216 protein-coding genes, 4 tRNA genes, 3 rRNA genes, 1 other RNA gene, 1 pseudogene and 1 riboswitch (2 of these 226 cut by a window edge) are annotated in these 227,835 nt (G+C 64.9%); of the genes and pseudogenes, 148 read left to right on the forward strand and 77 right to left on the reverse strand.

Features of this window, described 5'->3' with window-relative positions; translation table 11 throughout:
- On the reverse strand, positions 1-278 hold the 5' portion of the coding sequence (locus ACSYG9_RS11750; RefSeq protein WP_440127310.1) for a GIY-YIG nuclease family protein. 925 nt of this gene lie to the left of the window's left edge; only the first 278 of its 1,203 coding nucleotides appear in the window; its start codon is at positions 276-278; its stop codon lies off the left edge, out of view.
- Positions 279-654: 376 nt separating this feature from the next.
- On the opposite strand from ACSYG9_RS11750, the gene ACSYG9_RS11755 reads away from it, so the two are divergent.
- A complete protein-coding gene (locus ACSYG9_RS11755) occupies positions 655-1,170 on the forward strand; it encodes a putative glycolipid-binding domain-containing protein (RefSeq protein ID WP_247274876.1) in 516 nt (171 codons plus the stop codon).
- Here ACSYG9_RS11755 and ACSYG9_RS11760 read toward each other — a convergent pair.
- Both ACSYG9_RS11760 and ACSYG9_RS11765 read right to left on the reverse strand, forming a co-directional pair.
- Positions 1,167-2,504: an amidase gene (locus tag ACSYG9_RS11760; protein WP_454842574.1), complete on the reverse strand. Its 1,338-nt coding sequence runs from the start codon at positions 2,502-2,504 to the stop codon at positions 1,167-1,169. The genes ACSYG9_RS11755 and ACSYG9_RS11760 overlap by 4 nt on opposite strands.
- Positions 2,501-3,442: a prephenate dehydrogenase gene (locus ACSYG9_RS11765; protein WP_440127312.1), complete on the reverse strand. Its 942-nt coding sequence runs from the start codon at positions 3,440-3,442 to the stop codon at positions 2,501-2,503. The genes ACSYG9_RS11760 and ACSYG9_RS11765 overlap by 4 nt, the downstream gene beginning before the upstream one ends.
- A gap of 66 nt (positions 3,443-3,508) precedes the next feature.
- On the opposite strand from ACSYG9_RS11765, the gene ACSYG9_RS11770 reads away from it, so the two are divergent.
- The 3 genes from ACSYG9_RS11770 to ACSYG9_RS11780 all read left to right on the forward strand — a co-directional run bounded on the left by ACSYG9_RS11770 (position 3,509) and on the right by ACSYG9_RS11780 (position 4,659).
- Positions 3,509-4,045, forward strand: a complete 537-nt coding sequence (locus ACSYG9_RS11770; RefSeq protein WP_440127313.1) for a tRNA adenosine deaminase-associated protein — start codon at positions 3,509-3,511, stop codon at positions 4,043-4,045.
- A complete protein-coding gene (locus ACSYG9_RS11775; protein ID WP_440127314.1) occupies positions 4,046-4,522 on the forward strand; it encodes a deaminase in 477 nt (158 codons plus the stop codon).
- 46 nt (positions 4,523-4,568) lie between these two features.
- Positions 4,569-4,659: transfer RNA gene (locus ACSYG9_RS11780), tRNA-Ser, on the forward strand.
- Between the two features lie 127 nt (positions 4,660-4,786).
- On the opposite strand, the gene ACSYG9_RS11785 is transcribed toward ACSYG9_RS11780, so the two are convergent.
- Complete coding sequence (locus ACSYG9_RS11785) at positions 4,787-5,326, reverse strand: TetR family transcriptional regulator (RefSeq protein ID WP_440127315.1); 540 nt, start codon at positions 5,324-5,326, stop codon at positions 4,787-4,789.
- A gap of 176 nt (positions 5,327-5,502) precedes the next feature.
- Between ACSYG9_RS11785 and ACSYG9_RS11790 the strand changes: the two genes are divergently transcribed.
- Positions 5,503-6,960, forward strand: coding sequence for an MFS transporter (locus tag ACSYG9_RS11790; RefSeq protein ID WP_454842944.1), 1,458 nt, complete (start codon positions 5,503-5,505; stop codon positions 6,958-6,960).
- Here the strand turns inward: ACSYG9_RS11790 and ACSYG9_RS11795 are convergent.
- On the reverse strand, positions 6,952-8,106 hold the full coding sequence (locus ACSYG9_RS11795; protein ID WP_440127316.1) for a DUF7802 domain-containing protein: 1,155 nt from the start codon (positions 8,104-8,106) through the stop codon (positions 6,952-6,954). The two genes, ACSYG9_RS11790 and ACSYG9_RS11795, sit on opposite strands and share 9 nt — an antisense overlap.
- Entirely contained in the window at positions 8,106-9,041 is a 936-nt protein-coding gene (locus ACSYG9_RS11800; RefSeq protein ID WP_454842577.1) for a metal-dependent hydrolase, read from the reverse strand. The genes ACSYG9_RS11795 and ACSYG9_RS11800 overlap by 1 nt, the downstream gene beginning before the upstream one ends.
- A 179-nt stretch (positions 9,042-9,220) precedes the next feature.
- On the opposite strand from ACSYG9_RS11800, the gene ACSYG9_RS11805 reads away from it, so the two are divergent.
- Both ACSYG9_RS11805 and ACSYG9_RS11810 read left to right on the forward strand, forming a co-directional pair.
- Positions 9,221-9,832 carry a TetR family transcriptional regulator gene (locus tag ACSYG9_RS11805; RefSeq protein WP_440127318.1) on the forward strand — a complete coding sequence of 204 codons (612 nt, stop codon included), beginning with the start codon at positions 9,221-9,223 and terminating at the stop codon, positions 9,830-9,832.
- Positions 9,833-9,906: 74 nt separating this feature from the next.
- A complete protein-coding gene (locus ACSYG9_RS11810; RefSeq protein WP_440127319.1) occupies positions 9,907-10,596 on the forward strand; it encodes a YceI family protein in 690 nt (229 codons plus the stop codon).
- Here ACSYG9_RS11810 and ACSYG9_RS11815 read toward each other — a convergent pair.
- Positions 10,574-11,509, reverse strand: coding sequence for a sterol desaturase family protein (locus tag ACSYG9_RS11815; RefSeq protein ID WP_440127320.1), 936 nt, complete (start codon positions 11,507-11,509; stop codon positions 10,574-10,576). The genes ACSYG9_RS11810 and ACSYG9_RS11815 overlap by 23 nt on opposite strands.
- 138 nt (positions 11,510-11,647) lie before the next feature.
- Here ACSYG9_RS11815 and ACSYG9_RS11820 point away from each other — a divergent pair, with 138 nt between their 5' ends.
- The 5 genes from ACSYG9_RS11820 to ACSYG9_RS11840 all read left to right on the forward strand — a co-directional run bounded on the left by ACSYG9_RS11820 (position 11,648) and on the right by ACSYG9_RS11840 (position 18,850).
- Positions 11,648-12,109, forward strand: a complete 462-nt coding sequence (locus ACSYG9_RS11820) for an Rrf2 family transcriptional regulator (protein WP_440127321.1) — start codon at positions 11,648-11,650, stop codon at positions 12,107-12,109.
- Positions 12,110-12,206: 97 nt separating this feature from the next.
- Positions 12,207-12,797: a TetR family transcriptional regulator gene (locus ACSYG9_RS11825; RefSeq protein WP_440127322.1), complete on the forward strand. Its 591-nt coding sequence runs from the start codon at positions 12,207-12,209 to the stop codon at positions 12,795-12,797.
- Between the two features lie 48 nt (positions 12,798-12,845).
- Positions 12,846-15,182 carry an MMPL family transporter gene (locus ACSYG9_RS11830; RefSeq protein ID WP_454842580.1) on the forward strand — a complete coding sequence of 779 codons (2,337 nt, stop codon included), beginning with the start codon at positions 12,846-12,848 and terminating at the stop codon, positions 15,180-15,182.
- Between the two features lie 42 nt (positions 15,183-15,224).
- Positions 15,225-16,952 carry an ABC transporter transmembrane domain-containing protein gene (locus tag ACSYG9_RS11835; protein WP_440127324.1) on the forward strand — a complete coding sequence of 576 codons (1,728 nt, stop codon included), beginning with the start codon at positions 15,225-15,227 and terminating at the stop codon, positions 16,950-16,952.
- Positions 16,949-18,850, forward strand: a complete 1,902-nt coding sequence (locus tag ACSYG9_RS11840; protein ID WP_440127325.1) for an ABC transporter transmembrane domain-containing protein — start codon at positions 16,949-16,951, stop codon at positions 18,848-18,850. The genes ACSYG9_RS11835 and ACSYG9_RS11840 overlap by 4 nt, the downstream gene beginning before the upstream one ends.
- 3 nt (positions 18,851-18,853) lie before the next feature.
- Here the strand turns inward: ACSYG9_RS11840 and ACSYG9_RS11845 are convergent, their stop codons facing one another.
- Both ACSYG9_RS11845 and ACSYG9_RS11850 read right to left on the reverse strand, forming a co-directional pair.
- Positions 18,854-19,441, reverse strand: coding sequence for a DUF1707 SHOCT-like domain-containing protein (locus ACSYG9_RS11845; protein ID WP_454842582.1), 588 nt, complete (start codon positions 19,439-19,441; stop codon positions 18,854-18,856).
- Between the two features lie 36 nt (positions 19,442-19,477).
- Positions 19,478-20,365 (reverse strand): ArgP/LysG family DNA-binding transcriptional regulator, encoded by an 888-nt coding sequence (locus ACSYG9_RS11850; RefSeq protein ID WP_440127327.1) that lies wholly within the window; start codon positions 20,363-20,365, stop codon positions 19,478-19,480.
- A 72-nt stretch (positions 20,366-20,437) separates the two neighbouring features.
- On the opposite strand from ACSYG9_RS11850, the gene ACSYG9_RS11855 reads away from it, so the two are divergent.
- Positions 20,438-21,040, forward strand: a complete 603-nt coding sequence (locus ACSYG9_RS11855) for a LysE/ArgO family amino acid transporter (protein WP_454842584.1) — start codon at positions 20,438-20,440, stop codon at positions 21,038-21,040.
- A gap of 8 nt (positions 21,041-21,048) precedes the next feature.
- On the opposite strand, the gene ACSYG9_RS11860 is transcribed toward ACSYG9_RS11855, so the two are convergent.
- Both ACSYG9_RS11860 and ACSYG9_RS11865 read right to left on the reverse strand, forming a co-directional pair.
- Positions 21,049-21,927 carry a cation diffusion facilitator family transporter gene (locus ACSYG9_RS11860; protein WP_454842945.1) on the reverse strand — a complete coding sequence of 293 codons (879 nt, stop codon included), beginning with the start codon at positions 21,925-21,927 and terminating at the stop codon, positions 21,049-21,051.
- 37 nt (positions 21,928-21,964) lie between these two features.
- Positions 21,965-22,384 (reverse strand): pyridoxamine 5'-phosphate oxidase family protein, encoded by a 420-nt coding sequence (locus tag ACSYG9_RS11865; protein ID WP_454842585.1) that lies wholly within the window; start codon positions 22,382-22,384, stop codon positions 21,965-21,967.
- Between the two features lie 120 nt (positions 22,385-22,504).
- Here ACSYG9_RS11865 and ACSYG9_RS11870 point away from each other — a divergent pair, with 120 nt between their 5' ends.
- The 5 genes from ACSYG9_RS11870 to tgt all read left to right on the forward strand — a co-directional run bounded on the left by ACSYG9_RS11870 (position 22,505) and on the right by tgt (position 29,589).
- On the forward strand, positions 22,505-25,237 hold the full coding sequence (locus ACSYG9_RS11870) for a calcium-translocating P-type ATPase, PMCA-type (protein WP_454842586.1): 2,733 nt from the start codon (positions 22,505-22,507) through the stop codon (positions 25,235-25,237).
- A gap of 41 nt (positions 25,238-25,278) precedes the next feature.
- Positions 25,279-26,172 carry an amidohydrolase family protein gene (locus ACSYG9_RS11875; protein WP_454842587.1) on the forward strand — a complete coding sequence of 298 codons (894 nt, stop codon included), beginning with the start codon at positions 25,279-25,281 and terminating at the stop codon, positions 26,170-26,172.
- A gap of 186 nt (positions 26,173-26,358) precedes the next feature.
- Positions 26,359-26,862 (forward strand): cysteine dioxygenase, encoded by a 504-nt coding sequence (locus ACSYG9_RS11880; RefSeq protein ID WP_440127332.1) that lies wholly within the window; start codon positions 26,359-26,361, stop codon positions 26,860-26,862.
- A gap of 170 nt (positions 26,863-27,032) precedes the next feature.
- Entirely contained in the window at positions 27,033-28,226 is a 1,194-nt protein-coding gene (locus ACSYG9_RS11885; protein WP_440127333.1) for an MFS transporter, read from the forward strand.
- A gap of 88 nt (positions 28,227-28,314) precedes the next feature.
- Positions 28,315-29,589 carry a tRNA guanosine(34) transglycosylase Tgt gene (gene tgt / locus ACSYG9_RS11890; RefSeq protein WP_440127334.1) on the forward strand — a complete coding sequence of 425 codons (1,275 nt, stop codon included), beginning with the start codon at positions 28,315-28,317 and terminating at the stop codon, positions 29,587-29,589.
- Here the strand turns inward: tgt and ACSYG9_RS11895 are convergent.
- The 5 genes from ACSYG9_RS11895 to ACSYG9_RS11915 form a co-directional block, all read right to left on the reverse strand.
- On the reverse strand, positions 29,565-30,308 hold the full coding sequence (locus ACSYG9_RS11895) for a queuosine precursor transporter (RefSeq protein ID WP_440127335.1): 744 nt from the start codon (positions 30,306-30,308) through the stop codon (positions 29,565-29,567). The genes tgt and ACSYG9_RS11895 overlap by 25 nt on opposite strands.
- 100 nt (positions 30,309-30,408) lie before the next feature.
- Complete coding sequence (locus tag ACSYG9_RS11900) at positions 30,409-31,242, reverse strand: RDD family protein (protein ID WP_440127336.1); 834 nt, start codon at positions 31,240-31,242, stop codon at positions 30,409-30,411.
- Between the two features lie 111 nt (positions 31,243-31,353).
- Positions 31,354-32,277 carry a hypothetical protein gene (locus ACSYG9_RS11905; RefSeq protein ID WP_440127337.1) on the reverse strand — a complete coding sequence of 308 codons (924 nt, stop codon included), beginning with the start codon at positions 32,275-32,277 and terminating at the stop codon, positions 31,354-31,356.
- Between the two features lie 95 nt (positions 32,278-32,372).
- Complete coding sequence (gene gluQRS / locus ACSYG9_RS11910; protein WP_454842589.1) at positions 32,373-33,284, reverse strand: tRNA glutamyl-Q(34) synthetase GluQRS; 912 nt, start codon at positions 33,282-33,284, stop codon at positions 32,373-32,375.
- A 28-nt stretch (positions 33,285-33,312) separates the two neighbouring features.
- Entirely contained in the window at positions 33,313-33,891 is a 579-nt protein-coding gene (locus ACSYG9_RS11915) for a TetR/AcrR family transcriptional regulator (protein ID WP_454842591.1), read from the reverse strand.
- 110 nt (positions 33,892-34,001) lie between these two features.
- Here ACSYG9_RS11915 and ACSYG9_RS11920 point away from each other — a divergent pair, with 110 nt between their 5' ends.
- Complete coding sequence (locus ACSYG9_RS11920) at positions 34,002-34,502, forward strand: nuclear transport factor 2 family protein (RefSeq protein WP_440127340.1); 501 nt, start codon at positions 34,002-34,004, stop codon at positions 34,500-34,502.
- Between the two features lie 83 nt (positions 34,503-34,585).
- Here the strand turns inward: ACSYG9_RS11920 and ACSYG9_RS11925 are convergent, their stop codons facing one another.
- The 6 genes from ACSYG9_RS11925 to ACSYG9_RS11950 form a co-directional block, all read right to left on the reverse strand.
- Positions 34,586-36,604 (reverse strand): signal peptidase I, encoded by a 2,019-nt coding sequence (locus ACSYG9_RS11925; RefSeq protein ID WP_454842593.1) that lies wholly within the window; start codon positions 36,602-36,604, stop codon positions 34,586-34,588.
- Between the two features lie 7 nt (positions 36,605-36,611).
- The gene (locus ACSYG9_RS11930; RefSeq protein ID WP_440127342.1) at positions 36,612-37,250 is read right to left on the reverse strand and encodes a SipW-dependent-type signal peptide-containing protein; all 639 of its coding nucleotides are present in this window, start codon (positions 37,248-37,250) and stop codon (positions 36,612-36,614) included.
- Positions 37,234-37,839, reverse strand: coding sequence for a signal peptidase I (locus ACSYG9_RS11935; RefSeq protein ID WP_454842595.1), 606 nt, complete (start codon positions 37,837-37,839; stop codon positions 37,234-37,236). The genes ACSYG9_RS11930 and ACSYG9_RS11935 overlap by 17 nt, the downstream gene beginning before the upstream one ends.
- A complete protein-coding gene (locus ACSYG9_RS11940) occupies positions 37,836-38,381 on the reverse strand; it encodes a hypothetical protein (RefSeq protein ID WP_454842596.1) in 546 nt (181 codons plus the stop codon). The genes ACSYG9_RS11935 and ACSYG9_RS11940 overlap by 4 nt, the downstream gene beginning before the upstream one ends.
- A gap of 4 nt (positions 38,382-38,385) precedes the next feature.
- Positions 38,386-38,949, reverse strand: a complete 564-nt coding sequence (locus tag ACSYG9_RS11945; RefSeq protein WP_454842597.1) for an alternate-type signal peptide domain-containing protein — start codon at positions 38,947-38,949, stop codon at positions 38,386-38,388.
- A 406-nt stretch (positions 38,950-39,355) separates the two neighbouring features.
- Positions 39,356-40,006 carry a YoaK family protein gene (locus tag ACSYG9_RS11950; protein ID WP_454842598.1) on the reverse strand — a complete coding sequence of 217 codons (651 nt, stop codon included), beginning with the start codon at positions 40,004-40,006 and terminating at the stop codon, positions 39,356-39,358.
- 123 nt (positions 40,007-40,129) lie between these two features.
- Here ACSYG9_RS11950 and ACSYG9_RS11955 point away from each other — a divergent pair, with 123 nt between their 5' ends.
- Positions 40,130-41,224 carry a GmrSD restriction endonuclease domain-containing protein gene (locus ACSYG9_RS11955; protein WP_454842599.1) on the forward strand — a complete coding sequence of 365 codons (1,095 nt, stop codon included), beginning with the start codon at positions 40,130-40,132 and terminating at the stop codon, positions 41,222-41,224.
- Positions 41,225-41,289: 65 nt separating this feature from the next.
- Here ACSYG9_RS11955 and ACSYG9_RS11960 read toward each other — a convergent pair whose 3' ends face one another.
- Entirely contained in the window at positions 41,290-41,544 is a 255-nt protein-coding gene (locus tag ACSYG9_RS11960; protein WP_454842601.1) for a hypothetical protein, read from the reverse strand.
- 199 nt (positions 41,545-41,743) lie between these two features.
- A tRNA-Ser gene (locus ACSYG9_RS11965) sits at positions 41,744-41,831 on the reverse strand.
- A gap of 116 nt (positions 41,832-41,947) precedes the next feature.
- Here ACSYG9_RS11965 and ffs point away from each other — a divergent pair.
- The 5 genes from ffs to ACSYG9_RS11990 all read left to right on the forward strand — a co-directional run bounded on the left by ffs (position 41,948) and on the right by ACSYG9_RS11990 (position 46,373).
- An RNA gene (gene ffs / locus ACSYG9_RS11970) (signal recognition particle sRNA small type) lies at positions 41,948-42,042 on the forward strand.
- Positions 42,043-42,089: 47 nt separating this feature from the next.
- Complete coding sequence (locus tag ACSYG9_RS11975; protein WP_454842602.1) at positions 42,090-43,379, forward strand: aminotransferase class I/II-fold pyridoxal phosphate-dependent enzyme; 1,290 nt, start codon at positions 42,090-42,092, stop codon at positions 43,377-43,379.
- Between the two features lie 289 nt (positions 43,380-43,668).
- Positions 43,669-45,012, forward strand: a complete 1,344-nt coding sequence (locus ACSYG9_RS11980; RefSeq protein ID WP_454842604.1) for a hypothetical protein — start codon at positions 43,669-43,671, stop codon at positions 45,010-45,012.
- Positions 45,013-45,033: 21 nt separating this feature from the next.
- On the forward strand, positions 45,034-45,615 hold the full coding sequence (locus tag ACSYG9_RS11985) for an HhH-GPD-type base excision DNA repair protein (RefSeq protein ID WP_440127351.1): 582 nt from the start codon (positions 45,034-45,036) through the stop codon (positions 45,613-45,615).
- Entirely contained in the window at positions 45,612-46,373 is a 762-nt protein-coding gene (locus ACSYG9_RS11990) for a serine protease (protein WP_454842605.1), read from the forward strand. The genes ACSYG9_RS11985 and ACSYG9_RS11990 overlap by 4 nt, the downstream gene beginning before the upstream one ends.
- A 97-nt stretch (positions 46,374-46,470) precedes the next feature.
- Here ACSYG9_RS11990 and ACSYG9_RS11995 read toward each other — a convergent pair whose 3' ends face one another.
- Positions 46,471-47,148 carry a helix-turn-helix transcriptional regulator gene (locus ACSYG9_RS11995; RefSeq protein ID WP_440127353.1) on the reverse strand — a complete coding sequence of 226 codons (678 nt, stop codon included), beginning with the start codon at positions 47,146-47,148 and terminating at the stop codon, positions 46,471-46,473.
- 108 nt (positions 47,149-47,256) lie between these two features.
- Between ACSYG9_RS11995 and ACSYG9_RS12000 the strand changes: the two genes are divergently transcribed.
- The gene (locus ACSYG9_RS12000) at positions 47,257-49,395 is read left to right on the forward strand and encodes a DNA polymerase III subunit gamma and tau (RefSeq protein WP_440127354.1); all 2,139 of its coding nucleotides are present in this window, start codon (positions 47,257-47,259) and stop codon (positions 49,393-49,395) included.
- A 7-nt stretch (positions 49,396-49,402) separates the two neighbouring features.
- Here ACSYG9_RS12000 and ACSYG9_RS12005 read toward each other — a convergent pair whose 3' ends face one another.
- On the reverse strand, positions 49,403-49,867 hold the full coding sequence (locus ACSYG9_RS12005) for a winged helix-turn-helix transcriptional regulator (RefSeq protein WP_440127355.1): 465 nt from the start codon (positions 49,865-49,867) through the stop codon (positions 49,403-49,405).
- A gap of 91 nt (positions 49,868-49,958) precedes the next feature.
- On the opposite strand from ACSYG9_RS12005, the gene ACSYG9_RS12010 reads away from it, so the two are divergent.
- Entirely contained in the window at positions 49,959-50,390 is a 432-nt protein-coding gene (locus ACSYG9_RS12010) for a hotdog fold thioesterase (protein WP_440127356.1), read from the forward strand.
- 18 nt (positions 50,391-50,408) lie between these two features.
- Here ACSYG9_RS12010 and ACSYG9_RS12015 read toward each other — a convergent pair whose 3' ends face one another.
- Complete coding sequence (locus ACSYG9_RS12015; protein WP_454842606.1) at positions 50,409-51,239, reverse strand: mycofactocin-coupled SDR family oxidoreductase; 831 nt, start codon at positions 51,237-51,239, stop codon at positions 50,409-50,411.
- A 201-nt stretch (positions 51,240-51,440) separates the two neighbouring features.
- Between ACSYG9_RS12015 and ACSYG9_RS12020 the strand changes: the two genes are divergently transcribed.
- On the forward strand, positions 51,441-52,472 hold the full coding sequence (locus ACSYG9_RS12020) for an intradiol ring-cleavage dioxygenase (RefSeq protein WP_454842608.1): 1,032 nt from the start codon (positions 51,441-51,443) through the stop codon (positions 52,470-52,472).
- A 26-nt stretch (positions 52,473-52,498) separates the two neighbouring features.
- On the opposite strand, the gene ACSYG9_RS12025 is transcribed toward ACSYG9_RS12020, so the two are convergent.
- Genes ACSYG9_RS12025 through ACSYG9_RS12040 form a run of 4 tightly spaced genes read right to left on the reverse strand, consistent with a single transcriptional unit; the run spans position 52,499 to position 56,359 of the window.
- The gene (locus ACSYG9_RS12025) at positions 52,499-53,788 is read right to left on the reverse strand and encodes a DUF7373 family lipoprotein (RefSeq protein WP_454842610.1); all 1,290 of its coding nucleotides are present in this window, start codon (positions 53,786-53,788) and stop codon (positions 52,499-52,501) included.
- 50 nt (positions 53,789-53,838) lie between these two features.
- On the reverse strand, positions 53,839-55,629 hold the full coding sequence (locus ACSYG9_RS12030; protein WP_454842611.1) for an Hsp70 family protein: 1,791 nt from the start codon (positions 55,627-55,629) through the stop codon (positions 53,839-53,841).
- A gap of 19 nt (positions 55,630-55,648) precedes the next feature.
- Positions 55,649-55,957: a nucleotide exchange factor GrpE gene (locus ACSYG9_RS12035; protein ID WP_440127361.1), complete on the reverse strand. Its 309-nt coding sequence runs from the start codon at positions 55,955-55,957 to the stop codon at positions 55,649-55,651.
- 6 nt (positions 55,958-55,963) lie between these two features.
- Positions 55,964-56,359 (reverse strand): hypothetical protein, encoded by a 396-nt coding sequence (locus ACSYG9_RS12040; protein WP_440127362.1) that lies wholly within the window; start codon positions 56,357-56,359, stop codon positions 55,964-55,966.
- Positions 56,360-56,399: 40 nt separating this feature from the next.
- Between ACSYG9_RS12040 and ACSYG9_RS12045 the strand changes: the two genes are divergently transcribed.
- From ACSYG9_RS12045 to ACSYG9_RS12060, 4 genes are all read left to right on the forward strand, one after another.
- Complete coding sequence (locus ACSYG9_RS12045; protein WP_454842612.1) at positions 56,400-56,684, forward strand: hypothetical protein; 285 nt, start codon at positions 56,400-56,402, stop codon at positions 56,682-56,684.
- An 84-nt stretch (positions 56,685-56,768) separates the two neighbouring features.
- Positions 56,769-57,029 (forward strand): hypothetical protein, encoded by a 261-nt coding sequence (locus tag ACSYG9_RS12050; protein WP_440127364.1) that lies wholly within the window; start codon positions 56,769-56,771, stop codon positions 57,027-57,029.
- Positions 57,030-57,319: 290 nt separating this feature from the next.
- The gene (locus tag ACSYG9_RS12055) at positions 57,320-58,534 is read left to right on the forward strand and encodes an acetyl-CoA C-acetyltransferase (RefSeq protein WP_440127365.1); all 1,215 of its coding nucleotides are present in this window, start codon (positions 57,320-57,322) and stop codon (positions 58,532-58,534) included.
- Between the two features lie 34 nt (positions 58,535-58,568).
- Positions 58,569-60,704 carry a 3-hydroxyacyl-CoA dehydrogenase NAD-binding domain-containing protein gene (locus ACSYG9_RS12060; RefSeq protein ID WP_454842946.1) on the forward strand — a complete coding sequence of 712 codons (2,136 nt, stop codon included), beginning with the start codon at positions 58,569-58,571 and terminating at the stop codon, positions 60,702-60,704.
- A gap of 81 nt (positions 60,705-60,785) precedes the next feature.
- Here the strand turns inward: ACSYG9_RS12060 and ACSYG9_RS12065 are convergent, their stop codons facing one another.
- Positions 60,786-62,093, reverse strand: coding sequence for a class I SAM-dependent methyltransferase (locus ACSYG9_RS12065; RefSeq protein WP_440127366.1), 1,308 nt, complete (start codon positions 62,091-62,093; stop codon positions 60,786-60,788).
- Positions 62,090-63,520: an FAD-binding oxidoreductase gene (locus ACSYG9_RS12070; RefSeq protein ID WP_454842614.1), complete on the reverse strand. Its 1,431-nt coding sequence runs from the start codon at positions 63,518-63,520 to the stop codon at positions 62,090-62,092. The genes ACSYG9_RS12065 and ACSYG9_RS12070 overlap by 4 nt, the downstream gene beginning before the upstream one ends.
- Before the next feature lie 144 nt (positions 63,521-63,664).
- On the opposite strand from ACSYG9_RS12070, the gene ACSYG9_RS12075 reads away from it, so the two are divergent.
- The 5 genes from ACSYG9_RS12075 to ACSYG9_RS12095 all read left to right on the forward strand — a co-directional run bounded on the left by ACSYG9_RS12075 (position 63,665) and on the right by ACSYG9_RS12095 (position 67,365).
- Positions 63,665-64,099 (forward strand): SRPBCC family protein, encoded by a 435-nt coding sequence (locus ACSYG9_RS12075; protein ID WP_440127368.1) that lies wholly within the window; start codon positions 63,665-63,667, stop codon positions 64,097-64,099.
- A gap of 173 nt (positions 64,100-64,272) precedes the next feature.
- Entirely contained in the window at positions 64,273-64,596 is a 324-nt protein-coding gene (locus ACSYG9_RS12080) for a YbaB/EbfC family nucleoid-associated protein (protein WP_440127635.1), read from the forward strand.
- Between the two features lie 8 nt (positions 64,597-64,604).
- Positions 64,605-65,213 carry a recombination mediator RecR gene (gene recR / locus ACSYG9_RS12085; RefSeq protein ID WP_440127369.1) on the forward strand — a complete coding sequence of 203 codons (609 nt, stop codon included), beginning with the start codon at positions 64,605-64,607 and terminating at the stop codon, positions 65,211-65,213.
- The gene (locus tag ACSYG9_RS12090) at positions 65,210-65,806 is read left to right on the forward strand and encodes a TetR/AcrR family transcriptional regulator (RefSeq protein ID WP_454842616.1); all 597 of its coding nucleotides are present in this window, start codon (positions 65,210-65,212) and stop codon (positions 65,804-65,806) included. Before recR ends, ACSYG9_RS12090 begins: the two co-directional genes overlap by 4 nt.
- 83 nt (positions 65,807-65,889) lie before the next feature.
- A complete protein-coding gene (locus tag ACSYG9_RS12095) occupies positions 65,890-67,365 on the forward strand; it encodes an MFS transporter (protein WP_440127371.1) in 1,476 nt (491 codons plus the stop codon).
- A 43-nt stretch (positions 67,366-67,408) separates the two neighbouring features.
- On the opposite strand, the gene ACSYG9_RS12100 is transcribed toward ACSYG9_RS12095, so the two are convergent.
- Positions 67,409-68,371, reverse strand: a complete 963-nt coding sequence (locus ACSYG9_RS12100) for an oxygenase MpaB family protein (protein WP_454842617.1) — start codon at positions 68,369-68,371, stop codon at positions 67,409-67,411.
- Between the two features lie 6 nt (positions 68,372-68,377).
- Positions 68,378-69,889: an aldehyde dehydrogenase family protein gene (locus tag ACSYG9_RS12105; RefSeq protein WP_454842618.1), complete on the reverse strand. Its 1,512-nt coding sequence runs from the start codon at positions 69,887-69,889 to the stop codon at positions 68,378-68,380.
- Between the two features lie 202 nt (positions 69,890-70,091).
- On the opposite strand from ACSYG9_RS12105, the gene ACSYG9_RS12110 reads away from it, so the two are divergent.
- Both ACSYG9_RS12110 and ACSYG9_RS12115 read left to right on the forward strand, forming a co-directional pair.
- Positions 70,092-70,784 (forward strand): GntR family transcriptional regulator, encoded by a 693-nt coding sequence (locus ACSYG9_RS12110; RefSeq protein ID WP_454842947.1) that lies wholly within the window; start codon positions 70,092-70,094, stop codon positions 70,782-70,784.
- An 88-nt stretch (positions 70,785-70,872) separates the two neighbouring features.
- On the forward strand, positions 70,873-71,742 hold the full coding sequence (locus ACSYG9_RS12115; RefSeq protein ID WP_454842619.1) for an oxygenase MpaB family protein: 870 nt from the start codon (positions 70,873-70,875) through the stop codon (positions 71,740-71,742).
- Between the two features lie 75 nt (positions 71,743-71,817).
- Here ACSYG9_RS12115 and ACSYG9_RS12120 read toward each other — a convergent pair whose 3' ends face one another.
- Genes ACSYG9_RS12120 through ACSYG9_RS12130 form a run of 3 tightly spaced genes read right to left on the reverse strand, consistent with a single transcriptional unit; the run spans position 71,818 to position 74,680 of the window.
- A complete protein-coding gene (locus ACSYG9_RS12120; protein ID WP_440127375.1) occupies positions 71,818-72,294 on the reverse strand; it encodes a DUF4334 domain-containing protein in 477 nt (158 codons plus the stop codon).
- An 11-nt stretch (positions 72,295-72,305) separates the two neighbouring features.
- A complete protein-coding gene (locus ACSYG9_RS12125) occupies positions 72,306-73,415 on the reverse strand; it encodes an NAD(P)-dependent alcohol dehydrogenase (protein ID WP_454842621.1) in 1,110 nt (369 codons plus the stop codon).
- The gene (locus ACSYG9_RS12130; RefSeq protein ID WP_454842623.1) at positions 73,412-74,680 is read right to left on the reverse strand and encodes a TetR/AcrR family transcriptional regulator; all 1,269 of its coding nucleotides are present in this window, start codon (positions 74,678-74,680) and stop codon (positions 73,412-73,414) included. The genes ACSYG9_RS12125 and ACSYG9_RS12130 overlap by 4 nt, the downstream gene beginning before the upstream one ends.
- Before the next feature lie 245 nt (positions 74,681-74,925).
- Here ACSYG9_RS12130 and ACSYG9_RS12135 point away from each other — a divergent pair, with 245 nt between their 5' ends.
- The 15 genes from ACSYG9_RS12135 to ACSYG9_RS12205 all read left to right on the forward strand — a co-directional run bounded on the left by ACSYG9_RS12135 (position 74,926) and on the right by ACSYG9_RS12205 (position 90,523).
- Complete coding sequence (locus ACSYG9_RS12135) at positions 74,926-75,915, forward strand: NAD(P)H-dependent flavin oxidoreductase (protein ID WP_454842625.1); 990 nt, start codon at positions 74,926-74,928, stop codon at positions 75,913-75,915.
- Positions 75,912-76,703, forward strand: coding sequence for an enoyl-CoA hydratase (locus ACSYG9_RS12140; protein ID WP_454842626.1), 792 nt, complete (start codon positions 75,912-75,914; stop codon positions 76,701-76,703). Before ACSYG9_RS12135 ends, ACSYG9_RS12140 begins: the two co-directional genes overlap by 4 nt.
- Before the next feature lie 279 nt (positions 76,704-76,982).
- Positions 76,983-78,563 (forward strand): fatty-acid--CoA ligase FadD5, encoded by a 1,581-nt coding sequence (fadD5, locus tag ACSYG9_RS12145; RefSeq protein WP_454842628.1) that lies wholly within the window; start codon positions 76,983-76,985, stop codon positions 78,561-78,563.
- Between the two features lie 111 nt (positions 78,564-78,674).
- Positions 78,675-79,484, forward strand: coding sequence for an MlaE family ABC transporter permease (locus tag ACSYG9_RS12150; RefSeq protein ID WP_454842630.1), 810 nt, complete (start codon positions 78,675-78,677; stop codon positions 79,482-79,484).
- Positions 79,484-80,347 (forward strand): MlaE family ABC transporter permease, encoded by an 864-nt coding sequence (locus ACSYG9_RS12155; protein WP_454842632.1) that lies wholly within the window; start codon positions 79,484-79,486, stop codon positions 80,345-80,347. The genes ACSYG9_RS12150 and ACSYG9_RS12155 overlap by 1 nt, the downstream gene beginning before the upstream one ends.
- Positions 80,348-80,433: 86 nt before the next feature.
- The gene (locus ACSYG9_RS12160; RefSeq protein WP_454842634.1) at positions 80,434-81,636 is read left to right on the forward strand and encodes an MCE family protein; all 1,203 of its coding nucleotides are present in this window, start codon (positions 80,434-80,436) and stop codon (positions 81,634-81,636) included.
- Complete coding sequence (locus ACSYG9_RS12165) at positions 81,633-82,655, forward strand: MCE family protein (protein ID WP_454842636.1); 1,023 nt, start codon at positions 81,633-81,635, stop codon at positions 82,653-82,655. Before ACSYG9_RS12160 ends, ACSYG9_RS12165 begins: the two co-directional genes overlap by 4 nt.
- Positions 82,652-83,689 (forward strand): MCE family protein, encoded by a 1,038-nt coding sequence (locus ACSYG9_RS12170; protein ID WP_454842638.1) that lies wholly within the window; start codon positions 82,652-82,654, stop codon positions 83,687-83,689. Before ACSYG9_RS12165 ends, ACSYG9_RS12170 begins: the two co-directional genes overlap by 4 nt.
- Entirely contained in the window at positions 83,686-84,801 is a 1,116-nt protein-coding gene (locus ACSYG9_RS12175; RefSeq protein WP_440127386.1) for an MCE family protein, read from the forward strand. The genes ACSYG9_RS12170 and ACSYG9_RS12175 overlap by 4 nt, the downstream gene beginning before the upstream one ends.
- A complete protein-coding gene (locus ACSYG9_RS12180) occupies positions 84,798-85,859 on the forward strand; it encodes an MCE family protein (RefSeq protein ID WP_440127387.1) in 1,062 nt (353 codons plus the stop codon). The genes ACSYG9_RS12175 and ACSYG9_RS12180 overlap by 4 nt, the downstream gene beginning before the upstream one ends.
- A complete protein-coding gene (locus tag ACSYG9_RS12185) occupies positions 85,856-87,067 on the forward strand; it encodes an MlaD family protein (RefSeq protein ID WP_454842641.1) in 1,212 nt (403 codons plus the stop codon). Before ACSYG9_RS12180 ends, ACSYG9_RS12185 begins: the two co-directional genes overlap by 4 nt.
- Positions 87,064-87,609 carry a hypothetical protein gene (locus ACSYG9_RS12190; RefSeq protein ID WP_440127389.1) on the forward strand — a complete coding sequence of 182 codons (546 nt, stop codon included), beginning with the start codon at positions 87,064-87,066 and terminating at the stop codon, positions 87,607-87,609. Before ACSYG9_RS12185 ends, ACSYG9_RS12190 begins: the two co-directional genes overlap by 4 nt.
- A gap of 132 nt (positions 87,610-87,741) precedes the next feature.
- The gene (locus ACSYG9_RS12195; RefSeq protein ID WP_440127390.1) at positions 87,742-88,647 is read left to right on the forward strand and encodes a TIGR03619 family F420-dependent LLM class oxidoreductase; all 906 of its coding nucleotides are present in this window, start codon (positions 87,742-87,744) and stop codon (positions 88,645-88,647) included.
- Between the two features lie 5 nt (positions 88,648-88,652).
- Complete coding sequence (locus ACSYG9_RS12200; RefSeq protein ID WP_454842643.1) at positions 88,653-89,549, forward strand: SDR family NAD(P)-dependent oxidoreductase; 897 nt, start codon at positions 88,653-88,655, stop codon at positions 89,547-89,549.
- 158 nt (positions 89,550-89,707) lie between these two features.
- Complete coding sequence (locus ACSYG9_RS12205; RefSeq protein ID WP_440127637.1) at positions 89,708-90,523, forward strand: alpha/beta fold hydrolase; 816 nt, start codon at positions 89,708-89,710, stop codon at positions 90,521-90,523.
- A gap of 5 nt (positions 90,524-90,528) precedes the next feature.
- Here the strand turns inward: ACSYG9_RS12205 and ACSYG9_RS12210 are convergent, their stop codons facing one another.
- From ACSYG9_RS12210 to leuA, 4 genes are all read right to left on the reverse strand, one after another.
- Positions 90,529-91,239, reverse strand: coding sequence for a type 1 glutamine amidotransferase (locus tag ACSYG9_RS12210; RefSeq protein ID WP_440127392.1), 711 nt, complete (start codon positions 91,237-91,239; stop codon positions 90,529-90,531).
- Positions 91,232-92,485, reverse strand: coding sequence for a MurT ligase domain-containing protein (locus ACSYG9_RS12215; protein WP_440127393.1), 1,254 nt, complete (start codon positions 92,483-92,485; stop codon positions 91,232-91,234). Before ACSYG9_RS12215 ends, ACSYG9_RS12210 begins: the two co-directional genes overlap by 8 nt.
- A gap of 126 nt (positions 92,486-92,611) precedes the next feature.
- Positions 92,612-92,989, reverse strand: a complete 378-nt coding sequence (locus ACSYG9_RS12220; RefSeq protein ID WP_169690686.1) for an SHOCT domain-containing protein — start codon at positions 92,987-92,989, stop codon at positions 92,612-92,614.
- Positions 92,990-93,254: 265 nt separating this feature from the next.
- Entirely contained in the window at positions 93,255-95,066 is a 1,812-nt protein-coding gene (gene leuA, locus ACSYG9_RS12225; protein ID WP_454842647.1) for a 2-isopropylmalate synthase, read from the reverse strand.
- Positions 95,067-95,335: 269 nt separating this feature from the next.
- Between leuA and ACSYG9_RS12230 the strand changes: the two genes are divergently transcribed.
- The 5 genes from ACSYG9_RS12230 (at position 95,336) to ACSYG9_RS12250 (ending at position 101,057) form a co-directional block, all read left to right on the forward strand.
- Entirely contained in the window at positions 95,336-96,022 is a 687-nt protein-coding gene (locus ACSYG9_RS12230) for a YciI family protein (protein ID WP_454842648.1), read from the forward strand.
- A gap of 24 nt (positions 96,023-96,046) precedes the next feature.
- Positions 96,047-97,285: an RNA polymerase sigma factor gene (locus ACSYG9_RS12235; RefSeq protein ID WP_454842650.1), complete on the forward strand. Its 1,239-nt coding sequence runs from the start codon at positions 96,047-96,049 to the stop codon at positions 97,283-97,285.
- A gap of 133 nt (positions 97,286-97,418) precedes the next feature.
- Complete coding sequence (locus ACSYG9_RS12240; protein ID WP_454842652.1) at positions 97,419-98,675, forward strand: DUF4185 domain-containing protein; 1,257 nt, start codon at positions 97,419-97,421, stop codon at positions 98,673-98,675.
- Between the two features lie 78 nt (positions 98,676-98,753).
- The gene (locus tag ACSYG9_RS12245) at positions 98,754-100,019 is read left to right on the forward strand and encodes an aspartate kinase (RefSeq protein WP_440127398.1); all 1,266 of its coding nucleotides are present in this window, start codon (positions 98,754-98,756) and stop codon (positions 100,017-100,019) included.
- Positions 100,020-100,022: 3 nt separating this feature from the next.
- Positions 100,023-101,057: an aspartate-semialdehyde dehydrogenase gene (locus tag ACSYG9_RS12250; protein ID WP_440127399.1), complete on the forward strand. Its 1,035-nt coding sequence runs from the start codon at positions 100,023-100,025 to the stop codon at positions 101,055-101,057.
- 79 nt (positions 101,058-101,136) lie between these two features.
- On the opposite strand, the gene ACSYG9_RS12255 is transcribed toward ACSYG9_RS12250, so the two are convergent.
- Positions 101,137-101,616 (reverse strand): MaoC family dehydratase, encoded by a 480-nt coding sequence (locus ACSYG9_RS12255; RefSeq protein WP_454842654.1) that lies wholly within the window; start codon positions 101,614-101,616, stop codon positions 101,137-101,139.
- 169 nt (positions 101,617-101,785) lie between these two features.
- Between ACSYG9_RS12255 and ACSYG9_RS12260 the strand changes: the two genes are divergently transcribed.
- The 5 genes from ACSYG9_RS12260 to ACSYG9_RS12280 are packed head-to-tail and all read left to right on the forward strand — an operon-like array spanning position 101,786 to position 106,886.
- Positions 101,786-102,364, forward strand: coding sequence for a TetR family transcriptional regulator (locus tag ACSYG9_RS12260; RefSeq protein ID WP_440127401.1), 579 nt, complete (start codon positions 101,786-101,788; stop codon positions 102,362-102,364).
- Positions 102,361-103,884 carry a flavin-containing monooxygenase gene (locus ACSYG9_RS12265; protein ID WP_454842656.1) on the forward strand — a complete coding sequence of 508 codons (1,524 nt, stop codon included), beginning with the start codon at positions 102,361-102,363 and terminating at the stop codon, positions 103,882-103,884. The genes ACSYG9_RS12260 and ACSYG9_RS12265 overlap by 4 nt, the downstream gene beginning before the upstream one ends.
- Positions 103,881-105,596 carry an FAD-dependent oxidoreductase gene (locus ACSYG9_RS12270; protein WP_440127403.1) on the forward strand — a complete coding sequence of 572 codons (1,716 nt, stop codon included), beginning with the start codon at positions 103,881-103,883 and terminating at the stop codon, positions 105,594-105,596. Before ACSYG9_RS12265 ends, ACSYG9_RS12270 begins: the two co-directional genes overlap by 4 nt.
- Positions 105,580-106,215 (forward strand): hypothetical protein, encoded by a 636-nt coding sequence (locus ACSYG9_RS12275; protein ID WP_440127638.1) that lies wholly within the window; start codon positions 105,580-105,582, stop codon positions 106,213-106,215. Before ACSYG9_RS12270 ends, ACSYG9_RS12275 begins: the two co-directional genes overlap by 17 nt.
- Before the next feature lie 47 nt (positions 106,216-106,262).
- Positions 106,263-106,886 carry a pentapeptide repeat-containing protein gene (locus ACSYG9_RS12280; RefSeq protein ID WP_440127404.1) on the forward strand — a complete coding sequence of 208 codons (624 nt, stop codon included), beginning with the start codon at positions 106,263-106,265 and terminating at the stop codon, positions 106,884-106,886.
- Positions 106,887-106,904: 18 nt separating this feature from the next.
- Here the strand turns inward: ACSYG9_RS12280 and ACSYG9_RS12285 are convergent, their stop codons facing one another.
- The gene (locus ACSYG9_RS12285; RefSeq protein WP_440127405.1) at positions 106,905-107,693 is read right to left on the reverse strand and encodes a DUF5602 domain-containing protein; all 789 of its coding nucleotides are present in this window, start codon (positions 107,691-107,693) and stop codon (positions 106,905-106,907) included.
- A gap of 300 nt (positions 107,694-107,993) precedes the next feature.
- Here ACSYG9_RS12285 and ACSYG9_RS12290 point away from each other — a divergent pair, with 300 nt between their 5' ends.
- Positions 107,994-109,451, forward strand: a complete 1,458-nt coding sequence (locus ACSYG9_RS12290) for a catalase (RefSeq protein ID WP_440127406.1) — start codon at positions 107,994-107,996, stop codon at positions 109,449-109,451.
- 60 nt (positions 109,452-109,511) lie between these two features.
- On the opposite strand, the gene ACSYG9_RS12295 is transcribed toward ACSYG9_RS12290, so the two are convergent.
- The gene (locus ACSYG9_RS12295; RefSeq protein ID WP_454842658.1) at positions 109,512-110,408 is read right to left on the reverse strand and encodes an LLM class flavin-dependent oxidoreductase; all 897 of its coding nucleotides are present in this window, start codon (positions 110,406-110,408) and stop codon (positions 109,512-109,514) included.
- Positions 110,409-110,516: 108 nt separating this feature from the next.
- On the opposite strand from ACSYG9_RS12295, the gene ACSYG9_RS12300 reads away from it, so the two are divergent.
- The 6 genes from ACSYG9_RS12300 (at position 110,517) to ACSYG9_RS12325 (ending at position 117,721) form a co-directional block, all read left to right on the forward strand.
- Positions 110,517-110,945 (forward strand): transcriptional repressor, encoded by a 429-nt coding sequence (locus ACSYG9_RS12300; protein ID WP_440127408.1) that lies wholly within the window; start codon positions 110,517-110,519, stop codon positions 110,943-110,945.
- Positions 110,946-111,047: 102 nt separating this feature from the next.
- Entirely contained in the window at positions 111,048-112,508 is a 1,461-nt protein-coding gene (locus ACSYG9_RS12305) for a catalase (protein ID WP_454842660.1), read from the forward strand.
- A 306-nt stretch (positions 112,509-112,814) separates the two neighbouring features.
- Positions 112,815-113,288: a ferritin-like domain-containing protein gene (locus tag ACSYG9_RS12310; RefSeq protein ID WP_440127410.1), complete on the forward strand. Its 474-nt coding sequence runs from the start codon at positions 112,815-112,817 to the stop codon at positions 113,286-113,288.
- 174 nt (positions 113,289-113,462) lie between these two features.
- Positions 113,463-114,272, forward strand: a complete 810-nt coding sequence (locus tag ACSYG9_RS12315; protein WP_454842948.1) for a metal-dependent hydrolase — start codon at positions 113,463-113,465, stop codon at positions 114,270-114,272.
- Between the two features lie 73 nt (positions 114,273-114,345).
- Complete coding sequence (locus ACSYG9_RS12320; protein ID WP_454842949.1) at positions 114,346-116,100, forward strand: cholesterol oxidase substrate-binding domain-containing protein; 1,755 nt, start codon at positions 114,346-114,348, stop codon at positions 116,098-116,100.
- A gap of 175 nt (positions 116,101-116,275) precedes the next feature.
- A complete protein-coding gene (locus tag ACSYG9_RS12325; protein ID WP_454842661.1) occupies positions 116,276-117,721 on the forward strand; it encodes an alkaline phosphatase PhoX in 1,446 nt (481 codons plus the stop codon).
- Positions 117,722-117,801: 80 nt separating this feature from the next.
- Here ACSYG9_RS12325 and ACSYG9_RS12330 read toward each other — a convergent pair whose 3' ends face one another.
- Positions 117,802-118,257, reverse strand: a complete 456-nt coding sequence (locus ACSYG9_RS12330; RefSeq protein ID WP_440127414.1) for a TerB family tellurite resistance protein — start codon at positions 118,255-118,257, stop codon at positions 117,802-117,804.
- Positions 118,258-118,369: 112 nt separating this feature from the next.
- On the reverse strand, positions 118,370-119,557 hold the full coding sequence (locus tag ACSYG9_RS12335) for an acyl-CoA dehydrogenase family protein (protein ID WP_454842662.1): 1,188 nt from the start codon (positions 119,555-119,557) through the stop codon (positions 118,370-118,372).
- Positions 119,558-119,704: 147 nt separating this feature from the next.
- On the opposite strand from ACSYG9_RS12335, the gene ACSYG9_RS12340 reads away from it, so the two are divergent.
- The 4 genes from ACSYG9_RS12340 to ACSYG9_RS12355 all read left to right on the forward strand — a co-directional run bounded on the left by ACSYG9_RS12340 (position 119,705) and on the right by ACSYG9_RS12355 (position 124,182).
- On the forward strand, positions 119,705-120,712 hold the full coding sequence (locus ACSYG9_RS12340; RefSeq protein WP_454842663.1) for a LacI family DNA-binding transcriptional regulator: 1,008 nt from the start codon (positions 119,705-119,707) through the stop codon (positions 120,710-120,712).
- Between the two features lie 60 nt (positions 120,713-120,772).
- Positions 120,773-121,210, forward strand: coding sequence for a helix-turn-helix domain-containing protein (locus ACSYG9_RS12345; protein ID WP_440127417.1), 438 nt, complete (start codon positions 120,773-120,775; stop codon positions 121,208-121,210).
- Between the two features lie 10 nt (positions 121,211-121,220).
- Positions 121,221-121,631 carry a VOC family protein gene (locus ACSYG9_RS12350; RefSeq protein WP_440127418.1) on the forward strand — a complete coding sequence of 137 codons (411 nt, stop codon included), beginning with the start codon at positions 121,221-121,223 and terminating at the stop codon, positions 121,629-121,631.
- 160 nt (positions 121,632-121,791) lie between these two features.
- The gene (locus ACSYG9_RS12355; RefSeq protein ID WP_454842664.1) at positions 121,792-124,182 is read left to right on the forward strand and encodes an ATP-binding cassette domain-containing protein; all 2,391 of its coding nucleotides are present in this window, start codon (positions 121,792-121,794) and stop codon (positions 124,180-124,182) included.
- Between the two features lie 70 nt (positions 124,183-124,252).
- On the opposite strand, the gene ACSYG9_RS12360 is transcribed toward ACSYG9_RS12355, so the two are convergent.
- A tRNA-Pro gene (locus ACSYG9_RS12360) sits at positions 124,253-124,326 on the reverse strand.
- A gap of 92 nt (positions 124,327-124,418) precedes the next feature.
- Complete coding sequence (locus tag ACSYG9_RS12365; protein ID WP_440127449.1) at positions 124,419-125,372, reverse strand: metallophosphoesterase; 954 nt, start codon at positions 125,370-125,372, stop codon at positions 124,419-124,421.
- Positions 125,373-125,439: 67 nt separating this feature from the next.
- Between ACSYG9_RS12365 and ACSYG9_RS12370 the strand changes: the two genes are divergently transcribed.
- Positions 125,440-125,916, forward strand: coding sequence for a GatB/YqeY domain-containing protein (locus ACSYG9_RS12370; protein ID WP_440127450.1), 477 nt, complete (start codon positions 125,440-125,442; stop codon positions 125,914-125,916).
- A gap of 3 nt (positions 125,917-125,919) precedes the next feature.
- Here ACSYG9_RS12370 and ACSYG9_RS12375 read toward each other — a convergent pair whose 3' ends face one another.
- Positions 125,920-128,358 carry a transglycosylase domain-containing protein gene (locus tag ACSYG9_RS12375; RefSeq protein ID WP_440127639.1) on the reverse strand — a complete coding sequence of 813 codons (2,439 nt, stop codon included), beginning with the start codon at positions 128,356-128,358 and terminating at the stop codon, positions 125,920-125,922.
- Positions 128,359-128,635: 277 nt separating this feature from the next.
- Here ACSYG9_RS12375 and ACSYG9_RS12380 point away from each other — a divergent pair, with 277 nt between their 5' ends.
- Positions 128,636-128,959: a WhiB family transcriptional regulator gene (locus tag ACSYG9_RS12380; protein ID WP_054810128.1), complete on the forward strand. Its 324-nt coding sequence runs from the start codon at positions 128,636-128,638 to the stop codon at positions 128,957-128,959.
- An 81-nt stretch (positions 128,960-129,040) separates the two neighbouring features.
- Here ACSYG9_RS12380 and ACSYG9_RS12385 read toward each other — a convergent pair whose 3' ends face one another.
- A complete protein-coding gene (locus tag ACSYG9_RS12385) occupies positions 129,041-130,180 on the reverse strand; it encodes an ArsA family ATPase (RefSeq protein ID WP_454842666.1) in 1,140 nt (379 codons plus the stop codon).
- Positions 130,177-131,190, reverse strand: a complete 1,014-nt coding sequence (locus ACSYG9_RS12390; RefSeq protein ID WP_440127452.1) for an ArsA-related P-loop ATPase — start codon at positions 131,188-131,190, stop codon at positions 130,177-130,179. The genes ACSYG9_RS12385 and ACSYG9_RS12390 overlap by 4 nt, the downstream gene beginning before the upstream one ends.
- Before the next feature lie 53 nt (positions 131,191-131,243).
- Here ACSYG9_RS12390 and ACSYG9_RS12395 point away from each other — a divergent pair, with 53 nt between their 5' ends.
- Genes ACSYG9_RS12395 through ACSYG9_RS12405 form a run of 3 tightly spaced genes read left to right on the forward strand, consistent with a single transcriptional unit; the run spans position 131,244 to position 132,659 of the window.
- Complete coding sequence (locus tag ACSYG9_RS12395) at positions 131,244-131,408, forward strand: DUF4177 domain-containing protein (RefSeq protein WP_169690656.1); 165 nt, start codon at positions 131,244-131,246, stop codon at positions 131,406-131,408.
- 4 nt (positions 131,409-131,412) lie between these two features.
- The gene (locus ACSYG9_RS12400) at positions 131,413-131,874 is read left to right on the forward strand and encodes a RidA family protein (RefSeq protein ID WP_440127453.1); all 462 of its coding nucleotides are present in this window, start codon (positions 131,413-131,415) and stop codon (positions 131,872-131,874) included.
- 2 nt (positions 131,875-131,876) lie between these two features.
- A complete protein-coding gene (locus ACSYG9_RS12405) occupies positions 131,877-132,659 on the forward strand; it encodes an MBL fold metallo-hydrolase (protein ID WP_454842668.1) in 783 nt (260 codons plus the stop codon).
- Between the two features lie 87 nt (positions 132,660-132,746).
- Here ACSYG9_RS12405 and ACSYG9_RS12410 read toward each other — a convergent pair whose 3' ends face one another.
- Together ACSYG9_RS12410 and ACSYG9_RS12415 are read right to left on the reverse strand one after the other, a co-directional pair.
- The gene (locus ACSYG9_RS12410) at positions 132,747-133,421 is read right to left on the reverse strand and encodes a cyclic nucleotide-binding domain-containing protein (protein WP_054805733.1); all 675 of its coding nucleotides are present in this window, start codon (positions 133,419-133,421) and stop codon (positions 132,747-132,749) included.
- Between the two features lie 194 nt (positions 133,422-133,615).
- The gene (locus tag ACSYG9_RS12415; RefSeq protein WP_440127455.1) at positions 133,616-133,885 is read right to left on the reverse strand and encodes a hypothetical protein; all 270 of its coding nucleotides are present in this window, start codon (positions 133,883-133,885) and stop codon (positions 133,616-133,618) included.
- A gap of 81 nt (positions 133,886-133,966) precedes the next feature.
- Here ACSYG9_RS12415 and nth point away from each other — a divergent pair, with 81 nt between their 5' ends.
- The 4 genes from nth to ACSYG9_RS12435 are packed head-to-tail and all read left to right on the forward strand — an operon-like array spanning position 133,967 to position 137,323.
- Positions 133,967-134,773, forward strand: a complete 807-nt coding sequence (gene nth, locus ACSYG9_RS12420) for an endonuclease III (protein ID WP_440127456.1) — start codon at positions 133,967-133,969, stop codon at positions 134,771-134,773.
- A gap of 5 nt (positions 134,774-134,778) precedes the next feature.
- Positions 134,779-135,441: a TlpA family protein disulfide reductase gene (locus ACSYG9_RS12425; RefSeq protein ID WP_454842669.1), complete on the forward strand. Its 663-nt coding sequence runs from the start codon at positions 134,779-134,781 to the stop codon at positions 135,439-135,441.
- Positions 135,438-136,136 (forward strand): NUDIX domain-containing protein, encoded by a 699-nt coding sequence (locus tag ACSYG9_RS12430; RefSeq protein WP_440127458.1) that lies wholly within the window; start codon positions 135,438-135,440, stop codon positions 136,134-136,136. Before ACSYG9_RS12425 ends, ACSYG9_RS12430 begins: the two co-directional genes overlap by 4 nt.
- Positions 136,133-137,323, forward strand: coding sequence for a MarP family serine protease (locus tag ACSYG9_RS12435; RefSeq protein WP_440127459.1), 1,191 nt, complete (start codon positions 136,133-136,135; stop codon positions 137,321-137,323). The genes ACSYG9_RS12430 and ACSYG9_RS12435 overlap by 4 nt, the downstream gene beginning before the upstream one ends.
- Positions 137,324-137,328: 5 nt before the next feature.
- Here ACSYG9_RS12435 and ACSYG9_RS12440 read toward each other — a convergent pair whose 3' ends face one another.
- The 3 genes from ACSYG9_RS12440 to acs all read right to left on the reverse strand — a co-directional run bounded on the left by ACSYG9_RS12440 (position 137,329) and on the right by acs (position 140,912).
- Complete coding sequence (locus ACSYG9_RS12440) at positions 137,329-138,261, reverse strand: alpha/beta fold hydrolase (RefSeq protein WP_454842950.1); 933 nt, start codon at positions 138,259-138,261, stop codon at positions 137,329-137,331.
- 23 nt (positions 138,262-138,284) lie between these two features.
- Entirely contained in the window at positions 138,285-138,785 is a 501-nt protein-coding gene (locus ACSYG9_RS12445; RefSeq protein ID WP_440127460.1) for a phage holin family protein, read from the reverse strand.
- Between the two features lie 195 nt (positions 138,786-138,980).
- Positions 138,981-140,912 carry an acetate--CoA ligase gene (gene acs / locus ACSYG9_RS12450; RefSeq protein WP_454842671.1) on the reverse strand — a complete coding sequence of 644 codons (1,932 nt, stop codon included), beginning with the start codon at positions 140,910-140,912 and terminating at the stop codon, positions 138,981-138,983.
- A 226-nt stretch (positions 140,913-141,138) separates the two neighbouring features.
- Here acs and ACSYG9_RS12455 point away from each other — a divergent pair, with 226 nt between their 5' ends.
- Positions 141,139-141,891 carry an oxidoreductase gene (locus ACSYG9_RS12455; RefSeq protein ID WP_440127462.1) on the forward strand — a complete coding sequence of 251 codons (753 nt, stop codon included), beginning with the start codon at positions 141,139-141,141 and terminating at the stop codon, positions 141,889-141,891.
- Between the two features lie 435 nt (positions 141,892-142,326).
- Here the strand turns inward: ACSYG9_RS12455 and ACSYG9_RS12460 are convergent, their stop codons facing one another.
- Complete coding sequence (locus ACSYG9_RS12460) at positions 142,327-143,193, reverse strand: HAD-IB family hydrolase (RefSeq protein ID WP_440127463.1); 867 nt, start codon at positions 143,191-143,193, stop codon at positions 142,327-142,329.
- A gap of 340 nt (positions 143,194-143,533) precedes the next feature.
- Here ACSYG9_RS12460 and ssd point away from each other — a divergent pair, with 340 nt between their 5' ends.
- From ssd to ACSYG9_RS12495, 7 genes are all read left to right on the forward strand, one after another.
- Positions 143,534-144,598, forward strand: a complete 1,065-nt coding sequence (ssd, locus tag ACSYG9_RS12465) for a septum site-determining protein Ssd (RefSeq protein ID WP_440127464.1) — start codon at positions 143,534-143,536, stop codon at positions 144,596-144,598.
- Complete coding sequence (locus ACSYG9_RS12470) at positions 144,595-145,764, forward strand: TadA family conjugal transfer-associated ATPase (protein ID WP_454842672.1); 1,170 nt, start codon at positions 144,595-144,597, stop codon at positions 145,762-145,764. Before ssd ends, ACSYG9_RS12470 begins: the two co-directional genes overlap by 4 nt.
- On the forward strand, positions 145,764-146,564 hold the full coding sequence (locus ACSYG9_RS12475) for a type II secretion system F family protein (protein ID WP_454842674.1): 801 nt from the start codon (positions 145,764-145,766) through the stop codon (positions 146,562-146,564). The genes ACSYG9_RS12470 and ACSYG9_RS12475 overlap by 1 nt, the downstream gene beginning before the upstream one ends.
- On the forward strand, positions 146,555-147,142 hold the full coding sequence (locus ACSYG9_RS12480; RefSeq protein WP_440127467.1) for a type II secretion system F family protein: 588 nt from the start codon (positions 146,555-146,557) through the stop codon (positions 147,140-147,142). Before ACSYG9_RS12475 ends, ACSYG9_RS12480 begins: the two co-directional genes overlap by 10 nt.
- 89 nt (positions 147,143-147,231) lie before the next feature.
- Entirely contained in the window at positions 147,232-147,396 is a 165-nt protein-coding gene (locus ACSYG9_RS12485; protein WP_440127641.1) for a DUF4244 domain-containing protein, read from the forward strand.
- Between the two features lie 47 nt (positions 147,397-147,443).
- Positions 147,444-147,758, forward strand: coding sequence for a TadE family type IV pilus minor pilin (locus tag ACSYG9_RS12490; RefSeq protein ID WP_440127468.1), 315 nt, complete (start codon positions 147,444-147,446; stop codon positions 147,756-147,758).
- A 5-nt stretch (positions 147,759-147,763) separates the two neighbouring features.
- Positions 147,764-148,162, forward strand: coding sequence for an Rv3654c family TadE-like protein (locus ACSYG9_RS12495; RefSeq protein ID WP_440127642.1), 399 nt, complete (start codon positions 147,764-147,766; stop codon positions 148,160-148,162).
- A 22-nt stretch (positions 148,163-148,184) separates the two neighbouring features.
- On the opposite strand, the gene ACSYG9_RS12500 is transcribed toward ACSYG9_RS12495, so the two are convergent.
- Complete coding sequence (locus ACSYG9_RS12500; protein ID WP_440127469.1) at positions 148,185-150,539, reverse strand: DEAD/DEAH box helicase; 2,355 nt, start codon at positions 150,537-150,539, stop codon at positions 148,185-148,187.
- Positions 150,540-150,890: 351 nt separating this feature from the next.
- Between ACSYG9_RS12500 and ACSYG9_RS12505 the strand changes: the two genes are divergently transcribed.
- From ACSYG9_RS12505 to rrf, 9 genes are all read left to right on the forward strand, one after another.
- Positions 150,891-151,094 (forward strand): cold-shock protein, encoded by a 204-nt coding sequence (locus ACSYG9_RS12505; protein WP_005248460.1) that lies wholly within the window; start codon positions 150,891-150,893, stop codon positions 151,092-151,094.
- 133 nt (positions 151,095-151,227) lie between these two features.
- Entirely contained in the window at positions 151,228-151,836 is a 609-nt protein-coding gene (locus tag ACSYG9_RS12510; protein ID WP_440127470.1) for a hypothetical protein, read from the forward strand.
- Between the two features lie 115 nt (positions 151,837-151,951).
- Positions 151,952-154,918: a type I DNA topoisomerase gene (gene topA, locus ACSYG9_RS12515; protein WP_454842676.1), complete on the forward strand. Its 2,967-nt coding sequence runs from the start codon at positions 151,952-151,954 to the stop codon at positions 154,916-154,918.
- A 46-nt stretch (positions 154,919-154,964) separates the two neighbouring features.
- Positions 154,965-156,152 (forward strand): DNA polymerase III subunit delta', encoded by a 1,188-nt coding sequence (locus tag ACSYG9_RS12520; protein WP_440127472.1) that lies wholly within the window; start codon positions 154,965-154,967, stop codon positions 156,150-156,152.
- Between the two features lie 62 nt (positions 156,153-156,214).
- Positions 156,215-156,287, forward strand: a tRNA-Thr gene (locus ACSYG9_RS12525).
- 248 nt (positions 156,288-156,535) lie between these two features.
- Positions 156,536-156,733 carry a hypothetical protein gene (locus ACSYG9_RS12530; RefSeq protein ID WP_440127473.1) on the forward strand — a complete coding sequence of 66 codons (198 nt, stop codon included), beginning with the start codon at positions 156,536-156,538 and terminating at the stop codon, positions 156,731-156,733.
- A 490-nt stretch (positions 156,734-157,223) separates the two neighbouring features.
- Positions 157,224-158,745, forward strand: a 16S ribosomal RNA gene (locus ACSYG9_RS12535).
- Between the two features lie 304 nt (positions 158,746-159,049).
- Positions 159,050-162,184, forward strand: a 23S ribosomal RNA gene (locus ACSYG9_RS12540).
- Between the two features lie 136 nt (positions 162,185-162,320).
- A 5S ribosomal RNA gene (gene rrf, locus ACSYG9_RS12545) occupies positions 162,321-162,437 on the forward strand.
- The 16S, 23S and 5S rRNA genes sit together here, the layout of an rRNA operon.
- 172 nt (positions 162,438-162,609) lie before the next feature.
- Here rrf and ACSYG9_RS12550 read toward each other — a convergent pair.
- Positions 162,610-162,816, reverse strand: a pseudogene (locus ACSYG9_RS12550) (hypothetical protein); the annotation flags it as partial.
- 16 nt (positions 162,817-162,832) lie between these two features.
- Between ACSYG9_RS12550 and ACSYG9_RS12555 the strand changes: the two are divergent.
- Positions 162,833-163,198, forward strand: a complete 366-nt coding sequence (locus ACSYG9_RS12555; protein WP_454842677.1) for a MerR family transcriptional regulator — start codon at positions 162,833-162,835, stop codon at positions 163,196-163,198.
- A gap of 700 nt (positions 163,199-163,898) precedes the next feature.
- On the opposite strand, the gene ACSYG9_RS12560 is transcribed toward ACSYG9_RS12555, so the two are convergent.
- The 3 genes from ACSYG9_RS12560 to ACSYG9_RS12570 all read right to left on the reverse strand — a co-directional run bounded on the left by ACSYG9_RS12560 (position 163,899) and on the right by ACSYG9_RS12570 (position 166,589).
- Positions 163,899-164,324 carry a lipopolysaccharide assembly protein LapA domain-containing protein gene (locus ACSYG9_RS12560; RefSeq protein WP_440127475.1) on the reverse strand — a complete coding sequence of 142 codons (426 nt, stop codon included), beginning with the start codon at positions 164,322-164,324 and terminating at the stop codon, positions 163,899-163,901.
- Between the two features lie 203 nt (positions 164,325-164,527).
- Positions 164,528-165,304, reverse strand: coding sequence for a 3-oxoacyl-ACP reductase FabG (locus tag ACSYG9_RS12565; RefSeq protein ID WP_440127476.1), 777 nt, complete (start codon positions 165,302-165,304; stop codon positions 164,528-164,530).
- Positions 165,305-165,320: 16 nt separating this feature from the next.
- Complete coding sequence (locus ACSYG9_RS12570) at positions 165,321-166,589, reverse strand: cytochrome P450 (protein ID WP_454842678.1); 1,269 nt, start codon at positions 166,587-166,589, stop codon at positions 165,321-165,323.
- A 239-nt stretch (positions 166,590-166,828) separates the two neighbouring features.
- On the opposite strand from ACSYG9_RS12570, the gene ACSYG9_RS12575 reads away from it, so the two are divergent.
- The 10 genes from ACSYG9_RS12575 to ACSYG9_RS12620 all read left to right on the forward strand — a co-directional run bounded on the left by ACSYG9_RS12575 (position 166,829) and on the right by ACSYG9_RS12620 (position 177,047).
- On the forward strand, positions 166,829-167,401 hold the full coding sequence (locus ACSYG9_RS12575) for a TetR/AcrR family transcriptional regulator (protein ID WP_454842679.1): 573 nt from the start codon (positions 166,829-166,831) through the stop codon (positions 167,399-167,401).
- A gap of 354 nt (positions 167,402-167,755) precedes the next feature.
- The gene (locus tag ACSYG9_RS12580) at positions 167,756-168,616 is read left to right on the forward strand and encodes an MlaE family ABC transporter permease (protein WP_247274599.1); all 861 of its coding nucleotides are present in this window, start codon (positions 167,756-167,758) and stop codon (positions 168,614-168,616) included.
- Position 168,617: 1 nt separating this feature from the next.
- Positions 168,618-169,472 carry an ABC transporter permease gene (locus ACSYG9_RS12585; RefSeq protein ID WP_454842681.1) on the forward strand — a complete coding sequence of 285 codons (855 nt, stop codon included), beginning with the start codon at positions 168,618-168,620 and terminating at the stop codon, positions 169,470-169,472.
- A gap of 36 nt (positions 169,473-169,508) precedes the next feature.
- On the forward strand, positions 169,509-170,780 hold the full coding sequence (locus ACSYG9_RS12590) for an MlaD family protein (protein ID WP_454842682.1): 1,272 nt from the start codon (positions 169,509-169,511) through the stop codon (positions 170,778-170,780).
- A complete protein-coding gene (locus tag ACSYG9_RS12595; protein ID WP_454842684.1) occupies positions 170,777-171,814 on the forward strand; it encodes an MCE family protein in 1,038 nt (345 codons plus the stop codon). Before ACSYG9_RS12590 ends, ACSYG9_RS12595 begins: the two co-directional genes overlap by 4 nt.
- A 4-nt stretch (positions 171,815-171,818) precedes the next feature.
- On the forward strand, positions 171,819-172,871 hold the full coding sequence (locus tag ACSYG9_RS12600) for an MCE family protein (RefSeq protein WP_454842686.1): 1,053 nt from the start codon (positions 171,819-171,821) through the stop codon (positions 172,869-172,871).
- Positions 172,868-173,974, forward strand: a complete 1,107-nt coding sequence (locus tag ACSYG9_RS12605) for an MCE family protein (RefSeq protein WP_454842688.1) — start codon at positions 172,868-172,870, stop codon at positions 173,972-173,974. The genes ACSYG9_RS12600 and ACSYG9_RS12605 overlap by 4 nt, the downstream gene beginning before the upstream one ends.
- Complete coding sequence (locus tag ACSYG9_RS12610) at positions 173,971-175,080, forward strand: MCE family protein (protein ID WP_454842690.1); 1,110 nt, start codon at positions 173,971-173,973, stop codon at positions 175,078-175,080. The genes ACSYG9_RS12605 and ACSYG9_RS12610 overlap by 4 nt, the downstream gene beginning before the upstream one ends.
- The gene (locus ACSYG9_RS12615) at positions 175,077-176,354 is read left to right on the forward strand and encodes an MlaD family protein (protein WP_454842691.1); all 1,278 of its coding nucleotides are present in this window, start codon (positions 175,077-175,079) and stop codon (positions 176,352-176,354) included. The genes ACSYG9_RS12610 and ACSYG9_RS12615 overlap by 4 nt, the downstream gene beginning before the upstream one ends.
- 45 nt (positions 176,355-176,399) lie before the next feature.
- On the forward strand, positions 176,400-177,047 hold the full coding sequence (locus ACSYG9_RS12620; RefSeq protein ID WP_454842693.1) for a hypothetical protein: 648 nt from the start codon (positions 176,400-176,402) through the stop codon (positions 177,045-177,047).
- 1 nt (position 177,048) lies between these two features.
- Here the strand turns inward: ACSYG9_RS12620 and ACSYG9_RS12625 are convergent, their stop codons facing one another.
- Together ACSYG9_RS12625 and ACSYG9_RS12630 are read right to left on the reverse strand one after the other, a co-directional pair.
- On the reverse strand, positions 177,049-178,407 hold the full coding sequence (locus ACSYG9_RS12625; protein ID WP_454842695.1) for a M1 family metallopeptidase: 1,359 nt from the start codon (positions 178,405-178,407) through the stop codon (positions 177,049-177,051).
- Positions 178,404-182,312 carry a Pls/PosA family non-ribosomal peptide synthetase gene (locus tag ACSYG9_RS12630; protein WP_454842697.1) on the reverse strand — a complete coding sequence of 1,303 codons (3,909 nt, stop codon included), beginning with the start codon at positions 182,310-182,312 and terminating at the stop codon, positions 178,404-178,406. Before ACSYG9_RS12630 ends, ACSYG9_RS12625 begins: the two co-directional genes overlap by 4 nt.
- Before the next feature lie 243 nt (positions 182,313-182,555).
- Positions 182,556-182,672: riboswitch (SAM riboswitch) on the forward strand.
- Positions 182,673-182,742: 70 nt separating this feature from the next.
- On the opposite strand from ACSYG9_RS12630, the gene ACSYG9_RS12635 reads away from it, so the two are divergent.
- The 3 genes from ACSYG9_RS12635 to ACSYG9_RS12645 are packed head-to-tail and all read left to right on the forward strand — an operon-like array spanning position 182,743 to position 184,859.
- Positions 182,743-184,053 (forward strand): aminotransferase class V-fold PLP-dependent enzyme, encoded by a 1,311-nt coding sequence (locus tag ACSYG9_RS12635; RefSeq protein WP_454842698.1) that lies wholly within the window; start codon positions 182,743-182,745, stop codon positions 184,051-184,053.
- 50 nt (positions 184,054-184,103) lie between these two features.
- Complete coding sequence (locus ACSYG9_RS12640; RefSeq protein ID WP_374229930.1) at positions 184,104-184,196, forward strand: putative leader peptide; 93 nt, start codon at positions 184,104-184,106, stop codon at positions 184,194-184,196.
- 57 nt (positions 184,197-184,253) lie between these two features.
- A complete protein-coding gene (locus ACSYG9_RS12645; RefSeq protein ID WP_440122861.1) occupies positions 184,254-184,859 on the forward strand; it encodes a hypothetical protein in 606 nt (201 codons plus the stop codon).
- A 17-nt stretch (positions 184,860-184,876) separates the two neighbouring features.
- On the opposite strand, the gene ACSYG9_RS12650 is transcribed toward ACSYG9_RS12645, so the two are convergent.
- On the reverse strand, positions 184,877-185,350 hold the full coding sequence (locus tag ACSYG9_RS12650; RefSeq protein WP_440122862.1) for a YbaK/EbsC family protein: 474 nt from the start codon (positions 185,348-185,350) through the stop codon (positions 184,877-184,879).
- A gap of 104 nt (positions 185,351-185,454) precedes the next feature.
- Between ACSYG9_RS12650 and ACSYG9_RS12655 the strand changes: the two genes are divergently transcribed.
- Positions 185,455-186,285 carry a crotonase/enoyl-CoA hydratase family protein gene (locus ACSYG9_RS12655; RefSeq protein ID WP_454842700.1) on the forward strand — a complete coding sequence of 277 codons (831 nt, stop codon included), beginning with the start codon at positions 185,455-185,457 and terminating at the stop codon, positions 186,283-186,285.
- Positions 186,286-186,410: 125 nt separating this feature from the next.
- On the opposite strand, the gene ACSYG9_RS12660 is transcribed toward ACSYG9_RS12655, so the two are convergent.
- On the reverse strand, positions 186,411-186,902 hold the full coding sequence (locus ACSYG9_RS12660; protein WP_169688433.1) for an inorganic diphosphatase: 492 nt from the start codon (positions 186,900-186,902) through the stop codon (positions 186,411-186,413).
- 163 nt (positions 186,903-187,065) lie between these two features.
- On the opposite strand from ACSYG9_RS12660, the gene dacB reads away from it, so the two are divergent.
- The 4 genes from dacB to hpt are packed head-to-tail and all read left to right on the forward strand — an operon-like array spanning position 187,066 to position 191,106.
- Positions 187,066-188,469, forward strand: a complete 1,404-nt coding sequence (gene dacB, locus ACSYG9_RS12665) for a D-alanyl-D-alanine carboxypeptidase/D-alanyl-D-alanine endopeptidase (protein ID WP_440122864.1) — start codon at positions 187,066-187,068, stop codon at positions 188,467-188,469.
- Positions 188,466-189,497: a zinc-dependent metalloprotease gene (locus ACSYG9_RS12670; protein WP_440122865.1), complete on the forward strand. Its 1,032-nt coding sequence runs from the start codon at positions 188,466-188,468 to the stop codon at positions 189,495-189,497. Before dacB ends, ACSYG9_RS12670 begins: the two co-directional genes overlap by 4 nt.
- A gap of 2 nt (positions 189,498-189,499) precedes the next feature.
- A complete protein-coding gene (gene tilS / locus ACSYG9_RS12675; RefSeq protein ID WP_454842702.1) occupies positions 189,500-190,525 on the forward strand; it encodes a tRNA lysidine(34) synthetase TilS in 1,026 nt (341 codons plus the stop codon).
- Between the two features lie 20 nt (positions 190,526-190,545).
- Positions 190,546-191,106 carry a hypoxanthine phosphoribosyltransferase gene (gene hpt, locus ACSYG9_RS12680; protein WP_440122867.1) on the forward strand — a complete coding sequence of 187 codons (561 nt, stop codon included), beginning with the start codon at positions 190,546-190,548 and terminating at the stop codon, positions 191,104-191,106.
- A 6-nt stretch (positions 191,107-191,112) separates the two neighbouring features.
- Here hpt and ACSYG9_RS12685 read toward each other — a convergent pair whose 3' ends face one another.
- Complete coding sequence (locus ACSYG9_RS12685) at positions 191,113-193,119, reverse strand: protein kinase domain-containing protein (RefSeq protein WP_454842704.1); 2,007 nt, start codon at positions 193,117-193,119, stop codon at positions 191,113-191,115.
- A gap of 235 nt (positions 193,120-193,354) precedes the next feature.
- Between ACSYG9_RS12685 and ftsH the strand changes: the two genes are divergently transcribed.
- The 16 genes from ftsH to ACSYG9_RS12765 all read left to right on the forward strand — a co-directional run bounded on the left by ftsH (position 193,355) and on the right by ACSYG9_RS12765 (position 209,978).
- Entirely contained in the window at positions 193,355-195,889 is a 2,535-nt protein-coding gene (gene ftsH, locus ACSYG9_RS12690) for an ATP-dependent zinc metalloprotease FtsH (RefSeq protein WP_440122869.1), read from the forward strand.
- A gap of 56 nt (positions 195,890-195,945) precedes the next feature.
- Positions 195,946-196,599 carry a GTP cyclohydrolase I FolE gene (gene folE, locus ACSYG9_RS12695; protein ID WP_440122870.1) on the forward strand — a complete coding sequence of 218 codons (654 nt, stop codon included), beginning with the start codon at positions 195,946-195,948 and terminating at the stop codon, positions 196,597-196,599.
- A 56-nt stretch (positions 196,600-196,655) separates the two neighbouring features.
- Positions 196,656-197,480: a dihydropteroate synthase gene (gene folP, locus ACSYG9_RS12700; protein ID WP_440127643.1), complete on the forward strand. Its 825-nt coding sequence runs from the start codon at positions 196,656-196,658 to the stop codon at positions 197,478-197,480.
- Entirely contained in the window at positions 197,473-197,841 is a 369-nt protein-coding gene (gene folB, locus ACSYG9_RS12705) for a dihydroneopterin aldolase (protein ID WP_440122871.1), read from the forward strand. Before folP ends, folB begins: the two co-directional genes overlap by 8 nt.
- Complete coding sequence (gene folK, locus ACSYG9_RS12710) at positions 197,838-198,392, forward strand: 2-amino-4-hydroxy-6-hydroxymethyldihydropteridine diphosphokinase (protein WP_454842707.1); 555 nt, start codon at positions 197,838-197,840, stop codon at positions 198,390-198,392. Before folB ends, folK begins: the two co-directional genes overlap by 4 nt.
- Entirely contained in the window at positions 198,389-198,865 is a 477-nt protein-coding gene (locus ACSYG9_RS12715; RefSeq protein WP_440122873.1) for a DUF3180 domain-containing protein, read from the forward strand. Before folK ends, ACSYG9_RS12715 begins: the two co-directional genes overlap by 4 nt.
- Positions 198,866-198,960: 95 nt before the next feature.
- Positions 198,961-199,731, forward strand: coding sequence for a DUF6779 domain-containing protein (locus ACSYG9_RS12720; RefSeq protein ID WP_440122874.1), 771 nt, complete (start codon positions 198,961-198,963; stop codon positions 199,729-199,731).
- 137 nt (positions 199,732-199,868) lie between these two features.
- Positions 199,869-200,804 carry a DUF2520 domain-containing protein gene (locus ACSYG9_RS12725; RefSeq protein ID WP_440122875.1) on the forward strand — a complete coding sequence of 312 codons (936 nt, stop codon included), beginning with the start codon at positions 199,869-199,871 and terminating at the stop codon, positions 200,802-200,804.
- A complete protein-coding gene (panC, locus tag ACSYG9_RS12730; protein ID WP_440122876.1) occupies positions 200,797-201,735 on the forward strand; it encodes a pantoate--beta-alanine ligase in 939 nt (312 codons plus the stop codon). The genes ACSYG9_RS12725 and panC overlap by 8 nt, the downstream gene beginning before the upstream one ends.
- A gap of 39 nt (positions 201,736-201,774) precedes the next feature.
- Positions 201,775-202,209: an aspartate 1-decarboxylase gene (gene panD / locus ACSYG9_RS12735; protein WP_440122877.1), complete on the forward strand. Its 435-nt coding sequence runs from the start codon at positions 201,775-201,777 to the stop codon at positions 202,207-202,209.
- A 2-nt stretch (positions 202,210-202,211) separates the two neighbouring features.
- On the forward strand, positions 202,212-203,051 hold the full coding sequence (locus ACSYG9_RS12740; RefSeq protein WP_440122878.1) for a type III pantothenate kinase: 840 nt from the start codon (positions 202,212-202,214) through the stop codon (positions 203,049-203,051).
- A gap of 93 nt (positions 203,052-203,144) precedes the next feature.
- The gene (locus ACSYG9_RS12745; protein WP_454842710.1) at positions 203,145-203,597 is read left to right on the forward strand and encodes a rhodanese-like domain-containing protein; all 453 of its coding nucleotides are present in this window, start codon (positions 203,145-203,147) and stop codon (positions 203,595-203,597) included.
- A gap of 55 nt (positions 203,598-203,652) precedes the next feature.
- A complete protein-coding gene (gene lysS / locus ACSYG9_RS12750; protein ID WP_440122880.1) occupies positions 203,653-205,164 on the forward strand; it encodes a lysine--tRNA ligase in 1,512 nt (503 codons plus the stop codon).
- A 104-nt stretch (positions 205,165-205,268) separates the two neighbouring features.
- Entirely contained in the window at positions 205,269-205,625 is a 357-nt protein-coding gene (locus tag ACSYG9_RS12755) for an Lsr2 dimerization domain-containing protein (RefSeq protein ID WP_440122881.1), read from the forward strand.
- Positions 205,626-205,743: 118 nt separating this feature from the next.
- Entirely contained in the window at positions 205,744-207,174 is a 1,431-nt protein-coding gene (locus tag ACSYG9_RS12760; RefSeq protein ID WP_454842712.1) for a phospholipase D-like domain-containing protein, read from the forward strand.
- 260 nt (positions 207,175-207,434) lie between these two features.
- A complete protein-coding gene (locus ACSYG9_RS12765; RefSeq protein ID WP_440122883.1) occupies positions 207,435-209,978 on the forward strand; it encodes an AAA family ATPase in 2,544 nt (847 codons plus the stop codon).
- Between the two features lie 85 nt (positions 209,979-210,063).
- On the opposite strand, the gene ACSYG9_RS12770 is transcribed toward ACSYG9_RS12765, so the two are convergent.
- Together ACSYG9_RS12770 and ACSYG9_RS12775 are read right to left on the reverse strand one after the other, a co-directional pair.
- Complete coding sequence (locus ACSYG9_RS12770; RefSeq protein ID WP_454842715.1) at positions 210,064-210,657, reverse strand: TIGR03086 family metal-binding protein; 594 nt, start codon at positions 210,655-210,657, stop codon at positions 210,064-210,066.
- Positions 210,658-210,722: 65 nt separating this feature from the next.
- Complete coding sequence (locus tag ACSYG9_RS12775) at positions 210,723-211,994, reverse strand: amidohydrolase family protein (RefSeq protein WP_440122885.1); 1,272 nt, start codon at positions 211,992-211,994, stop codon at positions 210,723-210,725.
- A gap of 59 nt (positions 211,995-212,053) precedes the next feature.
- Between ACSYG9_RS12775 and ACSYG9_RS12780 the strand changes: the two genes are divergently transcribed.
- From ACSYG9_RS12780 to ACSYG9_RS12795, 4 genes are all read left to right on the forward strand, one after another.
- Complete coding sequence (locus tag ACSYG9_RS12780; RefSeq protein WP_440122886.1) at positions 212,054-212,884, forward strand: helix-turn-helix domain-containing protein; 831 nt, start codon at positions 212,054-212,056, stop codon at positions 212,882-212,884.
- Between the two features lie 54 nt (positions 212,885-212,938).
- Positions 212,939-213,886, forward strand: coding sequence for a WYL domain-containing protein (locus ACSYG9_RS12785; protein WP_440122887.1), 948 nt, complete (start codon positions 212,939-212,941; stop codon positions 213,884-213,886).
- A gap of 109 nt (positions 213,887-213,995) precedes the next feature.
- The gene (locus ACSYG9_RS12790) at positions 213,996-214,436 is read left to right on the forward strand and encodes an OsmC family peroxiredoxin (protein WP_440122888.1); all 441 of its coding nucleotides are present in this window, start codon (positions 213,996-213,998) and stop codon (positions 214,434-214,436) included.
- A 55-nt stretch (positions 214,437-214,491) separates the two neighbouring features.
- A complete protein-coding gene (locus ACSYG9_RS12795; RefSeq protein WP_454842717.1) occupies positions 214,492-215,304 on the forward strand; it encodes a DsbA family oxidoreductase in 813 nt (270 codons plus the stop codon).
- A gap of 7 nt (positions 215,305-215,311) precedes the next feature.
- Here the strand turns inward: ACSYG9_RS12795 and ACSYG9_RS12800 are convergent, their stop codons facing one another.
- On the reverse strand, positions 215,312-215,845 hold the full coding sequence (locus ACSYG9_RS12800; protein ID WP_454842719.1) for a DUF1990 family protein: 534 nt from the start codon (positions 215,843-215,845) through the stop codon (positions 215,312-215,314).
- The gene (locus ACSYG9_RS12805) at positions 215,845-216,150 is read right to left on the reverse strand and encodes an antibiotic biosynthesis monooxygenase family protein (protein ID WP_054713867.1); all 306 of its coding nucleotides are present in this window, start codon (positions 216,148-216,150) and stop codon (positions 215,845-215,847) included. Before ACSYG9_RS12805 ends, ACSYG9_RS12800 begins: the two co-directional genes overlap by 1 nt.
- Before the next feature lie 33 nt (positions 216,151-216,183).
- On the opposite strand from ACSYG9_RS12805, the gene ACSYG9_RS12810 reads away from it, so the two are divergent.
- Together ACSYG9_RS12810 and ACSYG9_RS12815 are read left to right on the forward strand one after the other, a co-directional pair.
- Positions 216,184-216,951 carry an alpha/beta fold hydrolase gene (locus ACSYG9_RS12810; protein WP_454842721.1) on the forward strand — a complete coding sequence of 256 codons (768 nt, stop codon included), beginning with the start codon at positions 216,184-216,186 and terminating at the stop codon, positions 216,949-216,951.
- 39 nt (positions 216,952-216,990) lie between these two features.
- On the forward strand, positions 216,991-218,139 hold the full coding sequence (locus ACSYG9_RS12815; protein ID WP_454842723.1) for an RNA-guided endonuclease InsQ/TnpB family protein: 1,149 nt from the start codon (positions 216,991-216,993) through the stop codon (positions 218,137-218,139).
- A gap of 102 nt (positions 218,140-218,241) precedes the next feature.
- On the opposite strand, the gene ACSYG9_RS12820 is transcribed toward ACSYG9_RS12815, so the two are convergent.
- A complete protein-coding gene (locus tag ACSYG9_RS12820; protein WP_454842724.1) occupies positions 218,242-219,123 on the reverse strand; it encodes an A/G-specific adenine glycosylase in 882 nt (293 codons plus the stop codon).
- A gap of 95 nt (positions 219,124-219,218) precedes the next feature.
- Here ACSYG9_RS12820 and ACSYG9_RS12825 point away from each other — a divergent pair, with 95 nt between their 5' ends.
- Both ACSYG9_RS12825 and ACSYG9_RS12830 read left to right on the forward strand, forming a co-directional pair.
- Positions 219,219-219,845: a carbonic anhydrase gene (locus ACSYG9_RS12825; protein ID WP_440122894.1), complete on the forward strand. Its 627-nt coding sequence runs from the start codon at positions 219,219-219,221 to the stop codon at positions 219,843-219,845.
- 57 nt (positions 219,846-219,902) lie between these two features.
- Positions 219,903-220,667 carry a hypothetical protein gene (locus tag ACSYG9_RS12830; protein ID WP_454842726.1) on the forward strand — a complete coding sequence of 255 codons (765 nt, stop codon included), beginning with the start codon at positions 219,903-219,905 and terminating at the stop codon, positions 220,665-220,667.
- Positions 220,668-220,686: 19 nt separating this feature from the next.
- On the opposite strand, the gene disA is transcribed toward ACSYG9_RS12830, so the two are convergent.
- Complete coding sequence (disA, locus tag ACSYG9_RS12835; RefSeq protein WP_440122896.1) at positions 220,687-221,769, reverse strand: DNA integrity scanning diadenylate cyclase DisA; 1,083 nt, start codon at positions 221,767-221,769, stop codon at positions 220,687-220,689.
- A gap of 94 nt (positions 221,770-221,863) precedes the next feature.
- On the opposite strand from disA, the gene ACSYG9_RS12840 reads away from it, so the two are divergent.
- Complete coding sequence (locus tag ACSYG9_RS12840) at positions 221,864-222,424, forward strand: hotdog domain-containing protein (protein WP_440122897.1); 561 nt, start codon at positions 221,864-221,866, stop codon at positions 222,422-222,424.
- Between the two features lie 8 nt (positions 222,425-222,432).
- Here ACSYG9_RS12840 and dinB read toward each other — a convergent pair whose 3' ends face one another.
- On the reverse strand, positions 222,433-223,680 hold the full coding sequence (gene dinB, locus ACSYG9_RS12845; RefSeq protein ID WP_454842727.1) for a DNA polymerase IV: 1,248 nt from the start codon (positions 223,678-223,680) through the stop codon (positions 222,433-222,435).
- Positions 223,681-223,748: 68 nt separating this feature from the next.
- Here dinB and ACSYG9_RS12850 point away from each other — a divergent pair, with 68 nt between their 5' ends.
- Positions 223,749-224,543, forward strand: a complete 795-nt coding sequence (locus ACSYG9_RS12850) for a crotonase/enoyl-CoA hydratase family protein (protein WP_440122899.1) — start codon at positions 223,749-223,751, stop codon at positions 224,541-224,543.
- A 19-nt stretch (positions 224,544-224,562) separates the two neighbouring features.
- On the opposite strand, the gene radA is transcribed toward ACSYG9_RS12850, so the two are convergent.
- Both radA and ACSYG9_RS12860 read right to left on the reverse strand, forming a co-directional pair.
- Positions 224,563-225,951 (reverse strand): DNA repair protein RadA, encoded by a 1,389-nt coding sequence (radA, locus tag ACSYG9_RS12855; RefSeq protein ID WP_440122900.1) that lies wholly within the window; start codon positions 225,949-225,951, stop codon positions 224,563-224,565.
- Between the two features lie 97 nt (positions 225,952-226,048).
- On the reverse strand, positions 226,049-226,678 hold the full coding sequence (locus tag ACSYG9_RS12860; RefSeq protein WP_440122901.1) for a hypothetical protein: 630 nt from the start codon (positions 226,676-226,678) through the stop codon (positions 226,049-226,051).
- A gap of 273 nt (positions 226,679-226,951) precedes the next feature.
- Between ACSYG9_RS12860 and carD the strand changes: the two genes are divergently transcribed.
- Both carD and ispD read left to right on the forward strand, forming a co-directional pair.
- Positions 226,952-227,440, forward strand: coding sequence for an RNA polymerase-binding transcription factor CarD (gene carD / locus ACSYG9_RS12865; RefSeq protein WP_169688069.1), 489 nt, complete (start codon positions 226,952-226,954; stop codon positions 227,438-227,440).
- Between the two features lie 39 nt (positions 227,441-227,479).
- Positions 227,480-227,835: the 5' portion of a 2-C-methyl-D-erythritol 4-phosphate cytidylyltransferase gene (gene ispD, locus ACSYG9_RS12870; protein WP_440127644.1), read on the forward strand. Its footprint extends 361 nt past the window's final position; only the first 356 of its 717 coding nucleotides appear in the window; the start codon lies at positions 227,480-227,482; its stop codon lies off the right edge, out of view.

Genomic DNA, 227,835 nt, shown 5'->3' on the forward strand with positions numbered 1-227,835 from the left:
ACCTTGGTGACGATAGCGCGCAGAACGGTCAGCCGGAGTGCTACGGGGACTGCACCGGCAGCACCCCCGAACAGTTCGCGGTTGGCGGAGTCGATCGAACTGAATGTGCGTCCACTGTTGCGTGCCAGGGCACCCAGCGCGAGTGTGAACTCGGAGAGTCTCTGCCGTGGGTCGTCCGCGGTTTCCGGAAGCTCATTGCTGGTCAGGAACATCTGGATTTCCGGAGACTCCAGCAATGTCTGGGCGATGTTCAGAGGAACTGTCCACACGGTGCGCATGAAGCGACTCTAGGCCAATACAGGGCGGAGGAACCGTTTCCGGGACGGCTGCGTCGGACAGTTTTCGATCTTCATTCCGTGGCGGATGTCCGCACAGCCGATGAATGGATTCGATGGGTGGATCGATCCGAGGTCTGGAGACATCGATGCAGGTAGGCGTGGTGTAGGGAGCTCCCCCCACGAGGGGGAGAACTGTGCTGTGAGAAGTCTCCTTGCCGTGGGATCTCCAATTACGGCACCGATGCCGCTCGGCGACGACTTGTCGCATACGGTATAGATCGTGAGCAGCCCAGACTCTGATGCCGTTCGTCCTGCGGCAACCCCAGCGTCCAACTGGCCCGCGCTCTTGACCTGGCGGTCGCTGGACGCGCCCCGGATGGAATCGGTACGTGTGCAGCTGAGCGGCCAGCGCATCAAGGCGACCGGCCGTATCGTCGGAGCCGAATGTTCTGAACATCCGGCGTTCAGCGCCTCCTACGACCTCGTGACGGATGAGGACGGAGTCACCCGTCGGCTGTCGGTGCGCACGACGATGGCAGCCGGTGAGCGGCACATGTCCATCAGCCGGTCCGGAGAGGGCATCTGGATGGTGGACAGTGGGACCCACCATCAGCGAGCATCATTCGGTGGGGCGCTCGACGTCGATGTGATCCTCAGCCCATTTTTCAACGCCTTGCCGATCCGGCGTTACCGCCTGCAAGAAGGCGCCGACGAACTCGAAGTTCCTGTTGTGTATGTCAATCTGCTCGACCTGACGGTGCAGGAAGCCACGGTGATATACAGCAGCGCCGCGGACGGGATCCACGTTCTGTCACCGGTGTCGTCTTCCTCCGTCACGGTCGACGAAGACGGATTCGTCGTCACCTATCGCGGGTTGGCCGAACGCATCTAGTTTTCGTCGACGCCCTCCACCGCCAGCGCGGCAGCAAGCGCCGCGGACTCTGCGGGGTGGCTACCGTGCCCACCGGTGCCTGCGGTGAGCCCGACGATCTGCAGCCCGATGCCTGCGTCGCCGGGCGCGGGCACCGAGATCGCGGGTACACCCAGCACGCTGAACGGGATGCAGCGTTGGAGCAGGGGCGCTCGCAGCTCGGCAGGATCGCTGTTCAGGCTCGCGGATCGGATGCCCGTGGTGGCAGTGATCAGTGCGTCGAGGTTCTCGGTGCGACGCAAGCGCTCGAGGACACCGTGCCGGAGCTTCTGAGCCGTCCGTAGCGCACGGAGGTACTCGTGGGCGGGCCGATCCCTCTGAGCCTCCAGGAGCGTAGCCGTGGGCGTCTGATAGCGACCAGGGTCGGCCTCGAACCTGTCGCGGTGGGTTTCGTATGCCTCGGATCCGGTGATGATCGGGTACACGCCGAGCAGATCGTCCGTTTCGGGCAGAGCGACATCCACGACCTCGGCGCCGAGATCTGTGAGGGTCTGGCATGCCAGGTCTGCTGCAGCGTCGAACTCCGTGTCGGCGAGGTCCCAGATTCCGCCGCGGAGCCGGCCGATTCTCAGCCCTGACACCGGGGAACGTAGATGCGCGACTCCTGGCATCGCCCCCCATGCGAGTGCGGTGTCGAGGCTGTCGGTGGTGAGCAGGCCGACGTGGTCGAAGGTTGTGGACAGCGGAAAGATACCGTCGACGGGTAGTGCCCCGCTGCTCGGCTTGAATCCGGCGATGCCGCACAACGCCGCAGGTGTGCGGACGCTGCAACCGGTGTCGGTGCCGATGGCGACCGGCACGATGCCCTTCGCGACGAGCACCGCGGAACCGGAGGACGATCCTCCGCTGATGAGGGCAGGATCGTGCGGATGAGCAGCCGGACCCGAGGCGTTGACCAGGCCGGTAGGTCCGTACGCGAACTCGTGCAGGTGCGTCTTCGCGACGATGATCGCACCGGACCCACGCAACCTCTCGATGATGCGGGCGTCCCGGTCGGCCGCCGGTTCGTCGGCGAAGACATTGCTGCCGCAGCGCGTCGGCAGCCCCGCGACATCGATGTTGTCCTTGACCGCGATCGCGACGCCGTGCAGCGGGCCGATCCAGTTACCCGCAGCGATCTCGGCGTCCGCACGTGCTGCGCTCTCGAGGGCTGCAGCGTCGTCGCGGGCGGCCACGATGTTGGACCAGGGTGTGCCTGCCAGCGAGTCGAGATCTGCGAGGACCTGGCGGACGTGTTCGGTCGCGGTGAGTTTTCCGGTGGTGAGGGCCGCAGCGGTATCGCGAAGGTTCGTCACACCCACACACCTCCTTGCCGTCCGGCTTCTCTCAGGCGTTCGATCCAATTGTCGTCGCCGGGCATGATCCCGGTGATCGGATGGCGTCGGCGCTGTTCGTAACGCGTGCGGGCAGCGTGACCGCGGCGAGTGAGGTCGCCGGTGCTGCCGTTTGCGAGCTGCTCACGTGCCGCGCGTAGGACGTCGAGGGTCTCGTCCAGGGTCTCGAGAAGTGCAGTGGCGTTCCCTTCGCACATCGCGTCGACGAGGCCGGGTGCGGTCGCCGCGACACGTGTCCCGTCGCGGAACGATCCGGCTGCGAGCCCGAGCGCGAGGTCGCCGCCTGCGGCTCCAGAGATCGCGAGTGCTTCGGCCAGCAGATGCGGCAGATGGGAGATCCGCGCGACCGCGGCATCGTGTTCGCGGGATTCGGCGGGGACGACGACAGAACCGCAGTCGAGGGCAAGCGCGGCGACCTGCTGCCACAACTCGGGATCCGTGTCGTCGTCGACGGTGACGACCCACACGGCGTCGCGGAAGAGATCCGCGGACCCGGCTTCCCACCCCGACTCGGCTGTCCCGGCCATCGGATGACCCCCGACGAAGCGCGCCGACAGTCCGCGAGCAGCGACTGCGTCGGCGATCTGTGCTTTCACGCTGACGACGTCGGTGAACGCCACGTTGGGCGCGTGCGTGGCGATGGCGGCCAGAATCGAGTCGACGGCGGGCACCGGCACAGCGAGCACCACCAGTGCTCGAGCTTCTTCCGCACGCGCCAGTGTGGCTGTGAGATCGGTGGATGCGTCGAACCCGTCCGCGACGGCGGCGTCCACCGCATGTGCCGATCGGTTGTATCCCCAGGCTCGACGGCCCGTCGCTGTCGCGGCCCGGAGCACGGATCCGCCGATCAGACCGAGACCGAGTACACAGATTGGGGGCGCGGCGGCAGGTGTGGGCACCGCTTCAGATTGGCATATTCACCGGTGGGCTTCATTCGTGGGACCGGGCCGACTACCGTTGCGCGCATGGCTGCACAGCGTGTCGGGGACAAGAGCCCCGCGGTGAGTTCGACAGAGGACTTCGAAGGTTTTGCCGTTGCAGTGACGCGTGAGGACGGACGCTGGAAGTGCCGTGCACTGTCAGCATCAGCATTGACGAGCCTCGACGCGGCGGTGACGGAATTGCGTGAGCTCCGGAGCTCCGGAGCAGTGTTCGGTCTGCTCAATGTGGACGACGAATTCTTCATCGTCGTTCGTCCTGCACCGGCAGGCACTCAACTGTTGTTGTCGGACGCCTCGATGGCCGTGGATTACGACATCGCGGCCGATGTTCTCGATGCACTGAACGTCGAGATCCCGGATATCGACCCTGACGAACTCGACGATGTGGAGCCCTGGGAAGAGGGTGACCTCGCAATCCTGGCCGACATGGGGCTGCCCGAGCCGGTGTTGGCGGTGATCCTGTCGGAGACGGATCTGTATCCCGACGAGCAGATCGAAGAGATCGCGCAGCGACTCGGATTCGACGACGTGTTGAGCGCGACGCTCGACAAGATGAATTAGATGGGACTGCGCGACGACGAGGAGCTGATCCGGGTCGCGTTGGAAGCTGCGGCCGCTGCGCCCACCGGGGATGTCCCGGTGGGCGCGGTGGTGTTCGCACCCGACGGTACCGAGCTCGCTCGCGGCGCGAACTCACGCGAGGCGACCGGCGATCCGACAGCTCATGCCGAGGTGCTGGCGCTGAGGGCTGCCGCGCAGGTCTACGGGGACGGGTGGCGGCTCGAGGGTGCAACTCTCGCCGTGACATTGGAACCGTGCACGATGTGCGCTGGTGCGCTGGTGCTTTCTCGGGTGTCGCGCGTGGTCTTCGGTGCGTGGGAGCCGAAGACGGGTGCTGTGGGGTCGCTGTGGGACGTCGTACGTGATCGTCGGCTCACGCACCGCCCCCAGGTCCGGGGCGGGGTGCTGGAGGAAGAGTGTGCGGAGATGTTGGAAGTGTTCTTCCGCGGCCGGCGCACGCCTCCGTTCGAGTCATGACCAGGCGATTTCGGCACGGCGACCCGATCCGGTAAAGTCTTCTAGCGGTGGCGTGTCCGAGCGGCCTAAGGAGCACGCCTCGAAAGCGTGTGACGGGTAACCCCCGTCCGTGGGTTCAAATCCCACCGCCACCGCCACGAGTCCCTCACCTGTTCACACAGGTGGGGGACTTTCTGTTGTGGGTGTGCGACCGCGCACGAAAAAGGCAGCCGCGCGTTGTCGGCACCGCGCGGCTGTCCGATGCGGCTGTATGTCCGATGCGGTTCAGGGGCGGTCGATCAGACGCTGCACGACCTCGAGCAGTTCGTCGACGTCTTCTGGCGGTGTGTCGTCGGTCTCGCCGGACATCGCCGCGCTGTAGTAGAGGCCGTCGCCGATCAACATGACAGCGCGCGCGGTTGCGGGGTCGGCGACAGTGTCGGTAAGGACGTCCATCCAACCCTGGCTGATCCGATTCAGTGCCAGACGGGCTCGCGGGATCGCGTTCTGGCTCAGCCGTGTGGTGGCAATGATGGCGCGGTCGAGTGGCGTGTCGGCGTAGACGGACGTACGGATGTAGTAGGCGGCCGGACCCTCGGGGGCGTCCCGCATGAGTGCGGCATCCCCCGCTGCGAGTTCTTCGACGTGATCGGCCAGACCCTCGACGAGGGCGTCCTTCGAGGGGAAGTGATAGAGCAGGCCGCCTTTCGACACGCCTGCAGCGGCAGCGACCGCGTCGAGGGTTGCGGCGCGTTCACCCTGTTCGAGAAGGATGGTTACGAAGGCGTCGAGCAGTTTGGCGCGGGCGGCAGGAGGGGGCGGCACAGGGCAGATGATACGACCCTCGTTACTGCACCGTCCAGATGGTATAGTAACGAGGGTTCGAATCTCAACTCTCTCGAAAGTCGATTGCCGTGTCGTTCACGCCTGTCTCATCACCGGACGCAACCGCAGATGTCCCCAAGGCAGGCCCCCGTGAGTGGGTGGCCCTTGCGGTCCTCATGCTCCCGGTGCTGCTGGTCTCGGTCGACAACACCGTGCTTGCGTTCGCGCTACCCGAGATCTCCGCAGCGCTGCGGCCGAGCGGGACACAACAGCTGTGGATCATCGACATCTACCCGTTGATTCTGGCGGGCCTGCTCGTCTCGATGGGCAGCTTCGGCGACCGCATCGGGCGACGACGGCTACTGCTGATCGGTGCAACAGGGTTTGCTGCGGTCTCTGTGATCGCGGCCTATGCGCCATCGGCGGAAGCGCTGATCGCGTCGCGTGCGGCACTGGGCTTCTTCGGGGCGATGCTGATGCCATCGACACTGTCGTTGCTGCGCAACATCTTCCTCGACGCGGAGCAACGTCGGCTCGCGATCGCGGTGTGGGCGTCGTGTTTCGCGGCGGGAGCCGCGCTCGGTCCGATCGTCGGCGGGTTCCTTCTCGAACATGCGTGGTGGGGCTCGGTGTTCTTGCTCGCGGTGCCGGTGCTGATCCCGCTGCTCGTTCTGGGCCCGGTCTTCGTGCCGGAATCCCGAGACCCCACACCGGGACGTATCGACGTGGTGAGCATTGCACTGTCGATGCTCGCGCTCGCGCCGCTGGTGTTCGCAATCAAGAATCTCGCCAACGGCAAATCGGTCGTCATGACGGCTGCATTCGCCGTCGTCGGGGTCGTTTCGCTCGTGTTGTTCGTGCGACGTCAGCTACGCCGGCCGGATCCCATGCTCGACGTGCGGCTGTTCCGTGTGCCCACGTTCAGCGGTGCGGTCCTGGTGAACTTGCTCTCGGTGGTCTCTCTCGTCGGGTTCCTGTTCTTCGTTTCCCAGCACCTCCAGCTGGTGATCGGGCAGAGCCCGATGCAGGCCGGTCTGAGCCTCGTTCCCGGGCTGGGTGTGATGGTGGTGGCGGGTCTGGCAGTGGTCACATTGGTGCGATGGGTCCGGCCGTCGACGATCATCGTGTCGGCGTTGTTGCTGTCGGCGCTCGGATACGCGCTCGTGTTGATGCTGGCCTCGCCCACGGCCCTTGCTCCGATCATCGTGGCGTTCGCGGTTCTCGGGGCAGGGATCGGCGCCGCCGAGACCCTGTCGAACGACCTGATCGTCTCTAGCGCGCCGCCGGAGAAGGCAGGCGCGGCGTCGGCGGTGTCCGAGACAGCGTACGAAATGGGCGCGGTGCTGGGAACCGCCGTGCTCGGCTCGATCCTCACCGCCTCCTACGGCGCAAACCTGCGGGTTCCGGCCGGCCTCGACCCGGAAGCCGCGACCGCCGCTCGGGAAACCTTGGGCGGTGCCCACGCCGTTGCCGACGCCCTGCCCGCGGAGCAGGCGACAGCCTTGCTCGGAGCCGCGGGAGAGGCGTTCGACAGCGGTGTGACCATCACGTCGGGAATCGGAATGGTGCTCATGGTGATCTCCGCGCTGCTGGCAGCGCGAATGCTCACAATGCGCGCACCTGCTTCACGATGATGACGTTTCCCGAATTCCGACGGTCGTGGCATCGGTTGCGGACCCGGCTCGGGGAACGGTGAAGGTCGCGGCGACACACGCGATGGCGACGACGAAGCACGCCGCGACATACCAGAGGTTGCCGATGGGATCGCCATTGTCGGTGACGCCGTCGACAGCCGAGAAATAGTCGGGCAACGCGGTGATCCAGAGGACCGCCAGCACGCCGAGGTACACCAGCGAGAACCGCTGGACGAACACGTTCGTGTAGGCGGGGGCGTCGGAGTCGCCGCGGCGCAGCCGCGACCACTGGCGAGCGAGCACCCAGATCGCAACCGCGCACAGGACGACGAGTTCGAGTGCGTACATGAACCCGCGCACCGTCGTGCTCCCCATTCCGACGACGGTGGCAGGGATCGGCAGGACGAATGTGCCTACCGATGCCAGGATTCCGATGACGACTGTGCGCCAGACCAATTGGAGGCCGGAGAAGCTCTCTCCCCGGTCGATGTGGCGGCCGACGAAAAATTGTGTACACAGGGCAAGGGACATCGGCCACAACGCGGCGAACACTACGACGCTCGGCAGCGGAACGGAGTCGAAGAACGGTTGGTTGATCGGATTGTCCAGGGACCATTCCCACCAGCGCAGTTGTGGCCCGAGGTGGTCGAAGATCTCGTAGAAGGCGTGGTGGACGAAGCCGACGGCCACTGCGCCCGCAATCACGCCGTATCTACGGAATACCCCGAGCATCCGGACAATCTCGAAGGACAGCGTCGCGAGCAGCGGATAGATCGCGACGATGTATAGAGGCAGTCTGCCCCACATGAATTCGACGGTGAACACGTTGTGCGCGAACATCGTGTCGACGTGCTGTTCGATCCCGAACGCGGCCGGGAAGTACAGGGGCGGTTCGATGATGAACAGGTATGCGCACGCGCCCAGCCACAGCACCAGGTTGGTGGGGTCACCGTGCCGGCGCAGTCGCATGATGGCGTAGACGAGAGCGAGCACTGCGCCGACGACGATGGTGAACTCGAGTACCGGCAACGTCCAGTTCTCGAGCGCCAGCGGGTTGCGGAGTTCGACGAGCCCGCCTGCCTCGTCGCAGGAGAAGCCGAGTCTCGTCGCGAGGTCTTCGAAGGTGGGCGAACACAGATCCGACATCAATTGACCCCCGGTGCAGCGGTTTCCGCGGTGTACCACTTGGTGACGTCATATCCGGCGTCGAAGCGCTCGAACCACACTCCGGCGAGTTCGGGTAGATCTTCATGCTCGGGGTTGTGCTTCGGCAATTGGCTTCGGATGATGCCGCGTAGCGCGATGAGCTGTTCGCCGAGCCCGAGGTCGTCGAACGCACGTGGCATCGGCCCGGCATTTGCGGCCTGCATCCCCGGAATCATCTGCAGCAGCTTCTGCTTACGCCGATACGACGCGAACATCGACAGTGCGTCGATCTTGCGGTCTTCGAGAGGGACGTGCTTGTTGAAGCCCGCGCACGCGATTCGGATGACGTCGAGTACGTGCTTGAACACCGAGGCGGCCACGCGCATGCGGTAGACGTCGCTGCCGACGACGGAGTCGTAGATGATCAGCGCCGAACTTCGATGCTCGACTTCCTCGACGAAATGCCAGATGAACAGGGATGCGACCCGGTCGTCGCCGGGGCGGAACAGCGACGCGTCGTTGTCGAGCATGAGTTTGAAGACAGGGGTGAAGGTCGCTTCGAGGTCTGCGGTGTAGGCCAGTCGGTACTTCAGCGACGTCTCGGCGGTGAGCTTGTCGTAGGCCCCGATCACCTCGTCGAGCGTTTCCTGCAGGCCGGGGTATCTCTTGATCAGGGCGCGGACGTGCTGGCGGTGCGCGGTGGAGTGCTGCCCTTCCTGTCGCATGAACGCGTCGGCTTCTTCGGCAACCACGGCGTCAGCGAATTGCGGCTTCGCCTCGGTGATCATCTGGACGATCATCTTCTCGAAACCGACTGCGAGAAACGAGACCGCGTTGGCCATGCTCGAGAAGGCGGGGTTCTCGGGGTTCCACAGGAAAGGCACGTCGTGGTCCTCGAACGCGAAACGCATCTTGCGGACGTGCAGGTTTGTCATTTCTTCTACCTCGTTCTCGGGGCTGTCCGGTCAGGTCGGGGCAGGTAGGACCGACGATTTGGAAGTATCATACGACTGGACTCAGGTATGTATGATGACTTTCGTGTAAAACTCCTGGCATACCCACTCCGGGATTGGGCTACGTGATAATGTCGGGCCCCTCATTTCAGGAGGCGGCTGTGGCACGTAGGCGAGGGTGGGGTGGGAGTCCGCCCGACAGCGACGATGAGGCAACCCGGCGCATCGTCGAGACCGCGGTCGACATCATCGGGCGCACCGGCGCGGCGATCAGCATCGCGCAGGTCGCGGAATCGCTGGGCGTCATCCGGCAGACGGTCTACCGCTATTTTCCCAGTGCAGATGCGCTGATGAAGGCTGCGGCCATCGCGTCGGTCGCCGGGTTCCTCGACCGTCTGGCCGACTGCGTCGAAGGCATCGTCGACCCCGTCGACGCGACCGTCGAAGCCGTCGTCTTCACCCTCGCGGAAGTGCGCCGCACTCCGCACCTCGGGCTTCTGCTGTCGAGTTCGTACGCGAACGTCCACCCCGAGAACATGACATCCGACGAAGCGCAGGCCTTCGGCATGACCATGATCCGACGGTTCGATGTCGAGTGGGAGAGCTACGGTTACGACGACGCGACGCTGCACGAACTCGTCGAATACCTTCTGCGGACTATGCAGTCGTTCTTCGTCTCTCCAGGCAACCCGCCACGAAGCGACGACGAGATGCGTCGTTATCTGCGCCGGTGGGTGGGGGCAGCGGTCGCGGCCCAAGTCGTTGCTCGATGACAAGCAACCCCGATTTCGCGGAAGAATTCGGCGGAGAGTCCCCGCGGGGTCGAAACGTCTTCTAATCTCGCCCCATGCGGAAAGCTGTGTGGGTCCTCGTCGCCGTCGTCGTGATCGCGTTGCTGGGCTTCTTCGTCGCGCCGTGGCTCTACGGCAACTTCATTGCGGAGGACGACGCGCCGGCTGCCTCGGTATCGACGTCCGGCGCGGAGGCCGCAACCGGTGAGCTCGACGGCGAGTGGACCGTGACCCCGGGCGCCGATCCCAACCGGACCGCGGCGGGTTACACAGTGCACGAGATCCTGAGAGGCGCCGACGTCACCGTGGTGGGGAGCACCGACCAGGTTTCGGGCACTGCAACGATCGCCGACGAATCTCTCACCGCAGCCGAGATCACCGTCCGGGTCGACGGTATCGCCACCGACATCTCCCAACGCGACGGTCAGTTCCGCGGCATGGTGATGGACACCGCGAACCACCCGACCGCGACCTTCACGTTGACCGAGCCCGTGGATGTGTCGTCCTTGCCGACGGACGGCACCGTCGCCACCGTGCCGGCGACCGGCATCCTCACTCTGCGCGGCGAGGAGCGCACCGTGACGGTGGACGTCGACGTTCTGCGCACCGGCGGGAGCATCGTGGCGTCGGGCAGCATTCCTGCCACCTGGACCGACTGGGGCATCGAGCCTCCGAACCTCGGATTCGTCGCTGTCGACGAGTCCGGAAGTGTGGACTTCCTGATCACCCTCGAGACGGTGAACTGACCGTCTTCGACTGCGTCGGAGTCCATCCGGGCGGCCCGAAGGCGTAGCCGAGTTTGTGGCGCCAGGATGTCGCCGACCGCCAGTCGCGCGCAATCGCCCGGTACTCGTGAGTCTGCAGATCCCAGATATCGAAGGTGCCCACGGGCGTTGTGAGCCCGTACACGGGCCGTTGCCGCTCGGCCTTGAACGTGCCGAACATCCGGTCCCAGATGATGAGGATGCCCGCGTAGTTCCGGTCGAGGTACTCGGGATCCGACCCGTGGTGCACCCGGTGGTGCGACGGCGTATTGAACACGAACTCGATCGGCGGGGGCAGTGTGCTCACTCGCTCGGTGTGCACGAAGAACTGGTAGACGAGACTTACGGAGAACCCCACGAACACCATCCAGGGCGGGATGCCGAGGAGGGGCAACGGCAACCACATGATGATCTCGCCGCTGTTGTTCCATTTCTGGCGCAGAGCGGTTGCGTAGTTGAAGTACTCACTCGAATGGTGCGCTTGATGAGTCGCCCAGACGAGCCGAACCCGATGCGCCATCCGGTGATACCAGTACCAGAGGAAGTCGATCCCCAGCAGCAGGATCACCCACGTGTACCAGGCGTCGGCGGGCAGGTGCCACGGTGCGACGTACACCCACAGTGCCGAGTATCCGATGAGTGCGAGCACCTTCCAGCCGGCGCTCGTCACGATCGAGATCAGCCCCATCGAGAGGCTTGCCCGCGCATCGCGCATCTCGTATCCACCGCGCGGGGGGCGGACGCGTCCGTCGGGTCCCGGCTCGGCGTGCTCCAGCGCGCGGGCCGCGACCCACTCGAGAATCAGGAACAGCGCAAACGCCGGTATCGCGAGGGCGACGGGGTCGTGCAACGGTTCGAGCAGCGATCCCCACGCGCTGAACAGGGTCTCCCTCATTGCGGGGCCTCCAGGTAGTACGTGGACGACCGTCCAATGTACTCCACCTGTGGCACCCGTCACTATTGCTGGGCGGGTTGTGCGGATTTCCCCCAGTATTGGTAGGGATTAGCGGTCGAATGTTGCAGGGAGAGCAGAGTGCATATCAGCGCAAGGGTCGATTACGCCGTGCGGACCCTACTCGAGCTCGCCGCATGTGACGGCGGCCCGGCCAAGGCGGAAATGCTGGCGACCGCCCAGTCGATCCCGCACAAATTCCTCGAGGCCGTGCTCGCCGATCTTCGCCGGGGTGGTCTCGTTCGCAGTCGTCGGGGTCCGGATGGGGGTTATTGGTTGGCGCGACCGGCCGACGAGATCTCCATCGCCGACATCATTCGCACGGTGGAAGGACCACTCGCGTCGGTGCGGGGGGAGCGGCCGGAGAGTGTGGAGTACACGGGGGCGGCCGAACGGCTGCGGGACGTATGGATTGCGGTGCGGGTGAACCTGCGTGCGGTGCTCGAGGATGTGACGCTCGCGGATGTTGTTGCGGACGAGCTGTCGGAGTTCGTTCGCGACCTGACCTCGGATCCGGGCGCATGGGAGCGCCGCGTGGTGTGAGCTGCATTACTCGCGGCGATCAGGTGTGGCCGATCGCATAAATATTGCAGAACTCTGCAAAGTTACACGGCTCTGCAAAATCTGTACCGTTGTTGGAGTGAGCACTCAACTCGGATTGCGCGACCGCAAGAAAGCCGCCACCCGCGCGGCTCTCGCGGACGCCGCTGCCGAACTCGCGCGCGAACACGGCCTGCATGAGGTCACTGCAGATGCGATCGCCGCCAGGGCCGGCGTCTCGACACGCACCTTCCACAACTACTTCGCGAGCAAGGAAGAAGCGGTCCTCGTGCACTTCGAGGGCCTGATCGAAACCTGGATCGATCTTCTTCGGCACCGCCCTGCGGACGAGCCCATCATGTCTTCGCTCGAGGAATGTGCCGTCGGGCTCGTGACCGACCCGCAGTGGTCGTTCGACGACATCAGCACCTGCGTCGCGTTCGTCGAGGAGGGCTCGGGTAACGAATCCCGACACATCGAGGTCGCGAAACGCTCATCGCAGCTGCTCGTCGATGTCATCGCCGAGCGTACGGGCACTGATCCGGCCACGGATATCTACCCCAACCTGGTGCACTACGTCAGTTTGGGAGCGATCAAATCGGCCATCGAGATGTCCATGGCGAATTCCGCGTCCTCACCCGAACACCTCATCCGGGAAGCCTTCGAGCTGCTGCGACGGGGATTCTCGTAACACCCCCCACGACCACGACCATGTTCGATCGAAGAAAGGGTGCCTGCCGTGGCGACCTACCTCTACCGGATAGGCAAGTTCGCTTACCGGCGTAAAGGCGCAGTCCTCTCGTTCTGGATCGCGTTGCTCGTCCTCTTCGGAGTCGGCGCAGCAACGCTGTCCGGCCCGACGACCGACTCGTTCACCCTGCCCGGCACCCCCGCGCAGCAGACGCAGGATCTGATGGCCGAGCGGTTCCCGACGGCCGAAGACCCGATGAACGCACTCAGCGCACGGTACGTCTTCGCCGCGCCCGACGGACAGACCCTCGACACCCCCGAGAACATGGCGGCCATCGACGAGACTCTCGCCGCGATCCGCGGGATCGATACGGTTTCCGCGCCTGCCAAGGTCGACCCGGCCACCGCCACCCCCGAACAACAGGCAGGCGTTCTGACCAACCCGGTCACGGCAGACGCCGGTCTCACTCAGCAGATGCTGGGACTGGCCGCGCAGCAGGGCACACCCGAGGAGGCCGCGCGCGCCGATGCACAGGCCCTGTCGCCGCTCAGCGCCGACCGCACCGTCGGTTTCGTCACCGTGCCGTTCGACGGCGAAATGACCGACGTCGACCAGGCCATGCGCGACCAGATCGCCGCAGCTGCGGACATCGCTCGTGATGCAGGTCTGACCGTGCAGGTCAGCGGCACCGCCGCAGCCGAGATGACGATGCCCGGCGGCACCGCGGAACTCATCGGTATCGGCATCGCCGCGATCGTGCTCACCCTCACCTTCGGCTCACTCGTTGCAGCCGGTCTGCCGCTGATCACTGCGCTCGTCGGTGTCGGCATCGGAAGCATGGGCATTACCATCGCCACCGGTTTCTTCGACCTGAGTTCGATGACGCCGACACTTGCGATCATGATCGGCCTTGCCGTCGCCATCGACTACTCACTGTTCATCGTCTCGCGCTTCCGGCACGAGCTGCTCAATACCTCCGATCGTGCCGAGGCCGCCGGTCGTGCCGTCGGCACCGCGGGTTCCGCCGTCGTGTTCGCCGGCCTGACCGTCATCATCGCGCTCATGGCGCTGAGCGTCGTCGGCATCCCGTTCCTGTCCGTGATGGGGTACGCCGCCGCATTCACTGTGCTCATGGCAGTGCTCATCGCGATCTCGCTGTTGCCCGCCGTGCTCGGTCTCTTCGGTGAAAAGGCATTCGCGGGCCGCATTCCCGGACTGAATTCACGCGACTCCGAGGGCGGTGAGCCCGGCGCTGCACAGAAGTTCATCGGCGCCATCACCCGTCGTCCGCTGATTCCGCTCGTCGCAGGCGTCGTCCTCCTCGGCGTTCTCGCACTCCCCGCGACCGGCCTGCGGCTTGCCCTGCCCACCGAGGCGACGGGCGATCCTGCCACCAGCGCACGCCAGGCCTACGATCTGATCGACGAAGGATTCGGACCGGGACGCAACGGCCCGCTCGTCGTTGTCGCCGATGCCCGCGACGCGGACGTTCCGGCAGACGCCGTCTTCGGTGCGGTCCTCGGCTCGCTGTACGAGCACGAAGAGGTCGTCAACGCCCAGATCGTCGCGGTGAACGAAGCCGGTGACACCGCGCAGATTCTCATCACGCCGCGAAGCGGCCCGACCGATCCTGCAACGATGGATCTCGTCTCGGAGATTCGCGCCGACGAAGCAGCGCTGAACGACGAGTACGGCCTCTCGTACGGCGTGACGGGTCAGACCGCGCTGGAAGGTGACGTGTCGGAGAGCCTGCAGAGCGCGCTCGTCCCGTACCTCGCGGTGGTCGTGGGTCTCGCATTCATCCTGCTCATGCTCGTGTTCCGCTCGATCCTGGTGCCGCTCACCGCGACACTCGGCTTCCTGCTGAGCGTCCTGGCCACCTTCGGCGCGACCGTGGCGGTCTTCCAGAACGGCTTCGGCGGTCTCATCTCGAACCCGCAGCCGATCGTGAGCTTCATGCCGATCATCCTCATCGGCGTGGTGTTCGGCCTGGCCATGGACTACCAGGTGTTCCTGGTGACCCGCATGCGCGAGGACTATGTACACGGTGCATCCGCCTTGGACGCGGTGCGCAGTGGCTTCGCGCACGGCGCCCGCGTGGTGAGCGCCGCCGCGATCATCATGATCTCGGTGTTCGCCGCGTTCATCGCCGAACCGGATTCGCTGATCAAGTCCATCGGCTTCGCGCTTGCCGCCGCCGTCTTCTTCGACGCGTTCATCGTCCGCATGGTGATCATCCCGTCGGTGATGGCATTGCTCGGAGACAAGGCGTGGTGGCTGCCGAAGTGGCTCGACAAGATCCTGCCGAACGTCGACGTCGAGGGCGAGAAGCTCACGCGCGAGCTGGAAGCCGTTGGCGCGACCCCGGAGTCCAGCCGGGTGTGAGGTCCGCGAGGTTCGTCCGGAGACGCAGGTAGCGTATTGCCCATGTTGGTTCGGCTGTTACGGCGCTTTCTCGTGCGCTACAAGGGTTCGCTCATAGCTGTGGTCATGCTGCAGCTCGCGGCCACCACGGGCATGCTGCTGTTGCCGAGCTTGAACGCCGACCTGATCGATCAGGGCGTGGCAGTCGGCGATATCGACTACATCATGCGTACCGGGCTCCTCATGCTGGGGATCAGCGCGGTGGAGGTCGGCTGCTCCATAGGCGCCGTGTACTTCGCTGCGCGAGCCGCCATGTCGTTCGGACGAGACGTCCGGCTGGCGCTCGTGCAGCGGGTCGGCGGGTTCTCCGCCCGCGAATTCGGCACCTTCGGAGCGCCGTCGCTGATCACCCGCAACACCAACGACGTACAGCAGGTTCAGATGCTCGTGCTGATGACCTGCACCATCGTGGTGACCTCCCCGATCATGGGCGTCGGCGGCATCATCATGGCGTTGCGCGAAGACGTCGGCACTTCCCTGGTACTGGCGGTTGCGGTACCGGCCCTGATCCTGACGATGGTCGTGCTCATCGCACTGATGCTGCCGGGATTCCGGGTCATGCAGATAAGGCTCGACGGGGTCAATCGGGTGCTGCGCGAACAGGTCAGCGGCATCCGTGTCGTGCGGGCCTTCGTTCGCGACGACACCGAGAAGGCCCGCTTCGACCGCGCCAACGACGATCTCACCGCGACGGCGCTGCGCGTCGGCCGCGTCAATTCGGTGCTGTATCCGGCGGTGCTGCTCATTGCGAACGTCAGTACCGTCGCTGTGGTGTGGGTCGGCGGTGCCAGGATCGATTCCGGCTCCATGCAGGTCGGCTCGATCACCGCGATGATCACCTACGTGGCGCAGATCCTCATGGCTGTCCTCATGTCGTCGTTCATCGCGATGATGATGCCGCGCGCAAGCGTGTGCGCAGGGCGCATCCTCGAGGTCCTCGACACCGAACCGACCGTCGCGGCACCGACGGAACCGGTGCGCGAACTCGGCGCTCGGATCGACGTCGAACTACGGGGTGCCGGGTTCTCCTATCCGGGTGCCGACGCGCCCGTGCTGCGCGACATCAGCTTCCGGGCCGAGCCCGGCACCACCACCGCGATCATCGGCGGTACCGGGTCGGGCAAGAGCACATTGATGCGTCTGATCCCGCGACTCATCGACGTCACCGACGGGCAGGTGCTGGTATCGGGTGTCGACGTCAGGCGCCTCGATCCCGAGGTGCTGCGGTCGCGGATCTCCGTCGTGCCGCAGAAGGCGTATTTGTTCTCGGGCACGATCGCCGACAATCTCCGCTACGGCCGCGCCGACGCGAGCGACGACGAACTGTGGCACGCACTCGAAGTGGCTCAGGCCGCCGAGTTCGTCCACGCCATGCCGGACCGGCTCGAATCGGTGTTGTCACAGGGGGGCACCACCGTCTCGGGCGGGCAGCGACAGCGACTCGCGATCGCCCGCGCACTGGTACGTAAACCCGCCATCTATCTGTTCGATGACGCGTTCTCGGCGCTCGACCCTGCGACCGACGCGCGACTGCGCGCGGCGCTGGAACCCGAAACGCGCAACGCGTGCGTCTTCATCGTCGCTCAGCGTGTTTCGACGGTGCAGGACGCGGATCGCATCGTCGTTCTCGACGGCGGCGCCATGGTCGCGACCGGGACGCACCTCGGACTGCTCGGTCGTTCCCAGACGTACACCGAGATCGTCGAATCGCAGAGAATGGCCGCCGTATGACGTCGCCCGACACGGCCGGACAACAGGCCGCCCCGCAGTCACGTCTGGGCGTGATCATCCGCATCCTCGGTCTGCTGCATCCGCATCGGTACGTCGTGTATTCGGTGATGATCGCGGCGTTGCTCGGTGTGGTGAGCTCGTCGATCGCGCCCCTCGTGCTCGGCCGAGGTACCGACATCATCTTCAACGGTGTGATCGGGATGCAGTTGCAGGCGGGGCTCTCGAAGGATGCCGCGATCGCGCAGCTACGTGCGGAGGGTCGCGACCAGTTCGCCGACATGGTCGCCGGAATGAACGTGATCCCCGGAGTAGGAATCGATTTCACGAGTCTGGGGCGCACCCTCGTCATCGTCCTCGCCCTCTACCTGTTGTCGTCCGCGCTGATCTGGGTTGCGGCGTACGGATTGAACGAGATCGTGCAGCGCACCGTGCGGGACATGCGCGCGAGCGTCGAGCGGAAGATCCATCGTCTGCCGCTGCGTTACTTCGATACGCATTCGCGCGGTGATCTGCTCAGCCGTGTCACCAATGACATCGACAACGTGTCGACGGGTATGCAGGAGTCCATCAGCCAGTTGGTGCTGGCGGTGTTCACCCTTCTCGGGCTCGTGGTGATGATGTTCTGGATTTCGCCGCTGCTCGCGGTGATCGCGCTGTTGCTCGTCCCTGCCGCGGCCGTGGTGACGATTCTCGTGGCGAAGCGTTCACGCAAGCATTTCGCGGCGCAATGGGATGCGACGGGCACGCTCAACGGGCAGATCGAGGAGTCGTTCACCGGGCACGAGCTCATCACCGCGTACGGCCGGACCGAGGAGATCGAACGGCGATTCACCGCAACCAACGACACGCTGTTCCAGGCTGCGTACCGGGCCCAGTTCGTGTCGGGACTGGTGATGCCGCTGGTGACTTTCCTGAGCAACATCGGATATGTCGTCGTGGCGGTCATCGGTGGTCTGCGTGTGGCGTCGGGCACGTCGACGCTCGGTGAGATCCAGGCGATGATCCAGTATTCGCGGCAGCTGTCGCAGCCCCTCGCCCAGATCGGCGCGATGATCAATCTCTTGCAGTCGGCCGCGGCATCCGCCACCCGCGTGTTCGCGGTCCTCGACGAGGAAGAGCAGGAGCCCGAGCCCGCGGCGCCCACGATGCCGTGGAGCAGGCACGGCCTCGTCGAGTTCGAGAACGTGTCGTTTTCGTACACTCCGGAACGCCCGCTCATCGAGAACCTGACGTTGCGCGCCGAGCCAGGGCAGATGATCGCGATCGTCGGACCGACCGGGGCGGGTAAGACCACGCTGGTGAATCTGATCCTGCGCTTCTACGAGGTGAATTCGGGCCGGATCCTCGTCGACGGTGTGGACATCACGGGGATGCTCCGCGAGGAGTTACGTACCCGGATCGGCATCGTGCTGCAGGACACCTGGCTGTTCGGGGGCACGATCCGCGAGAACATCGCCTACGGCAATCCCTACGCAACCGAGAACCAGATCATGTCGGCCGCACGGATGAGCTACGTCGACCGGTTCGTGCGGGCTCTGCCCGACGGTTACGACACGATCGTCGACGAGGAAGCCGGAAGCCTCAGTGCCGGTGAGCGGCAGCTCATCACGATCGCCCGGGCGTTCGTGTCGAAGCCCTCGATCCTGATCCTCGACGAGGCCACGAGTTCGGTCGACACGCGCACCGAACTCCTCGTGCAGCAGGCCACCGCGCGGTTGCGCGACGATCGCACGAGTTTCGTGATCGCCCACCGCTTGTCGACGATTCGCGACGCGGATCGGATCGTGGTGATGGAGGACGGCCGGATCGTCGAGCAGGGCGCTCACGAGGATCTGCTCCAGCGGGGCGGCGCGTATTCGCGCCTCTACGAGGCGCAGTTCAAGGCACTCGTCGACTGACCATCAGGTGTCGCGGTCGTTGCTCTCGAGCTGCTTGATCCGGTCCGCGGCCTGCTTCAACCGCTTCTTGCGCTCTTCGTTCTCGGATTCTTTCAACTCTTCGTAGAGCTCCTCGTCGGAGTCGCTGTAGTTGAAGATCAATCGAGGTAGTCCCAGGGTCACGACCAGGCTGGGCCAGACCAGCCAGGCGTGGTCCCAATCGAACACATTGTTCAGTACGAGGAACGTCACGAGGGTGATGCCGATGATCACCCAGTCGAGGGATTCGACCAGATTTCCTCGCCGGAGCAGAGACGACAGCTCTGTCTCGGCGCTGCGTGACGGAGTGCCGACGGGTGTGGTTTCGGCGATCTCGGTGGATACCTTCCGGATCCGGTTGTCGACCACTTCCAACGGTGCGCCTCCCGGAAGTCCGCGGAATGCATTGCGGAGGGGGTCGAGCGCGCGGGCAGCCGCGATCTCGCCGGAACGCTCGTAGAATTCGTCGGCATCCAGCCGCCCCGCCGCGAAGTGCTCACTGATGACGTTCAAGGCATGCAGCCGTTCGTCGTCGCTCAATCGCAGATCATGTTCGTCGGGCCGGTCCGTCATGTCGTTCGCCTCCCCGGAATGGTGTGTAGTCGAATCCTACGGCTGACGGAGCACTTCCCGCGCCGTGCGACGGACCGCCGCGGTGAGGGCGTCGAGGACGGGGGAGTCCAGTCTCCAGCGCTGCCAGTACAGCGGGACGTCGAGCGGGTGGTCGGGTGCGAGACTCACCAGATCGGTGTTGTCGGTGAGCATCGGATCAGGAAGCATGCCCCAGCCGAGTCCGAGGCGCGCGGCATCGACGAATTCGAGTGCCCCGGGAACGTAGTTGCGGGGTGCCGTAATCCGGCGACGGGTTCGCTTGCGCAGGAATCGATCCTGCATATCGTCCTTGCGATCGAAGGTCAGCATCGGTGCCTTCTGCAGCTCCTCCGGGGACATGCCGTCGGGAAACCACCGCTCGGCGAAGTCGACACTGGCCATTGCGTGATACCGCATCGATCCGAGCTCCTCGGAGGTGCAGCCCTGCACGGGTTCGGGGACGGAGGTCACCGCAGCCATCGCGGTGCCGTCGCGGAGCAATGCGGTGGAGTGGTATTCGTCCTCGCGGTGCAGTTCGAACAGGGCGCGGTGGCGGACCGGCATGCGTGCAAGCGCGCGCAGCATCCATGTGGACATCGAATCGGCATTGACCACAAGGGGAATCGTCACGTAGGCGTGTTCGTCGGCGGTGAAGCCGAGTTCTTCGGAGGCGTCCTGTTCGAGTCGCGCGACCTGCCGCGCCAGACGCATCACCACTTCGCCGGACGGAGTGGCGGACACCGGGCGGGTGCGGCGCAGCAGAACCTGGCCCACGTGCTGTTCGAGGGCCTTGATGCGCTGGCTCACCGCCGACGGTGTGATCCGCAGGACCGCAGCGGCTCCGTCGAAGGTGCCTTCGTCGAGGACTGCCGCGAAGGTCCGCAGCTGGGAGAAGTCGACGTCCATATGAAGCAACTCTAATGCAGCGTTAGCTGAATCAATTGTTCTTATGATGGCCGGATTCCTAGCGTGGAACGCATGTCCCTTCTCGCCGCCGGCTTCGTCACAGGTCTGTCACTGATCGTCGCGATCGGTGCGCAGAACGCGTTCGTTCTGCGCATGGCCATCGCGCGACGACACGTGCTGCCCGTGATCGCAGTGTGCGCGATCTCCGATGCGCTCCTCATCACGGCGGGTATCGCGGGAATTGCGACGATCCTCGATCACGCACCCGGCGTCATCGATGTGATCCGTTGGGCAGGAGCCGCTTTCCTCATCGGATATGGGCTGCTCGCCGCGCGGCGTGCGCTGCGTCCTTCGGCGTTGTCGGCTGCACCCGGTGGCGCTGTCACGATCGGTGCCGCGCTACTGACCTGCCTCGCACTCACCTGGCTCAACCCTCACACCTACCTCGACACCGTGTTGATGGTCGGATCCGTCGCCAACCACTACGGAAACCCCGGACGCTGGTGGTTCGGTGCGGGAGCCATCGCCGCGAGTGCCGTGTGGTTCGCCGCCCTCGGGTACGGCGCGCGTTACCTGCGCAATTGGTTCGCCAAGCCAGGATCCTGGCGGATTCTCGACGGCAGTGTCGCGGTCCTGATGTTCGGTCTCGGCGCCGGGCTCGTGGTGTCCTCCTGAGAGCTGCGCTACGCGCGAGGAGCGGTGCCACGCCTGCGATAGCCCAACGGCTCGAGGTGGGTGAACACCGTCACTCCGGGCAACGCGTCCCGAAGATCGGCTTCGAGCCGGTCGAGTAGTTCGTGCCCGGCACGCACCGACCAGTCGCCCGGCGCCCGCACCGTCAGATACACGAAGCGCTGGCGACCCGACTCACGCGTGCGGGCGGGAAGGAACTCCACCGGCTCCGATGTGCGATACCGGTCGAGTACCGCGTTCACGACGGCGACATCCTCCGCGGGGAGTGAGGCATCGAGCATGCCTACGACGGACTGCCTCACGAGCCCGTACCCGATGCGCAGGATGTTCAGGGCCACCACGATCGCCACGATCGGATCGAGCACGTCCCACCCCGAGACTGCCACCAGCGCTACGCCCGCCAATACCCCCACCGACGTCCACACGTCCGTGTGGAGATGTTTGCCGTCGGCGACCAGTGTGATCGACCGGTGTTTCCTGCCTTCACGGATCAGCACGAAGCCGACCACGAGGTTGATCACGGATGACCCGGCCGAGAGCGCAAGACCGAGGCCGGCTTCTTCGACAGGCTGCGGCGACAGCAGTCGCGCGATCGACGTCCACAGGATTGCGGCCGCGGCCGCGAAGATCATCGTGCCCTCGACGGCAGCGGATAGATACTCGGCCTTACCGTGACCGAAATCGTGGTTGAAGTCGGCGGGCTTCGCAGCCAGCCGCAACGCGAGCAGACCCACGATCGCTGCGACCAGGTTGACGCCGGACTCGAGGGCGTCGGAGAACAGACCCACCGATCCCGTCAACCACGCAGCGAGCGATTTCAGGGCCATCGTGGCCAGCGCCGCCGCGACCGACAACCACATGAACCGCATGAGCAGCCGATGCGACTGCGCCGAGACCACCGTCGTGTCAGTTCTTGACGAGGTTGTACTGCAGCCCGGTGACTTCCGTTGCCCGGATCTCGACGTAGTCGTATTTCGGCGTCGGAACCCACGGGGTCAGGCCCAGCGCATCGATTTTCGCGGCATCGTCAAAGCTCCGCAGCACATGGGCGCTGCCGTGCACGACGATGCTCCACGCGGTGTCCTCGTGGATGTGATCGACCTGGAACGCCACTTTCGGGTGGACAGCCAGTTCGGACAGTTTGCTCCCCTCTCCGGTGCGGAAGTACACCTTGCCGTCCGACACGACATAGTTGACGGGATAGATCTCGGGGCGCTCACCCACGACCGTGACGAGGCGTCCCACCTTCTCGGACGCGAGTCGTTCCCAGGCCTGTTCATCGGACAGGCGAACGACGGGCTGATCCGATTTCGGGAAATCGCTCATCGCTGCTCCTACTCGAATTTCGACGCTGCCCTTCCACCACATCACGAACGTACGCCCAGCGCAGAAGTACCACATGCAGTTACGGTGAGAACGACCCACCGAGCACGCGGAGGAATGTCGATGGCAGCCGAGACCGTGACGGAGTGGCACACCCGACCCGCAGACGATGTCGCCGAGTCCTTCGATGTCGCACCTGATCGGGGGCTGACCGCGGATGACGTGGAGCGCCGCCGCGCGGAGTACGGGCTCAACGTGCTCGACGAGGCGAAGAGTATTCCCGCGTGGCGGAAAGTACTCTCGCTGCTTGCCGACAAGATGACACTCGTTCTCGTCGTCGCGGCCGTCGTCAGCGCGACCGTGTCGCGGGAGTGGGAGACTCCCGTCGTCATCTTCGCGGTCATCGTCCTCAACACTGTCCTCAACTACGTGCAGGAAGCCCGCGCCGAGAACAGTCTGCAGGCACTGAAGCAGATGTCGGTCTCGACCGCGCGGGTCCTGCGTGACGGACGCGGCGTCGAAGTGTCCCGCGCCGATCTCGTCCCAGGTGACATCGTCCAACTCGAGGCCGGCGACTCGGTGCCCGCCGACGGCCGTCTCGTCGCCGCTGTACGACTCCAGGTCGCAGAAGCCGCACTCACGGGTGAATCACAACCCGTCGACAAGACCGTCGATCCTGTCGAGGACCCCCACGCCCCACTCGGCGACCGCCACGACATGCTGTTCATGAACACCGAGGTGACCCGCGGCCGCGCCTCGATGATCGTCACCGACACCGGCATGCGCACCGAGATGGGAGCGATCGCCGCGCTCCTCGGTACCGCCGGTGCCGAACAGACTCCGCTGCAGCGGCGCATCGGACAGCTCGCGCAGACTCTCACGATCATTGCGGTCATCACGGTCACGCTCGTGTTCGTCCTCGGCCTACTGCGCGGACAGACCTGGTCCGAACTTCTCGTCACCGCCGTATCACTCGCGGTCGCGACCATCCCCGAAGGGCTCACCGCGGTCGTCGCATTCACGCTGGCGATGGGCGCGTCGCGGCTCGCGGCCCGGGGCGCGATCGTCAAGCAACTCGCTGCTGTCGAAACGCTCGGCAGTACCACCCACATCGCCACCGACAAGACCGGCACTTTGACGCTCAACGAGATGACGGTGCAGCGGTTGCTGGTGCACGGCCGCAGCTTTCGCGTCACCGGCACGGGATACGGGACCGAGGGCAAGATTCTCGTTGGTGACGGCAGGCCCGTCCCCGATCTCACCGAAGCTCTGCTCGGCATGGCCGTGTGCAACGACGCGACGGTACGCGACGGCATCCTCGTCGGCGACCCCACCGAAGGTGCGCTGGTGGTGCTCGCGGAGAAGGGTGGAATCGACGTCGAGGGCAGCCGGACGGCTCTGACCCGGATCGAGGAAGTGCCGTTCGACTCGGATTACAAGTACATGGCGACGTTCCACACCGGTCCGGACGGCGGTTATCAGTGCTTCGCGAAGGGCGCGCCCGGTGTGTTGCTCGAGCGAGCTTCGTCGACCCTGCGTGCCGGCGGCACGGTCCCGCTCGACGACTCCACCCGCACGCGGATACGTCGCGCGGTCGAGGATCTTGCTTCGGAGGGGCTGCGCACTCTCATGATCGCCGGCCGCGCACTCGATGCGGTACCTCGCGGCGACGCAGAGGCACTGCAGAACGCGGTGGCCGGTCTGACCGTGTACGCGATCGTGGGCATTGCCGACCCGCCACGCTCCGAAGCGAAGGATGCCATCGAGGTGGCGCACAATGCCGGCATCTCGGTGCACATGATCACGGGTGACCACCTCGTCACTGCGTCGGCGATCGCCGACGAACTGGGTATCCGCGGGCGAGCCGCAGCGGGCGCCGACCTCGATGCGCTCGGTGACGACGAATTCCGTGGGACAGCAGCACAATTCGGTGTCCTTGCCCGAGTAGCGCCCGAACACAAGATCCGTTTCGTCAAGGCGTTGCAAGCAGATGGCCAGATCGTTGCCATGACCGGCGACGGTGTCAACGACGCGCCTGCGCTGGAGCAGTCCGACATCGGTGTCGCGATGGGCATCACCGGCACCGACGTCTCCAAGGGCGCTGCGAACATGATCCTCACCGACGACAACTTCGCGACGATCGTCGCAGCGGTGTCCGAGGGCCGGGGGATCTACGACAACATCGTCAAGTTCGTGAAGTTCCAGCTCACCACGGCGTGGGGATTCGTGCTGATCTTCCTCACCGCCGGTGTGCTCGGGCTGGCGGGCGGCGCACCCTTCACCGCACTGCAGATCCTCTGGGTGAACATCATCATGGACGGTCCACCCGCGCTGGCCCTCGGAGTCGACCCCACCGAGCCGGACGCCATGAACCGGCCGCCGCGACCGGTGAAGGAAGCATTGCTCACCCGGGATCGCGTACAGCGGATCCTCGGTCTCGGCGTGCTGATGACCGCAGGAACGATCACGGTCCTCTACTACGGTCCGAAGTGGTTCCCCGACAGTGCCTCCGACCCGCTGTTCGCGACAACCCTCGCATTCACGACGTTCGTGTTCTACCAGGTCTTCAATCTCTTCAACGTGCGATCGAACCTCGGCTCGGTGTTCTCGATGCGGACGTTGACCAATCACACGATCTGGATCGCGATTGTCGCGGTCATCGTGATGCAGATCTGTGTGGTGCAGATGAGCGTGCTGCAGGGATTCTTCGACACCACCTCACTGACGTCGTACCAGTGGGCGCTCGCGGTCGCGGTGGGATCGACGGTGTTGTGGGTCGACGAGATCGGCAAGTTCGTGGCGCGACGAGTCGAGGCGAGGAGGTCGGCACGAGTCGAGAGGCCCGTTCTGACGTGAACGGTTGACTCGATACCGCGGGGGAGGCAACGCTGGAGCACATGAAGCGACGACCCCGCGTCGACGTACACCAGCACCTGTGGCCGTCGTCGTTCGTCGACGCCCTCCGCGACCGCAGCAGCCCGCCCCGGCTCGACGGCTGGACACTGCACCTGTCCGGCGAGCCGCCCTATCAGGTCGATCCCGCCGACCATTCGGTTCCCGCGAGAGCTGCTCTCACCATCCGGGACGGAATCGATCTCGCCCTGGTGTCGATGTCGAGTGCGCTGGGAATCGAGGTACTTCCCTCGGGCGAGTCCGGCCCACTGCTCGACGCCTACCACCACGGTGCGCTGGCGTTGCCTGTGCCGTTCGGCGTGTGGGCGGCCGCGAATGTCGTCGAGCCCGACCCGCGGATGCTGCGCGATGTGCTCGACGCCGGGTGCGTCGGCCTGCAGATACCGGCCACCGCACTGATCGATCGGGAGGGGTTCGATCGGTGCGCGCCGTTGCTGGCAGAACTCGAGCGTGCAGGCGCACCGCTGTTCGTTCACCCCGGTCCGGCAGCGGCGCCCGATGTGCCGGCGTGGTGGCCGGCGATGGTGTCGTACGTCGGTCAGATGCACACCGCATGGTTCGCCTGGCACGAGTTCGGTGCGCGCCGATTCCCGAGGCTGCGGGTGCTGTTCGCCATGCTCGCGGGCCTGGCCCCACTGCACGCCGATCGCATGGCCACCCGCGGCGGGCCCGTGGATGTGCCCGCACCGGGTGTGTACGTGGAGACGTCGTCGTACGGGCGGGAGATCGTGGCAACGGTGCTGGCGCATCTGGGCGAGGACCGGGTGTTGCTCGGGTCCGACCGTCCCTACGCCGCACCTCTCGCACTCGGCGGCTCGGTCGGCGTGCGATTGCGCACGGGCAATCCGGCACGTTTCTTTTCGAACGGTGGTGAGTAGAACTCTTGACGTGCGGTTCCGTAACCGGTGACATGGTCTGCGTGAACTTCCTGGCGAACGCGCACCGCGGTCTCTGCACGGGCTCGAACCGTGCCGACGACGCGCATCGCTGCTGTTGTCGCTGAAATCGCCGCTCTCTTCTGTTCCGCCCGGGTACCTCTGTGCCCCGATTTCAGGACGTTCCCCATGCTCACTCAGCCAGACCTGCCCATCCGTGCCGACCTCGATCTCACCTCCCTCGCGCTGCAGATCGCACGCGATCCCGGCCGATGGCTGTCGGCCGTTCGATTCGACGAGCAGGAGCGCTGGTACACCCGGCTGCCCGTCGTCGACCACCACGAGGTGTGGTTGCTCACCTGGCTCCCCGGTCAGCGGACCGAGATCCACGATCACGGCGGCAGCGCGGGTGCCTTCGCGGTGGCGCGGGGCGTGCTCACCGAGACCACCGTGCACGCGCCGCCCGACGCTGTCCTGCTCGGATCGCCGGTGACGTTGTCGCGGAACGAAATTCGATCCGGTGAGGTTCGCGGGTTCGGCGCCCGCCACATTCACGAGGTGGCGAACGAGTCTGACGTCCCAGCCATCAGCGTCCACGTGTACGCGCCGGCCCTGTCGACGATGAGCCGGTACCGGATCGACGACGGCGCGCTCCGGCTGCTCGCTTCGGAGCGCGCAGGCACGAAGTGGTAGTGCCCGGATCGGTGATGCGGGGCATGGCATAACTCACGTCGTCTCGAATCGTCGTCGGAGCGCAGTCGCAGGACAATGGAAGCTTGCCCGGTCCGCGGTGTCGCATGGCCGACACCATCAGCGCCGATGGACCGGCTCCTGCAACTCGCACAATCGAAGGTTCCTCCTGCATGACCACCACGGCTTCCGACCGTCCGGCCCGCACGACTGCCACCCACCCGCGACGGGCCTGGGTGATGTGGGCGCTTGCGCTGGGGTCGTTCGGAATCGGCACCACCGAGTTCGTTGCGATGGGTCTGTTGCCCGACATCGCGTCCGGGCTCGGTATCTCCGAACCCACCGCAGGTCATGTCGTGTCGGCGTATGCGGCCGGGGTCGTCGTCGGGGCGCCTCTGATCGCGGTGATCGGCGCAAAGCTGCCGCGTAAGACGTTGCTGATCGCACTCATGATCGCGTTCACGCTCGGCAACGCGGCGACTGTGCTGGCACCGAACTACGAGCTGCTCGTCGCGTCCCGGTTCTTGGCCGGTCTGCCCCATGGCGCGTACTTCGGTGTCGCGGCGCTGGTCGCGGCGCATCTCGCGGAGCAGGGTCAGCGTGCTCGGGCGGTGTCGCTGGTGATGATGGGCCTGTCGGTTGCCAACGTCGTCGGGGTGCCTGCGGCATCGTGGCTGGGAATGGCGCTGGGGTGGCGTTCCGCGTTCGTCCTCGTCGCGGTGATCGGTGCGGTGACGGTAGCAGCTATTGCGATGTGGGTGCCGTCCCTGTCGATTCCCACGACGAGTGTGCGGATCGAACTCGGTGCTCTGCGACGCAAGCAGGTGTGGCTGACGCTCGCGGTAGCGGTCATCGGATTCGGTGGCGTGTTCGCGGTCTACACCTACATCAGCACGACCCTGACCGATGTCGCAGGGTTGTCGAAGTCGCTCGTCCCCGTCGCTCTGATGCTGTTCGGAATCGGGATGGTGGTCGGAAATTTCGTCGGCGGGCGTCTTGCCGACCGCGCTCTGGTGCCGGGAATCTTCATGACGGTGACGTCGCTCGCTGTACTGCTTGCGGTGTTCATCGCGGCAGCGCACAACCCCTACACGGCGCTACTGCTGGTCTTCCTGCTCGGTGCAGGCTGCGCCGCCGTTGGGCCGGGTCTGCAGGTCCGGTTGATGGATGTCGCGGACGACGCGCAGACCCTCGCGGCGTCGCTTCACCATGCGGCGTTCAACCTCGCGAATGCGTTCGGTGCGTGGATCGGCGGTGTCGTCATCGCGGCGGGATTCGGATACACGGCTCCCGCAGCCGTCGGCGTGGTGCTGGCGCTGGCGGGTGTGGCGATCTTTGCCGTCGCCACGCGGCGACCATACGTGTGACGGCGACTCCGGCCACGGTTGCGGGTGCACACCACACATCAGCAGTACGCGAACAGAGAACCTGCAGGCGTCATGATTGGATGACGATGTGACCGACCCCAGCGTTACCGACACACCCGTGCCCACCCCGAACGATCCGTTCTTCACCATCGGGACCCGCCTCGACAACGGATTGGGGCGTACCGGCACCATCCACACACCGCACGGCGATATCCGCACGCCGGCGTTCATCGCGGTCGGCACGAAAGCGACGGTCAAGGCGGTGCTGCCCGAGGCGATGGCCGATCTCGGGGCGCAGGCGGTCCTTGCGAACGCCTACCACCTGTATCTGCAGCCGGGGCCGGACATCGTCGACGAGGCCGGAGGCCTCGGAAAATTCATGAACTGGCCCGGTCCGACCTTCACCGACAGCGGTGGATTCCAGGTCATGTCGCTCGGTGTGGGATTCAAGAAGGTCCTCGCCATGGAGTCGGTGGGTGTCCAGAACGACGACGTCATCGCCAAGGGTAAGGAACGGCTCGCCAAGGTCGACGACGACGGCGTGACCTTCAAGTCGCATCTCGACGGGTCGAAGCACCGCTTCACCCCGGAAGTGTCGATGCGCATCCAGCATCAGCTGGGTGCCGACATCATGTTCGCGTTCGACGAGCTGACCACCCTGATGAACACCCGCGGTTATCAGGAGGAGTCATTGCGGCGCACACAGGCGTGGGCCGTGCGCTGCATCGCCGAACACGAGAAGCTCACCGCGCAGCGCGCCCACCGCCCTTACCAGGCGTTGTTCGGTGTGGTGCAGGGCGCACAGTACGAGGATCTGCGCCGCGAGGCATGCCGCGGTCTCGAATCGATCCGCGGTGAGACGGGCCGCGGGTTCGACGGCTACGGCATCGGCGGGGCCCTGGAGAAGCAGAATCTTGGCACGATCGTGCGCTGGTGCAGCGAAGAACTTCCGGAACACAAGCCGCGGCACATGCTCGGGATCAGCGAACCCGACGACATGTTCGTCGCTGTCGAACACGGTGCCGACACATTCGACTGCGTCAATCCGTCCCGGGTGGCACGTAATGCCGCGATCTACACCCCCGACGGACGTTTCAACATCAACACGAGCCGTTTCCGCCGCGACTTCACGCCCATCGACGAGAACTGCGACTGCTACACGTGCGCGAATTACACGCGCGCGTACATCCACCACCTGTTCAAGGCGAAGGAGATGCTCGCGTCCACGTTGTGCACCATCCACAACGAGCGGTACACGGTGCGTCTCGTCGACGACATCCGCCGCAGCATCGACGACGACCGGTTCGCCGAGCACAAGGCCGAGACGCTGGGCCGGTTCTACCCCTCCAAACGCGCACCGTAACTCGGCTCGTGTTTCTTCACGTACGCGATCACCTGGTACGTGACGGGCATGATCACGATCTCGACGAGTGTCTTCCACAGGAACCCGACGACCACGTAGTTCACGAAGTCCGCCCATGTCGAGATGCCGATTGCACCTGCAGCGATAGCGCAGAAGATCAGGGTATCGGCGAATTCACCGACCACCGTCGATCCGATCAGGCGGGCCCACAGGTGCTTCTCCTTCGTACGTTTCTTGATCCACACGAGAACGTATGAGTTGAGCAGCTGCCCGACCAGGTATCCGGCCAGACCTGCGAGAAGCATGCGGGGTACCACCCCGAGGACCGCCTCGAACGAGTCCTGGTGCTCGTAGAAGTCCGCGGCAGGAAGTGACCACGTGATCCAGAAGCACAGTGCCGACAGCGCGACTGCTCCGAAACCGAAGAGCACGGCGCGGCGGGTCGCGGCGAATCCGTACACCTCGCTGAGGACGTCGCCGAGGATGTATGCGAGCGGGAACAGGAAGAACCCGCCGTCGGTGATGATCGGCAGGATCTGCAGCGGTCCGACCCCGAATTCGGTATCGCCGAAGAACGCGACACCTTTCGTCGCGGTGATGTTGGAGATGATCAGCACCGTACTGAACAACACCAGAATCCCGGGATAGAAGCTGTGCCCCACCCGGGCGAACGCCACTTGCTCGGATGCGGATGTCGGGGAGTCTGCTGCGTTTGTCACCTGGCCATCCAAACACCCGGGCTGGGGGAATGCGAAAGTGGTGACAACGGCAGCGGGCCCCGTCCTCGATGGACGGAGCCCGCTGCGCTGATGACGAGTGTCAGTTCTTGACCACTCGGGTGCCACCCGCGAACTTGTCGTGGAAACCCTGCTTGGTGCCGTCCTGCTCGATCGTTACTGCGATGCCGATGTAGGCAGCCAACGACGCGAGGCTTGCCAGCCAGCCCAGGAACGGGATGCCGGTCAGTGCCTGGAGTGCGACGAAAGCGTTGCGCTTGGCCGCCTCCTCCAGTGTGGGATGACCACCACTCGGGCCGACCACGGACAGGCCGAGCAGCTTCTTCCCGAAGGTCGCGCCCTGGGTCGATTCGAGATAGGTCCAGTACCCGAAGGCGACAGCTCCCGTGAGAACCGACATGACGAAGGCCATGAACCCGCTCCCGGACCCGAAGGAAACGAGCGCAGTGAGGATGCCCATCGGGATTCCGACGATCAACCCGTCGATGATGCGTGCGCCGAGACGCGGCAGCAGTTCACCCGGCTGCGACGGTCCGAACCCCGGTGTCGGCGAAGGGAAACCGGGGGCCCCGCCGAACTGCTGGCCACCGAACTGCTGCCCGCCGGGCGCCTGACCGTACTGCGGAGCGCCGTACTGAGGTGCGCCCTGCTGCGTACCGAATTGGTTGCCCTGCGGCGCGCCGTGCTGCGGCCCACCGTACTGGCCACCCCCGTTCTGGGGCGCCCCGTACTGGGGGGCGCCGTACCCGCCGCTGTTGTCAGGCCCGTAGCCATCGATCGGCCCGGAGAACTGCTGAGTGTAGTCCGCCGGTTGCGCTCCGTAGCCCGACTGATTGCCGTACTGGGGAGCGCCGCCCGGGTACGAGCCCGGATTCTGCGGATTGGGCTGCGGGGGTGGGTATCCACCGGATGTCATATATCTCCCTTTTGTGAGCAAGATGCAGTTGCGCCACCGTACAACGTCCCGGTGACGGACAGCTATACGGTGGCGCAACGATGCGGTGGCTCGGTCGTTCCGGGAGGCCTATCAGGGAGCGACAGGGCCACCGGTGGTGACCCGGTAGGCGTACGTCGAGGCGATGATCGAGACCGGAACGCTGACGAGCAGTCCCAAACCGCACAGCAGGGCGCCGACGATGTTGATGCCGATGAGCGCGAGTGCGAGCAGGAGCAGGGTGCCGGCGTTGGACTTGATCGCGTTGAAACTCGACTTGATGGCGGTGATCGCGTCCTGGTTGCGGTCGACCACGAACTGCATCGTCCACCACGTCAAGAACGCGACGGCGATTCCGGGGATGATGCACAGGAACAACCCGACGGTGGTTGCGATACCCACGAGCAGACCTGCGAGGATCACCGCGCCAACGGCGCCCACCTGGAGGAAGGTCCCGAAAGCGGGTTTCTGCCCGTCGGTCTCGCTCAGCGCGCCGCGGACGAATGCCGCCTGGATCAGATAACCGACGACGGCGGTGACGAAGCTGCCGATGATCGACCAGACGCCGAAGCCGGACGCACCATCATCGAGCGAGACCGAGAAGTCGAACCCGTTGAAGATCCCGTTGAGGAGCGCCTGAATGATGAAGGCCACCACCATGGCGACGATCCACACGCCGGGGTTCTGGCTGAACTTGCGCCAGCCGTACGAGATCGCATCTCCGACGCTGAGTTGCTGCCCGCCGGGTGCGTAGCCGCCACCGAAATCCCCGCTCGGGGGCGGCGGGAAACTTCCCGGAGGCGGTGGATAGTTACCGCCGGGCGGGGGCGGATAGTTGCCGGAAGGAGGAGGTGGGTACCCACTGCCACTCTGGGGTGGCGGGGGGTAGTTGCCCGGTGGGGGATATCCGCCGGGAGGGGGATTGGTGCCGCCGGGCGGATACCCGGGCCAGGACTGGTTGGGGTCGTCCCCCGGTTGCTGGGGGTCCTTGTTCGGGTCGTAGCCGCCGGTCGTCATCGGATCCTCTCGAGGATGGGATGGTGCACGTGCTGTCCGTTCTCACGTGAGGTTACGTGCGATACAACCTCGGTGCATCACTTCCGGCGCTGTGTTCACACGGGGAGATACACCCAGGGTTCCCTCGGAATCTGCGTCGGATCCCACCGGTCGAGCAGCACGGGGAGCGATACCGGTTCGCCGGAATCCGCCAGCTTCAGGGACACCGCGATCGTGGCGAGCACGTCGGCAGGCGCCTCCCCGAGCGCGACCCGGTCTGCGAGCGTGACGGCGCCGTCCCTCTTGGCCAGGCGCTTCCCCTCGGCGTTCAACGCGAGGGGGACATGCGCATAGTGCGGTATCGGAAGTCCGAGCAAGGACGCCAGATACCCCTGGCGGGGTGCGGAGCTCAGCAGATCATCGCCGCGCACCACTTGATCGATGCCTTGGTCCGCGTCGTCGACGACCACGGCCAGGTTGTAGGCCGGGGTGCCATCACCGCGGCGCAACACCAGGTCGTCGACTATTCCTGTGAATTCACCGTGTAGTACGTCGTGAACCGTGTAGTACGCAGCCTCTGCTCGCAGCCGGATCGCCGGTGGACGGCCGCTGTCGCGTTTCGCGGCGCGTTCGGCTGCGCTGAGGTCGCGGCAGGTGCCCGGGTACGCGCCCGCGGGTGCGTGCGGCGCCGATGTGGCCTGCTGGATCTCACGCCGCGTGCAATAGCACTCGTACGTCAGGCCGGCGCGTTCGAGGCGTGTGATCGCCTCGTCGTACAGCCGCAGGCGGCGGGATTGGTGAACGACCTCGCCGTCCCAGTCGAGACCGAGCGCAGCGAGATCGGTGAGCTGGGACTGTTCGGCTCCGGGGCGTACCCGATCGAGGTCCTCGATTCGCATGAGAAATCGACGCTGCGTGGATCGTGCGAACAGCCAGGCGAGGACGGCGGTACGGAGGTTGCCGAGATGCAGGTCGCCCGACGGGCTGGGCGCGAACCGTCCCGCGCCGTAGTCGGCCGAATGTGACACCCGTGCACCTTATCGGGCCGGGCGTACGTCAGTTCGCGGCGTCGAGCATCAGATGGATCTGGGTGTACAGAGCGTGTGTGAGGTATTCGCGCGGGTACAGGTCCGGGCTCGACGTCGCGTCGAGGGCCAGACCGTTCACCGCCGCGACGAGCAGGGCTGCGCGCGTCTCCGGATCAGGGATGCCCATGCGGATCAGGACGGTCGCGAGTCCCGTCCGGATCGTGAAGAGTACGGAACTACGGATCGAACTCAGCGACGGCGACGTCGCGGCGCGCACCGCGAATGCGGCCATCACGTGCGCCTCGCTGCCGCGTTGGTCGTCGAGGGGGAGCAACTGGCTCAGCGCAGCGAACAGCGTCCGCGTGGGATCGATGTCGGGATCGACGGCGGACAGGCGCGTGAGAACCCTGTCGGCGAGGGCCCGAAACGAATACGCAAGCATCGCGTCTTTCGTCGGAAAGTGGTGTTGGACAGCGCCGATCGACACACCTGCCTGACTTGCGACCTCTCGTACACTCGCCGCTTCGAGACCGCTGCGTGCGGCGACCTCGAGCAGTGCCGCAGCGAGCCGGGTGGGGCTGGTGGTTGCGTAGGGGCGGGCGCGCATGGGAGAACCGTAGCGGAGCGCGTGAGGTTCCTGATGTCATGGGGGCGGGCCTCCACACGATCGTGCTCTGTGGAGTCCGACAGGCGCGCAACTACGGGGAAGGGACTGCGATGGGGTGGAGTCGGGACGAACTCGAGAAGGCGTACACGGACTACCGGGAAACGGTCGTGCGGGCAACACAGACCCGCGACTGGAACTGCTACGCCGACCAGTTCACCGAGGACGCAGAATACGTCGAGCACGCGTACGGGACGATGAACGGCCGCGAAGCGATCCGCAAGTGGGTGACGCGGACGATGTCGGCATTTCCCGGCAGTCGGATGACGTCGTTTCCGCCGTCCTGGTACGTCCTCGATGAGGAACGCGGCTGGGTGATCTGCGAAGTGCAGAACCCGATGGAGGACCCGGGCGACGGCACCGAGCACAATGCCCCGAACATCACGATCCTGCACTACGCCGGCGACGGGTTGTGGTCGTACCAGGAGGATGCCTACAACCCGATGAACTTCCTCGCCGCCACCAAGCGGTGGTGTGCGCACGCCGAGAAATGCGGAAACCTCCCCGACGATGCGCGGGCGTGGCTCGACAAGATGGCGAAGAGGGGCGCCTGACGAGGTGTACCACAGTCGCTGCGGTTGTGAAGGCGGCGATGTGCGCGCGGGGTATTCGAGGTCGAGCTGACGGTCGGATCGGCTCAGCCCTCCGGGGTATCCGGTGGTGTCTTTTCGATCGGCTCACTCTCGGGTGCGGATTCCTGCGTGGCAGCGGGAGGCGGTTCGTCGACCACAGGTGGTGCTGGGGCCGGCTCAGGTGTGGCCGTAGGTTCGGAAGCGGCGGGCGGCGCAGGCGCGGGTTCCGTGACCGCAGCCTTCGTCCATACCCCCGCCGACTTGCTCACCGACCACGTTCCCGAAGGCCCGGTGATACGCAGCTCATCGGTGCCGGGAAGCCAGGTCAGCGTGTCCTCGGCGGATGCGGTCGTACGGTATTCCTCCGTGCCCGCCGCTGAGTTGATCACCGCCACCGGGCGGTCTTGTGACCGGACGAGCTGGGCACTGTAGTTTCCCGTGGCCGAATCCACCGGAGCGCTCAGAGGTATCTGATCGGAATCCTCTGCTTCCGGTCCGTGGGTGGGTGATCGAGGCGCCTGCTCCGGTGCTTCCGAGTTCGCCTGCGCGTCCGGGGATTGCTGCGGTGACGAAACGGAAGCCGAGACGGAGGACGACGGCGGCGGCGGTGATGTCGTCGAGCTCGTCGCTGGCGCGGCTGCCTGCGCGGACCGCGCGCCTGGTGCAGGCGCTGCGCACGCGACGCCCGTGGTCGATGAGATGTCGAGCCGGTAGGCGACGAACCCGGTCGAACTGGCTCCGGCCTGAAGCGCGCGCACCTCCGCGATACCGGTTCCGGTGGTGATCATCCCCAGGTCCAGGTCGCTGAGTGCCACAGACTGAGTCACGGGTGCCCCGGCGGTAGTCGGGACAGCCGACACGGCGGTCGTGGACGCCGGATTGCTCGTGGCCGGATTACGGACGGAAAGCTGATAGGTGTAGCCGGATCCGAGATGGGGCCAGGTCAGCGTGGCTTTCGTCGGCTTCTCTGCGGTGTTGGTGACACACGTCAGGGTGGCGGGGGGTTGCACATAGGCGGGGGTGCCTTCACGTTCGCCGAAGGGACTGCAGTTCAGATCCTCACGTCCGAGCAGGCCGAGTGGCTGGGACACCAGCCGTCCTGTCCATGCGGCGGAGACCGTGCCGCCGGGAAGCATGGTGTGGACCTCGGCATGGTATTGCCAGATCAGGCTTCGTTGTGGCAGGCCGGTCCCGTAGATCTCGTAGGAAATCGTTCCTCCCTGCGCAACCGTGATGTTCGTGACGTCCCATGTGCGCCACACCCGCCCCTCGAGGTCCCGCAGGATGATCCGGTACTGATAGGGGGCGCCCACATGCTGCCAGCTCAACGCCACCGGGTCGGGCTGACCGACAATCAGACGCCCTGTGCATCCCACGGTGCCCGGCACTTTCGGCACGAACTCGGATTTCGAGGAGAACGCGCCGGTCTGGGCGGTGGCGGCATCGGTGAACACCGCGGCGGTGCCGGGAATGTGCCCGAATCCCAGTCCCACGGTGGTGATCACCGACAAAGTGAGTACCACCGGCGCGGGGGTGCCGGACACGGGCCAAGGCCTGGGCTTGGGTTCACGGTCGGTGGTGCGACGGCCGTGCGGCCGGACGGCAATCCAGGCGAGTGCGGCGGCGCCCACGCCGAGGACCAGGAGCCCGAGTGGAGTCCCGAGCCATACCGCCACGTATCCGAGATGGTCGATGTGGAAAAGAATGCGCTCTGCCGAGGTGACACCGTAGGGGCGTGCGTCGGGCTCAGGATTCGCGTCACCTTGAAGGGTGAGCAGCGCGGTGTTTCCGGCCGCCGAGTCCACTGCGACGATTCGGTGCGTGACTCGGACATCTTGGTCGGTGAGGACACTGACCACATCACCGGCGCGGAGTTCGGTGGCCGGCACGGAGCGGGCCATCGCGAACGAGCCGGACGCGATGGTCGGCTCCATCGATCCGGAGCGAAACACCAACGGCGTCAGGTTGAACAGCACCGATGCGAGAGCCGTGAGAATGCACAGTGCTCCGATCACCGCGCCGACGGAGAGCAGAGCATCGCGGATGCGAGTCGCGGACCTCGGTTTCCGGTGGTGTGTGCTCACTCGGACCTCACATGGTGGTTTGTGCGTTGAAGGTGAAGACGATGGTGGGAACCGTCCGGTTCTGTGCGGTCATGGAAGCGTTTGGAGGTAGACCTGCTGTGACACAGAGTGTCTCGATACCGGACTGTGCAGCCAGCGGACGCGCTGTGGTGATCAACGCGATGGGACTGCCTGCACGCAGTGTTGCCGACCCGATCCGAGTCCCGGTGCAGGTGCCGGCTCGCATTCCGTTCGCGGTGGAATTCGATGCGGTCCCGCCGCTGAACACTCGGATTTCGAGGTGATCGGACAGAGCGGAGCTGCCGGCCGGTGTACTCGCGGCCATCGTGTAGGTCACGTCCATCGTCGATCGGGTGTTCTGAACCTGCATCATCGCAGCTCTGCTCTCACCCGGCACCATGGCGGACAGTGCGAGGTCGTTAACGGTGTAGGTCTTTGCGTCGCCGACTCGAAGGTCGACGATTCCCGTGCTGAACGTGCCGGAGGTAGCTACAGCCGAATTAGCCCACAGTGCAAAGGTTCCCACCGATCCCAAGCCGAGGATCATCCCCAGCGACAGGATTGCTCGCACCCGCACGGTGAATGCCGCCGACAGGTTCCGGTATGTGTGACGCACACGCGTTGCCGCACTAGGATTGTCGACCATCGGAGGCTCCAGAGCGTTCTGTGGCATTTCGGCGTCGATTTGCGCTCTCGCGTGCGCCGCTGATCAACAGAAGCGCCGCGTAGCCGAACAAGGCTGTGGATACGAGGCCGATCGTCCACGCTCGCTGTTGGCCGGTGAGCCAATTGTTCACGTATCCGAGATAAGGGATGCTGTACCAGACGCGCCCGCGGATCTGCTCGTACACCACCGGTTTCTCGTCGGGTATGTCGTTGGCGTCGCCCTGCGTGATATAGGTCCGTATTCCCCGGGCGGACTGCGCGGCGGAGATGATCCGGTGGGTCACCACTTCCGGCTCTCCTGGACGTAGCTGGTAGGTGATGGCCGCCCCTACACCGAGTTGATCCTGCTCGACTGGGTCGACCACGATAAGCGTGCCCGGCGGGTATGTCGGATCCATCGACCCCGTCAGTACTGTGAACCGTTCGGCTCCTGCGACGGCCGGGATCAAGATGGTGATGACCAGCAGCGCGAGCATCGCCAGCATCAGTGTCCAACTCAGGACGTTGCGAATCCACCAGAGCACTCCTGTGCGCTCTTCGGTTGAACCGGCGGTTGCGGTTTCGGTCATGGCTGTTGTTCCGCTCGGAAGTGGAGGGTGATCGACGTCGACTTGCCCGGTTGTGCGGTCTGCCCGACCGTCGCCCGCAGGCACCATGTTTCGGAGGTCCCTGCAGGGACGATGCGTCCTGTCGACGGTGCGGGAAACGCGGTCCACGGTCCGGCGACGGGTCCATCGGGCTCCGGGACTACAGCGCCGGTGGATGTCGGGCAGGAGGCAGTGGAACCGACGATCCAGGCGGTGACCACCACGGGCAGTTCTGCGGAAGTCTGTGTCACAGAATGCAGTTGATACGACACGCCCACTTCTCCTGCGATCGATATGGTCAGTGGTTGTTGCACCATCGATCCGGTAGCGAGGTTGGTGCCGCCGAACGCCGACCACGGGTAGTTCTCCGACCCGTCTGCCAGGACCGTCAGCCGTCCCGAGGTGATGGTGCCGCCGCTCAATTGCGCCTGATCGCGCCACAGCGCGCCGGTCTGCTGCGCGGACAGTGCGCCGAGCAGCAGAACCGAGGCGGCAGCGGCGGTCCACAGAAACTTGCGCCCCATGTCGTCACGCGGGGGCAGGGTTGGGATTCTGCTCGAGATTGAGCGACATCTCTGCGAGGTCGACAGTTTGACTCTGACCCGTCGTACCGGTGGTGCCCGGGTCGAAGGCGATCGTCACGCCGACCGAGATCGGTTGATCTGAGCCATCGTTCGCGACGACCTGCACACCCTCGCCACTTGCAGGCAGAGTGGTTCCGTTCAGGGTCGCAGTGACGTCGCGTTGCAGCGCTGCAAGTAGCTCGGCGTCGCCGGTTACTGCGCCGAGATCAGCGGTCAGGGTTGCTGTCAGGTTGTCGCCCTCGGCTGTGAGCGTGGTGTCGCAGGTGTATTCGACGGTGTCGCCTGGCACGATGCGGAAGGAACTGATGTCCGCGATGGTCGTTCCCGCGTTGACGTTCGTCCACGTCCCGCCTCCGGCGCACTCCCCGAGCGTCAGTTGACCGGATGTGATCGTTCCACCTCCACCGAGGTCTGCCTCGTCACTCCAGAATGCCAGGGTGCCCACGCCTCCCAGGAGAAGGATGGCGCCTGCGCCGGCCGCTACTGCTGCTTTTGTTTTCTTGTTCATTCTGCACTCTTTCCAGCTGGGTTGTGGTACTTGGGAGTTCGTTCATCTCCGCCAGGTGCCGGGTACCCGCTTTTTGCTGATTCCTTCGGTTTCCACTGAGTCGCGAACGAAATCTTCCGTACTGTTGCGGCAATGTTGTCTCAACGTTGTCGTGAAATAGGTGTGAGTCACGGCGGTTCCGGGAAAGGCAGACCACCCGAGGAGTTTCCGATTCAATGGTCCAAAGAGGCCGCGGCACGCCTATCGACCATGAAACCGTCGGCCCGGCAACAGATCCGGACTGAATTCTGTCGGCCCTCTGTGGGTTCTCGAGGTCCGCCACCGGGCTCCACCCGTCATTTCACTTTGGTGATACGCGTGTGTGGCTCGACGCGATAGCGAAAAGGGACTCCGACGAGGGCGACCGTCACGGCGGGTAGGGGAGGAACCGCACGCTGACGGCGAGCGCGGCGGATACGGCGGTGGCGATCCACAGCGCGTGCAACCCGAATGCGCGGTGGGCCAGTGCGCCGAGGACGGCTCCGCCGACCAGCCCGGCCCACAGACCGAAGTAGGGAAGCCAACGCCAGCGGGGGCCGCCGAGGAGGGCGGCCGCGATGCGGTGGCCGATCTTGACGAGCGCGCCCGTCATGTAGGTCAGGGCGATGCTGACCTCACCGTCACGGCGGAACACCGAGTTCTCGGCGCCCATCGCCAGTGTCATGGCGATGACAGCGAGGGGAGTCCAGTCGAGAAGCGCGCCGACGGAGGCGAGCAACAGTAGCGCGGTGACCAGGGCCAGCACTGCGCTCTTGCGGGTTCGCCGATCGTGATCGGTCAGTTCGGCGAGGATTCCGCTGATCGTCACGCCGACGACGAACAGCACGAGGATGCCCGCGATGGTGCCCGTGTGGGCCCAGGCACCATCGGCGATCCCGACGCTGAAGCGTGTCGAGTTGCCGCTCATGAACGAGACGAAGATGCCGCCGAGCGTGATGAAACCGATCGCATCGACAAACCCGGCGAGACACGAGAGCGCGACCGCGAGTGCTTGGAGATGCCTGCCGTATCCGACCACGCAGAAATGATAGGGCTGCAGATCCTGCCGGGACGCTGATCTTTACGTAGCAGATGTAACAAATCTGCAGAGCAGCGGCGATGACACGCTCGGTATCGTTTCAGTTCCCCAGGAGTGCTTCCGGTGTCCCCATCTCGCAATTTCTCGATACATTCGCGCTTCCGCTGGGTCGCGGGAGCCGCTGCGACGGTCGTGCTGCTCGCCGGCTGTGCCGAGACGGTCACCGAACTCGAGCCGAGTGCATACACCGACGCGGTGACGACTTCCGCGTCGTCGAGTGCTCCGACGTCCCAGGCTGTGTCGACGACGCCCGCTACGTCTCCTTCGACGGCGGTGCCGATCGCCGAGATTCCCGCTGCAGCGGGAATGACAGGCGAGGCGGGCGCCGCCCTCTCGCAACTCGCGACGTTGCCGATCAAGGGGCGTGCGCCGAAGACCGGCTACGACCGCGATCTGTTCGGTCAGGCCTGGAGTGATGACGTCTCGGTTGCGGGCGGGCACAACGGCTGCGATACCCGCAACGACATCCTGGCCCGGGACCTCGCCGACATCGTCTACAAGCAGGGGACGCGTGACTGCGTCGTCCTGTCCGGCACCTTGAACGATACGTACACCGGCACGACCATCGCGTTCACCCGAGGACAGGACACCTCGACGGCAGTACAGATAGATCATGTCGTCGCCCTGTCGGATGCGTGGCAGAAGGGCGCGCAACAACTCGATGCTGGGGCCCGCGCCGATTTCGCGAACGATCCGAGAAATCTCCAGGCGGTCGACGGGCCGATCAATCAGCAGAAGAGCGACGGTGACGCCGCGACCTGGCTGCCCCCCAATCGTGCCTACCGCTGTACGTATGTGGCTCGCCAGGTGCAGGTGAAGGCCGCGTACGGACTGTGGGTGACGCAGGCCGAGCACGACGCGATGGTGCGGGTTCTCACTTCCTGCGGTGGGTCGGTGCATGCTGCGCAGCCGTCGGCGTCCGTAGCGGCTCCGACGACGACCACGTCCGCCCCGGCGCCGCAGCCTGCACCGATCGCGACCACCGCGGCACCCCAGCGTGTCCAGCCCCAGCCCACCGTCGTCGAGACCGACCCGGGCACGGTGTACTACGAGAACTGCGCGGCCGCCCGCGCGGCCGGAGCCGCACCGTTGTACGCGGGGGAACCTGGCTACCGGCCGAAGATGGATGGCGACGGCGACGGTGTGGCCTGCGAGTAGGAGTCAGGTCGTGGCGACCTGCACCGTCGGTATCGGCCGGACTCGCAAGGCGTCGTGACGTCGGGTCAGGCGAATCGGTCTGTGAGGTTGCGCCGCATCCGGTGAAGTTCCTTCAGCTCGGCCCGGAGTTTCTCGCTGTCGGAATCGAACTTGCGCGCTCGTTCGACGGCGCCGGCGCGGTGCTCGGCGAGAGCGCGCTTCTCGGTGTTCTCGATCGCGGCCGAGATCTCGTCGATCTCCCGATCCAGCATCGCGCGCCATGTGGTCGCCTGCAGGGAATCGGCCTCGTGATGGATCGCTTGGTTGTTCTCGCTGACCACGATCTCCGACGAACTCCTTCGAACTCGACGGCGCCGCCGCCGACTCACCGATGTCTCCGGGGCCTCCCCGGGCGGAACAAGTGTCCAATGTCGCTGATCTGGGACAAACGATGACACGGATTCGGCACGTGCTTTTGTGAAGTGACCCAGCGCGAGAAAAGCCCGTGACCGGCATTTCTGCTGGTCACGGGCTTCCCGTTGGCGGAGGATAGGGGATTTGAACCCCTGAGGGCGTTAACCCAACCCGCGTTCCAGGCGAGCGCCATAGGCCACTAGGCGAATCCTCCGTGGGGAAGCATACCGAATCAACCTGCCGACTTCCCAAACGGGCAGGTGAAAACGCGGATCGAGAGGTGTGGGAGGGGGTGGTGCGCACCCGTGCGGAGAGTCCTCTAGACTTGCCGATGGATCCCGCGCGGCGCGCATCCTGTGAACTCCCCCAGGGCCGGAAGGCAGCAAGGGTCAACGGGCTCTGCCGGGTGCGCGGGGTCCCCTTATTTTCCGCCGATGCCCGTGTCACCGTGCACGGTGAAAGGTCTCTCCGCATGCCTACGCAGACCCAGATCGGGTTGATGAGCCATGAGGAACTCGTTGCAGAGCACGAGCGCCAATCCGCGAATTACGAGCGGTTGAAGACCGAGAAGCTGACGCTGGATCTGACCCGAGGCAAGCCGTCCCCCGAGCAGCTGGACCTCTCTTCGGAGCTGCTGTCGCTGCCGGGCGCGGACGATTACCGGGATGCCACCGGCACCGACTGCCGCAACTACGGCGGGCTCGAGGGTTTGCCCGAGCTGCGTGCCATCTTTGCGGAACTGCTCTCCATCCCCGTCGACAATCTGCTTGCGGGCAACAACGCCAGCCTCGAGACCATGCACGATCTCATCGCGTGGTCGCTGCTGCACGGCACCGTCGATTCGCCGCGCCCGTGGTCGCAGGAACCGGTCGTGAAGTTCCTGTGCCCGGCACCGGGCTACGACCGTCACTTCGCGATCACCGAGTCGTACGGCATCGAGATGATTCCGGTCCGGCTGAACGACGACGGCCCCGATGTCCACGCAATCGCCGAACTCGTCGCGAACGACCCGCAGATCAAGGGCATGTGGACGGTTCCGACGTACTCGAACCCGACAGGTGCGGTCTACAGCGAAGACGTCGCTCGAGCGCTGGTCTCGATGCCCACCGCGGCTCCCGACTTCCGGATCTTCTGGGACAACGCGTACGCGGTGCACCCCGTTCTCGAAGAGGTCGCCCCGGCGATCGACATCCTGCGGCTCGCCACCGAGGCCGGGAACCCGAATCGCGTCTTCGCTCTCGCCTCGACGTCCAAGATCACTTTTGCGGGATCGGGTGTGAGCTTCTTCGGTAGCTCCACCGCGAACCTCGACTGGTACCAGAAGCTGCTCGGGATCAAGACGATCGGCCCCGACAAGATCAACCAGTTGCGCCACCTGCGCTTCTTCGGCGATGCCGACGGCGTGCGCGCACACATGGCGAAGCATCGCGAGATCCTCGCTCCGAAGTTCGCGCTGGTCCGCAAGATCCTCGAAGACCGGCTGGGCGCGTCGAAGGTCGCATCGTGGACGGAGCCGAAGGGTGGCTACTTCATCAGCCTCGACGTCGTGGACGGCACAGCCAAGCGGGTGATCGCGCTTGCCAAGGACGCAGGCATCGCCCTGACCGGCGCGGGATCCGCCTTCCCGTACAAGAACGACCCCGACGACAAGAACATTCGCCTCGCTCCGAGCTTCCCGTCGCTCGACGAGCTCGCCAAGGCGATGGACGGCGTCGCGACCTGTGTGTTACTCGCCGCGACGGAGAAGACGCTCGGTCACTGAAATCCCCCGAGCGCATCGGCTCCGGGTGCCACACGTTCTCCCAAGCTGTGGACAAACCTGTGGAGAACAGGTGGACCGACGGTGGACAACTCCTGGCGCATCGCTCTGACCTCACGAAATCCGTAGATTCGCTTTCCTGTGAATAAGTGCCATACTCCGATGTCAGGGTCGCCGCATTCCCGCGGCGGGTTCGGAAGTGGTGAGTGTGATGGAAGACCGCGCTCTCGTACGATCCGGAGCCGGCGCAGCTGCCGTCGGTTCCGTCACGGGCTGTCACGGTGTTTTGAAGGTGTTTCTCCTGGCTCTCGACATCGAGGCCGCGGCGGTGTCGCCACCGCCGATCGCAGCGGTGGGTGAACTGGAGCCGTTCCTTCCGTCTCGAATCGGTTCACTGCCGGGCACCGACCACGGCGTGCGGCCGGCCAGCCTGCTCGCGTATCGGAAGGTCACCGATCGCGAGCGAGCACCTCTGTCGTTCGGAGCCTCGACCGGGTCGCTCCGCACCGGCGCGGCGCATCCGTTCGTCGGGTCGCCCGCGACCTGCCTGTCGTTGTGGGAGATCCCGGGCCACGGATTGGTACTCGCCCTGGAAATGCTGACCGACGACGCGTCCCCGCTGATCGACTGGCGCACAGATGCTCTGCAGGACCGCGACGGTGCAGGCTTCCGCCCTGCCCTGGACGAATTCCTGGCACCGTTCTCGCTGAACAGCAATGCGTGTCTCAACGATCTGTTCCCCGGTGTGAACTGCCGGATGCCTGACCCCACCACGTACCGCGCTCTGAGCGAGTTGGCGGTGCACCGCCATCGCGGTGTCGGTGACCGGGAAGTCATCGAGGCCTTGGTGGTAGAAGTCGTATCGAGCGGCGGCGACCGCGTGCGTGAACTCGTCGACGGCAGGCGCACCGACTCCCAGGCCCGCGCCGCAGCGCAGATGTGGGGGGTGCTGTGGGACTGGGACCGCGTCTCGCTCGTGGACCACCCCGTGCAGCCGGGGGCGGCCATTGCGGTGCGAGAGGATTCGGGCGCGATACTTCTGGATCTCGAGGCAACCCCGGCCGGCAGCGACTACGTGGGCAACGACACCAGCGAGATGATCTACGGCTTGCTGCCGTGGGTAGCCGTGCGTGCCCACGCCTCGACCGATTTCTGGCGGGTTCTCGGACACCTGCGCAACCACGACGATCTCACCGGCGACCGGCTGGTGGAGGCGCTGGACGATATTGCTGCCATGCAGGCCCGGAAGATGGAACGAGCGTTGCTCCGCAAATCCTCGCTCCACAACAACCGGTTCCATTCGTGGACGCAGCCGACGCAATTGCGGTCCGTGCTCGTCGACAGGGTCGCAGACGAGATCGCCGGCCTCGACGCAGAACTCGCGAACGCGGTCGACGTGATCGAGCACGCGGTGCTACGCAGTGCCGAACTGCGCGGAGCGCACCACTCCAGGCTTGCCCGCGGATGGTCGGCCGCAGGTGGCGCAATCGCCGTCGTCGCATTGTTCGCAGCCCTCGCTGCGGTGCCGGGCACATCGGAACCGACGCTCTTTCCGCACTGGGTGTATGCGCTGATTGCGTCGATCGCCCTCACAGCGACGGTGGTCGTGGGGGTCGTCGTGTGGCGGCGACAGTGACCCGGGGTGCATGATCGACCCATGGCAACGACGTTGAACCTGGTCGGAGATCCGGACGCCGACGCATTGCTTTCCGAAAACCCGCTGGCGCTGTTGATCGGAATGTTGCTCGACCAGCAGGTTCCTATGGAGGCAGCCTTCGCGGGCCCGAAGAAGCTTGCCGATCGGCTCGGTGGTCTCGACGTGCACCGCATCGCGGAGGCCGACCCCGACGAGTTCATCGCGGTGTGTGCCGAGCCGCCGGCCGTGCACCGTTTCCCGAAATCGATGGGTCAGCGAATCCAGGCGATGTGCGGTGCGATCGTGCAGGAGTACGACGGCGACGCCTCCGCGATCTGGACTTCGGGCGATCCCGATGGCAGAGAAGTACTGAAGCGTTTGAAGGCGCTGCCCGGCTACGGTGACCAGAAAGCCAGGATCTTCCTGGCACTGCTCGGTAAGCAGCGGGGGGTGCAGCCCGCGGGATGGCGTGAAGCGGCGGGGGCCTACGGCGACGAGGGTTCCCGTCGCTCGATCGCCGATGTCGTCGATTCGCAGTCGTTGCACGAGGTGCGTGAATTCAAGAAGGCGTCCAAGGCGGCGGCCAAGACCGGAAAGAAGTGACGCGTGGCTGTGCGGTGAAGCGCGGCTTCGTCGCATCGTCGGTGGTAGCCGCTCTCGCGCTGACAATTCCGGGGGTCGCCGTGGCAGGAGGGGGAGACGACCGCGTCGTCCTCCGGCCGGGCGACGGGATCACGTTCTCGCCCGACCCGGCGCCCGGCTGGTGTTCCGTCGCAGCCGTGGGACGTGACCACGCGAATCGGCTTGTCGCTGTCACCGCTGGTCATTGCCGCCAGAGCGGTTCGGCCCTGATCTGGAAGGTCGGTGAGCAGCACCGCGGGCCGGTCGGTATCGAGACCGACGTCGCAAGCACCGGCTCGGTGGATCCCATCGGCTTCCCAACCGACGAGGCGCCCGACTACGCAGTGCTGCTCCTCGACGACACGAAGGTGCGTGGCTCGAACACCTCGGAGCCCAACGACCGCGGTCAACGAGTCGTACTCGAATCCGTCGGGTCGCTCGCGCCCGGTGACAGTGCCGTCGGTGTGCAATGCGCGACAGGGCGCACCAACGGGGTCGCGTGTGCGTCCGGCGGCATGCTGGTCGACGAGAATCTGATGTCGTCAGCACTGTTGATGAAACCCGGAGATTCCGGTGGCTCGCTGGTCCGGGCCGACACCGGTGAATGGATCGGGCTGTCCGTCGGCTACCGCCCCACCAGGCGGGGTCTCGCGGCCTATCAGCGAGCGGACCGGATCATCGAGGAGATCGACGCGCACGGAGGGATCGGCGCAGGTTTCACGCTCGTCGACGCTCCCTGAGGGCAGGTTTTCGAGGTGCTCGCGGACGTCTGCCGCTCGGGACGAGGCCCATGATCACGCGAGGCGTTCGCCCACCCTCGCGAACGGTGATCGGCCGTCAGCTCGGATCGGTGGTGTCGGTCGTCCGGGCAGTGCCTTCGGCGAGCAGCAGGTAGAGCGATTTCCGTGCGTCGACGAGTGCTTTGTGGGCTGCAGCGATCTGGGTGTCGCTGCCGCTGACCGCGACGACGCGTGCGGCCGTCTGCAGGTCCCGGAGGGCGCCACGCAGGTCGGGACCGTTCTCGTCGGCGGAGTGGCCGGCGAACGGATCGGCCTGCTCGTTGGCGGGATCGGCGAGCCAGGCGCGCCCCTCGTCGGTCAGCGACACGAGTTTGCGACCGGCATCCTTCTCGACGCGGACCAGCCCTTCGTCCTCGAGTTGCGAGATGGTCGGGTAGATGGCTCCAGGGCTGGGCTTCCAGACGCCTCCCGTGCGGTCGGCGATCGCCTGCATCAGCTGGTAGCCGTGCATGGGCTCGTCGGCCAGTAGCTGCAGTACTGCCGCGCGGACGTCGCCTCGTTGAGCGCGTCCTCGGCGCCCGCCGCGGTGCATGGGGCCGCCCCCGCGATGGCCTCTGCCGTGTGGACCTTCGCCGAAGGGGCTTCCGCGTCGGGGGTCGCCGCCGGGGAACGGACCCCCGCGGCGGGGATCCTCGCCCAGGAACGGGCCTTCGGAAAAGAACTGATTCATGTCGTGTGCGCGGCGGGCGCCGCGCATATGTCGTTCGTTGCGCATTGTGCGAACTCCTTCTCTGTTGATGCAGTCACGATATTTCACGATATATCGTTTGTCAACGACGGCGCCGTTCGATCTGTTGTCGGCACGCGCCGGTACTCTCGGCGCGTGGCCCTGTACCGGAAGTATCGACCCGCGACCTTCGCCGAGGTGGTGGGGCAGGAGCATGTCACCGCGCCCCTAAGCACGGCTCTCGACACCGGGCGCATCAACCATGCGTACCTGTTCTCGGGTCCGCGTGGCTGCGGTAAGACATCTTCGGCGCGCATCCTCGCCCGGTCACTCAACTGTGAACAGGGCCCAACCTCGACACCCTGTGGACAGTGCCGGTCGTGCGTGTCGCTCGGCCCGGGCGGCGGAGGCAACCTCGATGTCACCGAACTCGACGCGGCCAGCCACGGCGGCGTCGACGACACCCGCGAGCTTCGCGATCGCGCGTTCTACGCACCGGCCGAGTCGCGGTACCGGATCTTCATCATCGACGAAGCTCACATGGTCACCACGCAGGGATTCAACGCCCTGCTCAAGATCGTCGAGGAGCCACCGGAACACCTGATCTTCGTGTTCGCGACCACCGAACCGGAGAAGGTGCTCCCCACCATCCGGTCGCGAACGCACCATTACCCATTCCGCCTGCTCCCTCCCACCACGATGCGCGGCCTTCTCGAGAAAATCTGCGTCCAGGAGAACGTGCCGGTCGAGGATGCGGTGTATCCGCTGGTCATTCGCGCCGGTGGTGGTTCGCCCCGAGATTCGCTGTCCGTCATGGATCAGCTCCTCGCGGGAGCAGGGGTCGAAGGTGTCACGTATCCGCGCGCTCTGTCGCTGCTCGGGGTCACCGATGTGGGGTTGATCGACGAAGCCGTCGACGCGCTGGCGGCCGGGGACGGCGCGGCGTTGTTCGGCACCGTCGAGAAGGTCATGGATGCCGGACACGATCCGCGTCGCTTCGCGATCGACCTCCTTGAACGCCTCCGCGACCTCATCCTCATGCGAAATGTCCCCGACGCCGCGGAACGTGGCCTCGTCGATGCCCCCGGCGACGTGCTCGAACGCATGCGTGACGAGGCCTCGCGGCTCGGTCCGGCCACGCTCACGCGCTACGCGGAGATCGTCCATGCCGGACTCGGCGAGATGCGCGGTGCGACGGCGCCCCGCCTGTTGCTCGAAGTGATGTGCGCTCGCATGCTGCTTCCTGCGGCATCCGATGCGGAGTCCGCGGTACTACAGCGGCTGGAGCGGCTCGAACAAGGATTCGTCCCGGGGCGCGCCGCCGGTGCAGCGGTTACGGCAGCGGGTTCCGTTGCGGCTCCGCCTCCGACAGCACCCGAACCTGCCGCCGTTCCGATCGCGCCCGACGAACCGGCCGCGCGTTTCCAGCGTCCGTCTCAACGTCGTGCACCCGACCCGGTGCAGATCGAGGCTGCTTCCGCACTGCCCGCGCAGCCCGAACCACAGGCGCCGGAGCCCGCTTCGGCTCCCGAGCCGCGTACTGAGACGCAGCCGCCTCCTGCTGTGATACCCGAACCGGCACCTGCGCCGGAGCCTGTACCGGAACCCGAACCGGCGCCTGAGCCCGCGCCGGAGCCTGCTGCGGCATCGAGTCTCGACGCGGCAGCCATCCGTGCGGTGTGGTCCGAGGTACGCGCCAAGGTGCGTGCCCGCAGCAAGACCGTGGAGGTCATGTTGTCCGGTGCTACCGTCCGCGAGGTCGATGGCACGCGGGTCGTCCTGGTCCACGATTCGGCGCCGCTGGTCAAGCGACTCGCCGAACCGCGCAACGCAACCGTGATTGCCGAGGCACTCCGCGAATTGTTCGGTGTCGACACCGAGGTCACATGTGTCCACGGGTCTGCCGCGCCGGCACCTGAGAAAGCTGCTGCGGCACCTAAGCAGTCGCGCCCCACCGGGCAACCACGGTTCTCGCGGCCCAGCCAGGCCAAGCGGTCGCCGACTCCGGACGCAGCACCTCCGCCCGTCGGCGGGGCGAGTGCAGCGCCGTCACAGCGTTCCGAGTACGACGACATTCCCCCGCCGGACGCACCCGATCTGCCCGACGATCCCGGCCCGGATGCGAATTACGACGCTCCGCCGCCGGATCCGTCGGAGATCTCCAAGGAGGACGTCGACGAGATGTTCGCCGAGGCCGCGACGCCGGGCGATCCGTCGACCCGTCGTGATCCCGAAGATGTGGCGATGGAGTTGCTCAAGGACGTGCTTGGCGCTCGGCCGATCGACGAGAAGTAGCGGGGGATCAGTTCGCTCGATGTGCGCCCGGGCCGGGGCGCACATCCGCGTCGCGCGGCTCGACGCGATGGCCGGCCTCGCATTGCACGACGGCCGCGACGGGTTCGCCACAGTCGTGGTGGTGCACCGTGAGGGCCGGTCCTTCCGGATCGGCGTAGTGGCGGTCGCCCCATTGCAGTAGGGCGATCAGGATCGGATACAGTTCGCGGCCCTTGTCGGTGAGCCGGTATTCGTGACGGGCGCGACGACCCGCTTCCCGGTAGGGCACGGTGTCGAGTACGCCCGCGTCGACGAGGGTGCGCAGTCGCGCAGAAAGGATCGGTTCGGAAATTCCGGTGTGCTGTCGCATCTGCTCGAATCTGCGCACACCGTTGAAGACCTCGCGTAGGACGATCATCGTCCACTTCTCGCCGATGATGTTCATCGTTCGCTGGACCGAGCAGTTGTCGGTGTTGTAGTCGAGCCACTGCATGATGCGAGCGTAGCTGACTGTGGTCTTGACAGGCAGGCCCTTACCTGGCTAACTGTGATTTCAGAAGTCAGCTGTGGAGTGAGGAGTAACCATGTCGGAGACCAAGGGAACTGCGGCGGTGCCGGACGCGTCCCTCGCAGCCGCGAGTCGATTCGTCGCTGCGAGCGGATTCGTCGTCGAGGAGGCAACACCGACTCGAGTGTCCGGACATGTCGACCTCGGCGAAGACCACCTCACCCCGTGGGGCGTCGTGCACGGCGGCGTCTACGCCACCATCGTGGAGAGCGCAGGCAGCATCGGAGCCAGCGCCGCGGTCGTCGATCGCGGTCAATTCGCCGTCGGCGTGCACAACGCTACCGATTTCCTGCGGTCCAGCAGGGGGTGCCGCGCGGTCGTGGTCGCCGAGCCGATACAGCAGGGCCGCACGCAGCAGCTGTGGCAGGTGATCATCAGTGATACCGCGAGCGAGAAGGTACTCGCTCGCGGTCAACTGCGACTACAGAACATTCCGCTTCCTGAGTGAGGCCTCTGTTCGGTCGTGTCAGCGGATGAGATTGCCGAGATCGATCGGAACCTGTGCCCCGGTGATGTACTTGGCTTCGTCCGAGCACACCCACGCGACCACCGAGGCGACGTCGTCGGCCTGAAGAATTTGGTAGGGAAGCGAATTCATGTAGATGGGTCCGAGCGTCGAGGCGTACTTCGCGATCAGCGGGTGCAGATCCGAGACGGTCATACCCGTCTCGACGCCGGCCGGATGGACGGTGTTGACCCGGATCCGATGCTCGCCCAGCTCGTTCGCCATGGTTTTCGCGAGACCCACGATGCCGTGCTTCGTCGCGGCGTAATGGCCGGTGAACGGGGTGCCCTTGATACCGGACACCGAGCTGGTGAACACGATCGAGCCGCCGTCACCCGTTGCGAGCAGGTGCGGTACGGCGGCCTTCGCAGTGTGGAACACACCGGTCAGATTCACGTCGACGGTCTCTTTCCACTGTTCGAGGCTGATCTCCCACGACAGCCCGCCCGAGCAGATGCCTGCGTTGGCGATCACGACGTCCAGTCGCCCGAAGGTCTCGACTCCCGCTGCGAGCGCCTGCGACAACGAGTCGAAGTCGCGTACATCGGCCACGGTCGCGACAATGCGTCGCCCGGTCGCCTCCACCAGGCGCACGGTCTCGTCGAGATCGTCGCGCGTTGCCCCGGCGTACGCGGTCGAGGAGAACTCACTGCACGCGTCGACGGCGATGATGTCGGCACCTTCGTGCGCGAACCTGACGGCTTCGGCGCGACCCTGCCCGCGCGCTGCTCCGGTGATGAACACGACCTTGTTCTCGAATCGGTGGGGTGCAGAATGGCCGGTCGAGGTCATGCGGGCTCCTTCGGATCTGAGTACCTGTCCGGCGATTCTGTGGGCAGTCGTCGCGCTCGGGCCCGGGCATTCCCGCTGAGCGAGAGACCGTGCGATTCACAGCGAACTCCCAGCGATACCGCAGCCGAGTCACTGCGCGCCGCCCCAGACTGAGGCGGTGATTGCAACAGCCCCCGGCCAGGTGCACCGGAAGGAGACTCGGTGAGGAAACAGCTCTCGAAAACCCACCAGGACACATATGAAGGACGCGGCCTGCCCAGGCCGCACGACGAGATCGTCGACCAGGGTCTGGCCTTCGACGTCGGCACTCTGTTGAGCCGACGCAAGATGCTCACGCTCTTCGGATTGGGTGCCGCGACGGTCGGCCTGGCTGCATGCGGAGGCGCAAACAGCGGCACCACCGCATCCGCGACGTCGACGACGGCCGCTGCCTCGGGCCTTGCGGAAATCCCCGACGAGACAGCCGGGCCCTACCCGGGCGACGGATCCAACGGTCCGGACGTGCTCGAACAGAGCGGGATCGTGCGGAACGACATCCGATCGAGCTTCGGGGAAGCCTCTGCGACCGCCGAGGGAGTCCCGATGACGCTCGAGCTGTCCATCGCCGACCTGGCAGCGGGAGGAGTTCCCTTTGCCGGGGCAGCGGTGTACGTGTGGCACTGCAACCGCGAAGGCGGCTACTCCCTGTATTCGGAGGGGATCACCGACGAGAACTACCTGCGCGGCGTGCAGATCGCGGACGCCGACGGAAAGGTGAGATTCACCAGCATCTTCCCCGCGGCATATCCTGGCCGGTGGCCGCACATCCACTTCGAGGTCTATCCGGACGAGGAATCCATCACCGACTCCACCAAGGCCGTCGCCACTTCCCAGGTCGCGCTACCGCAGGATGTGAGCGAGACGGTGTACGCCACGCCTGGTTACGAGGCTTCGGTCGCCAATCTCGCGGCGATGACCCTCGAGACCGACAACGTCTTCGGCGACGACGGCGGCGTGAGCCAACTCGGCACGGTCACCGGCGACGTCACCAGCGGATACCACGTCGTTCTCGCTGTCGGTGTCGACACGACCACGGAACCCACGGGTGGCAACATGTCCGGTGGAATGCCGCCCGGTGGAATGCCGCCCGGTGGAATGCCGCCCGGTGGAATGCCGCCCGGTGGAATGCCGCCCGGTGGAATGCCGCCGGGAGGAACCCCGCCGAGCGGTATACCCAGCCCTCCCACGAACTGACGGGAGATGCCGGGCGGGGTTCCCGCTCAGTTCTCGCCGAGACCCAGCTCTTCTGCGCGGACGAACTTCGTGTACTGGGCGGCCACTCGTTGCGGCATCGTCCGCAGGGTGTCGTCGTCGGGGTCGGTGTTCCCGACCGCGCGATGTCCGACGAGCTGAGCGACGTACGGACCGTAGGTCATCATGCAGTCCATCAACCTGCCCTGAGCGATGTCGCCGGCACGGCAGACGGTGTCGGGAACACCCTGTGGCGCAGGCTCGTCGACCAGGTCAGGGTAGGTGTCGTGGCTCTGCTCGAGGAACGCCTCGCGCAATTCGCGGGCGGCTTCGGGTCCGCTGGTGCGGTAGACGGTCGAATTGGCCAAAGCGACACGGTCGGTACCGGTGGCTTCGAAGATGTCGGCCGTCTCTGCGGGATGCGAATCGAAGTGCAGCCATCCGAGCGGTCCGTAGACTGCTGTGTCGGAGTTCCTTGCGTACTCGTTCTCGGTGAATCCGACCGCGCGCGCGAGGACCTTGTCGAGGTCGACCGGAAGCGACTCGATTTCGTCGGTCGGTGAGAACGGAAACTGCTCGACCAGCGAAAGCTGCTCTTCGACAGCACGAGCCGTGGTATCCGAGTTCCACTCGGCATCATTGTCTTCCGCGGAAGTATAGGTGTAGACCACGTGTGGTCCCCGCGCGGTGAAAGTCGACATGCTTGCGGTGTCGAGGCTGTCCCAGTAGTAGGTCGTTGCGAATGTGTCGGGCAGCTGCGGGATCGATACCGGTGTCTGCGGTCCCGAAGTGAATCCGACATCCTCCGGGGCGAGCGCGTTGGCGTGCAGAGCGGCAGCAGCCTGGGCGGCGCTGTCCGCGTCGGGGAACCGCCACACCGCGACACCGAGCTGACGGGAGGCATCGGGTGTACTGCTGAAACTGCCGAAGCCCGTGATGATGCCGAACGATTCGGCCACCTCGGCGGCGCCGCCGCCGCTGAGGACCTTGCCGATTCCGCCGACGCCGACGCCTGTCGCCATGCCGCCACCGTCTGTGAGCGTGGGGTCGATGGTGTAGGGGTGAATCACGAACTCGGCCATGCGCTGACCTTCGACTGCGGGACCGAAATCCCCGGCCGACTGGCCTTCGGCGATGAAGTCGCGCGGTTCGACGTTGTATTCCCCCGTGTCGAGTGCTGCGATATCGAACGTTCCGGTGGTGCTGCCGCTTTCGATTGCCTCGCCTTCGGCGAGTGCGGTGCCCTCGGAAGTAGTGCTGCAGCCGGCGAGTGCCAGGGTGACAGCGGTGGCGGCGAGAAGAATGCGTGAGGTACGCATGGTAGTCGATACTCCTTGTCCTGCAATCGGCGCAGGTGGCGTGGGGTGGATCAGGCAGGTGCGAAACCGATTTCGGTGAGCAGGGTCATTCCCTGGCCGGCCGAGTCGGTGGAGAACTGGATGAGTAGTCCCGTCGATCGGTCTATAGCCGTGAAGTAGGTGCCGTCCTGGCCCTGATCGATGATGCGGTTGTTGTCCGGCGAGACGATCTTGATGTTTCCGTCGTTGCTGTCGCGCAGGCGTATGAAATTCGAGCGCGCGTATTGGTCGTCACGCCACGCGGTGACCGACTCGTAGTCGTTCTTCTCCATGCCGATCGCTCGGCCGAGCGAGGAATCAGGATTGACCAGGCAGCGGACCTGCAAGGCCCCCTGGGTGCTGAATCCTGACTTGTTGCATTCGGAGCTCGCGTCGATGAGCTTTCGCGGAAGTAGCGCGGTGACATCGTCGTAGGTCTCGCTGGTATAGCTCGAGTCGGAAGTGGCGGGCGGCTTCCCACCGTTGTCCGGTGCGGCTTCGGTGGTTGTCGCGGTGACTTCTGCCGCCAGGGCGTCGTCCTGCGTGCCGTAGTAGAAGCCCGCCGCTGCGATGGCGACGGCCACCACAGCTCCTCCGGCGAGTGCCAGGGTCTTCCGGTTGGTGCGCGTCGGCGCCGACGCGCCGGTATTCGGTTTGACGAACGAGGCAGGCGGCGGGGGAGCCGACGCGGTGTTCCCGGTCGGCCTCCGTTCGAGCACCTCGGTGTCGACCATCGCGGGAGGGTCGGTGGCGCGACCACCTGCGACGAACCCGGCGGCGCCCTTCGCGACGACGGTTTTCGGGTCGTCCAGTGTGGCGATCGGCCCGAGCTCGGCCAATCTGCGGTGCACGTAGGGGATCCGGGAGGAGCCACCGGTCAGGTACAGCGCCTGCAGGCCGCCGCTTCCGATGCCTGCGTCGCGCAACACTCCGCGGGCGAGCTGGACGGCGCGGGTGATCTGCGGTTCGATCAGCTGCTCGAATTCGTCCCGCGTGAGAGTCAGGGTCTTGTCCGACCCATTGCCCCTGACCCGGATCGTCGCCGACGGAGCTTCCGAGAGGAGTTCTTTCGCCTTTCGGATCTGATCGTCGAGAGTGCGACGGGTCTCGAGACCTTCCGGCGTGCGCAGCCACGCTGCGAGCTGCGGATCGTCCTCGGCCAGATGCTGGTCTACCCATCGGGCTATCGCACCGTCGAGACTCTTGCCTCCGAGGGCGTTGTCGCCTCCGGCACGCAGAACCTCGAAGGTCCACTCGTTCGTTGCGGTGAGGACGGCTACATCGAGGGTTCCGCCACCGAAGTCGAACACGGCGATCGTCGAGCCCTTCACGATTTTCGCGTCGTGCTGGCGTGAGTAGTAGAAGGCCGCCGCGCGAGGTTCGGAGATCAGCGAGACACTCCCACCGAGCCCTGCGATCGATGCGGCCTCGCGCAGCACCGACAATTCTCGTGACGACCACGCCTCCGGATGGGTGAGCACGACCTCGGCCGGCGGTTCGTTGTTGTGGCGTTGAAGTGCTTGCCCGTACACGGTGCGCAGCACTGCCGCGATGATCGATGAGACGGCAACTTCCCGGTCCCGAACGACGATTCCACCGGCAACGACCAGTGACTTCGGTGCGACCACGAACCCGGCGGGGTCGAGTGAGGCCTGGTTGAGCGCCACGTCTCCGGTGGACATCGCATTCGGGCCGACGAAAACCGATGACGGCAGAGCATTGCCCGTGTGTGTCAGTGGGAGCGTCTCGACTCGGTCGGGTCCGATTCGGTGCGCCGCGGCGGTATTGGACGTGCCGAAGTCGACCGCTAGGACCCAGCTCATCGGTAGTTCTCCCTCATGATCATCGGTGCACTCGCACCTTCACTTCGACGTAGCGGATCATATGACCGCGATGTCGCCAACCTGCTCGGACGGTCTGCTCGATCGTGTTCACGTCCGCCTCGCGCGGTGCGGGCACCATCGCGACGGCACGGTGGAAGGTGGGGTCGAACGGCGTGCCCACCGGCGCGGTCACGCGTTCGACTCCCATCCCGGCGAGCCGGTCGATGATGCCGGTGCGCTCTTCGCCCTCTGCTGCCACGTCGGCCGCGGTGATCAGGTCGTCGATCCGATCGGCGATCGGAGTCGTACCTGCATCATCGGTTGTCATGACAGATCAGGCGAGATCGGTGTTGTACTCGGAGCTGCTGCCGGTACCGAACTCGCTGACGTCGACGTAGTCGTCGGCAGTGCCGTCACCGTCGTAGTCCACTGCGCCGGTGTGCAGGTCGATCACGGCGTCGACCTCGCCGTCGCCATCGGCATCGATCGCGGCGACATCGAGGCTGCCGTCGGCATCGGAGTCGATCGCGGATATGTCGATCAGCCCGTCACCGTTGGTGTCCATCGAGATCTGGTCGAGCACGCCGTCGCCGTCGCTGTCGCTGATGTTGGCGTCGATGCGACCGTCACCTTCGAGGTCGACGGTGGTCAGATCCACCATGCCGTCGCCGTCGGTGTCGTAGTCGACGTACTGGGCTCCGTCCGAGCCCGAGTACTCGTCGAGGACCACCGGCCCCGAGCCGGAGGCGCCGGCCGGTGCGGAACCCGGGTTGCCCGACGCCGCCGCACCTGTCTCGCTGGAGCCGGAAGACGCGGCGCGGTCGCTCGAGTTGGAGGCCGACGAATTCGAACCGGAGACACCGGTGTCGAACGCGGAGGAGCGGTCGGCGGAATCAGTAGCCGAGGAGGAGACGCCTGCGTTGGCGGAATCGGACGACGAGGCCCTGTTGCTCGAGTCTGACGCAGAAGAGGACGCACCGACCGAGGCCGACGAGCCGCTGTCGCTCGCCGATCCGTGCGACGAGTCGGAGCTGCTCGAGCCCGACGAGTCGTAACGCTCGTAACGCTCGTACGATTCGTAGCTCACGGAGCCCTGGTCGCTGGCCGACGACGATCCGAAGGACGAGTCGCTGTCGTACGTGGAACCGGAACCGTACGACGAATCGGCGCGGTCGCTCGCGGCGGATGCGGAGTCTGCGGAGGACGCGGTCGAGCCGTACGACGAGTCCGAGCGGGTGCTGTCGGTCGACTCTGCGGCCTCCCCGGACGCTGCGGCGCCGAAGTTGGCGTCGGAGCGGGTGCTGTCGGTGGACTCGGTGGCGGAGTTGGCCGAAGTGTTGGAGAAGAATCCGCTGGTCATGGTGTGCTCACTTTCCATCGGTACGTTCGGGTGCCGGTGACGGGGCGTTCGTGTGTGTCGGTGATATGAGGCGCGGGCAGGACGAAAAGTTCCCGCAGAGTTCGAGATTTTCGCAGATTCGTCTGTTACCGCAGGTCAACGCAGAATGAAGCGCAGACGAATGTGTTGTGTGGCGCTGTTGCCGGGTTCGGTTCGGTCACGGAGCCCGATCGGTTCGGTCCTTATCGAGTCCGGGATGCACTCCTACGGTGGAGGCGGAAGGTTGGGCGCGGACGTCCTCATGTGATGTCGCGTCACCACACCGTCAGCACGGGAAGGAACCTGCGCACTGTGACCACCGAGGCATTCATCTATGAAGCCATCCGAACCCCCCGCGGCCGCGGTAAGAAGAACGGCTCGCTGCACTCCGTCAAGCCGATTTCCTTGGTTACCGGCCTGATCGACGAATTACGTGTCCGCTTCCCCGATCTCGACGAGGATCGCATTTCCGACCTCGTCCTCGGCATCGTCGGTCCGGTGGGCGACCAGGGCGCGGACATGGCCCGCGCCGCCGCCACCGCGGCCGGACTGCCCGACACCGTCGGCGGAGTCCAGATCAACCGCTTCTGCGCGTCCGGCCTCGAAGCCGTGAACACCGCGGCACAGAAGGTGCGTTCCGGCTGGGACGAGCTCGTCATCGCCGGTGGCGTCGAGTCCATGTCGCGAGTGCCGATGGGCTCCGACGGCGGCCCGTGGGGCCTGGACCCGGCCACCAACTACGACACCTACTTCGTACCCCAGGGCGTCGGCGCCGACCTCATCGCGACGATCGAGGGCTTCTCCCGCGAGGACGTCGACGCCTATGCTCTGCGTTCGCAGCAGCTCGCCGCTGCCGCGTGGTCGGGTGGCTATTTCGCGAAGTCCGTCGTCCCGGTCAAGGACCAGAACGGCCTGACGATTCTCGATCAGGACGAGCACATGCGTCCCGACACGACCCTCGCGGGTCTGGCCGGGCTGAAGCCGTCGTTCGCCACGGTCGGTGAGGTCGGTGGATTCGACGCCGTCGCTCTGCAGAAGTTCCATTTCGTCGAGAAGATCAACCATGTCCACCACGGTGGCAACAGCTCGGGCATCGTGGACGGCGCCGCGCTGGTGCTCGTCGGCTCCGAGCAGGCGGGCAAGGATCTGAACCTGACCCCGCGTGCCCGCGTCGTCGCGACCGCCACGTCGGGTGCCGACTCGACGATCATGCTCACCGGCCCGACACCGGCGACGAAGAAGGTCCTCGCCACCGCGGGCCTGACCGTCGACGACATCGACCTGTTCGAGATCAACGAGGCTTTCGCCTCCGTTGTCCTGAAGTTCCAGAAGGACCTGAACATCCCGGACGAGAAGCTCAACGTCAACGGCGGTGCCATCGCTATGGGACACCCGCTCGGCGCGACCGGTGCCATGATCCTCGGCACGATGGTCGACGAGCTCGAGCGCCGCGGCCTGCGTCGTGCCCTGCTCACCCTCTGCGTCGGTGGCGGCATGGGCGTGGCCACCATCATCGAGCGCGTCTGATACCGGAAGGATCCGAAATACAGTGACCGACAACATGATTTCCTGGGATCAGGACGCCGACGGCATCGTCGTCCTCACGCTCGACGACCCCAATCAGGGCGCGAACACCATGAACGCGCTCTACAAGGCCTCGATGAAGGCGACCGTCGATCGTCTCGTCGCCGAGAAGGACTCCCTGAGCGGCGTTGTCATCACCTCCGCGAAGAAGACCTTCTTCGCAGGCGGCGACCTGCGCAACATCATCGAGATCGGGCCCGACGACGCGCAGGCCGCGTTCGACGAGGTTCAGGACATCAAGTCCGACCTGCGTCGCCTCGAAACCCTCGGCAAGCCGGTCGTCGCCGCCATCAACGGTGCGGCGCTGGGCGGTGGACTCGAGATCGCGCTCGCGACCCACCACCGAATTGCTGCCGACGTCAAGGGCATCCAGATCGGACTGCCCGAGGCCAGTCTCGGCCTGCTGCCCGGTGGCGGCGGCATCACCCGCACTGTCCGCCTGCTCGGCCTGCAGACCGCGCTGCTCTCGCTTCTGCTGCAGGGCAACAAGTACAACGCGGTCAAGGCCAAGGAACTCGGTCTCGTGCACGAGGTCGTCGGCAGCATCGACGAGCTCGTTCCCGCCGCGAAGGCGTGGATCAAGACCAACCCCGAAGGGGGTGTGCAGCCGTGGGATGTCAAGGGCTACAAGATCCCTGGCGGTACCCCGTCGTCGCCTGCGTTCGCGGCGAACCTCCCGGCCTTCCCCGCGAACCTGCGCAAGCAGCTCAAGGGCGCCCCGATGCCTGCTCCGCGCGCGATCATGTCTGCAGCTGTCGAAGGCGCACAGGTCGATTTCGACAACGCGTCGACGATCGAGTCCCGGTATTTCACCGAGCTCGCCACCGGCCAGGTCGCGAAGAACATGATCCAGGCGTTCTTCTTCGATATGCAGTCCATCGGTTCAGGCGCGTCGCGTCCGAAGGATGTGCCGAAGCGTGAGATCAAGAAGGTCGGCGTTCTCGGTGCGGGCATGATGGGCGCGGGCATCGCATACGTGTCGGCGAAGGCCGGTTTCGATGTGGTACTCAAGGACGTCACCGTCGAGGCCGCAGAGCGCGGCAAGGACTACTCGGTCAAGATCGAGGAGAAGGCGCTCTCGCGTGGCAAGACCACCGAGGAGAAGTCGAAGGCTCTTCTCGGCCGGATCCACCCGACCGCCGACGCCGCAGACCTGAAGGGTGTCGACTTCGTCATCGAGGCCGTCTTCGAGAACACCGAGCTCAAGCACAAGGTGTTCCAGGAGATCGAGGACATCGTCGATCCCGATGCTCTGCTCGGCTCCAACACGTCGACGCTGCCGATCACGGGTCTCGCGACGGGCGTCAAGCGTCCCGAGGACTTCATCGGTATCCACTTCTTCTCGCCGGTCGACAAGATGCCGCTGGTCGAGATCATCAAGGGTGAGAAGACCTCCGACGAGGCGCTCGCCCGCGTGTTCGATTACACGCTCGCGATCCGCAAGACCCCGATCGTGGTCAACGACAGCCGCGGCTTCTTCACCTCGCGCGTGATCGGTACGTTCGTGAACGAGGCCATCGCGATGCTCGGCGAGGGCATCGAGCCCGCGACGATCGAGCAGGCCGGTTCGCAGGCGGGGTACCCGGCTCCGCCGCTGCAGCTGACCGACGAGCTGAACATGAAGCTCATGCAGAAGATCGCGAAGGAGACCGCGGAGGCCGCGGCGCAGGGCGACACCAAGCTCGGCACCACTCGTCACCCCGCGATCGACGTCGTCGATTTCATGGTCGAGGCCGGTCGTCCGGGGCGTCTCGAGAAGGCGGGCTTCTACGAGTACGACGAGAACGGCAAGCGTCTCGGCATCTGGCAGGGCGTGCGCGATCACTACAAGACCGTGGCGACGCTCGATGTACCGCTGCAGGATCTGATCGACCGCATGCTGTTCGCCGAGGCCATCGAGACCCAGAAGTGCTTCGACGAGGGCGTGCTCACCACGACCGCCGACGCAAACATCGGCTCGATCCTCGGTATCGGCTTCCCGGCCTGGACCGGTGGTGTCGCGCAGTACATCGTCGGATACCCAGGTGGTAAGGAAGGCTTCGTGAAGCGGGCCGAGGAACTCGCCGCCAAGTACGGCGAGCGTTTCACTCCGCCGGCGTCGCTGCGTAGCTGACCCAGTTACAACCGGAACGGGCAGATACACCCTTGCGAAAGGATGTATCTGCCCGTTCTCGGTGTATCTGCGCCTACGCGCTCATGCGACCCACCACGGGCGCAGCGGGACTTGAGGTGCCTGATCCTCACCCAGCTTCACGCCGAGAATCTGGTGCAGCTGGACGCCGTTGCTCTCGAATCCCACCCGCGACCCCGCCATGTACAGACCCCACAGACGTGCGGTGGCCTCGTCGACCTCGGAAAGTGCTGAATCCCAATGTTTCTCGAGGTTCTCGCACCATGCTTTCAAGGTCAACGCGTAATGCTGGCGCAGGTTCTCCTCGTGCATCACCTCGAAGCCGACGTTCTGGGCTTCCGAGATGAGCCGGCCCGACCCGGTGAGCTCCCCGTCGGGGAACACGTAGCGGTCGATGAAGCCGCCGGCCTTCATCCGTCCGCGGTTGTGAGGGCGAGTGATGCTGTGGTTGAGCAGCAGACCGCCGACACGGAGTTTGTCGTGCAGGAACCGGAAGTACGACGGGTAGTTCGCGGCACCGATGTGCTCGGTCAGGCCGATCGACGAGATCGCATCGAACCCGGTTTCCGACACGTCGCGATAGTCGGAGTGTCGCACCTCGGCGAGGTCGCCGAGACCTTCCTCGGCGATGGCCTTCTGCGCCCATTCCGCCTGTTCCTTCGACAGGGTCGCGCCGATGGCCTTCACACCTCGGCGGGCTGCGTAGCGCACCATGCCGCCCCAGCCGCAGCCGATGTCGAGCAGGCGATCCCCGGGCTTCAGTCGTAGCTTCTCGAAGACGAGGCGGTATTTGTTCTCCTGGGCGTCCTCGAGACTCTGGTTCTCCGATTCGAACACCGCGCACGTGTACGTCATGGAGGGGCCGAGCACGTATTCGTAGAACGTGTTCGACACGTCGTAATGGTGATGAATCACCTCGGCGTCGCGTGCCTTCGAATGGCGAAGGCCCTCGGCGACGCGGCGCCAGCGGGGGAGATGTTCCTGTGGTGGGGGAGCGATCGGCCTGATCAGGTCGGGTCCGAGCGACCGAACGATCTGCGCGAGAGTCCGCGCAGGCGGGCGCTCGAAGTGCACACCGCCGAGTGCCTTGAGCAGGGGATACGGGTCGGCGGGGTGCACACCCTCCGCCTCGAGCGTGCCGGAAACGTATGCGCGGGCCATGCCCAGGTCGCCCGGGGCGGTGACGATATAGGTAGCGCCTTCGGGGGCGGTCAGGTTGAGGCCGAACGGAGCGTCTGCGGGCCCGGTCGTGGAACCGTCGTATGCGGTGAACCGCAGCGGCATCTCACCGCCCGTTGCGATCTCGACGATCTGGGCAAGATTGAGCTTGTCCGTTTTATGCCCGGAGGCCTCCGATTTGAATGTGGTCAATGTCGTTGCACCGCCTTCGCGAACAGGCCCGTCAAGCGGGACCCTGGATCGTATCTATCCTTGAGCGCGGGGTATTCCCCCTCGCCGTAGTAGAGCTTCTCGAATTCGTCACGGCTGTAGAAAGAATCGGAATACAGCGACTTGTGACCGTCGAGTGCTGCCACCTTACGCTCGATGCGGCGGTTCGCGGCGCCTTCGGCCTCGCCGCGGACCACGGGCACCGACGACCAGAAACCGATGTTGACGTAGGTGCGTTTCGGCTCCAGCGGGTACAGCGGCCATGGCCGGCGAGGGTCGTACGACGCGGACCGATCGCGGAGACGCAAGGGGCACAGCCAGATCGGTTCGATGGGAATCTCATCGAGGAACCACTGCATGAACTCCTGGGTTCGTTCGATGGGAACCTCGATGTCCTGGACGACGCGTTCTCGCGGCGGATTGCCCTTGCGGGCCTCGATGCGGTCCGCGATCGAGTACTTGTGGTCGAGCGCGATGAGCTTCCAGTAGAAGCTGCTGCGCAGCAGCTTCTTCGGCCACAACTTCCGGATGCGAGGATTCTGGGCTCCGAAGGCGCGCGAGCACCAGAACCAGTCGGTGTCCCACCGCCACAGGTAGTCGTGGATGGTGAGGCGGTCGGTCTTGGGATGGTTGACGGACTCGTGCCGGATCGACTGGTAGAAGATGTTCATCTCGGTGTAGTCGGATACCGGCCCGGCTTCGGAGGTCTGCACGCCGAGCGTGAGGTAGCTTTCGTCGGCGGAGAAGACCACACCGTCGACATAGTCCACGGCAACTCCGGCGTACACGCGGTCGGTCGTGATCCGGTCGAGCGTCGACTGCAGGTCGGCAAGTGAGGTGAAACGCAGGTGACGCAACGCGACGAACGGCTTCACCGGTTCGAGTTCGATGCGAAGTCGCGTGGCATAACCCAGCGATCCGTAGGAGTTCGGGAAACCGCGAAACAGGTCGGCGTGTTCGCCGTCGGGTGTTGCGGTGATGATCTCGCCACCCCCGGTGAGGATGTCCATCTCGAGGACCGACTCGTGCGGCAGTCCGTTGCGGAACGAGGTGGATTCGATGCCGAGCCCGGTGACCGCTCCGCCGAGGGTGATCGTCTTGAGCTGGGGCACGACCAGCGGCGCGAGTCCGTACGGAAGTGTCGCGTCGACGAGGTCTTGGTACGTGCACATTCCGGCAACATCGGCCGTGCGTGCCTGCGGGTCGACGGAGATGACACCGCCGAGCCCCGCTACGTCGAGACCCGGTGAATCGACCTTCGTGCGTGCGCGGAACAGGTTCGAGGTCTTCTTCGCGAGACGTACCGGCGCATCGGCGGGGATGGTGCGATACGAGCGCAACAGACGTCGCACACCCTCGCGGTGGATCGAGTCGCCGTACGGCCCGACACTTCGTGACGTTCTCAGCATTCGACTCCCCTGCAGCAGCGCACCAGTGGTGGGACCCACAATAGACCTGCCGGGCACCTACGTCGCGGTACTGACAGGCAGGATGTAGGGCGTCGGCGAGCCGCACGGGCTCGAAACGAATCCACAGTCACAGAGGAGTTCACCGTGGCACAGGTCAGTGCAAGCAGCTCGATCCAATTGGCAGCGGCACCCGAGAAGGTGCTCGCGGCGCTTGCGGATTACGAGAGCGTGCGCCCGCGCATTCTCTCCGATCACTACCGGGACTATCGCGTGGTCTCCGGTGGGCAGGGCGACGGCACGATCGTGCACTGGCTGCTCCAGGCCACCGAGAAGCGGGTGCGCGACGTACAGGCGAAGGTGACGACCTCCGGCAGCACGATCACCGAGACCGACGCGAACTCGTCGCTCGTCACGACGTGGAGCGTGGTTCCCAACGGCACCGGCTCGACGGTCGTGACGCTCACCCAGTGGAACGGCGCGGGTGGCATCGGCGGATTTTTCGAGAAGACGTTTGCTCCGATCGGCCTGCGCAAGATTCAGAAGCAGGTTCTCGAGAATCTGAAGAACACGGTCGACTGACCTTCGTGTGAGTGCCGGCCAGGTGGGCATGCGACTAGCCTGGCTGACGAAACACCAGGTAGACGATCTCAGTAGACAGAAACCTCCGTAGTCGAATGCTAGGTGATCGATGAGACCGGCTCGACAACGCAGGACCCGAACACAGGAAGGACGTGTCCGTGCAACCCGGTGGTATGCCTGACATGCAGCAACTTCTCGCCCAGGCCCAGCAGATGCAGCAGCAGCTCATGGCTGCGCAGAACGAGATGGCGCAGGCCCACGTCACCGGCCAGGCCGGTGGCGGTCTCGTCACCGCAACGGTGAAGGGCACCGGTGAGGTCGTCGCTGTGCAGATCGACCCGAAGGTTGTCGACCCGGACGACGTCGAGACCCTGCAGGATCTCGTCGTCGCTGCGGTTGCCGATGCGTCGGCCAAGGCCCAGGAAATCGCTGCCGAGAAGCTCGGTCCGCTCGCGGGTGGACTCGGTGGCGGTATCCCCGGCCTGCCCGGTTTTTAGAGGCACGCGTGTACGAAGGGCCGGTTCAGGACCTCATCGACGAGCTCGGCAAGCTTCCGGGCGTCGGACCCAAGAGTGCGCAACGGATCGCGTTCCACCTGCTGTCGGTCGAGCCGCCGGAGATCGACCGGCTGCAGGCTGCGTTGCAGAAGGTCCGTGACGGCGTGCAGTTCTGCGAGGTGTGCGGCACGGTGTCGGACCGGGAGCGGTGCCGGATCTGCGCAGATCCGCGGCGTGACCGAACGCAGATCTGTGTCGTCGAGGAACCCAAGGATGTGCAGGCGATCGAGCGGACCCGTGAATTCCGTGGCCGCTACCACGTTCTCGGTGGGGCGCTCGATCCACTGAACGGTGTCGGTCCGGATCAACTCAACATCCGTGCGCTGCTCACCAGGATCGGCAACCAGGAAGACGGGATCGATGTCTCCGAGGTGATCATTGCGACCGACCCGAACACCGAGGGTGAGGCGACGGCGACGTACTTGGTTCGGATGCTGCGGGACTTCCCGGGGCTCGTCGTCACTCGGCTGGCGTCGGGTCTACCGATGGGCGGCGACCTCGAGTTCGCCGACGAGCTCACACTGGGTCGTGCAATGTCCGGAAGGCGGACGATGTGACGGATCGCCGGACGCCAGTGGTCACGGGTGCACCCGAGAAGAGGCGACGGACGTCGGAGGAAACCCGGGGGCTGATCCTGGATGCCGCAGGTCTCGCGTTTGCGACGCGCCCGTATCGCGAGATCACTCTCAAGGACATCGCGGACGACGCCGGGGTCAGTGCCCCTCTGATCATCAAGTACTTCGGGTCCAAGGAGCAGTTGTACGACGAGCTGGTGGATTTCAAGGCTGCGGCCCACCTGCTGTACGACGGCCCGTTCGAGAAGTTGGGCGAGCGGATGGTCGAGATCTTCGCGCGGCAGTCCCCTCGGCACAAACCGTTGTCGATGGCGTTGCTGTTCATGAGCGGATCCAGTGAGGAGAGCAACCGCAAGCTCCGGGAGAACTACTCGTCCCAGATGATCGACGCGTTGGTGGCTTTGATGAGGGGGCCGGATGCACGGATGCGTGCGGAGCTCGTGTTCTCGATGCTCCTCGGGGTCGCGTTCATGCGCCGCCGGATGATGCAGGAGAAGGCGGCGGGATCGGTCGATGACGTGGTCGCGATGTATGCCCCACTCGTGCAGTCGTTGCTCGACGGCAAAGGTCACTGAGGCAATCCCCACTCCGGTTGTGAGGTAAATGGCTGTTCACCTAGAGTGGTGAACAGCCATTTACCATCGCCGGAGGGAGTCGCGTGACAGTGTCGTTCCCTCTACGGCTGCACGTTCCGGGTTCGCAACGCAGTGTGCCGGTGCAGAAGCGCACCGCGACCCGCTCCGACCGGCCGAATCTGTCGAAGTATGTTTTCCCGGTCCTCGCGGTGGGCGCGATCTTCCAGGCGATCATGCAGACGGTCATCGTGCCGTTGCTCCCGAGTCTTCCCGGTTTCACCGGAGCTGGACCCACCGCAGTGTCGTGGCTGGTCACAAGCACGCTGCTCGTCGGTGCGGTGATGACACCCATCTTCGGACGTCTCGCCGACATGATCGGCAAGAAGCAGATGCTCCTCATCGCGTTCGGGTTGATGACGGTCGGGTCGCTGATCTGTGCCGTGACGTCGAACATCGGACTGCTCATCTTCGCGCGGGGGCTCCAGGGGGCAGGTGCCGCTGTTCTTCCGATCGGCATGGCGATCCTGCGCGAGGTGATGCCGCGGGACCGCGTCGATCGTTCTATCGCGGTCCTCAGTTCCACACTCGGCATCGGTACGGCCGTGGGAATCCCGTTCGCCGCAGCGATCGTTCAGTTCGCGGATTGGCACCTCTTGTTCTGGGTGACCACGGCGATCGGTGCGGGAGTCGCTGTCGCGGCCGCGTACGTCGTCCCTCGGTCGAGTACGCGCACCGGCGGTCGCTTCGACGTCGTGGGAGCCGTGGGGCTCTCGAGCGCATTGATCTGCCTACTGGTGCCCATCACTCAGGGAAGCACGTGGGGGTGGACGAGCACCGCGGTTCTGACCATGTTCGCGTGCGCCATTCTGTTGTTCGCGGCGTGGGGATTTCAGCAGTTGCGCAATCGCAACCCGCTCGTCGACCTGCGAGTGTCGGCGCGCCGTTCGGTTCTGGCGCCGCATCTGTCTGCGCTGCTCGTGGGCTTCGCGTTCTACGGGAACACCCTCATCACGACCCAGCTGCTCCAGGCTTCGCCCGATCGTGGTGCAGGGTACGGTCTGACGATTCTGCAGGCGGCAGTGTGCCAATTGCCTGCCAGCTTCGCGATGATGGTCTTCGCGCTCGTGGCCGCACGTGTCTCGGATCGGTTCGGACCGAAATCGGCGATCATGGTGGGCGCAACCTTCCTCATCATCGGCTACTCGATCCACGCGGTCCCGGACAAACCTCTGTGGATGGTGGTGGGAGCCATCTTCATCGCTGCAATCGGGACGACGTTCGTGTACTGCACGCTGCCGATCCTGCTTCTCGGCGCTGTGCCGCTGTCTCAGAATGCTGCTGCGAACGGTGTCAATGTGCTGCTCAGGACCGTCGGGAGCACGATGTGCAGCGCGGTGGTCGCGTCAGTGCTCGCCGCGCACATGATCGCAGGCGGAATCGCGTCGAGCGGGTTCGTCACCGTGTATCTGGTCTGTGGTGCGTGCGCCATCGTCGTATTCGTGTCGGCGTTCGCGCTTCCGTCCCTCAAATCGAGGACGCCCAGTCCCGCAGACGTATGAGTCTGCGACACGGGGCGCCCGATTCGGTGCTGCGGCGACGGGGTCAGACCCCGAGATCCCGCGGTCGGTAGCCCAGCGGGTAGCCGGGATACGTGCGATTGGTGGCATTGCCTCCCGATACCGACACCCTCCGCTTGGGGAGCCTGCGTACGAGCGCGGACCGTATCCGCAGTGCACCTTCCGAGACGGAGCGCATACGCGGTGACCCCTTGGGGAATCCGAACGCGTGGGCCATGCGGTCGTCGATCAGCGAATACACGACCTTCTCGACACCGGGGCCGAGCGCCTTCGGGTACCACGACTTGAACAGCTCGAGGGTGTAGGTGCCGATGGCGTGGTTGTCGTCGCTGTAATCGAACATCGTCTGTTCGTATTCGAGCTTGAACCGGTGGAACTCCTGGAACGACTCCGGGATGTCCTTGATCCCCATCCGGATGCCGACCTGCCGGTAGAAGTAGAAGGACGCGAGCCGCTCCTTCGGATGCAGGCGGCGCCAACCGTACTGGTCGATCCAGTCGAGCGGGTCGTACACGAAGGTCGACAGCACGTACAGCATGTCGTCGTTGTCGATCGAGTACTTGCCGTGCATACGGTTGATGTTGCGCAGCGATTCACGTCCGCGTTCGGCGTCGTACCCGTGCTCTATGAGTTCGGCCATCAACAGGGACGTGTCGTCGTAACGCTTCTGTGGTCGATGCTCGAACTCTCCGGTCCGGGCGAGTAACTCGGAGATGGTCGGCACACAGTACGTGCGGAACAGTGCGAACTCGAGCGACCGCTGGTAATCCCACGGAAACTCGTAGCCCGCGGTGATCCGCAGGATGTCCTGATGATGGGTGACCGGGTCGAGACCCTCGATCACCTTCAACCAGCCGTATCGTCCGGCTTTCGGATGCGGGTCGCGATCCGGACCGGGAAACGTACCGGCCTTCTCGATCCGTGCTTCGGGCGACGCGACGACGGCAGGCTTGCGCGATCGTTTCGCCCGCGATCCCGTGGTTGTCATCTGCTCTTACCTTCCGTGCATGAACTTCAGCATCTTCGCGGCCAGGTTCAGATCGCGTTCGGGTCGTTCGAGGCTCATCAACTTCAGCGGCGAACTGAACTTCTCGACCGTCACCGACTTGGGCCGGCTGAACTCCCGGAGCCCGTCGGCGCCGTGGATACGTCCGAAGCCGGACTCGCCGATCCCGCCGAAAGGCAATGACGGGATGCCGGCGAAGCCGAGTACCGAATTGACCGAAACCATGCCGTTGTGGAGGCGTCCGGCCAGCTCACGACCTTTGGCCTTGTTGCCGATGAAGATCGATGCGCCGAGTCCGTACGACGTGCCGTTGGCACGGTCGACTGCCTCGTCGAGGTTGCGTACCTTGTTGACGACGACGGTGGGGCCGAAGGTCTCCTCGCACACTGCGCGCGAGGTCTCGGGCACGTCGGTGAGGATCACGGGTTCGATGATGCGTTCGCCCACCGACTCGGCGCCGCCGACCACCGCAGTGCCGCCGCTTGCGAGGGCATCTTCGATATGGCTGCGCACGATATCGATCTGGCGGGGCAGAGTCATCGGGCCGTAGGTCGACTCGTTGTTTCCACCCGGCTCGGCGCGCTTCACTACGGCCGTCAGTTTGTCGAGGAACTCCTGGTAAGCAGACTCGACAACGTAGATGCGCTCGACGCCTGCGCATGTCTGTCCGGCATTGCCGAATGCACCGAATGCTGCGAAATCCACCGCCTTGTCGATGTCGGCATCTGCCGCGACGATCATCGCGTCCTTGCCGCCGCACTCGGCCACGAGCGGGGTGAGCGACTCCGCGCACACGGCCATCACCTTGCGCGCCGTCGGTCCGGAGCCGGTGAACGCGACCTTGTCGACACCCGCGCGGGTGAGCGCAGCTCCGGTCTCACCGAGTCCGGTGACGACTTGGAACACCGGCTGGGTCGGTGCGATGGAGTTCCACTTCTCTTCGAGCCACTTGCCGACGCCCGGTGTCAGCTCGCTCGGCTTGAACACGATGGCGTTGCCTGCGGCGAGAGCGTACGAAATCGACCCCATCGGTGTGTAGACCGGATAGTTCCACGGCCCGATGACTCCGACGACGCCGAGTGCCTTGTACTCGAGGGTGGCGGCCTGGTTGAAGCTTGCGACCCCTGAGGGCACCTTCCTGGTTTTGAGAACCTTCTTCGCGTTCTTCGCGGCCCAGTCGAGGTGTTCGATCGCGAGCATCACCTCGAGGAAGGCGTCACCGTACGGCTTGCCGGTCTCGTGTGAGACCAGCCTGGCCAGGGAGGCGGCGTCCTGTGCGACGGCCTTCTTGAATTCGAGGAGCCACTCGCGACGTCCGCGGAATCCTTGCGCGTCCCACCACCGTGCGGCGATCCGGGCACGGTCGACGGCCTCGGCCACAGCTGCGGCATCGGCGATCGGATACTCGGCGATCACTTCCCCCGAGCGGGGGTCGAGGCTGGCGAACGTGTCGGTCGTCGGCTTGGTGGTCGGGCCCGTCGTGCTGCTCTTCTGTGTCATCTCTCGACGCTTTCTGACGGATCACATCACATATATTTGATGTGATTAGCTGTAGTGGAGCTCACACTATGCGCCTCGTACCGAACGGACAAGCCCGATCCGCTCGCTTCGGGGCCGTCAGGAGAAACATATGACCTCGCCGACCCGCGCAACCGATGCTGTTGCTGCCGCTCGAGATACATCGAGTACGGATCCGTCGCGTATGCGTAGACGCCCGCAGCTCTCCGACGAGGTGGCTTCCCACCTGCGCAGCGCGATCATGTCGGGTTCATTTCGCTCGGGCGAATTCATCCGATTGGACGAGACCGCAGCAGAACTCGGAGTCAGCGTCACACCGGTCAGAGAGGCGTTGCTCACACTGCGCGGCGAGGGCATGGTCGAGTCCGCCCCGAATCGGGGATACCGGGTGTCGCCGATGAGTAGCTCCGACATCGACGACATCTTCTGGCTGCAAGGGCAACTCGCGGTCGAACTCGCCCTGCGGGCCGCGGAGCGCGCCGCTGCCTGCGACCTCGAACGATTGGAAGATCTCAACGAGCGCCTACGTGTTTGCGTGACTGCGTCGAAGGGCTCGGCGGGTTCGGAGATATCGACCGACGTCGAGCGCATTGCCGATGCCGAATGGTGTTTTCACCGCGAGGTGAACCGAATCGCGAACAGCCCGAAGCTTGCATGGTTTCTCGATACTGCCGCCCGTGCGCTGCCGTATCGATTGTTCGCCCGGGACCCTCAGTGGGGAGTGGTGGCCGTGCGGTCGCACGAGCGGCTCATCGCTGCGATGCGTGCGGGGGAGCACAACGAGGTCATCACGCAGACCCTGGTCCAGTTCGACGACGCTGCAGCCCGGCTTCTGGCCCACCGGAGGCGGCTCACCGAGAGCGCGGGCGGCAATTAGGGAACAAGGCCCCCTTGCCTATCTGCGCACGGGCGTGCACAATTTGGATGACACTGCAGCATCCGTACTTTCGCCGAGGAGGCGACCCATGGCATCACCAGTGGAAGTAAACGAGCCCGATGTCGTCGTTGAGGGCGTCGCCGATCGCGCCACCGTCGATCGTGCTCCGGTCGAGCGTGGCTCGGTCGATCTCGCGGATTTCGTCGGCGAATCGATGCTTCTCCTCGGTGCCGGATCGACGGTGCTGCTGCAACTCGCCGACCGTGGTACCGGACACGGCGTGGCCGATCACAGCACCACTCTCCAGCGTCCGCTCGACCGGTTGCGTACCACGATGACATACGTCTACGCGGTCACCCTCGGTACGTCCGAGGAGCGTAAGCAGATCGTCCGGATGGTCAACAAAGCTCACGTACCGGTGCGGTCCGAGACCTACAACGCGTTCGATCCGGAACTCCAATTGTGGGTTGCAGCAACGCTCTACCGCAACGGCGTCCAGATGTACGAGCGCATGTTCCACAAACTCTCCGACGCAGACCTCGAGTGGATCTATCAGCAATCCGCCGTCTACGGCACGGCACTGCAGGTCAAAGAAGACATGTGGCCGGCCACACGCGCGGAGTTCGACGCATACTGGGACAACATGATTGCGACGATGGACGTCGATGAGAAGGTGCGGGCCTTCACACGCGGTCTGCTCGGGGGCGGCGACTCCCCGCTACCCGTGAAGCTGCTCATGCCGCTACAGCGCTTCATGACCATCGGTCTTCTGCCGCAGCGCATGCGCGACGAATTCTCCCTGCCGTGGAGTCCCCGCGACCAGCGCCGGTTCGATCTGTTCTGGAAGGTCGTGCCCCCGGTGTACAGGAGGGTGCCGCGGCCGATCCGGCAGCTGTCCGCCACGTACTACCTGCGCGACATGCGGCGCCGCTTCGCCTCGGGTCGCCGCATCGTCTGACGTCCCGGCACGGCGGATGCCGTCCTCGGCCGATTCACCGAACCGAGGACGGCATCCGGATCCGAGCGGTGAGAGTCAGAGCGCGACGTCGCGTTCGAGCCCGAACCAGTAGTGTTCGCCGCTGTCGAAGACGAGTCCACCCTTGCCGTTCATCACGCCGATGACGGTGTCGTTGTCCACCTTCTTGAAATGGTCGAACACCGGCATCCCGTCGTAGACCATCGTCGCGGTCACCTCGCCGCGGAACACGACGTCCCACATACTCGCTTCGCCACGACCGGTCTTCTTGTCGGAGAACAACTCTCCGTCGTCGTCCCGGCATACGAGCGGCTGGACCTCGGAGACCGAGACGAAGGACTTCCCGTACCAGCGGGCACCACCGAGCATGTGGTGGGTGCGGTGACCGGTGTCGAAACTGAATCCTTTCCACCGGTATCCGACCAGATCATCGATTCGTGCGGGCTCGAGACGCTCCCAGAGGGTGTCCAGCTCACGGGGATCGATTCGGTCGGTGCGGGCACGCAGTGCGGCGAGTTCCGAGACAACATCCATGTCGGTTCCTGTCAGTCGAAGGTGAGTACGGCCTTGACGACCTCACCTGCAGTCACTGCGGCGAAGGCGTCGTCGAGCTTGTCGAAAGGGAATGTGCTGGTGATTTTCTCGACGGGGAAGCGGCCGTCGCGCCAGAATGCTGCGAGTTCGGGAAGGAAGACGTGCGGGTCGGCGTCGCCCTCGATGACCCCGGTCAGTGTGCGACCGCTCAGTAAGTGCGTCTGATCGATCGTGATCGGGTTCCGTCCTCCGCGTAGGCCGAGGGTTGCGCATACTCCGGGGCTCGCGAGTGACGACATCGCCTGGCGGATGACTGCTTCGGACCCCACCGATTCCACCGCGTAGTCGACGCCGCCCTCGGTGCTGCGGCGTATGTGGCGGCCGATGTCGTCGACCTCGTCGGGGGACAAGACCGCCGTGGCGCCCAGCTCGAGTGCCAGCGAATGCCGACGGGGGTTCGGGTCGATGCCGATGATGGTGTTGCAGCGCGCAATCCTCGCTGCCATGACCGCCGCCATTCCTACCGCGCCGAGACCGAATACGGCTATCGACGAACCCGATTCGGGCTGCAGGACGCGAAGAACGGTGCCGGCTCCTGTGGCGAGTCCGCACCCGAGAGGGCCTGCGAGTTCGACGGGCACACCTCGAGGGAGACGGACGACGTTACGATCGGTCGCGACCACGAGCGACGAGAACGACGACTGACCGAACCAGTTGCCGTGAACCGGTTTGCCCGAGCCGTCGTGGAATACGGACGTGCCGTCGGGACGTGTACCCGAATAGTTCAGCGGAGCAAACCGTGTGCAGTAGGCGGGACGGCCACGACGGCAGTTGCGGCAGCTCCGGCAGGAATCGAAGCCGATGACCACTGAATCGCCCACGCGCAGGCCGACGACGTTGGCACCGACCTCCGCGACCACCCCCGACCCCTCATGGCCAAGTACCGCGGGAAGCGGGATCGGAACCCCGCCGGATGCCGCGGTGAGGTCGGTGTGACAGATTCCGACACCGCGGATCCTCACAAGGATCTCGTCGGCCCGAAGTTCTGGGACCACAACGGATTCGATCTGCATGGAAGCGCTGTGTTCGCGCAACACGGCAGCCCGCGCAATACGGCTCATGGGCGCAGCACCTCACCGGAATCGCCGCGGTTGCCCACGAGCACCGCCAGCATCAGCTGCTGCACTCGTCTCCGATGGGATTCCGTACTCCGGAAGCGCATCACCTGTCCGACGTCGAGGGACAGGATGAGCGCAGCGTGGACGAGGAAACGGCATTCGACGGCCGAGAGATCGGCGCGCAACTCGGCGACGATGCGCGCCCACTCCTCGATGTTCAGGCGCTGGATATTGCGGAGGTCGCTGCGGTAGGCCTTCGGGAGGTTGCCGATCTCGGCGAAATAGACAGACATCAGCTCACTGTGATCGAACGCCAGCCGAACGAATACGTCCACCAGATGCTCGAGTGCCTGGTCGGCGGTCGACGATTCGGTCAGTGCCGATTCGACGGACATCGCAACGCGGTCGCCCGCACGGTGGAAAGCTGCGGCGAGCAGATCGGCCTTACTCGGGAAGTGTCGGTACACACCGGAAGCGTTGATTCCGGCCGCGGCACCGATCTCCTCGATGCTCACATCGTGATAGCCCCGTGCATCGAACAGTAGAATCGCCTCGTGCAGCAGCACTTCGCGCTTGTTGGACGTAGCGAGACCGGACTTGGTTTGCGGCTCTCCGGAATCGGGATCGGCGGGAGCGAGAGGTGTCGCCAGAATCGAGTGGCACGCGTCGAGCAGGAGCTGCTGGAGCCGACGGTTCGACAGCGGTGCGCGGTGGGTGGTGATCGAGCCGATCGTGCTCAATAGTGCAGTGCTGAGCACGACGTCGTCGGAGGCGGTGAGGTCGGGGCGAATCTGCGCCGTGAGATGGGCGAGGCGTCGATTGATCGCGACCATCTTGCTGCGAACCTGCAGACGGTCGTCCTTGGACAGGTAACGACGTTCCCAGCGGTAGAGCCCACCGGTTCGACGATTGGTGATGGTGGTGCGGATCGTCGCAGTGAGCAGACGGTCGAGGGTGTCGCTCGGATCGGTGTCGTCGCCGGAGTCGAACTCGTCGACGGCAGCTCCGAGAGAGTCGGCCAGCTCATTGACCGCGTGCCGGAAAAGCGCGTACTTGTTCGGGAAATGGCGGTAGAGGGCAGGCCCCGAGATACCGACTGTCTTGGCGATCTCGTCGATGCTCACGCCGTGATAGCCGCGCTCGCTGAAGGCCTCGGCCGCGACGGCGGCGATCTGCGCCTTGCGGTTCTTGGGGCGTCGGCGTACCCCGGTGGTCTTGCTATCGGCGATTGATCGTGCGCGCGCCCCGACCTGCGCGTGTTCGGTCACCTGAACTCCTCGTCGATTGTGTCGGACCCGCGACCGATCGCGGAGAGTCATCCTAAAGGTAACAGCTGAGACCCGAAAATCGGAATGCAATTCGACCACCGATTTCGTACCAAAACCCCAGAACAAAGTGTATTGACAAACACAATTGTGACCTCCAAAGTTAATACCGATTCTTCCGATTCACTCTGGAAGAGCGGGTACGTGGGGGCGTAGTGGCGCGTCCCGCGCCGATTCGAGGAGGACTCTTGAGGACCCGATTCACCGAGGCGTTCGGGGTCGAGCACCCCATCGTTCAGGGCGGCATGATGTGGGTCGGCCGTGCCGAGCTGGTCGCAGCCGTGGCCGACGCCGGTGCGCTGGGATTCATCACAGCGCTCACGCAACCCACACCGGAAGACCTGGTTCGCGAGATCGCACGGTGTCGGGAGATGACCGACAAACCGTTCGGAGTCAACCTCACCATCCTGCCGTCGATCACACCGCCGCCGTACGACGAGTACCGCGCCGCGATCATCGAGTCGGGCGTCAAGATCGTCGAGACCGCGGGCTCCAACCCGGTCGATCACCTGCCGTTCTTCAAGGATGCGGGGATCAAGGTCATCCACAAGTGCACGAGCGTTCGGCACGCCCTCAAAGCGGAGCGCGTGGGCGTCGATGCTGTGAGCATCGACGGCTTCGAATGCGCCGGGCACCCCGGTGAGGACGATGTCCCCGGTCTGGTTCTCATCCCCGCCGCAACCCGGCGACTCAGGATTCCGGTGATCGCGTCGGGCGGCATCGCCGACTCGCGAGGCCTTGTCGCCGCGCTCGCCCTCGGCGCCGACGGCGTGAACATGGGCACCCGCTTCATGTGCACGGTCGAGTCCCCGGTGGCGCAGCAGGTCAAAGAACAGATCGTGGCGAACACCGAGCTCGATACGAAGCTGATCTTCCGTACGCTCCGCAACACGGCACGTGTCGCGGCCAACGCGGTCAGCAAGGAGGTAGTCGAGATCGAGTCCCGCGGCGCAGAGTTCGCCGACATCGCGCACCTCGTCGCCGGAGCCCGTGGTCGCACCGTCTTCGAAGAGGGTGATGTCGATGCCGGTATCTGGACGTCGGGTCAGAGCCAGGGGCTGATCGACGACATTCCGACGGTAGCCGCGCTCGTCGAGAGGATGGTCTCCGAGGCCGAGGCGCTCATCACCGGGCGCCTGAACGGCATCGTTGCGGCCGAGGCAGGGGTGCGAGCATGACCGGGACAGCAGAGGGTATCGCCGTGGAAGGTTTCCGTTCACAACTGGAGGGCGGGATTCTCCGGATCACGATCAACCGCCCGAAACGGATGAACGCGCTCGATCTCGGGACGATGGGCGCACTGCGTGACGCGGTGGCAGCGGCCGGAGCGGACGAGCGCGTGCGGACCATCGTTCTCACGGGTGAGGGCACCGCGTTCTGCACCGGAGCCGACCTTGCCGCTGCGGGGGCGAACCCAGCCGACCCGAATGTCGTCATGGACACCGCGAACTCGTTGATTCGCGCGATCGTCGAATCGCCCGTGCCCGTCGTTGCGGCGGTCAACGGGCCTGCCGCCGGTGTCGGCGTGTCGATCGCGGTAGCGGCCGATCTCACCTACGCAGCCGAAAGTGCGTACTTTCTTCTGGCTTTCGTCAACATCGGACTGATGCCCGATGGCGGATCGAGCATGCTGATCCCCGCGGCCATCGGCCGGGCCCGGGCGGCCGAGATGGCGCTGCTCGGCGAACGTGTGTCGGCGGCCGACGCCGCCCGCTTCGGTCTTGTGGCCCGAACCCTGCCGGACGTCGAGCTCGCCGCGCATGTCGATGCAGTGGCGACCCGCACTGCGAGTGGTCCTCGCCGCGCTCTCGCGCTCACCAAGCAGGCACTCAACAATGCGACTCTTCCGGCTCTCGATGATGCGTTGGCGCTCGAGAAGGCCGGCCAGGTCGAACTGCTCGCATCCGCAGATTTCGCCGAGGGTGCGATGGCCGTGCTGCAGAAGCGCCGGCCCGAGTTCGGTTAGAGCCCGCATGCACATGTGGGGCTCGGGGCAGGTTGCGGGCACGGACCCGCCATCCGCCCTCTGGCTCTTCTAAAGCACTGTTCATAGACTATTTCGCAGGGATTTCGCCGAAGCGTGCGCCACATGTTCTTGATGAGATTTCCCATCGAGACCGGTGAGAATCTTCGTTAACAAAGATCTAGTCACAATCGGAATTTGCATGTAGGGTGCATCACACCGGATCCCGGCATTTGCCGCGCCCCTTCGTCCTGAAGCTTTCCTGTCTCGAGAGGACCGTCGATGGTTTCCCCTTCTGTCTCGGATGCTCACCGCTACCGCAGCAACAACTGGAACAACCAGGTCGCGCGTCACGCCCTGATGACACCCGATCGCACCGCGTTCCGGTTCCTCGGCGAGTCGATCACCTGGTCGCAGCTGGACGAGCGCGTCGAGAAGCTTGCGGATGCGCTGTCGCGCCGCGGCATCGGCTTCGGCGACCGCATCATCGTCCTGATGCTCAACCGGCCCGAGTACATCGAGATCGTGCTCGCGGCCAACGCAATCGGAGCGATCGCCGTGCCGGTGAACTTCCGTCTCACCGCATCCGAGGTTGCGTTCCTGGTGGCCGATTCGGGCGCGAAGGCGATTGTTGCCGAGGGCCCGCTCGTGCCGCTCGCTGCCGCCGCCCGCGCGCAGTCCGAAGGCATCGACCTGGCGATCACGATCGGTGCGGAGCCTGAGGGCGACGCAGTATCGTACGACGCCCTCGTGGCCGAAGAGGGCGATCCGCACCCGCAGGTCGATATCCCGAACGACACTCCGGCGCTGATCATGTACACCTCGGGCACCACGGGTCGCCCGAAGGGAGCAGTGCTCACCCACTCCAACATGGAAGCCCAAGCGCTCACCTGCATCAGGGCCTTCCAGCAGTTCGACGAGACCGGCATCGGATTCTGTGCCTCGCCGATGTTCCACATCGCTGCGCTCGGATCGATCGCACCGAGCCTGATGCTCGGCACCGCCACCGTGATCCACCCGGTCGGCGCATTCGATCCTGGTGCGCTGCTCGACGTTCTCGAGGCCGAGCAGGTCACCAGCTTGTTCCTCGTGCCGGTGCAGTGGCAGGCCGTGTGTGCTGCGCAGCAAGCGAACCCGCGTAAGCTCGCCCTGCGCAACATTTCCTGGGGTGCTGCGCCGAGCTCGGACACCATCCTGCGCGCCATGGCCGAGACCTTCCCGGATGCGTTCAATGTCGCGGTGTTCGGCCAGACCGAGATGTCGCCGATCACGTGCGTGCTCGACGGTGCGGATGCGATCCGCAAGCTCGGCTCTGTCGGACGCGTCATCCCGACCATCCAGGCACGAGTGGTCGACACCGAGATGAACGATGTCGCTCCCGGCGAGGTCGGTGAGATCGTCTACCGCGGTCCCACCATGATGCGCGACTACTGGAACAACCCGGCGGCCACGTCGGAGGCATTCCACGGCGGATGGTTCCACTCCGGAGACCTCGTGCGCATCGACGACGAAGGCTTCGTCTACGTCGTGGACCGCAAGAAGGACATGATCATCTCCGGTGGTGAGAACATCTACTGCGCAGAGGTCGAGAACGTCCTGTTCGGACATCCCGCAATTCTCGAGGCCGCTGTCATCGGTCGTCCCGACGCGAAGTGGGGTGAAGTACCCGTCGCGGTCATTGCGCCGAAGCCCGGCAACGACGACCTCACCCTCGAAGAGTTGCAGCCGTACTTCGACGAGCACCTCGCGCGTTACAAGCATCCGAAGGACATCGTGATCGTGGACGCCCTGCCGCGCAACGCGAGTGGCAAGGTCGTCAAGGGCGAACTGCGCGGCGGACTCTCCGCTGTCACGCAGGGCTGAACCCCTGAAGTCCGTTTCGTATTGCTGCGGGACGGACTGTAGCGGGGATGTAGCAGGCGCCGGCCGTCGATGCCCGGCACGCGAACAGTAGACACCGAGGGGGTGGGGAACGTGGCATTCGAGCTTCCGAAGGCGAAAGGTCCGGCGCACGATCTTGCTATCCAGATCGGTGCGTTGGTCGGCTTTTCGCTCGAGACGCTCGTCGCGGCGTTCCGTGTGGTCGTCCAGCGGAAACTGTCTCTGGGGGAGACGTTTACGCAGGCACTGTTCATCGCGAGGGTATGTAGCGGGCCTTCACTTCTGCTCATGCTGCCGATCGGCGTGCTCATCGCCGTGTCGGTGGGATCCCTCGCCGGGCAACTCGGCGCCGGCGCCTATTCGGGGGCGATCGTGTCGTTCGTCGTCGTGGGGCAGGCAGCGGCGCTGGTGTGCGCGCTGATGCTCGCAGGGGTCGGTGGTTCGGCAATCTGTGCCGACCTCGGCTCGCGCACCATTCGCGAGGAGATCGATGCGATGGAGGTCCTGGGCCTCAACGTGATCGACCGTCTCGTGGTCCCCCGCCTCATCGCATCGGTGCTCGTGTCGATTGTCCTGTGCGCGCTCGTCACCGTCGTCGGTATCGGCGCCTGCTACCTGTACGAGATCTATCTCAACGACGGGTCCGGTGGAGCGTTCCTCCGTACCCTGTCCGAGTACGGACGCCTGTCGGACTTCGTCATGGCCATGGTCAAATCGGCCTGTTTCGGTGTCACATCTGCTCTGATCGCGTCGTTCAAGGGACTTCATGCCAAAGGTGGTCCGAGTGGTGTTGCCGATGCGGTCAATGAAGGCGTGGTGCTCGCCTTCATCATGGTGTTCGTCGTCAATACCGTTCTGTCCCAGATGTACACGGTGATGGTACCGGCAGTGGGTACGTACTGATGATCTCGTATTCCACCGCGGCGCGAGCGCGGTCGGCGGCAGCGCGTCCGTTCGCCGCCATGGTCGACGGATGTGCAGAAGTCGGCCGACACGTCGTCTTCGCTTTCCGTGCTGTCGCCGGTATTCCCACGGCGCTGCACCGGTATTTCTCACACGTCCTGCGTCACATCGGGGAAGTCAGCTTCGGTTACGCGTCGCTGCTCGCCGGTGGTGGCACGATAGGCATCGTGCTCGCGATGTCCGCGGTTGCCGCCATGATGGTGGGTGTCGAAACCCAGCGAGGGCTCGAACTCATCGGTATGACGTCGCTGTCGGGGATGCTCTCCGCGATCGCCAACACCCGCGAACTCGCTCCGGTCGTCGCGTCGATCGCGTTGGCCGCCAAGGTCGGTACCGGGTTCACCGCGCAGCTCGGGGCGATGCGGATCTCCGACGAAATCGATGCACTCGACGCGATGGCCGTGCGATCGGTCCCCTTCCTTGCGAGCACACGTCTCATCGCGGCTGCGGTATGCGTCATCCCGATCTACATGGTGGGCCTGCTCGGATCGTACGTCGCGACCAGACTCGTCGTCGTGAACTTCCAGGGGAACTCGGCGGGCACTTACGATTACTACTTCCATCTCGCATTGTCCCCGTCCGACCTGTGGTACTCACTCACCAAGGCCGTGGTGTTCGCGATGATCGTCGCGATCGTCCACTGCTCGTACGGGTTCTACGCGTCCGGCGGACCCGAAGGCGTCGGCCGTGCTGCCGGACGGGCATTGCGCACGAGCATCCTCGCAATCGGCGTCACCGATGTGGTTCTCACCTTCGCATTGTGGGGCTTGGTCCCGACGATTCCGGGGGTCGGGCTGTCGTGACAAGCAATGCCGCCATCGAACGGTCGAGAACCGGGGGCAAAGTTGCAAGGCAACGCAGGAACCGGACGGGAGGTCCGGGCAGGGGCATGCTCGCCGTCATCGGTGCGATCGCGTCCGTCGTCCTGATCGTGATCGGCGGACTGCTCGTGGCGTCGGGCGCAGGTGTTCTCTCGCGTGATCCGCAGGTAAACGCGACAGTCCCGGCCGAAGCCGGCCTTATCCAGGGTGCCGCGGGTGTGCAGTACCAGGGAGTGCATGTCGGTTCCGTCATCGGTATCGACGCAGGTGTCGCAAGCTCTCGCCTCACCATGCAACTGGGCGAGGACGGGATCACCGAAATTCCCGCGTCCGTGGTAGCGCGGATCGTCCCGCGCACGCTCTTCGGCGACGTGTTCATCGAGCTCGTCCCGCCGGAGAACCCGGAGATCGGCCCGCGACTCTCGGACGGCGCCGAGGTCGCCTTCGACACGTCGGATGAGGCCGTGCAGCTCGCCGATCTCTACTATCGTGCCGCCGACATGCTCGAACAGCTGCGTCCCGAGCAGTTGTCCACCGCACTCGATGCTGTGAGCCAGGCTCTGGAGGGTCGTGGAGAAGCGCTGGGCGCCACGATCGATCGGATGGCCGCGCTCACGGAGGACCTCGGTCCGCTCGTCGACGCCGGTATCGCGGCGGCGCCGCAGATGGCGGACGTGGCAGAGTCGATGTCTGCCGCCACCGACGACGTCATCACCGTGATGCAGAACGCTTCCGAACTGTCGCGGATCGCGCTCGAACACGAGGACGGAATTGCCCGTCTCCTGTCCGGCGGCGCCGCGCTCGGAACGCAGGGAGCCGACCTGCTCTCCGCGAACACCGACAACATGATCGCAGTCGTGCGTAACGGAGCGCCGGTCGTCGGGGCCTTCGCCGGCAACACGGAGGGGCTCGACGCGACGTTGAAGAATGTGGGCATCTTCGGTGAAGCGGGCGCACGAGTATTCTCGACAGGCCGATTCAACATCACCGCGATCGCCGACTTCGCTGATCCCATGCCGTACACCAGTGCGGATTGCCCGCGATACCCCGGCATGGAGGGCTCGAACTGCGGCGACCCGGTGCAGACTTCCGCAACGAGCCGCAGACAGGTCGTGTCGGGCACTGCAGAGAGCGCGCCGCTCGGGTTCCTCGAACAGATCTCTGCCGGCGCCGACCCGGCCGATCCTGCAGCGCTGCTGCGTGATCCATCCACCGCGGCTTCGGTCCTCCTCGGCCCGTTGGTACGAGGAGCGGCGGTGAGTATCCCGTGAGAGCGAATATCGGACCGGGGATCCAGCTCGCCGGGTTCTGCCTGGCAGGGGTCCTCGCAGCGGTCCTCGTCGGCAACACCCTGGAACGCCCCATCGTCGGGTCCACCACCGACTACTCCGCGGAATTCACCGATGTCGAAGGTCTCACCCCGGGCAGCGACGTCACCCTCGCCGGTGTACGCATCGGCCAGGTGTCCGATGTGAGATTCGAACCGCAGGACGACGGTACATCCCGTGCTGCAATCGACTTCGAGATCGAGTCCGGACACGAGCTCACTACCGACGTGCTCGCCGACATCAACTACGGCGACATGATCGGTGTCAAGTACGTCGCCCTGAGCCTGCCCGGCGACACGACCGGTCAGGTGCTCGAACCCGGCTCGACGATCCCGATCGAGCAGACCACTCCTCCCGTCGACCTCACCGCGCTGCTCAACGGATTCAAGCCGCTCTTCGAAGCGATCGACCCGGCGCAGATGAATTCCCTTGCGGCCTCGGTCGTCGACGCCTTCCAAGGGCAGGGCGCGACCCTCGAATCATTGCTTCTGCACGTGGCTTCCGTCAGCACCGACATCGTCGAGCAGGAGCAGGTGTTGAGCGACGTCATCGTGAACCTCGAACAACTCGTCACCGTCGTCGACCGGCGAAGCGACGAAATATCACAACTCATCTCGGGTATGGATGTGGTGGGGCAGGCGCTCGCGGGCGACACCGATCAGCTCGCCACACTCATCGATCGCGGTTCCACTGCGGTGCGGTCCACCGCGGTGCTGATGGCCGGTGCGATGGCACCGCTCGATACCACCGTCACCGACCTACGAGCCATGACCGATGCCTGGGTTCCGCAGACCGACGAGTTCAACCGCTCGATGGCGTTGCTGCCCGAGCTCGGGCACAAGATCAACAGGATCGGCGACTACGGCGGCTGGCTCAACCTCTACATGTGCAATTTCACGATCGAATCGAACGACTTCGAGACCAACATCTTCGGGTCGACCTACTCGGAGGTGTGCCGATGAGTCTCGGGCGCACACTTCGCGACACTTTCGCCGCGATCTTCTCCGGTAGACACGATCGGAATGCGAACCCGATCGTGCTGGGTATCGCAGGTATGGCGCTGGTAGCGGTGCTCATGCTGGCGGCATTGGCGGCCCCGACGGTGGTGTACTGGTTGCGCACGGACTCGTACACGGCCGAACTCGCAAATGCTGCAGGACTCGAGCCGAACGATCCTGTGTATGTGGCGGGAGTTCCGGCCGGACGGGTGGAGTCGATGGAGTTGTCCGGTGATCGTTTGATCGTCGGTTTCCGCCTCGACCGGTCGCAGATGCTCGGCGACCGGACGAGCGCCGAGGTCAAGCTCCAGACCGTTCTAGGGAAGGTCTATCTCTCGGTGCAGCCTGCTGGAGCAGGTGAGCTCGATGACGGTCTGATTCCCCTGGCCCGCACCGGTGTTCCGTACAGTCTCGACGAACTCGCCACCGATGCCGAGCACGTGGCCGACGGCCTCGACGTCGAAGGACTCGAGGCGATGATGCAGACCCTCGCCGACACCATGCCATCCGATTCGGAGCAGATCTCCTCCGCACTCGCGGGGGTGGAAGCGACCTCGCAGATGCTGGTGCGCAACGACGCTCGCATCACTTCCCTGCTCCAGGCCTCGAAATCTCTCACTTCGATCGTCACCGATCAGAGCGAAGATGTCGCCGCGCTCGTCGAGAACTCTACTGCGGTGGTGAACATTCTCACCGCGAGGAAGGACGCGCTCTTCCAGTTGGTCGAGGATCTTCGAACGCTCACGGAGTCGGCCGAGACGTTCCTGACCGACAACTCCGACGACCTGAACGCCCTCGTCGTGAACATGCGTTCGGTGACCGACACGCTTGCGGCGAACGCCGACAACATCGACCGCATCCTCCTCGAATTCCCGTCCGCTCTACGCGCTGCCACCAACGCGTCGGGTAACGGGACGTGGGTCGACGTGCATGCACCTGCTGGTCCCATCCCCGACAATTTCCTGTGCTCCATCGCAGTGATGGAGGGCTGCAAGTGAATCCGACTGCGAAGACATGGCTGATTCGCGGCGTCGCGATCGTTGCGGTGCTGGCGTTGTGCGCCGCCGGTGTCTGGTACGTGGTGGGTCCGGACCGAACCCGCACCGTCACCGCGCAGTTCGCCACCGTGAGTGGAATCTACCCCGGGAGCAATGTCGCGGTACTGGGCCTGCCCGTCGGCACCGTCGAAGAAGTCCGTCCCGCCGGGACATACGTCGAGGTGACGATGTCTGTGCCGTCGGATATCGCTTTGCCCGAGAATGTCACGGCGTTCGTGATGAACCCGTCGGTCATCAGCGACCGGTTCGTCGAGCTCGCGCCTGCCTACCGCGGCGGAGCGCAGTTGGGCGACGACGGCGTGATTCCTGTCGAACGTAGTCATTCACCCATCAATTGGGACGAGATGCTCGAGAGCGTCGACACGCTCGCGGCCGCGATGGGGCCCGAAGGCGGCGATCTCGGTCGAACGCTGGAAGTGTCCGCCGACGCGACGGAGGGCCTCGGTGAGCAGATGAACCGGGCGATCGTTGCGCTGGGGCAGGCGACTTCGGTGGTCGGAGCAAAGTCCGAGGACATCGGCGGACTGATCGATGATCTCGGGGCGGCTGTGCGCGCGGTGAATTCTCGTGAGGGATCACTCACCGAGCTGGTCGACGGTGTCGCCGAACTCGGTGAGGAACTGCAGCGGCAGAACCTCGATGTGTCGGCACCGATCTCCCAACTGAGCACGATCCTCGATCAGCTCGACACCCTCCTCGCCGAGCGCGGAGGTGACGTCGAACAGGTCATGGCGAATGCTCGTGTCCTCACCGACACCTTTGCGGCAAACGAGGTGGGGCTGGCGGAGCTGTTCGACGTCCTGCCCCTTGCGATGCAGAACATCGACCAGGCGATCGGAGAGAACGGACGTGGCCGGATCCGTCTGAACATCTCGACTCAGATCAGTCAATTCCCTCGCGCGCAGGAGTTGTGCGCTCGCGAACGCCTGCCGCTGTGTACCGGCGCAGGTTTCACCAATCCGCTCACCGTGCCGTTCGACCTGTCCGATCCGTATGAAGACCTTGTTCCCGAGTCTCTGGATCGCGCTCTGGGAGAAGGAGGTCCGCGATGACACGGCGGAGCAGGATCGTATTCGTCGCCCTCGCTGTGGTAGTCGGCCTGTTGACGTCGGGTTGTGGCTTGAGCTTCCAGAGTCTGCCGATGGGCCGGACCGGGCCAGGATCCACCTTCATCGTGACCGCGGTCTTCGAGAGCGCCGACCGTGTCGATCTCGGTGCGGAGGTCCGGGCCGGACAGGCCATCGTGGGCCGCGTGTACTCGATGTCCACCGACGGCAAGCAGGCGTTCGTCGAGCTGAGCATGGACGAGTCCGTGGATCTCCCGGCAAACGTCGGTGCGTCCGTTCGTCTGCCCTCGGCTTTGGGCAGTCCGTACATCCAGATCGACCTGCCGGAAGAGGCATCGAAGGAACTGCTCGCCGAAGGAGACACCATCACCCGGACCGAGCTCGGACCCGACATCGAGAGCACTTTCGCGATGCTCGGCAATGTCGTCAACGGCAGCGGGCTGGACCAGCTCAGCACCATCACCACCGAGCTCGATGCTGCCTTCGGAGGCCGCGGGGAGTCGATCCGTACGATGCTCACGAAGCTCGACTCCACGATGGCGCTGGCCGACGAGAACACCGAGTATCTCGACCGGACGCTCGCAGCCGTCGATTCGGTGACCGCGCGGCTCGCGCAGCAGCAGGAGCTGATAGACAACGGGATCGCCGACAGCACGGCTCTGATCGGGCTCCTTGCCGCGCAGCAGCAGGACCTCCGGACATTGGTGTCGAGCACGGCAACAGCGGTGTCGTCGATCGATACGGTGATGGCCGAAGACGCCACGATCGGCACTGCGGTCGACGACCTCGCAGAGATCACTGCGGGAATCCGCGACTTCAACGCCACGGTGGGGTCGATGCTCGTCAACGTCAACGGTTTCATCGCCGGCTTCAACTCGGCGGTGCGGGGCGACTATCTGCTCTTCGACGGTGCTTTCGACATTCCTGCCGCGATCGATCTGCTCGTCACCGGCGGTATGCCGCCCGGCGAGGAGACCGACGCATCACAGCCCGTCGACATCGCGTCGGACCTGGCCGACCTGCTGCAAGGTGGACTCCGATGACCCGCCCCGTTCTCGTTCAGCTGGTGGCGTTCGTGCTGGTCGGCATTTTCGCAACCTTGTTCGGCGTCCGTTATGTGCTCGGCCCGCAGAGCCTCGGCGGCGCCGTCGAACTGACAGCGACACTGGCCGATGCACGCAGTATCGGGCCTGGCACCTCGGTCACCTATCGCGGCGTCGCGGTGGGAACGGTCGAGTCGGTCACGATCAATCCCGGCGGTGTCGGGTCCACAGCGGAACTCGCGCTCGATCCTGGAACACAGATCCCTGTCGGTAGTGTGGGTCGGGTGTCCACTGCGACGGCCATCGGCATCCTCGCGCTGGACATCGAGCCCGAGACCGCTGACGGACCGTATCTGACCAGCGGCGACACACTCCGGGTGCCGGAGGAGATGCAGGGCATGCGTCTCGATGAACTGCTGCTGCACATGACCGAGCTCGTCGAGAGCATCGACGCCGATTCGATCGTGTCATTGGGTGATACATGGGGCACCGCGCTCCGCGACACGGGACCGGAACTGCAAGCACTGCTCGAGAACGCCGACTCCCTGTCTGCAATGGTTGCCGAACGCGCCCCGACCATTGCGACACTGCTCGACGAAGGCCTCGGACTGATCGACTCCCTCGCGCGCAACTCGGAGAGCTTCCCCGGTTCGATGCGTGCCTTCCGCGACGTGTCGGACCAGCTCGTCGGGAGCAGAGAATCGCTGGTGTACCTGCTCGGCCGGTCACCCGAAGCGCTTGCACGTACCGAAGAACTGTTCGCCGGTACGAAGGACAACTTCGGCGTGCTCATGACCAATCTCGTCATGATCGGAGAGGTGGCAGGCCCGCGTGCACCCGCGGCCTCTGCGCTCCTCGATGCCATGCCCGCGACGCTCGCCGACCTCTCGGGCATCGTCAAAGGCGACCGCGCCGACTTCTCGCTGGTCGGAACGCAGGGACCGGTCTGCGTCTACGACACCCAGCGGATGATGGTCGGTGACGAGAGTCCGCGTGAGCCCAACCGCTCCCTGTACTGCCCGCCAGGAGAAGATCTCTCCCAACGCGGAGCACGTGTTGCGCCAAGACCGAACGATCTGGGATTGCAGGGGCAGACCACTCCGGGCGCCGTGTCCGGGCCGGATATGGCCGACGACCCCCTCCTGATCCCGACGGGCGTCGAGGTCCTGAACTACTGGCAGAAACTCCTGGAAGGACTCGGGAATTGATCGACGAGAACCCCGCCGACGTCGCCGTCGCCACCGAGAGCGACGAATCGGAACAGGAGCCCGTTCGCCGCTCCGGGAAGGGAGGGGCGGTTGCCATCGCGGTGATCGTCCTGTTGGCTCTCGCCGCGGGTTTCTGCGGCTTCCGGTGGTGGCAGGCCGAGCAGACCGAGTCTCTGCGCACCGATGCGGTCGCCGCTGCCCGGGAGTATGCGACCACTCTGGGCACCTACGACTACCAGTCGTTCGACGATTCACTTGCGGCCGTGACTGCGGCCTCCACCGAGGAATTCGCGGCGAAGTACTCGGGTGTCGCGGGTGACCTGCGCGGACTCGTCGAGAACGGGCAGGGCGCGTCGGTCGCGACGGTCTCCCACGCCGGACTCGAAACCCTCGACGGCGACACGGCCACGGTGCTGGTGTTCCTCGATCAGGACGTGAAGAACGTCGTCGTCCCGGAGGGGCGGACCGATGCGACGAGGTTCCTCATCACACTCGAGCGCATCGACGGCAGGTGGATGCTCGACGGTGCCGACGCGAAGTAGCGACCACGCACCGGAGGCCGGGCTGTGCCCAGACCCTGTTGCATCACGTGAGAATCTGACTATCTTGAATCGGAAGGATAGTTTTCTCGATTCAGAATCCTGGTCGGATTCTCAGGTGCGACGAGGCAGGCGATGCGCTTCATCTTCCATTACCCCGAGATCAGTGGTTCCGACGGCGATGTTCTCGACCCGGGCCCGCTGCGCGATGTCGCCGTCGCGGCGGAACGGGCAGGATTCGATGCACTCTCGTTCAGTGAACATCCGGCACCGGGCGCGAAGTGGCTCGACCGCGGCGGGCATCAGACTCTCGATTCATTCGTCGCGCTCGGCTACGTGGCCGCCGCGACCGAGCGGCTGAGGCTGCTCACCTATCTCGCAGTAGTTCCCTACCGCAATCCGTTCCTGCTCGCGAAGGCAGCGGCCACCTTGGACAAGCTGTCCGGTGGTCGGTTCACCCTCGGCATCGGAACGGGTTATCAGAAGCGTGAATTCCACGCGCTCGGCGTCGACTTCGACGAGCGCAACGCACTGTTCGACGAGGCGCTCGATGTGCTCCCGCTGCACTGGAGCGGCGAACCGTTCTCGTACCAGGGGCGGCATTTCAGCGCACAGGACATCATCGCCCGACCCCGCCCTGTTCAGGATCCGATTCCGATCTGGATCGGAGGCAACTCCAAACTGACCAGGCGCCGGGTTGCGCAGCGCGCCCAGGGGTGGATGCCGATGTCCGGTGGCGCGACCCTGAGTACGACGGCACGCACCGCAGAACTCGGCCCGGTCGAGCAACTCGGCGGCGATATCGCCGAGCTCCGTGCGGAAGCGGTCACGGCAGGTCGCACCGACCACATCGATGTCGTCTATTCGTACAGCAGTGAGATCTCCTCGCCCACCGTCGACGTCGACAGGCATCGCGACGTGCTCGACCAACTGGAGAAGGCCGGAGTCGACTGGGTGCTGGTGTCGTGCCCCATCGAGAGTCTTTCGGCCACCGTCGAGTTCCTCGAGTCCTTCGGATCCACCTACATCGGGCGAGGGTGAGCGGCATGGGCTGGTTCGAAGAACGTGCTGAATTGGACGGGACTGTCGCCGTGATCACCGGCGGTGCCGGAGGTCTCGGTGCCGCTATCGTGGAGGATCTCTCCGCGAACGGGGTGCGTCCCGCTGTCATCGACCTCGACGACGCTGCGGTGAAAGAACTACGCGACTCACTTGACAAGCGGGGCGTCGACTGCATCGTCACGCAGGGCGACGTCCGCGACCCCGACGCGCTGACCGCGCTGTTCGATCGGGTCGACGAGCGGTGGGGCCGGGTCGACTCCCTCGTCAACATCGTCGGAGGAACTTTCCGGGCGCAGTTCGTCGACACCAGTGCCAAGGGGTGGGACGCGATCTTGCGTACCAACCTCTCGCACGTGCTCCACGCGTGTTCACTCGCGGTGCCCCGGATGCAGGCCGGTGGTCGCGGTGGCAGCATCATCAATCTCACGACAATCGAAGCGCACCGGGCGGCGCCGGGTTTCGCTGTCTACTCGGCGGCGAAGGCGGCTGTCGAGCAGTTCGCGCGAACACTCTCGATCGAGGTTGCACCTGACGGCATCCGGGTCAACAATGTGGCGCCCGACTACGTTCCGACTCCCAATCTCGCCAAGCTGGCCTCCCTCGGCGGGGGTGATTCGTCCCTGTCCACTCCCGACGGGCTCCGTGTCGCGATCCCGATGGGCCGGGCAGGACACGTCACCGATGTGTCGAACAGTGTGGTTTTCCTTGCATCGAAGTTGTCGGCGTTCATCACCGGGACGACGTTGCACCCGGACGGCGGGACCTTCGCATCGTCGGGTTGGTTCAACTGGCCCGAATCCGGTTGGGCGAACCATGTTCCGTCGCGGATCCTGGCCGGCGCAGAATCGACGCGGCCTCTTGACGCAGGCGGTGTGATGTAGATAACATCGAAAGTGCGAATCGAGCAGACGTCCGAGGACGACAGAGGCTCGTGAAGCAGAGATCCGGCCCGGAGAACGCGAGAGCGTATCGACGGGCCGAACCCCTGTTCAGGGGGCGATCGGGGAGGAGTTCGGTGGGGGAACGAATCGATGCTGTCATGCGCGACGGCCTGACATTCGACGTGCGCGATCAAGGCCCGATCGACGGCGAACCGGTCGTCCTGCTGCACGGCTTCCCGCAGGATTCTCGGTCGTGGGACGGCGTTGCGGCGAAGCTGAACGAGGCCGGATATCGCACGATCGCGCCCGATCAGCGCGGCTATTCCCCGTCTGCGCGACCGCTGCGTCGGCGCGACTATCGCCTCTTCCATCTCATCGCCGATGTGGAGGCCCTCATCGCGAAGGTGGGGGGAGGTCCCGTCCACCTGGTGGGTCACGACTGGGGTGCGGCCGTCGCATGGGCGTCGGCCGCGCGGCATCCGGATGTGGTGCGCACGCTGACCGCGGTGTCGGTACCGCACCCCGCCGCTTTCCTGCGGTCGATGATCACCAGCACGCAACTGTTCAAGTCCTGGTACATGTTGGCTTTCCAGTTGCCGTGGATTCCGGAAAGGTTGTTGACCGTCCCCGCGGTGAGCAATGCCGTCCTGCGAAGGACGGGGCAGACGCCGGCTGCCGCCGCGCGCGACGTGGAGCGCATGGGTGATCGCCTTGCGGTCCGGGGCGGGCTGAATTGGTACCGCTCGCTACCGCTGACCGATCCACGCTCGAGTCTCGGCCGTGTCGAGGTGCCCACACTGATGGTGTGGAGCGACGCCGACGTTGCGATCGGGCGCGCCGCGGTCGACGCCAACCCCCGCTACGTCGCGGCGCCCTACCGCCTCGAAACACTCGCCGGGGTCAGTCACTGGATCCCCGATGAGGTGCCGGAGGAACTGGCGGGTCTGATTCTCGGCCACGTCGCACAGAACTGAGACTTCTACGCGCGCAGTCGTTCCCGGCGGAGCTGCTCGACCTCCGGTAGGTCGAGTGGGGGCAGAGATTCGACGTTCAGTGCGCGAGCGAGCAGGTGGTCTGCGAATTCGGGATTGCGTGCCAGCACAGGGCCGTGCAGATATGTTCCGTAGACCGAACCCTGCACCGCGCCTTCGCTTCCGTCGCCGACGCCGTTGCCCACGCCTCGGGTCACCTTGCCGAGGGGGCTCGCATCGGATCCGAGCGTCGTTCCGCCCCGGTGGTTTTCGAAACCGGAGACCGGCAGGGTGAGGCCCGGGATGCTCGGGGTGATGACGATCTCCCCGATCGCCCGGGTCTTCTGCGGTGACGTCGTCGCGTCGAGCAGGCCCACACCGTCGACGCGCTCACCGGCCGAAGTCTCGTACCAGTGCCCGAGCACCTGGATCGCCGCGCAGATCGCCAGGACGGGTGCGCCGCGTTCCGCCGCTTTCTGCAGACCTGGGTAGCGCTGAAGGTGGCGTGTCGCGAGGCGCTGTGCCGCGTCTTCGGCGCCGCCGAGTGTGTAGAGGTCGAGTGAATCAGGGACGGGATCGTCCAGGCCGATTTCGATGATCTCTGCGTTGTGGCCGCGCATGCGGAGGCGCTGGCGCAACACCAGTGCGTTGCCTCCGTCGCCGTAGGTGCCCATGACATCGGGCAGGACGAGGCCGATCCGCACTGTCGACTCAGACATTCGTAGCCCCCTTGGCGATCGCGGTGTTCAGATCCCGGAACGCCGTGTAGTTGGCGAGAACCTCGACGCGTCCGGGAGGGCACGAGGCGATGGCGCGCAGCGGATCCGCGACGAGTGTGTGCTCGACTCCGGCGTACGTCAGCCGCACGGCCAGGTCGGTGCCGCGCTCACCTGCGGCGACCACCTGCACATTCTCGAAGTGTTCGAAACGTACGTCCCACAGCCACGACAGGTCCTCGCCGTCCGGCACCTGACCGTTGACCGCGATCACCAGGCCGTCGACCGTCGGATCGATCATCGACAGTGCCTCCTGCCAGCCGGCGGGGTTCTTTGCCAGGAGCATGTGGACCGAATGTGGCCCGACCTGCACGGTCTTGTAGCGTCCCGCGACTTCTTCGACCACGGATGTGGCTGCCGCAGCTTTCGCGGGATCCGCACCGAGTGCGACGGCGGCGGCCACGGCCTGCGCCGCATTGCCGCGGTTCGCACGCCCAGGCAGCGTCAGCTTCAAGGGCAGGACGAGCCCGTCGGGCCCGTAGATATTGTGTTCGTCGACCCACCAGTCGGGCGTCGGACGGGCGAAGTCCGATCCGGTGCTGTACCAGTGGTTGCCTTCGCGCACGATGGGTTCGCCGGTGCGGGGGCAGCTCACCGAGTCGCCGGCCCACCCGGCTCCGGCGGCGACCCACACGACGTTCGGGTTGTCGAAAGCGGCGGAGGTCACCAGCACGTCGTCGCAGTTGGCGATGATCGTTGCGTCGGTGTGCCCCTGCAACCCCGCGCGAAGCCTGCGTTCGATCATGTTGATCTCGCCGACGCGGTCGAGCTGATCTCGGGTGAGGTTGAGCAGCACGATCGCTTCGGGCTCCAGCGAATCGGCGACATGCGGGGTATGGAGTTCATCGACCTCGATAGCGGCGAGTCGCGCGGTGCGGTTCGCGGCGAGAGCCGACACGATACCGGCGTCCATGTTCGCACCATCGGGTTGGGTCACGACGGCGTCGATGGTTTCGAGCGCGGCCGCGGTCATCCGCGTGGTCGTGGACTTTCCGTTGGTGCCGGTGACCAGCACGGTGCGGCGCCCGCGACCGAGCTGCGTCATCAGCCCCGGATCGATTTTGAGGGCGATGAGCCCGCCGATCATCGAGCCGTTACCTCGTCCGGCTTTGCGTGATGCCCACGCAGCCGCTTCGGCCGCGCGCAACGCGATGCGTCCGCGAGCCGAGATCCCCGTCGTTGTAGCCACGCGCCGAGTTTTCCACAGCCGTGTTACGGACTCGTACCCTGCCCGATCGGCGTGATGAGACACGGTTGCGGATTCATGTTCGCGCGACGCGGTTCGATCACGCCGATCGGGGCGGATCGGAGGGGATCAGGCCAGAGCTTTCGCCTTGAGGGCTTGGAACTCGTCCTCGGTGATCGTGCCTGAATCGAGGAGTGCCTTCGCATCCGCGATGTGTTCCGCAGGAGACTTCTTTCCTGCGACGTCCCGAATGTAGTTGTCCTGTGCCGACTTGAACTCGGCCGCTTCGCGGGCCGACCGCTTCGCCATTCCGTCGCCGTGCACGATCAGGTACACCAGGGCGGTGAGCCACGGGACGATGAACAGGAAGACGATCCAGATCGCCTTGACCCAGCCGGACTGTTCCCGATTCCGGAACAGGTCGCTGATGATCATCCACAGCATGATCAGGTAAGCGATGAAGGCGAAGCATACGATTATGTACCAGATGATGTCCCAGAATTCCATGCAATTCTCCGTCTACGTATGGACAATCATGTGCACGAACCCAATTCGGATTTCGACGGAGTACCGCGCTTTTCCGGAAAGCAGAACGCGATCGAGTCGAGATGCCATCCGCAGATTACAGCCGGGATTGTCCTGTTGCAGGGGAATGCGAACTCTGAGTTCTCCAGGGCCGGACGACGAACGCGGCGGGGCCCCGACGGGGCCCCGCCGCGTTCGGGGGAGCTGATCGCTTCGTCAGCGGTGAGCGCGGTTCACCTTCATCGCGTCAGCGGTGGGCACGATTGACTGCCGAGACGACTGCGCGCAGCGACGCTACGGTGATCGACGGTGCGATACCCGCACCCCACACCAGAGCGGTAGTGCCGTCGGGACGTGTCACGTCGGCTTCGACGAATGCCGCGGCGTTGGCGTCGTCACCGGCCGACATCGCATGCTCGGCGTAGCCACGCACCGCCACCTGATAGCCGAGGGATTCCAGGCCGTCGACGAATGCTGCCAGCGGTCCGTTGCCGGAACCGGTGATCTCCTTCTCGACGCCGTCGACCTTCAGCAGGGCGACGACGGTGTCCTCGCCGTCGTCGGTCTCGGCTGCGGTGACCTTCTGCTTGATGCGCTCGAGCGGCGTGATGGGTGCCAGGTACTCCTCGTTGAAGATGTCCCACATCTCCTTCGGGCTGACCTCGCCTCCTTCGCCATCGGTGACCTTCTGCACGGCCTGCGAGAACTCGACCTGGAGCCGGCGCGGCATGTTCAATCCGTGGTCGTGCTTCATGATGTACGCGACGCCGCCCTTGCCGGACTGCGAGTTCACGCGGATCACGGCCTCGTAGCTTCGACCGACGTCCTTCGGGTCGATCGGCAGGTACGGAACCGCCCAGATGATGTCGTCGACATCGGCGCCCGCGGCGTCTGCGTCGGCCTTCATGACGTCCATGCCCTTGTTGATGGCGTCCTGGTGGCTGCCGGAGAACGCGGTGTACACCAGGTCGCCGCCGTAGGGGTGACGCTCGGGCACGGGCAGCTGGTTGCAGTACTCGACGGTGCGCCGGATCTCGTCGATGTCGGAGAAGTCGATCTGCGGGTCGACGCCGCGGCTGAACATGTTCAGGCCCAGCGTCACCAGGCACACGTTTCCGGTGCGCTCGCCGTTTCCGAACAGGCAACCCTCGATGCGGTCGGCGCCGGCCTGGTAACCCAGCTCGGCCGCGGCAACGCCGGTGCCCCGGTCGTTGTGCGGGTGCAGCGACAGGATGATCGAGTCGCGCTCGGCCAGGTTCCGGTGCATCCACTCGATCGAGTCGGCGTAGACGTTCGGCGTTGCCATCTCGACGGTGGCGGGCAGGTTGATGATGACCGGGTTCTCGGGGGTGCCGCCGAGGGTCTCGACGACCGCGTCGCACACCTCCTTGGCATACGACAGTTCGGTGCCGGTGTAGGACTCGGGGGAGTACTCCCACCGCCAGTTCGTATCCGGATAGTTCTTTGCCGTCTCGATCACCAGCTCCGCCGCGTCGGTCGCGATCTTCTTGACGGTGGCCTGGTCGGCCTTGAACACGACGCGGCGCTGCAGGATGGACGTCGAGTTGTAGAAATGCACGATCACGTTCTGCGCGCCTGCGCAGGCCTCGAAGGTGCGGGTGATCAGCTCGGGCCGCGACTGCGTCAGCACCTGGATGGTGACGTCATCGGGGATTGCGTTGTCCTCGATGATCTCCCGGACGAAATCGAAATCGGTCTGGCTTGCTGACGGGAAGCCGACCTCGATCTCCTTGTAGCCCATGCGGACCAGCAGATCGAACATGCGGCGCTTGCGGGCCGGGCTCATCGGGTCGATCAGCGCCTGGTTGCCGTCACGCAGATCGACGGCGCACCAACCCGGTGCGCGGTCGATGATCTTGTCGGGCCATGTCCGGTCGGGCAGCGAGACGGGCTCCACCTCTTCGGCGAAGGGCCGGTACCGGTAGGTGGGCATCGATGAGTTCTTCTGCTTGTTCCACGATGCCTGGTCGGCGGGAGCAGGCTTGGTCGGCGGCGTGATGTTTCGCGAACCGGAGGTGAAAGCGTCGGCGGGTGACATGACGTACTCCAAGAAAAAAGGGGACTTGTGAGTCCAGATCAGGATATCGACCGGCGCGACGAAACCCCGCGACGGGAGGCCGGTCTGGTCAAATCCCGCCGCGGCGGCCGAGAAGAAGCGCACGCTGCATGCCAAGCAGTGTAACGCGCAAGACCACTCTTCGCCCGCGGGGCTGTCCGCAGGCGGTGCGGTGTCCGATCGGCACCTGCTCGTTCGTCGTCACGGTGAGGGGCTTTCCTGCTCCTCACGGACACGAGAGGATGGTAATCATGGACTTTCTCGCGCTGTTGGTGGGTCCGGAGATCGGGCCGGAGGTCGTACCCGGAACCGACGAGTTCGACGCGGAGGTCGCTCTCCATGACGAGTTCGGGAAATACGCGGGCGCGGCGATAGTGGGCGGGGCTGCTCTGTACCCGTCGGTGGATGCGGTGACCATCCGCCGATCGGATGGCGCACCGCTGATCACGGATGGCCCCTTCGCTGAGCTGGCCGAGGTGGTGGTCGGTGGTTTCTACGTCTTCGCGGCCGATGACCTCGATACAGCGCTGGACCTGACGCGCCGTATCCCCGGTATGGACGACGGCTATACCGAACTGTGGCCGCTGCAAAGCTGGACCGTGTCGGAAGAGTTGGCCGGCTGCTGGCTCGCGGTAGTGCGCGACCAGGCGCAGAACGCGGAACAAGGCACCGTCGATCACTCGGCGAGCGCATCCCTCCGCGCGGTACCCGACGCCATCCGCGGCGTCGCGGTGTTCCGTCCGCCCTCCTCCGCTACCACCGTGCGGACCCGCGGCGACGAGATGATTCTCTCCGACGGGCCTGAGGATGCGCAGGAGACAGTGATCGCCCTGTACATCCTGTCGGCGCCCGACCGAGCCGCGGCGGCCGATCTGGCCTGCCGGATCCCGGTGGGGCCGAAGGGGAGCGTCGAGGTGCGGCGCATGGTCGACGAGTAAGCAGTCGACGAGTAAGCAATGGGCATGGACTCGGCGGAGGTGTTCCGGGCGGAACATTGTCGTGCAGTCGCGTCCGTCGTGAGTGCGTTCGGCAATCTCGACCTCGCCGAGGACGCTGTTCAGGACGCCTTCGTCGAGGCCCTGCGGACGTGGCCGGAACGTGGTATCCCCTCGAACCCCGGAGCGTGGATCACCGCGGTGGCCCGTAACCGCGCAGTGGATCGGTTGCGTCGGGAGGCCGCACGCAATGGGAAGGAATCCGCCGCGGTCGCGCTCGCGCCGCTGCCGCGCTCGGGGGACGGTGCGGTGCGCGACGATGAGCACCGCGCGGTGCGCGACGATGAGCTCGGCTTGCTTTTCACCTGCTGCCATCCAGCCCTTGCGCGCGATGCGCAGGTCGCACTGACCCTGCGGCTGGTGTGCGGCCTCACAGCGACCGAGATCGCGCGCGCATTCCTGAAGTCCGAATCGGCTGTGACAAGGCAACTCACTCGCGCGAAGACCAAGATCCGGGATGCGGCGATCCCGCTTCGGCTCCCTGCCGAACATCTTCTGCCGGAACGTGTCCCGCAAGTGCTGGCGTGTATCTACCTCGTGTTCACGGAGGGCTATTCAGCGACGGCGGGGGATTCCCCGATTCGTTCGGACCTGTGCGCCGAGGCGATCCGGCTCGGCCACCTCACGTGCACGCTCATGCCGGACGAGGAGGAAGCGTGGGCGCTGCTTGCTCTCATGCTGCTCCAGGACAGCCGGCGCGGCGCCCGTCGCGACGGTAGTGGCGAACTGTTACCGCTCGAAGATCAGGATCGAACCCAGTGGGACGCGAACTCCATCGCTCAGGGATTGGCCGCGCTCGATCGAGCTGCCGGTTCGACGGGGCAGTACCTGCTTCAGGCAGTCATTGCGGCAGTGCACGCCACCGCGCCGTCGTGGGAGCGCACGGACTGGCCGGTGATCGCGGCAGCCTACGATCGCCTGGTCGCCATCACCGACTCGCCGGTGGTCGAGATCAACCGGGCGGTTGCGCTCGGGTTCCGTGATGGATGGGATGTGGGGCTCGACGCGCTCGCTGCGGTGCCGAAGAATGCCGAACTGCGCCGGTTGTACGAGCCGGCTCGCGCCGACCTGTTGCGTCGTGCGGGTCGATTCGCCGAGGCAGCGGAGGCTTATCGTGCCGCGCTCGCGGTGACGGGCAACGAGTCGATCGCCCGAGTGCTGCGTCGACGCCTCGTCGAGATCGACATCGCCGGAGGTGGGGGGTGACCCGGGTGCGTTCGTGACCCGATTGAAATCAGCGCTTCCCGCATGTTCGTACCTCGACGCCCTATTGTGCTCAGAAGTAACTCGAGTATCACCAGTCACATTGGTACCAGGCGAGTGGTGAGGGGTGTGGTTCATGCGGTCTTCGAGGAGGGCGGCCATCGGGGGCTGCGCCCTTGTCATCGCACTGGGTGGAACGGTGCCATTGGCCGTGCAGGCAGGCGCCGAACCGTGTGGCCACGAGAGCCCAAGTGGTAGCGGGCTCGGTAGTGGCGGTTTCGGTAGCGGAGGCCTCGGTAGCGGTGGTAGTGCGGATCTCCTGCCCGGAGCGCCGAAGAACCTGCTACCGGACCTGGGGCCAGGGCCCACGCGGGCCGTCGCATGGGTCACCGGACCGCGTAGCGACAACCGGACCGATAGGCGATTCTCCGTTTCGGGTACAGACCTGGCGATCATGTGGGACAACGGCGCAGCCGGACCGGACCGCAGGATTCTCATGGCCTTCGGCGACACCTTCGGAGACTGCACTGTCCCCGGTGAACAGTGGCGGCACAACATTCTGATGCGTAGCTCGGATGCGAGCCTGGCCGACGGCATCGACGTTCCCGACCCGGTTCCCGGCGACATTCACGCCGGTTCGCCGGTGGATGCGCACGCTCCTGATTTCTCCCGCGAGCTGGTGGGGTCGCTCGGGATCGAAGGGATCGAGAAGACCGTGATTCCCACCGCTGGGATCGCCGTGGACGGCGTGCAGTACATCAACTTCATGTCGGTGCGGGCCTGGGGCGATCACGGCGAATGGTGGACCAACGCGTCCATGATCGGCACCTCCGTCGACAACGGGGAGACCTGGCAGGTCGACCCGGCCACCGCGCGGCTGAATGTGCCTCTCGACATTCCGGGTGTCCAGCAGTTGTCGGTGGGCAACGCCAACTTCCAACAGCACGCGTATGTACGGCACGGCGGATATCTCTACGACTACGGGACGCCGCAGGGCAGGTTCGGCGCTGCGTTCCTCTCGCGCGTGCCCGAGCACCGGATCCTCGACCTCGCCGCGTACGAGTACTGGACCGCCGACGGATGGATACCGGGTGATGTCGATCGTGCTGTGCCGATCGTCCCGGGTGCGGTGGGTGAGCTGTCGGTTCATTTCACCGGCGACCGATTCGTCATGCTCTACGGCGACGACGCCGACGGCGCGATCGAACTGCGGACCAGCGCATCGCCCGAGGGTCCGTGGGGTGAGCCTCGCCCGCTCGTGACGCACGATCGGGCCGGGGGTCTCTATGCGCCGTTCATCCATCCGTGGTCGACCGGTGACGACCTCTATTTCACGGTCTCACGCTGGAGCGATTACAACGTCATGCTTTTGCACACGACCGTATCCGGATAGGGCGAGAGCCGCGCGGGCCGTCGGCATCGGTAAGCTTGCTTCCTGGACTTGTACCCAAGACCCCGGAGGTTCGCCAGCGTGGCACTCGTCGTCCAGAAGTACGGAGGATCGTCGGTCTCGACGGCCGAACGGATCCGGCGCGTCGCTGAAAGGATCGTCGAGACCAAGAAGGCGGGCAACGACGTCGTTGTGGTCGTGTCGGCAATGGGCGACACGACCGATGAACTCCTCGACCTCGCCCAACAGGTCTGCCCGGCCCCGCCCGCACGTGAGATGGACATGCTCCTCACCTCCGGTGAACGCATCTCCAACGCCCTCGTCGCGATGGCAATTCACTCGTTCGGCGCCGAAGCCAGGTCCTTCACCGGCTCGCAGGCAGGTGTCATCACCACCAGCAGCCACGGTAAGGCGAAGATCATCGACGTGACGCCCGGTCGGGTGCGTACTGCGCTCGACGAGGGCAGCATCGTGCTCGTCGCCGGATTCCAGGGCGTCAGTCAGGACAACAAAGACATCACGACGCTCGGTCGTGGCGGATCGGATACCACTGCTGTCGCTCTTGCTGCCGCACTGAACGCGGACGTCTGCGAGATCTACACGGACGTCGACGGCGTGTTCAGCGCCGACCCGCGCATCGTCAAGGATGCGCAGCGGCTCGACAAGGTCTCCTTCGAAGAAATGCTCGAACTCGCAGCATGTGGGGCCAAGGTCTTGATGCTGCGCTGCGTCGAGTACGCCCGCCGCTACAACGTGCCCGTGCACGTTCGTTCGTCGTACACCACCAAGCCCGGCACCCTCGTGACCGGATCGATGGAGGACATCCCCGTGGAAGAAGCCCTGATCACCGGCGTTGCACATGACCGCAGCGAGTCGAAGATCACCGTTGTCGGACTGCCCGACACGCCCGGCTACGCCGCGAAGGTGTTCCGCGCTGTCGCCGACGCCGAGATCAACATCGACATGGTGCTGCAGAACATCTCGAAGGTGGAGACCGGCAAGACCGACATCACCTTCACGCTGCCGACCTCCGACGGCCCGCGCGCCGTCGAGCTGCTCAGCAAGCGTCAGGACGAGATCGGCTTCACGCAGGTGCTGTTCGACGACCACATCGGCAAGGTGTCGCTCGTCGGTGCGGGTATGAAGAGCCACCCCGGCGTGACCGCCAAGTTCTGCGAGGCATTGGCGGATGCCGGCATCAACATCGACCTCATCTCGACCTCCGAGATCCGCATTTCGGTGCTGGTCGATGACAACGAACTCGACGACGCGGTGCGTGTACTCCACGCCGCGTTCGAACTCGGCGGCGAGGAAGAAGCCGTCGTGCACGCAGGGACGGGACGGTAAGCCATGACAACCATCGCTGTAGTCGGTGCGACCGGGCAGGTCGGCATCGTCATGCGCACCCTCCTCGAGGAGCGCAACTTTCCGGCCGACAAGGTGCGCTTCTTCGCATCGGCGCGTTCTGCAGGCAAGAAGCTCCCGTTCCGCGGCGAGGAGATCGTCGTCGAGGACGCGGCCGCGACTTCCGACGACGACTTGAAGGGCATCGACATCGCCCTGTTCTCTGCAGGCGCGACCCTGTCGCGTGAGCAGGCTCCGCGGTTCGCCGCAGCCGGCGCGACCGTCGTCGACAACTCGTCGGCGTGGCGCAAGGATCCCGAGGTTCCGCTCGTGGTGAGCGAGGTCAACCCGGAGGACGCGAAGAACCCGCCGAAGGGCATCATCGCCAACCCGAACTGCACGACGATGGCTGCGATGCCGGTCCTCAAGGCCCTGCACGACGAGGCGGGTCTACAGCGACTGGTCATCTCGAGCTACCAGGCGGTGTCGGGTAGTGGTATCGCAGGCGTCGAGGAACTCCTCGGCCAGGCGCGCGCCGTCATCGGTGACGCGGAGAAGCTCGTGCACGACGGTAGCGCCGTAGATTTCCCGGCGCCCGACAAGTACGTCGCGCCGATCGCGTTCAACGTTCTCCCGATGGCCGGGGCGATCGTCGACGACGGATCCGGTGAGACCGACGAGGATCAGAAGCTGCGCAACGAGTCGCGCAAGATCCTCGGTCTTCCCGACCTGCTCGTTTCGGGTACGTGTGTGCGCGTCCCGGTCGTCACCGGTCACTCGCTTTCGATCAACGCGGAGTTCGAGCGTCCCGTTTCGCCCGCTCGCGCGCAGGAGGTCCTCGCGTCTGCTCCGGGTGTCAAGCTGGTCGATGTGCCGACGCCGCTCGCCGCTGCCGGCGACGACGTGTCGCTGGTCGGTCGTATCCGCCAGGATCCGGGAGCCCCCGAGGGACGTGGTCTTGCACTGTTCGTGTCGGGCGACAACCTGCGGAAGGGTGCTGCGCTCAACACCATTCAGATTGCGGAGCTTCTGGCTCGGTAGACTACTGCGTGTATTTCGAACGAACGGCACCCTCGATCGTCACGATCGAGGGTGCCGTTCCCTCGTTCCGAGGGTGCTGTCACTCGAACATGCGATAGATCGCCTCGACGACCACTGCGGGGCGTTCACTGTCCTCGAGTTCGATCACGCCCTCGATGACGATCTGGACGCCGCCTTCGGGTAGCTCCTCGAGTGATTTCAAGGTTGCGTCGAGTCGTACTCGCCCGCCTGCCGGTACCGGGTTGGTGAAACGAACCTTGTCGAGGCCGTAGTTGAGTGCCAGCGTCACGCTGTCCACCTTCAGTACCTCGTACCACATCGGGATGATCAGCGAGAGCGTCAGATACCCGTGTGCGATCGGCCCGCCGAACGGGCTTTCCTTCTTCGCGCGGTCGGGGTCGATATGGATCCACTGATGGTCATCGGTGGCATCGGCGAAGGTGTCGATCCGATCCTGCCCGACGGTGATCCAGGAACTGAGGCCGAGGGGTCTGCCGACGTATCCGGCGAGTTCGGCGAGGGTCGAGACGTGTGTACCGGCGGTTTCAGTGGACGTCATCGGGACTCCCTTACTAGTCGGTATTGCTGTGCGCGTAAGCGATTCTGCTCTGTGTGCCACTGCTTGGTCCCGGGTTGGGTATCGAATGGGTCTCGGCACCCTGCGGCACCGTAGGTAGAAGATAAAAACAGTCTGGACTGTTTGTTGATTTGCCGTTACGCTGAGTAGCGTGATCCACGACACTGTAGCGGCCGGCGCGCGAACTCAAGCGCAACGCACCGCAGCGACGCGCGGGAAGTTGCTCGACGCGGCGGTCGAATCCCTCGTCGAACTGGGGTATTCGGGCACCAGCACTCACGGCATCGCCACGCGGGCCGGGGTGTCGCGTGGAGCGCAGCTCCACCACTTTCCGACCAAGGAATCTCTGGTGGTCGCGGCTGTGGAGCACCTCGTCGACAAGCGTCTCGTCGAAATCCTCGAAGCGGAACCGGATCCCGAAGTCGGGATGGAAACGCTGATGGATGCGTTCTCCGGACCGTTGTTCGATGCCGCGCTCGAACTATGGGTTGCGGCGCGCACCGATCCGGCGTTGCACACCGCGATGGTCCCACTGGAACGCAAGGTATCGGATGCGCTGCACGTGGGATTGATGGAAATCATGGGTGACCGGATGAGCCCCGAGTCGATCGATCTCAGTATCGAGCTCGCCCGGGGGCTGGCGGTATCGGCCCTGATGCGCACCCCCGAATCCGATCGTGAGTTCCGGGAGCGGCTGCTTCCGGCGTGGAAGGCTCTGGTGATGAAATGAGATCTGGCGATCCGACCGGCCGGGAAACGCTCCCTCGGCACGTCCGCACGCTCATAGTCGGCGCGGGGTTCGGTGGCATCGGGATGGCCGCCACGGTCTTGCGTGACGATCCCGCCGCCGATGTCCTCGTCGTCGAACGCGGCGACGATGTCGGCGGGACCTGGCGGGCGAACACGTATCCCGGTGCTGCATGCGATGTTCCGAGTGCACTGTACTCCTTCTCGTTTGCGCCGGAGCCCGAGTGGAAGCGGGCGCACGGTACCCGGGCCGAGATCTACGCGTACCTCCGCCGGGTATCGGGCGAACTGGGCGTCACGCGGCGCACGCTGTTCGGGTGTGAACTGCGCGATGCGCAGTGGGACGGGGAACAAGCGCGATGGGCGGTGTCGACCTCGCGTGGCGACCTCACCGCCGATGTGCTCATCGTCGCGACAGGCGCCCTCTCGACTCCCACCCTGCCGAAGGTCCCGGGTCTGGAACTCTTCCGCGGGAAGATGTTCCACTCCGCAGAGTGGGACCACGACCATGACCTGACCGGCGCACGGGTCGCGGTGATCGGTACCGGAGCATCGGCCATCCAGTTCGTTCCGGAGATCGTCGACAAGGTCGACCGCCTTACGCTCTTCCAGCGCACCGCATCCTGGGTGATGCCCAAGCGTGATCACGCCATCGCTTCTCCGGTTCGATCGCTGTATCGCCGCTTTCCCCTGATCCAGAAGGCCGTGCGCGGTGCCGTGTACGGCCAGAAGGAGTTGTACGTCATCGGGATGACGAAGCCCCTCGCGCGGAAGTACGCGTTGCCGCTGTTCGAGAAGCGTGCCCGTTCTGTCCTGCGCAAGCAGGTGCCCGATCCCGAACTGCGAAAACGTCTCACGCCGGATTTCGCCATCACCTGCAAACGAATTCTGCTGTCCAACGACTGGTTTCCGGCAATCACCCGTCGTAATGTCGAAGTCGTCTCCTCGGCGCTGACCGCGGTGACCGAAAGCGGAGTCCTCGACGCCGCAGGCAACGAATATCCCGTCGATACGATCATCTTCGGAACCGGATTCACTCCCTCCGAACCACCTGTAGCGCAGCATGTCCGAGGAGAAGGCGGACGGAGCCTCGCGGACGTGTGGAGCGGGAGCCCGTCGGCGCATCTGGGAATCAGTATCAACGGCTTTCCGAACCTGTTCCTCATGTACGGCCCGAATACCAATCTGGGGCACAGCTCCATCGTGTACATGCTCGAGTCCCAGGCCGCGTACATCGCCGATGCGCTGCGCGTCATGCGCACCCGCAGTCTCGATGCGGTGGAGGTCAGGGCCGACGCGCAGCGCCGCTACGCCGAAGAGCTCGACCCGATGCTGGCAGGCACGGTCTGGAACACCGGCGGCTGTAGTAGTTGGTACCTCGACAAGACCGGCCGGAACTCGGTGATGTGGCCGACCTTCACCTGGCATTACCGTAATCGGACCAGGGAGTTCGATGCAGAGAACTATGCCCTGCGGGCCACGAACTCGGGAGTACGAGCATGACCCACTATGACGTCCTCGTCATCGGATCAGGATTCGGTGGCAGCGTCTCCGCGCTGCGTTCGACCGAGAAAGGTTACCGGGTCGGAGTCCTCGAGGCAGGCCGTCGTTTCACCGACGATGAGCTTCCGAAGACCAGCTGGCGGCTCCGTAAGTATCTGTGGGCTCCTGCGATCGGATGTTATGGCGTGCAGCGCATTCACCTCCTACCCGACGTACTGGTCATGGCCGGGGCCGGGGTCGGAGGAGGCTCGCTCAACTACGCGAACACCCTCTACCGTCCGCCGTCTCGGTTCTTCCAGGATCCGCAGTGGGGGCACATCACCGATTGGGAGGCCGAACTCTCGCCCTACTACGAGCAGGCCTCGCGGATGCTGGGGGTGCGTGAGAACCCGAGCGTCACCCCTGCCGACGAGGTGATGCGGAAGGTCGCCGACGATATGGGCGTGGGCGATACCTTCGGTCCGACCCCGGTCGGTGTCTTCTTCGACGAGCCGGGCAAGACCGTCCCCGATCCGTACTTCGGTGGCGCGGGCCCCGAGCGCACAGGATGCACCGAGTGCGGCAGCTGCATGACCGGCTGCCGCGTAGGTGCCAAGAACACCCTGGTCAAGAACTATCTCCATCTCGCAGAGCGTGCGGGCGCGCGGATCCATCCCCTCACCACCGCAACACGGGTCACGCCTCGCCCGGGTGGCGGCTACGAGATCGAGACGCGCAGCACGGACGGTATCCGTAAGCGTCGCAAGGCTTTCACCGCTGATCAGGTCGTGGTCGCGGCAGGAACCTACGGCACTGCGCGTTTGCTTCTCGCGATGCGTGAGAGCGGCGATCTCTCCCGGTTGTCGCCGAGGCTCGGTCGTGTCGTTCGGACCAATTCCGAGGCGGTACTCGCAGCAACGGCGCAGAATCGCGATGTCGACTACACCGAAGGTGTTGCGATCACCTCATCGTTCCACCCGGACGACCACACCCACATCGAGCCGGTGCGATATGGAAAGGGCAGCAACGCGATCGGACTTCTGCAGGCGCTCCTCGTCGACGGCGGTGGACGGGTACCCCGGCTGGCGAAGTTCGTGGGTGTGGCGGCCCGCAATCCGCGAGCTTTCCTGCGCAGCCTGTCGGTACGACGATGGTCCGAACGCACCGTCATCGCGCTCGTGATGCAGACCGACGACAATTCCCTCGAACTTGCCGGCAGGCGAAGCCCGCTCGGACACGGTGTCACCAGCAAGCAGGGTCCCGGGAATCCGCCACCGGAGTGGATCCCCGTCGGGCACGAGGCGGTCCGGCGGGTGGGCGACGAGATCGGTGGCGATCCGGGCGGATCGCTGCTCGATCTCGTGAACATCCCCATGACCGCGCACTTCCTCGGCGGTTGCGTGATCGGTGACTCGCCTGAGACGGGTGTCGTCGATCCCTATCTGCGCGCGTACGGCCACGAAGGCCTTCATGTGGTCGACGGCTCTGTGGTCACCGCGAACCTCGGCGTCAATCCCTCGCTCACCATCACCGCGCAGGCGGAGCGAGCAATGGCGTTGTGGCCGAACAAGGGCGAGGACGATACCCGGCCGGAGGTCGGGGCACCCTATGCGCCGGTGAAACCTGTGCGTCCGCTTCGACCGGCTGTGCCCGCAGAGGCACCTGGCGCGCTGCGCCTACCTCTTTTCCCGATACGACGTGAGGAGACGGCCGGTGCTGTGGAGCGTTCCTGAAAGCGACGATGGACGGACAGACTGGCCGGCGTCGCCACCGCCACCGTGGCCGGCGAGCGTGCGCGCCACCCTGTGGTGGCACCGCAGTACTCCCGCGGCCCGTGAGTACGGTCCCGGAGGCCCGATCGTGCCGATGACACTGGCGATGATGGTCGACTACCTGGAGTCCCCGGTCGGTCCCTATCGGGAGATTCTGGCCAGTCCAGTGCTTCGTCGAGGTCTGATCCCCGCGATGGCGGTACCGTTCATCGCTGTCGACTCGGCGCGGTCGGTGCACGGTGGCCGGGAGCATTGGAAGCTGCCGAAGGTGCTTGCCGAATTCTCGGGGGACGTCCTCGGCGACTTCACCGCTGTCTCGGAGAGCTGGAAAGTGCGGACTTCCGCGTCACCGCGCGGCCCTCAGCTTCCGATCGTCGGGGGACTGACCTTCGCCCAGCCGGACGGGGACGGCGCACTGTGTCGAGCGTCTGCTCGTTTGCGTGGTCGTTTCCGGTATGCGCGGGTCACGGTGGATGCCGAGGGGCCGACGCTGGGTCGTTGGCTCCGGCCGGGCACCCATCACGGAATCGTCATCACTTCGGGTTCGATGGCGACAGGGCCTGCGCGTATCGAGCGATAGCCGGAGGCCTCGATCCGCACGACCGGCCATGGTGAACACTGGAGGGCATGAGTGACTCCACCTTCGAAGCCGGTATCGACGAGATCGTAGGGGAGGACTTTTCGGATGCTCGCCTGCCGCGGCAGGAGTGGCGTCGTCAGGAGTACACCGGCTGCACTTTTCACGATGCGGACCTCACAGGGCTCCGGACGGAAGCGGTCACCTTCACCGACTGCGACTTCACAGGTGCGGATCTCACCGGGTCGACGCATTCCGGCGCGGCGTTCCGGAATTGCACCTTCGAGTACACGCAGTTGCGCGACAGCACCTTCCGGAACTCGACCTTTCTCGGTTCGGTCTTCCGCGACTGCCGGATGCGCCCGCTGATCTTCGACGAGGTCGACTTCAGTCTGACCTCACTCGGCGGTGTCGATCTCCGGAAGGCGGACCTGAGCGGTTGCCGATTGCGGGAGGCGAACCTGGTCGAGGCGGATCTGCGGGAAGCGCTGCTCGTCGGCGCTGACCTCAGCGGCGTGCGTGCGGGTGGGTTACGACTCGACGGAGCAGACCTGACAGGAGCGCGCGTCGACGCGATGCTCTGGGTTTCCGCGAGCCTGCGGGGCGCGAAGATCGATTTCGGGCAGGCGCTCGCGTACGCGGGGGCACAGGGCCTTCAGGTCGTGCAGGGCTGAGTCCCGGGGTGGTTCGACCTAGGACGGTTCCCGCGGCGTGAGCCCTCCGAGTTCGATGACGTACTCCTGTGCGGGCTCGTCCCAGGCCACGGAATAGGTCGTGGGGTAGGCGCCGGACTGTTGGTAAGCGGCGGGTTGGAGCAGATCCTCGTGCAGATCAGGTTTCGACGTGAGCCACTGCCGCGTCATCATCGGCTCGATGAACACGACCTTTCCGTCCCACGTTCCATGTAGCACGGTCTCGGTGAAGTGGTGGCCGGATTCGCGGGCGTCGAGCCAGTGCAGCCCCATCCCGGGAACGGTGCCCAGGAGTGGATCGTCGCCTGCGGTATATCCGTCGGGCAGATACCGAGGGTCGGGGAGTCGGGTCGACGCCTCGATGTAGCCCGGCGTCAGTGGATCGATCGCACGCCTGGCGGCCGCGTCGATCAGATAGAAGTGCACGTCGATGTGGGGGATGTCGAAGCCGTGCTCGGGGTTGTGACCGTGCGAATTCCAGTCCAGGGTCACGTGGTCGAAGATCGTGGTCGTGGCTTGTTCGGGTAGCGGCAGGACGTACTCCTGCGTGTGCGGCAGCATCCCGATCGGGAGTCCGTCGAGGGCGGCTGCGTCGAGGCGGACACCGACTGCGGTCGGTGTGCGGTCGTCGTCGAACGCCACATAGGTATGCGCGTTTCCTGCACCGACCGAGACCTCGTCGGCGCTGACGACACCGGACATCCCGCCTGCGTGTGCGGTGGGAGAGGTGGCCACGAGGAGTGCGCAGGCCGTGGCGAGGAGCGAGAGTGGGCGCGTTCGCATAGCCATGGTTCTCCTGTGGTGCATGAGGCCGGTGATTCGGATGGTATTTCCTGACGGCCGGTGCCGCGGCGGGTACGTTGAATCGTGATGTTCCGGTTCTGCCTGCCGGCGCATCGGGACTTTATGCCTCGTTTTCTTGACCTATTCAAGAAAAGGTGGTGAAGTGTGATTGGTGACACAACGGAACTCGCGTTGTGAAACGCCAGGGACTGCCGCCGCTTCGCAGCCCGGAGTGGTAGCGCGACAACTGGATACGAACTTCGACTGAACGCGCGTATATCCACGCATGCCTACGGAGGGACGACAATGACCCAGGACAAGCTGACGACCGGCGCAGGTGCTCCCGTTCCCGACAATCAGAACGTCATCACCGCCGGACCGCGTGGTCCGCAACTGCTCCAGGACGTCTGGTTTCTCGAAAAACTCGCGCACTTCGACCGCGAGGTCATCCCCGAGCGCCGTATGCACGCGAAAGGCTCGGGTGCATACGGGACGTTCACGGTCACCAACGACATCACGCAGTACACCACTGCCAAGATCTTCTCCGAGGTCGGCAAGAAGACCGAACTGTTCGCCCGGTTCTCCACGGTGGCAGGCGAGCGCGGCGCTGCCGACGCCGAGCGCGACATTCGCGGCTTTGCGGTCAAGTTCTACACCGAAGACGGAAACTGGGACCTCGTGGGCAACAACACGCCGGTCTTCTTCTTCCGCGACCCGCTGAAGTTCCCCGACCTCAACCACGCCGTCAAGCGCGACCCGCGAACCAACCTGCGTAGTCCCAACAACAACTGGGATTTCTGGACCAGCCTCCCCGAGTCGCTACACCAGGTCACCATCGTCATGAGTGACCGTGGCATACCCGCTTCGTACCGGCACATGCACGGTTTCGGTTCACACACCTTCAGTTTCATCAATGCCCAGGGGGAGCGGTTCTGGGTGAAGTTCCATCACCGTGTCCAGCAGGGCATCAAGAATCTGACAGACGCGGAGGCTGCGGCCATCGTCGGCACCGACCGCGAGAGCGCTCAGCGTGATCTGTTCGATGCGATCGAGGCCGGTGACTTCCCGAAGTGGAAGCTGTGCGTGCAGATCATGCCCGAGGCAGACGCGGCGAAGGTGCCCTACCACCCGTTCGATCTGACGAAGGTCTGGCCGAAGGGCGACTACCCTCTCATCGAGGTCGGCGAGTGGGAGCTCAACCGCAACCCCGACAACTACTTCGCGGAAGTCGAGCAGGCCGCCTTCAACCCTGCACATGTGGTTCCCGGCATCAGTTTCTCGCCCGACAAGATGCTGCAGGGTCGTCTGTTCTCCTATGGCGATGCACAGCGATACCGGCTGGGAGTCAATCACTTCCAGATCCCGGTCAACGCACCGAGGAATGGGGTGAACAGTTTCCACCGCGACGGCGCGATGCGGGTCGACGGCAATCACGGCGGCAAGCTGCACTACGAGCCGAACAGTTACGGTCAGTGGCAGGAGCAGGCGGAATACCGCAATCCGCCTCAGTCGGTGGGCGACGTCGCCGACGCGTGGAATTTCCGCGAGGACGACGACAACTACTTCTCGCAGCCCCGCGTGTTGTTCAACAACATGAGTGACGAGCAGAAGCAGGCGTTGTTCGAAAACACTGCTCGCGCGATCGACGGCGCCGAGGAGATCGTGGTGCAGCGTCACATCGACAACTGCACGCAGTGCGACCCTGCCTACGGCGAGGGCGTCGCGAAGGCGATTGCTGCCCTCAAGGGAGAACGCCCCATCTAGGTCAGTTGTATGGATAGGGGCCGTCTGCGCACGCAGGCGGCCCCTACCGTCGAAACCGAGTCAGGTCGCCTTCCGTTCAGCGTCGACGAGGTCGCGCACCAGTGGCGCGACCTCGCCTGCGAAGCGTTCGAGGTCGTCGGCGGTGTCGCTCCCGAGAATGAAGGTGCTGGTGCCGTGAAGCAGCGCCACGTCGGCGAGTTGTTCGGCCCACACTCGTGGCGGACCGTTGAGAAACGAACCATCTGCGGCGTCGCCGAAGGTGCCGCTGACGTTGTACAGGCGGCGGATCGCAGCAGGGTCGCGACCCGCCTCGTGTGCAGCCGCGTCCACTCGCTCGGTCATCGCGCCGAGTGCGTCCGGTCCGGCATTGAAGGAACTCGGTAGCCATCCGTCGGCGTAGTGTCCCGCCACCGCCAGCATCCGCTTCCCATACGCGCCTAGCCAGATTCCGATGTCGTGTAGCGGGGCCGGTCCGCGCTTGGCGCCGTCGACGCTGTAGTGCTCGCCGCTGACACGTGCCGCACCGCGTTCGTCCGACCAGAGGGCTCGGATCACCGCGATGGCGTCGACGAGTGCGTCGACCGATTCTCCTGCGCCGCGTCGTGGCCCCCCGTTGGCAGCGATGGCGTCCCAGAAGCTCCCGGCTCCCATTCCGAGTTCGATACGCCCGCCGCTGAGCCGGTCGAGCGATGCGGCGCTGCGCGCGAGGATCGCTGGTCCTCGTAGCGGAAGATTCGCGACATTCGGAGAGATCGTCACGGTGTCGGTTCTTGCTGCAATCCAGGTCAGCAGAGTCCATGCGTCGAGGAAGCGGGGTTGGTACGGGTGGTCCTGGATGGTGACCAGGTCCAGTCCGGCACGTTCGGATCTTACGGCGAGGTCGACGACGATCGTGGGGTCGGCCGCGGTGGGCGTGAGAAAGCTTCCGAACCGGAGTTTCTGACCGTAGTCGGGCATAGGATGTTCCTTCCCTCGACGGAGTCGACCGTGTCCACCCTAGCCGGTGAGCACGGCCACACCGATCCTTTTCTTGACTAATTCCAGAAAAGAGGCATACTTGGTGGCATGCAGCGAACGGATGACTCACACTTCGACCCCAAGGAACAGCTTCGTTCCGTGGGTTTGCGGGTGACGGCTCCGCGAGTTGCAGTACTCGATATGGTTGCCCGGAACCCACATTCGGATGCCGATCAGGTTGCCGCCGCTGTGCGGGACGAGCTCGGCAAGGTCTCGACCCAGGCCGTCTACGACGTACTCAGAGCCTGCGTGGGCGCCGGACTCCTCCGGCGGATCGAGCCGGCCGGATCCCCGGCACGGTTCGAGACCCGCACCGGGGACAACCACCACCACCTGGTCTGCCGCAATTGCGGCACTGTCGTCGACGTCGACTGCGCCGTCGGCGCTGCGCCCTGCCTTACTCCGTCGGATGCCGGAGGCTTCGTCATCGACGAAGCCGAGGTGACCTTCTGGGGTTTGTGCCGGTCCTGCCGCTGAACTCTCATTCACTGATCCACTTCACGCACGGTGCCGCTCTCACGGACCGTGTCGACGCGTCGTACCCGCTCCCACGGGGAACCGCTCATCTGGAGGTCTCACATGACGAACACCCGTTTCACCACCAACAACGCCGGTAACCCTGTCGCCAGTGACGACACCTCGCTGACCGCGGGTGCGCAAGGTCCGATCCTGCTGCACGACCATTACCTCATCGAGAAGCTCGCACACTTCAACCGTGAACGTGTCCCCGAGCGAGTGGTCCACGCGAAGGGTGGTGGCGCATTCGGTGAACTCGTCGTGACCGAGGATGTGAGCGCCTACACGAAGGCGAAGCTGTTCCAGCCCGGCGTGAAAACTGAGTCGCTGGTGCGCTTTTCGACGGTCGCCGGTGAGCAGGGAAGTCCGGACACGTGGCGCGACCCGCGTGGTTTCGCGGTGCGGTTCTACACCGAGGACGGCAACTACGACCTCGTCGGCAACAACACACCGGTCTTCTTCATCAAGGATCCGATCAAGTTCCCCGACTTCATCCATTCGCAGAAGCGCCTACCCGGCTCCGGTCTGCGCGACCACACCATGCAGTGGGATTTCTGGACGCTGCGTCCCGAGACCGCGCATCAGGTGACCTGGCTGATGGGGGACCGCGGCATTCCGCGTACCTGGCGGCACATGGACGGCTTCGGCTCGCACACCTACCAGTGGATCAATGCCGCCGGTGAGCGATTCTGGGTGAAGTACCACTTCAAGACCGACCAGGGAATCGACACACTCACCGCTACGGAGGCCGATGTGCTCGCAGGCACCGACCCCGATTACCACCGGTCCGATTTGTACCGGGCGATCGAACGAGGTGAGTTCCCCAGCTGGACGCTTCACGTGCAGGTGATGCCCGTTGCGGAGGCCGAGGATTATCGTTTCAACCCGTTCGATCTCACGAAGGTCTGGTCGCAGAAGGACTACCCGTTGATCAAGGTCGGTACCTGGACGCTGAACCGCAACCCACGCAACTTCTTCGCCGAGATCGAGCAGGCGACCTTTGCACCCTCGAATATCGTTCCGGGCATCGGCTTCTCGCCCGACAAGATGCTTCTCGGCCGTGTGTTCTCCTACGCGGACGCGCACCGCTACCGGGTCGGCGCCAACCACGGGCAGCTGCCGGTCAACACTCCGAAGAACAAGGTGGAGTCGTACTCGCAGGACGGCAACATGGCGTACTCGTTCAATGACCCGGCGACGCCGGTCTACGCCCCGAACAGCTTCGGCGGACCGCATGCCGACCCCGAGCGCGCGGGTGATGACGGGCTGTGGACCTTCGGTCCGGAGGCGGTGCGAGCTGCGTATGTGCAGCACGCGGAGGACGACGACTTCGGTCAGGCAGGCACATTGGTCCGAGAGGTCATGGACGACGCCACGCGGGAACTCCTGGTCGGCAACATCGTCGGCCATGTCCTGGCCGGCACCTCAGAAGCCTTGTACGAGCGCATCTTCGAATACTGGCGCAACGTCGACCCAGATCTGGGCAAGAGGGTCGAGGTGGGCGTGCGGGCCGGAGGCGAGTGAGGTCTCGGGGTGTGTGCCCCGAGGCGTCAGGCCAGGCCCCACAAGTAGATCGCAACGGCCAGTGCCCAGACGATCAGAGACTGTGCGTCCATGGTGTGAACCCCCTAGGTCGGTTGATGATGAACCGTACAACCATCATGCCTCGCGACGGGTCCGGGGTCACGTCGGCGCCTCGGCCGACATGAGCATGTGACACCGGGCTTCGCCCGGATGTGGATTCGGCCACAGAATGATTCGGTCAGGAAGCATTCGGGCATGACAACTGTTGAACCCAGCGATATACGAAAAATGAGAGGAGTGCGAAAGATGAACAGCCCCATCAGCAGCACGCTGTCGGACGAGAACCGGAAGGTTGCCGCAGACGCCTTGCAGAACGTGCTCGTAGATGTGATCGATCTGAGTCTGATCGGCAAGCAGGCACACTGGAACGTCGTCGGGTCCCAGTTCCGCAGCATCCATCTCGACCTCGACGAACTCGTCGCCACTGCTCGCGAGTTCACCGATCAGGTGGCCGAGCGGCTGACCGCCATCGGTGTCAGCCCGGACGGCCGGGTCGCAACGGTTGCCCGTGAGAGCGGCACCAAGGGCTTCGGCGACGGCTGGAGCAAGGATACCGAGGTCGTCGCTTCGATCGTAGGTAATCTCGCAGCGGTCATTGCGCGCTTGCGTGAAGGTATCGAGGTCACCGGCGATGCAGACCCGGTCACACAGGATCTGCTGATCGGTCAGGCTGCTCGCCTCGAGCAGCTTCACTGGATGTGGCAGGCGCAGCTCGCCTGACCTGAACGATGAACTCGAAGGCCGCCCACCGTCTCGGTGGGCGGCCTTCGGTCGTTCCGGTGGGATTCGCCAGTGATCCGTGTGACAGGTGTGTCGGTAGTGGTTGCTAGGTTGGGTGTTCGATCCCCTCCGATCGGACGGGTGGCGGAGTTCGAACGAAAGGTGTTGTCCGACATGGTGATGGGACCTACCCATGCGGTATCCGGAGCGCTCGTCGGTCTCCTGGTCGCCGACGTGTTGCCGCGGGAATGGGGTGGCCCTACCTCGACGCCGGAGATTCTCGCCTTCGCGGGAGTCTGTGCCGGATCGGCGCTGCTGCCCGATCTCGATACGTCTCAATCGACCGTCGCGCGGTCCTTCGGTCCGGTCAGCCAGGCGTTCGCGCGTGGCGTCGGTGCGGTTTCTGCGGCGTACTACAACGTTACGCGGGGCAGTAAGGACCGAAAGCGCACGGGTGGCCACCGCACCATGACGCACACGGCGTTGTTCGCGGCGCTGGCCGGAACGGGTGTGTCGCTACTGGTTGCTCAGTTCGGACGGAATGCGATCATCGGCGTCCTGTTCATCACCCTGGGTCTCGCGCTGCGCGGCCTCTTCGGCACTTGGGCCAAGAAGTACGGATGGTTCGTGGTCACCCTTGTTGCTGCGATTCTCTCGATCTTGATGTGGACGGCGTTCCCCGGGGATGTGGGATCGACCGGCTTGGGGGTGGCAGTCGCCCTCGGGTGCGTCACGCACTGTCTGGGTGACGCGATCACGAAGGAGGGGATCCCGTTCCTTGCTCCGTTCGTGCCGTGGCAAGGGAAGCGGTGGTGGGAGTTCAAACTTCCGCGCGCGATCTCCATCAAGGCGGGCGGACCGTTCGAGGTGGTGTTCCTCGGGCCTGCGATGACCGTTGCCGCAGCCGGGTTCGCTCTCTGGTCCGTCGAGGGTGTCCCGGATTACGTCTTCGGGGCGCTCGAGGCTTCCGGTTTGGCGTTCTGAATTTTGAAGCCACTGGCATCGAAAAGAAACTTGTTCTATTTTTGCTCCGTCCTGATTTCTCCACAGAACGGAGCTGGTCCACGTGAGCGAACGAACCTCGAGCGTTGCCTTCGGTCGGCGTGGCTTCCTCGGCGCTGCTGCGGGTGCTGCGGCGCTTGCGGGGTTGGGATGGGCTCCAGCAGGAGCCGTCCCGCTCGGCGACCCGCGCGCGACCATCCCCGCACCTCCTGAGTTTCCCGCTGATATCCCGCTCGTTCAGCAGCGCTTCGAGAACTGGGCGAAGACCATCCGGTTCGACGCCGTGTGGACAGCCGCCGCGCGCGAACCGGGCGATGTCGTGCGCATTGCGAACTGGGCTCACGGCCACGGCTACTGTGTCCGTCCCAGAGGATCGATGCACAGTTGGAGCCCGCTCACTCTCGTGCCCGGTGAGAGTGCCGACAAGATCGTGCTCATCGACACCATCACGCATCTGAACTCTGTGAGCGTCGACGGAGGAGGTTCTCCGGCCACCGTGACTGCGGGTGGCGGCGCGAGCCTCGAATCGATCCTCTCGGCACTCCAGGCCGAAGGTCTCGGCTGGGCCAATTCACCGGCGATCGGCGACATCACCATCGCGGGGGCCCTGTCGATCGGTGCCCACGGCGCGACCTACCCCGCCGCAGGGGAACAGGCCGTCCCGGGGCAATCCTTCGGTTCCCTGTCGAACCTCATCGTCTCGCTCACCGCAGTGGTCTGGAACGCCACGGTGGGGGAGTACGAACTGCGAGAGTTCCGCCGTTCCGATCCGGACATCACACCCCTGCTCACCCACCTCGGCCGTACCTTCGTCACCTCTGTGACGCTGATGGCAGGTGTCAATTATCGGTTGCGTTGTCAGAGTTTCACCGACGTGCCGTGGCAGGAACTCTTCGCGCCGCCGGGTGCGCAAGGCCGGACGTTCGAGCGGTACGCAGAGGAGTCCGGACGCGTCGAGGCCATCTGGTTTCCGTTCACCGAAACCCCGTGGCTCAAGGTCTGGTCGGTCACTCCCGAGAAGCCGCCCACCTCACGCGAAGTGCACGGACCCTACAACTACTTCTTCACCGACAGCATCCCAGAATTGGTGACCACCCCGCTCGGTCAGGTGGTCAGCGGCAATCAGGCCATCACCCCGGCATTCGGTGCGTCGCAGTTCGGTGCCGTCGCGGCAGGTCTGAAGGCCACCGGCACCGAAGACCTCTGGGGCTGGTCGAAGGATCTGCTGTTCTATCTGCGGGCGACCACACTGCGCGTCATCGCGGGCGGCGGTGTGGTGGTGACGAAGCGCGAGAACATCGCGCAGGTCATCAACGAGTTCACGACGTGGTTGCACGCCCGGATGAGCGACTTCGCGTCGCAGGGGTTGTACCCCGTCAACGGCCCGTTCGAGGTGCGGATGTGCACGGTCGACAACCAGGACGAGGTGCTCGTCGCTTCTGCCGGCGCGCCGAATCTGTCACCTGTGCGGCCGCGGCCTGATCGGCCCGACTGGGACACTGCGATCTGGATGAACGTCGTGTCGCTTCCCGGCACAGCGGGTCTGCCCGAGTTCTTCCAGGAGATGGAGACGTGGATGGTCGCCAACTACTCCGGTGACTACGCGACGTTCCGCTCGGAGTGGTCCAAGGGCTGGGCGTTCGATGCCGAGGGCGGATATCGAAACCAGCAGTTCCTCGGCGACACCGTTCCTGCCATGTATCGCACCGGGCTGGGAATCGACGAGGGCTGGGACGCGGCGAGAGCGGCATTCGACCGGCACGATCCACATCGCGTCTTCAGCAATGGTTTCCTCGACACCTTGCTCTGACGCGGAAGCGGATTCACCCGGCGCGGGCACCACCGTGCCGGAATCCGATGTCGGGTACTCGGCACGGTGAATTCCGGTGTAGTTCATCTGAACGACGCAATACCTCCATCGGCATGGACAGCGCGATCACTACCGTCCCGTGAGTCTGTATTCGATCTTGTGGAGGTATGGGAAAATGAGCTCCGTAGTCACTGGTTCCGCACTGAATCATGGCTCCGCACTGAATCGCCGGGGTTTTCTCGGCCGTACTGCGCTTGCAGGTGTCGGCATTGCGTTCGCCGGAAGTCTCGACGCACTTGTGCGGCCGGGTATCGCGGCAGCGGCGCCAGGTGCTGTCGGCTACGGTCCACTCATTCCGGATCCCAATGGGCTGCTCGCGCTCCCGATCGGCTTCTCGTATACCGTGCTCGCGACGTCGGGGGAAACACTGCTCGACGACGGCAACCCGGTTCCGAGTAACCCGGATGCGCTGGGTGTGTTCGCGCGAGGCAACGGCGCTACGGTGGTGTCGAACCACGAAATCGGCGACGACGCGAGTGAAGACCCCTTCGCGGTCCCCGTGGTCGAGGGTCTGACCTATGACCCGGGTGCTCGTGGCGGCACCACCACGATCCTCGTCGGACCCGATGGTCGGCGCGAAGGTCAGTACGTCAGTCTCGCGGGCACCGTCGACAACTGCGCCGGCGGTATCACCCCGTGGGGCACGTGGTTGACGTGTGAGGAGACCGACGATCGCGCCGGCGACAACGGTCTGACCCGAGATCACGGCTATGTCTTCGAGGTCGACCCCGCGAGCGCGGAGGCGAACGTCGGCACCAGCCCGGTGCCGCTGACGTTCCTCGGCCGATTCGAGCACGAAGCCGTCGCTGTCGATCCCGGAACAAGCGCGATCTACCTCACCGAAGACGCCGACGAGCCCAATGGTCTGTTCTACCGATGGGTGCCCCCGCAGGGCTTTGTGGGCAGGCACGGAGCACTGCGCGAGCTGGCGCAGTCCGTCGGCGACACGGCAGGAATGCTCCAGGCGATGAGTTGTTTCCAGGACGGCGCCTTCGTCACCGATCTGTCGCAGGCCATCGAGCCGGGAACGCGTTATGCCGTGCAGTGGGTCGACGTCCCCGACCGGAATGCGAACGACGCACCCATCCGTGAGCAGTTCGGAGATGGAGAAGTCACTCGGAGCCGCAAGCTCGAAGGTGCATGGTGGGGCGACGGCGGCGCGTACTTCGTTGCGAGTTACGCCCGTTTCGACGACGGCAGCATCGCCGAGCACGACGGGCAGGTGTGGTTCTACGACCCCGCTTCCGAGACTGCCGAGCTGAAGGTTCTCTTCGGCGTCAATCCGGATCCTTCTGTCGACACCGGCAACTACGACGGTCCCGACAACATCACCGTTTCTCCGCACGGCGGACTTGTCCTCGCCGAGGACGGCGATGGAGTCAGCCATCTGATCGGCGTCACGCCGAGCGGTGCACCGTTCTCGCTGGCGCGTAACGAGATGAATGACAGCGAGTTCTGCGGCCCTGCGTTCAGCGCTGACGGGCGGACGCTGTTCGTCAACATTCAGACGCCCGGCCTGACCCTGGCGATCACCGGCCCCTGGATCCGTCCGATCGGTTAGCCCGGGCTCCGACGGCGAGAGCGACGAGAAGTGGAGCCGCACATCGAGTGTGTGCGGCTCCACTTTTCGTTCGTCGGATGTCAGAGATCGAATTCCGCGGGGTTGATCCCGACCGCATGTGCAGCGCCGCGCACCGCGGCCTTCTCATGGTCGTCGAAGTGGCCGTCGGCGCCACCGATGATGATGCCGATCTGGATGACTGCGCGGGCCTGATCCGGCTTCGACTTCAACTTGGCGATCGTGGCGGTGGCTTCGACCTTGCCGAAATCGAAATCGGACTCCAGCTTGCTGCAGTACCAGTCGAACTTGTCGCGGAGTTCGTCCTTCGGAAACACCGCGAGGATGTCGTTGCTCATGATGAGCGCCGCGGTCTTCTGCCGTTCGGAGGGGTCGATGCTGCCATCGGCAGCGGCGATCAGCGCGCACATCGCCATGCTGGCGTTCGCGAATTCTTTGTTCTTGAACTGATCCGTCTTGGTTTTGAGCTGTGCGCTCAGCTCGGTGGTCTTCGCCTTGAGTTGATCCCAGAACGCCATGGTGGCCCTTCGTGTCGGTGTTCGTGCACCAACCACTCTGCCATCGGATGTGAAGAAAGTGCTTTGTGAGGTCTGCGGCAGCTCGAGCCGTGGAGCGTAGTCCGGCCGCCGGTCACCGGAACGCGGCCTCTCCGGTCAGTGCTTTACCGATGGACAGCTGATGCATCTCGGAGGTGCCCTCGTACGTCAGCACCGATTCGAGGTTGTTGGCATGCCGGATGACCGGGTATTCGAGAGTGATGCCGTTCGCGCCGAGGATAGTGCGGCATTCACGCGCAATAGCGATGGCCTCACGGACGCTGTTGAGCTTGCCGGTACTGATCTGTTCGGGGGTGGCCTCGCCGCGGTCCTTGATCCGGCCGAGGTTGTAGGCGAGTAGATGGCCCTTACCGACCTCGAGCGCCATATCGGCGATCTTGGCCTGCGTCAGCTGGAACGACGCGAGTGGCTTGTCGAACACGATCCGCGACCGGGCGTAGTCGATGGCGGTTTCGAGGCAGTCGCGCGCAGCACCGAGCGCACCGAACGCGATGCCGAACCGTGCTTCGCCGAGGGCGGTCAGGGGGCCTCGCAAGCCCTTGGCGAGTGGCAACATCGCCGAGGACGGCAGCCGCACACCGTCGAGGACGAGTTCGGAGGTAACCGAGGCACGCAGCGACATCTTGGCGTGGATCTCGGGAGCGGAGAATCCCGGGCTGTCGGTGGGCACGACGAAACCCCGGATGCCTTTCGCGCCTTCGTCGAGGTCGGTCTGGGCCCACACCACGGCGACGTCGGCGATCGATCCGTTGGTGATCCACATCTTGGTACCGCTGAGGACCCAGTCGTCGCCGTCGCGCTTGGCGTTGGTGCGCATACCGGCCGGGTTGGAGCCGAAGTCGGGCTCGGTGAGACCGAAGCAGCCGATCGCCTCGCCTGTGGCCATCCGCGGCAGCCAGTCCTGCTTTTGCTCTTCGCTTCCCCAGTGGTGGATGGAGAACATCGCGAGGGAGCCTTGCACGGAGACGAGGCTGCGGATGCCGGAGTCGACGGCCTCGAGTTCGAGGCACGCAAGCCCGTAGGCGGTTGCACTCATTCCCGCGCAGCCGTATCCGTCGAGGTGCATGCCGAGCACACCGAGTCCGCCCAGTTCCTTGGCGAGGTCGCGGGCGGGGAGTTTCGCGTCCTCGAACCACTGGGCGATGTGCGGGCGGATGCGCCCGTTCGCGAACGTGCGGACGGTGTCGCGGATCTGGATTTCCTCCGGCTCGAGAAGTGAGTCGAGGGCGAAGAGCTGTGTCAGGGACTGGGCGTTCGACATGTGTTTCTCCGGGTTCGAGGTGAGAAGCATCGTTTGTGCAATCGTATGCAAGAACGATTGCGAGAACGTTTGCATCACCTACGCTAAGGCGGATGATGCAGGTCGTCAACCCGGACCCGCGCAGACACGAACGAGCAGGAGAGCCGAATGGCCCGACCCGACCGCGCACCGACTCTCAAAGAGATCGCCGAGCGCGCCGGTGTGCACGTCTCGACCGCATCGCGGGTGCTCCGCCAGCCCGAGCCCGTCGACGGATGGTCGGAGTCCGCGCAACGTGTGCGCGAGGCAGCGCAGCAGCTGGGTTACCGGCCCAATCTGTGGGCGGCGAGCCTGCGCACCCGCAAGACCACCACGCTCGGCGTCGTGATGCCCAGACTGACCGACGGCGTCGTCGCCACGACGTACCAGGGCATCGAGGAAGCGGCCGAGGGCGCCGGATACTCGGTGCTGTTGTCGAGTCCTCCCGACGACCTCGATGCGCAGCGCCGCGCCATCTCGTTGCTCGTGGGGCGGCAGGTCGACGGTCTACTGCTCAGCAGCCTGCACATTCCCGGAGGTCCGTTCGTCGAGTCGCTCGCGCTCGGCCCCCTCCCGCTGCTGTGCGTCACCAGACATGCAGACGCGGGACTGCCTTTCGTCGTCGGCGACGACTACCGGGGCGGGTGCCTTGCCGCGCAACATCTGCTCGACCGCGCGTACTCGGATGTCGCGATCATCGCAGGCCCCGACCACGCGAGCACCGCTCGGGACCGGCGTGACGGTTTCGTCGACACTCTCGAGAGTGCGTCGGTCTCGTTGCGTCCCGAGTGGATCGTCCGGTCGGGTTTCGATGTGGCGGGGGGAGTCGAGGCCGCTCGCGTGCTGCTGGATCGCCCGGATCGCCCGCGCGCGGTCTTCGCGGTCAGCGACACGATCGCGATCGGTGTCCTCGGGGTCGCGCGCGATCTCGGCCTCACGATCCCCGACGACCTCGCCCTGGTCGGTTACAACGACATCCCCATCGCCGAGCAGTTGCCCGTCCCGCTGACCACGGTCCGCTCGCCCGCCCACGAGATCGGGGCCGTCGCGGTGCGCAGCCTGCTCGAACTCGTGCAAGGGCGCGCAGTGGAGTCCACGAGACTCCCGGTCGAACTTGTCGCGCGGAGATCGACCTGATCCGCCCTTTCGTTCGGTCACTGCTGGACAACGCCACGGTGACCGAGGACGATCACGCACGTGACGAACGGCGATGCGCAGCGACTCCGAGACCTCGTCCTGTTGCGCCGTGTCCGCGACCGCATGGATCGCGAGTATGCCCAGCCACTCGACGTGGACGCACTCGCGCGCGGGGTGGGCATGTCGGCGGGGCATCTGAGTCGCCAGTTCAAGAAAGCCTACGGCGAATCGCCGTACTCGTACCTGATGACCCGCCGGATCGAACGGGCGATGACGCTGCTGCGCCGCGGTGATCTCAGTGTCACCGATGTGTGCTTCGAAGTCGGTTGTTCCTCGCTGGGGACCTTCAGCACCCGCTTCGCCGAACTGGTCGGTATGCCGCCGAGTGTCTACAAGGACATGGCTGCGTACGGGACGGAAGGGATACCGGCCTGTGTCGCGAAGCAGGTGACGAGACCGATCAGGAATCGAGAAGCGCAGGTGTCCGGACGTCGCTAGCGTTGGCGCCATGGACATCACCATTCACTACACATTCCTCCCGCACACCGATCCGGAAGCGTCCCTGGCGTTCTACCGCGACACACTCGGATTCGAGGTCCGCAAGGACGTCGGCTACGAGAACATGAGGTGGATCACGATCGGGCCCCCCAACCAGCCCGAGACATCCATCGTCCTGAACCCGCCTGCCGCAGACCCCACTATCAGCGACGACGAACGCAACACCATCCTCGAGTTGATGGCGAAAGGGAACTACGGCGCCCTCACGCTGGCCACGGACGACCTAGACGGACTCTTCGCGAAACTCGAAGGCAGTGGTGCCGAGGTTCTCCAGGAACCTATGGATCAGGATTACGGCGTGCGCGACTGCGCCTTCCGTGACCCCGCGGGAAATCTGATCCGGATCAACGAAACCAGCTGAACTGCAATATCTTCACACTTCACATCGCTATATGTCAGAGCAAGTCCGACTGCCGATATCTATTGATCCGGCTGACGCTGCAGTAACCGCGTGGCACAGTCGAGCAGGTCACTACTGCGGCCTCCGGAGCGAGGTTCCGGACAGAGAAACGGAGACACCGATGACGCCGTCCGCCAGGACGAACACCCAGTCGCGTGAACTGAACGCCGCTGACAGTCACGACCGGATCCTCGTCCACGGGGCGCGGGTGAACAACCTCCGCGATGTCAGCATCGAGATCCCGAAAAGACGGCTGACGGTATTCACGGGTGTCTCCGGATCCGGCAAGAGTTCGCTGGTGTTCGGCACGATCGCCGCGGAGTCGCAGAGGCTGATCAACGAGACCTACAGTGCGTTCGTGCAGGGGTTCATGCCGAACATGGCCCGGCCCGATGTGGACGTCCTCGACGGGTTGACGACGGCGATCCTCGTCGACCAGGAACGTATGGGCGCCAATCCGCGATCCACCGTCGGCACCGAAACCGACGCCAACGCAATGCTGCGCATCCTCTTCAGCAGGGCGGGTAAGCCGCATATCGGTTCGCCCCAGGCGTTTTCGTTCAATGTCGCTTCGATGAGCGGTGCCGGTGCAGTATCGATGGAACGCGGTGGCCGAACAGTGAAGGAACGTCGCTCCTTCACCATCACCGGCGGAATGTGCCTGCGTTGCGAAGGTCGGGGATCGGTCTCCGACTTCGATCTGACGGCGCTGTACGACGAAACCAGATCGCTCAACGAAGGTGCGCTGACAATCCCCGGCTATAGCATGGAAGGCTGGTACGGACGGATCTACCGCGGTTGCGGCTTCTTCGATCCCGACAAGCCGATCGCGAAATTCACGAAGAAGCAGCTGAACGATCTCCTCTACAAGGAACCGACGAGGATCAAGGTCGAAGGCGTCAACGTGACCTTCGAGGGGCTGATCCCGAAGATTCAGAAGTCGTTCCTGTCCAAGGACCGAGAGGCGATGCAGCCGCACATCCGCGCATTCGTGGATCGTGCGATCACATTCTCGGTCTGCCCCGAGTGCGACGGCACGCGGCTCACGGAGGACGCTCGATCGTCGAAGATCAAGGGGCTGAGCATCGCAGACGTGTGCTCGATGCAGATCAGCGATCTCGCCGAGTGGGTTCGAAATCTGGACGAACCATCGTTGGGCCCCCTGCTCGACAATCTGCGGCAGAACCTCGATTCGTTCGTCGACATCGGCCTGGGATACCTGTCGCTCGAACGCCCGGCAGGCACGCTTTCCGGTGGTGAGGCCCAACGCACCAAGCTGATCCGGCACCTCGGGTCGTCCCTGACCGATGTCACCTATGTCTTCGACGAGCCGACGATCGGACTCCATCCACACGACATCGCACGGATGAACGATCTGCTGCTTCAACTGCGCGACAAGGGCAACACCGTGCTCGTCGTCGAACACAAGCCCGAGGTCATGGCGATCGCCGACCATGTCGTGGACCTCGGCCCGCGCGCAGGCACCGAGGGTGGTGAGGTGATGTTCGAGGGCACGTTCGACGGTTTGCGCAAGAGCGACACCCTCACCGGGAAGCACCTCGACGACCGTGCCTCGCTGAAGTCGTCGGTGCGCACGGGAGTGGGCGCACTCGAAGTGCGCGGCGCCGACACCAACAATCTCCGCAACGTCGACGTCGATATCCCCCTCGGAGTACTGGTGGTGCTGACCGGTGTCGCGGGGTCGGGGAAGAGTTCGCTCATCGGTGGCTCGGTGGCCGGCCGCGACGGCGTGGTCACAATCGATCAGGGCGCGATCAAAGGCTCGAGGCGCAGCAACCCCGCGACGTACACGGGCATGCTCGATTCGATCCGCAAGGCCTTCGCGAAGGCCAACGGCGTCAAGCCGGCGCTGTTCAGCGCGAACTCGGAAGGCGCGTGTCCCAACTGCAACGGCGCGGGCGTCGTCTACTCCGACCTCGCGATGATGGCCGGAGTCGCGACACCCTGCGAGGTGTGTGACGGAAAGCGTTTCCTGGCGGAGGTGCTCGAGTACAAGTTCGGTGGCAAGGACATCAGCGAGATCCTGCGGATGTCTGTCGCCGAAGCCGAGGAATTCTTCGGATCTGCGGACTCGAAGATCCCGGCGGCCCACAAGATCCTGGATCGCCTGGTGGACGTCGGACTCGGTTACATCAAGGTCGGGCAGCCGCTGACGACGCTTTCCGGTGGCGAACGGCAGCGGCTGAAACTGGCCACCCACATGGGGGAGAAGGGGGACATCTACATCCTCGACGAACCCACCACCGGCCTCCACCTCGCCGACGTCGAGAATCTGCTCGGCCTGCTCGACCGTCTCGTCGATTCCGGTAAGTCCGTCATCGTCATCGAGCACCATCAGGCGGTCATGGCGCACGCCGACTGGATCATCGATCTCGGTCCCGGTGCGGGCCACGATGGCGGCAGCATCGTGTTCGAGGGGACACCGGCGGATCTCGTTGCTTCGCGGTCGACGCTTACCGGTGAGCATCTGGTGGAGTACGTGGGGGCGTGAAGGGACTCCGATCAACGCGATCGGGCGCATTCTCCGGCTGGAGAATGCGCCCGATCGGCTGTTTCACGAGTCGGGGTGGCGGGATTCGAACCCACGACCTCTTCGTCCCGAACGAAGCGCGCTACCAAGCTGCGCCACACCCCGTGATGAACCTCGGTCAGCTTACCGCACGACTCGCGAGAAGATTAAATCGCCTGGTCAGTGACTATTTGAGGGTTGATGACGAAGCCATGCGGTCAGCGGGGAGTCCCTGCGCTTTCTGCGGCACTACCCGAGGATCTGCGCGATTCCTCACGCGGAGCCGGAACCAATGTCAGCAGCGTGGCTTCCGGACGGCAGCAGAAGCGCGCGGGGGCGAACGGGGAGGTGCCCATTCCCGCCGACACATGCAGCTGCATATGCGCACCCCACCGCGAGGGGCCCTTCACCCGCGACCGGTCGATGCCGCAGTTGGTCACCAGGGCACCGAAGAACGGCAGACAGAGTTGTCCGCCGTGGGTGTGGCCGGCGAGTACGAGGTCGTACCCGTCGTCGGCGAAACGATCGAGCACGCGGGGCTCGGGTGAGTGGGTCAGTCCCAGGCGAAGATCTGCGGACTTGTCGGCCGCCCCGGCGATGGTCTCGTAGCGATCACGTTCGAGATGCGGGTCGTCGACACCGGCCACCGAGATGCGCACGCCGCCGACCTCGATATCGCGTCGGACGTGTGTCATGTCCTGCCATCCGCGTTCGTTGAGGGCCGCGCGCAGGTCGCCCCACGGTAGCGGAGGCCCGTAAACGCGGTCGTGGTCTTTGTCGAAGTAGGCGAGTGGGTTCTTCAGGACCGGCGCGAAGTAGTCGTTGCTGCCGAACACGAAAAGTCCGGGGCGGGCAAGGAGACCGCTGAGCGACTGGACGACCGCGGGAACCGCCTTCGGGTGCGACAGGTTGTCGCCCGTGTTGATCACCAGATCGGGTTCGAGCCGATCGAGTTCCCTGAGCCAGTTCTGCTTGCGTTTCTGCCCCGGCATCATGTGCAGGTCGCTGATGTGCAGCACGCGGAGTGTCGAAGCGCCCGGCGCCAGGACCGGGATGGTGACCTCCCGGAGGGTGAATGCATTGCGTTCGATCAGCGTCGCGTAACCGAGGCCGAGAGCGGCAGCTCCCGCGGTACCCGCGGCGACACGTGTGAGGGGAGAAAGGTCAGGCACTTCTTCAGGGTACCGCCGCCGCACGTCTGCGCACGTGCTTCGACGGTCCCGGCGTAGCGTTCCCGGTATGACCGACACTTCTTCCTCACTCAAATCCACATTGCGCGCAGACATGACGGCCGCGATGAAGGCCAAGGACCAATTACGTTTGGCGACACTGCGGATGTTGCTTGCTGCAATCCAGACCGAGGAGGTGTCGGGGAAGGAAGCGCGCGAGCTCTCCGATGACGAGGTCATCAAGGTTCTGTCGCGTGAATCCAAGAAGCGCGGTGAGGCTGCTGAGGTCTACACCGAGAACGGTCGCGGGGAACTCGCGGCCAAGGAGCACGCCGAGGCACGCATCATCGATGAGTATCTGCCGACTCCGCTGACCGACGCGGAGCTCGTCGACGTGGTCGACACGGCCATCGGCAGGGTCGCAGACGAGCTCGGAACGCGTCCGGGTCCGAAGAACATGGGCCAGGTCATGAAGGTTGCGACCGCGATCGCCGCGGGCAAGGCCGATGGAAAGCGCTTGTCCGCGGCGGTGCGGTCGCGTCTCTGACCGTCAGTTGTCCGGTTGCGATGGGGTCGTCGTTGCGGCCGGGCTTTCCGACTCACTGCTGTCCGGCGGCGCCGACTCGGTCTGGGCAGGTTCTTGACGGCCGGGAACCGGGGCGGGGGCAGCAGGCACCGTGGTATCGGGAACCTCGCTGCCGCTCGGCCGTGCGGGAGTCGCACTCGTCGTGGGTGCGACGCGCACGGAACCGTCACTGACGAAGATCGTCACCGTCGAGCCGGGTACCGCTGAGCCGGAGGGGGAGGAGCCGGTGACGATGCCTGCTCGTTCTTCGGCCTTGACCGTGGACTCGGTTACCGCGAATCCGGCGTCCTGCAGGCGCTGGGTGGCCCGATCCCGCGACAGGCCCGTGACGTCCGGAACCTGAGCGTTGCCTGCGCCACGGACGTAACGCGGGTCGGTCGGAGGAAGCTCGATGGAACCGAACTTGGTGGCGATCGGAGTCATGGCCGTGAACCAGGTGTGTGCGGGGGCGGTGCCGCCGAACAGGTTGCCGTCGTAGCACGGACGGACCGGGTTGGCGCAGATCTGGCCCGGCGTGGGGGAGTCGCCGTAGGTGTATACCGACCCTGCGTACCTGTTGGTGAAGCCGAGGAATGCAGACGACATGTGCGACTCGGTGGTTCCGGTCTTGGCTGCCACCGGCAGGTTCCATCCGGTGCTGCCTGCGGCTCCGGAAGCGGTACCTCCGCCGGCGGTGTCCTTGCTCATCGCATTGGCGAGGGTGTCGGCCAGGCCGGGTTCGACGACCTGCTCGCACGCCTGCTGCGTGATCGGCACCGGCTTGCCCTCACGGTCGAAGACACCGTCGATCGGGGTCGGCGGGCACCACTTTCCGTGTGAGGCCAGGGTGGCGGCCACGTTCGACAATTCGAGGTTGTTGATCCATGTGGGGCCGAGCGTGTACGAGCCCAGATGCTGATCCTTCTGCATGTCGGCCATCGACTGCTCACCGAATCCGGAGGTGTTGGGCTGCGAATAGGAACGCATGCCCAATCGGACGGACATGTCGACGACGGAGTCGACGCCCGTCGCCTCGATCAGCTTCACGAAGGCGGTGTTCGGGGACTGAGCGAGCGCGTCGGTCACCGACAACGCAGGCGGGTACGGCGCGGCGTTCTCGACGCAGTAGTAGCCGGCGGGGCAGCCCCGCGCGCCGCCATCGCCGAGACCCTGCGCGTTGTAACGACTGGGCACGTCGAGGATGGCGTTCGTACCGAGGCCCTTCTCCATCGCTGCGGCAACCGTGAAGATCTTGAAGATCGATCCGGCACCGTGCCCGGCGAGCGAGTAGGGCTGCGGCTGAACTGTTTCGTAGGCGTCGCCGTCGAGGCCGTAGGTACGACTCGAACCCATCGCAAGGACACGATGGGAGTCCTGACCCGGTTCGACCACATTCATCACCGTTGCGACATCGTCGACGGTCGGGCTCGTGTACTGGTCGAGCGCGGACTTCGTCGAATTCTGTACTTCGGGGTCGAGTGTGGTGCGGATGAGGTACCCGCCCTTGTCGATCTGCTCTCGTGACAATCCTGAGTTCGCGAGGTACTGGAGGGCGTACTCGCAGAAGAATCCGCGATCGCCCGCTTCGATGCAGCCCCGCGGCAGGGTGTTGGGTTCGGGAAGGACGCCGAGGGGTTCTGCCTTTGCGGCCCGGATCTCGTCTGCCCGCTCAGGAATGTTCTCGATCATCGTGTCGAGCACGACGTTGCGGCGATTGGTCACGCCTTCTTCGTTCGTGTACGGGTTGAGTGCCGAGCTGGACTGCACCATGCCCGCGAGCATCGCTGATTGGGCGATACTGAGGTCTTTCGCGTCGATGCCGAAGTAGGTCTGGGCGGCGTCCTGGATGCCGAACGAACCGTTTCCGAACGGCACCAGGTTCAGGTAACGGGTGAGGATCTCGTCCTTCGACAACTCTTCGTCGAGGGTCAGCGCCATCCGGATCTCGCGGATCTTGCGGGCGGGCGTGGTTTCGATGGCCGCGCGGCGTTCCGCATCGGTCTTCGCCACGACGTGCAGCAGGTAGTTCTTCACATATTGCTGGTCGATCGTCGACGCGCCCTGTTCGACCTGACCGCTGCTGGTGTTGGTGAGGAAAGCACGGATGGTGCCTTGCCAGTCCACGCCCTGATGCTCAGGAAACCGCTTGTCCTCGATGGAGACGATCGCGAGTTTCATCTCGTTGGAGATCTGGTCGCTCGGTACCTCGAAGCGGCGTTGGTCGTACAACCACGCGATCGGGTTGCCCGCAGTGTCGACCATTGTCGTTACGGCGGGAACGATCCCTTCGACGAGCTCTGCGGAACTGTTGTCGACGGTGTCTGCGGCGCGATTCGACACGTAACCGAATCCGCCTGCGGCCGGGAAGAGCATTCCGGCCACGAGGACACCGCCGAGGGCCGTGCAACCGGCAAGTTTCGCCACAGTACTTCGGATCGACACGGGTACACCCTACGTGCCGACCGGAGGAGTCGACGATTCCAGGGAAACGAAACGCCGTCCGACGTGCGGCTATGCACGGGCGTACCAGAAAAGGTTTTGTTCGCCTTGCGCGCGGGCATCAGTTTACCTAGATTGAGACAGCAGTGTGATGCAGATAACACCTCGACAGTGAAGACGTACAAGTTTTTTCATGCTAAGTGCAAATTGTGCGTCCTCAGGAACTCCCCACAACGGAGTTCGGAAAGCAAAGGGGAACTGAATGCACCTGACCGCCCCCATGACCAGGCTCGACGTTGACGAAGAAGAAGCACGCATCGCCTGGGTATCGAAGGCTCGATGCCGCGAGGTAGACCCCGATCAGTTGTTCGTCCGAGGCGCGGCACAGCGGAAGGCGGCGGTGATCTGCCGTCACTGCCCCGTGATGCTGCAGTGCGGCGCGGACGCACTCGACAACCGCGTCGAGTTCGGAGTGTGGGGAGGAATGACCGAACGACAGCGTCGTGCGCTCCTCAAGCAGCATCCGGAAGTGGAGTCCTGGTCGGACTTCTTCGAGGCGCAGCGTCAGCACCAGAATGCGGTATGACCGCAACTCGATGAGGTAACCGGCTGTACAACGACGCCGGAGCACGCACGACGGGGAAGGTCGTGCGTGCAACCCGGAACATCAGACCTGCCGGGTCAATTGGTCGCCCACCGCTCGCAGCGCTTCGAGGTCCGAGACCTCGAAGGGCAGCGAGGGCACACCGACGACCGGCACGTGCGGATTTGCTGAGGTGAATCCCCGCAGCAGATGGACTTCTCGTTTCGCCGTCACCGCGCGATGCGCGTGGATGCGCAGCACGGCCTCTGCTGCGGGAGCATCTGCACCGCCCTCCTCCGCAAGGAGATCGGCCGAGGTCAACGCGTGATCCGCAGGCAGCGAGGACAACGTGGGATGTGTCCGGTTGAGCACGAGACCCGCGAGCGGCATCTTGTCGCCGCGCAGTCGTTCCACGAAGAACGACGCCTCGCGCAGGGCATCCGGTTCCGGGGCAGCGACGACCATGAAGTGGGTTCCGGGCTGCTGCAGGAGTTGGTAGGTGCGGTTGGCGCGTTCGCGGAACCCACCGAACATCGAATCCAGGGACTGCACGAATGCAGATGCATCCGAGAGCATCTGGCTGCCCACGATCGTCGAGACCGCCTTCAACGCCAAACCCATCGCACCTGTCACGATCCGGCCCAGTCCACGGCCGGGGGCGGTGAAGATACGGATCATCCTGCCGTCGAGGAAGGCGCCGAGGCGCTTCGGTGCGTCGAGGAAGTCGAGGGCGTTCCGTGACGGCGGGGTGTCGACGACGATGAGATCCCACTCGTCGCTCGCAGCGAGCTGGCCGAGTTTCTCCATCGCCATGTACTCCTGCGTACCGGAGAACGACGACGCCACCGTCTGATAGAAGGGGTTGTCGAGGATCTGCCGGGCCTTCTCCGGCGTGGAGTGCTCGAGCACCATGTCGTCGAATGTGCGGCGCATGTTCAGCATCATGGCGTGCAGTTCGCCCATCCCACCGGACTCGAGCGGCACCTTCTGCGGAGAATTGTCGAGAGTCTGCACACCGAGCGCCTGAGCCAGACGCCTCGCCGGATCGATCGTGAGCACCACGACCCTGCGGCCCTGTTCCGCCGCGCGCAAGGCGAGCGACGCCGCCGTCGTCGTCTTACCGACACCGCCCGACCCGCAGCACACGATCACCCGTGAGGTCGGATCGTGGAGGAGCTTCGCGACATCGAGGACCGGTGCCGTGCGCACCGTCCGCTCGGTCACCGGACGCCCTGTTCGGCGAGCAGCTCTGCAAGTTCGTAGAGTCCGCCGAGGTCGACCCCGTCTGCGAGCAGTGGTAGAGACATCCGTGCCACCTTCACGTCGTCGAGTTGGGCGGCGCTGACCTGCTGCGCCTGCAGTATCGAGGCATGCTCGATGGTTTCTGTGAGCAATCCGGCGAAATCGTCGTCCGACAGCGTCAGCCCGACCCTCTCGAACGCAGACCGGATGGATTCGCCCGGGATGCGCCCGTCGGCGACGTCGTCGACCAGAGAGTCCGGAAGGTGCTCGGGTGCGGTCCTGTTGACGATCACCGTGCCCATCCGCAGATCGGCTGCCTCCAATTCGTCGACCGCGTCGGCGGTCTCCTGAACGGGCAGCGCCTCGAGCAACGTGACCAGGTGCACGACAGTCTCGTCGGAATGCAGCAACCGAACCACACCGTCGCTCTGCGAGCGGATCGGTCCCGACTTCGCGAGATCGGCCATGGCCTTCGTCACGTCGAGGAAGCTGCCGATCCGGCCGGTGGGCGGAGCGTCGACCACGACCGCGTCGTAGAGGCGCTCACCGGACTTGTCGGTGCGTACCACCGTCTCCTTGATCTTGCCGGTGAGGATCACGTCGCGGAGCCCGGGCGCGAGCGTCGTCGCGAACTCGATCGCGCCGATCTTGCGCATCGCGCGGCCCGCGAAGCCGAGGTTGTAGAACATGTCGAGGTATTCCAGGAATGCCGCCTCGATGTCGATCGCGAGGGCCATGACCACTCCGCCTCCTTCGGCGGTTGCGATCTTCGTCTCCACCGGAGGCAGCGGGGCCACGTCGAACAGCTGCGCGATTCCTTGCCTGCCCTCGGTCTCGACAAGCAGGACCTTCCGGCCCCCCGACGCGAGGGCAAGTGCGACTGCCGCCGCGACCGTGGATTTTCCGGTTCCGCCCTTGCCGGACACGAAGTGCAGTCGTGCCCGCGCGGCCTTGGCCGGCCATGTGCCGGAATGAGATGTCTGTGTCGCCACGGTGTCGAGCCTATAAGTCGTCAACAGGGAAAGGCGCCGGATAGGGTCAGGTCATGAGTGAATTGACTACGTGGGAGTACGCAACCGTGCCCCTGCTCACGCACGCGACCAAGCAGATTCTCGACACGTGGGGTGCTGACGGGTGGGAATTGGTGACGGTCCTGCAAGGACCCACCGGCGAACAGCACGTCGCGTACCTCAAGCGCCCCAAGAGCTGACCCCGTGGCCGCAACCTGGACCGCACGTCTGTCCGAACTCGGGATCACCCTGCCGCCGGTAGCCAAGCCGGTCGCCGCATACGTTCCCGCCCTGCGCAGCGGGGACACCGTCTACACCTCGGGTCAGCTTCCGATGGTCGACGGAACCTTGGCGTACGTCGGCAAGGTCGGCTCCGACGTGTCTGCAGACGACGCGAAGACCGCTGCCCGCATTTCGGCACTCAACGCGCTGGCCGCAGTCGATGCCCTCGTAGGGATCGACAATGTGGTGCGCATCGTGAAGGTAGTCGGATTCGTGGCGTCGGCAGACGGATTCACCGGACAACCCGGTGTCGTCAACGGAGCCTCGGAACTACTGGGCGAGATCTTCGGCGAGTCCGGAGCTCACGCGAGATCCGCAGTCGGTGTCGCGGAACTTCCGCTCGCCGCGTCCGTCGAGGTGGAGCTGATGGTGGAGGTGCGCTGATCATGGCACTCGTTCATCCCGCCTACGGGCAACTACGGCAAGTAACCGAGAACGCGGCGGTGCTGCTTGCCGAGAATCCGTCGGTGATGTCCCTCGAGGGCACCAACACGTGGATCCTGCGTGCCCCGGACAGCGACGAGTGCATTGTGATCGATCCGGGCCCGCTCGACGAGGCGCACCTCACCCGCGTCGCGCAGGTTCCGGTCGCGATGACGCTCATCAGCCATCGCCATTTCGATCACACCGAAGGTGGTGAGCGTTTCGCGGAGCTCACCGGAAGCCCGGTTCACGCCGTCACGCCCGAACATCGGCACGGTGGTGGTACCGAGCTGTCCGACGGCGATGTCGTCGAAGCCGCTGGGCTCCGTGTCCGGGTCCTCGCCACACCGGGCCACACCGCGGATTCGCTGTCGTTCGTTCTCGAGGACGATCGCAGTGTCCTCACCGCCGACACGATCCTCGGGCGGGGAACCACCGTGCTCGACGACACGGATGGCGACCTCGGTGACTATCTGGGTTCGTTGCGGTCGTACATCGCACTAGGTCAGGGGTACACGGTGCTGCCCGGGCACGGTGCGGAACTGCCCGACCTCGAAACCATCGCTCGCGGGTACCTCGCGCACCGGGAAGAGCGGCTCGATCAGGTTCGGGGCGCGTTGCGAGCCCTCGGCCGAGAAGCAACGGCCCGGCAGGTGGTCGAACACGTGTACGCCGATGTGGACGAGTCCCTGTGGGGTGCGGCCGAGAAGTCGGTGAACGTGCAACTGGCATACCTGCGCAGCTAGATCTCGAGCACAGGGAAAGAACAGGTGAGGCCGGGACACCCCAAGGTGTCCCGGCCTCACCTGTTCAGGGTGCCGCGCAGGTCGCCGTCAGCGGGCGCGACGCGCGAGTCGCTCCGAATCCGAGATCAGCACGCTCTTGCCTTCGAGGCGCAGCCAACCGCGATGGGCGAAGTCGGCGAGCGCCTTGTTGACCGTCTCGCGAGATGCGCCCACCAGCTGTGCGATTTCCTCCTGGGTCAGGTCGTGGGTCACGCGGAGAGCACCCGCCTCCTGGGTACCGAAACGCTGAGCGAGTTGCAGCAGCGCCTTGGCGACACGACCGGGAACGTCGGTGAAGATCAGGTCGGCGAGGCTGTTGTTGGTGCGACGCAGGCGACGGGCGAGCACGCGCAGGAGTTGCTCCGCAATCTCGGGCCGCTGATCGATCCACGCCTTGAGCGCCTCGCGATCCATGCTCACCGCGCGCACCTCGGTGACAGTGGTCGCGGTGGACGTGCGCGGGCCCGGGTCGAAGATGGAAAGCTCACCGAACATGTCGGAGGGGCCCATGATCGTCAGCAGGTTCTCGCGGCCGTCCGGTGAGCGCCGTCCGAGCTTGATCTTGCCGGAGACGATGATGTAAAGGCGGTCGCCCGGTTCGCCCTCGTTGAAGATGACGTGGCCGCGCGGGAAATCGACCGGTTGCAGCTCCTTGACCAGCGCCGCAACCGCAGAGGGCTCGACTCCTTGGAAGATGCCTGCTCTGGCCAGGACCTCGTCCACGTGCGCTCCTTTTGGGATGATTCTTGTTGTTCTTCGCTGTCAGGTGCACGTCCACGGCATCCCGGCGAGGGTCACCATTGCGGCGTACGGACGCCAAGTCTACTGTGCCTGTCGCATGTGTGAGTGACCGACACCACGGAATCCGTCTCTGTATGTCGGATCCCGCTCTCGAATACTACCGGCCGGTACCTTCTTCAGCTCGCTCGGCTCGCGTCCAGGAGATCCGGAGCGTCGACAGAATCGGAGGTGTCGCTGCGGCGCCTCCGGCGGTTGAATCGGGCCAACGCGCCGGGGAATCCTTCGCGGGCGAGGGCGTCGACGTCGTCGTGGTCGGCCTGGTCGAGAAACTCCTCGACCTCCTGCTGACGAACGGACAAGCGACTCAATCGTGATTCGACTCTTTCCATGGCGAGTGCAAACAGCATGAGCAGCACCGGGAGAAGTACGACAGCAAGAGCTTGCATGACGGGAAGTAAACACGGGCAAGATCTCAGAACAGACACGGCCCCCGTATCGAGCCCGGCGTCTTACGTACAGTGGTCCAGGTGCAACCGACCCCGTCCGAGAGCCTCGATTCGAGCCCTGTCCGCTCCGCCGAACGGAGCTCGCGCAGGCCACGTCGGGCCCGGGGACCCGAGTCCCGCCTCGGTTTGGTGCGGCGCGCGCGGCGGATGAACCGGCGTCTTGCCGATGCCTTCCCGCACGTTTATTGCGAACTCGATTTCACGACTCCGCTCGAGCTCGCAGTAGCGACGATTCTGTCTGCACAGTGCACGGATGTACGAGTCAACCAGGTCACGCCTGCGCTCTTCGCCCGCTACCCCGACGCTCGTTCGTACGCGGAAGCCGACCGCACGGAACTCGAGGAGTACATCCGTTCCACCGGCTTCTATCGCAACAAGGCCAACTCGCTCATCGGCCTCGGGCAGGCGTTGCTCGAGCGCTTCGACGGCGAGGTTCCGCGCCGGATGAAAGACCTCGTGACGCTCCCGGGCATCGGCCGGAAGACAGCGAATGTGGTCCTCGGCAACGCCTTCGATGTGCCGGGAATCACTGTCGACACCCACTTCGGCCGGCTCGTGAACCGGTGGAAATGGACCGACGAAACCGACCCCGTGAAGGTCGAACACGCGGTCGGTGAGCTCATCGAGCGCAAGGAATGGACGCTGCTGTCCCACCGGGTGATCTTCCATGGCCGGCGGGTCTGCCACGCGCGTAAACCAGCGTGCGGAGTGTGCGTGCTCGCGAAGGACTGCCCTTCCTACGGGATCGGACCCACCGATCCGAGCCTCGCCGCGAGGCTCGTGAAGGGACCGGAGACCGAGCATCTGCTCGAGCTCGCCGGGATGTGACGGCGGTGCGTCCTTCGAGTGCAGGCCGCTGGAGCCTGGCAGCACTGGTCGTCGTGATCGCGCTGATCGTCGCCATCTGGCCTCGCGACAGCGACACCTCCGAGCCGACCCCCACCGACGGTCCGGGTACTTCTGCGGCCCCCGTCGATCGCAGACCCCAGGACGACGCACAGGCGCTGGCCCCACTTCGCGCCGCAGCGGATCTGCCGCCGTGTCCGGCACCGACCGGCGCACCTCCGGACGGACCACTCGCCGGGCTGGTGTTCGAGTGCGTGGGCGACGGTAGCTCCGTCGACCTTGCCGCCGGACTTGCCGGTCGTCCCGCCGTCGTCAATCTCTGGGCGTGGTGGTGCGCTCCCTGCGCCGAAGAACTCCCCGTACTCGAGGAGTTCGCGCTACGCGCGGGCGACGCAGTCTCGGTGGTGACCGTGCATACCGATCCCAACGAGAGCAACGCGCTGGAGCGGTTCGCGCGGTACGGCGTCCGGCTGCCCGGAGTGCAGGACGGTTCAGGACGCGTGCAGGCTACGGTGTCCGCGCCGGCAGTCCTACCTGTCACGGTGCTCGTACGCGCTGACGGTTCGATCGCCAAGGTGCTCCCGCAGCCGTTTCGCAGCGCCGACGAGGTGGCCGAGGTCGTAGAGACACATCTGGGGGTTGTCGCATGACTCCGTATTGGCTGCGGGGTGTAGCCACTCGCGAGCCCACCGATCCGCACGGACTCAATCCTGTGCTGACTCGCGGAGCTCCACATGGGATGACCACCCGCCAGGCGTCCGTGCTCGTCTTGTTCGGCGGCTCGCCCGAGCCGGACCCCGTAGCCCGCGGAGGTCTCCCTGCAGACGCCGAGGTATTGCTCACCCAGCGCGCCGCGACCATGCGCCAGCACAGCGGGCAGGTCGCCTTTCCCGGCGGTGCTGCCGACCCCGAGGACGACGGTCCGATCGCAACCGCTCTGCGCGAGGCGCAGGAGGAGACCGGGCTCGACCCGGACGGAGTGCGACCGCTGGCGGTGCTGCCCGAACTGTTCATTCCGCCGTCGGGGTTCGACGTCACCCCGGTCGTGGCGTACTGGGAGAAGCCCAGCCCGGTCGGGGTGGTCGACCCGGCCGAGGCGGCTCGTGTCGTGCGTGTACCTGTACGCGACCTGCTCGACCCGGACAACCGATTCCAGGTCTCCCACCGAATGGGGTATCGGGGCCCGGCGTTCCAGGTCGACGGCATGCTCGTATGGGGATTCACAGCGGGGGTTCTCGCCGGCCTGTTCACGGTGTCTGGATGGGAGATCGAATGGGATCACCGAGACGTTCGTGACCTGGCAGTGGTGCAAGCCGAACTCGAATCGGGGGTGATCGACGCATGACCGGATCGAACTGGATCGACCTGGTGATCGTCCTCGTCGTGATCATCGCGGCGTCGTCCGGTCTTCGGCAGGGAGCGGTCGCCTCGGCGCTGGCGTTCCTGGGAGTGCTGCTGGGGGCGGTGGCAGGCATCCTCATCGCACCTCACGTTCTCGTCCACGTCGACGAGGGACGGCTACGGATCCTTGCCGGGATCGTGCTGATCATCGTGCTGGTGGTGGTCGGGGAGGTTGCAGGCATGGTGCTCGGCCGTGCCGCGCGCAGCAGCATGCACAGCCCCAGCGCCCGTGCGGTCGACAGTGTGATCGGCGCGGGCCTCCAATCCGTCGCAGTCCTGATCGCTGCCTGGCTGCTGGCCGTCCCGTTGACTTCCGCGGCGCAACCGCAGATTTCCGCGGCGGTGCGCGGATCGACGGTGCTCGGCACCGTCGACAACCTCGCCACCGACTGGATGCGGGCGATCCCCAACGAGTTCTCAGCGCTTCTCGACACCTCGGGCCTCCCCGAGGTGATCGGGCCGTTCGGCCGAACACCGATCGCAGAGGTCGCCGTTCCTGACGGCACGTTGCTCGACGGGCCGATCCCCGCACAGCTGCATTCGAGCGTGCTGCGCATCAACGGCGTCGCTCCGAGTTGCCAGAAAGCACTCGAAGGATCGGGCTTCGTGGTCGCGCCCGAACGCGTAATGACGAATGCTCATGTCGTGGCGGGGACCGCGGCGGTGACCGTGGAGAGCAACGGGCGTGCACTCGACGCGGAGGTCGTACTGTTCGACCCCGCGGTGGACGTGGCGATCCTCGCGGTTCCCGGCCTGACCGCGGCTCCGCTTCCGTTCTCCGCCACCCCGGCGGAGTCGGGCGACGACGCCATCGTCCTGGGGTACCCGGGTGGTGGCCCGTACACCGCGAGCGCGGCCCGCATCCGAGAGACCCTGGACCTGCAGGGACCGGACATCTACCGCAGCGGCACTGTCGAGCGTGAGGTCTACACACTGCGCGGGCTCATCCAGCAGGGCAATTCCGGTGGACCGCTCGTCGACCCGCAGGGACAGATCCTGGGCATGGTGTTCGGTGCGGCCGTCGACGATACCGACACCGGTTTCGCGCTCACGGCGTCCGAGGTGAGTCGTCAGCTCGCGATAGCCGACTCGATGGTCGCCGCCGTCGAAACCGGGGCGTGCATCGTCTGACGCGATCAGAGGGCGCGGATGAAGTCCAGGAGGACAGCCGTGACGTCGTCGGCCTTCTCCTGGTGAGGGTAGTGCCCTGCACCGTCGATGAACTTCATGATGCGCCCGGGCGCGTGTCGCACACAGCGTCGCAAGGTCGCGGCCACCACATACGGATCGAGCGCACCGTGCACCTGCAGAACGGGGAGGGTCAGGGTGACGTCCATGGCCTTCATGAACCGGCGGCCGTCGGGTCGCCACTGACTACGGAATGCCCACCGCTGGTACTCGAGGCTGCAGTGCGCGACTCCGGGGATCTGTACCGCTGAGCGCAGGCGGTCGACGACGGCAGGGAATTCCGCGCTGTGCTGCCAGTCGCTGCCTGAACGGAGGCGGACCAATCGTTCGATCTCGGCGCCGTCGTCGCGCACGAGAAGCCGTTCGGGTCGCCACGGCAGCTGATGAGCGAGGAACCCGGGCAGCAGGGCCTTGCGCTGCGCCCGGTCCCGAATGGCTGCATCGCGAAGCGAAATCGGGTGCGGGGAGTCCACGACCGTGATCGCGCGGACGAGCCGGGGGTGCAGAACGGCGGTGGCCCAGCACACCAGCCCCCCGTCGGCGTGGCCGACGAGAACCGCTTCGGTATGTCCGAGCGCACGGATCAGTCCTGCGACGTCGCCGGCGAGGGTCCAGCCGTCGTAGCCGCGGGGCGGCTTGTCGGTGTCGCCGTAGCCACGCAGATCGATTGCGACCGCGCGGTACCCTGCCTCGGCGAGCGCGGTGAGCTGATTGCGCCACGACCACCACAGATCACCGAAGCCGTGGATGAAGACCATCAGCGGCGCGCCGGGCGGTGCGCCATGGGCTTCGACTGCGTGGAGTCGGATGCCGTTGGCGTGGATGTCGCGGTGGGCCCACGGTCCGTCGTAGCGGACCGTGGACGGATCGGGTGGGGTCAAAGTGGATGATCGGTCGAGCTGCGTCAACGAGCTGCGTAGTGCGGACGTTGCGTCTCGGCATCGTCGCCGGACATCGGCAGAACCGTCTTCGCCTGCTTGAGTGAGTCGATGGTCTTGCTCGGCGCCCGTAGCTTGCGCACCCTCATGTAACCGATGAGCGCGAAGATCGCCGTCACGACCACCATCAGCAGGAAGACGATCAGGAAGGCGAGCCAGCGGGCAACCCAGACGTCGAGCAGTTCGGCGAGGAAGAAAAAGAAGAAGAACGAGCTGAAAATGAGAACGGCGAGGGCGAGGATGAAGAACAGGCTGCCCTGCAGACCCTTCTTGACCTCGCCGGTGACCTCCGCCTTCGCGAGCTCGACCTCGGCGCGGAACAGTGTGGACACCTGGGCGGTCGCGTCACGGACGAGTTCGCCGATGCTTGCGTCCCTCGAGGTCGGGGTGGGCACCTCCGTCAGCGGAATGCCCGAGATGCTGCTCGGCGCCCCGTCTCCCGGCCGGTTCCCGTTCGTGACGCTCACTAGTCGACCCCTTCAGTTGGTTCGTTCTGCTTGCGGTGGGCTCACCCACGCCGTAACAGTAGCGCCGATCCCAGTGAGGGGGCGACGAGTGGCACAGCAACGCGGTGGCTTTTGTGATTTCCTCGGATTCTTCGCTCCCCTGATGACGCTGCGCCCTCCCGGGACGGATGCCGGGAGGGCGCAGCCTGGATCGGACTACTTCTTACGGATCGCGTCGAAGACCGCGGGATCCACCAGCGTCGAGGTGTCGCCGAGTTCCCGCCCTTCGGCGACGTCGCGGAGCAGGCGTCGCATGATCTTGCCGGAACGGGTCTTGGGCAGCTCGGGAACCACAGTGATCTGCCGCGGCTTCGCGATCGGGGAGATCTCGACGGCGACGTGATCGCGCAGTTCCTTGATGAGCGCATCGCCGGTGTTCTCGACGTGCTCGAGCAGGATCACATACGCGACGATGCCCTGACCGGTGGTGTCGTCGGCTGCGCCGACGACGGCGGCTTCCGCGACAGCGGCATGGCTGACCAGGGCAGATTCGACTTCGGAGGTGGAGATGCGGTGCCCGGAGACGTTCATGACGTCGTCGACACGTCCGAGTACCCACAGGGCGCCGTCTTCGTCGTACTTGGCGCCGTCGCCTGCGAAGTACCAGCCCTGCTCCTCGTACCGGGACCAGTAGGTTTCGCGGTAGCGCAGCGGATCACCCCAGATTCCGCGGAGCATCGCCGGCCACGGCTGATCGAGCACGAGGTAGCCGTTTCCGCCCGCACCGAGCGGGTGGGCTTCGTCGTCGACGATATTTGCGGAGATTCCGGGCAGCGGTGCCATCGCAGAGCCGGGCTTGGTGGCGGTGATGCCGGGGAGAGGCGAGATCATGATCGCGCCGGTCTCGGTCTGCCACCAGGTGTCGACGATCGGGGTCTTGCCCGCACCGATGACCTCGCGGTACCAGCGCCACGCCTCCGGGTTGATCGGCTCGCCGACCGAGCCGAGCAGGCGGATCGACGACAGGTCGTGGGCGTCGGGGATCTCGCGGCCCCACTTCATGAACGTGCGGATCAGCGTGGGTGCGGTGTAGTAGATCGACACTCCGTACTTCTCGATGATCTCGAAGTGCCGGTGTTCGTTCGGTGAGTTCGGGGTGCCCTCGTAGACGATCTGGGTGACGCCGTTCGAGAGCGGCCCGTACACGATGTAGGAGTGTCCGGTGACCCAGCCGATGTCGGCGGTGCACCAGTAGACGTCCTTGCCCGGCTTGTGGTCGAACACGTAGTGGTGGGTGTACGACGCCTGGGTGAGGTAACCGCCGGAGGTGTGGACGATGCCCTTGGGTTTTCCGGTGGTGCCGGAGGTGTAGAGGATGAACAGGGGGTGTTCGGCGTCGAACGCCTCGGGCGTGTGTTCGGGGGAGGCCTTCTCGACCGTCTCGTGCCACCAGAGATCGCGGCCGTCGGTCCACTCGACGTCGATACCGGTGCGCTTGACCACGAGTACGTTCCGGATCGGCGCGGCCCCGTTGACGGCCTCGTCGGCGGCGGTCTTGAGCGGTGCGGCCTGGCCGCGGCGCCACTGCCCGTCGACCGTGACGAGAAGTTTGGCTTCGGCGTCGTCGATGCGTGAACGCAGTGCCGAGGCCGAGAAGCCGCCGAAGACCACCGAGTGGGTCAGGCCGAGGCGGGCGCAAGCGAGCATCGTGATGATCGCCTCGGGGATCATCGGCATGTAGATCGCGACGCGATCGCCTGCGGTCAGACCGAGGTCGGTGAACGTGTTCGCGGCCTTCGAGACCTCGGCGAGCAGGTCGTTGTACGTCAGTGAGCGGGAGTCGCCGGGTTCGCCCTCGAAGTGGATCGCGACTCGGTCGCCGTTGCCTGCTTCGACGTGGCGGTCGACGCAGTTGTAGGCGACGTTGAGGGAGCCTCCGACGAACCATTTCGCGACGGGAGCATCGGACCAGTCGAGCACCTGCGTCCAGGGCGTCGCCCAGTCGAGCCGCTGGGCCTGGGCGTCCCAGAACGCCAGCCGATCAGCGTCGGCAGCGGCCTGCAACTCGGGACCTGCGTTGGCGGTGGCGGCGAACTCGGCACTCGGCGGGAACACCTGCTGATCGTGGTCCTGGGCTGCGCTCGTCATGGTGCGGTGGCCTCTTTCCGGGTCGTGGCAAAACAGTTCGGACGTCAGTGAGCGTAGTCACCTGTGACGCGGATCGCATCGTTGCACGACGCTGCAACCTGCTCACATGCGCTGATCGGTCGTTGTCACGCGACGGGCGGTCGGCAGGGACGACGAGTGGCTCCTCATGCGTCCGGCGACGGGCCATAGGTGATGCGTGCAGCTCGCGCCGGTACCGTTCGGGACCGTGACCGATCCGCTGCAGCCCATCCTCGATCTCCCCGGCGTGCGTGACGCGGCAGACCGCGCGCGTGACGCTCTCGCCGAGGTTCACCGTCACCGCACGAACCGACGCGGCTGGCCGAACACCGCGGCAGAAGCCTCGGTACGGGCCGCGCGAGCGTCGGCGGCGATCGACGGTGGATCGACGGAGCTTCCGCCCCCCGGGGAAACCGGCGATCCGGTCCTGTCGGGAGCTTTGCGCGTCGCACAGTCCCTCGACGGTGACGCGCTTGCAATTCAAGTGTCCACCTGGCGCCGTGCACCGTTGCAGGCGCTGGCGCGCCTACACCTGCTCGCCGCCGCAGATCTGGTGGGCGATCCGGAGCAGCTGGGTCGGCCCCGGCCGGAGCCCGGGGTGGCGGAACGGCTCGACGCACTCGCCCAATTGGTCACGGGAGGCACTTCTGTCCCCGCTCCGGTCCTCGCGGCGGTGGTGCACGGCGAGCTCAGGACACTGAGCCCCTTCGCTGTGGCCGACGGTCTCGTGGCGCGCGCGGCGTCGCGGCTGGTGTGTGTGGCGTCCGGACTCGACACCCACAACCTCGGGGTGCCCGAAGTGACGTGGATGCGGCGAGCGCAGGCGTACCGCGACGGGATCGCGGGCTTCGCTCAGGGCACGGAAGTGGGTGTCGGCGGCTGGGTCATCTTCTGCTGCGGTGCGCTCGAGGCAGGCGCTCGCGAAGCCACGTCGATCGCCGAGGCGTTCGGAGGTAACTGACAGTCGCCGCACCCGTTCGAAACGCGTTGCTGTGCTCTGAACATGCTGCAGTGCTGTGGCTTTCGGTCACGCGATGCAAAAGCGGGTGGCTCGCCGATCGTGATCGGTGCGCCACCCGCTAGCACGGACCTGCCGGGTTACCATGCGTGCTGGTGTGGGTTGTGTGTCAACGGCCTCGGCGATGATCCGGGTGTCGGCGGTTCGCTCTTCACAACGGGTGTGAAGGTCTTGCCTTCGAGAACTCGGAACTCGCAGGCCCACAACGCTTCTGCCCTTATAGTGGCATCGGCTCCGCGTGGGTACTCGGTGTCCGTGCTGGGAAACCCGGGCGGGAGATCGAATCTTCTCTTCCGATTCGCTCTTGGCCTCCCGTGCTTCCGTAACTCATTTGTACCCCGTACTTTCGGCGTCGGCAAGACCCTGGCCCGGAAAGATTCAGCTCGGGAGTGGGAGGAGGCGAGGGTGTCGCCGGGGGTCGTGCCTGCGCCCGGCGAGGTAGACTGCGGCACCGGTGATCAACGCTGCCGAGGCTCCCGCCGCGGCGAGTCGGATCAGTCCTTTCGCTGACGGGCGCACGCGTCGCGACAATGGCACCGGTCGCGTGAAAGTCAATATGAGCCATTGATTTTCGTTCGCACAACGCCGCAACGCGCGGTCGGGATTGACCGCGCGAGGCTTGCCGACGGCCTGCAGCATCGGCACGTCCGTCGCCGAATCCGAGTACGCGTAACTACGTGTCAGGTCGTAGCCGTGTTCCGCTGCGAGCTCACGCATCGCGGTGCTCTTCGCCTCGCCGAAGCAGTAGAACTCGAGTTCGCCGGCGTAGCGCCCGTCCACGATGCGCATCCGGCTTGCGGCGCTGTAGGAGGCACCGAGTGCCTGCGCGATCGGCGTGACGACCTCCTCGCCCGACGCCGACACGATCACCACGTCGTGCCCGCGGGCTCGGTGGTCCGCGATCAGGTCCTTGGCTTCGGCATACACCAACGGCGTGACGATCTCGTCGAGTGTCTCGTTCACGATCGAACGGATCTGCTCCACGTCCCAGCCCTTGCACATCTGCGCGATGTGCTCACGCATCCGATCGACGCGTTCCTGGTCGACAGTGGACAGTACGAAGAGCAGTTGTGCGTAACTGCTCGCGAGCACCGCGCGGCGGTTGAGCAGGCCATGCTCGAAGAACGGGCGGGTGAATGCGAGGACGCTCGACTTGGCGATGACGGTCTTGTCGAGGTCGAAGAAGGCAGCGATCCGACCGGACTCGGCGGGATCCGCGGTCGCGTCTGTCACGTTCTCCACCATAGGGCCCGCGGTGCCACTTTTCGGGGCCCGGATGTGCCGCGCCACGCGGATGCTTGAACTTGCAAACACTGAGTATGGAAGGTGTAGTATCGCGTCAGCCTGGATATCCAGGCAGTGTTCAGCCCGACCCCCCCGGGGCTGAACTGCGACGGCCCTCGCCTCCTCCCCCCCTGGCGAGGGTCGTCTTTTTGTCAAGACCGGTTTTCGCTCCGAGCCCATGACCGTTCCCGGTTGCAGCCATCACGCCGAGTTGTCCACAGGCGCCTGATTCATCCACAGATTCGGCGTTACCGGTGAATCGGCCTTCCACGGTGGTCGTCGGCGGCGCACGCTGTGCGGCATGAACGACGTCCTCGCGCTGATCGGCGACGCGACTCTGCTGGCGAGTCTGCGCCGTGTCGCGGCGGCAGCAGACCGGCAACTGGCCGAACCGGCCGCGCTGCCGCAGCGCCGCGCATGGCTGGACGCAGGTGTGGTCGTCGTCGACCGCGACGAAGCGCTCGTGTGCGCCGCTGCGTTGCCCCGCCGATCCGGGATCGTGCTGGTCTGTCCGGACACGCCCGGGCTGGACGAATGGCAGGCTGCGGCCACGGTCGGCGCCGAGCATGTACTGGGCCTTCCCGGCGACGAAGTGGAACTGCTCGCCGTTCTCGGTGCAGCGGCCGAGCCCGAGGCGGGCGGAGGCACTGTGTTCGCAGTGCTCGGTGGTTGTGGCGGGGCAGGCGCCTCGACCTTCGCCGCCGCGCTGGCATGGACGGCTGCCACCAGGGGAGCCCCCGGCGGCGTCCTTCTCGTCGACGCCGACCCCTTCGGAGCGGGACTCGATACCCTCACGGGCCTCGAAGAACGCGCAGGCATCCGATGGTCCGGACTGACCATCGACTCCGGCACTGTTTCTGCTCGCGCTTTGCGCGACGCAGTACCCGAATGGCTATCGGGAGTGGGCGTGCTCGCAGGCGACCGGGGTGCCGAACGCATCGGTGCAACCCCGCTCACCGCGGTACTCGAAGCAGTACGGCGTGCGGGCGCCACTGTGGTCTGTGACGTAGCCCGTACGTTCGACGAGGTAGCCGAAGCCGCGGTCGCTGCTGCCGACACCACTGTGCTCGTCACCCAGGCGCGGGTGAGCGGCGCGTTGTCTGCCGCCCGGACAGCGGACTGGCTCGCCGGTCGTGCCGCCACGGCGGGAGTCGTGGTGCGTGGCCCAGCACCCGGCGGTCTGCGCGCTGTCGATGTCGCAGCCGTCGTCGGACTACCGCTGCTGGCCGCGATGCGTCCTCAGCCAGGGCTCGCAGAGGCACTCGAACGTGGCGGTCTGCCCCTACGCCGGCGTTCGCCGCTCGTTGTTGCTGCCCTCGAGGTCCTCGACTCGCCCGGTCGCACCGGGGCGAGGAGGATCTCATGAACAATGTTCTGGACGCCGAACTGCTCGACCGGGTACGCGACCGGCTCGCGGCCGAACCGGGGGAACTGTCGCCCGCACGTGTCGCGTCTGCACTGCGTGCCGAGGCAAGCGGCGTACTCGGCGACACGGACCTTCTCGTCGCTCTGCGCCACCTCCAGACCGAGCTCACCGGAGCAGGGCCACTCGAAGCTTTGCTTGCAGACCCCACCGTGACCGATGTACTGGTCACCGCACCCGACCGAGTGTGGGTCGACTGCGGTGGGGGTTTGACCCTCACGTCGGTGACCTTTCCGGACGAGGCTGCCGTCCGACGGCTCGCGCAGCGCCTCGCATTGTTCGCCGGGCGCAGGCTGGACGACGCACAAATGTGGGTCGACGGCCGACTCCCCGGGCACGGCGAGTTCGGCGTCCGTCTGCACGCGGTCCTTGCGCCCGTCGCCCAGGGCGGCACGTGCCTGTCGCTGCGCGTGCTGAGACCGGCCACGCAGGGGCTCGATGCGTTGGTCGAACGTGGGGCAGTGCACCCCGAGGCTCACCGATTGCTCCGCCGGATCGTGGCGGGACGCCTTGCCTTCCTCGTCGTCGGGGGAACGGGGGCGGGAAAGACGACGATCTTGGCGGCGCTCCTCGGCGCTGTGGATCCCGCGGAGCGAATCGTGTGCGTCGAGGACGCGGCCGAACTCGTCCCCGATCACCCGCATGTGGTTCGTCTCGTCGCCCGAGCGCCGAACGTCGAAGGCGTAGGAGAGGTCACCGTGCGCGACCTCGTGCGTCAGGCATTGCGGATGCGGCCCGACCGGATCGTCGTCGGTGAGGTGCGAGGCGCCGAGGTGGTCGATCTACTGACAGCGCTGAACACAGGTCACGACGGCGGTGCGGGAACAGTCCACGCGAACTCGCCCGACGAAGTACCCGCCCGGCTCGAAGCGCTCGCAGCCCTCGGCGGACTCGATCGTGCTGCCCTTCACAGTCAGCTTGCTGCAGCCGTGCAGGTGATCCTTCATGTCCACCGTGCCCCCGACGGCACCAGGAGACTCGTCGAGATCGGGGTGCTCGAACGCGACGCGGTCGCGGGGGTACTGGTGGTGCCCGCGTGGACATACGCCGACGGTGCTGTGCCCGGTTCGGAACTGCTCGAACGGATCCTGCGGTCGAGGGAGCGGTAGTGACTGCATCCCTCCTGTGCCTGGCTGCCGCCGTCCTCGCTTCTTCCGGTGCCGACGCGCGCCGGCGACTCGGACGGCCCGCCACCCCTTCATCGGCAGCGTTACGCCGACCGAACCGCGTGCTCTGCGCGGTGGTCGTCGCGTCGGCTGCAGGATTGATCGTGGGAGCAGGTGCTGCCGTCGCCGTGGCGGTCGCAGTCGCCACGATCGTGTTCCGGTTGCGTCGCCGACAACGGGCCACGTCTCTCGACACGGAACGCCGGGTCCTGCTCTCCGCCCTGGACATGGTGATCGCGGAGCTCCACGTCGGTGCGCATCCCGCCGACGCGTGCGATACGGCCGCGCGCGAAACAACCGGTCCGACGTCGGACTCGCTGCGTGTCGCTTCGGCCCGGGCACGGTTGGGGGGATCTGCCTCCGACGGACTGCGCGGTGCGGCAACCAAATTTGCTCATGACGGAATCGGTGAAAGCCTCGTCCGGGTTGCCGATGCATGGTCGGTTTCAGATCGTCACGGCCTGGCACTCGCCGAACTGCTGTCGGCGGCTCGATTCGATCTCGCTGCGCGCCTGCGGATTCGGACCAGAACCACAGCAGGACTCGCCGGTGCTCGCGCCACCGCAACGGTTCTTGCCGCGCTACCCGCGCTCGGAGTGGCACTGGGGCAACTCATGGGAGCGTCGCCTCTGACGACGCTCCTCGGTGGCGGTCTCGGTGCAGTGCTGCTGGTACTCGGCACGGTGCTCGTGTGCGCAGGACTGCTGTGGACCGACCGTATCGCCGACAGGGTATGCCGGTGAGCGCGTCGATGTTGCTGCCGTCGTTGTGTCTTGCCGCAGCACTGGTTGCCGTGCCCGACCCTGGAACGCGGCGGCTGCAGGCTTTGCACGGATCGCCCGGCCCGACGACGAGCACGGCGACCGGCAACGTGCAGGATCCGTATGCGACCGCCGCCGCCTTCGATCTCTTCGCCGCGTGCCTGCGAGCGGGGATGCCGGCAGCATCGGCGGCGGGTGTGGTCGCGGAATCTGCGCCGCCTGTGCTCGCTGCAGCGCTCCGTCGAGGAGCCGACCGCCTGAAGCTCGGCGCCGACCCGGCAGACGCGTGGTCCGCGGAAGGCGACCCGCTGCTCGAAGACTTCGCTCGCGCTGCGCGGCGATCGGCGAAATCCGGTGCGCCATTGTCCGACATCGTGTCCGAACTCGCCGTGCGGCATCGCTCGGAGGCCGAAGACGACGCTGCAGGCGCCATCGAACGTGCAGGGGTGCTCGTGAGCGGTCCGCTCGGCCTGTGCTTCCTACCGGCATTCGTGTGCCTGGGCATCGTACCGGTGGTGATCGGCCTGGCCCGGGGCGTCCTGGGCTCAGGGCTGTTGTGACGTCGACGCGGACCGTCCGCGCCGATAGAAAGGGGAAACTCGTGTTCACCGAATCTGCAGAACGAGAACGGCCGTTGGCCCGCCGCGTCATGAAGGTGGTAAGTGACGACGACGGCATGTCGACGGCAGAATACGCCATCGGTACCATCGCCGCGGCGGCCTTCGGTGCCGTGTTGTACACAGTCGTCACCGGAGACGGAATCGTGTCGGCGCTGACCGGCATCGTCGAACGTGCCCTCAATACTTCGGTGTGACGGCATGGGCGCGGGCTCGACGCGTCGTCGTGGGGGACGAGGGCGGCGTGACAGTCGAAGCCGCACTTGCGATCGCTTCGCTCGTCACCGTTCTGACGCTGTGTCTCGGGGCAGTGCTGTGTATTTCGCAACAGGTGCAATGTCAGGACGCGGCGCGGGAGGCGGCACGACTGGCGGCGCGGGGCGACGATGCTCGGGCGGTCGAGATCGCGGCCCGAGTCGCCCCTTCCGGTGCGTACATCGAAGTGGGTATGGAAGACGATCTGGTCGTCGCGATCGTGAGAGTCGACGCGCCGCTGCTTCCGATGATCACTCTGACAGCCGAGGCTGTTGCAGTGCGCGAGCCGGGTGAGGTCTCGTGACGCGGATGGACCTGCACGACGAGCGCGGCAGCGCCAGCATCCTCGGATGCTGCATCATGGCTGCGCTCATCGCGATCACCGCGACCGTTCTGCACGTCGGATCGGTCGTGGTGGTCCGTCACCGCGTGCAGGCCGCAGCGGATCTGGGGGCGCTGGCCGTCGCGTCCTTACTCGACCAGGGAGTCGACGAGGCCTGTGCGATCGCGAAGACCGTGGCCGTCCGTATGGATGTGGGGGTGCGGAGTTGCCGGATCCATGGGTGGGACGCGGTGGTGGAGACGTACGCTCCGGTGTCGCCGATGTTCGGTGAGCGGGACGCGTCGGCCATCGCAAGGGCCGGTCCCGCGGCGGACGTGTCCGATTCCACGACCGAGCGCAATCGAACGCGCGGGACGCACGAATGAGCGGGTCCCTCGCGTTCGGTTGTCACGGTGAGCCGGCGATCCCGTTCAACATTGCGGACAGCAGGGCGATCGCGCCGGCCTTGTCGAGCGGATCGTTGCCGTTCCCACACTTGGGGGAGTGCACGCACGAGGGGCAACCGTCGGCGCATTCGCATGCGCGCACTGCGTCGCGGGTGGCAGTGAGCCACGGAACGATCCGTGAGAATCCACGTTCGGCGAAGCCGGCCCCGCCGGGATGTCCGTCGTAGACGAACACCGTGGGCAGGCCCGTGTCGGCGTGCAGATCGGTGGACACGCCGCCGATATCGCCTCGATCGCACGTTGCGATGAGCGGGAGCAATCCGATGGCGGCGTGTTCGGCCGCGTGCAGAGAGCCGGGAACGCGCTCGGGTGTCAATCCGATCCGGTCGAGCAGTTCCGGCGTGACGGTGTACAGCACCGCGCGCGTCGGAAGGGTCTGCGCAGGCATGTCCAGGTCGATCTGGTCGAGCACCTCCCCCGAGGGGAGACGCCGGAGATAGGCGACCACCTGCCCCGTCACTTCGACTGTGGCCATCTGCACGGCGACGGGCCCGTATCTGCGGGTCTCTTCCACTGCCACGACTCGGATGTCGGTGACCTCCCGAACGGACGTCGACCACTCCGGATCCTCTGCGTGCACGAGCGCGACACCGTCGTCGAGCTGAAGCTCGTCGACGACGAAGGTCTCACCCTGGTGGAGGTGCACTGCGCCGGGGTGGACGGTTGCCGGCGCGCGTCCCGCCTCGACGGTGCCGAGCATCCGGCCGGTGTCGGCTTCGACGATCGCAACCGGATGGCCGATGCCGCCGCGGATATCGACCTCGGCGTGCGGATGGGTGTCCGGTGTGACGAACCAACCGTGGGGGCGCCGACGGATCAGACCCTGTCCCGCCAGCTCCGTGAGCAACTCTTGCGCGTCGAACCCCTCGGCCTCAGCATGTGAGAGCGGCAACTCGAGGGCAGCGCACAGCAGTTGTGGCCCGAGCACATACGGATTCGACGGGTCGGTCACGGTCGCTTCGACGGGCCTGTCGAGGAGCGCCTGCGGGTGATGCACAAGGTAGGTGTCCAGTGGGTCGTCGCGCGCGACCAGGACGACGAGAGAACCCTGACCGCGACGCCCGGCCCGACCGCTCTGCTGCCAGAACGACGCGACGGTGCCGGGAAATCCGGCGACGACCACGGCATCGAGGCCTGCAATGTCGACCCCGAGTTCGAGGGCGTTGGTGCTCGCGACACCGAGTAACCGCCCCTCGGACAGTGCGGCCTCCAGGTCGCGACGATCTTCCGCGAGATACCCGGCGCGGTAGGTCGCGACACGGTCCGCGAGTTCGGGTGCAGATTCGGCGAGCAGACGCCGCGCACCCATCGCGGTGAGCTCCGCACCATGACGTGAACGGACGAATGCCAGCGTGCGCGCACCTTCGACGACGAGGTCGGCGAGAAGCCGGGCTGCCTCGGCGCCGGCAGCGCGGCGTACGGGTGCGCCGCGCTCGCCGGTGACTTCCCGGAGCAGCGGCGGTTCCCATAAGGCGACGGTGCGCGGACCGTGTGGCGAACCGTCCTCGGTGACCTCCTTGCACGGCGCCCCGATCAGCCGTGAGGCGGCGGCTCCGGGGTCGGCGGTGGTGGCGGATGCCAGGATGAACACCGGGTCGGCGCCGTAGTGGTTCGCGAGGCGGCGCAACCGTCTGATGACCAGCGCGACATGCGACCCGAAGACTCCGCGGTACGAGTGACACTCGTCGATCACGACGTACCGTAGCCGCCGAAGCAGTCGAGCCCAGCGTGCGTGGCCGGGCAGTATCGCCAGGTGCAACATGTCGGGGTTGGTGAAGATCCACCGAGAATGGCTTCGTGCCCATCGACGTAGTTCGGTGGAGGTGTCGCCGTCATACGCGCACGGATGAACTGTCGACAGTTCACCCGTCCTGCCGGTCAGATCCGTCACCGCGCGCAGCTGATCGGCGCCCAGAGCTTTCGTGGGGGAGAGATACAGCGCGGTGGCCTGAGGGGCCGACGCGAGCGCGGTGAGGACCGGAAGCTGGTAGGCGACGGATTTGCCCGACGCGGTGCCGGTCGACACCACGACGTTGCTGCCCGCAGATGCGAGATCGGCGGCGTGAATCTGATGTCGCCAGGGCTGCGACACTCCTTGTTCGCGGAGCGCGTCGACGACGCAGTCGGCGGCCCAATCCGGCCAAGGGACGTGTTGCGCCCTCCGTGCGGGTAGATCGGCTGCGTAGGTGAGAGGGTGTTCGTTCGAAGGCGTGCCTGCGAGCAGTCGGTCGAGTAGCGCCTGTCCGTAACCGGGGGGAGTGCCCGTGTCGTGGTGGATAGGGGATGGACTGGTCACGCGTCGGCTCCGGTGGATCGAATTCGGTGCGGGTCGAGGCGATGGTGCGTAGCATGGGATCAACCCTCTACCCGCTGGTCATGCTACCGAGCGGCCTGCAAGATCAGAATTTTGGCGCGATTGTGCCATACCTACTGTTGTGACCGCCCGGAACATGATTGACTGGCACGCGGTCGCAGCTTCTGTGTTCGTAGACTTGAGAAAGTGCACGCTCGCAGGATCGTGGTTGCGAGCGGTGTGCTTTAGCTCTTCCAACGGGGGATTCGAAAGGTACAGCGGTCGGAATCGGGACCTGGCGGCCGCTGTCCCCAGCGGCTCGTCGAATCCGGTGTTAGAAAGAGAAGGAAAAGCATGGCACAGGGCACTGTGAAGTGGTTCAACGCGGAGAAGGGCTTCGGCTTCATTGCTCCGGAGGACGGCTCTGCCGACGTGTTCGTTCACTACTCCGAGATCCAGGGTTCCGGTTTCCGCACCCTCGAGGAGAACCAGCGCGTCGAGTTCGAGGTCGGGCAGGGCACCAAGGGCCCGCAGGCCACCGGTGTGCGCGCCGTCTGATTCGGCGCGCTCCGTCGAGCACCTGTGAGAGCGATCGCTCTCACTCCATCGTCCCCTGTCGCCACCGGCGATGGGGGACGATGGCTTTCTCGGATCAATACAACTGGAAGAGGCAATACGCAAGGAGGTAGCAGTGAGTCAACTGTCCTTCTTCGGCGCCGATACCGCACCACCGGCATTGTCCGACCTGAGCGGGTTGCTCGCCTCGCAGGGACGAATCGTGACGCGCACAGCCGACTCGGCGCAGATCACAGTGACGGTCGAGGCGCCATGGCGCGCGTCCGCGATCGCCGATCAGATCATTGCTACGGGTCTGACCGCGGCGATCGATGCCTTACCGGACGGGTCTGCGCGGGTGTGCACCTCCGACGTTTCCGAGCTCGTTCCGCTCGCGACCGCGTGGTCGCACGGCGGATCCAAGCGTGTCCCGGCCGGATGGGTCCCGAGTGCCGGGGCGCTGCGGGCATGGTTCCTGGCAGCGGGCCGGGTTGAAGTGGTGGGTGAGCGGTACGTCCTCGGGCTCGACCCGAATGCGCCCCGCACGTATGTGTCACTTTCCGAGGCTCTGATGGTGGCCGGAATCGCTCCCACCTTGATCAGCCCGCATGGTGCCCCACCAGGGTTGCGAGTGTCGGGACCGCGCCGTATCGCGCGGCTCGCGGAGAGCATCGGAGCGCCACCCGACGACTCCGAAGCCCGAGCGATCTGGCCACGTCACGAGCACTTCGACCACCACATGTGACGAGCGATCGACCGAGTGTGTGCGACCCTGTGTGTGACCGAGTCGGGGAGACAGGTCGGTATACATGTCTTCGAGAGACGGACATGTCGGCAAAAGGGAAGGTTCAGGCGTCACGGTGGCAGCACGGGACAAAAGCACGTCGGACAACGCGTCGGGCACGCGCCGACTCGTCATCGTCGAATCTCCGACCAAGGCAAAGAAGATCGCCCCCTACCTGGGGCGTAACTATGTAGTCGAAGCCTCCGTCGGGCATATCCGCGACCTACCCCGCGGTGCAGCCGACGTTCCCGCCAAGTACAAGGGCGAGTCGTGGGCTCGGCTCGGCGTCGATGTCGATCATGACTTCGAGCCGCTGTACGTCGTCAGCCCGGAGAAGAAGTCCAAGGTCACCGAGCTCAAGTCGCTCCTGAAGGATGCAGACGAGCTCTATCTCGCGACGGACCCCGACCGCGAGGGTGAAGCCATCGCATGGCACCTCCTCGAGACCCTCAAGCCCAAGGTTCCGGTACGCCGGATGGTCTTCCACGAGATCACCGAGCCCTCGATCCGTGCTGCGGCCGAGAACACCCGAGAGCTCGACAACGACCTGGTCGACGCACAGGAAACCCGTCGCATCCTCGATCGCCTGTACGGCTACGAGGTCAGCCCGGTGCTGTGGAAGAAAGTCATGCCCCGACTGTCGGCGGGCCGAGTCCAATCGGTCGCGACCCGTGTCATCGTGCGACGCGAACGTGAGCGCATGGCGTTCAAGTCTGCCGAATACTGGGATATCGCTGCCACCATGGATGCCGGTGCAGATGCGAGTCCCCGATCGTTCGGCGCACGCCTGGTCAACGTCGACGGCTCCCGCGTCGCGGCGGGTCGCGACTTCGGCCCCGACGCCGTTCTGAAGACCGACGGTGTCGTCGTGCTCGACGAGGGCTATGCCCGTCGCCTGGCCGATGCGCTGTCCGGTGTCGCGTTGACGGTGTCGTCGGCCGAGAGCAAGCCGTACACGCGCAAGCCCTATGCACCGTTCATGACCTCCACGCTGCAGCAGGAGGCGGGCCGTAAGCTCCGGTTCTCGTCCGAACGCACGATGCGCATCGCGCAGCGGTTGTATGAGAACGGTTACATCACCTACATGCGTACCGACTCGACGACCTTGTCCGAGTCGGCGATCGCCGCGGCCCGTTCACAGGCCACACAGCTGTACGGCGCCGAATATGTCCACGCGACGCCCCGCCAGTACACCCGCAAGGTCAAGAATGCCCAGGAGGCGCACGAAGCGATCAGGCCCGCCGGCGATGTCTTCGCGACTCCGGGCGAACTGCATTCGCGGCTCGATACCGACGAATTCAAGCTCTACGAGCTGATCTGGCAGCGTACGGTCGCGTCGCAGATGGCCGACGCCAGAGGCACCACCCTCACGCTCCGCATCACCGGCACCGCCGGGACGGGGGAGGTGTGCACCTTCTCGTCATCGGGTCGCACGATCACGTTCGCCGGGTTCCTCAAGGCCTACGTCGAAAGTGTCGACGAGGAGGCAGGCGGTCAGTCGGACGACGCGGAGTCACGGCTACCCAACCTCCGCGAGGGCTCGGCTGTCACCGCGACGAAGCTGGACCCGGATGGGCACTCGACCAACCCGCCGGCCCGTTTCACCGAAGCGAGCCTGATCAAGACTCTCGAAGAGCTGGGAATCGGGCGTCCGTCGACGTACGCATCGATCATCAAGACGATTCTCGATCGCGGCTATGTCTACAAGCGTGGCAGCGCGCTGGTGCCTTCGTGGGTGGCGTTCGCGGTGATCGGTCTGCTCGAGGCTCATTTCGGTCAGCTCGTCGACTACGACTTCACCGCAGGTATGGAGGACGATCTCGATGAGATCGCCTCGGGCCAGGAGCAGCGCAGTGCCTGGCTGTCGCGGTTCTATTTCGGCGGCGAGCACGGCGACGAGGATTCGGTGGCACGCAAGGGCGGCCTGAAGAAGCTGGTCGGGCAGAACCTCGAAGACATCGATGCTCGCGAGATCAACTCGATCCGGCTGTTCGACGATGCCGAGGGCCGCGAGATCCACGTGCGAGTGGGCCGGTTCGGTCCGTACCTCGAGCGGATGGTCGTCGACCCCGACAATCCCGAGGCCGATCCGATCTCGCAGCGCGCGAACCTGCCAGAGGATCTGCCGCCGGACGAGTTGACCCTCGAATACGCGGAGAAGTTGTTCTCCACCCCGCAAGAGGGTCGGGTTCTCGGTGTCGATCCGGCGACCGGACACGAGATCGTCGCTCGTGAGGGTCGTTTCGGTCCGTACGTCACCGAGTTGCTGCCCGAGCCGAAGCCCGAGCCGGAGCCGGAGCCCGATGTCACGCCCGTCCCGGTCGAAGAGCTGACGAGCGGCGGCGCAACGAAGACCGCGACCAAGACGGCCGCAAAGAAGGCGGCCAAGAAGGCGCCGGCGAAGAAAGCAGCGAAGAAGGCCACCGGCCCGAAGCCGCGCACGGCGTCTCTTCTCAAGACGATGGAGTTGTCGTCCGTCACTCTCGATGACGCTCTGCGGTTGCTGTCGCTACCGCGTGTGGTCGGTGTCGATCCGGAATCCGGTGACGAGATCACCGCGCAGAACGGTCGCTACGGTCCGTACCTGAAAAAGGGTACCGACTCGCGTTCGCTGGCGACCGAGGAACAGATGTTCACGGTCACCCTCGACGAAGCCCTGAAGATCTACGCAGAGCCGAAGCGCCGCGGACGCCAGGCAGCTGCAGTTCCGCCATTGCGTGAACTCGGTGTCGATCCGGTCAGCGAGAAGCCGATGGTGATCAAGGACGGCCGTTTCGGTCCGTACGTCACCGACGGCGAAACCAACGCGAGCCTGCGCAAGGGCGACGAGGTCGGCACGATCACCGACGAACGGGCATCCGAGCTGCTTGCGGATCGTCGTGCCAGGGGGCCGGCGAAGAAGACGACCAAGAAGGCGGCGAAGAAGACTCCCGCCAAGAAGACCGCAGCGAAGAAGACCGCGGTCAAGAAGGCAGCAGCGAAGAAGGCTCCCGCCAAGAAGACCGCAGCGAAGAAGACCGCGGCCGAGGAGACGACAGACTGATCTGCCCGGACCGAGGTCGTCGGTGCCGATCGCTACGCTGAGCCGCATGCCCGGAGTATTCGATCGTCTCGTCGGTCAACGCGATGTCGAGACCGATCTGGTGGGTGCGGCGGTGGCCGCGCGCACCGGCGTCTCCGGCTCTGCGATGACGCACTCCTGGCTGTTCACAGGTCCGCCCGGATCAGGTCGCTCCGTTGCAGCCCTCTGCTTCGCGGCGGCACTGCAGTGCACCGACGACGTGACACCCGGATGCGGTTGCTGTCACGCGTGCACCACGACGATGGCGGGTACTCACGGCGATGTCCGGCGTGTGGTTCCCGAAGGCCTGACGATCAGTGTCAAGGCGATGCGCGAGATCGTGCAGGTCGCGTCTCGGCGACCGAGTACCGGGCGTTGGCAGGTCGTGGTCATCGAAGATGCCGACCGCCTTACCGAAGGTGCTGCGAACGCACTGCTCAAGGTCGTCGAGGAGCCGCCGCAGCGCACGGTCTTCCTACTGTGTGCACCGTCGGTCGATCCGGAGGACATCTCGGTGACCTTACGGTCGAGGTGCCGGCACGTCGGGCTCATCACCCCGAGCGTCGACTCCATCGCTCAGGTCCTACGCGACGTCGACGGTATCGCTGCGGATGCCGCGCAGTGGGCCGCGTCGGTCAGTGGTGGCCATGTGGGTCGTGCTCGACGTCTCGCCACCGACGCGGCTGCCCGCGACAACCGCGCCCGCGCTCTGGATGTCGCGGGCGCCGTCCTTCGACCCGCCACCACCTATACCTCTGCGGAAGAACTCGGCCGGCGCGCAGAGGCCGAAGCCAAAGAGATCAGTGCAGACCGCGACGAACGCGAAACCGAGGAACTCAAGACCGCCCTCGGTGCCGGCGGTACGGGTAAAGGAGCTGCCGGTGCTCTGCGAGGTTCGGCGGGAATACTCAAGGAACTCGAACGCACCCAGAAGTCACGCAAGACCCGCACCGAGCGCGACATCATGGACCGTGCTCTCATCGACCTTGCCGGGCTGTACCGGGATGCGCTTGCGCAGTCGATGGGTGCAGTGACGACGCCCAACCATCCCGACATGACCGACCGCGCCCGCGACCTCGCCTCCCGGGCCAAGCCCGAAAGGCTCCTCGACTGCATCGAAGCGATCCTCGACTGTCGCGAAGCGCTCGCGCAGAACGTCAAACCTCGCTTCGCGTTGGCCGCAATGGCGGCTCGTTTGAGCGCCGCGTTCCGGTGAGCTTCCTGCCGGTTTGCGTCGAGCGGGGGGGTTTCGGCTAGACTTCGGTCGCCGCAAGGCGCGCTGCCTTAGCTCAGTCGGTAGAGCATTTCACTCGTAATGAAAAGGTCGAGAGTTCGATTCTCTCAGGCAGCTCAGAGGCGAAGGCCCCGTCCACAAGGACGGGGCCTTCGCCGTTCTCGACGCTCCACCGGATCTGCGTGGATCATGGGCACCATGCTGATGGAACTGTTCTCCCTCATCCTGATACTCGGGGCCCTGGCAGTTGTGCTTCCGATGGCGATTCGAGTCTTCCGTAACCGCGACGATCGCTAGGCGCCATGCGCTCCGGCGGGAGTTCCGCGCCTCTCGACAAGCTGCGGTGTGACGCCCATGCTCGATACATGAGCGAGTCGTTGAAGAGGCGAGTGCGCGACAAGATCCTCCGGCAACGTGCAGAGGACGGGGGCCGGCCCCTCGGGGACGCCGAAGGAGATGACCCCAGGGCCATGGACCTGAATCACGATCTGATGTTGCTCGATCGTGCAGAGGAAGATGACGCCGTCGTACAGGCGCTTGCGGAGAAGTATTGGGTGCCCTGAGAGCAGTAAACATGGTTGACCTGGCGATTTGGTGTTCCGGCAGGACCTCGCGTAACTTATTCCAGGTCAGAGCGACACGGACACCGACCCGGACCACACGGTCAGGGACAACGAGGTTGGACGAAGACGCCTGAATTTCACTGGTACGACACCTTCTGGTAAGGTTTCGCACCGCCCCTGGTTCCGAACCGCACACGGATTTGCGTCCGTGAGTGAAACGGTCTAGGCTGGAACAGTTGCCTCGGAACGAGCCGGATGTGTCCGGTGAGTGATGATGTGTGCGTGTTCTTTGAGAACTCAACAGTGTGCCGATGAATGTCAGTGCCAATTATTTTGGTGCGATCACCGATGATGTTCGGTGGTCGAATTTGCTGATCATCACATTCTTCCGTCTGTGGTGGTCAGTGTTTTGCTAGTTTGAGTTTTTTTGCTAGTGATTTGGCTCGATGTCTTTGACTGATCAGCCCTTCGGGGTTTTGATTATGAGTCTTTAACGGAGAGTTTGATCCTGGCTCAGGACGAACGCTGGCGGCGTGCTTAACACATGCAAGTCGAACGATGAAGCCCAGCTTGCTGGGTGGATTAGTGGCGAACGGGTGAGTAACACGTGGGTGATCTGCCCTGCACTTCGGGATAAGCCTGGGAAACTGGGTCTAATACCGGATATGACCAAAGGCTGCATGGTTTTTGGTGGAAAGTTTTTCGGTGCAGGATGAGCCCGCGGCCTATCAGCTTGTTGGTGGGGTAATGGCCTACCAAGGCGACGACGGGTAGCCGGCCTGAGAGGGCGACCGGCCACACTGGGACTGAGACACGGCCCAGACTCCTACGGGAGGCAGCAGTGGGGAATATTGCACAATGGGCGAAAGCCTGATGCAGCGACGCCGCGTGAGGGATGACGGCCTTCGGGTTGTAAACCTCTTTCACCAGGGACGAAGCGCAAGTGACGGTACCTGGAGAAGAAGCACCGGCCAACTACGTGCCAGCAGCCGCGGTAATACGTAGGGTGCGAGCGTTGTCCGGAATTACTGGGCGTAAAGAGCTCGTAGGCGGTTTGTCGCGTCGTCTGTGAAATCCCGCAGCTCAACTGCGGGCTTGCAGGCGATACGGGCAAACTCGAGTACTGCAGGGGAGACTGGAATTCCTGGTGTAGCGGTGAAATGCGCAGATATCAGGAGGAACACCGGTGGCGAAGGCGGGTCTCTGGGCAGTAACTGACGCTGAGGAGCGAAAGCGTGGGTAGCGAACAGGATTAGATACCCTGGTAGTCCACGCCGTAAACGGTGGGCGCTAGGTGTGGGTTTCCTTCCACGGGATCCGTGCCGTAGCTAACGCATTAAGCGCCCCGCCTGGGGAGTACGGCCGCAAGGCTAAAACTCAAAGGAATTGACGGGGGCCCGCACAAGCGGCGGAGCATGTGGATTAATTCGATGCAACGCGAAGAACCTTACCTGGGTTTGACATGTACCGGACGACTGCAGAGATGTGGTTTCCCTTGTGGTCGGTATACAGGTGGTGCATGGCTGTCGTCAGCTCGTGTCGTGAGATGTTGGGTTAAGTCCCGCAACGAGCGCAACCCTTGTCCTGTGTTGCCAGCACGTAATGGTGGGGACTCGCAGGAGACTGCCGGGGTCAACTCGGAGGAAGGTGGGGACGACGTCAAGTCATCATGCCCCTTATGTCCAGGGCTTCACACATGCTACAATGGTCGGTACAGAGGGCTGCGATACCGTGAGGTGGAGCGAATCCCTTAAAGCCGGTCTCAGTTCGGATCGGGGTCTGCAACTCGACCCCGTGAAGTCGGAGTCGCTAGTAATCGCAGATCAGCAACGCTGCGGTGAATACGTTCCCGGGCCTTGTACACACCGCCCGTCACGTCATGAAAGTCGGTAACACCCGAAGCCGGTGGCCTAACCCCTTGTGGGAGGGAGCCGTCGAAGGTGGGATCGGCGATTGGGACGAAGTCGTAACAAGGTAGCCGTACCGGAAGGTGCGGCTGGATCACCTCCTTTCTAAGGAGCATCTCCTGTCTCGGATCGACACGTTGGTGTCGGGGGAGCAGGCAGAGCCATTACGGATACACATGTTGTCCGGTGGTGCTCATGGGTGGAACGCTGACAAGTACTTCTCATCCGGGTTTGTCCACTGTGGCGAATTCGAGGGGTTATATCGGTGCACTGTTGGGTCCTGAGAGAACACGTTGTTTGTGTTTGATCAGCGACGATGACCTGCGAAAGTTTTCCGCCTTCAGGGTGGGTTCCGGTAGGGGTTGTTGTGTGTTGTTTGAGAACTGCACAGTGGACGCGAGCATCTTTGTTGTAAGTGTTTATGAGCGTACGGTGGATGTCTTGGCACCAGGAGCCGATGAAGGACGTGGGAGGCTGCGATATGCCTCGGGGAGCTGTCAACCGAGCTGTGATCCGAGGATTTCCGAATGGGGAAACCCAGCACGAGTGATGTCGTGTTACCCGCGCCTGAATATATAGGGCGTGTGGAGGGAACGTGGGGAAGTGAAACATCTCAGTACCCACAGGAAGAGAAAACAATATGTGATTCCGTCAGTAGTGGCGAGCGAACGCGGAAGAGGCCAAACCATGGGTGTGTGATACCTGGCAGGGGTTGCACTTGTGGGGTTGTGGGGTTCATTGTGTCGGCGCTGCTGAGTCGGCCAACAGTAAGAAATCATGGTGTTAGTCGAAGTGGTCTGGAACGGCCTGTCGTAGAGGGTGAGAATCCCGTAGACGAAAACGCTGTGACTGTTGATGTGAATACCCAAGTAGCACCGGGCCCGTGAAATCCGGTGTGAATCTGTCGGGACCACCCGATAAGCCTGAATACTCCCTGGTGACCGATAGCGGACTAGTACCGTGAGGGAAAGATGAAAAGTACCCCGGGAGGGGAGTGAAATAGTACCTGAAACCGTGCGCTTACAATCCGTCAGAGCCTGTGCAGTCTTTGGTGGCTGGTGGGTGATGGCGTGCCTTTTGAAGAATGAGCCTGCGAGTTAGTGGCATGTCGCGAGGTTAACCCGTGTGGGGTAGCCGTAGCGAAAGCGAGTCCGAATAGGGCGGTGCAGTGGCATGTTCTAGACCCGAAGCGGAGTGATCTACCCATGGCCAGGGTGAAGCGATGGTAAGACGTCGTGGAGGCCCGAACCCACTTAGGTTGAAAACTGAGGGGATGAGTTGTGGGTAGGGGTGAAAGGCCAATCAAACTCCGTGATAGCTGGTTCTCCCCGAAATGCATTTAGGTGCAGCGTCGCGTGTTTCACTCTGGAGGTAGAGCTACTGGATGGCCGATGGGCCCTACAAGGTTACTGACGTCAGCCAAACTCCGAATGCCAGGGTGTGAGAGCGCGGCAGTGAGACTGCGGGGGATAAGCTTCGTAGTCGAGAGGGAAACAGCCCAGATCGCCGGCTAAGGCCCCTAAGCGTGTACTAAGTGGAAAAGGATGTGGGATCGCTGAGACAACCAGGAGGTTGGCTTAGAAGCAGCCACCCTTGAAAGAGTGCGTAATAGCTCACTGGTCAAGTGGTCCTGCGCCGACAATGTAGCGGGGCTCAAGTACACCGCCGAAGCCGCGGCATTCGCATGACACACGCTTGTTTCTGCGGAAACTTGTGCAGTGGTGTGGATGGGTAGGGGAGCGTCGTGTGGCCGTGGAAGCAGCAGTGTGAACTAGTTGTGGAGGCCATGCGAGTGAGAATGCAGGCATGAGTAGCGAAAGACGAGTGAGAAACTCGTCCGCCGAATGACCAAGGGTTCCTGGGCCAGGTTAATCCGCCCAGGGTGAGTCGGGACCTAAGGCGAGGCCGACAGGCGTAGTCGATGGACAACGGGTTGATATTCCCGTACCCGTGTGAACGCGCCCCTGATGAATCACTGGTACTAACCGTCCTGAAGCAGGTCTGTTCCCTTCGGGGGATGGGTGTGTGGATGCACGGGACCTTCGGTGGTAGTAGTCAAGCGATGGGGTGACGCAGGAAGGTAGCTGGGCCGGCTGGTGGAATAGCCGGTGTAAGCCTGTAGGGCGAGTGGTAGGCAAATCCGCCACTCATGTGCCTGAGAGGTGATGCGTAGCCGTTGTGGTGAATTCAGTGATCCTATGCTGCCGAGAAAAGCCTCTAGCGAGCTTTCACATGGCCCGTACCCCAAACCGACACAGGTGGTCAGGTAGAGAATACTGAGGCGATCGAGATAACTGTGGTTAAGGAACTCGGCAAAATGCCCCCGTAACTTCGGGAGAAGGGGGACCTCGTCTGGTGATCGCCTTTACGGTGTGAGCTGGGTGGGGTCGCAGAGACCAGAGAGAAGCGACTGTTTACTAAAAACACAGGTCCGTGCGAAGTCGTAAGACGATGTATACGGACTGACGCCTGCCCGGTGCTGGAAGGTTAAGAGGACCGGTTAGCTGCCCTTGTGGTGGCGAAGCTGAGAATTTAAGCCCCAGTAAACGGCGGTGGTAACTATAACCATCCTAAGGTAGCGAAATTCCTTGTCGGGTAAGTTCCGACCTGCACGAATGGCGTAACGACTTCTCTGCTGTCTCGACCACAGACTCGGCGAAATTGCATTACGAGTAAAGATGCTCGTTACGCGCGGCAGGACGAAAAGACCCCGGGACCTTCACTATAGCTTGGTATTGGTGTTCGGTTCGGTTTGTGTAGGATAGGTGGGAGACTGTGAAGCGGGCACGCCAGTGTTTGTGGAGTCGTTGTTGAAATACCACTCTGATCGTATTGGATGTCTAACCTCGGGCCCTGATCGGGTTCAGGGACAGTGCCTGGTGGGTAGTTTAACTGGGGCGGTTGCCTCCTAAAATGTAACGGAGGCGCCCAAAGGTTCCCTCAGCCTGGTTGGCAATCAGGTGTTGAGTGTAAGTGCACAAGGGAGCTTGACTGTGAGACTGACAGGTCGAGCAGGGACGAAAGTCGGGACTAGTGATCCGGCACCGGCATGTGGAAGCGGTGTCGCTCAACGGATAAAAGGTACCCCGGGGATAACAGGCTGATCTTCCCCAAGAGTCCATATCGACGGGATGGTTTGGCACCTCGATGTCGGCTCGTCGCATCCTGGGGCTGGAGTAGGTCCCAAGGGTTGGGCTGTTCGCCCATTAAAGCGGCACGCGAGCTGGGTTTAGAACGTCGTGAGACAGTTCGGTCTCTATCCGCCGCGCGCGTAAGAAACTTGAGGAAGGCTGTCCCTAGTACGAGAGGACCGGGACGGACGAACCTCTGGTGTGCCAGTTGTCCCGCCAGGGGCATGGCTGGTTGGCTACGTTCGGAAGGGATAACCGCTGAAAGCATCTAAGCGGGAAGCCTGTTCCAAGATGAGGTTTCTCACCCTTTATTGGGGTAAGGCCCCCGGCAGACCACCGGGTTGATAGGCCGGAACTGGAAGCGCAGTAATGTGTGGAGGTGACTGGTACTAATAGGCCGAGGACTTATCATGAAGGTGTTACGCGTCCACTGTGCGGTGTCTGAAACAGCACCCGATTCGTCAGAATTGGGTGGGCGGAGCTCCTGATGTGAGGGGGCTGTGTTCACTCGGTTCGACACGCGTGAGCGTGGGTATAGTTTCATAGAGTTACGGTGGTTATAGCGATGGGGAAACGCCCGGTCCCATTCCGAACCCGGAAGCTAAGCCTGTCTGCGCCGATGGTACTGCACTCGTCAGGGTGTGGGAGAGTAGGTCGCCGCCGTGCATTTGTTCCGAGAGGGGCCCCACGTTGTGGGGTCCCTTTCGTGTTTTCGTAGGTGGAGAGAGTTCAGGGAGGGCGGGGATGGTGTCCCTGTCCTCCCTGGCTCTTGTTGTTTTCAGTGTGTGGGTTTCGTGTGGGGGCGGGTGGTGTTCGGTCGGGGTGCCGGTTTCGGTTTCGGGTGCCCACCGGGCGTCGTCAGAACGTTCTGCTCGACGTCGAGGTCGATGGATTCGGGATCTACCCCAGGTAAGCCGAATTCCGCGATGAAACTGCTGCCCTCCCGCCACGCGTCCATCGGCATTACTGCGGGTCTGGCCGTCGTGCCGAGTAACTGCTGACCCAAACGATCGAAGTCGCGAAACGGGCCGGGGCGCATCAACATCGTCTGTCACCTCCGGATGCTGCCTCGTACTTCTGTCTACGGCTGTCAAAGTCCACGAACCGGGGTCTACGGCATTTCGGTGACCGCCGGCCTGACCGGTATAGACCCGCAGACTCTGCGGCTGTACGAACGACGCGGCCTGATCGCTCCGGACCGCACTCCCGGAGGTACCCGCCGCTACAGTGACGCCGACGACGTGGCGGCCTTGCGGCACATCACTGCACTCGTTGCCGGCGGAGTCAACATCGCCGGAATCGGACGCATCCTTCACCTGGATGCCCGCAATCAGCGTCTCGAGGAGGACAATGCCTACCTGCGCTCGATGCTCGGTGCTTACGAGAAGGAAGGCGCCCCGGCGCTGCGCCTCCGGCCTCCACCATAAATATGCAGCTGGCACGGTTCAGCCTTCGACCCGTGGGGTAATAGTGTCCTGGGTCGACTGCTGCGCGGTCGTTGCGCGAGTACGGATACTATTCCTCGGATAGAAAGATTTGCGATGCTGCAGCGTGAAACAGCTCCTACACCGGGATATCATCATTGGATTTTTCGGTGCGATCACTGCGACCACGGGTATCGCGTTACTGCAGGCAGCCGAGAGATCGCCGACACGTACGCTTGCACCAACGGCTGGATGATCACAACGCGGATGCTGTGCCCGAGCTGCGCCACAATCCTCGACGCCGAGCGCCGGTCGCCTTTGCTTCTCCAGCCGCCGGCGGCATAGAACGACATGGTCGGCATCTGAAATCGTGACAGCGGCGGATTCGAAGCTTGTCGAGATCCGGTGAGAAGGTGTAAAACCGTGGGGCACGGGGGTATACGAAGATATGACATCACTGCCGACCGCGATTCACAGGTGGCCCCGCACCGTTGGAACCGACTGGCCGGTCTTCCTGATGGCCACGGTCATCTGTGTGCTCTGCGCAGGGTCGGTAGTTGTATTCCAGGGATCTCCGGCTATGGCGACAGCCGCTGGCGCACTGACAGCGTGTGCGGTGCTCGTGGTTCTGAGAATTTTGCGGAACCCGGTGCAGGACTAGCTGCTGACTGGGTGTCGAACGTGAACGAGCTGCCGTCGCTGGTCAGGAGCGACTTCGTGAGCCGGCACTGAGGTTGCGCTGTCTGTTGGCGGCATGCCGCAGTTGCAGGATCCGGAGACCCCCTGTGAGTCCGACTATCGCCGCACCAGCAATAGCTGCGAACAGCAACGCCACACCCAGGGGCAGCGAGAAGTCCCACCCGAACAGTTCCAGCGTGATGCTGTCGAGATTCTGCAGGATGAACACCAGCAGCAACAGCAGAATGAGGACGCCGGTAACCAGGGCGGTCCACAACGCGCCGGTGCGGGTCCGTCTGATGCCCTTTCCTCTGACGAGGTCAGGGTGCAGGTCACTCGTGGCGTCAGGATCCGGCGTCGCGCCCGAAGGCGGGACGGGGACATCGCTGTGCGGTGGTGGTGATGAGAGATCGCGGTCCGGATCTTCTGGGCCCCTCGAGGTGGTTGGCATGTGCAGTCGGGTACCCACGTTCGGTTCCGACTATTCCGGTCCGGATGCGGTGGTCGATACAGTTCCATCTGCCCCGATACGAGACTTTGCACCCGGTGTGCGCCGGAAGTGTCCGAGGGACCCGATGAGAATCCCCCGGACACTTCTCCATCCCCCGAATGACGACTCCCATCACAGTCGCCACATGCCTCCCCGTACTTGGGTCAGAGGTACCAGCCTCCGTTGACGCCGATGACCTGACCGGTGATGAAGCCGGCATCGTCAGAGCAGAGGAACGCTGTCGCTGCCGCAACGTCGTGCGGTGTCCCCGTCCGGCGAACGGGCGTCATGCTGGCGAGTGCCTCGAAGTTGATCAGCATCTCGCCGGATTCCTCGGCTGCTCGCGCCATCGGAGTATCGATGATGGACGGAGGAATCGTGTTGGCAGTAATGCCTTTCGGAGAAAGTTCGTATGCCAGGGCTTTGGTGAGTGCGATGACTCCGCCCTTCGACGCGACGTAGTGCGCTCGATCCGGGGCGCCGGACTGTGCACTGGACGATGAAATCGTGATGATGCGACCCCAACCCGCTTCGACCATGTCGGGTACTGCTGACTGCACGCTGTTGAATGTGCCGGTGAGGTTGACGTCGATGATGCGTTTCCAGTCGGAGAGATCGATGTCGGTGAACGGAGCGGTTGCTTCGATTCCGGCGCTCGTGACCATGATCTTCACCGCGCCGAGTTCGGCGCGGACCTTTTCCATGGCAGCATCCACACCGGGCCGATCGACGACGTCGACCTCGAATGCGCGTGCCGTCGCGCCGTTTTCGTTCAGTTCATCCGCGGCTTGCTGTGCTGCGGAGCCGCTCAGGTCGAGCAACGCGACGGGGTGGTGCAGCGCGGCGAGTTGTCGGGCGACCGAGAGCCCGATGCCGGAGCCTGCTCCGGTGACGACTGCGACCCTCGTCCTCGCCTCGATGCTGCTGGTGTTGTCGACCATGTGGGAAATCGTCCTTTCAGCCGACGGGGGTGAACTCGAGATGGAGCTCGGCAAGGCCGCGCAGGATGTAGGTCGGTTCGTAGCTGAAGTCACGGTCATGCGCGGGGCCGTGCCGGGCTTCAGATACCCGAATGTCGCGCATGCGGTCGAGGATCCGCTCGATCGTCACGCGTGCCTCGACGCGTGCCAATGGCCCGCCTGGACATGAATGGACTCCTCGGCCGAAGGCGACATGTTCACGTGCATTCTCGCGATCGATCCGAAGCTCATGGGGCTTCTCGAAGCGCGACGGGTCGCGATTTGCCGCGGGAAGCGACACCATGACCACCGTGCCTGCCGGGATCTTCACATCCCCCACGGTCGTCGTCTTGCGTGCAAGACGAAAGTCGCTCTTGACGGGGCCTTCCATGCGAAGCATCTCTTCGATGAATGGCGGGATCAGGGTGCGGTCTTCGCGAAGTTGCGTCTGCAGATCCTGGTTCTCGGCGATTTGGAGCAGCATCGAGGTGATGAGCCGGGCCGTCGTGTCCTGACCGGCACCGAAGAGGAAGGTGGCGATTCGAACCAGTTCGACGACGTCGGGAACTTCTCCGTCCGGGTATCTCGCGTCGGCCAGGATCGTCAGGGCGTCGTCGCGCGGTTCGCGTCGGCGTTCTTCGAGGAATGCTGTGAACTTTTCGTCCAGAAACTCGAGGGGATTGGCACCCAATGATTCGCCCTCGGTCGAGCCGACTTTCTGTGCGTTGAGATGCCGGGCGAACGACTCATGGTGTTCGGCCGGAACACCGAGTAGGTCGGCAATCGTCAACAGCGCAAACGGAACGCCGTAACCGAAGAGAGCCTCGAATCTGCCGGACGAGTGGAACTGATCGATCAGCTGATCGCACAGTTCCCACATGAAGTGTTCGTTCTCGTCGAGTCTGCGCGGCGTGAACAGTCCGCTCACGAGGCGACGAGTCTGTGAATGCTGCGGTGGGTCCATGGTGACCAGGTGCTCGTACATCGGAAACTGCTCGCGGTGTGCATCGATCTGCAGGTTGATGTCGTTTCCCTCAACTGGAAACGGTAGCGGAGGGAATGGGCCGATCGGAGCGACGATATTGGAGAAGCTCGCTGTATCGCGGAGGACTGCCAGCACCTCGTCGTATCCGGTGACTGCAATGACGTTCTGTGAAGCTTCCAGCCGTCGTACCGGGCACTTCGAGCGGTGATAGTCGAAGAACGGGTGGGGGTCGGCGACGAAGGACTGGTCGGTGAAGTAGTCCTTCGTATCGAAGTCGATCAAATGAAGCCTCCTGAGGAACCTCATGTGCTGCATAATGCGTTGCTGCGCAGGTTGATTGAACTACCCAGTCGGTCGGGAGCCCGGCCCGCGAGGGGTCTGCTCCAGGCGCTGTGCACCTGCATAGCATTGCGTGTGTAATGGATAACATACTCGGCGGGATATGGTCAACATCACACAGGTTATCCGCGCTAGGATGTCGCAAAGTTGCAGCCGTGCAACTGGTGAATGGAGGTCGATGGATGGCGTCGTCGCGCAGGCTCGGTGCACCGGATGCGAAGAATCGAACGGTCCTGCTCGACGCGGCCGAGGCGTTGATGATCGAAAAGGGCTACGCTGCCGTGACATCCAGGAAGGTTGCTGATGCTGCCGGCTTGAAGCCGCAGCTGGTGCACTACTACTTCAGGACGATGGACGACCTCTTCCTGGAGATCTTCCGCCGCCGTGCGGAGGAGGGTCTTGCTGTCCAGTCCGCGCTGGCGGACGCGCCCAACCCGCTTCGGGCGCTGTGGGAATTCAGTACGAACCCTGCGGGCGTCGCCGTGACCATGGAGTTCATCGCGATGTCACGTCATCGTGAGGCGCTGCGGAAAGAAATTGCGAACTATTCCGAACAGTTCCGCGTCGGTCAGCGAGAGGCGCTCGACAAAGTCCTCGACCGCGTGAACCTCTCCGAGAAGATACATCCGGTTGTGGTCTCGGTGCTCATGACGAGTTTGTCGCGTGTGCTGGTGATGGAGGAGTCTCTGGGGGTGACGGGAGGTCACGCGGAGACGGCCGAACTTGTCGAGTGGGTGTTGAGCAAATTCGATTGATTTGCCGTCTCTGCAGGTGAAGCTATGTATAAGCGCATTTATCCGCGTTTCGTCGATGCGCGTCCGTAAACGATCATTGCATTTGCGAGAACTCTCTTCTACTTTGATGCATGTCAGATGCTCGTTCGTGGAGTGACCGGCTCGGTTGGGAGTATCGGGGGATGTGCGGCCGGGGTGCCTGATTCAAGGTGCGTTCGGGCTGCTTGTTCTTCGCGGCCGGGCCGGAATCGCTCCTCGGTGTGAGTCGAGTTCATTTTCGCACGCGCACAGCATCTTTCGTGCAGAGTATGAGCGAAGGCCGATCCGGTATCGGCTGTGCTCTTCGAATTCTTCCGCTCGCGAAGGGGATCGACTGTGGCAGAAGAGGGTTCCACTTCCACGCATGAGCAGTCCGCCACCGATGAGATCGACGAATGGGCGCGGGGATACGTTCGACGTCACCCCGTGGCAGCCCTTGCAACTGTGGGCGAACAGTGCAAGCTCGGAGTCCGAACCATCCAGCATCTCGTCGTGGACATCGCGACTCTTCGTTTTCCCTTCGCGGAGTTCATCCGTCAAGCGGCATTCATGGCTTCGGCGTCCGCACTGCCCACAATGTTCGTTGCGATCCCGATCGGAGTGACTCTCTCGATCCAGTTCGGGTTGCTCGCCGGGCAGGTCGGAGCGACCTCCCTCGCGGGGGCGGCGAGTGGTCTCGCCGTGATCAAGCAGGGCGCTCCGATGGTTGCGGCGCTGTTGATGGCGTCGGCAGCGGGCTCGGCCGTGTGTGCAGACCTCGGTTCGCGGAAGATCAGAGACGAGATCGACGCTCTTGAAGTAATGGGGATCTCGGTGGTCCGGCGACTGGTGGTTCCGCGGTTCGCCGCGGCGATCCTGGTCGGTCTCGCACTGACCGGACTCGTGTGCTTCGTCGGATTTCTTTCCGGCTACCTGTTCAACACCTTCGTGATGAACGGAACACCGGGTAGCTTCGTCGCTACCTTCGCCTCGTTCGCGACGGTCGGCGATTTCGTCCTCACGATGATCAAGGCCATGGTGTTCGGGGCGATCGTCGCGGTGGTCGCGTGTCAGAAGGGACTGTCGACCAGCGGGGGCCCCGCGGGTGTGGCGAACTCGGTGAACGCGACAGTGGTCGCGTCGATTCTTCTCCTCATGGTTGTCAATGTCGCTTTCACCCAGCTTTACGTGCTGCTGTTCCCGCGGACGGGGTTCTGAAGTGGCTTCCCGTTATTTCCCTCCGGGCATAAGACCCATTGTCACCGCGGTGAGCAGTCAGGTGACAGTGATTGCCCGGCTCGGTCACATGGTGACCTTCCTGGTGCGGGCAATCGCTGCGATCCCCACCACGCTGCGGCATTACCGCAAGGAGTTTCTTCGGATCCTCTCCGACGTCACCTGGGGGAACGGCTCGCTCGTCGTCGGAGGCGGGACGGCAGGCGTGATAATCGTGCTCGGCGCAGCTGCCGGTGCGATCGTGGCGATCGAGGGATACAACGCGCTGCACCTCCTCGGTCTCGAGCCTGCCACCGGAATGATCTCGTCGACGGCCACGACCCGTGAACTTGCGCCCATCATGGCCTCTCTGGCCTTCGCGGCACAGGCCGGCTGCCGTTTCACTGCCCAACTCGGCGCGATGAGGATCTCCGAAGAGATCGATGCAATGGAGACGCTCGCGATCCGTTCGATACCGTTTCTCGTCACCACGCGTCTCCTGGCATCGGTGGTGGCAGTGATACCGCTGTACTTGGTCTGCCTGGCGGTCAACTATGTCGCGGTACAGGTGGTGATCGGCATGGCGGGGGGTGTTTCGTCCGGAACCTACGAACACTATTTCTCACTGGTGCTCAGTGGATCCGACGTCGTCTACTCATTGCTCAAGACCATCCTCTTCGTCATCATCACCACGACGATCCAGTGCTACTACGGCTACTACGCGGCCGGCGGCCCCCAGGGCGTCGGCACTGCAGCCGGACGAGCGATGCGCGCCAGCATCTCGGCGATGATCGTGATGAATCTGCTTCTGACTCTCCTGTTCTGGGGCCTCGGCTCCGGGGCAAGGCTCGGGGGGTAGGCCATGTCATTCCTATTGGAGAGTGACCCGAATCGGGTGACCGTACGCGGTCTGATGCTGCGAGGAGCCATCGCTCTTGTGGTGGCGATGCTGTTGGTCGCGGGAATTCTCGCCAAGATGAACGGGGTATTCGACAAGGGCCACCACGTCACCGCGGCGCTCACGGACGTCGGAGACGGTCTGCCCGCGAGATCCGACGTCAAGTTCCGGGGTGTACTGGTCGGGCAGGTCGACGACGTCACCCTCCCCGACGGGGACGGCCCCAACGTGGTGAACATCTCGATCCGGCCCGAGTACCTCGATGGAATTCCCGCGACAGTGACTGCGCGTGTGGTCCCCAGCAATGTCTTCGCCGTGTCGTCGGTCCAGCTTGTAGACAACGGCCCCGCACCCCACCTCGAGCAGGGGGCAACGATCCTGCAGGACGAGAGTCTCTCCACTGTGCAGCTCCAGACAGCACTGACGAAGCTTCGCGACCTCACCGCCGCGACCGCGCGCCTGAGCTCGCAGGAAACCCTGGGTGTCCTCGCTACAGTGGCGCAGGCGACCGATCGGCGGGGAGACGACATCGTCCGGGCCGGTGCACAATTGCAGCGAATCGTACGCGAGGTCAATGCGGTCGTCACACCCGACGGCAGTCCGTCGACATTGACCGCGCTGGCGAATGCAGTGGAGGGTTTGCAGCATTCGGCGCCGGAGTTGCTCGACGCTGTGAACCATGCCGTCGTACCCATGCGGACAATCGCGGAGAAGCAGGAACAGCTGTCCACCTTGTTCTTCGGGAGTGCCAATACCCTCTCCACGATGGCAACTTCGCTCGAGAACAACACCGACCGAATCATCGGGATCACTACTGAGCTCGAACCGGTGCTGGGAGTAGTGGCCGACGGTGCTCACGAATTCACCCCGATCGTCACCAGAATGAATTGGATCTCGGGAAAGTGGTGGACGGAATTCTGGCCCGCCGGCCAGCAGAACGGCAGGGGAGTGTTCGTCTTCCAGGCGACGCCCCATATCGCATACACGCGCACAGACTGTCCTCGCTACGGAGAGCTGGCTGCACCGAGCTGTTCCACGGCGCCCGACACCGGGGCACCGCCGGTAACCGAACAACTCGCGGCCACACGCACTATCGAGCGAGCGCCGATCGGAGGCAACGTGGGGCAGGTAGGTGGGCCCGCAGAGAAGGAGATCGTCGATCAGATTCTCGGCGGTGATCTGGGTGCGGCCGCAGATCTCCTTCTCGGACCCATCACACGTGGCGCCGACATCAGGGTGGTCCCCGAGCCGGAAGGAGCGCCGCGATGACGATCCGGAAGCCGTTGATCGGGCTCGTCGTGTTCCTGTTGATTTCTGCAGGGTTGACCTGGCCGGTCGTGGTCACACTCCAGCGAGGCGTCCAAGGCTCGACAAGTGCCTATTCCGCGGTGTTCAGCGATGTGTCGGGCCTACGTGTCGGTGACGACGTGCGGATGGCCGGCGTCCGTGTGGGGCGCGTCGACTCGATCTCTCTCGACGACACGGTTGCGCGAGTCTCCTTCAGCATCGACTCGACGCAGCAGGTGTTCGCGAACACCGAGGCGTCGATCACCTATCAGAACATCATCGGGCAGCGCTATCTCGGCCTGTCGTTGGGGGAGCACCCGGACACCGCGATCTTGGAGGCGGGGTCGGAGATCCCGGTGGAGCGGACCGAACCGTCCTTCGACATCTCCGTGTTGCTCAACGGTTTCGAACCGCTCTTCAGCGTGCTCGATCCAGAACAGGTCGACAACATCACAGCCGCTGTGATCGCTGCACTCCAAGGTGACGGCGGATCCGTGAGCACCCTGGTGGCGGAGACATCGAGACTTGCGGAGTCGATGGCCGAGCCGGACCGAATCCTCGGTGACATCATTGTGAACCTCGACGGCATCATCTCCGACCTCGCGTCACAGAGCGGTGAGATCGACTCGGTGATCACCGGCGCCCATTCGATCTTCGCGGAGCTGAATGCCCGGCGCCCGGAGCTCGTCGGTTCGCTCGACACGATCGCCACCACCGCCGACAGCCTTGCATCGCTCACCGGCGAGGTGCAGCCGGACCTGCAGGAAATCCTGCGCAGACAACCAGGTTTCACCGGCCACTTCGTCGACACCAAGCCAACGTGGGAGTACTTCGGATTCAACCTCCCCGGCCTTCTGAAGGGGTTGGCCCGTGTGAGTGAGGACGGTTCCTACCTGAACGCCTACCTGTGCAGCATCAACGCAACCCTCGTTCCCGAACTGAGTCATGTCATTCCGTCGATCGTGGCGGGGGCCACTCCCGGCGGCGAAATCAAGAACTCCCCGATCTGCAGGTGACGGAATGACACGGACAGGATCGACATTCGCTCGGAGATTTCGGTTGCGACCGGTCGAGTCGTACAGCGCTGTCGCTCTCGGTGTGGTGACCGTGGTGGCGATCATTGCCGTGTTGGTCGCGACAGTCGGGGTTGCCAATCTGGGCTTCGGAAAGTCGACCTATGAAGCGGAATTCGTCCAGGCGGCTCAGATCGCACCCGGTGACGGTGTGACGGTGGCGGGGATCCAGGTCGGCACTGTCGAAGGTGCGCGCCTCGAGGGTGATCACGTGGTCGTCGAGATGAAGATCGACAAGGGTGTGAGCCTGGGCGCGGACACCGTGGCGTCGATCAAACTCACCACGCTGCTGGGGTCGCGCTACGTCGAGTTGCGCCCTGCAGGAGAAGGGAGCATCCCGGACAATCGAATCCGCCTGTCCAATACCGTTGTCCCGTACGATCTCCAATCTGTACTCGCCGATGCGACGACCACCTTCGAGCAGGTCGATGCGGAACGGCTGGGCGCGACGCTGACCGAACTCTCCGGAGAACTGGACGGCCTTCCGGCGCTGATGCCGCAGGCTTTGGAAAACGTCGAGAACCTGTCGGGGGTCATCGCCGACCGGCGAGGTCAGATCGGATCGCTGGTATCCGCGACCTATCAGCTCACCGAAATCATTCGTGCGCAGCAGGCCGATCTCGGTTCACTCGTGCGTGATGGGACCGACATGGTGAATGAGCTGACGCTGCGTCAGAATCTGGTGGAGAGGTTGTTGTCGTCCACCAGTGGTCTTGTGCAGCAGCTGCATACGATCGTCGTCGACGATCGCGCGTCAATCGACGCATTGATCGCCGATCTCGACTCGATGCTGCAGAGTCTGGGCAATCAGGATGCACTGCTCCGCAACATTCTTCAGATCCTTCCGGTCCCGATCCGCAACTTCACGAACGCGACGGGTACCGGACCCGAACTGGATTTCACCTCCGTTGCCGGACCGTTCATCGACTCGTGGATGTGCGCGATCAGCGGAAATGCCGAACTCCATTCGCTCCCTCCCTATTTCGAGGACTGCCAATGAAGACACGTAGATGGTTGTCGATAGTGGCGGTGATTGCCGTTGTTGCAGGGGCTGCGTTCGTCGGAGTCCGATCGTGGTTCGCCGGCCACGACCAGATCACCGTCACCGCACAGTTCGACAACGGTGCAGGGCTTTACGTCGGGAACACCGTGGCGGTGCTGGGTATCAAGGTCGGCCGGGTGACCGCGATCGAACCGCAGGGGACTCATGTGGCAGTGACGATGAGTATCGACGGGTCCGTGGATATCCCGTCCGACGCGCAAGCAGTTGCGGTATCGACGTCGGTTCTGACAGACCGGCACGTGGAGCTGACCCCTGCGTACAGCGGTGGTGACACCCTTGCAGACGAGGCCCTGATCGGGCCCGAACGCACCAAGACCCCCATCGAGTTCGACCGACTCCTCGCGATGGCCGACACCATGGCCCTCGAACTGCAAGGCGACGGCGAGGGGAACGGAGCCGTCGCCGAACTCCTCGCGGCAGGTGCGGCCATGACGGACGGACAGGGCAGCAGTATCAGATCCGCCCTCGGTACGTTGTCGGAGGCGTTGACACTCGGCCCCGACGGAGGCGCCAAGACCCGCACCGAACTCACCGCGATCGTCGACAACCTGGCCGTGCTGTCCGAAGCCGCTGCGACCAACGACCAGGACATCCGCGAGTTCGGTGAAGCGACGAGTCGGATCAGCGCCGTACTGGCCGAATCCGGCATCGGTCTGGGCGACACCGGAACCATGATCAACGACATACTGATGCAGACCAACGATCTGCTCGTGGCCAATCGCGGTGCGGTGCAATCGACTGCGACGAACGCCGAGACCCTCACCCGTGCGCTCGCCGACTATCAGAGGGAGATCGGCGAGTTTCTGGACTTGACCCCGCTCCTGCTCAACAATGCCCACAACGTCATGGACCAGGAGAACGGCGGGGCGCGCGTGCACGGGTTGCTCGAGCGAGTCGCGTTCGACGGCATGGTGGTCAAGGAGATCTGCAATCTCATGGGAATGCAGGATCTGGGTTGTGACACAGGCACCGTTCGCGACTTCGGCCCGGATTTCGGGATGTCGGGGATGCTCGAAGGACTAGCGGGGATGCATCAGTGAATCTCAGGATCAGACGAAGCGCGGGCGCAGCGTGTGTGATGATCGCGGCGACGTCGACGGTTGCCTGCTCGGTGGGGCTGGAACAGCTCCCGCTGCCTGCTCCGGGTATGGACGGTGACTCGTACACGCTCACGGCGACATTCGAGAACGCTCTGAACCTCCCGACGAAGGCGAAGGTCAAGCTCGAGGGTGTGGATGTGGGCGAGGTCGAGGCGATGTCGGTTCAGGCCTATCAGGCGACCGTGACCATGCGCATCGCGGAGGGCGTCGTGGTGCCCGCAGGTAGCGGTGCCGAACTGCGCTCGGCGACCCCCCTCGGAGATGTCTTCGTCGCGCTACAGGCACCCGAAGGGTACGCTGCGGCTGCGCCCCCACTCGCCGACGGCGACGCAATTCCGATCACGGACACGTCGGCGGCCGCAACCATCGAGGAGTTGCTTTCGACCGCATCGATACTCGTCAACGGCGGTGCGGTACGCAACCTCACGAAGATCGTGAACGGGCTCGGTGAAGCGGTCGACGGTCGGGGCGCGAACATCGAGAGCCTTCTCGACGAATCCGCCCTCCTGGTTGCGCAACTCGGTGAACGATCGGCCGAGATCGAGCACTCCCTGACACAGACCGACATGCTCATCGCCACACTGGCGGAAAGAAAGTCGACGATCCGAGAGGTCGTTGCTGCGGCCGGTCCGGCGCTCGACGTCGTCGCCGCAGACACCGCGGAGATACTCGACCTCGTGACCCAGGTGGATCGGATCAGTGCACAGATGGCCAAATTTCCGTCGGTCAACGGAACGGATACGCGGTCGATGGTCGCCGACATCAATCGGATAGCGGCGGAACTCAACAACGCAGCGACGGCACCGGGTGCAAGCCTCGAGAGCGTCAACAGCCTGCTCGCTCCGATCATGAAAGTCACCAACTCGACGTCGGCGCACGCGGACGCAGACTGGGAGCAACTGATCATCGGTGCGATTCCATCGCCCGGACATTCCGGTGATCCTGGAAGCCGGCTTCCTGAGACATCGGACATCGACACGATGGTGGGTGCCATCACCCATTCCTTGCTGCGTCTGCAGGGCAGGTTGACAGGAGCGGGCGGGTGACCGAGAAGATGAGTGTGACAGACCGGATGGCAGCACCGGTAGTCGGTGCGGTCCGGACGGGGTATCGGCATCGTCTCGGATTGTCCTTGACGGCGCTCGCCACGACTCTCGTGCTCGGAATCGTCTATCTGGTGTTCGGCGTCTTCGAACTCAATCCTGCAGACCGAAAGATCCAGGTACAGGTGCATTTCGATCAGTCCGGCGGCATTCTCCCCGATCGCGACGTGACGTTGCGCGGAGTTCCGGTGGGCCGTGTGACATCGGTGGATCTCACCGATGACGGTGTGGTTGCGGTTGCTTCGATCGATTCGAAGACGAAGATTCCCCAAGGATCCGAGGTTCGTGTCGCGGGCCTGTCGCTTGCGGGGGAGCAGTACCTCGACTTCCGTCCGGCCACCGACGACGGACCGTACCTGACGGACGGCGCTGTGATCTCGACCCGAGATACCTCCACGCCGGTTCCGCTGTCCGACCTGATGAACGATCTCGACGGGATGCTCGCACAGATCGATCCCGCCGAAGTCCAGGTGATCGTCGAGGAGCTGGGAGTCGGCCCCGAGGCGCCCGACAAGCTGTCCGACATCATCGACGGAGGGACCTTCCTCATCTCGACGCTCGATTCCGTCTTGCCGCAAACTGTTTCGGTACTCAATACAAGCAAGGTGGTTCTCAATACGCTTGCCGAGGGTAGCCCGGGCCTTCAGTCCACATCGGCCAACCTGTCCGGACTGCTGCAAGGCGCCGAGGAGATGGACGCGGGTTTCCGGACCTTCGTCGACACTGCTCCCGCGACCCTCGGCGCAATCGACTCGATCATCGCAGACAATTCGCCGACGATGGTGCAACTGCTCGGCAATCTTGCGACGGTCTCACAGATGGCATACCTACGGGTGCCGGCTCTGCAGGAGTTCTTCTTCCCGACCGAGCGGGACGGCTCGACACTCGAGGCGATCGGATCAGCGTTCCATGACGGCGGTATATGGGCGTACGTCAATTTGTATCCGCGTTACACCTGCGATTACGACCTTCCTCGTCGGCCACCGGCGGTCCCGGATTTTCCGGAGCCCTACCTGTATACCTACTGCAACAACCCCGATCCGTCGGTTCTCATCCGTGGCGCCCGGAACGCTCCCCGGCCGCCCGGGGAGGAAGGGGAGGCCGCGCTTCCGCCGGGTGCAGACCCGGCTCGTACCGCCGACCCGACTCCGATTGGGCCGCTGTCGGTTCCCTTGACCTACGGAGGTCCGCCTGCCGAATACATCCACCCGCGGTGACCGAAACATTCGTGCACATCAGCCCTCTGGAAGGAGAATGCACACATGAGCAAGACCAGTTCTACCCTCGCAGCCGACGCAACCGCGACCGACACGGTCGTCCCGGCGAATCAGGACGTCGCCGACGAATCCAGTGCCGAGGAATCCGGTGCAGTGAACGCTGGTGCCGCGAAAACAGACCGCGACCGCACCGAGCCCGGCGCAGATCCGGGCCGACGCATGCGCCGGATTCGTACCGGCGTGCTCGTGGCGATCACCGTGGTGTCAGTGGCATGCGCCGCATTCTTTGCATGGAAGGCGCACGAGGTCAGGTCCGTCGACGCGGCGGCTACCGAGGCACTCGCGACCGCGCAGGAATACGCGGTGACGCTGACCTCGGTCAGTCCCGGTGAACTCGACAGCAACTTCGATGCAGTGTTGAACGGCGCCACCGGCGAGTTCAAGGAGATGTACGCGCAGTCGAGCGGCGAACTGCGCCAGCTCCTCGTCGACAACAACGCGCAGGCAGAAGGCACGGTGGTCGAAGCCGGCGTGAAGTCGGCAACGACCGATCGCGTCGAGGTGTTGCTGTTCATCGATCAGACGGTCACGAACTCGGTCGTCCCGGAACCGCGTCTCGATCGCAGTCGTGTCCTCATGACGCTCGAGCTCGTGGACGGCCGCTGGCTGGCCTCGCAGGTGGACCTTCCCTGATCTAGGAAAGCCGACCGTTCGGCAGAGGTGGCAGTGCGGTGGCCCCGAGCCACGCATCCCACAGTGGCCGCAGCGATACATCGGTGAATCTCGTTGCCAGATCGGTCAACTGGTCGGTGGTGACGTTGGAGTGCCGATACTCGGTCGTCCACATACGCACAAGGGTGAAGAAACTTTCGTCGCCGAGACGTAGTCGCAACGCGTGTAATGTGAGGGCACCGCGCTTGTAGATCCGGTCGTCGAACATGTCCTTGGGCCCGGGGTCGCCCAGAAGGATGTCCTGCGGCAGGCGGGCAAGCCTGGCGTGCGCCATCCGCGCGTGTTCGTGCGCCGATGATCCCCCGGAGTTCTCCGACCACAACCACTCCGCATAACACGCGAAGCCCTCGTGCAGCCAGATGTCCTTCCATCGTTTCAAGGTTAGGCTGTTTCCGAACCACTGGTGCGCCAACTCGTGCGCCACCAGTCGTTCCTCGTCGCGGTTGCCACTGCAGAAGTTCGCACCGAAGACCGACATTCCCTGCGATTCGATCGGGATCTCGAGGTCGTCGTCGGTGACGAGCGCGGTGTAATGCGCGAACGGGTACGGTCCGAACAGTCGCGTGAACACTTCGATCATCTGCGGCTGACGTCCGAAGTCCCTGTCGAACTTGGCGCGCAGCCTCGGCGGATGCACCGCGAACTGCGGGACGGGCGACGACGCAACCTTGCGGACCTCGTAATTCCCGATCTGCACGCTCGCGAGATAGGTCGACATCGGTTCGGGTTGCTCGTACACCCATGTGGTGCGACTGGCCTTCGTCGTCTTGCGGAGCAACGTCCCGTTGGAAATCACCTGGAACGGTGCGTCCGCAGTGATCGAGACTCGGTAGGTGGCCTTCGAACCGGGATGGTCGTCGCACGGAAACCACGTCGGTGCACCGTTCGGCTGGCTGGCGACCAGTGCACCCTCGTCGAGTTCTTCCCAACCGACGTCACCCCACATGGTGTGCCGAGGGGCGGGGGTACCGGCGTACTGGATGGAGAACGTGAGAACGGCCCCGACCGGGACGGTCTGCGAGGGTGTGACCGTCAGTTTGTCGTTGCGGTGGGTGAATTTCGACGGGCGTCGCCCATTGAGCGCCACTTTGGTCACGCGCATGGTCTGCGCGAGGTCGAGTGTGTACTTCGCCCGGACGTCGGTCGTGGTGGCGATGATCGTGGCACGCCCTTCGAGCCGATTGGCGCTCACCTTGTACGTCAGGTCCAGCTCGTACCGCGACACGAGATACCCTCGGTTCCCGCTCTGGGGGAGATACGTGTCGAGCGGGCGATCGGGCCCGGTAGGTGCTACCGGTTTCGCTGCTTTGAGCGGCTTCATCGCGGCGACCAATCACCGGGCCGGGACCACGGCGCAATCGGATTGCCCTGCCAGCGGGTGGAGGGGGGAACCACGTCGCCGCGCATGACGAGGGACGCAGGCCCCACAGTGGTACCTGCGCCGATTCCCGATGCGGGGAGCGCGACACATTGCGGGCCGAGCGTGGCGCCGGCGTCGAGGGTCACGGTGTCCATGGACATGATCCGATCATGGAACAGGTGGGTCTGAACCACGCACCCCCTCTCCACGGTCGCGCCGGGTCCCAGCGTGACGAGGTCGGCCTCCGGCAGCCAGTAACTTTCACACCACACACCACGACCGATCTTCGCGCCGAGACCGCGTAACCACAAGTTCATCACGGCGGTGCCGGGTGTCTGTTGACCGAACCACGGCGCGGCGACCATCTCGACGAAGGTATCGGATACCTCGTTGCGCCATACGAAGGAACTCCACAGCGGGTGTTCCTCCTGCCCGATGCGCCCGACGATGAGCCACTTCGCTGCGATGGTGATGATGCACGCCAGCGCACCGGCGGCCATCAGCACGAGTCCACTGACCAGTGCCGCGGTCGCGTAACCGCGATGGACGGCAATGGAGTTCAGCGAGAACAGCACCATCAGGCCGATTCCGAACGTGACCATCATCGGAACGAGGCGGAAGGTCTCGACGACTCCGCGCGCGATCTTCAGTTTCAGGGGCGGCTCGAATGTGCGACTCGAATCGGACTCGCCGGAGGCACGGCGCAACCGCACGGGGGGACTGCCGAGCCATGACGATCCCGACTTCGCCTTCTCCGGTGCGGCCGACAGGACCGCGACGAGGCCGTGCTTCGGCACGCGACGACCTGGTGCGGCCATGCCCGAGTTTCCGAGGAACGCCCGCTTGCCGACCTTGGCGCGCGAAATGTACAGCCAGCCGCCGCCGAGTTCGTACGAGGCGACCATGGTGTCGTCGGCAAGGAAGGCGCCGTCCGCGACCTTAGTGAACTTCGGGACCATGAGGACAGTGGAGGCCTCGACATCCTTGCCGATGTCGGCGCCGAGCAGCCGCAGCCAGATCGGAGTGAGCATCGACGCGTAGAGCGGGAACAGGAAGGTACGCGAGGAATCCATCAGGCGTTCGGTTGCCCAGACCTGCCACCCGACGCGGCTTCGGACCGGATGCCAGCCTTCGGCCATTCCGATCGACAGCAACCGCACGGTGATCAAGGTCAGCACCGCGAACACGGCCATGGTGAGAATTCCGCCTGCCGGGAGCATCGCAAGGGAACGGACGACGGCCTCGGACACACTCACGGTGTCCTTGACCCACCAGACGAGCAGTGCGACACCCGCGCCGATCGACATGATCGGAAGTCCTGCGAGAAGGATGGACGTGACACCGAATATGGGGACCCAGCGCGCGCCGCGGGGCGGATCCTCGGAAGGCCATTGCGGTTCGGCTTTTCCGGTTTTCTGCGCGGGTGAACCGGCCCAGTGCTGCGCAGCCTTGACGCGGCCGAATACGGCCGATCCTGCGGCAACCTCGGCGTTCTTGCCCACGCGTGAACCCGGGGCGAGAAACGAGCGTGCGCCGATCGAGGCACCGGCTCCGATCCTGATGCTTCCGATGTGGACGAGGTCGCCATCGACCCAGTACCCCGACAGATCCACCTCGGGTTCGATCGAGCAGCCGTCGCCGAGCACGAGCATGCCGGTGACCGGCGGAAGGGTGTGCAGGTCGACGCCCTGGCCGATCTTCGCGCCCAGCGCCCGCGCGTACTGGCGCATCCACGGCGCACCGGACAGATTGGTCGCGCCGGACGCCTCCGACAACCGCTGCGCGGTCCACAGCCGCAGGTGTACCGCGCCGCCGCGGGGATAACTGCCTGGCTTCAGCCCGCGCAGAAGTAGCCGCGCGCCCAGGACCGCCGTGCTCATCCGGCCGAGCGGTGAAAGGAACACGACGACGCCTGCTGCGATCCACCACCACGACAACGTCACGGTCCACGGAACATCGGTGGCCATTGCGATGATGTTGTTCAGAATCGCCAGCCACGTGATCCATTGGAGGCCGGTCAACGTCGTGAGGGGTACCGTCGCAGCGAGTTGGAGGAACTGCGCCCCTCGCGACACCGGGGTGACTTCGCGCGGAGCCGTGGTCTCCGTCGGGGCGAGTTCGTCGAGATAGCCGGCGAGGGACCCGAGCCGAGGCCGGTCGTAGAGTTCGGCGACCGTCATGTCGGGATAGCGCTCACGCAGTGCGGTGACGAGTTGCGCGGCGGACAGAGAACCTCCGCCGAGTTCGAAGAAGTCGTCGTCGAGTCCTTCGATGCGGGCGCCGAGCAGTGACGACCACAGTTCCGCGACCCATTCGGCGGTCGGAGGTAGTCCGAGCGCTTCGACCGAGTCGGCGTCGGCGCCGGGCAGCGGCCACGGCAGGGCATTACGATCGACCTTCCCGGACGTACGAGTGGGAAGCTCGTCGACGAGCGCGAGACGCGGTACGAGTGCTGCTGGAAGCTGTTCGGACAGCAGGTCGTGGGCGGAGGCAACGTCGAAGTCGGGATCGGTCGAGGCGATGTAGCCGACGAGAATCGAGCTTCCGGCCGAGGTCTTGCGGACAGCGCACGCACCACCGGCGACACCGGGCAGGTTCTGCAGGGCATTGTCGACCTCGCCGAGCTCGATGCGGCGTCCGCCGATCTTGACCTGGTCGTCGGCGCGTCCCTGGAAAAGGAGCCCCGCACTGTCGAGTACGACGAGGTCGCCGCTGCGATAGGCGCGATCCCAGCCGAGGGTGGGCATGGGCGCGTACTTCTCGGCGTCTTTCGCCGGGTCCAGGTAGCGGGCGAGCCCGACACCGCCGATCACGAGCTCGCCGGACTGTCCTTCGGCGACGGGATTGCCCTCGGTGTCTACGACCGCAAGATCCCAGCCGTCGAGTGGCAGACCGATCCGGATCGGTCCGGTGCCGTCCATGATGGCGGCGCACGCGACCACCGTCGCTTCGGTGGGGCCGTAGGTGTTCCACACTTCACGGCCGGGCACGGCGAGACGCTCGGCGAGGTCGGGCGGGCATGCTTCCCCGCCGAAGATGAGCAGGCGCACTGCTTCGAGTGCCTCGCCGGGCCACATCGCCGCAAGGGTCGGGACCGTGGAGACGACGTTGATGTTGCGAGAGACCAGCCACGGGCCGAGGTCCATTCCGGAGCGCACGAGCGAACGCGGCGCAGGAACGAGGCACGCGCCGTGCCGCCAGGCCAGCCACATCTCCTCGCATGATGCGTCGAATGCGACGGACAGACCTGCGAGGACCCGGTCGCTTGGGCCGAGAGGTTCTTCCCGGCAGAACAGGTTCGCTTCGGCGTCGACGAAGGCGGCGGCGTTGCGGTGTGTGACGGCGACACCCTTCGGGGTGCCGGTGGAACCCGAGGTGAAGATGATCCACGCGTCGTCGTCGAGGGCCGGTTCGCGTACGTCCGGTTCGTCGGCAGGAGGAGCGGTGCCGGGACCGATCCCCGCATCGGTGACGATCGCGGTCACCTTTGCTTCGGAGAAGACCAGCTCGGCACGCTCATCGGGGTCGTCGGCGTCTACCGGGACGTAGGCGGCGCCTGCGGCGAGAACGGACAAGATGGTGATGTAGAGGTCTTTGGACCCGGACGACATGCGCACCCCGACGCGATCGCCGGCGCCCACACCGGCCTCCGCGAGTCCACGTGCTCCTGCGCTGACCTGGTCGAGCAGTTCGGCGTACTCGAGCATCGTGGTGCCGTCGTCGATCGCAGGAGCGTGGGGGTGCGATTCGGCGCTGGCGCGAAGTACGTCGACGAGTGTGCGCGGCGCGGGTGCGTGTGATCCGCGCAGGAAGACTTCCGGTACGAGCGACGTGTCGTCGGCTGCGGGCGGGGGTTGAGCAGACAATCCGCTGTCCTTCTACTCGGGTGGGCGATCCGGGTTATTTCACGTGAAGGTGGACAACAGATGAACGTTCGGTACGCGCAGCGAGCGGGTGGGGGTGTGCGGTGTCACGCCTCAGAGCAAAGCACGATGGTGGTTCCTCCGCAGGTCAGAAGGAGAAATTCTCTTTCGGCCGGAGACCGTGCGGAGGGCCTCGACGGGATGCCGACTTGACACGCAGTGTGCCCGGTGTCATTGTCTTCGGCAGGTCATGAGTACCAGCGTCAAGCCCCGGCTCGCTGGTCGGCAACCCTCCGCCGCGGTGGGGTGCTCCGGGTGACGACCTGGCTGACGTACCGAACCCGGACGCAGCAAGCGCGGACTCCGCCGGCGAACGATTCACCATCGTCGTGGCGATCACCGACGGGTCCCTGATCGATGAGGGAAATTCGTCATGACTGTTGCTACTTCCACCTGTATCGCTCCCTTTGCTCGCGTGTCGGGCTGTGACGTGCAGGTTCCTCTGGTGCAGGGCGGAACCTGCAGCTACGCGAACTTCGACTATGCGGCGAGCGCACCGGCTCTGGAGAGTGTGACGGACCGGATTTCCGAGCTGTTGCCGTTCTACGCCAGCGTGCACCGTGGTGCGGGTTATGCCTCGCGCATCAGCACCACGAGCTACGAGGAGTCGCGTGAGTCGGTTTCCCGGTTCGTCGGTGCCGACGAGGACCAGGTCGTGGTCTTCACCCGAAACACCACGGATTCGATCAACCTGCTCGCCGGTGCAGTCCCCGGCGACGTGGTGGTACTCGACATCGAGCATCATGCGAACTTGTTGCCGTGGAAGAACACTCGTGTGGTCGAAGCTGCGGATTCGGTTTCGGAAACCGTGTGGCGGATCGCCGTCGAGCTCGAGCGTGCGCCGACGGCACTGCTTGCCATCACGGGAGCGTCCAATGTGACCGGCGAGGTGCTGCCGATTGCCGAACTCGCCGAACTCGCCCACGCGTGCGGCGCACGGATCTTCGTCGACGGTGCCCAGCTGGTTCCGCATCGCCGCGTCGACCTCGCCGAGCTCGGCGTCGACTATCTCGCGTTCTCGGGCCACAAGCTGTACGCGCCGTTCGGTGCCGGGGTGCTCGTCGGACGTCGCGACTGGCTCGATGTCGCGGAGCCGTACCTCGCCGGGGGCGGAGCAGTACGTGAGGTCGCCCTCGACCGCACCGAATGGGCGTGCGCCCCTGCCCGGCACGAAGCCGGGTCCCCGAACGTGCTGGGGGTCGCGGCGATCGCTGCCGCGTGCGACACTCTCGCGTCGCACGACGCCGAGGCAGCTGCGCGTCACGAGGAGCTGTTGTGCGCGCAGCTTGTCGATGGCCTGCACGACATCTACGGCGTGGAAATCCTTAGGCTGTGGGATGATTCGGCAGACTGCGTCGGGATCGTGACCTTCGGTATCGATGGTTTCGAGCCCGGCGAGATAGCCGCGTACCTCTCGGCCGAACACGGCATCGGTGTTCGTGACGGGCGTTTCTGCGCCCACCCGTTGCTCGCCCGCGTCGGCCTTCCCGGTGGTGCGGTGCGCGCCTCGCTGGGATTGGGTAGTTCCTCGGCGGACGTCGATCGTCTGCTCGCGGCGCTTCGGCAGCTGGTGGCGAGCGGGCCGCAGTGGTCGTATTCCAAGGTCGAGGGGGCCTGGAGCCCGTCGCCGGAGACCCGGATCGGCCTTACGCAGTCGGGCGACGGTGCGGCGGAGTGCGTCTGATGATCGCCGCAGCGATCGACAATTCCCCGCGAGATCAGTAGGGTTTTCTCATGGCAGTGTGGAGTTCGGCGCAGGCAGCGGCCCAGTGGTGCCGCCGCCACGTCGACCTGTGCCGCACGGCCTCCTGCATCTGTTCGGACTGACGAGGTTCCCGTTCCTGCTTTTTCGATGCCGAGTTCGGCATATCGAGAGGAATTCTCATGTCCTACAGTAGTATTTCTTCAGCCGAGTCCCTGCGTGTCGCAGTCGAATTCGTAGATGGTTCAGGGCCAGATGTGTGGGCGGATCTCACCGTCGATCGCGACGGCGGTGGGCCGCTCGACCTCAGTGCTGCTCCGCGCACCGTCGTGCGGGTGCGCGCCGCAGATCTGCGGGAAGCGCGCAAGCTGCGCGATCGGGCACGAGCCGATGCCTCGGCGGAAGGCCGCGACCCCGACGCCCTCACGGTGCTGGTCGACCTCGAAGTGATCGTCGACCTCGAAGCGCGCGTGGCTCGTCGCCGTGCTCAGGATGCGTGGCGCCGGGCAGGCGGGGGAGCAGCGGGCCTGTCCTACGTCGGTACTCCGACCGGGCTGGCCGGCCTGATCGCCGATATTCATGCCGTGAAGGTCGCCGACGGCGTCACCCTGATCCCGGTGGCCGGTGGCATCACGGTCGACAACATCGTCGATGGAACCCTGCCGTGGCTCGAGTCTCGCGGACTCATCGAGATCTCACCGTCGTCGGCGGAGTTGGGGCGCAGGTTCGCCGCAGGCAGAGGTCGCGCCACTGATCGTCCGGACGGTCGTGTGGCCCTCGCATCCTGACCTCCTGCACGTTGTGATCAGTCGACCTCGAGGTCGACGCCCGCAGTGATCCGCAGGAGTTCGGTGTACGAGGTGCGGAAGAGGGTGTCCAGGCTCCCTCCCGATGCCCACAGTTCGGGGTATCCCGCCAAAGCGCAGTCGACGTAGGTCGGCAGATTGGTGGGGTGCCCCAGCGGTGCCACACCGCCCGGTTGTTGCCCGGTGACCTCGGCGATCAAGTCGTCGGGTGCGGGAGTGAGGGTGCCGGCCAGCCTGGCGCCGGCCCGCTCGAGTGAGACCCGGTGCGCGCCCGAGACGAGAACCAGTATCGGCTCCTCGTCGAGAAGGAGTACGAGGGACTCGACGATGGCTCCGACGTCGACCCGCACTGCGGCTGCTGCCTGTTCGGCGGTGCGCACCGGCGTCGACTGCGTGGTGATCAGGCCGTGATGTCCTCGGGCGATGAGGGTGTCGGCGACACGGGCAGCATTCGGGTGCAGAGGCCTGGGCATGATGCCACCCTATGAAAACCGGTGACTGCTGTGACCGGATCCAGAAGGATCGACGTGATCGGAAGCTCGATGCGGTTTACACGCTCAAATATTACTCTCGAGTAATGACTGATTCATCCAGTTGGAAGGCGTTCACCGTAGAGCGCACCGAACACGTCGCCCAGGTCACGCTCATCGGCCCGGGCAAAGGCAACGCGATGGGGCCGGACTTCTGGTCGGAACTACCGCAGATCTTCGCGCAACTCGACACCGACCCCGAGGTTCGCGCCGTCGTGCTCACCGGCTCCGGCAAGCACTTCTCGTACGGTCTCGACCTTCCTGGCATGGCCGGTGAGCTCGGGCCGGTGCTGGCCGACAAAGCGCAGGCGAAGCCCCGCACCGATTTCCACGCCATGGTCAAGCGCATGCAGGGCGCCATCACGGCCGTCGCCGACTGTCGTAAGCCCGTCGTCGCTGCGATCTCGGGATGGTGCATCGGCGGCGGCGTCGACCTCGTCTCGGCGGCCGACATCCGCTACGCCAGCGCCGACGCCCAGTTCAGCGTCCGTGAGGTCAAGGTCGGTATGGTCGCCGACGTGGGGAGCCTCGCGCGACTTCCCCGGATCATCGGTGACGGGCACCTACGTGAACTCGCGCTGACCGGCAAGGACATCGACGCCGCACGCGCCGAGAAGATCGGTCTCGTGAACGACGTCTTCGACGACGCCGCAGCAACACTCGCCGCAGCGCACGCGAGCGCGGCCGAGATCGCAGCCAACCCCCCGCTCGTGGTCCACGGCATCAAGGACGTCCTCGACCACACACGGTCCGCGCAGGTCGACGACAGTCTTCGTTATGTCGCGGCCTGGAACTCGGCGTTCTTGCCGTCCGAAGACCTCACCGAAGCGATCGCGGCCGTGATGCAGAAGCGCACGCCGGAGTTCAAGGGGCGCTAGGACGCGCCCTGCAGCAAGACGACATCTCCGGGCCGATTTCGTGATCGGCCGGGAGATGTCGTCTTCAGGGGACGCGGTGCCTGCCGTCGTCCTACGGACTTCGGTGTCCGCATCGTCCTACGGACTCAGTGTCCGCCGTTGTCCTTCAAGCGCGCGATCGACGCGGTTACTTCGGCCTCGGCGTCGGCCCGGCCCGCCCAATCGGCAGCTTCGACATGCTTGCCCGGCTCGAGGTCCTTGTAATGCACGAAGAAGTGCTTGATTGCGTCGAGCTCGAACTGCGGCACATCGCTGATGTCCTGGATGTGATCCCAGCGCGGGTCACCGGCCGGAACGGCCAGGACCTTGTCGTCTCCGCCTGCCTCGTCGACCATCTTGAACATGCCGACCGGACGTGCATCGACGATCACGCCGGGGTACACGGACTCGGGGAGCAGCACAAGGCAGTCGAGCGGATCGCCGTCCTCACCGAGAGTGTTCTCGATGTAGCCGTAGTCGGCGGGGTAACCGAAGGAGGTGTAGAGGTAGCGGTCGAGCTTGACGCGGCCGGTCTCGTGATCGACCTCGTACTTGTTGCGCTGCCCCTTGGGGATCTCGATGGTGACCTCGAACTCCACGCCTTGCCTCACTTCGTCGATGTTTGCCAGTCGATACGACGTCCGTATCTGCGGCGATGGTCCGCAGTGAGGATAACCGTCCCGACGCTACGCTGTAGGTGCAGGTACCGGACCACCACGCGACCACCAAGGGCGCGAGTGTGTTGGACACAGCGGAGGCGCGTTGGCGGGGCAAGGCAAGAGCAAGAAGCAGGGCGGACTCGAGACCCGTAAACGTCGGAGCTTCCGGATCCTGCTCGGTATCTGGATCGTGGGCTTCCTGGCGCTGGTGGTCGGTGGCGCGTTCGCGGTGTACGACGTCCGCAGCACTGCATCAGCCGCGGTGGTCCCCGCCCCCGCGCCCGTCGTCGCTGCGCCGCAGGTCGCAGCCGTCACCGACTCCGCCCCCGCACCCAGCCCCTCCGGGCTCGCCACTGCACTCGGCGCTGCCGTCGCGAACCCGGGACTCGGCGCATTCACCGGATCGGTCACCGACGCCGCGACGGGCACTGTGCTCTGGTCACACGAGCCCGACCGTCCGATGACACCGGCGTCCACCACGAAACTGCTCACGGCAGCAGCGGCGCTGATCGCCCTGCCGAGCGACCATCGGGTCACGACGAAGGTGGTGTCCGGATCCCGGCCGGGCGAGATCGTGCTGGTCGCGGGGGGCGACCCGACACTGACAGCGCAGCCCGCCGGTCAGGACGGCTTCTATCCGGGCGCTCCGCGCATCGCCGACCTCGCCGACCAGATCACACGTTCCGGAAGTGTGGTCGACACCGTGCTCGTCGACACCGGTGCGTACAGCGGCGAGCTCCTCGCACCCGGATGGTTCCCCGAGGACGTCCCCGCGGGCTTCGTTGCCCCGATCGAGCCGGTGATGCTCGACAGTGGGCGATCCGACCCGCTCGAAGACGAATCGCCGCGCAGCGCCACACCCGCCCTGGACGCGGGCCGGGCACTTGCCACTGCACTCGGCGCAGATCCTGCAACAGTGGCTCTCGCGTCTGCCCCTCCCGGTGCGACCCCCATGGCATCGGTGCAATCGGCACCGCTGCGCGACCGGCTCGGCCAGATGGTGAGCCGTTCCGACAATGTGCTCGCCGAGGCAATCGGTCGTGAGGTCGCGATGGAGGCCGGGGTCGGGGCTTCCTTCTCCGATGCCACCGGTGCCGTCCTGCGTGTGCTGCAGGGCGCGGGCTTCGACACCTCCGGGGTAACGCTTGTCGACCTCAGCGGCCTTTCGGTCGACGACCGGATCCCCGCCGGTCTGCTCGACTCCATCATGGCGGCCGCCGCGGCACCGGACCGTGAGGAACTGCGTCCCATACTCGACTACTTGCCTGTCGCCGGAGGCACCGGCACCCTCGCTGATCGCTACGGTGCGACGAATCGCGCCGGAGCCGGGTGGGTTCGAGCCAAGACGGGCACACTGAATCTGGTGAGTGGACTTTCGGGCTATGTCGTCGACGTCGACGGTCGGGTGCTCTCGTTCGCGTTGCTGTCCAACGATCGTTCCCCCGGTGAGGCCAGGCCCGCGCTCGATGCGGTGGCCGCGGTCCTCCGAGAATGCGGATGCCGATGAGTGGCGCCGACCGCGCACTCGGCGACGCGATCGATTGGTCGTTCGCGGCGGGAGTCGGCGCGCGGCTGGCGCGGCCCGCGCCTGCGATGTCGCGCTACACATACGACACCGCGGCCGCTGAACTCGCGTCCGCGTCGGATCGGGCCGAGGCGCCGGTCCGGGATCTGACCGGTCTCGGGGACGGCGCCGCGCCGCGGCCTGCACTCGTCGTCGACCGGCCGGGGTGGGTCCACGCGGCTGCCGCTTCGATGTCCGAACTGGTCGGCGAAGGGGAGAACCGCTCGTGGGCCGCGAAGCCCGCAGGAGCGCAGGCCGGTGCGATGCTCGCCTATCTGTCCTCGGCGGTGCTCGGACAGTACGACCCGTTCTCCAGGACGCTGCTGCTGGTCACCCCGAATGTCGTCGCCGTCGAACGGGCCCTGAAGGTGCCCACCGCAGACTTCCGGCTTTGGGTATGCCTGCACGAGGTAACCCACAGGGTGCAGTTCGCGGAGGCACCCTGGATGGCCGACCTCATGCGCGACGCCGCCGGGGAACTCTCGGCAGCCGTCGACGAGCCGATCGGCGACATCGCCAGGCGCCTGATCTCGGCTGTCCGTGACCTGCGCGAACCCGAAGGCAAACCGATGTCGCAGCGCGGCATGCTCGGCCTGATGCGTGCGCTGCAGGCCGAACCGCAACGCGAAAGCCTCGACCGGATGCTCGCGCTGGGCACCCTTCTCGAGGGGCACGCGGACCATGTCATGGACGCGGTCGGACCGTCAGTGGTTCCCTCGGTGGTCCGCATCCGTCGTGCGTTCGACAGCCGGCGGCGACGCAGCAGCAATCCGATCCACCGCGTCATCCGCATCCTGCTCGGGATGGACGCGAAGATCGCGCAGTACGTCCACGGCAAGAGGTTCGTCGACGCCGTCGTGGAGAAGGTGGGGATGGAGCGGTTCAACGTGGTCTGGTCCGGGCCGGACGCACTGCCGACACTCGGCGAGATCGACAAGCCCGAAGCCTGGATCGCGCGAGTGCTGGGCTGACGATGGCTGCGGCATCGCCACCCCTGCTCCCCGCGACCCCCGCGATCCACGAGATCCGATTGGCAGTGCGCGCGTGGCTCACCGAGTATGGCGCGACCACCGTCGTCGTCGGGCTTTCCGGTGGTGCCGACTCGGCGGCCCTGACCGCCGCCGCCGTCGCCGAGGCCCATGCGGTGCACGCGGTAGTGGTGGATCACCGACTACAGGCCGGATCCGACGTGGTCGCCGCACGAGCCGTCGAATTCGCGGAGTCGGTCGGATGCGCGTCAGCGCAGGTACGAGCGGTCGATGTGACCGGCCCCGGCGGACTCGAAGCCGCCGCCCGTCACGCGCGATACGAGGCCCTCGACGACGCGCGGTGCGGCCATCCGGTGCTGCTCGGACACACTCTCGACGATCAGGCCGAAACCGTCCTGCTCGGCCTCGGCCGCGGCTCGGGTCTGCGGTCGATCCGTGGAATGGCGTCGTTCGACGCCCCGTGGGGGCGCCCTCTCCTCGGCATTCGGCGCGACACCACTCGGCTGGCGTGTGAGGAGCTCGGCTACGACCCGTACGAGGATCCGCACAACTCGGACTCGCGGTTCACGCGCGTGCGGCTGCGGAGCGAGGTTCTCCCCCTGCTAGAGGACGCTCTCGGTGGTGGAGTGGCTGCGGCGCTCGCGCGAACCGCGGCGCAGTTGCGCGAAGACGGTGAAGCTCTCGATGCGGCCGCGGCGAGCGTGCTGTCGGACGCCCTCGGGCAACCGGGCGCCCCAGTAGGAGAGCAGCAACTCGATACCGCGACGCTCGCGTCGGCGCCACCGGCGGTCGGGCGTCGTGCGGTGCGGGCGTGGTTGATCGAAATGGGAGTCTCGTCACCGCCCGACCGGACCCTCCGGGCAGTGGACGCCCTGGTGAGAGGATGGCGCGGGCAAGGACCGGTGGCCGTCGGCCGCGGTCCCGGACGGGGGAGCAGGTTGGTGGTGGCACGACGGCGTGGCAGGCTGATCCTCGAGTTCGTCGACCAGCAACGGTGTGCGGACGACTGACGGAAGGTAGGTAGGACCCGGTGTACGAAGGCGATATTGCGTCGGTGCTGATCTCGCAGGAAGAGATCGAGAAGCGCACCGCAGAACTGGCAGAGTCGGTCGCCGAACGGTATCCGCCGGGTGCACCCGAAGGCGATCTGCTTCTCATCGGCGTGCTCAAGGGCGCGATCTTCTTCATGACCGACTTCGCTCGTGCGCTGCCGATCCCGACGCAGATGGAGTTCATGGCCGTCAGTTCGTACGGTTCGTCGACGTCGTCCTCCGGTGTAGTGCGCATCCTCAAGGACCTCGACAAGGACATTGCCGGTCGCCACGTGCTGATCGTCGAGGACATCATCGATTCGGGACTGACCCTGTCGTGGCTGCTCCGCAACCTCAAGACCCGCAATCCCGCTTCGCTCGAGGTCGTCACGCTGCTGCGTAAGCCCGACGCCGTCAAGATCGACGTCGAGGTCGCGGACGTCGGCTTCGACATCCCCAACGAGTTCGTCGTGGGCTACGGCCTGGACTACGACGAGCGGTACCGCGACCTGCCGTATATCGGCACGCTCGATCCGAAGGTGTACAGCAGCGAGAGCTGAGTGAGACTACTGCGGCGAGAAGCGGTGGTCCGGACGGACCGCGACCGATCGCTGTAGCGCCTCCAGATCCTGCTCCATGAGCCGGAACAGCCAGTACACGAACACGAATGCGGCGATACTGCCCATGGAAAGCACACGCACCGCGGGCTGGACCTGGGCGATCTCGTCGACCGTGAGGAACGTCGACCCCGCGACTGCGACGAGGGGCACTGCCGCCGCGACGGCGAGATACCGAATGCTGCGACGGTGCAGACCTTCGAGTTCGCGGGCATCGGTGGTGTCGGTCGCGCCGTGGGACAGGAACGCCGGGTAGATCGACCGCACCATGTAGAACGAGACGAAGAAGAACGGGTACGCCACGGCGATCGTTCCGCACACGACGATCGACGTGACGAAATGGGTGATCGCCCTGCTGTCGAGCGCTCCCGACACCGACTCCATGATCACCGGGAACAAGATTCCCGACAGCACCCACAGCATCATCACCACCGCCGTGATGCGGTCGGCGATGAGCAGTGCGTCATGCCGTGCACGCGCGAGTTCGGCGGCGTCGTACTGACGTCCGCGGCGCAGTCCCCGGGGCACGGTGATCAGTCGTCGCGAGAGGTAGACGATCACCAGTGCGCCGAGGGGAAAAACCGCGGCGTTGATGATCAGCGCGATGTTCTGGAATTGGAGCTGTGCGTCCGGCGACAGCGCTCCGACGATCAGATTCCGATTGTGCTGGAAGTTGTAGAGGGCCCCCAGGACATTGGGTAGACCGACTGCCGCGATCATCAACGGGACGACCGGTCGGCGCAGTCGCGCCCGCCAGCTCTCGGGCGGCGGGTCCACGAGTTCGCGGGCGCGTGCGTCGAGACAGAGGTCGAACTGCTGCGCCAGTTCGGCGCCGGAAGCCCACCGTTCGGCGGGTTCGGGTGCGAGACACCGTGCGAGCACGCGACGCAGAGTCTGCGGGCAATCACTCGGCAACTGTGCGAGAGCGTCGCCGTCCGGAGGCGCGCGGCGACCGAGCAGCATTGCGTCGAGCGCGTCCATCGTGGGCGCCTCCGCGGCGCGCGCGCCGTGATCGGCCCCGGGCCTGCTTCCGGTGAGCAATTCCCACAACATCACGCCGAGCGCGTAGATGTCGCTGCGGGTGTCGAGGTCGGCGGCGCTGCGGGGCAGATGGGGATGGCATGCCTCGAGTTGTTCGGGGGACATGTATGCAATCGAGCCGCCGAGATAGGCGACAGGCGAGCTGTCCACCGCTTCGGCGAAGCTGATGTTGAAATCCGCCAGCTTGGGCACTCCCTCGGCGGTCAACAGCACGTTCGCCGGTTTGATGTCGCGGTGCAGCACACCGCGGCTCTCGGCGTAGTGGAGTGCCTCGGCGAGACGCCGACCCAGCCACGCCACGGTCTCGGGCCACGTCAGGCCCGCGAGACGCTCTCGAACGGGTGATTCGGACGGTCTGATCTCGCCCTTTGCCTGAAGGGTTCCATCGACGCAATCGAGCAGCAGACGACCGGACCGCTGCTCGGGAGGTGTCTGTCGCACCTTGTGCAGCACGCGCAGCAGAGTTCCACCGGGCATGTACTGCATGTACAGCAGACGTAATCCGTGATCGGGCAGAATTCGCTGGTCGAAGACCCGCACTATGTAGTCGTGGTCGAGCTGGGCGAGGGTTTGTGCCTCGTTTCCGCTGTTCCGCGACACTTTCACCGCGACGAGACGTTGCATCGACTGCTGCCGTGCGAGGAACACGCGTCCGAATGCGCCGGTTCCGAGCGCTGTGAGCAGGTCGAAGTCGTCGATGCGTTGTCCGGCCTCCACGTCGTCGAGCGTGATGGGGTCGCCGGAGTCCAGCATGTCCGGGAGTGTTTGTGCTGTCGCGGTGAGATCAACCGGCACGGATTCGGCCGCGCGGGTGGTCTCCGCGGGTCGTGTCCTTTCGGAAACCCGCGTGGCGTCACGAACTGTGATCTCGGCAGCTGCCGTCTCGGAAACCGGGTCCGGGTCCCGCGTGTCCATTGCTCGATTTTCCCACATGCCGCCGCATCGGATACGGCACAACGCACAGCCGGAAAGGCAGGGAACCCCGGCATGATCGCGCGCGTTGACATAGTAGGCCGACCACGCAGGGACGTCCTGGCAGCGCCACGCGGTAACCTTGCGGTGCCCGATTGGTCACGGGTCTGGGAAGCGCCACAACGACCACATTGCTGACGCCACTATCGAAAGGACCGGCCGGCCCGGCCGAACCTGTATGAACCGCAAGACAGTGTTTCGTAATCTGGGGATAGTCCTCGGCATCCTGTTGGTCATCTACGCCTTCAGTTACTTCGGCGACGACACGCGCGGCTTCACAAAGGTCGATACGTCCGTCGCGATCGCGCAGCTCGACGCAGGCAACGTCAAGCAAGCGCAGATCGACGACCGTGAGCAGCAGGTCAGGTTGTGGCTCGACAGCGGTAACGACTCGACCGAAGGCTCGACCGAGATCCTCGCGAAGTACCCGGCCTCGGCCTCCGAGCAGGTTTTCGACAAGGTCGCTGCATCCGATGCCGAATCATTCGACACGCAGGTCACCCAGGAGAGCTGGCTGACGTCGATTCTGCTGTTCGTGTTGCCGATGATCATCCTGCTCGGTGTGTTCATCTTCGTGATGAGCAGGATGCAAGGTGGCGGCCGTGGCGGCATGATGGGCTTCGGTAAGTCGAAGGCCAAGCAGCTGTCGAAGGACATGCCGAAGACGACCTTCGCCGACGTCGCAGGCGCGAACGAAGCCGTCGAAGAGCTCTACGAGATCAAGGACTTCCTGCAGAACCCTGCTCGTTACCAGGCATTGGGCGCGAAGATCCCGAAGGGCGTACTTCTGTACGGACCTCCCGGCACCGGCAAGACCCTGCTCGCCCGCGCGGTCGCAGGTGAAGCGGGAGTCCCGTTCTTCACGATCTCCGGCTCCGACTTCGTCGAGATGTTCGTCGGTGTCGGCGCCTCGCGCGTACGCGACCTCTTCGAGCAGGCCAAGCAGAATTCGCCGTGCATCATCTTCGTGGACGAGATCGACGCGGTCGGCCGTCAGCGCGGCGCAGGACTCGGCGGCGGGCACGACGAGCGTGAGCAGACACTCAACCAATTGCTGGTGGAGATGGACGGCTTCGGCGACCGCCAGGGAATCATCCTCATCGCGGCCACGAACCGCCCGGACATCCTCGATCCCGCCCTGCTGCGTCCCGGTCGCTTCGACCGGCAGATCCCCGTCAGCAATCCCGATCTGGCCGGGCGTCGCGCGATCCTCCAGGTGCATTCCAAGGGCAAGCCGATCGACCAGCATGCCGACCTCGAAGGCCTCGCGAAGCGCACCGTAGGTATGTCCGGCGCGGATCTCGCGAACGTCGTCAACGAGGCTGCGTTGCTGACCGCCCGTGAGAACGGCACCGTCATCACCGAGGCGATCCTCGAAGAATCTGTCGACCGCGTGATCGGCGGCCCCCGTCGTAAGAGCCGGATCATCAGCGAGCACGAGAAGAAGATCACCGCCTACCACGAAGGCGGACACACACTCGCAGCGTGGGCGATGCCCGATATCGAACCCGTCTACAAGGTCACGATCCTTGCTCGTGGCCGTACCGGCGGACACGCGATGACAGTGCCCGAGGACGACAAGGGCCTGATGACACGCTCGGAGATGATCGCGCGGCTCGTCATGGCAATGGGTGGCCGAGCCGCGGAAGAACTGGTGTTCCGCGAGCCCACCACCGGTGCGTCATCCGATATCGACCAAGCGACCAAGATCGCCCGCGCGATGGTCACCGAGTACGGCATGAGTGCGAAGCTCGGAGCCGTCCGCTACGGCCAGGAACAGGGCGATCCGTTTCTGGGCAGATCCATGGGCGTGCAGTCCGACTACTCGCATGAGATCGCACGCGAGATCGACGAGGAGGTGCGCAACCTGATCGAGGCTGCGCACACGGAAGCCTGGTCGATTCTCAACCAGTATCGCGACGCACTCGACCTCATCGCAGGTGAACTGCTCGAGCACGAGACGCTCACCCGCAAGGACCTCGAACGGATTCTCGCTACGGTCGAGAAACGTCCCCGGATCACGACATTCAATGATTTCGGTGATCGTGTGCCGTCGGACAAGCCGCCGATCAAGACTCCCGGCGAACTCGCCAAGGAACGCGGTGAGCCGTGGCCGCCGGAGCCGCCGTCGCTGACCAAGCCCGCGCCGCAGGAACAGCCGCAGGTGCCGCAGCAACCGCAGCAGTTCCCGCCGCCACCGCAGCAGCAGCCGTACCAGCAGCCGCAGCAGCCCGCAGGTCAGGCGCCTCAGTCCACCGGTCCTGCTCCGACCCAGCAGCTGTTCGGACAGCCGGCTGCGGGACAGCCTCCGCAGGCGCCCGGTCCGGCACCGCATCAGCAGCCGCAGCAGCCGTCCGGTCAGGGCAACGGCTACCAGGCTCCGCAACCGGCACCCGCGTCGGAACCCATGCCGGGCTTCCCTCCGGCTGCCGACCAGTACACGGGCGGCCCCCGGCACGCGACCCGCCCCGATTACGGTGCTCCCGCGGGTTGGTCGGCGCCCGGATGGCCTCCGCAAGATCGGCCGAACCAGCCGCAGGACCAGTCCGGCGGCGTCTATCAGCGGGGCTACCCCGACTGGACACAGCAGGGCAACGCGGACGGCGTGAGCGGCGCAGGCGGCGACCCCGACCCGCAGCGCGACGACGACGGCCGGACACCTCCCGAGCCTCCCCCCACGCAACCGTGGGACGGGCCGGCAGGCCACCGCTGAGCTCGCGCGGAAACAGCGTAGTTCCCAGATCACATCCAGAAAGTGGAGGACGTCGGGTGTCGGTGAATCACCTCAATACGGAGGCGAGTCGTACCTCGGGCAACCATGACGACACTGAGTCGTTGAGTCTGTCGTCGGGTCGGCCCTTCGATCAGGCCCGGGCCGAAGCAGCCGTGCGGGAACTGCTCATCGCTGTCGGCGAGGACCCCGAGCGCGAAGGGCTGCGTGACACCCCGGCTCGTGTCGCACGGGCCTACCGCGAGGTGTTCAGCGGACTGTTCACCGTTCCCGACGAGGTCCTCAACACCACCTTCGACGAAGGCCACCAGGAACTCGTCATGGTGCGCGACATTCCGATGTACTCGACGTGTGAGCACCACCTGGTCTCGTTTCACGGTGTCGCCCACGTCGGCTACATCCCCGGGCCCACCGGTCGCGTGACGGGACTGTCGAAACTCGCCCGTCTCGTCGACCTCTACGCGAAGCGACCGCAGGTGCAGGAACGTCTGACGAGTCAGATCGCCGACGCACTCGTGCGCAAGCTCGAGCCGCGCGGCGCCATCGTCGTCGTCGAAGCCGAGCACCTGTGCATGGCGATGCGCGGTATCCGGAAGCCGGGAGCGAGCACCACGACATCCGCGGTGCGCGGGTTGTTCCAGACGAGTTCGGCGTCTCGCGCAGAAGCCCTGGATCTCATCCTGCGCCGGTGAGAATCCATACGGACACACAGTGGCCCCTCGTGCGGGACGCACAGTGGCCCATCGTGATGGGCGTACTCAACGTCACCAGCGACTCCTTCTCCGACGGAGGGCGCTATCTCGATCGTGACACCGCGATCGCCCGCGGATTCGAGCTCAGGGAACTCGGAGTCGACATCGTCGATGTCGGCGGCGAATCGACTCGTCCTGGCGCGGCCCGGGTCGACCCCGAGATCGAGGCCGCACGCGTCGCGCCTGTGATCGAGGCTCTGGCTGCGGCCGGGATCGCCACCAGCGTCGACACCATGCGCGCGTCCGTTGCCGCCGTTGCCATCGAAGCCGGGGTGACGATCGTCAACGACGTATCGGGAGGCCGGGCGGATCCGAACATGGCGTCGGTTGTGGCGTCGGCGGGAGTCCCGTGGATTCTGATGCACTGGCGACCCACCGGCGAGTTCGTGCACGCCGGAGGGAGCACCCACTACGACGATGTCGTGCGCGAGGTTCGCGACGAACTCCTCACCCAGGTCGATGCTGCACTCGCGGCGGGAGTCGCGCGCGAGAACCTCGTCCTCGATCCCGGTCTGGGATTCGTGAAGAACCCCGATCACAATTGGGAACTCCTTCATCGACTACCCGAGCTGACCGAACTCGGACTCCCGGTGCTGATCGGTGCGTCGCGCAAACGATTCCTGGGGTCGCTGCTCGCCGCACCCGATGGGGCGGTGCGCTCGCCGGATGGGCGCGAGGTCGCGACCGCGGTCGTTTCGGCCCTCGCTGCGACACACGGTGCGTGGGGTGTGCGAGTACACGATGTGCAGGCGAGTCGCGATGCGCTCGCCGTGGTCCGGGCATGGCAACGAGGCAGTGCGGAAGGTGTACGCGGTGGGTGATCGCATCGAGCTGCGCGGGCTGAAGGTTCGCGGCAACCACGGGGTGTTCGATCACGAGAAGCGTGACGGGCAGGACTTCTTCATCGACATCGTCGCGTGGCTGGACCTGGCACCGGCCGGAGCCAGCGACGATCTCGTCGACACCCTCGATTACGGGGGACTCGCCGAGCGGGCCGCCGCGATCGTCGCCGGCCCTGCGCACGATCTCATCGAGACAGTGGCCGGCCGGATCGCAGACAGCGTCCTGGCTGATGGCCGGGTGACGCGAGTGGAGGTGACCGTGCACAAGCCGTCGGCGCCGATCCCCTTGACCTTCACCGATGTGGCGGTGGTGGTCGATCGGACCCGGGGCTCCGAATGAGTCGCGCGGTGCTGTCGATCGGTTCCAACCTCGGAGACCGGCTCGCGCATCTGAAAACCGTTGTCGGCGCCCTTGGACCGCGAGTATGCGCGGTGTCGAGTGTGTACTCCACTGCGCCGTGGGGTGGTGTCGAGCAACAGGATTTCCTCAACGCCGTCGTGGTCGCCGAGGACGACGGTTTCGACGAGTACGACTGGCTGACGCTGGGACGCGAACTCGAAGCTGCTGCCGCTCGCGTCCGAGCGCAGCATTGGGGCCCTCGAAGCCTCGACGTCGATGTCGTCGTCTGCCGGACCGATGCGGGGGAGGTGCGCAGTGACGATCCCGAGTTGTTGCTGCCGCATCCTCGCGCACACGAGCGTGCCTTCGTCCTGGTGCCCTGGCTCGACGTCGAACCGGCTGCGAGTCTCGCCGCGAATGGGCACACCCGACCGATCTCGGACTGGCTCTCGGACCTCGACGAGGCCGAACGCGACGGCGTGCACCGCACCGACCTCTCGCTGATCGATCATGCGCCGGGCGCGGAGGACGATCCCGGGGATCGCCCATGATGAAAGCGACGCGAATCCGCGACCTGCTGGCTCTCGGGCTGCTCGCTGCGGTGGTTGCGTGGTTGCTGATCCGCACCATGTACGGTTCGTTGCCGCCGATCCCGGTCTATGCCGGTGCATCGCTGTATCCGGTGGCTGCCCTCGAAGCGGTGCTCGCATTCATGATCCGCTCGCGGGTGAACAACCATCAGCTCGGCGACGGACCTCGCCAGTTGCATCCCATCACCGCGGCACGCTCGGTGGCGCTGGCGAAGGCGTCTGCGCTCGTCGGTGCGGCAAGCGCCGGAGTGTGGGTGGGCTTTCTGCTGTATCTCCTGCCGCAGCGAGGCACGGTGCAGGCGGCGTCCGAAGACACTTCGGGAGTGATCGTCGGTGCGATCGCGGGTGTCGTGCTCGTCGCGGCAGCATTGTGGCTCGAACATTGTTGCCGCACACCCGAGGATCCGGACGAGCCGTCCGAGCCCGCGACCTGACGGTGCGTTCGGCCCAGCGGGCCGAACGTCGCAATTCGACTGGGTGTCGCGGTGATGTCAGGCCCGGCAGAGCGTCGGCCAGTACCCTGGTAATCATGGTGTCCCGGGGGCGAGAGAGTAAGGATCGGCGGCCGTGGCGCAGTTCCGGCTCGGTCATCGTCGCCGGGCTGCTTGCGCTCGCGATGGTTGCCTCGTTGTTACTCGTGTTCAGCGACAGCGTTCAGATGCTACGGATCGCTGTGGTCGTCGCCTTGTGGTGCGCGGTCGTCGGAGCCATCGCAATGACGAAATACCGCCGGGAATCGGCGCTCGACAAGGCCAAGGCGGAAGACCTCAAGACCGTGTACGAGTTGCAGCTCGACCGCGAGATCTCGGCACGCCGCGAATACGAGTTGGGGGTCGAGGAGAAGGTCCGATCCGAGCTCCGGATCGACGCCGACGAAATGACCGCACTGCGAACCGAACTCGCGGCGCTGCGCCGCAGCCTCGAAGCATTGTTCGACGGGAAGCTCCCCGACGACGGTCTCGCGCTGGAGGGCGAGTCCGTCCGCGAACTCGACAGCGCGCCCCGGGTGAACGCCCCGAGCCCCTCCGGTCCGGCATTTGCATCGCCCGACGACGAGCCGTTGACGGCGGAGACCGAGATCGTGACGTCCGGTGCCGAGCAGTCGGATGCGGACCGAGCGGCCGAGTCCGATGATGCCGAAGCCACAGCTGATGCCGAAGCCACAGCCGGGAAGTCGGACACACCGGGTATACCGGCGGGGCGACGGGCTCGTCGTCGCCGTGACGCGGAGGCGTCCGGCAGCCACGCACAGGGACGGTCCGTCGCTGAAATCCTGGCGAACCTGTCGTCGGATCGCTGAGAACCGCGCCTGTGGGCCTCTTCGGTGAGGTGTAGATCACGCCGCTTCTCCATGGCCTGTCACAAAGGCCGCGCGCTATTGTCGTGCAGAACGTCTGGTACCCGCCGCGCGGGACTGGAACGAACGAGAGGACCCCCGTGACTTCCTTCGGGATCACAAACGCGCCTGCCCCTGCCCGGCTGTCCGTGGGCATCGTTTCCGCAGGGCGTGTCGGAACCGCACTGGGAGCGGCGCTCGAACGTGCCGGCCACGTTGTCGTTGCCTGTTCGGCAGTGTCCGAAGCGTCCAAGCATCGCGCCCACACGCGTCTGCCGGAGTCTCAGATCCTGCCTGTCGACGAAGTCGCGGGCAGATGCGATCTGCTCCTGCTGGCAGTGCCTGATTCGGAGCTCGCCGGATTGGTTTCCGGCCTTGCAGCCACCGGGGTCGTGCGCCGTGGAACATTGGTCGCGCACTGTTCCGGTGCCCACGGCATCGAGATCCTCGCGCCGCTGACCGGAGTCGGAGCAACTCCGCTCGCGATCCATCCCGCGATGACCTTCACCGGCCACGACGAGGACACAGCACGTCTGTCGTCGACGTGCTTCGGGATCACCGCCGCCGACGAGGTCGGCTACGCGATTGCGCAGGCGCTCGTCATCGAGATCGGCGGTGAACCGGTCCGGGTGTCCGAGGCGATGCGCCCGCTCTACCACGCGGCTCTCGCTCACGGCAGCAATCATCTGGTCACACTGGTGTCCGACGCCGTCGAAGCCCTGCGGACCGCACTTGCAGGGGACGAACTCCTCGGCCAGCAACTCGTCGATGCCGAGCCCGGCGGAGTCGCCGAGCGTGTCATTGCGCCGCTGCTCACCGCAGCACTCGACAACGTCCTGCGGCGCGGTCCGGCGGCCCTGACCGGCCCGGTGGCACGCGGCGACGCCGACGCGGTGGCCACACACTTGCGTGTGCTGGAGGACGTCGATCCGCAGATCGCCGCGGGATACCGCGCTCTGTCGTTGAGATCTGCACAGCGCACCGGTTCGAAGCCGGAACTGATGGAAATCCTCGAAGGGGCTGATCACGGTGAGTGAAACGGAACAGCGCGGATACGTGCGCGGCGAACTGACCGTGCACCACGACCCGGCTGCCTTGACGAAGGTCACGAAGGCGCTGCGCGGCGTCGGTCGTACCGTGGCCCTCGTACCGACAATGGGTGCACTCCACACCGGGCACCTCGAACTCGTGCGGCAGGCCAAGCTGACCGGCGCGGTCGTGGTGGTGTCGATCTTCGTCAATCCATTGCAATTCGGTGCGAACGAAGACCTCGACGCATACCCGCGCACCGTTGACGCGGACGTCGAGTTGCTGCGCGAAGCCGGAGTGGAACTCGTGTTCGTCCCGTCCGTCGCCGCGATGTACCCGGCCGGGCGCCGCACGATGATCCATCCGGGTCCACTCGGTGCCGAGCTCGAAGGCGGATCGCGCCCGACGCATTTCGCAGGAATGCTCACGGTCGTCGCGAAGTTGCTGCAGATCGTCGGACCGAACAGCGCGTTCTTCGGCGAGAAGGACTATCAGCAGCTCACGTTGATCCGCCAGATGGTGACCGACCTGAACTTCGACGTTCGGATCATCGGTGTGCCCACGGTCCGTGAATCCGACGGCCTCGCGCTGTCGTCGCGCAACCGCTACCTCGACGCCGACCAGCGAGAGATCGCCACCGTCCTGTCCGCGGCGCTCGTCGCGGGCGCGCATGCCGCTGCCGGTGGCGCCGACGCGATCCTGTCGGCGGCGCACGACGTGCTGGCCTCCGCACCTGCAATCGAGGTGGACTACTTGGAGTTGCGCGGAGCCGACCTCGGCGAAGCTCCCGAGCGAGGCGACGGTCGGCTGCTCGTGGCCGCACGACTGGGCTCCACCCGTTTGATCGACAACGTGGGGGTCGCGGTCGGGACCGGCTTCCTCGAACGGGCGACCGGTCCGGTCGATCCTGATGCCGAAGACGACCTGCTCGCTCGCTGACGCGAGTTCACGACGAGAAGAAAGAAACTGAGGATCGACATGTTTCGCACCATGATGAAGTCGAAGATCCACCGCGCAACGGTGACGCACGCCGACCTGCATTACGTCGGTTCGGTGACGGTCGACCAGGATCTGATGGACGCGGCGGATCTGCTCGAAGGTGAGCAGGTGTGCATCGTCGACATCGACAACGGCAACCGTCTCGAGACGTACGTCATCGCCGGCGAGCGTGGATCTGGTGTCATCGGGATCAACGGCGCTGCAGCGCATCTCGTGAGCCCCGGCGACCTGGTCATTCTCATTGCCTACGGCGTGATGAACGAACAGGAATGCAAGGATTACGCGCCGCGTGTCGTGTTCGTCGATGCGGAGAACCGCCAGGTCGAACTGGGCAGCGACCCCGCGCACGCACCCGAGGGGTCCGGTCTGATCACCCCGCGGATGCTGTCGACTCTCGACGCATCGATGGTGTAGCGGTGCTCCTGGCTGTCGATGTCCGGAATTCCAACATCGTTCTGGGCCTTTTCACCGGCAGCGGTTCGCACGCAAAACTGCTGCGGGATTGGCGGATTCGCACCGATTCGCGGATGACCGCGGACGAACTCGCTTTCGCGTTCCGTGGGTTGCTGGGTGATCACGTGGAGCAGATCACCGGTGTCGCTGCGCTGTCGACGGTCCCGTCGGTGTTGCGGGAGTTGAGGGTGATGCTCGCCCGGTACTGGGATCGGGTACCTCATGTGGTGGTCGAACCCGGTGTCCGTACGGGTGTTCCGCTGCTCGTCGACAATCCGAAGGAGGTCGGCGCAGACCGGATCGTCAACAGTCTTGCCGCCCACCATTTCTACGGCGGCCCCTGCATTGTCGTCGACTTCGGTACGTCGACCTGCGTCGACGTGGTGTCCGCGAAGGGCGAGTTCCTCGGTGGCTGCATCGCGCCCGGGGTGGAGATCTCGATGGACGCACTGGCGTCGCAATCGGCGGCATTGCGCATGGTCGAACTCGTGCGGCCGCGTGCGGTGCTCGGCAAGAACACTGTCGAATGCATGCAATCCGGAGCGGTTTTCGGCTTTGCCGGCATGGTCGACGGGCTCGTCGGCCGTGTGTGCACGGAGGTCCCCGGATTCGGCGGTGACGACGTCGTGGTGATTGCCACCGGCGACAGTGCCCCGCTGATCATGGAGGAATCGCGTCTGCTCGAGCATCACGAACCGGACTTGACCCTCGAAGGACTGAGGTTGGTCTACGAGCGGAATCAGGAACGGCGTGCCTCGAGGCGGGGAGCCGCCGAGGCTTCCGCGCGCCGCGATTCTGTGTAAGAATGTCTCTCGTGATCTGCCGCATGTGTGCCCAGGAGTGTTGTCGAGGCTGACGTCCGCCTCGATCGATAACACCTTCCTGGGAGTTTTCTCATGCGCGCTGCGCTTGTCTCGTCCTTTTCTTCATCGCCCTCCGCTCCGGTTGCGCTTCTGCCGCTTGCCGTCGAGCGCACCTATCCCACAGAGCTGGCTGCCGCCGTTGCTCGCGGCGCGGTGATCGTCGATGTCCGCACCACGGCTCAGCGCGATGCTCAGGGCACCCTGCCCGGCGCCCTCGCGATCTCCGAGGAGCTGGTCACAGCCCGACTCGACCCCGCGAATCCCGGCCGTCTGGCCGTCGCCGTCGACCTGGATGTCGAGTGGATCCTGGTATCAGCTGAGGGCACCGATTCGCACCGTCTCGTCGCGAGCCTGCAACAGCGGGGTCTGCGTCGTGTCTCCCACATGGCGGGCGGCTACCACGCGATCCTGGCGGCCCGGATGGTTCAGGCCGTCACCCAGGCCCATCACATCCTCGCCGACGTGGAGCGCGTCACAGCGCACTGAGGAACTGTGCGGCTGCGACGTTGTGACGTGGCGCTCTCGGATAGTCTGGTTACCCGTGAGTGATGCCAGCGTTCAGCAGCCCGACGATACCCCCGAACAGATCCGGGTCCGCCGCGACAAGCGCGAACGGCTCCTGGCCGAAGGCAAGGATGCGTATCCCGTCGTCGTGCCGCGCACGCACACGCTCGCGGAGATTCGTGCCGAGTACCCCGACCTCGAACCGGACACAGCGACCGGTGTGCAGGTCGGTGTGGTCGGACGTGTGATCTTCATGCGCAACACCGGCAAGCTGTGCTTCGCCACCCTGCAGGAAGGCGACGGAACCCAGCTGCAGGTGATGGTCAGTCTCGCCGCCGTGGGGGAGGAGTCCCTCGCCGAGTGGAAGGCGCTCGTCGACCTGGGTGATTTCGTGTTCGTGCACGGTGAAGTGATCAGCTCCAAGCGCGGCGAACTCAGCGTCATGGCCGATTCTTGGACGATGGCGTCGAAGGCGCTGCGACCGCTGCCTGTCGCGCACAAGGAGATGAACGAGGAATCCCGGGTTCGGCAGCGCTATGTCGATCTGATCGTCCGCCCGGAGGCCCGCAAGAACGCTCGGATGCGCGTCGAGGTCGTGCGTGAGGTTCGAAATGCGCTCGAGCGCCGCGGATTTCTCGAGGTCGAGACGCCGATGCTCCAGACGCTGCACGGTGGTGCTGCCGCACGCCCCTTCGTGACGCATTCGAATGCGCTCGACATCGACCTGTATCTGCGTATCGCGCCCGAGCTGTTCCTCAAGCGTTGTGTGGTCGGCGGCATCGACAAGGTCTTCGAAATCAACCGCAATTTCCGTAATGAGGGTGCCGACTCCACGCATTCACCGGAGTTCGCGATGCTCGAGACCTACGAGGCCTACGGTACGTACGACGATTCCGCGAGGATGATTCGCGAGATGATCCAGGAGGTCGCGTTCGCTGTGTTCGGCAGCCACGTCGTCACTCTTGCGGACGGCACCGAATACGACTTCGGCGGGGAATGGAAAGTCCTCGAAATGTACCCGTCGTTGTCGCAGGCGATCGGAACCGATGTCACACCCGACACTACGATCGCGGAATTGACCGCTCTGGCAGGCAAGGTGGGGCTCGAAATTCCCGAAGGTAAGGGATGGGGCCACGGCAAGCTTGTGGAAGAGCTGTGGGAGCACACGTGTAGCGACCAGTTGAACGAGCCCACTTTCGTCCGCGATTTTCCGGTCGAGACCTCGCCGCTTACTCGTGATCACCGCACTGTGCGCGGAGTCACGGAAAAATGGGACCTCTATGTGCGCGGTTTCGAGCTTGCCACCGGATATTCGGAACTCGTCGATCCCGTAATTCAGCGCGAGCGGTTCGTGGATCAGGCACGTCTCGCGGCCGAGGGCGATGACGAGGCAATGGCTCTCGACGAGGATTTCCTCGCCGCTATGGAACAGGGAATGCCTCCTACCACGGGAACCGGGATGGGAATCGATCGGCTGCTGATGGCGCTGACCGGTCTGGGAATCAGGGAAACTATCCTCTTCCCCATTGTTCGTCCGACCACTCGCTGAATAGGTCCGAAACCTTTCGGTATAGACATGCGTTAATTGCGCGGTATTGTGGTCTGGTCCCGTGGGGGGAAAGCGCATTTCTTGATGGAGAGGGTTTCCAGCACATGGCAAAGAAGGTCACCGTCACACTTATCGACGATGTCGACCAGGAATCGGCGGCAGACGAGTCGGTAGAGTTCGGACTCGACGGCGTGACCTACGAGATCGATCTGTCGGAAGACAATGCGGCAGCGTTGCGGGAACAGTTGGAGTACTGGATTCAGCACGCCCGTAAGGTCGGCGGCCGTAAGCGCAGCAAAGTCGTACAAAGTGCACCGGCGGCGAGCAAGTCGTCGCGGGGAACAACGGATCGCGAGCAAACTGCTGCTATCCGTGAATGGGCGCGAAACAACGATCTCCAGGTCTCCGCGCGTGGGCGGATCTCGGCCGACATCATCGAGCAGTACAACAACGCGCACTGAGTTTTTCGGCTCAGGCTGTACAGCACCGTCGGGGTCCGCAGCAGCGGACACCGACGGTGCTGTCGCATTTCGTTCGCGTGCATTGTCTCCGGTGTCTTCCGGCGTAACATCTCTGCTCATGGCCGAACGTGTGCTGGTGCCGGGGGAAACATGCTGGAGGACGGAGCACGCCGATCGCCTCACCTTCATCGTCGAGGCAGCGGACTATTTTCGTCACGCGAAATCGGCGATGTTGCAGGCGCGCGAACGCATCATGCTGATCGGATGGGATTTCGATACCCGGATCAAGTTCGAACCAGGCGGTCGTACGCTGGAGGGGCCGAACCGGCTCGGCGCATTTCTGAAATGGCTCCCGAAGCAGAATCCGGACCTCGACATCCACCTCCTCAAATGGAACATCGGTGCGCTCACAGCGATAGGCAGGGGCATGACGCCGGTGTTCGTCCTCGACTGGCTCACCGACCCGCGGGTGCATTTCGAAATGGATGGCGCGCACCCGGTCGGCGCAGCCCATCACCAGAAGATCATCGTCATCGACGACACGCTGGCATTCTGCGGCGGCATCGACATGACCGTCGACCGGTGGGACACTTCCGATCACCCCGACCACAGTCGATATCGACGTGAGCCGAACGGGCGACGCTACGGTCCCTGGCACGACGTCACCGCCGCGGTGGACGGCGCGGCCGCACGCGCACTCGGCGACCAGGCGCGTGCGCGATGGCATTCGGCAACAGGGGTGGATCTCGACCCCGTCGGTCCTCGTGACGCAATCTGGCCTGACGGGCTCGCGCCCTCGGTCACCGACATCGACGTGTCGATCGCCAGAACTCTGCCCGAGTACGGCGGCCGTGAGGGCATCCACGAGATCGAGGCGCTCTATCTCGCGGTGATCGCGGATGCCCGGAGCAGTCTGTACCTCGAGAGCCAGTATCTGGCGTCCCGCACGATCGCGGAAGCACTCGCCGCGAGGCTGCGTGAGGACGACGGCCCCGAGATCGTGCTCGTGATACCCCGCAATGCGGAGGGCTGGCTCGAGCAGAAGGCGATGGACGGTGCCAGGCGTTCTCTGTTGCATCTGCTGTGGGCCGCTGATGTCCACGGCAGATTCGAGGCCTACTACCCGGTGACCGAGGCCGGGAGACCGATCTATGTGCACGCGAAGGTCGTCGTCATGGACGACACCCTGGTACGGATCGGATCGTCGAACCTCAACAACCGGTCCATGGGATTCGACACCGAATGCGATCTTGCACTCGAAGCCGCTCGTGCAGGCGATCCCGTCTCTCGCGCAGCGGCAGACCTGCGCAGCAGACTTCTCTGCGAGCACCTCGACGTCGATGCGCAGACCTGGGACCGGGCCGTGGAGGAAGAGGGGTCGTTGCTCGCAGCGATCGAGCGCCTGCGGGGTTCGGGCCGTTCCCTGCGTCCGTTCCGACCGGGTACGGTTGGAGAGGAGGGCAGTCCCCTCGCGGAGAACGCGCTCATGGATCCGGAGCGGGCACCGAAGAGTGCAGCTCGGCTGATCCAACAGGTTCTCACTCGCTGACCACCTGTTCGCTTCTGGCGTACAGGTTGCGGAAACGTATGCGTCACGTGCAGCGTTACCTCTTGTAGTCGTGTTTTCCGCTACCCCCTTCCGGGGTGGAGGGGAAGCGGGTGGAATTCACGCCAACTAGAGTGTCGAGTGGGATCGTGGAACCTTCGCTGGTTCGATGTGAACGACTCGAGTGCCGGAGCGAAGAGCGGCTGCCGGGGTCCGGGACAACCTCGTACCGGATCCGTCGGCCGAGAGTGTGAGGGAGTGCGATGTTCGAAAGGTTCACCGATCGCGCGCGGCGCGTCGTTGTCCTGGCTCAAGAAGAAGCCAGGATGCTCAACCACAACTACATCGGCACGGAGCACATCCTCCTGGGCCTCATCCACGAGGGTGAGGGCGTGGCGGCGAAGTCGCTCGAGTCGTTGGGGATCTCCCTGGAAGGTGTCCGCAGTCAGGTCGAGGAGATCATCGGCCAGGGACAGCAGGCCCCGTCCGGGCACATCCCGTTCACTCCCCGTGCCAAGAAGGTGCTCGAGCTCAGCCTCCGTGAGGCGCTGCAGCTCGGTCACAACTACATCGGTACCGAGCACATCCTCCTCGGCCTCATCCGTGAGGGCGAAGGCGTGGCAGCTCAGGTGCTCGTGAAGCTCGGCGCCGACCTGAACCGTGTCCGCCAGCAGGTCATCCAGCTGCTCTCGGGTTACCAGGGCAAGGAACCGCAGGAGGCCGGCACCAGCCGCGGCGAGGCCGGCACCCCGTCGACGTCGCTCGTGCTCGACCAGTTCGGCCGGAACCTCACGCAGGCCGCTCTCGAAGGCAAGCTCGATCCGGTCATCGGTCGTGCGAAGGAAATCGAGCGGGTCATGCAGGTGCTGTCCCGTCGCACCAAGAACAACCCGGTGCTCATCGGTGAGCCCGGCGTCGGCAAAACCGCCGTGGTCGAGGGTCTGGCTCAGGCGATCGTCAACGGCGAGGTTCCGGAAACCCTCAAGGACAAGCAGCTCTACACGCTCGATCTGGGTTCTCTCGTCGCAGGCAGCCGGTACCGCGGTGACTTCGAGGAACGCCTCAAGAAGGTCCTCAAGGAGATCAACAGCCGCGGCGACATCATCCTGTTCATCGACGAGCTGCATACGCTCGTCGGCGCGGGTGCAGCAGAAGGCGCGATCGACGCCGCATCGATCCTCAAGCCGAAGCTCGCTCGCGGTGAACTGCAGACGATCGGCGCGACCACTCTCGACGAGTACCGCAAGTACATCGAGAAGGACGCAGCGCTCGAGCGTCGCTTCCAGCCCGTCCAGGTCGGTGAGCCGACGGTCGAGCACACCATCGAGATCCTCAAGGGTCTGCGCGACCGCTACGAGGCGCACCACCGCGTTTCGATCTCGGACAAGGCGCTCGTGGCTGCGGCGACCCTCGCCGACCGCTACATCAACGATCGCTTCCTGCCGGACAAGGCGATCGACCTCATCGATGAGGCGGGCGCTCGGATGCGTATCCGCCGGATGACCGCGCCGCCGGACCTGCGCGAGTTCGACGACAAGATCGCCGACGCGCGCCGCGAGAAGGAATCGGCGATCGACGCGCAGGACTTCGAGAAGGCCGCGAGCCTGCGCGACAAGGAGAAGCAGCTCGTCGCACAGCGCTCCGAGCGCGAGAAGCAGTGGCGTGCAGGCGATCTTGATGTCGTGGCAGAGGTCGACGAAGAGCAGATCGCCGAGGTGCTCGCGAACTGGACCGGCATCCCCGTGTTCAAGCTCACCGAGGAGGAGACCACCCGTCTTCTCCGTATGGAGGAAGAGCTGCACAAGCGGATCATCGGCCAGGAGGACGCCGTCAAGGCAGTCGCGAAGGCCATCCGTCGTACGCGCGCCGGCCTCAAGGATCCGAAGCGGCCCTCCGGCTCGTTCATCTTCGCCGGCCCGTCCGGTGTCGGTAAGACCGAGCTGTCCAAGGCACTCGCGAACTTCCTGTTCGGCGAGGACGACGCGCTCATCCAGATCGACATGGGCGAGTTCCACGACCGCTTCACCGCGTCGCGCCTGTTCGGTGCGCCTCCCGGATACGTCGGATACGAAGAGGGCGGCCAGCTCACCGAGAAGGTCCGCCGCAAGCCGTTCTCCGTCGTGCTGTTCGACGAGATCGAGAAGGCACATCAGGAGATCTACAACACGCTCCTGCAGGTCCTCGAAGACGGTCGCCTGACCGACGGTCAGGGTCGCACGGTGGACTTCAAGAACACGGTGCTGATCTTCACGTCGAACCTCGGTACGTCGGACATCTCGAAGGCTGTCGGCCTTGGCTTCAGCTCCGGCAAGGGAGACCAGTCGAACTACGAGCGGATGAAGAACAAGGTCAACGACGAGCTGAAGAAGCACTTCCGCCCGGAGTTCCTCAACCGTATCGACGACATCATCGTGTTCCACCAGCTCACGCAGGAACAGATCATCGAGATGGTCGACCTGATGATCGGTCGTGTCGAGACCCAGCTCAAGAACAAGGACATGGGGATCGAACTCACCGAGAAGGCGAAGTCTCTGCTGGCCAAGCGAGGATTCGATCCGGTGCTCGGCGCCCGCCCGCTGCGTCGCACCATTCAGCGCGAGATCGAGGATCAACTCTCCGAGAAGATCCTCTTCGGCGAGATCGGTGCAGGCCACATCGTCCTGGTCGACGTCGAGGGCTGGGACGGCGAAGGTTCCGGTGAGAACGCGAAGTTCACCTTCGCGGCGAGTGAGAAGCCGGCCGAGGTGCCCGACACCCCGGCGGTGGCGCTCGCGAAGAGCGGCGAGGGCGAAGCGGAAGCCCAGTAACAACGCGCGTAGACGCCGAGGGGCGGCACTCCATCCGGAGTGCCGCCCCTCGGCGTTGCAGATCGCTGGGCAGCTGGTTCAGGCGTCAGTTCTTCCACGCAGCGGTCGGTCGCCCGGACCAGTTGGCGAGGCGTTCGGTTGCTCCTGCGGCAGGAGTGGGTTCCACCACCGGGCCGAATGGGACGGGTCCGCCCCGCGGGGTCTCGGGGAGTGCACGCTGCATGATGCCGAGAGCTGCATCGGCCAGGGCCGGGTCGGCCTCCGCCGGTTGACCCGTTGCCACCGCCAGGTCCCAACCGTGCACGAGTGCTTCGTTGAGCGCGATGAGGACCGCGGCGCGTCCGGGGAAGGTGCCCCAGGGGGCGGTGACCACCGTGTCGAGCATCGCGTCGTCGTTCCACACCTCCCAGTACCGGTCGGCGCTCGTGCGCAGCGCGGCGACCCATCCCTCGGCGGGCTCATCGCGGGCCTCGGGCACGGTGTGCGGGTCGCCGCCTGCGCCGATGACGCGGCCTCGGTCGACGGTGGAGAGGAGGTGCCCGATGAGGGAGCTCACGTCGAACTCAGGGCACGGGGTGGGGTCGGTGAACTGGGAGGGCCGGACTCCGTCGATGAGTCCGGCCACCCAATCGAGTGCTTCGCGAAACATGGGGCGAGGGTCTGTCTGCATCGTGGTCATGACACACAGCATGGATGCCGAACACGACACCCTCTGTCAGGTATTTTCGATCGATTCGGACGAATTCACCCCGCTGTCACGGAGTCTTTGTGCTTCGCCTCGTAGAGCTTTGCCCATTCAGCGCGGGATCGGATCGACACGTCCACGTCGGTTGCCTTGGCTCGCAGCGCTCCGACGGTCGCGTCCTTGCGTTCGACCTTCGAGAACGGGTCCCAGTTGAAGAAGCGGCACGAGTTCTGCCAGGTGATCTTGTCGATCTCGGCGTCGGTCGCGCCCGCGGCCTCGAGCTCGCCGAGTACCTTCTCCGGCGCATCGGGCCAGAAGCAATCGGAGTGGGGGTAGTCGCACTCCCACGCGATGATGTCGATGCCGATCTCGTGACGCAGCTTGAGCGCGGTGGGGTCGGTGACGTAGCAGGCGAGTGAGTGCTCCTTGAAGACCTCGCTGGGCAGCTTGCCGCCGAAGTCGCGACGGAGCCAGCGCTGGTTGGTGTAGTGCCGGTCGCAGCGGTCGAGGAAGAAGGGTATCCAGCCGATGCCGCCTTCGGAGAAGGCGAACTTCAGGTCCGGGTAGGAACGCATGGCCGGGCCCCACAGGAGATCCTGCGCCGCGATGGCGGAGATCTGGGTAGCGAGCACGATCAGGTTGTCGATGGGCGCATCCTTCGCCATCGAGATGGCGCCGAACCCCGAACCGATGTGAAGGCACATCACGACGCCCTCGTCGGACAGGGTCTGGAAGACCGGGCCCCAGTAGTCGATGTCGTGGTAGCTGGGCAGTCCCTCGAGGTGGGGGAGTTCGGGCATGGTGACGGCGCGGCAGCCCTTGGCCGCGACGCGTCGGATCTCGTCGCACATCGCAGGCACGTTCCACGTGGGCAGGAGGGCGAGCGGCAGGAACCGATCGGGGTAGGCACCGCACCACTCGTCGATGTGCCAGTCGTTGTAGGCCTGCACCATCACGATGGTCACCTCGGCCTGGTGCTGGTTCAGGTGGCGTGCCGAGAAACCGGTGAACGTGGGAAAGCACATGGAACCGACGATGCCGTTGCGGTCCATGTCGCGTACGCGCTCGTGGATGTCGTACACGCCGGGGCGCATCTCGGCGAACCGCGCGGGATCGCGACCCCATTCTTCTGCGGGCCACGACACCACCGCGTTGAGTCCGCTGACCCCTGTCGGCTTCCCCTGGTAGACCCACTGGTCGACCCCTTGCTCGGTGACGATGACCTTGGGTGCTTCGTCCCTGTACTTGGCCGGGACGTGGCGGGCGAACATGTCGGGTGGTTCGACCACGTGGTCATCGATGCTCACGAGAATCATGTCGTCGAGTTGCATATTCACTCCTGGGTGCTGCTCGTCACATTGCGGTTACTCCTGTTGTACCGTTCATAAGCATGACCGTCTCTACGCAATCGGCCATGCATCGTGCAGGATCGGACAACCTCAAGAGTCTGCGTCGCAGTGCGGCGATAACCGCCGGAAGTTACCTCTACGAGGGCGGGAGCCTCGTGACGGACTGGCACAGCCACGACATGCACCAGATCGAGTACGCCGTCGGCGGTGTGGTCGAAGTGGAGACCGCGACCACCCACTATCTGTTGCCACCTCAGCAAGCGGTGTGGATACCGGCGGGATTGCGGCACCAGGCGACCATGAGCCCCAGAGTCCGCTCGATCGCCGTGATGTTCGATCCGGAACTGGTGCGATTCCAGGGCGAACGCGCCGCCGTCCTCGACGTCTCGCCCCTCATCCGCGAAATGATCATCTACGCGCAGCGATGGCCAGTCGGCAGGTTGTCCGACGACGCCGCGGCAGAGCGCTTCTTCGCGACCCTAGGCGGTCTCGTCCTCGACGCCATCGACTCCGACGAAGCGCTCCTGAGCCTTCCGATGTCGGACCATCCCGTCGTGCACGAGGCGATGGCGTTCACGAAGGCGAATCTCCACGACGTCACCATCGGTGAGGTCGGACGCGCAGTGTCGGTCTCCGAACGCACCTTGCGCCGGTTGTTCGACGAGCACGTCAGGATGTCATGGCGCAGCTACCTACTCCAGGCTCGGATGCTGCGCGCGATGGCGCTCCTCGCGTCGCCGGAGCAGTCTGTTCAGGAAACCGCCCGCGCCGTCGGATTCGACAACGGTAGTTCGTTCGCCAGGGCCTTCAGTGACTTCTGCGGGCAGTCCCCGTCGTCGTACCGGCACCGCAGCGCAACCGAACGGTCCTGACCTCGAGAAGCAAACACGACACTTCGTGTCAGGTTTCGGTGCCATGATTCGGTGATGCGCGCTGAACGGCTGCTTTCGCTGGTGTTGATGCTCAGAAACCGGGGCCGGATGACCGCCCCGGCTATCGCCCGCGAACTCGAGGTCTCGGTACGGACCGTCCTGCGTGACGTCGAGGCGCTGTCGTCGGCCGGCATCCCGGTGTATGCGGAACGCGGCCGTGCCGGAGGCTTCGCGTTGCTGCCCGGTTTCACCACCGACCTCACCGGGTTGACGATCGACGAGGCAACCGCGCTGCTCGCCGCGAGCACCTCGGCCGACACGGCGGCCCTCGGCATGGCTCCCGCGTTCGCCGCCGCGATGCGGAAGGTCACCGACGCGTTGCCCGAGGCAGGGCGCACGGCGGCCATCCGGGCATCGGAACGGATTCTGGTCACCGGGTCGGGATGGATCACGGACCCACCGGTCGATCCCCACCTCGGCGCGGTGCAACAGGCGGTCTTCGACGGTGTGCGCCTACGAATCCGGTACCGTCCGCGCGACCGGGACGCCGGGTGGCGGACCGTCGACCCGATCGGTGTCGTCAGCGCTGCCGGTCGGTGGTACCTGGTGGCCTTGCACCGCGGTGACGAACGCACCTATCGGCTCTCGCGTATCGATGAGGTGAAAGTGCTCGACGTCAAGGCCGAGCGACCGGAAGATGTCGATCTCGCCGAGATCTGGCAGCGCAGAAGGGCTCGATTCCGCGCGGGTATGTCCACTGTCTCCGCCACCGTGAAGGTGCGCGCGAGTCGCCGAGACGAACTCGCTGCGGTCGCGATCTCGGTAGCCGAACTCCCTGCGGAAGACGAACGGTGGTGTCTCACCGAGGTCGAGTTCGGGGGTTCGGGCCACGCAGGAGCGGTGATGTGGCAACTCGGTGACGACGCCGAACTTCTGGCACCGCAGACGCTGCGCGACGAGATCCGCATGCAGGCGCTGAAGCTATCGGCTCGCCACCGATGACCGGGCGGTGGAGCTTTCGCCGATTGTCCGCGAACCGGAGACTGCGGCGCACGCATCGGCGTAGGTTCGGGCCAGACTGTTAGTTTCGCGCCGGATGGAGGGAGCAGCAATGCCGACACGGAGTGCACGGACCGCATGGAACGGTGGACTCGAGGACGGGTCGGGCCAGGTCGAATTGACCAGCTCGGGACGCGGCACATTCGATGTGTCGTTCCCACGGCGCTCGGCCGAGGACGCCGACGGTGTGACGAGCCCCGAAGAACTGATCGCAGCGGCCCACTCGACGTGTTTCGCGATGCAGTTGTCCGCGATGATCGCCGAAGCCGGAGGCACCCCGCAGAGCCTGGAGGTCAGGGCCGACGTGTCGCTCGGTCCGCACCCCGAGATGGGGTTCCGACTCACCGGAATCAAGCTGACCGTCCGCGGTGAAGTCGACGGCCTCGACGCCGCGGGCTTCGAGAAGGCCGCGCAGACAGCGAAAGAGATCTGCCCGGTGAGCCGCGCGCTGACGGGTGTCGAGATCACGCTCGACGCGGCACTCGAATCCTGACCCTGCGCCGCTGCCGAGAATCGGCGTCTCTCGGCGGCGGTGCAGCGTCCGTTCGATGTGGGCACCGGCGTCGCGCGACGTCGAGCTTCGCGGATCGGGAACAATCCGCGGCTGCCTTGCCGTTGTTCGACTCGTGAACGTAACTGCCGATACAACCCTTCCCACCGCCCACATCGAGATCTGGTCGGACATTGCCTGCCCGTGGTGCTACATCGGCAAGCGCCGATTTTCCGCAGCCCTCGCTGATTTCCCGCAGCGCGACCGGGTCACGGTGACGTGGCGGTCGTATCAGCTCGCACCCGAGACGCCCGCGGGCCTGAGGAAGCCCGAGATCGAGGCGCTGGTCGAGATGAAGGGCATGCCCGCCGAACAGGTTCGGCACATGTTCGCCCAGGTGTCCGCCACTGCCGCGCAGGTCGGGCTGGACATCGAATTCGACACGGTGATCGCGGCGAACACCTTCGACGCACACCGTCTGTTGCACCTCGCCGGCGACAAGCGCGACGAACTGCTCGAGGCACTGTTCCGTGCGCATTTCGTCGAAGGCAAGATTGTGGACGATCGTGAGGAGCTGGTGCGTATCGCCGCGTCGGTGGGACTGGATGCGGATGAGATCCGCACCGATCTCGAGTCCGACGCTGCTGCCGATGCCGTCCGCGCCGACCTCCTGGAGGCCCGGCAGCTCGGTGTCACCGGTGTCCCGTTCTTCGTCGCCGACCGCGCGGTCGCGGTGTCGGGAGCCCAGCCGGAGGACGTGTTCCGCGCATTGCTCGAACGCGCGATCGCCGACGCCGACAGTGCAGAACCCACCACAGATCCGATCGCCGCCGATGCGGACGGATGTGAGGGAGACACCTGCGCGGTGTGAGCGACCGTCACATCAGGCGAGGCAGATCGTCGGTGATCCCGTCGAGATAGCGTTGCGTGACTCGGCGTTGCAGCAGGTGACCGAGCGGCCCCGCGATCCGGGTGTACCAGCGTGCCGGACGCGAAAAGGCAGTGATCCGAGCAGTGACATTCCCGTCGGTGCCACGTTCGACGAGAAAAGTCTCTTCGCCGCTCTCGGGATGCCCGGTCAACGTGCCGTACGAGAAACCGCGACGACCGGGCTCGTCGATGACGTCGACCACCCGGCACCAGGCCGTCGCTCGGATGGGCCCGATGCCCCATTCGAGGCGTACATCGAGTCCGGGAGTGGGACGCGGCGTGCCGTGCGCCACCCGGATACCGGCGGCGCGATGCATGTGCCAGCCGAACAGCCGCCGGGACGCGGTATCGAAAATCTGGTCGCCGGTGCCCAGTTCACGCGTCATCTCCAGCGACTGATAGCCGGCCGGGGAAACACTTCCCCGGCCTGCGCCCACATCGGGATAGGTGAACTCACGCCCGGATTCACCGGGCACGGACATCAGGACTTCTTGACGTCGAGGACGACTTCGAACTCGAGCAGCGATGCGCCCGACGCAACGGGCTTCTTGGCCTCGCCCGCGTGCGCGGCTCGCGCGTCGCCGTCACGCCATGCAGCGAAGTCCTCTTCGGTCTCCCACTGGGTGACGACGAAGTAGCGGGTCTCGCCCGCAGTCGGGCGGAGGAGCTGGAATCCGAGGAAGCCCTTGGAGTTGTCGACGGTGTGCGCGCGATTGGCGAACCGCTTCTCCAGCTCGGGGCCTGCGCCCTCGGGGATTTCGATTGCGTTGATCTTCACGACTGCCATGCGCGCGAGCCTACTCCGCTACCTTGGGCGATTGTGTTGCACGACGAGGGTGGTAACGGACGTCCGATCCTGCTGTTGCACGGATTGATGGGGAGCGCGCGCACTTGGCGTACCCACGTGCCGTGGCTACGCGAGCACGGCCACGTCCACACGTTCGATGCGGCGGGGCACGGACGCCCCGCGCCCGCAGAGCTCACCACCGGCGCCTTCGTTGCGGATCTGGCATCCCATCTCGAGAAGTTCGACGAACCGCTCGTCGTCATCGGGCATTCGATGGGCGCGCTGCATGCGTGGTGCCTCGCCGCCGCGCATCCCGACTGTGTGGCGGCACTGGTGCTCGAGGACATGGCCCCGGACTTCCGGGGACGTACGGCGGCGAACTGGGCCGCGATGGTAGAGCAGTGGCCGCAGCCGTTCCCCACCGAGCAGGCGGTGATCGACTTCTTCGGCCCGGTGGCCGGACAGTACTTTCTCGATTCGCTCGACCGCCGCGACGACGGCTGGCATCTGCACGGTGAGGTCGCGACGTTCCGCGATATCTCGGAGGAATGGGGCACCCGCGCCTTCTGGGACGAATGGCACTCGATTCGTGTCCCCGCCCTGCTCATCGAGGGCGAGTTCACCATCACCCCCGAAGGACAGATGCAAGAGATGAGTAGCCGACCCGGCACCGAGTACGTCCGTATCGCCGGTGCCGGGCATCTGGTCCACGACGACAAACCCGACGAGTATCGCGCGGCGGTCGAGCAGTTCTTGACCGGAGAACGTAGCGCGCAAGCCCGGTCCTTCAGGGCGGGTTAGCGCATCAATCATGTCGGTGGTCGTCGCTATGGTCTCGCTGTGCAGCTCCGCTACCAGTACCGCGTCTACCCGACACCGGGCCAGCAGAACAGGCTGGCACGGTCGTTCGGGTGCGCGCGGGTGGTATTCAACGGCGCACTGCGCGCCCGCCAGGACGCGTATGCGGCCGGGGTGACGCTCTCGGACACCGACGTGCAGAAAAAAGTGGTCACCGCAGCGAAGAAGACCCCGCAGCGGGTATGGCTGTCCGAGGTGGCGTCGGTGGTGTTGGTCCAAGCCTGCCAGGATGCGCGGCGTGCGTACCGGAACTGGTTCGACTCGATGTCGGGGAAGCGGAAAGGCCGCAAGGTCAGGGCTCCGCGGTTCCGGTCCCGCAAGGACACTCGGCAGGCGATCCGGCTCACCCGCAACGGCTTCAGTATCCGAGGCAACCGGAAGTTGTATATCGCCAAGGTCGGCGAGGTGAAAGTCGCCTGGTCACGCGACCTACCCTCGGAACCCTCGAGTGTGTCGATCATCAAGGACTCGGCGGGTCGGTACTTCGCGTCGTTCGTGGTCGAGACGACCGACGTGCCGTTACCGGAGTCCGATGCGGAGGTGGGGATCGACCTGGGCCTGACGACGTTCGCGGTCCTGTCGGACGGCAAGACCATCACCTCACCGAAGTTCTTGCGCCGCGCCGAACGCACACTCCGCAAGGCGCAACAGGCACTCTCTCGCAAGCAGAAGGGCAGCAACAACCGGGCCAAGGCACGCGTTCGTGTCGCGAAGGCTCACGCCAAGGTGGCCGACGCCCGCAAGGATTGGGCGCACAAGAACTCCACGGCGATCATCCGCGAGAACCAAGCGGTGTTCGTCGAGGACTTGTGTGTCACCGGGCTGGCGCGGACACGGTTGGCGAAGTCGGTGCACGATGCCGGGTGGGGCATGTTCACTCGGATGGTGGAGGAGAAGGCCGCCCGGTATGGGCGGACCTTCGTGAAGGTGGACCGTTTCTACCCGTCGAGCCAACTGTGCTCGACGTGTGGAGTGCAGGACGGCCCGAAACCGCTCTCAGTGCGGGAGTGGCAGTGCGCGGCGTGCGGTGCGGTCCACGACCGCGACCTCAACGCCGCCAAGAACATCCTCGCCGCCGGACGGGCGGAGAGGCGAAACGCCTGCGGAGGGACCGTAAATCCTGCCGCCTAGCGGGAGGTAAGTCCCTGTGAAACAGGAACCCACCGGAGTGGCGCGTAGCGCTGCAGGAGGAATCCCGGTCGTTCATGGCCGGGAGGACGTCAATTCGCTCGACTAGCGCGCGCCTTCTCCAGCGAGCGCGAAGCGTCCGTCGTCGGTCTGTTCGACCAGTCCGTCGAGGAGCAACGAATGCAGGGCCCGATCGCGCTGCCCGGGGTCTGTGAGCCACACCTGATCGAGTGCCGGACGCTCCACCGGAGTGTCGCTGTCGCGGAGGACTGCCATCAGTTTTCCGCGCACTTGACGGTCGGTTCCGGCGAACTTCTGCACGCGCCGGGCCGGGCCGTCGTGAGCCGGACGGCCGGCCTGCACCCACGCGCATTCGGGGAGCGGGCATCGATCACAGTCGGGGTTCCGCGCGGTGCACACCGTCGCGCCGAGCTCCATCAGTGCAGCCGAGAACGTCGCGGCCCGCGCGCGGGTGCGCGGCAGCAGAATCTCGACGTCTGCGAGGTCCCTTCGTGTGGAAGGGTTCCCGGGCTCCGCCTTGCCGTGGACGGCGCGTGCGACGACGCGGCGCACGTTGGTGTCCACCACGGGAACGCGTTGCCCGTATGCGAAACACGCGACTGCTCGCGCCGTGTACGCGCCGATCCCCGGCAGCGACAGCAGGACGTCGACATCGTCGGGAACCCGGTCGTCGTGCTCGGCGGCGAGGACCCCGGCGCACTCGTGCAAGCGCAACGCCCGACGCGGATAACCGAGCTTGCCCCAGGCTCGCAGCACCTCGGCCTGGCTCGATGCGGCCATCGCCGATGGGACCGGCCAGCGCCGGACCCACTCCTCCCAGATCGGCGCGACCCGCACGACGGGAGTCTGCTGCAACATGACCTCCGACATGAGGATCTGCCATCCCGTCACGCCTTCGTGGCGCCACGGTAGATCCCGTGCCTGCGCTGCATACCAGCGCAGCAATACGCCAGCATCGACCGGCATTCTCACGTCCTTTCGAAACGTTCTGGGCGGTTGTTTACATAGGTAAAAGTATTCCCGCGTGAAAGTCGAAATCACCGGGGGTGAATACTGGGCATATGCCGAATTCGAACCCCATCTCAGCCTGGAAAGCTCTGACCGAAGGTAATCAGCGCTTCGTCAGTGACACCCCACTGCACCCCAGCCAGGGCATCGACCGCCGAGCAGAGCTCGTCAACGGCCAGCACCCCACTGCGGTGCTCTTCGGATGTGGCGACTCCCGTGTCGCGGCCGAGATCATTTTCGACCAGGGCCTCGGCGATATGTTCGTCGTCCGAACTGCTGGTCACGTGATCGACAGCTCCGTGCTGGGCTCGATCGAGTATGCGGTCGACATTCTCAACGTGCCTCTCATCGTCGTGTTGGGACACGACAGCTGCGGTGCTGTCGGCGCGACATTGTCCGCACTCGACGGCGGCGAGGTCCCGTCGGGCTTCATCCGCAGCATCGTCGAGCGGGTCGCACCCTCGATTCTCCTCGGGCGTCGAGAAGGGCTCGGCACCGTCGACGAACTCGAGGCGCGCCACGTCGTGGAAACGGGCAAGGTGCTCACCGAACGCTCGCAGATCATCGCGGAGCGCATCGCCGATGGTCGCTGCGCTGTTGTGGGTGTGACGTACAAGCTCGACGACGGTCACGTACAGCTGCAAGGCCATATCGGCGATATCGGTGTGACCTCGGACTGACGCGACACGCCGACGACCATGTGGCCATCGCCCGAGCTGACACATACCGTGTGAAGCGTGTTTGAACCCAACGGCCCACTTCCTCCTGAGATCTACTGGCGACGCCGTGTTCTCGCGATCGTCGTCGCGGTGGTCGTGCTGGCCTTGGTCATCTGGGCGGTTCTCGCCTTCACCGGCGGCGATGATCCCGAAACGGAACCCGCGGCCTCCGGCACCACGATGTCCGAGACCACCACGACCACACCGGACGGATCCGGTGTCGAAGCCGGAGCAGAGACCGGTTCGGACGATGGTGGCTCGGACACTGGCGGTTCCGGAAGTTCGAATTCCTCGAACGCGTCCTCGGGGTCGTCCACCCCGTCGGGTGCTGCGGAACCGGATGATTCGGGCGCGGCCACGACACCGGTGTCGGCATCGACGGCACCCGGGCAGTGTTCGGATCAATCGCTCGCAGTGCGCGTGACGGCAGGCGAGCCGAATTACCAGGTCGGAGCCGAACCCGAATTCACGATCGTCATCACCAATATCGGGACGTCCTCGTGCGAGCGCGATCTCGGTGCGGGCCTGCAGCAGGTCCTCGTGTACACCCTCGACGGCAACCAGCGCGTGTGGGCGAACACCGACTGTTTCCCCGACTCGACCGCCGACGTGCGTTCGCTCCGCCCCGGGGATCAGGCCGCGTTCTCGGTGCGGTGGTCCGGCACGACGTCCGAACCCGGGTGCGCGACGCCGCGGGAACCGGTCCAGCCGGGCGCATATACGGTCGTCGGGCAACTCGGTGGTCTGCGCAGCACGCCGGAGCCGTTCAACATGACAGCGTGAAGTGCTGGTCCGTGAAGTGCTAGTCGTAGTGATTGATCGACGCCTCGGCCAGGCGTGAGAGACCCTCACGGATGTAGCGAGCCCACAGCGCTCCGATCCCTTCGACGGCCTGAAGGTCCGCGGCGGTCGCCGCGAGCAAGCCCTGCAGAGTTCCGAAAGCACCCACCAGCCGGTCGATCTGACGTGCCCGGAGCCTCGGAACACGATTGAGGACGCGGTATCCGCGGGGGCTCATTGCGGTGTCGAGCGCTTCGATGGTGTTCGGATAGCCGAAGGCCCGCGCGAGTGTCGTCAGGTCCAGTAGATCGACATCGGTCAACCCTCCCAACGCATCGAGCGCCTGCTCCACATCGAGGACCGACGGTGAATCGGTCCCGGCCAGGTAGTCCAGAACGAGCAGTTGCCTGGCGAGTTGATTGTCGCCGACGAGCTCTTCGAGTTGCAGTGCGAGCTGCCGACCGTCGGTTCCGAGCTCGAGCACATCCTGCTCGATCTCCACTGAAAGGCGGTGCATCATTTCGAGGCGCTGCGCGACGGTGAGCGCATCGCGCAATGTCACGATGTCTTCGATTTCCACCACCGAGAGCTGCCGGGTGACTTCGTCGAGACGAGCCTTGTACCGCTCTAGCGTCGCGACGGCCTGGTTGGCCCTGGAGAGGATCATCGCGGAATCGTCGATGACATGCCTGCGTCCTTCGACGTACACGCTCACGATGCTCATCGACTGGCTCACCGAGACCACGGGATACCCGGTCTCGATAGCGGTCCGTTCGGCTGCGCGATGACGGGTACCGGATTCGACGGTGGGGATGCGGTGATCGGGCACGAGCTGCACGTTGGCGCGCACGATCCGGGTGCCGTCGGTGGACACCACGACCGCGCCGTCCATCTTCGACAACTCGCGCAACCGGGTAGGGGCGAATTCGACATCGAGTTCGAAGCCGCCGTCGCAGATCGATGCGACGTGCTCGTCGAAGCCGAGCACGATCAGGCCGCCTGTGCGGCCCCGCAGGATGCGTTCGAGGCCGTCTCGCAAAGCTGTGCCGGGTGCCAGACGCGCGATCGTCTCGTTCAACGTCGCAGCGTCGGCCGACTCGGTCATGTGCGAAGTCCTCCTGGCTGCGCGTGCGTTTCTCGTCACATTTGTGCAGGCCACGGAAAAGTCGTAGGCGAGCGCGCAACTACATTACTTGCTCATGAGTAGTCTCTGGACCTTGCCCGATGACCTCGTCGTTCCTGATCTTCGCGAGGATCATCCCGGTCCGGGGGCGCCGATACCGCAGCACTGGTCCAAGTGCCTCGGTTGCGGCGACGATCAGCCGACCGGACTCGCAATGCAGTGCACGATCGGCGAGGGGCTGTCCGTGAAGGGCCGATTCGAGGTGGCCCCCCGTTTCCAGGGCGGGCCGGGGTTCATCCACGGAGGCATCCTCATGACCGCGTTCGACGAAGTCCAGGGTTTCGCATGTAACGCCGTGTTCCGGAAGCCCGTGGTCACCGGGCACATGGGGACCGATTTCAAGCGCCCCATCCCGCTGGGGGCGGTCCTCGAATTCACCGCCCGAGTCGACGGGACGGTGCGTCGCAAGGTCTACACGAGCGCCGAGGTACGCATCGTCGATGGCCCGCTCGCCGATCCCGACGTGATCGTGGGGAGCTCGCACGGATTGTTCGTGATGGTCGGCCACGAACATTTCGAGAAGGGGAAGGATTTCGCTGACGGCTTGCCCGGCGCCGACGACATCTCGTCGATCTGAGGTGCTTCTCAATCGGGGAGCATCGGTACACCTTCCCTGTGGTCGTGGCCGAGCAGCGTCGCGGACGTGAGCGCCCCGGCTCCGAACCGGTAGTGGACGTCGTCGAGGACCGTGTCGAGGGCGTGCCGGTCGATCGGGCGATGTGTCGCGGTGATCTCGTTCGAGCCCGGATCGGGCGACGGCACCGGCTCGTCGAAGGGAAGCTTGAGCTGCTCGATGCCCTCGCCGTCCAAGTTCGTCACCGCGACACCGATCAGGGTGAGCCCGCAGTCGGCGACCTGCGGCCTCGCTGATTCGAGCAGGGCGCGTGCCGTGTTGCTGAGGATGTCGGTGCGCGCGGTGGGGACGCCGAGTGTGTGCGACCGCGTGGCCCGCGTGTAATCGGCGAAGCGGAGTCTGAGCACCACTGTGCGGCCGATCCGATGGGCGCGGCGCATCCGGGCGGCAACCTTGTCGACGAGCAGTTGCAGCGTCGCGTCGATCGACTCGATGCTGTGGGCTCCTCGACCGAGCGCGTGCTGGGCGCCCATCGAACGTCGGCGTCGACGGTGAACCGGCCGTGGGTCGTGTCCGGTCGCGAGCGCGTACAGGTGGCGGCCTGTTGCCCGGCCGAGCAGCGAGATGAGGTCGGACTCGGATTCGTTCGCAATATCGGCGACCGATCGAAGTCCGTGCGCATGCAGAGTCGAGGCGGTGACCTTGCCGACGCCCCACAGTCGTTCGACGGGCAACGGGTGGAGGAACTCGAGTTCCCCTTCCGGTGGGACGACGAGCAGCCCGTCCGGTTTCGCGACGCCACTCGCGACCTTTGCGAGGAACTTCGTCCGGGCCACACCTACGGTGATCGGCAGGCCGACCTCGGCCATGACCGTCGCGCGCAGGTGTGCCGCGATGTCGGCCGGCTCACCCGAGATGCGGCGCAGCCCCGACACATCGAGGAAGGCCTCGTCGATGGAGACCCCTTCGACGACGGGTGAGACCCGATCGAAGATCTCGAACACCTCCCTCGACGCCCGTGAGTACGCGTCCATGCGCGGCGGTATCGAGATCACGTGCGGGCACAGAGCGCGCGCTGCACGGCCCGGCATGGGTGTCTTGATTCCGTATGCTTTCGCCTCGTAGCTCGCTGCCAGGACGACCCCGCCGCCGACCACCACCGGTTTTCCTCGAAGCCACGGGTCGTCGCGTTGCTCGACCGACGCGTAGAACGCGTCGAGATCGGCGTGGAGAATTGTTGCGCGGTCGGACACGAACATATGTTCGCATGCGAGTCCGACAACCCGATACGGCAGAATCGCCGGCCGGAGAGTGTTAGAAACGATCCATGTCCGCCCCCGACCGTGGTGCCCCCGATGTCGTCGTCGAACGCGATGGTGCCGTCACCACGATCGTGCTCAACCGCCCTGATCGCAGAAACGCCGTGGACGGGCCGATGGCCGCGCAGCTCCGCGAGGCCATCGAAGCGTTCGACGCAGACGAGAAACAACGTGTCGCGGTGCTCTGGGGTGCGGGCGGCCATTTCTGTGCTGGCGCCGACCTCACGGCCCTGGGTGATTCGCAGCGGCGTCACGAGCTCGACCCGCAGGGCGGCGGCACGGGACCGATGGGCCCGTCCCGGATGGCGCTGTCCAAACCACTGATCGCGGCGGTGAGTGGCTACGCGGTCGCAGGTGGACTGGAACTCGCACTGCTTGCAGACCTGCGAGTGTGCGAATCCGACGCAGTCTTCGGGGTGTTCTGCCGCCGCTGGGGTGTACCACTCATCGACGGCGGCACGGTGCGACTGCCGCGGATCATCGGGCAGGGGAGAGCGCTCGACATGATCCTCACCGGTCGCGCGGTGGATGCGGCCGAGGCCTTGTCGTTCGGCCTCGCCAACCGGGTCGTCGACGCGGGTACGTCACTCGCTGTAGCGCAGGAGATCGCGCGGCAACTGGCAACGTTTCCGCAGGAATGCATGTCGGTGGACCGGGCGTCGGTCTACCGCTCGTTCGATCTTCCACTCGACACCGCGTTGCGGGCCGAAGGCGCCCACGGTGCGCCGATCGTCGAGCGGGAGGGCATCGCAGGCGCTGCACGGTTCACGTCGGGAGAAGGAAGACACGGCGCCTTCCGCTAGTCGTGTTTCGAAGCGGGCGTCAGCCGATGTTCATGAGCGCCTGCCCGAGGTTGGTCACCTCGCGGACCTTCATGCCGGAAGGCGCGCCCTCCGTGTTGCGGGGCACCACTGCGCGGGTGAACCCGAGCCGGTGTGCCTCGGTGAGTCGTCGTCCTGCTCCGGCCACGCGCCGGACTTCGCCTGCCAGTCCGACCTCGCCGAGCAGGACGGTGCCGGGCGGGACCGGTTGATCTCGGACCGCCGAGACGATGGCGAGCGCCAGCGCGAGGTCGGCGGACGGATCGGTGATCCGCATGCCGCCGACCGTCGAGGCGTATACGTCGCATTTTCCGAGATTGCGGACGTTGCAGCGCCGTTCGAGTACGGCGAGCACCATCGCGACGCGCGCCGAATCCAGGCCGCTCACCGCGCGCCGCGGTGACGGATTCTGGGTGTGGACGACAAGCGCCTGAACTTCGCCGAGCAGTGGGCGTTTGCCGTCCATCGTGACGGTGACCGCCGTCCCCGGCACCTCCTCGTTCCGGTGTTGCAGGAACAGTCCCGATGGGTCGCTCACCTCGACGATGCCGCCTTCGGTGAGTTCGAAGCAGCCCACTTCCTCGGCTGCACCGAACCGGTTCTTGACCCCGCGCACCATACGCAGCGTCGAATGTTTGTCACCTTCGAAATGAAGTACGACGTCGACGAGATGCTCGAGCGAGCGTGGGCCCGCCACTGCGCCGTCCTTGGTGACGTGACCGATCAGCAACACCGGGATACCGCTGGCCTTCGCGAGCGAGGTCAGCGCGCTCGTGACGGCCTTGACCTGAGTGACACCGCCGGACACGCCGTCGACATCGGCGGCGAGCATCGTCTGCACCGAGTCGACGACGAGCAGTGTCGGCTTGACCTGTTCGACGTGGCCGAAGATCGTCGCCAGATCGGATTCGGCAGCCAGGTAGACCCGCTCGTGGACAGACCCGGTGCGGTCGGCGCGGAGTCGAACCTGACCGGCGGATTCCTCGCCTGTCACGTACAGCGACCTGTCGTCGGCGCCGCGCTGAGCCCAGCGGTGGACGACCTCGAGGAGCAGCGTCGACTTGCCGACGCCAGGTTCACCCGCGAGCAGGACGACGGAGCCGGGCACGATCCCCCCGCCGAGAACCCGGTCGAGTTCGGAGATTCCGGTGGTCTTGGCCGCGGTTTCCTTCCCGTCGATCCGGGTCAGAGGAGTGGCGGGGGTGGTGGGGAGGACTGCCGCGGCGCCCGCACGCGCGAGCGAGGTGCCCGGTCGCGATGCGACAGCTGTCGGCTGCACCGGTGCCTCGTCCAGCGATCCCCACGTTCCGCATTCGGGGCAGCGTCCGACCCACTTGGCGACGGTGTGCGAGCAGTCGGAGCAGCGGTACATCGTTTTGGATCTGGCCACTGCCGGAGGATATGCGAACGTGGTGACAGAACGCCGGAAGGTCCGGACGAGAATGCTCGTCCGGACCTTCCGGAAGGGTCTTGCCGGTCGCGCTGGGTCAGTGCGCTTCGCCGATGATCGGCGACATCTCCGACTCGTGGCGATCGAGAACCGGGCCTGCATCGACCGGTACGGACAGGGTCACGTCGCCAGCTTCCTCGAAGGAGAAGGTGAAGGGGATGGTCAGGCCGGGCCGGACACCTTCCTTCAGGTCGACGAGTTCGATGGTCTCGACCGTCGCGGGCACCACGGGGGTGTCCTCCGGCGAGGTCGGCTGCGGCGACTCGTCGACGGACTCGAGAAGATCGGTGGTCTCAGGGGAAACACCGGCGATGACCGAGCCGAGAGCGGGGATCGTGATGTTGTCCGCGCCGGTCACCGAGCCCGCGTACTCGGTCTCGATGCCCGTGAGGACGTCGTCCCGGTAGCCGTCGAGATTCGCGATGGTGAAGCCGAGCAGAGCGGTTCCGCCCGGCTCGATGCTGTACTCCTCGGAATCCGGGTAGATGATGTGCACGTTGCGCAGTGCAAGGCTGCCCGCGTCCGTGTTGGTGCCGTTGATCGCAGCCACCTGGTCGGAGGTCTGGGTGATCTGACCGGCGCCGCACGCGGACAACGCCAGCGTCGCACCCGCGGCCAGGGCGACAGCGGTCGCGACTCGACGAGTCGACGTGTTGAGAGCAGTCACTTTTCCTCCACTCGGGTAAGGCTCGCAATCCACTAGGCAGAGTAGTAGTTGTCCCGCCTGGAGTGTGCGTCGGGTCATCGATATTGCCATTTTGTGCACCACAACGGGGCATAACGCCCTGTCAGGGCGGGTGTGTCGCACGTCACCGGATGCACGTAACCGGTTGCCTGTCAAGCCCTACGCCCACGTGTCGGTGCCCCTGACCTGCGCCGTTGATGAGAGGCCGATGTGGTCACGTGTTAAACTCGAAGAATCGAAAGGGGCACGGGACACATGATTTTCAAGGTCGGAGACACCGTCGTATACCCCCATCACGGTGCGGCGCTGATCGAAGCAATCGAAACACGCACCATCAAGGGGGAGCAGAAGGAATATCTGGTTCTGAAAGTCGCGCAGGGCGACCTCACGGTGCGGGTACCTGCTGAGAATGCAGAATATGTCGGAGTTCGCGACGTGGTGGGACAAGAAGGCCTCGACAAGGTCTTCCAGGTGCTGCGCGCACCGCATACAGAAGAACCGACCAACTGGTCACGGCGGTACAAGGCCAATATCGAGAAGTTGGCCTCCGGTGATGTCAACAAGGTCGCAGAGGTAGTCCGCGACCTGTGGCGCCGGGAGCAGGACCGCGGCCTTTCTGCTGGTGAGAAGAGAATGCTGGCGAAGGCTCGGCAGATCCTCGTCGGTGAGCTCGCGCTTGCCGAGGGAACTGACGATGTCAGGGCAGAGAGCATGCTCGACGAGGTTCTCGCCGCCGCATCCTGATAGGCGACGCGACCCTCGAATCAGCATCAAGTGAATCGAATACAGCAAGTACACGATCGCAGCGGGCCGGTCGTCGGAATTATTCCGGCGGCCGGCCGCGGCGTCCGTCTGGGTGAGTCACTACCCAAGGCGTTCGTCGAGCTCGGTGGGCGCACGATGCTCGACCGGGCCGTCGAAGCGATGCTGGGTTCCGGCGCGGTCGACCGTGTCGTGGTGGTGGCGCCGCCCGAGCTCGCCTCGGCACCTCCGGCGGAGCTCGTACGCGCCGAGTACGCCGACCGGGTCACGGTCACCGGCGGTGGTGCGGAACGCGCCGATTCTGTGCGCGCGGGTCTCCGGGCGGCGTCGGACGCACAGTTCGTGCTCGTGCACGATGCGGCGCGGGCGCTGACTCC

Source organism: Rhodococcus sp. SJ-2, from assembly GCF_053750035.1.

Excerpts from the sequence above, each read along its gene's own strand:
- ACSYG9_RS11755 (WP_247274876.1), top strand. The coding sequence starts at position 655 with ATGGAATCGGTACGTGTGCAGCTGAGCGGCCAGCGCATCAAGGCGACC.
- ACSYG9_RS11770 (WP_440127313.1), top strand. The coding sequence starts at position 3,509 with ATGGCTGCACAGCGTGTCGGGGACAAGAGCCCCGCGGTGAGTTCGACA.
- ACSYG9_RS11775 (WP_440127314.1), top strand. The coding sequence starts at position 4,046 with ATGGGACTGCGCGACGACGAGGAGCTGATCCGGGTCGCGTTGGAAGCT.
- ACSYG9_RS11790 (WP_454842944.1), top strand. The coding sequence starts at position 5,503 with ATGCTCCCGGTGCTGCTGGTCTCGGTCGACAACACCGTGCTTGCGTTC.
- ACSYG9_RS11795 (WP_440127316.1), bottom strand. The coding sequence starts at position 8,106 with ATGTCGGATCTGTGTTCGCCCACCTTCGAAGACCTCGCGACGAGACTC.
- ACSYG9_RS11800 (WP_454842577.1), bottom strand. The coding sequence starts at position 9,041 with ATGACAAACCTGCACGTCCGCAAGATGCGTTTCGCGTTCGAGGACCAC.
- ACSYG9_RS11810 (WP_440127319.1), top strand. The coding sequence starts at position 9,907 with ATGCGGAAAGCTGTGTGGGTCCTCGTCGCCGTCGTCGTGATCGCGTTG.
- ACSYG9_RS11815 (WP_440127320.1), bottom strand. The coding sequence starts at position 11,509 with ATGAGGGAGACCCTGTTCAGCGCGTGGGGATCGCTGCTCGAACCGTTG.
- ACSYG9_RS11835 (WP_440127324.1), top strand. The coding sequence starts at position 15,225 with ATGTTGGTTCGGCTGTTACGGCGCTTTCTCGTGCGCTACAAGGGTTCG.
- ACSYG9_RS11840 (WP_440127325.1), top strand. The coding sequence starts at position 16,949 with ATGACGTCGCCCGACACGGCCGGACAACAGGCCGCCCCGCAGTCACGT.
- ACSYG9_RS11845 (WP_454842582.1), bottom strand. The coding sequence starts at position 19,441 with ATGACGGACCGGCCCGACGAACATGATCTGCGATTGAGCGACGACGAA.
- ACSYG9_RS11850 (WP_440127327.1), bottom strand. The coding sequence starts at position 20,365 with ATGGACGTCGACTTCTCCCAGCTGCGGACCTTCGCGGCAGTCCTCGAC.
- ACSYG9_RS11855 (WP_454842584.1), top strand. The coding sequence starts at position 20,438 with ATGTCCCTTCTCGCCGCCGGCTTCGTCACAGGTCTGTCACTGATCGTC.
- ACSYG9_RS11860 (WP_454842945.1), bottom strand. The coding sequence starts at position 21,927 with ATGCGGTTCATGTGGTTGTCGGTCGCGGCGGCGCTGGCCACGATGGCC.
- ACSYG9_RS11865 (WP_454842585.1), bottom strand. The coding sequence starts at position 22,384 with ATGAGCGATTTCCCGAAATCGGATCAGCCCGTCGTTCGCCTGTCCGAT.
- ACSYG9_RS11870 (WP_454842586.1), top strand. The coding sequence starts at position 22,505 with ATGGCAGCCGAGACCGTGACGGAGTGGCACACCCGACCCGCAGACGAT.
- ACSYG9_RS11875 (WP_454842587.1), top strand. The coding sequence starts at position 25,279 with ATGAAGCGACGACCCCGCGTCGACGTACACCAGCACCTGTGGCCGTCG.
- ACSYG9_RS11880 (WP_440127332.1), top strand. The coding sequence starts at position 26,359 with ATGCTCACTCAGCCAGACCTGCCCATCCGTGCCGACCTCGATCTCACC.
- ACSYG9_RS11885 (WP_440127333.1), top strand. The coding sequence starts at position 27,033 with ATGACCACCACGGCTTCCGACCGTCCGGCCCGCACGACTGCCACCCAC.
- ACSYG9_RS11900 (WP_440127336.1), bottom strand. The coding sequence starts at position 31,242 with ATGACATCCGGTGGATACCCACCCCCGCAGCCCAATCCGCAGAATCCG.
- ACSYG9_RS11905 (WP_440127337.1), bottom strand. The coding sequence starts at position 32,277 with ATGACGACCGGCGGCTACGACCCGAACAAGGACCCCCAGCAACCGGGG.
- ACSYG9_RS11915 (WP_454842591.1), bottom strand. The coding sequence starts at position 33,891 with ATGCGCGCCCGCCCCTACGCAACCACCAGCCCCACCCGGCTCGCTGCG.
- ACSYG9_RS11920 (WP_440127340.1), top strand. The coding sequence starts at position 34,002 with ATGGGGTGGAGTCGGGACGAACTCGAGAAGGCGTACACGGACTACCGG.
- ACSYG9_RS11930 (WP_440127342.1), bottom strand. The coding sequence starts at position 37,250 with ATGGTCGACAATCCTAGTGCGGCAACGCGTGTGCGTCACACATACCGG.
- ACSYG9_RS11935 (WP_454842595.1), bottom strand. The coding sequence starts at position 37,839 with ATGACCGAAACCGCAACCGCCGGTTCAACCGAAGAGCGCACAGGAGTG.
- ACSYG9_RS11940 (WP_454842596.1), bottom strand. The coding sequence starts at position 38,381 with ATGGGGCGCAAGTTTCTGTGGACCGCCGCTGCCGCCTCGGTTCTGCTG.
- ACSYG9_RS11945 (WP_454842597.1), bottom strand. The coding sequence starts at position 38,949 with ATGAACAAGAAAACAAAAGCAGCAGTAGCGGCCGGCGCAGGCGCCATC.
- ACSYG9_RS11975 (WP_454842602.1), top strand. The coding sequence starts at position 42,090 with ATGCCTACGCAGACCCAGATCGGGTTGATGAGCCATGAGGAACTCGTT.
- ACSYG9_RS11985 (WP_440127351.1), top strand. The coding sequence starts at position 45,034 with ATGGCAACGACGTTGAACCTGGTCGGAGATCCGGACGCCGACGCATTG.
- ACSYG9_RS11995 (WP_440127353.1), bottom strand. The coding sequence starts at position 47,148 with ATGCGCAACGAACGACATATGCGCGGCGCCCGCCGCGCACACGACATG.
- ACSYG9_RS12005 (WP_440127355.1), bottom strand. The coding sequence starts at position 49,867 with ATGCAGTGGCTCGACTACAACACCGACAACTGCTCGGTCCAGCGAACG.
- ACSYG9_RS12010 (WP_440127356.1), top strand. The coding sequence starts at position 49,959 with ATGTCGGAGACCAAGGGAACTGCGGCGGTGCCGGACGCGTCCCTCGCA.
- ACSYG9_RS12015 (WP_454842606.1), bottom strand. The coding sequence starts at position 51,239 with ATGACCTCGACCGGCCATTCTGCACCCCACCGATTCGAGAACAAGGTC.
- ACSYG9_RS12025 (WP_454842610.1), bottom strand. The coding sequence starts at position 53,788 with ATGCGTACCTCACGCATTCTTCTCGCCGCCACCGCTGTCACCCTGGCA.
- ACSYG9_RS12030 (WP_454842611.1), bottom strand. The coding sequence starts at position 55,629 with ATGAGCTGGGTCCTAGCGGTCGACTTCGGCACGTCCAATACCGCCGCG.
- ACSYG9_RS12035 (WP_440127361.1), bottom strand. The coding sequence starts at position 55,957 with ATGACAACCGATGATGCAGGTACGACTCCGATCGCCGATCGGATCGAC.
- ACSYG9_RS12060 (WP_454842946.1), top strand. The coding sequence starts at position 58,569 with ATGATTTCCTGGGATCAGGACGCCGACGGCATCGTCGTCCTCACGCTC.
- ACSYG9_RS12070 (WP_454842614.1), bottom strand. The coding sequence starts at position 63,520 with ATGCTGAGAACGTCACGAAGTGTCGGGCCGTACGGCGACTCGATCCAC.
- ACSYG9_RS12080 (WP_440127635.1), top strand. The coding sequence starts at position 64,273 with ATGCCTGACATGCAGCAACTTCTCGCCCAGGCCCAGCAGATGCAGCAG.
- ACSYG9_RS12100 (WP_454842617.1), bottom strand. The coding sequence starts at position 68,371 with ATGACAACCACGGGATCGCGGGCGAAACGATCGCGCAAGCCTGCCGTC.
- ACSYG9_RS12105 (WP_454842618.1), bottom strand. The coding sequence starts at position 69,889 with ATGACACAGAAGAGCAGCACGACGGGCCCGACCACCAAGCCGACGACC.
- ACSYG9_RS12110 (WP_454842947.1), top strand. The coding sequence starts at position 70,092 with ATGCGTAGACGCCCGCAGCTCTCCGACGAGGTGGCTTCCCACCTGCGC.
- ACSYG9_RS12115 (WP_454842619.1), top strand. The coding sequence starts at position 70,873 with ATGGCATCACCAGTGGAAGTAAACGAGCCCGATGTCGTCGTTGAGGGC.
- ACSYG9_RS12120 (WP_440127375.1), bottom strand. The coding sequence starts at position 72,294 with ATGGATGTTGTCTCGGAACTCGCCGCACTGCGTGCCCGCACCGACCGA.
- ACSYG9_RS12125 (WP_454842621.1), bottom strand. The coding sequence starts at position 73,415 with ATGAGCCGTATTGCGCGGGCTGCCGTGTTGCGCGAACACAGCGCTTCC.
- ACSYG9_RS12140 (WP_454842626.1), top strand. The coding sequence starts at position 75,912 with ATGACCGGGACAGCAGAGGGTATCGCCGTGGAAGGTTTCCGTTCACAA.
- fadD5 (WP_454842628.1), top strand. The coding sequence starts at position 76,983 with ATGGTTTCCCCTTCTGTCTCGGATGCTCACCGCTACCGCAGCAACAAC.
- ACSYG9_RS12155 (WP_454842632.1), top strand. The coding sequence starts at position 79,484 with ATGATCTCGTATTCCACCGCGGCGCGAGCGCGGTCGGCGGCAGCGCGT.
- ACSYG9_RS12160 (WP_454842634.1), top strand. The coding sequence starts at position 80,434 with ATGCTCGCCGTCATCGGTGCGATCGCGTCCGTCGTCCTGATCGTGATC.
- ACSYG9_RS12170 (WP_454842638.1), top strand. The coding sequence starts at position 82,652 with ATGAGTCTCGGGCGCACACTTCGCGACACTTTCGCCGCGATCTTCTCC.
- ACSYG9_RS12180 (WP_440127387.1), top strand. The coding sequence starts at position 84,798 with ATGACACGGCGGAGCAGGATCGTATTCGTCGCCCTCGCTGTGGTAGTC.
- ACSYG9_RS12185 (WP_454842641.1), top strand. The coding sequence starts at position 85,856 with ATGACCCGCCCCGTTCTCGTTCAGCTGGTGGCGTTCGTGCTGGTCGGC.
- ACSYG9_RS12195 (WP_440127390.1), top strand. The coding sequence starts at position 87,742 with ATGCGCTTCATCTTCCATTACCCCGAGATCAGTGGTTCCGACGGCGAT.
- ACSYG9_RS12200 (WP_454842643.1), top strand. The coding sequence starts at position 88,653 with ATGGGCTGGTTCGAAGAACGTGCTGAATTGGACGGGACTGTCGCCGTG.
- ACSYG9_RS12205 (WP_440127637.1), top strand. The coding sequence starts at position 89,708 with ATGCGCGACGGCCTGACATTCGACGTGCGCGATCAAGGCCCGATCGAC.
- ACSYG9_RS12210 (WP_440127392.1), bottom strand. The coding sequence starts at position 91,239 with ATGTCTGAGTCGACAGTGCGGATCGGCCTCGTCCTGCCCGATGTCATG.
- ACSYG9_RS12220 (WP_169690686.1), bottom strand. The coding sequence starts at position 92,989 with ATGGAATTCTGGGACATCATCTGGTACATAATCGTATGCTTCGCCTTC.
- leuA (WP_454842647.1), bottom strand. The coding sequence starts at position 95,066 with ATGTCACCCGCCGACGCTTTCACCTCCGGTTCGCGAAACATCACGCCG.
- ACSYG9_RS12230 (WP_454842648.1), top strand. The coding sequence starts at position 95,336 with ATGGACTTTCTCGCGCTGTTGGTGGGTCCGGAGATCGGGCCGGAGGTC.
- ACSYG9_RS12235 (WP_454842650.1), top strand. The coding sequence starts at position 96,047 with ATGGACTCGGCGGAGGTGTTCCGGGCGGAACATTGTCGTGCAGTCGCG.
- ACSYG9_RS12240 (WP_454842652.1), top strand. The coding sequence starts at position 97,419 with ATGCGGTCTTCGAGGAGGGCGGCCATCGGGGGCTGCGCCCTTGTCATC.
- ACSYG9_RS12250 (WP_440127399.1), top strand. The coding sequence starts at position 100,023 with ATGACAACCATCGCTGTAGTCGGTGCGACCGGGCAGGTCGGCATCGTC.
- ACSYG9_RS12255 (WP_454842654.1), bottom strand. The coding sequence starts at position 101,616 with ATGACGTCCACTGAAACCGCCGGTACACACGTCTCGACCCTCGCCGAA.
- ACSYG9_RS12265 (WP_454842656.1), top strand. The coding sequence starts at position 102,361 with ATGAGATCTGGCGATCCGACCGGCCGGGAAACGCTCCCTCGGCACGTC.
- ACSYG9_RS12270 (WP_440127403.1), top strand. The coding sequence starts at position 103,881 with ATGACCCACTATGACGTCCTCGTCATCGGATCAGGATTCGGTGGCAGC.
- ACSYG9_RS12280 (WP_440127404.1), top strand. The coding sequence starts at position 106,263 with ATGAGTGACTCCACCTTCGAAGCCGGTATCGACGAGATCGTAGGGGAG.
- ACSYG9_RS12285 (WP_440127405.1), bottom strand. The coding sequence starts at position 107,693 with ATGGCTATGCGAACGCGCCCACTCTCGCTCCTCGCCACGGCCTGCGCA.
- ACSYG9_RS12290 (WP_440127406.1), top strand. The coding sequence starts at position 107,994 with ATGACCCAGGACAAGCTGACGACCGGCGCAGGTGCTCCCGTTCCCGAC.
- ACSYG9_RS12295 (WP_454842658.1), bottom strand. The coding sequence starts at position 110,408 with ATGCCCGACTACGGTCAGAAACTCCGGTTCGGAAGCTTTCTCACGCCC.
- ACSYG9_RS12300 (WP_440127408.1), top strand. The coding sequence starts at position 110,517 with ATGCAGCGAACGGATGACTCACACTTCGACCCCAAGGAACAGCTTCGT.
- ACSYG9_RS12305 (WP_454842660.1), top strand. The coding sequence starts at position 111,048 with ATGACGAACACCCGTTTCACCACCAACAACGCCGGTAACCCTGTCGCC.
- ACSYG9_RS12310 (WP_440127410.1), top strand. The coding sequence starts at position 112,815 with ATGAACAGCCCCATCAGCAGCACGCTGTCGGACGAGAACCGGAAGGTT.
- ACSYG9_RS12315 (WP_454842948.1), top strand. The coding sequence starts at position 113,463 with ATGGTGATGGGACCTACCCATGCGGTATCCGGAGCGCTCGTCGGTCTC.
- ACSYG9_RS12325 (WP_454842661.1), top strand. The coding sequence starts at position 116,276 with ATGAGCTCCGTAGTCACTGGTTCCGCACTGAATCATGGCTCCGCACTG.
- ACSYG9_RS12330 (WP_440127414.1), bottom strand. The coding sequence starts at position 118,257 with ATGGCGTTCTGGGATCAACTCAAGGCGAAGACCACCGAGCTGAGCGCA.
- ACSYG9_RS12335 (WP_454842662.1), bottom strand. The coding sequence starts at position 119,557 with ATGTCGAACGCCCAGTCCCTGACACAGCTCTTCGCCCTCGACTCACTT.
- ACSYG9_RS12340 (WP_454842663.1), top strand. The coding sequence starts at position 119,705 with ATGGCCCGACCCGACCGCGCACCGACTCTCAAAGAGATCGCCGAGCGC.
- ACSYG9_RS12350 (WP_440127418.1), top strand. The coding sequence starts at position 121,221 with ATGGACATCACCATTCACTACACATTCCTCCCGCACACCGATCCGGAA.
- ACSYG9_RS12355 (WP_454842664.1), top strand. The coding sequence starts at position 121,792 with ATGACGCCGTCCGCCAGGACGAACACCCAGTCGCGTGAACTGAACGCC.
- ACSYG9_RS12370 (WP_440127450.1), top strand. The coding sequence starts at position 125,440 with ATGACCGACACTTCTTCCTCACTCAAATCCACATTGCGCGCAGACATG.
- ACSYG9_RS12380 (WP_054810128.1), top strand. The coding sequence starts at position 128,636 with ATGCACCTGACCGCCCCCATGACCAGGCTCGACGTTGACGAAGAAGAA.
- ACSYG9_RS12395 (WP_169690656.1), top strand. The coding sequence starts at position 131,244 with ATGAGTGAATTGACTACGTGGGAGTACGCAACCGTGCCCCTGCTCACG.
- ACSYG9_RS12405 (WP_454842668.1), top strand. The coding sequence starts at position 131,877 with ATGGCACTCGTTCATCCCGCCTACGGGCAACTACGGCAAGTAACCGAG.
- ACSYG9_RS12415 (WP_440127455.1), bottom strand. The coding sequence starts at position 133,885 with ATGCAAGCTCTTGCTGTCGTACTTCTCCCGGTGCTGCTCATGCTGTTT.
- ACSYG9_RS12430 (WP_440127458.1), top strand. The coding sequence starts at position 135,438 with ATGACTCCGTATTGGCTGCGGGGTGTAGCCACTCGCGAGCCCACCGAT.
- ACSYG9_RS12435 (WP_440127459.1), top strand. The coding sequence starts at position 136,133 with ATGACCGGATCGAACTGGATCGACCTGGTGATCGTCCTCGTCGTGATC.
- acs (WP_454842671.1), bottom strand. The coding sequence starts at position 140,912 with ATGACGAGCGCAGCCCAGGACCACGATCAGCAGGTGTTCCCGCCGAGT.
- ACSYG9_RS12460 (WP_440127463.1), bottom strand. The coding sequence starts at position 143,193 with ATGGTGGAGAACGTGACAGACGCGACCGCGGATCCCGCCGAGTCCGGT.
- ssd (WP_440127464.1), top strand. The coding sequence starts at position 143,534 with ATGAACGACGTCCTCGCGCTGATCGGCGACGCGACTCTGCTGGCGAGT.
- ACSYG9_RS12470 (WP_454842672.1), top strand. The coding sequence starts at position 144,595 with ATGAACAATGTTCTGGACGCCGAACTGCTCGACCGGGTACGCGACCGG.
- ACSYG9_RS12480 (WP_440127467.1), top strand. The coding sequence starts at position 146,555 with ATGCCGGTGAGCGCGTCGATGTTGCTGCCGTCGTTGTGTCTTGCCGCA.
- ACSYG9_RS12485 (WP_440127641.1), top strand. The coding sequence starts at position 147,232 with ATGAAGGTGGTAAGTGACGACGACGGCATGTCGACGGCAGAATACGCC.
- ACSYG9_RS12495 (WP_440127642.1), top strand. The coding sequence starts at position 147,764 with ATGGACCTGCACGACGAGCGCGGCAGCGCCAGCATCCTCGGATGCTGC.
- ACSYG9_RS12505 (WP_005248460.1), top strand. The coding sequence starts at position 150,891 with ATGGCACAGGGCACTGTGAAGTGGTTCAACGCGGAGAAGGGCTTCGGC.
- ACSYG9_RS12520 (WP_440127472.1), top strand. The coding sequence starts at position 154,965 with ATGCCCGGAGTATTCGATCGTCTCGTCGGTCAACGCGATGTCGAGACC.
- ACSYG9_RS12530 (WP_440127473.1), top strand. The coding sequence starts at position 156,536 with ATGAGCGAGTCGTTGAAGAGGCGAGTGCGCGACAAGATCCTCCGGCAA.
- ACSYG9_RS12555 (WP_454842677.1), top strand. The coding sequence starts at position 162,833 with ATGCTGCCTCGTACTTCTGTCTACGGCTGTCAAAGTCCACGAACCGGG.
- ACSYG9_RS12560 (WP_440127475.1), bottom strand. The coding sequence starts at position 164,324 with ATGCCAACCACCTCGAGGGGCCCAGAAGATCCGGACCGCGATCTCTCA.
- ACSYG9_RS12565 (WP_440127476.1), bottom strand. The coding sequence starts at position 165,304 with ATGGTCGACAACACCAGCAGCATCGAGGCGAGGACGAGGGTCGCAGTC.
- ACSYG9_RS12575 (WP_454842679.1), top strand. The coding sequence starts at position 166,829 with ATGGCGTCGTCGCGCAGGCTCGGTGCACCGGATGCGAAGAATCGAACG.
- ACSYG9_RS12595 (WP_454842684.1), top strand. The coding sequence starts at position 170,777 with ATGACGATCCGGAAGCCGTTGATCGGGCTCGTCGTGTTCCTGTTGATT.
- ACSYG9_RS12600 (WP_454842686.1), top strand. The coding sequence starts at position 171,819 with ATGACACGGACAGGATCGACATTCGCTCGGAGATTTCGGTTGCGACCG.
- ACSYG9_RS12605 (WP_454842688.1), top strand. The coding sequence starts at position 172,868 with ATGAAGACACGTAGATGGTTGTCGATAGTGGCGGTGATTGCCGTTGTT.
- ACSYG9_RS12620 (WP_454842693.1), top strand. The coding sequence starts at position 176,400 with ATGAGCAAGACCAGTTCTACCCTCGCAGCCGACGCAACCGCGACCGAC.
- ACSYG9_RS12625 (WP_454842695.1), bottom strand. The coding sequence starts at position 178,407 with ATGAAGCCGCTCAAAGCAGCGAAACCGGTAGCACCTACCGGGCCCGAT.
- ACSYG9_RS12635 (WP_454842698.1), top strand. The coding sequence starts at position 182,743 with ATGACTGTTGCTACTTCCACCTGTATCGCTCCCTTTGCTCGCGTGTCG.
- ACSYG9_RS12640 (WP_374229930.1), top strand. The coding sequence starts at position 184,104 with ATGGCAGTGTGGAGTTCGGCGCAGGCAGCGGCCCAGTGGTGCCGCCGC.
- ACSYG9_RS12645 (WP_440122861.1), top strand. The coding sequence starts at position 184,254 with ATGTCCTACAGTAGTATTTCTTCAGCCGAGTCCCTGCGTGTCGCAGTC.
- ACSYG9_RS12650 (WP_440122862.1), bottom strand. The coding sequence starts at position 185,350 with ATGCCCAGGCCTCTGCACCCGAATGCTGCCCGTGTCGCCGACACCCTC.
- ACSYG9_RS12655 (WP_454842700.1), top strand. The coding sequence starts at position 185,455 with ATGACTGATTCATCCAGTTGGAAGGCGTTCACCGTAGAGCGCACCGAA.
- ACSYG9_RS12670 (WP_440122865.1), top strand. The coding sequence starts at position 188,466 with ATGAGTGGCGCCGACCGCGCACTCGGCGACGCGATCGATTGGTCGTTC.
- tilS (WP_454842702.1), top strand. The coding sequence starts at position 189,500 with ATGGCTGCGGCATCGCCACCCCTGCTCCCCGCGACCCCCGCGATCCAC.
- ACSYG9_RS12685 (WP_454842704.1), bottom strand. The coding sequence starts at position 193,119 with ATGGACACGCGGGACCCGGACCCGGTTTCCGAGACGGCAGCTGCCGAG.
- ftsH (WP_440122869.1), top strand. The coding sequence starts at position 193,355 with ATGAACCGCAAGACAGTGTTTCGTAATCTGGGGATAGTCCTCGGCATC.
- folP (WP_440127643.1), top strand. The coding sequence starts at position 196,656 with ATGGGCGTACTCAACGTCACCAGCGACTCCTTCTCCGACGGAGGGCGC.
- folK (WP_454842707.1), top strand. The coding sequence starts at position 197,838 with ATGAGTCGCGCGGTGCTGTCGATCGGTTCCAACCTCGGAGACCGGCTC.
- ACSYG9_RS12715 (WP_440122873.1), top strand. The coding sequence starts at position 198,389 with ATGATGAAAGCGACGCGAATCCGCGACCTGCTGGCTCTCGGGCTGCTC.
- ACSYG9_RS12720 (WP_440122874.1), top strand. The coding sequence starts at position 198,961 with ATGGTGTCCCGGGGGCGAGAGAGTAAGGATCGGCGGCCGTGGCGCAGT.
- panD (WP_440122877.1), top strand. The coding sequence starts at position 201,775 with ATGTTTCGCACCATGATGAAGTCGAAGATCCACCGCGCAACGGTGACG.
- ACSYG9_RS12745 (WP_454842710.1), top strand. The coding sequence starts at position 203,145 with ATGCGCGCTGCGCTTGTCTCGTCCTTTTCTTCATCGCCCTCCGCTCCG.
- ACSYG9_RS12755 (WP_440122881.1), top strand. The coding sequence starts at position 205,269 with ATGGCAAAGAAGGTCACCGTCACACTTATCGACGATGTCGACCAGGAA.
- ACSYG9_RS12760 (WP_454842712.1), top strand. The coding sequence starts at position 205,744 with ATGGCCGAACGTGTGCTGGTGCCGGGGGAAACATGCTGGAGGACGGAG.
- ACSYG9_RS12765 (WP_440122883.1), top strand. The coding sequence starts at position 207,435 with ATGTTCGAAAGGTTCACCGATCGCGCGCGGCGCGTCGTTGTCCTGGCT.
- ACSYG9_RS12770 (WP_454842715.1), bottom strand. The coding sequence starts at position 210,657 with ATGACCACGATGCAGACAGACCCTCGCCCCATGTTTCGCGAAGCACTC.
- ACSYG9_RS12775 (WP_440122885.1), bottom strand. The coding sequence starts at position 211,994 with ATGCAACTCGACGACATGATTCTCGTGAGCATCGATGACCACGTGGTC.
- ACSYG9_RS12780 (WP_440122886.1), top strand. The coding sequence starts at position 212,054 with ATGACCGTCTCTACGCAATCGGCCATGCATCGTGCAGGATCGGACAAC.
- ACSYG9_RS12785 (WP_440122887.1), top strand. The coding sequence starts at position 212,939 with ATGCGCGCTGAACGGCTGCTTTCGCTGGTGTTGATGCTCAGAAACCGG.
- ACSYG9_RS12790 (WP_440122888.1), top strand. The coding sequence starts at position 213,996 with ATGCCGACACGGAGTGCACGGACCGCATGGAACGGTGGACTCGAGGAC.
- ACSYG9_RS12795 (WP_454842717.1), top strand. The coding sequence starts at position 214,492 with ATGTGGGCACCGGCGTCGCGCGACGTCGAGCTTCGCGGATCGGGAACA.
- ACSYG9_RS12800 (WP_454842719.1), bottom strand. The coding sequence starts at position 215,845 with ATGTCCGTGCCCGGTGAATCCGGGCGTGAGTTCACCTATCCCGATGTG.
- ACSYG9_RS12805 (WP_054713867.1), bottom strand. The coding sequence starts at position 216,150 with ATGGCAGTCGTGAAGATCAACGCAATCGAAATCCCCGAGGGCGCAGGC.
- ACSYG9_RS12820 (WP_454842724.1), bottom strand. The coding sequence starts at position 219,123 with ATGCCGGTCGATGCTGGCGTATTGCTGCGCTGGTATGCAGCGCAGGCA.
- ACSYG9_RS12825 (WP_440122894.1), top strand. The coding sequence starts at position 219,219 with ATGCCGAATTCGAACCCCATCTCAGCCTGGAAAGCTCTGACCGAAGGT.
- disA (WP_440122896.1), bottom strand. The coding sequence starts at position 221,769 with ATGACCGAGTCGGCCGACGCTGCGACGTTGAACGAGACGATCGCGCGT.
- ACSYG9_RS12840 (WP_440122897.1), top strand. The coding sequence starts at position 221,864 with ATGAGTAGTCTCTGGACCTTGCCCGATGACCTCGTCGTTCCTGATCTT.
- dinB (WP_454842727.1), bottom strand. The coding sequence starts at position 223,680 with ATGTTCGTGTCCGACCGCGCAACAATTCTCCACGCCGATCTCGACGCG.
- ACSYG9_RS12850 (WP_440122899.1), top strand. The coding sequence starts at position 223,749 with ATGTCCGCCCCCGACCGTGGTGCCCCCGATGTCGTCGTCGAACGCGAT.
- carD (WP_169688069.1), top strand. The coding sequence starts at position 226,952 with ATGATTTTCAAGGTCGGAGACACCGTCGTATACCCCCATCACGGTGCG.